The organism is Williamsia sp. 1135, assembly GCF_002095395.1.
Classification (GTDB): Bacteria; Actinomycetota; Actinomycetes; order Mycobacteriales; family Mycobacteriaceae; genus Williamsia.
Map to the genome: position 1 here is coordinate 1 of NZ_MJEI01000097.1, position 164,878 is coordinate 164,878.

At 64.8% G+C, this 164,878-nt stretch carries 158 protein-coding genes, 4 tRNA genes and 3 pseudogenes; 54 read left to right on the forward strand and 111 right to left on the reverse strand.

Going from position 1 to position 164,878, the window contains the following annotated elements; translation table 11 throughout:
* Positions 1–130 precede the first annotated feature (130 nt).
* From BFL43_RS16215 to BFL43_RS16320, 22 genes are all read right to left on the reverse strand, one after another.
* On the reverse strand, positions 131–706 hold the full coding sequence (locus BFL43_RS16215) for a DUF559 domain-containing protein (protein WP_168176659.1): 576 nt from the start codon (positions 704–706) through the stop codon (positions 131–133).
* Positions 707–1,147: 441 nt separating this feature from the next.
* Positions 1,148–1,945 (reverse strand): crotonase/enoyl-CoA hydratase family protein, encoded by a 798-nt coding sequence (locus BFL43_RS16220; protein WP_084893550.1) that lies wholly within the window; start codon positions 1,943–1,945, stop codon positions 1,148–1,150.
* A gap of 46 nt (positions 1,946–1,991) precedes the next feature.
* Positions 1,992–2,525, reverse strand: a complete 534-nt coding sequence (locus BFL43_RS16225) for a ferritin (protein WP_084893551.1) — start codon at positions 2,523–2,525, stop codon at positions 1,992–1,994.
* Positions 2,526–2,552: 27 nt separating this feature from the next.
* Positions 2,553–2,897, reverse strand: coding sequence for a metalloregulator ArsR/SmtB family transcription factor (locus tag BFL43_RS16230; protein ID WP_084893678.1), 345 nt, complete (start codon positions 2,895–2,897; stop codon positions 2,553–2,555).
* Positions 2,884–3,342 (reverse strand): ATPase, encoded by a 459-nt coding sequence (locus BFL43_RS16235; protein ID WP_084893552.1) that lies wholly within the window; start codon positions 3,340–3,342, stop codon positions 2,884–2,886. Before BFL43_RS16235 ends, BFL43_RS16230 begins: the two co-directional genes overlap by 14 nt.
* A gap of 97 nt (positions 3,343–3,439) precedes the next feature.
* Positions 3,440–4,036 (reverse strand): TetR/AcrR family transcriptional regulator, encoded by a 597-nt coding sequence (locus BFL43_RS16240; RefSeq protein ID WP_084893679.1) that lies wholly within the window; start codon positions 4,034–4,036, stop codon positions 3,440–3,442.
* Complete coding sequence (locus tag BFL43_RS16245) at positions 4,030–4,785, reverse strand: enoyl-CoA hydratase family protein (protein ID WP_084893553.1); 756 nt, start codon at positions 4,783–4,785, stop codon at positions 4,030–4,032. The genes BFL43_RS16240 and BFL43_RS16245 overlap by 7 nt, the downstream gene beginning before the upstream one ends.
* A gap of 1 nt (position 4,786) precedes the next feature.
* The gene (locus tag BFL43_RS16250; protein WP_084893554.1) at positions 4,787–5,944 is read right to left on the reverse strand and encodes an acyl-CoA dehydrogenase family protein; all 1,158 of its coding nucleotides are present in this window, start codon (positions 5,942–5,944) and stop codon (positions 4,787–4,789) included.
* A gap of 11 nt (positions 5,945–5,955) precedes the next feature.
* A complete protein-coding gene (locus BFL43_RS16255) occupies positions 5,956–7,917 on the reverse strand; it encodes a biotin carboxylase N-terminal domain-containing protein (protein WP_240498304.1) in 1,962 nt (653 codons plus the stop codon).
* Positions 7,918–7,925: 8 nt separating this feature from the next.
* Positions 7,926–9,461 (reverse strand): carboxyl transferase domain-containing protein, encoded by a 1,536-nt coding sequence (locus tag BFL43_RS16260; RefSeq protein WP_240498317.1) that lies wholly within the window; start codon positions 9,459–9,461, stop codon positions 7,926–7,928.
* Positions 9,462–9,493: 32 nt separating this feature from the next.
* The gene (locus tag BFL43_RS16265) at positions 9,494–10,657 is read right to left on the reverse strand and encodes an acyl-CoA dehydrogenase family protein (RefSeq protein ID WP_084893556.1); all 1,164 of its coding nucleotides are present in this window, start codon (positions 10,655–10,657) and stop codon (positions 9,494–9,496) included.
* Complete coding sequence (locus BFL43_RS16270; protein WP_084893557.1) at positions 10,658–12,367, reverse strand: acyclic terpene utilization AtuA family protein; 1,710 nt, start codon at positions 12,365–12,367, stop codon at positions 10,658–10,660. It lies immediately after the preceding gene.
* Entirely contained in the window at positions 12,364–13,137 is a 774-nt protein-coding gene (locus BFL43_RS16275) for a TIGR03084 family metal-binding protein (RefSeq protein ID WP_084893558.1), read from the reverse strand. The genes BFL43_RS16270 and BFL43_RS16275 overlap by 4 nt, the downstream gene beginning before the upstream one ends.
* A gap of 25 nt (positions 13,138–13,162) precedes the next feature.
* Positions 13,163–13,831, reverse strand: a complete 669-nt coding sequence (locus BFL43_RS16280) for a hotdog fold domain-containing protein (protein WP_084893559.1) — start codon at positions 13,829–13,831, stop codon at positions 13,163–13,165.
* Between the two features lie 31 nt (positions 13,832–13,862).
* On the reverse strand, positions 13,863–14,735 hold the full coding sequence (locus BFL43_RS16285; protein WP_084893560.1) for an SDR family NAD(P)-dependent oxidoreductase: 873 nt from the start codon (positions 14,733–14,735) through the stop codon (positions 13,863–13,865).
* Positions 14,736–14,741: 6 nt separating this feature from the next.
* Positions 14,742–16,007, reverse strand: coding sequence for a hypothetical protein (locus BFL43_RS16290; RefSeq protein WP_084893561.1), 1,266 nt, complete (start codon positions 16,005–16,007; stop codon positions 14,742–14,744).
* Positions 16,008–16,015: 8 nt separating this feature from the next.
* Complete coding sequence (locus BFL43_RS16295) at positions 16,016–16,567, reverse strand: hypothetical protein (protein WP_084893562.1); 552 nt, start codon at positions 16,565–16,567, stop codon at positions 16,016–16,018.
* A 15-nt stretch (positions 16,568–16,582) separates the two neighbouring features.
* Positions 16,583–16,774, reverse strand: coding sequence for a ferredoxin (locus BFL43_RS16300; RefSeq protein WP_084837404.1), 192 nt, complete (start codon positions 16,772–16,774; stop codon positions 16,583–16,585).
* A gap of 26 nt (positions 16,775–16,800) precedes the next feature.
* Positions 16,801–18,153, reverse strand: a complete 1,353-nt coding sequence (locus BFL43_RS16305) for a cytochrome P450 (RefSeq protein WP_084837405.1) — start codon at positions 18,151–18,153, stop codon at positions 16,801–16,803.
* A complete protein-coding gene (locus BFL43_RS16310; protein WP_084837406.1) occupies positions 18,150–18,944 on the reverse strand; it encodes an SDR family oxidoreductase in 795 nt (264 codons plus the stop codon). Before BFL43_RS16310 ends, BFL43_RS16305 begins: the two co-directional genes overlap by 4 nt.
* Positions 18,944–20,182 carry a cytochrome P450 gene (locus tag BFL43_RS16315; protein WP_084893563.1) on the reverse strand — a complete coding sequence of 413 codons (1,239 nt, stop codon included), beginning with the start codon at positions 20,180–20,182 and terminating at the stop codon, positions 18,944–18,946. The genes BFL43_RS16310 and BFL43_RS16315 overlap by 1 nt, the downstream gene beginning before the upstream one ends.
* Positions 20,179–20,769: a TetR/AcrR family transcriptional regulator gene (locus tag BFL43_RS16320; protein WP_084893681.1), complete on the reverse strand. Its 591-nt coding sequence runs from the start codon at positions 20,767–20,769 to the stop codon at positions 20,179–20,181. Before BFL43_RS16320 ends, BFL43_RS16315 begins: the two co-directional genes overlap by 4 nt.
* A 66-nt stretch (positions 20,770–20,835) precedes the next feature.
* Here BFL43_RS16320 and BFL43_RS16325 point away from each other — a divergent pair, with 66 nt between their 5' ends.
* Genes BFL43_RS16325 through BFL43_RS16345 form a run of 5 tightly spaced genes read left to right on the forward strand, consistent with a single transcriptional unit; the run spans position 20,836 to position 25,258 of the window.
* Positions 20,836–22,302 (forward strand): aldehyde dehydrogenase, encoded by a 1,467-nt coding sequence (locus BFL43_RS16325; RefSeq protein WP_084837408.1) that lies wholly within the window; start codon positions 20,836–20,838, stop codon positions 22,300–22,302.
* A gap of 13 nt (positions 22,303–22,315) precedes the next feature.
* A complete protein-coding gene (locus tag BFL43_RS16330) occupies positions 22,316–23,053 on the forward strand; it encodes an SDR family oxidoreductase (protein ID WP_084893564.1) in 738 nt (245 codons plus the stop codon).
* On the forward strand, positions 23,050–23,901 hold the full coding sequence (locus tag BFL43_RS16335; RefSeq protein ID WP_084893565.1) for an NAD(P)-dependent oxidoreductase: 852 nt from the start codon (positions 23,050–23,052) through the stop codon (positions 23,899–23,901). Before BFL43_RS16330 ends, BFL43_RS16335 begins: the two co-directional genes overlap by 4 nt.
* Complete coding sequence (locus tag BFL43_RS16340) at positions 23,898–24,311, forward strand: carboxymuconolactone decarboxylase family protein (RefSeq protein ID WP_084893566.1); 414 nt, start codon at positions 23,898–23,900, stop codon at positions 24,309–24,311. The genes BFL43_RS16335 and BFL43_RS16340 overlap by 4 nt, the downstream gene beginning before the upstream one ends.
* Entirely contained in the window at positions 24,308–25,258 is a 951-nt protein-coding gene (locus tag BFL43_RS16345; RefSeq protein WP_240498305.1) for an LLM class flavin-dependent oxidoreductase, read from the forward strand. The genes BFL43_RS16340 and BFL43_RS16345 overlap by 4 nt, the downstream gene beginning before the upstream one ends.
* 12 nt (positions 25,259–25,270) lie before the next feature.
* Here the strand turns inward: BFL43_RS16345 and BFL43_RS16350 are convergent, their stop codons facing one another.
* On the reverse strand, positions 25,271–26,002 hold the full coding sequence (locus BFL43_RS16350) for an alpha/beta hydrolase (RefSeq protein ID WP_084893567.1): 732 nt from the start codon (positions 26,000–26,002) through the stop codon (positions 25,271–25,273).
* A gap of 75 nt (positions 26,003–26,077) precedes the next feature.
* Between BFL43_RS16350 and BFL43_RS16355 the strand changes: the two genes are divergently transcribed.
* Positions 26,078–26,977, forward strand: coding sequence for an amidohydrolase family protein (locus BFL43_RS16355; RefSeq protein ID WP_084893568.1), 900 nt, complete (start codon positions 26,078–26,080; stop codon positions 26,975–26,977).
* 81 nt (positions 26,978–27,058) lie between these two features.
* On the opposite strand, the gene BFL43_RS16360 is transcribed toward BFL43_RS16355, so the two are convergent.
* Both BFL43_RS16360 and BFL43_RS16365 read right to left on the reverse strand, forming a co-directional pair.
* Positions 27,059–27,340: a DUF2277 domain-containing protein gene (locus BFL43_RS16360; RefSeq protein WP_084893569.1), complete on the reverse strand. Its 282-nt coding sequence runs from the start codon at positions 27,338–27,340 to the stop codon at positions 27,059–27,061.
* A 15-nt stretch (positions 27,341–27,355) separates the two neighbouring features.
* Complete coding sequence (locus BFL43_RS16365) at positions 27,356–28,324, reverse strand: NADPH:quinone oxidoreductase family protein (RefSeq protein ID WP_084893570.1); 969 nt, start codon at positions 28,322–28,324, stop codon at positions 27,356–27,358.
* A 40-nt stretch (positions 28,325–28,364) separates the two neighbouring features.
* Between BFL43_RS16365 and BFL43_RS16370 the strand changes: the two genes are divergently transcribed.
* On the forward strand, positions 28,365–29,054 hold the full coding sequence (locus BFL43_RS16370; RefSeq protein ID WP_084893571.1) for a class I SAM-dependent methyltransferase: 690 nt from the start codon (positions 28,365–28,367) through the stop codon (positions 29,052–29,054).
* A gap of 26 nt (positions 29,055–29,080) precedes the next feature.
* On the opposite strand, the gene BFL43_RS16375 is transcribed toward BFL43_RS16370, so the two are convergent.
* The 6 genes from BFL43_RS16375 to BFL43_RS16400 form a co-directional block, all read right to left on the reverse strand.
* Positions 29,081–29,584, reverse strand: coding sequence for a metallophosphoesterase (locus tag BFL43_RS16375; RefSeq protein WP_084893682.1), 504 nt, complete (start codon positions 29,582–29,584; stop codon positions 29,081–29,083).
* 42 nt (positions 29,585–29,626) lie between these two features.
* Entirely contained in the window at positions 29,627–30,385 is a 759-nt protein-coding gene (locus tag BFL43_RS16380) for an ABC transporter ATP-binding protein (RefSeq protein ID WP_084893572.1), read from the reverse strand.
* On the reverse strand, positions 30,382–33,147 hold the full coding sequence (locus BFL43_RS16385; protein ID WP_084893573.1) for a branched-chain amino acid ABC transporter permease/ATP-binding protein: 2,766 nt from the start codon (positions 33,145–33,147) through the stop codon (positions 30,382–30,384). Before BFL43_RS16385 ends, BFL43_RS16380 begins: the two co-directional genes overlap by 4 nt.
* A 55-nt stretch (positions 33,148–33,202) precedes the next feature.
* Entirely contained in the window at positions 33,203–34,453 is a 1,251-nt protein-coding gene (locus BFL43_RS16390; protein WP_084893574.1) for an ABC transporter substrate-binding protein, read from the reverse strand.
* Between the two features lie 280 nt (positions 34,454–34,733).
* Complete coding sequence (locus BFL43_RS16395) at positions 34,734–36,434, reverse strand: class I adenylate-forming enzyme family protein (protein ID WP_084893575.1); 1,701 nt, start codon at positions 36,432–36,434, stop codon at positions 34,734–34,736.
* 136 nt (positions 36,435–36,570) lie between these two features.
* A complete protein-coding gene (locus BFL43_RS16400; RefSeq protein ID WP_084893576.1) occupies positions 36,571–37,212 on the reverse strand; it encodes a TetR family transcriptional regulator in 642 nt (213 codons plus the stop codon).
* A gap of 157 nt (positions 37,213–37,369) precedes the next feature.
* On the opposite strand from BFL43_RS16400, the gene BFL43_RS16405 reads away from it, so the two are divergent.
* Positions 37,370–39,097: a class I adenylate-forming enzyme family protein gene (locus BFL43_RS16405; RefSeq protein ID WP_240498306.1), complete on the forward strand. Its 1,728-nt coding sequence runs from the start codon at positions 37,370–37,372 to the stop codon at positions 39,095–39,097.
* Positions 39,094–39,999 carry a spirocyclase AveC family protein gene (locus BFL43_RS16410; protein ID WP_168176660.1) on the forward strand — a complete coding sequence of 302 codons (906 nt, stop codon included), beginning with the start codon at positions 39,094–39,096 and terminating at the stop codon, positions 39,997–39,999. The genes BFL43_RS16405 and BFL43_RS16410 overlap by 4 nt, the downstream gene beginning before the upstream one ends.
* 48 nt (positions 40,000–40,047) lie before the next feature.
* On the opposite strand, the gene BFL43_RS16415 is transcribed toward BFL43_RS16410, so the two are convergent.
* Positions 40,048–40,926: an alpha/beta hydrolase gene (locus BFL43_RS16415; RefSeq protein WP_084893578.1), complete on the reverse strand. Its 879-nt coding sequence runs from the start codon at positions 40,924–40,926 to the stop codon at positions 40,048–40,050.
* Between the two features lie 138 nt (positions 40,927–41,064).
* Here BFL43_RS16415 and BFL43_RS16420 point away from each other — a divergent pair, with 138 nt between their 5' ends.
* The 3 genes from BFL43_RS16420 (at position 41,065) to BFL43_RS16430 (ending at position 44,840) form a co-directional block, all read left to right on the forward strand.
* Complete coding sequence (locus BFL43_RS16420; protein ID WP_084893579.1) at positions 41,065–42,063, forward strand: alcohol dehydrogenase catalytic domain-containing protein; 999 nt, start codon at positions 41,065–41,067, stop codon at positions 42,061–42,063.
* Entirely contained in the window at positions 42,060–42,830 is a 771-nt protein-coding gene (locus BFL43_RS16425) for an SDR family oxidoreductase (protein WP_240498307.1), read from the forward strand. Before BFL43_RS16420 ends, BFL43_RS16425 begins: the two co-directional genes overlap by 4 nt.
* Positions 42,831–43,064: 234 nt before the next feature.
* Complete coding sequence (locus BFL43_RS16430; RefSeq protein WP_084893580.1) at positions 43,065–44,840, forward strand: alkyl sulfatase dimerization domain-containing protein; 1,776 nt, start codon at positions 43,065–43,067, stop codon at positions 44,838–44,840.
* Positions 44,841–44,897: 57 nt separating this feature from the next.
* On the opposite strand, the gene BFL43_RS16435 is transcribed toward BFL43_RS16430, so the two are convergent.
* Both BFL43_RS16435 and BFL43_RS16440 read right to left on the reverse strand, forming a co-directional pair.
* A complete protein-coding gene (locus tag BFL43_RS16435) occupies positions 44,898–45,470 on the reverse strand; it encodes a TetR/AcrR family transcriptional regulator (protein WP_084893685.1) in 573 nt (190 codons plus the stop codon).
* 11 nt (positions 45,471–45,481) lie between these two features.
* Entirely contained in the window at positions 45,482–46,588 is a 1,107-nt protein-coding gene (locus BFL43_RS16440; protein WP_084893581.1) for a dihydrodipicolinate reductase, read from the reverse strand.
* Positions 46,589–46,664: 76 nt separating this feature from the next.
* Here BFL43_RS16440 and BFL43_RS16445 point away from each other — a divergent pair, with 76 nt between their 5' ends.
* Entirely contained in the window at positions 46,665–47,120 is a 456-nt protein-coding gene (locus BFL43_RS16445) for a nuclear transport factor 2 family protein (protein WP_084893582.1), read from the forward strand.
* Here BFL43_RS16445 and BFL43_RS16450 read toward each other — a convergent pair.
* The 3 genes from BFL43_RS16450 to BFL43_RS16460 are packed head-to-tail and all read right to left on the reverse strand — an operon-like array spanning position 47,071 to position 50,293.
* Positions 47,071–47,985 carry a helix-turn-helix domain-containing protein gene (locus BFL43_RS16450; protein ID WP_168176661.1) on the reverse strand — a complete coding sequence of 305 codons (915 nt, stop codon included), beginning with the start codon at positions 47,983–47,985 and terminating at the stop codon, positions 47,071–47,073. The two genes, BFL43_RS16445 and BFL43_RS16450, sit on opposite strands and share 50 nt — an antisense overlap.
* A complete protein-coding gene (locus BFL43_RS16455) occupies positions 47,982–48,950 on the reverse strand; it encodes an alpha/beta hydrolase (RefSeq protein WP_084893584.1) in 969 nt (322 codons plus the stop codon). The genes BFL43_RS16450 and BFL43_RS16455 overlap by 4 nt, the downstream gene beginning before the upstream one ends.
* Complete coding sequence (locus tag BFL43_RS16460; RefSeq protein WP_084893585.1) at positions 48,947–50,293, reverse strand: NAD(P)-binding domain-containing protein; 1,347 nt, start codon at positions 50,291–50,293, stop codon at positions 48,947–48,949. Before BFL43_RS16460 ends, BFL43_RS16455 begins: the two co-directional genes overlap by 4 nt.
* A gap of 143 nt (positions 50,294–50,436) precedes the next feature.
* On the opposite strand from BFL43_RS16460, the gene BFL43_RS16465 reads away from it, so the two are divergent.
* The gene (locus BFL43_RS16465; RefSeq protein WP_084893586.1) at positions 50,437–51,042 is read left to right on the forward strand and encodes a TetR/AcrR family transcriptional regulator; all 606 of its coding nucleotides are present in this window, start codon (positions 50,437–50,439) and stop codon (positions 51,040–51,042) included.
* A gap of 43 nt (positions 51,043–51,085) precedes the next feature.
* Entirely contained in the window at positions 51,086–51,934 is an 849-nt protein-coding gene (locus BFL43_RS16470; protein ID WP_084893587.1) for an SDR family oxidoreductase, read from the forward strand.
* Positions 51,935–51,970: 36 nt separating this feature from the next.
* Here BFL43_RS16470 and BFL43_RS16475 read toward each other — a convergent pair whose 3' ends face one another.
* The 5 genes and pseudogenes from BFL43_RS16475 to BFL43_RS29510 form a co-directional block, all read right to left on the reverse strand.
* On the reverse strand, positions 51,971–53,593 hold the full coding sequence (locus BFL43_RS16475; RefSeq protein ID WP_084893588.1) for an FAD-dependent monooxygenase: 1,623 nt from the start codon (positions 53,591–53,593) through the stop codon (positions 51,971–51,973).
* A gap of 61 nt (positions 53,594–53,654) precedes the next feature.
* Positions 53,655–54,389: an ABC transporter substrate-binding protein gene (locus tag BFL43_RS16480; protein ID WP_084893589.1), complete on the reverse strand. Its 735-nt coding sequence runs from the start codon at positions 54,387–54,389 to the stop codon at positions 53,655–53,657.
* Entirely contained in the window at positions 54,386–54,691 is a 306-nt protein-coding gene (locus BFL43_RS16485; protein ID WP_084893590.1) for a hypothetical protein, read from the reverse strand. The genes BFL43_RS16480 and BFL43_RS16485 overlap by 4 nt, the downstream gene beginning before the upstream one ends.
* 53 nt (positions 54,692–54,744) lie before the next feature.
* Positions 54,745–56,352, reverse strand: coding sequence for an ABC transporter permease subunit (locus BFL43_RS16490; RefSeq protein WP_084893591.1), 1,608 nt, complete (start codon positions 56,350–56,352; stop codon positions 54,745–54,747).
* Positions 56,353–56,701: 349 nt separating this feature from the next.
* A pseudogene (locus BFL43_RS29510) lies at positions 56,702–57,070 on the reverse strand (ATP-binding cassette domain-containing protein); the annotation flags it as partial.
* A 259-nt stretch (positions 57,071–57,329) separates the two neighbouring features.
* Here BFL43_RS29510 and BFL43_RS16500 point away from each other — a divergent pair.
* A complete protein-coding gene (locus BFL43_RS16500; protein ID WP_084893592.1) occupies positions 57,330–58,025 on the forward strand; it encodes a TetR/AcrR family transcriptional regulator in 696 nt (231 codons plus the stop codon).
* A gap of 234 nt (positions 58,026–58,259) precedes the next feature.
* Positions 58,260–59,078, forward strand: a complete 819-nt coding sequence (locus BFL43_RS16505) for a mycofactocin-coupled SDR family oxidoreductase (RefSeq protein WP_084893593.1) — start codon at positions 58,260–58,262, stop codon at positions 59,076–59,078.
* A gap of 1 nt (position 59,079) precedes the next feature.
* Here BFL43_RS16505 and BFL43_RS16510 read toward each other — a convergent pair whose 3' ends face one another.
* The 7 genes from BFL43_RS16510 to BFL43_RS16540 form a co-directional block, all read right to left on the reverse strand.
* Positions 59,080–60,135, reverse strand: a complete 1,056-nt coding sequence (locus BFL43_RS16510) for a phosphotransferase (RefSeq protein ID WP_084893594.1) — start codon at positions 60,133–60,135, stop codon at positions 59,080–59,082.
* Entirely contained in the window at positions 60,132–61,229 is a 1,098-nt protein-coding gene (locus BFL43_RS16515; RefSeq protein ID WP_084893595.1) for a TIGR03857 family LLM class F420-dependent oxidoreductase, read from the reverse strand. Before BFL43_RS16515 ends, BFL43_RS16510 begins: the two co-directional genes overlap by 4 nt.
* 95 nt (positions 61,230–61,324) lie before the next feature.
* On the reverse strand, positions 61,325–62,185 hold the full coding sequence (locus BFL43_RS16520; protein ID WP_084893596.1) for an LLM class F420-dependent oxidoreductase: 861 nt from the start codon (positions 62,183–62,185) through the stop codon (positions 61,325–61,327).
* A gap of 79 nt (positions 62,186–62,264) precedes the next feature.
* Positions 62,265–63,347, reverse strand: a complete 1,083-nt coding sequence (locus BFL43_RS16525) for a prenyltransferase (RefSeq protein ID WP_084893597.1) — start codon at positions 63,345–63,347, stop codon at positions 62,265–62,267.
* 3 nt (positions 63,348–63,350) lie between these two features.
* The gene (locus tag BFL43_RS16530) at positions 63,351–64,064 is read right to left on the reverse strand and encodes a class I SAM-dependent methyltransferase (RefSeq protein ID WP_084893598.1); all 714 of its coding nucleotides are present in this window, start codon (positions 64,062–64,064) and stop codon (positions 63,351–63,353) included.
* Positions 64,051–65,352 carry a glycosyltransferase family 4 protein gene (locus BFL43_RS16535; RefSeq protein WP_084893599.1) on the reverse strand — a complete coding sequence of 434 codons (1,302 nt, stop codon included), beginning with the start codon at positions 65,350–65,352 and terminating at the stop codon, positions 64,051–64,053. Before BFL43_RS16535 ends, BFL43_RS16530 begins: the two co-directional genes overlap by 14 nt.
* A gap of 107 nt (positions 65,353–65,459) precedes the next feature.
* Positions 65,460–67,178, reverse strand: coding sequence for an FAD-dependent oxidoreductase (locus BFL43_RS16540; protein ID WP_084893600.1), 1,719 nt, complete (start codon positions 67,176–67,178; stop codon positions 65,460–65,462).
* A 310-nt stretch (positions 67,179–67,488) separates the two neighbouring features.
* On the opposite strand from BFL43_RS16540, the gene BFL43_RS16545 reads away from it, so the two are divergent.
* Positions 67,489–68,301, forward strand: a complete 813-nt coding sequence (locus BFL43_RS16545; protein WP_084893601.1) for an acyl-ACP thioesterase domain-containing protein — start codon at positions 67,489–67,491, stop codon at positions 68,299–68,301.
* 605 nt (positions 68,302–68,906) lie between these two features.
* On the opposite strand, the gene BFL43_RS16550 is transcribed toward BFL43_RS16545, so the two are convergent.
* The 7 genes and pseudogenes from BFL43_RS16550 to BFL43_RS16580 form a co-directional block, all read right to left on the reverse strand.
* Positions 68,907–69,461 carry a DUF3558 domain-containing protein gene (locus BFL43_RS16550; protein ID WP_084893602.1) on the reverse strand — a complete coding sequence of 185 codons (555 nt, stop codon included), beginning with the start codon at positions 69,459–69,461 and terminating at the stop codon, positions 68,907–68,909.
* Positions 69,458–70,021: a DUF3558 domain-containing protein gene (locus BFL43_RS16555; RefSeq protein WP_240498308.1), complete on the reverse strand. Its 564-nt coding sequence runs from the start codon at positions 70,019–70,021 to the stop codon at positions 69,458–69,460. The genes BFL43_RS16550 and BFL43_RS16555 overlap by 4 nt, the downstream gene beginning before the upstream one ends.
* A gap of 59 nt (positions 70,022–70,080) precedes the next feature.
* Positions 70,081–70,449: an RNA-binding S4 domain-containing protein gene (locus BFL43_RS16560; RefSeq protein WP_084893603.1), complete on the reverse strand. Its 369-nt coding sequence runs from the start codon at positions 70,447–70,449 to the stop codon at positions 70,081–70,083.
* Positions 70,450–70,464: 15 nt separating this feature from the next.
* Positions 70,465–70,662 carry a hypothetical protein gene (locus BFL43_RS16565; protein ID WP_084893604.1) on the reverse strand — a complete coding sequence of 66 codons (198 nt, stop codon included), beginning with the start codon at positions 70,660–70,662 and terminating at the stop codon, positions 70,465–70,467.
* 44 nt (positions 70,663–70,706) lie between these two features.
* A pseudogene (locus tag BFL43_RS16570) lies at positions 70,707–71,006 on the reverse strand (DUF4873 domain-containing protein); the annotation flags it as partial.
* Positions 71,007–71,063: 57 nt separating this feature from the next.
* The gene (locus BFL43_RS16575) at positions 71,064–71,480 is read right to left on the reverse strand and encodes a hypothetical protein (RefSeq protein ID WP_084893606.1); all 417 of its coding nucleotides are present in this window, start codon (positions 71,478–71,480) and stop codon (positions 71,064–71,066) included.
* Positions 71,477–72,364: a diiron oxygenase gene (locus BFL43_RS16580; protein ID WP_084893607.1), complete on the reverse strand. Its 888-nt coding sequence runs from the start codon at positions 72,362–72,364 to the stop codon at positions 71,477–71,479. The genes BFL43_RS16575 and BFL43_RS16580 overlap by 4 nt, the downstream gene beginning before the upstream one ends.
* Before the next feature lie 144 nt (positions 72,365–72,508).
* Here BFL43_RS16580 and BFL43_RS16585 point away from each other — a divergent pair, with 144 nt between their 5' ends.
* A complete protein-coding gene (locus BFL43_RS16585) occupies positions 72,509–73,009 on the forward strand; it encodes a MarR family transcriptional regulator (protein WP_206186691.1) in 501 nt (166 codons plus the stop codon).
* Positions 73,010–73,108: 99 nt separating this feature from the next.
* Here the strand turns inward: BFL43_RS16585 and BFL43_RS16590 are convergent.
* From BFL43_RS16590 to BFL43_RS16600, 3 genes and pseudogenes are all read right to left on the reverse strand, one after another.
* Positions 73,109–74,286, reverse strand: a pseudogene (locus BFL43_RS16590) (acyl-CoA dehydrogenase family protein).
* A 102-nt stretch (positions 74,287–74,388) separates the two neighbouring features.
* A complete protein-coding gene (locus tag BFL43_RS16595) occupies positions 74,389–75,375 on the reverse strand; it encodes a ribose-phosphate diphosphokinase (protein ID WP_276206113.1) in 987 nt (328 codons plus the stop codon).
* A 148-nt stretch (positions 75,376–75,523) separates the two neighbouring features.
* Positions 75,524–76,957 (reverse strand): aldehyde dehydrogenase family protein, encoded by a 1,434-nt coding sequence (locus BFL43_RS16600; RefSeq protein ID WP_084893609.1) that lies wholly within the window; start codon positions 76,955–76,957, stop codon positions 75,524–75,526.
* Between the two features lie 116 nt (positions 76,958–77,073).
* Here BFL43_RS16600 and BFL43_RS16605 point away from each other — a divergent pair, with 116 nt between their 5' ends.
* Positions 77,074–78,003 (forward strand): PfkB family carbohydrate kinase, encoded by a 930-nt coding sequence (locus tag BFL43_RS16605; protein WP_084893610.1) that lies wholly within the window; start codon positions 77,074–77,076, stop codon positions 78,001–78,003.
* Here BFL43_RS16605 and mmsB read toward each other — a convergent pair.
* The 5 genes from mmsB to BFL43_RS16625 form a co-directional block, all read right to left on the reverse strand.
* Positions 77,984–78,853, reverse strand: a complete 870-nt coding sequence (gene mmsB / locus BFL43_RS16610) for a 3-hydroxyisobutyrate dehydrogenase (RefSeq protein ID WP_084893611.1) — start codon at positions 78,851–78,853, stop codon at positions 77,984–77,986. The genes BFL43_RS16605 and mmsB overlap by 20 nt on opposite strands.
* Positions 78,850–80,001: an acyl-CoA dehydrogenase family protein gene (locus tag BFL43_RS16615; RefSeq protein ID WP_240498309.1), complete on the reverse strand. Its 1,152-nt coding sequence runs from the start codon at positions 79,999–80,001 to the stop codon at positions 78,850–78,852. Before BFL43_RS16615 ends, mmsB begins: the two co-directional genes overlap by 4 nt.
* Positions 80,002–80,022: 21 nt before the next feature.
* Complete coding sequence (locus BFL43_RS16620; RefSeq protein WP_084893613.1) at positions 80,023–81,543, reverse strand: CoA-acylating methylmalonate-semialdehyde dehydrogenase; 1,521 nt, start codon at positions 81,541–81,543, stop codon at positions 80,023–80,025.
* 197 nt (positions 81,544–81,740) lie between these two features.
* Entirely contained in the window at positions 81,741–81,902 is a 162-nt protein-coding gene (locus BFL43_RS29025) for a DUF5302 domain-containing protein (RefSeq protein ID WP_168176664.1), read from the reverse strand.
* A gap of 119 nt (positions 81,903–82,021) precedes the next feature.
* Positions 82,022–82,438 (reverse strand): hypothetical protein, encoded by a 417-nt coding sequence (locus BFL43_RS16625; protein WP_084893614.1) that lies wholly within the window; start codon positions 82,436–82,438, stop codon positions 82,022–82,024.
* Positions 82,439–82,588: 150 nt separating this feature from the next.
* Between BFL43_RS16625 and BFL43_RS16630 the strand changes: the two genes are divergently transcribed.
* The 4 genes from BFL43_RS16630 (at position 82,589) to BFL43_RS16645 (ending at position 85,310) form a co-directional block, all read left to right on the forward strand.
* On the forward strand, positions 82,589–83,047 hold the full coding sequence (locus tag BFL43_RS16630; RefSeq protein WP_084893615.1) for a flavodoxin domain-containing protein: 459 nt from the start codon (positions 82,589–82,591) through the stop codon (positions 83,045–83,047).
* Between the two features lie 50 nt (positions 83,048–83,097).
* The gene (locus tag BFL43_RS16635) at positions 83,098–84,468 is read left to right on the forward strand and encodes an FAD-linked oxidase C-terminal domain-containing protein (RefSeq protein WP_084893616.1); all 1,371 of its coding nucleotides are present in this window, start codon (positions 83,098–83,100) and stop codon (positions 84,466–84,468) included.
* A 119-nt stretch (positions 84,469–84,587) separates the two neighbouring features.
* A complete protein-coding gene (locus tag BFL43_RS16640) occupies positions 84,588–84,809 on the forward strand; it encodes a hypothetical protein (RefSeq protein ID WP_084893617.1) in 222 nt (73 codons plus the stop codon).
* An 81-nt stretch (positions 84,810–84,890) separates the two neighbouring features.
* Positions 84,891–85,310, forward strand: coding sequence for a hypothetical protein (locus BFL43_RS16645; protein WP_084893618.1), 420 nt, complete (start codon positions 84,891–84,893; stop codon positions 85,308–85,310).
* Between the two features lie 30 nt (positions 85,311–85,340).
* On the opposite strand, the gene BFL43_RS16650 is transcribed toward BFL43_RS16645, so the two are convergent.
* Genes BFL43_RS16650 through BFL43_RS16660 form a run of 3 tightly spaced genes read right to left on the reverse strand, consistent with a single transcriptional unit; the run spans position 85,341 to position 88,548 of the window.
* Entirely contained in the window at positions 85,341–86,759 is a 1,419-nt protein-coding gene (locus tag BFL43_RS16650) for an NAD(P)/FAD-dependent oxidoreductase (RefSeq protein WP_084893619.1), read from the reverse strand.
* A gap of 45 nt (positions 86,760–86,804) precedes the next feature.
* On the reverse strand, positions 86,805–87,659 hold the full coding sequence (locus tag BFL43_RS16655; RefSeq protein WP_084893620.1) for a DMT family transporter: 855 nt from the start codon (positions 87,657–87,659) through the stop codon (positions 86,805–86,807).
* A gap of 7 nt (positions 87,660–87,666) precedes the next feature.
* Positions 87,667–88,548 (reverse strand): DMT family transporter, encoded by an 882-nt coding sequence (locus BFL43_RS16660; protein WP_084893621.1) that lies wholly within the window; start codon positions 88,546–88,548, stop codon positions 87,667–87,669.
* Between the two features lie 176 nt (positions 88,549–88,724).
* On the opposite strand from BFL43_RS16660, the gene BFL43_RS16665 reads away from it, so the two are divergent.
* The 8 genes from BFL43_RS16665 to BFL43_RS29035 all read left to right on the forward strand — a co-directional run bounded on the left by BFL43_RS16665 (position 88,725) and on the right by BFL43_RS29035 (position 97,202).
* On the forward strand, positions 88,725–91,109 hold the full coding sequence (locus BFL43_RS16665; protein ID WP_084893622.1) for a phosphoketolase family protein: 2,385 nt from the start codon (positions 88,725–88,727) through the stop codon (positions 91,107–91,109).
* A 127-nt stretch (positions 91,110–91,236) separates the two neighbouring features.
* A complete protein-coding gene (locus BFL43_RS16670; RefSeq protein ID WP_240498310.1) occupies positions 91,237–91,551 on the forward strand; it encodes a hypothetical protein in 315 nt (104 codons plus the stop codon).
* A gap of 13 nt (positions 91,552–91,564) precedes the next feature.
* Positions 91,565–92,443 carry a LysR family transcriptional regulator gene (locus BFL43_RS16675; protein ID WP_084893623.1) on the forward strand — a complete coding sequence of 293 codons (879 nt, stop codon included), beginning with the start codon at positions 91,565–91,567 and terminating at the stop codon, positions 92,441–92,443.
* A complete protein-coding gene (locus BFL43_RS16680; RefSeq protein WP_084893624.1) occupies positions 92,440–93,354 on the forward strand; it encodes a serine hydrolase in 915 nt (304 codons plus the stop codon). The genes BFL43_RS16675 and BFL43_RS16680 overlap by 4 nt, the downstream gene beginning before the upstream one ends.
* Positions 93,355–93,469: 115 nt before the next feature.
* The gene (locus BFL43_RS16685) at positions 93,470–95,479 is read left to right on the forward strand and encodes a penicillin-binding transpeptidase domain-containing protein (protein ID WP_346425975.1); all 2,010 of its coding nucleotides are present in this window, start codon (positions 93,470–93,472) and stop codon (positions 95,477–95,479) included.
* The gene (locus BFL43_RS16690; RefSeq protein WP_346425976.1) at positions 95,373–95,840 is read left to right on the forward strand and encodes a histidine phosphatase family protein; all 468 of its coding nucleotides are present in this window, start codon (positions 95,373–95,375) and stop codon (positions 95,838–95,840) included. Before BFL43_RS16685 ends, BFL43_RS16690 begins: the two co-directional genes overlap by 107 nt.
* 205 nt (positions 95,841–96,045) lie before the next feature.
* On the forward strand, positions 96,046–96,447 hold the full coding sequence (locus tag BFL43_RS29030) for a hypothetical protein (protein ID WP_110468274.1): 402 nt from the start codon (positions 96,046–96,048) through the stop codon (positions 96,445–96,447).
* Positions 96,447–97,202, forward strand: coding sequence for a type 1 glutamine amidotransferase (locus BFL43_RS29035; RefSeq protein WP_168176665.1), 756 nt, complete (start codon positions 96,447–96,449; stop codon positions 97,200–97,202). The genes BFL43_RS29030 and BFL43_RS29035 overlap by 1 nt, the downstream gene beginning before the upstream one ends.
* Here BFL43_RS29035 and BFL43_RS16700 read toward each other — a convergent pair.
* From BFL43_RS16700 to BFL43_RS16720, 7 genes are all read right to left on the reverse strand, one after another.
* A complete protein-coding gene (locus BFL43_RS16700) occupies positions 97,187–98,149 on the reverse strand; it encodes an alpha/beta fold hydrolase (RefSeq protein WP_084893627.1) in 963 nt (320 codons plus the stop codon). The genes BFL43_RS29035 and BFL43_RS16700 overlap by 16 nt on opposite strands.
* A gap of 56 nt (positions 98,150–98,205) precedes the next feature.
* On the reverse strand, positions 98,206–99,273 hold the full coding sequence (locus BFL43_RS16705) for a DNA polymerase IV (RefSeq protein ID WP_084893628.1): 1,068 nt from the start codon (positions 99,271–99,273) through the stop codon (positions 98,206–98,208).
* A 77-nt stretch (positions 99,274–99,350) separates the two neighbouring features.
* Complete coding sequence (locus BFL43_RS29515; RefSeq protein ID WP_240498311.1) at positions 99,351–99,548, reverse strand: hypothetical protein; 198 nt, start codon at positions 99,546–99,548, stop codon at positions 99,351–99,353.
* Between the two features lie 21 nt (positions 99,549–99,569).
* Positions 99,570–100,040 (reverse strand): ABC transporter substrate-binding protein, encoded by a 471-nt coding sequence (locus tag BFL43_RS29520; RefSeq protein WP_240498312.1) that lies wholly within the window; start codon positions 100,038–100,040, stop codon positions 99,570–99,572.
* Positions 99,937–100,362 carry a hypothetical protein gene (locus BFL43_RS29525; RefSeq protein ID WP_240498313.1) on the reverse strand — a complete coding sequence of 142 codons (426 nt, stop codon included), beginning with the start codon at positions 100,360–100,362 and terminating at the stop codon, positions 99,937–99,939. Before BFL43_RS29525 ends, BFL43_RS29520 begins: the two co-directional genes overlap by 104 nt.
* A gap of 33 nt (positions 100,363–100,395) precedes the next feature.
* Positions 100,396–101,340 carry a TauD/TfdA family dioxygenase gene (locus BFL43_RS16715; protein ID WP_084893629.1) on the reverse strand — a complete coding sequence of 315 codons (945 nt, stop codon included), beginning with the start codon at positions 101,338–101,340 and terminating at the stop codon, positions 100,396–100,398.
* Between the two features lie 26 nt (positions 101,341–101,366).
* The gene (locus BFL43_RS16720) at positions 101,367–102,320 is read right to left on the reverse strand and encodes a TauD/TfdA family dioxygenase (RefSeq protein WP_143695366.1); all 954 of its coding nucleotides are present in this window, start codon (positions 102,318–102,320) and stop codon (positions 101,367–101,369) included.
* Positions 102,321–102,583: 263 nt separating this feature from the next.
* Between BFL43_RS16720 and BFL43_RS16725 the strand changes: the two genes are divergently transcribed.
* The 7 genes from BFL43_RS16725 (at position 102,584) to BFL43_RS16755 (ending at position 109,685) form a co-directional block, all read left to right on the forward strand.
* A complete protein-coding gene (locus tag BFL43_RS16725; protein ID WP_084893631.1) occupies positions 102,584–103,378 on the forward strand; it encodes an IclR family transcriptional regulator in 795 nt (264 codons plus the stop codon).
* Positions 103,379–103,592: 214 nt separating this feature from the next.
* Positions 103,593–104,642, forward strand: coding sequence for an ABC transporter substrate-binding protein (locus BFL43_RS16730; protein WP_240498320.1), 1,050 nt, complete (start codon positions 103,593–103,595; stop codon positions 104,640–104,642).
* Positions 104,639–105,442 carry an ABC transporter ATP-binding protein gene (locus BFL43_RS16735; RefSeq protein ID WP_084893633.1) on the forward strand — a complete coding sequence of 268 codons (804 nt, stop codon included), beginning with the start codon at positions 104,639–104,641 and terminating at the stop codon, positions 105,440–105,442. The genes BFL43_RS16730 and BFL43_RS16735 overlap by 4 nt, the downstream gene beginning before the upstream one ends.
* Positions 105,435–106,313, forward strand: a complete 879-nt coding sequence (locus BFL43_RS16740; protein WP_084893634.1) for an ABC transporter permease — start codon at positions 105,435–105,437, stop codon at positions 106,311–106,313. The genes BFL43_RS16735 and BFL43_RS16740 overlap by 8 nt, the downstream gene beginning before the upstream one ends.
* A gap of 36 nt (positions 106,314–106,349) precedes the next feature.
* A complete protein-coding gene (locus BFL43_RS16745; RefSeq protein WP_084893635.1) occupies positions 106,350–107,687 on the forward strand; it encodes an LLM class flavin-dependent oxidoreductase in 1,338 nt (445 codons plus the stop codon).
* Positions 107,684–108,910: an MFS transporter gene (locus tag BFL43_RS16750; RefSeq protein ID WP_084893636.1), complete on the forward strand. Its 1,227-nt coding sequence runs from the start codon at positions 107,684–107,686 to the stop codon at positions 108,908–108,910. Before BFL43_RS16745 ends, BFL43_RS16750 begins: the two co-directional genes overlap by 4 nt.
* On the forward strand, positions 108,888–109,685 hold the full coding sequence (locus BFL43_RS16755; RefSeq protein ID WP_084893637.1) for an SDR family oxidoreductase: 798 nt from the start codon (positions 108,888–108,890) through the stop codon (positions 109,683–109,685). The genes BFL43_RS16750 and BFL43_RS16755 overlap by 23 nt, the downstream gene beginning before the upstream one ends.
* A 2-nt stretch (positions 109,686–109,687) precedes the next feature.
* Here the strand turns inward: BFL43_RS16755 and BFL43_RS16760 are convergent, their stop codons facing one another.
* From BFL43_RS16760 to BFL43_RS16770, 3 genes are all read right to left on the reverse strand, one after another.
* Complete coding sequence (locus BFL43_RS16760; RefSeq protein WP_240498314.1) at positions 109,688–110,137, reverse strand: nuclear transport factor 2 family protein; 450 nt, start codon at positions 110,135–110,137, stop codon at positions 109,688–109,690.
* Positions 110,127–111,896, reverse strand: a complete 1,770-nt coding sequence (locus BFL43_RS16765) for an amidohydrolase family protein (RefSeq protein ID WP_084893639.1) — start codon at positions 111,894–111,896, stop codon at positions 110,127–110,129. Before BFL43_RS16765 ends, BFL43_RS16760 begins: the two co-directional genes overlap by 11 nt.
* Positions 111,897–112,010: 114 nt before the next feature.
* On the reverse strand, positions 112,011–113,180 hold the full coding sequence (locus BFL43_RS16770; protein ID WP_084893640.1) for an FAD-dependent oxidoreductase: 1,170 nt from the start codon (positions 113,178–113,180) through the stop codon (positions 112,011–112,013).
* 119 nt (positions 113,181–113,299) lie between these two features.
* On the opposite strand from BFL43_RS16770, the gene BFL43_RS16775 reads away from it, so the two are divergent.
* Positions 113,300–113,671 carry a VOC family protein gene (locus tag BFL43_RS16775; protein WP_084893641.1) on the forward strand — a complete coding sequence of 124 codons (372 nt, stop codon included), beginning with the start codon at positions 113,300–113,302 and terminating at the stop codon, positions 113,669–113,671.
* A 175-nt stretch (positions 113,672–113,846) separates the two neighbouring features.
* The gene (locus BFL43_RS16780) at positions 113,847–114,806 is read left to right on the forward strand and encodes a hypothetical protein (protein WP_084893642.1); all 960 of its coding nucleotides are present in this window, start codon (positions 113,847–113,849) and stop codon (positions 114,804–114,806) included.
* A gap of 139 nt (positions 114,807–114,945) precedes the next feature.
* Here the strand turns inward: BFL43_RS16780 and BFL43_RS16785 are convergent, their stop codons facing one another.
* The 15 genes from BFL43_RS16785 to rplJ all read right to left on the reverse strand — a co-directional run bounded on the left by BFL43_RS16785 (position 114,946) and on the right by rplJ (position 135,892).
* The gene (locus BFL43_RS16785) at positions 114,946–118,902 is read right to left on the reverse strand and encodes a DNA-directed RNA polymerase subunit beta' (RefSeq protein WP_084893643.1); all 3,957 of its coding nucleotides are present in this window, start codon (positions 118,900–118,902) and stop codon (positions 114,946–114,948) included.
* Between the two features lie 42 nt (positions 118,903–118,944).
* Positions 118,945–122,451 (reverse strand): DNA-directed RNA polymerase subunit beta, encoded by a 3,507-nt coding sequence (locus tag BFL43_RS16790; RefSeq protein ID WP_206186692.1) that lies wholly within the window; start codon positions 122,449–122,451, stop codon positions 118,945–118,947.
* A 258-nt stretch (positions 122,452–122,709) separates the two neighbouring features.
* Complete coding sequence (locus BFL43_RS16795; protein ID WP_084893645.1) at positions 122,710–123,612, reverse strand: hypothetical protein; 903 nt, start codon at positions 123,610–123,612, stop codon at positions 122,710–122,712.
* A complete protein-coding gene (locus BFL43_RS16800) occupies positions 123,612–124,259 on the reverse strand; it encodes a hypothetical protein (RefSeq protein ID WP_084837483.1) in 648 nt (215 codons plus the stop codon). The genes BFL43_RS16795 and BFL43_RS16800 overlap by 1 nt, the downstream gene beginning before the upstream one ends.
* A gap of 64 nt (positions 124,260–124,323) precedes the next feature.
* Positions 124,324–125,565, reverse strand: coding sequence for an MCE family protein (locus BFL43_RS16805; RefSeq protein WP_084893646.1), 1,242 nt, complete (start codon positions 125,563–125,565; stop codon positions 124,324–124,326).
* Entirely contained in the window at positions 125,562–126,857 is a 1,296-nt protein-coding gene (locus tag BFL43_RS16810; RefSeq protein WP_240498321.1) for an MCE family protein, read from the reverse strand. The genes BFL43_RS16805 and BFL43_RS16810 overlap by 4 nt, the downstream gene beginning before the upstream one ends.
* 47 nt (positions 126,858–126,904) lie before the next feature.
* Positions 126,905–128,167 carry an MCE family protein gene (locus BFL43_RS16815; protein WP_084893648.1) on the reverse strand — a complete coding sequence of 421 codons (1,263 nt, stop codon included), beginning with the start codon at positions 128,165–128,167 and terminating at the stop codon, positions 126,905–126,907.
* Positions 128,167–129,201 carry an MCE family protein gene (locus BFL43_RS16820; RefSeq protein ID WP_084893649.1) on the reverse strand — a complete coding sequence of 345 codons (1,035 nt, stop codon included), beginning with the start codon at positions 129,199–129,201 and terminating at the stop codon, positions 128,167–128,169. Before BFL43_RS16820 ends, BFL43_RS16815 begins: the two co-directional genes overlap by 1 nt.
* A 28-nt stretch (positions 129,202–129,229) precedes the next feature.
* Positions 129,230–130,297 carry an MlaD family protein gene (locus tag BFL43_RS16825; protein WP_084893650.1) on the reverse strand — a complete coding sequence of 356 codons (1,068 nt, stop codon included), beginning with the start codon at positions 130,295–130,297 and terminating at the stop codon, positions 129,230–129,232.
* Positions 130,294–131,649, reverse strand: a complete 1,356-nt coding sequence (locus tag BFL43_RS16830) for an MCE family protein (protein WP_084893651.1) — start codon at positions 131,647–131,649, stop codon at positions 130,294–130,296. Before BFL43_RS16830 ends, BFL43_RS16825 begins: the two co-directional genes overlap by 4 nt.
* A gap of 3 nt (positions 131,650–131,652) precedes the next feature.
* Positions 131,653–132,510: an ABC transporter permease gene (locus BFL43_RS16835; protein ID WP_084893652.1), complete on the reverse strand. Its 858-nt coding sequence runs from the start codon at positions 132,508–132,510 to the stop codon at positions 131,653–131,655.
* Between the two features lie 10 nt (positions 132,511–132,520).
* Positions 132,521–133,327: an ABC transporter permease gene (locus BFL43_RS16840; RefSeq protein ID WP_084893653.1), complete on the reverse strand. Its 807-nt coding sequence runs from the start codon at positions 133,325–133,327 to the stop codon at positions 132,521–132,523.
* Positions 133,328–134,485: an ATP-binding cassette domain-containing protein gene (locus BFL43_RS16845; protein WP_084893654.1), complete on the reverse strand. Its 1,158-nt coding sequence runs from the start codon at positions 134,483–134,485 to the stop codon at positions 133,328–133,330.
* A gap of 399 nt (positions 134,486–134,884) precedes the next feature.
* The gene (gene rplL, locus BFL43_RS16850; protein WP_084893655.1) at positions 134,885–135,268 is read right to left on the reverse strand and encodes a 50S ribosomal protein L7/L12; all 384 of its coding nucleotides are present in this window, start codon (positions 135,266–135,268) and stop codon (positions 134,885–134,887) included.
* A 63-nt stretch (positions 135,269–135,331) separates the two neighbouring features.
* Entirely contained in the window at positions 135,332–135,892 is a 561-nt protein-coding gene (gene rplJ / locus BFL43_RS16855) for a 50S ribosomal protein L10 (RefSeq protein WP_084893656.1), read from the reverse strand.
* A 545-nt stretch (positions 135,893–136,437) separates the two neighbouring features.
* On the opposite strand from rplJ, the gene BFL43_RS16860 reads away from it, so the two are divergent.
* Entirely contained in the window at positions 136,438–138,351 is a 1,914-nt protein-coding gene (locus BFL43_RS16860) for a CocE/NonD family hydrolase (RefSeq protein ID WP_084893657.1), read from the forward strand.
* Between the two features lie 80 nt (positions 138,352–138,431).
* Here BFL43_RS16860 and BFL43_RS16865 read toward each other — a convergent pair whose 3' ends face one another.
* Both BFL43_RS16865 and BFL43_RS16870 read right to left on the reverse strand, forming a co-directional pair.
* Positions 138,432–138,944, reverse strand: a complete 513-nt coding sequence (locus BFL43_RS16865; RefSeq protein ID WP_084893658.1) for a TIGR04338 family metallohydrolase — start codon at positions 138,942–138,944, stop codon at positions 138,432–138,434.
* 10 nt (positions 138,945–138,954) lie between these two features.
* Positions 138,955–139,776, reverse strand: coding sequence for a DUF2786 domain-containing protein (locus BFL43_RS16870; RefSeq protein WP_084893659.1), 822 nt, complete (start codon positions 139,774–139,776; stop codon positions 138,955–138,957).
* Positions 139,777–139,897: 121 nt separating this feature from the next.
* Here BFL43_RS16870 and BFL43_RS16875 point away from each other — a divergent pair, with 121 nt between their 5' ends.
* The 7 genes from BFL43_RS16875 to BFL43_RS16905 all read left to right on the forward strand — a co-directional run bounded on the left by BFL43_RS16875 (position 139,898) and on the right by BFL43_RS16905 (position 146,127).
* Positions 139,898–140,473, forward strand: coding sequence for a TetR/AcrR family transcriptional regulator (locus tag BFL43_RS16875; protein WP_084893660.1), 576 nt, complete (start codon positions 139,898–139,900; stop codon positions 140,471–140,473).
* An 8-nt stretch (positions 140,474–140,481) separates the two neighbouring features.
* Positions 140,482–141,024: a dihydrofolate reductase family protein gene (locus BFL43_RS16880; RefSeq protein ID WP_084893661.1), complete on the forward strand. Its 543-nt coding sequence runs from the start codon at positions 140,482–140,484 to the stop codon at positions 141,022–141,024.
* Positions 141,025–141,090: 66 nt separating this feature from the next.
* Complete coding sequence (locus BFL43_RS16885) at positions 141,091–141,672, forward strand: flavin reductase family protein (RefSeq protein WP_084893688.1); 582 nt, start codon at positions 141,091–141,093, stop codon at positions 141,670–141,672.
* 76 nt (positions 141,673–141,748) lie between these two features.
* Positions 141,749–143,239, forward strand: coding sequence for a carotenoid oxygenase family protein (locus BFL43_RS16890; RefSeq protein ID WP_084893662.1), 1,491 nt, complete (start codon positions 141,749–141,751; stop codon positions 143,237–143,239).
* On the forward strand, positions 143,236–144,417 hold the full coding sequence (locus BFL43_RS16895) for a sensor histidine kinase (protein WP_084893663.1): 1,182 nt from the start codon (positions 143,236–143,238) through the stop codon (positions 144,415–144,417). The genes BFL43_RS16890 and BFL43_RS16895 overlap by 4 nt, the downstream gene beginning before the upstream one ends.
* Positions 144,414–145,025: a response regulator transcription factor gene (locus BFL43_RS16900; RefSeq protein ID WP_084893664.1), complete on the forward strand. Its 612-nt coding sequence runs from the start codon at positions 144,414–144,416 to the stop codon at positions 145,023–145,025. The genes BFL43_RS16895 and BFL43_RS16900 overlap by 4 nt, the downstream gene beginning before the upstream one ends.
* Positions 145,026–145,128: 103 nt before the next feature.
* The gene (locus tag BFL43_RS16905; protein ID WP_084893665.1) at positions 145,129–146,127 is read left to right on the forward strand and encodes an LLM class flavin-dependent oxidoreductase; all 999 of its coding nucleotides are present in this window, start codon (positions 145,129–145,131) and stop codon (positions 146,125–146,127) included.
* A 270-nt stretch (positions 146,128–146,397) separates the two neighbouring features.
* On the opposite strand, the gene rplA is transcribed toward BFL43_RS16905, so the two are convergent.
* From rplA to BFL43_RS16955, 10 genes are all read right to left on the reverse strand, one after another.
* Complete coding sequence (gene rplA, locus BFL43_RS16910; protein WP_084893666.1) at positions 146,398–147,108, reverse strand: 50S ribosomal protein L1; 711 nt, start codon at positions 147,106–147,108, stop codon at positions 146,398–146,400.
* Between the two features lie 82 nt (positions 147,109–147,190).
* Positions 147,191–147,628 (reverse strand): 50S ribosomal protein L11, encoded by a 438-nt coding sequence (gene rplK / locus BFL43_RS16915; protein ID WP_084834297.1) that lies wholly within the window; start codon positions 147,626–147,628, stop codon positions 147,191–147,193.
* Positions 147,629–147,740: 112 nt separating this feature from the next.
* Complete coding sequence (nusG, locus tag BFL43_RS16920) at positions 147,741–148,565, reverse strand: transcription termination/antitermination protein NusG (RefSeq protein ID WP_084893667.1); 825 nt, start codon at positions 148,563–148,565, stop codon at positions 147,741–147,743.
* A 43-nt stretch (positions 148,566–148,608) separates the two neighbouring features.
* Positions 148,609–149,091, reverse strand: coding sequence for a preprotein translocase subunit SecE (gene secE, locus BFL43_RS16925; protein ID WP_084893689.1), 483 nt, complete (start codon positions 149,089–149,091; stop codon positions 148,609–148,611).
* 106 nt (positions 149,092–149,197) lie between these two features.
* A tRNA-Trp gene (locus BFL43_RS16930) sits at positions 149,198–149,270 on the reverse strand.
* A gap of 183 nt (positions 149,271–149,453) precedes the next feature.
* Positions 149,454–150,539 carry a fused (3R)-hydroxyacyl-ACP dehydratase subunits HadA/HadB gene (locus BFL43_RS16935; RefSeq protein ID WP_084893668.1) on the reverse strand — a complete coding sequence of 362 codons (1,086 nt, stop codon included), beginning with the start codon at positions 150,537–150,539 and terminating at the stop codon, positions 149,454–149,456.
* Positions 150,540–150,671: 132 nt separating this feature from the next.
* The gene (gene rpmG, locus BFL43_RS16940; protein ID WP_084834304.1) at positions 150,672–150,839 is read right to left on the reverse strand and encodes a 50S ribosomal protein L33; all 168 of its coding nucleotides are present in this window, start codon (positions 150,837–150,839) and stop codon (positions 150,672–150,674) included.
* A 120-nt stretch (positions 150,840–150,959) separates the two neighbouring features.
* Positions 150,960–151,033 (reverse strand) — tRNA-Met (locus tag BFL43_RS16945).
* A gap of 66 nt (positions 151,034–151,099) precedes the next feature.
* Positions 151,100–151,172, reverse strand: a tRNA-Thr gene (locus BFL43_RS16950).
* Positions 151,173–151,334: 162 nt separating this feature from the next.
* Positions 151,335–151,415, reverse strand: a tRNA-Tyr gene (locus tag BFL43_RS16955).
* A gap of 162 nt (positions 151,416–151,577) precedes the next feature.
* Here BFL43_RS16955 and BFL43_RS16960 point away from each other — a divergent pair.
* Positions 151,578–152,069: a YajQ family cyclic di-GMP-binding protein gene (locus BFL43_RS16960; protein ID WP_084893669.1), complete on the forward strand. Its 492-nt coding sequence runs from the start codon at positions 151,578–151,580 to the stop codon at positions 152,067–152,069.
* 132 nt (positions 152,070–152,201) lie between these two features.
* Positions 152,202–153,083: an LLM class flavin-dependent oxidoreductase gene (locus BFL43_RS16965; RefSeq protein ID WP_084893670.1), complete on the forward strand. Its 882-nt coding sequence runs from the start codon at positions 152,202–152,204 to the stop codon at positions 153,081–153,083.
* Between the two features lie 103 nt (positions 153,084–153,186).
* Here the strand turns inward: BFL43_RS16965 and htpX are convergent, their stop codons facing one another.
* The gene (gene htpX / locus BFL43_RS16970; RefSeq protein ID WP_084893671.1) at positions 153,187–154,044 is read right to left on the reverse strand and encodes a zinc metalloprotease HtpX; all 858 of its coding nucleotides are present in this window, start codon (positions 154,042–154,044) and stop codon (positions 153,187–153,189) included.
* A 130-nt stretch (positions 154,045–154,174) separates the two neighbouring features.
* Entirely contained in the window at positions 154,175–155,185 is a 1,011-nt protein-coding gene (locus BFL43_RS16975; RefSeq protein WP_084893672.1) for a polyprenyl synthetase family protein, read from the reverse strand.
* A 32-nt stretch (positions 155,186–155,217) separates the two neighbouring features.
* On the opposite strand from BFL43_RS16975, the gene BFL43_RS16980 reads away from it, so the two are divergent.
* Positions 155,218–156,492, forward strand: a complete 1,275-nt coding sequence (locus BFL43_RS16980) for a geranylgeranyl reductase family protein (RefSeq protein WP_084893673.1) — start codon at positions 155,218–155,220, stop codon at positions 156,490–156,492.
* Positions 156,493–156,560: 68 nt separating this feature from the next.
* Here BFL43_RS16980 and BFL43_RS16985 read toward each other — a convergent pair whose 3' ends face one another.
* The 5 genes from BFL43_RS16985 to BFL43_RS17005 form a co-directional block, all read right to left on the reverse strand.
* Positions 156,561–157,250, reverse strand: coding sequence for a demethylmenaquinone methyltransferase (locus BFL43_RS16985; RefSeq protein WP_084893690.1), 690 nt, complete (start codon positions 157,248–157,250; stop codon positions 156,561–156,563).
* A gap of 118 nt (positions 157,251–157,368) precedes the next feature.
* Positions 157,369–158,526, reverse strand: a complete 1,158-nt coding sequence (locus tag BFL43_RS16990; RefSeq protein WP_084893674.1) for a glycosyltransferase family 1 protein — start codon at positions 158,524–158,526, stop codon at positions 157,369–157,371.
* Positions 158,527–158,552: 26 nt separating this feature from the next.
* On the reverse strand, positions 158,553–159,074 hold the full coding sequence (locus tag BFL43_RS16995; RefSeq protein WP_084893675.1) for a hypothetical protein: 522 nt from the start codon (positions 159,072–159,074) through the stop codon (positions 158,553–158,555).
* A gap of 101 nt (positions 159,075–159,175) precedes the next feature.
* Complete coding sequence (menD, locus tag BFL43_RS17000) at positions 159,176–160,813, reverse strand: 2-succinyl-5-enolpyruvyl-6-hydroxy-3-cyclohexene-1-carboxylic-acid synthase (protein ID WP_084893676.1); 1,638 nt, start codon at positions 160,811–160,813, stop codon at positions 159,176–159,178.
* A gap of 61 nt (positions 160,814–160,874) precedes the next feature.
* Positions 160,875–161,576 carry a dihydrofolate reductase family protein gene (locus tag BFL43_RS17005; RefSeq protein WP_240498315.1) on the reverse strand — a complete coding sequence of 234 codons (702 nt, stop codon included), beginning with the start codon at positions 161,574–161,576 and terminating at the stop codon, positions 160,875–160,877.
* A gap of 66 nt (positions 161,577–161,642) precedes the next feature.
* Between BFL43_RS17005 and BFL43_RS17010 the strand changes: the two genes are divergently transcribed.
* The gene (locus BFL43_RS17010) at positions 161,643–162,380 is read left to right on the forward strand and encodes a beta-phosphoglucomutase family hydrolase (protein ID WP_084893692.1); all 738 of its coding nucleotides are present in this window, start codon (positions 161,643–161,645) and stop codon (positions 162,378–162,380) included.
* Positions 162,377–164,725 carry a glycosyl hydrolase family 65 protein gene (locus BFL43_RS17015; protein WP_084893677.1) on the forward strand — a complete coding sequence of 783 codons (2,349 nt, stop codon included), beginning with the start codon at positions 162,377–162,379 and terminating at the stop codon, positions 164,723–164,725. Before BFL43_RS17010 ends, BFL43_RS17015 begins: the two co-directional genes overlap by 4 nt.
* Positions 164,726–164,878: the final 153 nt, after the last annotated feature.

Sequence of the window (164,878 nt, forward strand, 5' to 3'; positions counted from 1 at the left end):
CCCTCGCGGTACGGGCCTTTGCCATGCCCCCACCCGCCGACCGTGCCCTTCCAGACGCCGACCGTGCCCTTCCAGACGCCGACCGTGCCCTTCCGGACTCCGATCGTGCCCTGAGCGGCGACGACCGCGCTCATTCTCGATACCCTCTGTCCCACAGATGCTTTCGCATCTCGCTCACTACCTCCTGCGGATCGTTGCGAAGTTGCTCGGCACGAACACGAACGGTTACCCACCCCAGGCTTGCGGTCTTCGCGTCGCGAGCCTTGTCGCGAAGACGTTGCTGCTCGGTAGAGTGGAACTCTTCACCGTCATACTCGACTCCGATGCGATACTTTCGATACCCGAGGTCGAAGCGAGCGAACTCGTGGCCGCTCTGGTCGTACAGAGAAATCTGCGTTTCCGGTTTGGGCAGCTCGCCTCTAACGATCAGCAGTCGCAACCAACTCTCCGGTGGAGACTCAGAACTCGTATCGATGTGAGGAATCAGTCCACGAATCTGGCAGACCCCGCGCGTCGCCGGATGTGCGCGGATGTACGCCCACAGGTCAGACGTGTTGAGGCCGGTTACCTTCAGCAGGTCATCGAGATGGCCCAGGGCCCTCCATTCAGGGGGCCTTCGACCTAAATCGTAAGCGGTCCGCACCACTGACAAGACCGGGATACCTTCGACAGTCGTCACATCACCCGGATCCAGATCTGCGCGCACCACCTTGATTCCGCCACGATTTCGCCCCTGCCCGGTGGCCGGCCGACAAACCTCGACCTCGAACTCGTCGTCGAACCAAGCGATGCCATGCAAGATGGCGGCTGACAGACCGCCGATGACAGCACCGGGGCCAGCCCGGTTCAGTGCACTACGCATCTGCCAGGCCGGGTCGACCTCCGCGTCCAACGGGACGTGGACACCGCGGTACAGCCGACGCGACGCAGCCCGTGATCGGGCCGCTCCCCAGAGTGTTGGGCCATCCGATTCCATGCAATAAACGACGTTGAATGAGCCTGACCGGTTCCATCCGCTGCAAAAAGCAGCAGCCCACTCAACTACCCAACAGCACGGTCGGCGTCAGGAAGGGCACGATCGACGTCCGAAAGAGCACGATCAGCGTCAGGAAGGGCACGGTCGGCGTCAGGAAGGGCACGGTCGGCGTCAGGACTTGCGGCGGGCGGCGAGCTCCTCCGTGCGCTTGCGGACGACCTCGGTTTGTTCGGGCGATCCGATCAGTTCGCGGATGGCCACCTGTTCGGCATCGAATCCGTCGGCCAATGTCGCGTGACCGGCAAGGTCGAGCAAGTGCTTCGCATGAACGAGCGCATTGCGCGAGTTCCCCGCGATCTCGGTGGCCAGCGCCGTCGCGGCGGCCAGCGGATCGTCGTCGGTGCGAGTCACCAAACCCAGTGCGGCAGCCTCGGTTCCACTGATCCGACGACCTGTGAAGACCAGCTCCTTGGCGACATCTCGGCCTACGAGTTCGGGCAGCAACTGGGTGCCCGTCATGTCCGGGATCAGACCCCACACGATTTCCATCACCGACAACTTCGTATCGGGTGCCGCGATTCTGATGTCCGCACCGAGGGCCACCTGCAGACCACCTCCGAACGCGACTCCGTGTAGCGCTGCGATCACCGGAACCGGGACCAGCGACCAGATGTGCGCCGCCTGCTGACCGAGCGCCATCGCTGCGCCGACGCGTTCGGTCTCGACTACGAGGTCGTCGACGCCACCTGCCATTTTCGCGAACTGTCCCATGTCGAGGCCGGCGCAGAATGCGCGACCCTCGCCCGCGATGACCACTGCGGACACATCGGTCCGGTCGATCAGCTCACGGCCGACTGCGACCAGAGCCTCGAACATCGCCGGGTCGAGGGCATTCATCTTGTCAGGTCGATCCAGTCGGACCTGGGCGATGCCCTGGTCCACTTCGCAGGTCACGCGGTTTGTGGTCACTCAGACTTCCTATCAGACCGGCGCCGTCGAACCCACCGATGTGCAGTTACAGATTGCCACCGGCGGCGGCCGGTGCGGTGGCATCGGACCCGACCGGCGCCATCTCGCGTGACACGAAGTCCTCGAGGTCGAACAGGGTCCCACCGGTCCGAGTCGCCACGGTTCGCAGCGTGTTCATCGCGGCGACCTCTTCGACCTGCTCCTTCAGGAACCACTGCATGAATTGCTCACCGAGATAGTCGCCCTCGTCGCGCGCGGCTTTGGCGAGCGCAACTATCTGGTCGGTGACCTTCTTCTCGTGACCCAGCGCCAGAGTGAGCGGCGCGATGTAATCGTCGAACTCGACGATCGGAGCGGGGATACCCGAAATGGGCACCACCACATCGCGATCGAGAAAGTGCTGGACGATCATCATCGCGTGGTTCCGTTCTTCGACGGCCTGCGCGTAGAAGTGTTTGGCCAACTGGGGCAGCTTCTGGTTGTCGTAGTAGATCGCAACGGCGATGTACTGCTGGGACGCGAACAGTTCGTTGCCGACCTGTTCGCGGAGTAGCTGACCGAACCTACTGACTGAAGCCATTCGGCTACTATAAGCCTGGCCTAATTCTCAGACGTCGGTTCCCTCGGATGCAGAAGCCTCCGCCTGCGCCTTGATGTCGGCCAGTCGGCGGTCCCAGCCGGCCGCGATGGTGCCGAGTTCCCGGCCGATCCGACTCAAACGCGCACCTACAGCCGAGAACCGCACCTCGCGACCGGCCTTCTCGGCTGACACGAGTCCGGTTTCTTCCAGCACCGCAAGGTGTTTGGCGATCGCCTGTCGAGAGACCGGGAACTCTGCCGCCAGCGCGGACGCAGACGCCGACGAACGACCCAGCCGAACCAGGATGTTCCAGCGCGTGTCGTCGGCAAGGGCGGCGAAGACGGCGGGCAGGGTCTCCTCAGCTCCGGACATCGAACTGAACATCTTCGAGATGGTCCTTGGCGACTCCGAGTTCGATGGTCCAGCCCTCGGTGTTGTCGTCGAACTTCCTGCGCCGCTCGGCGGCATCGCCGGGCAACGACGCAAATCCGCTCTCGACGACTTTGAGAACCACAGAGTCCGAGCCGGTTTCGTCGATCCAGAATTCGACCAGGGTGGACGGTCCATCAACCTCCGCCGAATCGGCAATCCACCGAAAGGCCGCATACCTCGGCGGGTCGAGCGTCACCGTCCGGAATGCGAATGCGCCGTGGACCGGATCGTGGACGATGTCCACATCACCCACCCGCTCGATCCGGTGGTCTCTGATGGCCTTGTCATTGATGTACCACCCGGGTTCGCTGATCAACGACCAGACACGGTCGGCAGCGGCGGCGATGTCGATCTGCTTCTCGATGCGGTCGAATTCGTCGGTCATGGTGTCGTCCTCCGGTTCGCAGTTCGCGGATTGGTGACTTGCAACCTCAGGATTGCACATGCCAAGGACTACCCGCAACCCCCCGGTTGCACAAGAATCAACGAAGTGACGACTGCAGTTGCTCGGCCCATGCCGCGACGACCTGCTTGCGACGAGCGGAGTCGTCGGAGAGGGTGTCTGCAAGCCCGAGTCCACGCGCGAAGTCCAGCGTCGCCTGGACGAGGCGGTGCACTCGTGGGTCGCTGTCGTCGACACCGAGCATGTGCACCGTCCGGCGATGAGCAGCGGCGCCGAACCGACCCTCGAGCGGAAGGATCAGCTTCTTGAGTGCATCGTCGGATGCTGCCGCGGACCAGACCTGCAGCGCTGCCTTGAATTCTGGACCGGTGTAAAAATCGACAGCTGTCGCGACCGCGACCTCGATGCGTTCTCCGCCTGGTGGCAGCCGATCGGCGGCGTCGGTGGCGCGCATCGTCAGTGATTCGAACACGTGCTCCAGCGCTGCGGTGATCAGGTCTTCGCGCGTCGGGAAATGATGCTGTGCCGCGCCGCGAGAGACCCCGGCGCGGCCGGCGACAACCCCGACGGTGCACGCGGCCCAGCCGTCGACGGCCAGGACCTCGATGGTCGCTTCGAGCAGTCGTTGCCGTGTTGCCCGGCTGCGATCCTGTTGCGGTACACGGGTGGTCACGATGTCACCCACGGTGGCGGCTGCTTGGTCAGGAACGCCGTCATCCCCGCCCTGGCCTCGTCGGAGGCGAACAACGTAGCCGACTGCTCCACCAACCGCACCGCATCCCGGTCGAACTCACGAAGTGTCGTCGCCGTGGTGAGGGCTTTGCTCGCGGCCAGGCCCTGCGGTGAGCCCTTCCGGAGGTCGGCACACCACGCGGTGACGATCTCGTCCAGTTCTGCGGTCTCGGTGACGGCGGCCGTGATGAGCCCGATGTCCTGCGCAGTCGCGGCGTCGAACTTCTCCCCCGTCAGGAAGTAGCGGGACGCGGCCCGCGACGTCAACCGGGGCAGAACCGTCAGCGAGATCATCGCCGGGGCCACCCCGATGCGCGCTTCGGTCAGTGCGAACGTGCTCTTCGGCCCGGCGGCCACCAGATCGCAGGCGCCGACGAAACCGAATCCCCCGGCCCGGACGTGGCCGTCGATCCGGCCGATCACGGGCTTCGGCAGTTCGAGAATCGACCGCATGAGGTCGATCATCACGTCGGGCCGAGCGCGACCTGCCTCGCTGAGATCGGCTCCCGCACAGAATGTCCCACCCGTGTGCGTCAGGACAACGGCGCGAACCGCATCGTCGTCCCGGACGGCGACGAGACGATCGCTCAGTTGCTCGACCAGCGCGGCCGAGATGGCGTTGCGGTTGGCCGGTGAGTCGAAGGTGATGGTCGCGATCCCGGCATCCACCGCGTACTGAACGACGTCGCTCACGTCAGTACGACTTCGGAAGGCCCAGGCTGTTCTGCGCCACGAAGTTGAGGATCATCTCTCGGCTCACCGGCGCCACCCGGGCGATGCGACACAGGTTGAGCAAAGGTGCCAACCCGTATTCGGTGGACAGTCCGTTTCCACCAAGTGAATGCACCGCCTGGTCGACGATCTTCACGCAGGCCTCGGCGGCAGCGTATTTCGCCATGTTCGCCGGTTCCGCTGCGCCCCAGTCGTCACCGGCGTCGTAGAGGGTCGCGGCCTTCTGCATCATCAGCTTGGCCAGTTCCATCTCGATCTTGCCGACCGCCAACGGATGCGCGATCGCCTGGTGCGCGCCGATGGGCGTCTTCCAGACCGTGCGCTCCTTGACGTACTCGACGGCCCGGCCCAACGCGTAGCGGCCCATGCCGACCGCAGAAGCCGCCGCCATGATGCGTTCCGGGTTGAGCCCGGCGAAGAGCTGGCTCAGCGCGGCGTCCTCCGACCCGACCAGAGCATCGGCGGGCAAGCGCACATCGTCGAGGAACAGGAGAAACTGCTTCTCGGGGTTGAGGAGTTCCATCTCGATCTTCTGGAACTCGAAGCTCGGAGCGTCGGTCGGGACGATGAACAGCGCCGGCTTGAGTCGCCCGGTCTTGGCGTCCTCGGTCCGGGCGACGATGAGAACGGCCTGCGCCTGATCGACACCCGAGACGTAGATCTTTCGTCCCGAGAGCAACCAATCGCTGCCATCCCGGCGTGCGGTCGTGGTGATGTTGTGAGAGTTGGAACCGGCGTCCGGCTCGGTGATGCCGAAAGCCATCGTGATGGAGCCGTCCGCCAGGCCCGGCAGCCAGTTCTGCTTCTGCTCCTCGGTGCCGAACCGGGCGATCACGTTGCCGCAGATGGCCGGCGACACAACCATCATCAGCAGGCCACTGCCGATCGCGGCAAGTTCCTCCATCACGATCGACAGCTCGTACATCCCGGCTCCACCGCCGCCGTACTCTTCGGGCAGATTCACCCCGATGAAGCCGAGTTTCCCCGCCTCTGTCCACAATTCGTCGGTCTTTCGGCCGGCGCGGGCGCATTCCTGGAAGTACTCGCTTCCGAATCGGCCACCGAGGGCGGCCACCGAACTGCGCAGTGCCTTCTGTTCGTCGGTCTCCACAAAGCTCACGATGTCTTCCCTCAATCCTGTTCCGTGATGACAGCGAGGATTTCCCCGACCGCCACTTGTTGTCCCGCTGCCACCGGCAATTCTTCGACGATTCCGTCAGCAGACGCAGCGATCGTGTGTTCCATCTTCATCGCTTCGAGCCACATCAGTGGATCGCCGCGTTTGATCTCCTGCCCCAACACCACCGCGATCCGGATGACCGATCCCGGCATCGGGGCCAGCAGGGATCCAGGCGCACTGACCTCGGCCGGATCGACGAAGCGTGGCTTGCGCGTCAGGGCTGCCGATCCACCGGTGAAGTCCACCCACACCGAGTCCCCGAGTCGGTCGACGACGAATCGCCTGTCGACGCCACCCACGGTGAGGATCACCGCATCGGGGGTGATCGTCCCCACGGAGACCTCGGGATCGTCTGGCAGCAGCATGCCGTCCCGCGTGTTCCGGTAACGGACCTCGATCTCGTTGTCGCCGTGCAGATATCCCTTCGACTGCGGACCCGACGCAAGATTGCGCCACCCGGCAGGCAGTCCCGGCGAGATCGCGGCACGCTGTCGATTCGTCGCTGCGTCGGCGAGGGCCACCGCGATCGCGGCCAGACGTACCTGTTCGGGGCCGGCCAGTGGCGCCGACAACACGTCGATTCCGATCTCGTCGATGAACTTGGTGGTCGTGTCGCCCGAACGGAACTGACTGTGCCGCAGCATGTTGACCAACATGTCCCGATTGGTCCGGGGTCCGTGCAGTCGGGCCGATCCCAGCGCCCCGGCCAGCAGATTGATGGCGGTGGTGCGGTCGGGCGCCCAGCTGATGACCTTCGCGAGCATCGGGTCGTAGTAGGTGGAGATCTCGTTGCCGTCGACGATCCCGGAGTCGAGCCGGACACCGGCGGCCCCGAGTCGGGTGAAGCTGCTGTCGGCGGTGACAACGAAGTGGTGGATGTGTCCGGACTGGGGTTGCCAATCGGCAGCCGGGTCCTCGGCGTAGAGACGAACCTCGATGGAATGTCCCCGCGGCTCCGGCGGGGTGGGCGGCAACGACTCGCCGCCCGCGATCTGCAGCTGCCAGGCCACCAGATCCAGACCGCTGGTCTCCTCGGTGACCGGATGCTCCACCTGCAGGCGGGTGTTCATCTCCAGGAAGTAGAACCGGCCGTCGTCATCGGCGAGGAATTCCACCGTGCCCGCCCCGGTGTAGCCGATCGCCGACCCCGCAGAGCGCGCCGCGTCGAAGAGCTTGTCGCGCAGTCCTTGTCCCACTCGCTCGACCAGCGGGGACGGCGCCTCTTCGATGACTTTCTGGTGGCGGCGCTGGATGGAGCACTCACGTTCACCGACCGCCCACACGGTGCCCGCGTCGTCGCCGAGGATCTGTACCTCGATGTGGTGGCCGCGTTCGATGTAGGGCTCACAGAACACGGTGTCGTCGCCGAACGCGGAGGCGGCCTCCCGGGCCGCTCCGGAGACCTGCTCTTTCAGGTCGGCCAGGTCGCGCACGATCCGCATGCCACGCCCACCACCTCCGGACGACGCCTTGATCAACACCGGCAGTTCGCCGTCGGTGATGGTGGCGGGGTCGAGGTTGCCGAGCACCGGCACACCGGCACGCTCCATGATCGCCTTGGCATTGACCTTGGAACCCATGGCATCGATCGCGGCTGCAGGCGGCCCGATCCAGGTCAGTCCGGCATTGTGGACCGCACGTGCGAAAGCCGCGTTCTCGGAAAGGAATCCGTAACCGGGATGCACAGCGTCGGCGCCGGCCGCGACTGCCGCAGCGATCAGCTGGTCGATGTCGAGGTAGGTCTGCGCCGAGGTGTTGCCCGGGAGACGCACCGCCACATCGGCGGCCGCCACGTGGGGCGCATCGGCGTCGGGGTCGGAGTACACCGCGACGGTGCCGATGCCGAGTCGACGACAGGTGGCGAAAACCCGAAGGGCGATCTCACCGCGGTTGGCTACCAATACTGTGTGCATGTTCTCCATCACATCCGGAAGACGCCGAAGTTGCTCGTGCCCTCGACCGGTCCGTTGTCGATCGCCGAGAGACAGAGACCGAGAACGGTTCTGCTGTCACGCGGGTCGATGATGCCGTCGTCGTACATCATCCCGGACAAGAAGGCGGGCATGGATTCTTTCTCGATCTGGGCCTCGATCATCGCCCGCATACCGGCGTCGGCGTCCTCGTCCACGGTGCCGCCGCGCGCTTCGGTGGCGGCGCGCGAGACCATCGAGATCACGCCGGCGAGCTGCGCGGCGCCCATCACGGCCGATTTCGCGCTCGGCCAGCTGAACAGGAATCGCGGGTTGTAGGCGCGGCCACACATCCCGTAGTGTCCGGCGCCATAGCTCGCCCCGATCAGCATCGAGATGTGGGGAACGGTCGAGTTCGACACCGCGTTGATCATCATCGAGCCGTGCTTGATGATGCCGCCTCGCTCGTACTCCTGACCGACCATGTAGCCGGTGGTGTTGTGCAGAAACAACAGCGGTGTGTTCGAGCGATTGGCGAGCTGGATGAACTGTGTCGCCTTCTGCGCCTCGGCGCTGAACAGCACACCTTGGGCGTTTGCCAAGATGCCGATGGGATAGCCGTGGATGCGCGCCCATCCGGTGCACAGTGACGATCCGTACTCGGGTTTGAACTCGTCGAACAAGCTGTCGTCGACGAGGCGGGCGATCACGTCACGGGGATCGAACGGGATCCGCAGATCGCCCGGGACGATGCCGAGCAGATCGCTTGCCGGAAAGCGTGGTTCGATTGTGTCCGCGACCGGGCCCGGCCCCTTCTTACGCCAGTTCAGACGCGCGACGATCCGTCTCCCGATCCGGATGGCGTCCTGCTCGTCGGCGGCGTAGTAGTCGGCGAGGCCCGACGTTCGTGCGTGCATCTGGGCACCACCGAGCGACTCGTCGTCGCTGATCTCACCGGTGGCCATCTTCACCAGGGGCGGGCCACCGAGGAAGACCTTGGACTGCCCCTCGATCATGACGGTGTGATCGGACATGCCCGGCAGGTAGGCGCCACCGGCCGTCGAGTTGCCGAAGACGAGAGACAGCGTCGGAATTCCCGCCGCGGAAAGTCGCGTGAGGTCACGGAACATCGCGCCGCCCGGGATGAAGACCTCCTTCTGCGTCGGGAGATCGGCGCCGCCGGATTCCACCAAGTTGATCAGCGGCAGGCGGTTCTCCAGGGCGATCTGGTTGGCGCGCAGCCCTTTACGCAATGTCCACGGGTTGGAGGTGCCGCCGCGCACGGTCGGGTCGTTGGCAACCAGGACGCACTCGACGCCCTCGATGATCCCGATGCCGGTGACGATCGAGGCGCCGACCGGGAAGTCGGATCCGTAGGCAGCGATCGGAGACAGTTCGAGGAACGGGCTGTCTTCGTCGATGAGGAGTTCGATCCGTTCACGCGGAAGGAGCTTCCCACGCTGACGATGCTTGGCGATCTTCTTCTCACCGCCACCCGCAAGGGCCCGCGTGAACAGTTCTTCGAGTTCGGCGATCTTGCCGAGCATCGACTCGGTCGCATTCGTGGTCTCGGGTGCGCTCACGGGTGGTACCCCAATCTCTTGCCGGCCAGGCCGGTGAGGATCTCGGTGGTACCGCCACCGATGCCGATGATCCGCATGTCTCGGTATTGCCGTTCGACCTCGGTTCCGGTCATGTATCCGGCGCCGCCGAAGAGCTGAACCGCCTTGTTCGCCACCCACTCACCTGCCTCGACCGCGGTGTTCTTGGCGAAGCACACCTCGGCGATCAGGTCTGTCTCGCCGGCCATCGCGGCATTGACGACGGCGTGGGTGTACGTGCGGGCGACATCGATCTTGCGCGCCATGTCGGTCACCGCCTCCTGGACCGATTGACGGGCGATGAGCGGTTTGCCGAACGTCTCGCGTTCGCGCACCCAGTCGAGGGTGAGGTCGAGACATCTCTGCGCACTCGCGTAGGCCTGCACTGCGAGCCCGACCCGCTCGGTGACAAACGCCTGAGCGATCTGCAGGAACCCGGAGTTCTCGGCACCGACGAGATTGCCGACTGGAACCCGCACGTCGACGTAGGCGAGCTCGGCGGTATCGGACGCGCGCCAACCCATCTTGTCGAGTTTGCGGGTGACCGTGAACCCCGGTGTGCCCTTCTCCACGACGAGCAGTGACACGCCACCGGCGCCCGGCCCGCCGGTCCGAACGGCGGTCACCACGAAGTCGGCACGGACCCCTGAGGTGATGTAGGTCTTCGATCCGTTGACGATGTAGTCGTCGCCGTCGCGCACTGCCGCGGTGGTCAGATGCCCGACGTCGCTGCCGCCACCGGGTTCGGTGATGGCCAGGCTGCCGATCTTCTCGCCGGCAAGTGTCGGCCGGACCCAGCGGTCGATCTGTTCGCGGTCACCGGCTCCGATGAGGTGCGGCAGCGCGATGCCGCAGGTGAGCAGCGACGAGAACACACCCCCGGCGACGCCCGCATAGTGCAGTTCTTCACCCAGGATGGTGGCGTCGATCAGGTCGCCTCCGGATCCGCCGACGTCTTCGCCGAATCCCAGTCCCAGCAGACCGACCTCGGCCGCCTGCTTGTGGAGGTCGAGCGGCAGCTCGCCGATCTGCTCCCACTCATCCTGATAGGGCAGGATGTGCCGTTCTGCGAAAGCCTTGACGGTGCTGCGTAATTGAGATCGTTCCGGCGTGCCCCACGCCGGCGCTTCGAGAGTCTTCATTCATTCTCCAAACTCGACAGGGATGGCGACGTGACGCGAACGCAGCCACTCCCCCAGCCCTTTTGCCTGTGGATCGAACCTGACGTTGTCGGCGACTCCTCGGCCGAGGATGCCTTCGATGACGAAGTTGACGGCGAGGAGGTTCGGTAGCTCGTGGCGGTGGACCGTGAGCTCAGCTGCTTCCGGTATGAGGTGCTTGAACGCCTCGACGGTGAGAGTCGCTGCCAGCCAGTCGTAATGCCCGGCATCCCTGACCCAGACACCGACGTTCGCATTGCCCCCTTTGTCGCCACTCCGCGCGCCGGCAACCTCCCCGAGTGGTGCGACCCGGGTAGGCCCCCACGAGCTTGCCGTCGTGTCCGGCGTCGTCCGTTCGGTGATCGGCTCAGGGATCTCCGACGTCGCCAGCGGGCTCGGCGCGATCACCTGCTCGGTGCCGTCAGCGAGGTGGACGGTGTGCGTGACCGCAGAAGCAGGCACGTAACCGGCCTCGAACACCGCGAACGGCGCGCCCTGCCCCGGAGGTGCGGTCATCGTGAACCCGGGGTAACTGGCCAGGGCCAATTCGACTGCTGCCGAAGAGAACTGCCGTCCCACCACCTTCGGGTCGGAATCCTTGGCGATGCATTGCAGCAACGCGCTGGCCTGCTGCTCGGTAGGAGCATCGCGCTGGTCGAGCCGGGTCAGGGTCCAGGCGAGGTCGGCAGGTGCCGGGTCGAGCGCAGCCTCGAATTGGCTGCGGACCAGTTCGGCCTTGGCGTCGATGTCGAGGCCGGTCAGGACCATCGTGACCTCGTTGCGGAAACCCGCGAGGTGGTTGAGAGACACCTTGAGCGTGTCGGGCGGAGCTTCGCCCTTCACACCGCTGACCTGGACTCGGTCGTCGCCGAGGTCGGAGAGGGTGATCGAGTCCAGACGTGTGGTCGCATCGGGCCCGAGATAACGGGGACCGGTGATCTCGTACAGCAATTGCGCGGTGACGGTACCGACGGTGACCGCCCCGCCGGTACCCGCGTGCTTGGTGATGACCGAACTGCCGTCGTTCGCGATCTCGGCGATCGGGAACCCCAGGTGCGCCATGTCCTTGATCTCGGTGAAGAAGGAGTAGTTTCCGCCGGTGGCCTGTGCTCCGCATTCGATGATGTGGCCTGCCACAACCGCGCCGGCCAGTTGGTCGAGATCCCCTGGCTTCCAACCGAAGTGGGCGACAGCCGGCCCGACGGTCAGGGATGCATCGGTGACCCGGCCGGTGACGACGATGTCGGCGCCGGAACTCAGTGCGGCGGCGATCCCGAACCCACCCAGGTAGGCGTTCGCGGTGAGCGGTGACCCCAACCCGAGATCGGCCGCATGATTGGTCAGGTCGTCGCCGTCGACGTAGGCGATGGTCGGTGACAGTCCCAGTTTGTCCGCGAGTTCGGTGAGCGCCTGCGCCAGGCCGGCAGGATTGACTCCGCCGGCGTTGCTGACGATCTTCACGCCCGCGTCCAGGGCGGTCCCCAGGTTGGATTCCAGTTGCCGCAGAAACGTTTTGGCGTAACCGAGCCCGGGATCCCTGAGCCGATCTCGGCCGAGGATGAGCATGGTGAGCTCGGCGAGGTAGTCGCCGGTGAGGTAGTCGAGTTGCCCGCCGGTGAGCATCTCCTGCATCGCCGAGAACCGGTCGCCGTAGAAGCCGGACGAGTTGCCGACCCGGATCGAGGCCGTCATCGGCCGCGTCCCGGAGGTCCGGCGAAGCACTGCGCGATGGTTGCCCAGTGCGCCGCGTCTTCGCCGGTTGTCTCGATGTCGAGCTCTGAAGGATTTCGCCGCTGGGTGACGAGCAGGCAGAAGTCGAGTGCGGATCCGGTGATGCGCTGGGTGGCATCATCCGGCCCCCACGTCCATGTCGAACCGTCCGGCGCTGCCAGTTCGACCCGGAAGTCGTCGGTGGGCGGTATTTCGCCGTTGACCTGATACGCGAAGTCCCGGGTCCGAACACCCAGATGCGCAATGGGTTTCAGACGATCGGTCGGTGCGTTCACCACACCGAGCGCATCGGCGACGTCGAGTCCGTGCGCCCAGACCTCCATCAGTCGCGCGGTGGCCATCGACGCCGCGGACATCGGCGGCCCGAACCACGGGAGCTTCTCTCCGCTCGGGGTGGCGACGAGGGCGTCCGCGAGTGCTAGCCGCCGCTTTCGCCATTCGTCGAGGAGTTGCCCGGTCGGTTTGCCGGCCTCCTCCCGGGCGCCGTCGTCGACGAAGCCGGTCGGGTTCTGCCACGCCACCTTGAGGATGTCGTCGAAGGCCACCTTGTCGGTGGCTGCGATCCGCGCCTGTTCGTCAGTCCACGACAGGTGCGCGATCTGGTCCTTCACCGTCCAGCCGGCAGCCGGAGTCGGCGTGTCCCAATCCGATTCGGGCAGATCTGCCACCAACCGGTCGACCACCTCGGTCTCGGCGGACAGGTCTGACACCAGTTCGTCCACGATGCTCACGCCGCCAGCATCACACGGGCCCTGATCAAAAGCAAGCACAAGTGCTTGTTTTTAGGTCCGACCGTGCCACCGACGCCGCCTGGTTGGCCATCGCCGGGCCCGGCGTCGCGGTCACGACGACATTCGACTCCCCCACGGCGGTGACTGCCATCCCCAGGACGTTCTGGATGGGCCCCGGAGCAATGGTTCCGTCGGCCAGGCCGAGAAGGATCTCGCGTCCGGTCAGGGCTGGATCGGGCGTTTCGGGCAAGCTCGCGCCGAGCATCTCGGACTCTGTCGCCACTGCGTCGCGTCGAGGTATCTCCCCGGTCGCCCTGCTGACGACAACGGCGCGCCCCGTGGCCGAACACACCACGGCTCCGGTGGTGTCCTCGACGAGCTCGGCATAGGTCGTGCCGTGACCCTCGACCGCGCCGACGACACGACCGCGCCCGGTCACGCGCGCTCCGAGGGTGACCGGTTCCGGAACGGACAGCGACAGCCGCGATTGCACGGTCGCCGTCCCCGGCGGCTGGGAGTGATAGAAACTCGACCCGCCCACCATTTCGGCGAGAGTCGCGATCGCAGAAAGCCCCACCTCACCGCGGTGGTCGACGAGCCCGGCGCCGACGTGCTGTCGCAGCACGGTGCCATACGGCTCACCGGGAGATGCGGAGATCGCGAGGGCGGCCAGGGGGTCAGGTGCTGCAGTCATGACTGAACACCTACCACGTGCGCGACCCTGGTTATTCGGTGACCAGCTTTGCCAGCTCAGTGAGGGTGTAGGGCGGTTCGTCGTCGTGGCCCCGGTACGCCACGAATGAGGGCTCGAAGGCCGGGTATCGACCGATGAATCCACCGGCAGCACTGTAGATCTGGCCGGTGATCCCTGATGCGAGGTCACTCGAGAGGTAGGCATAGAGCGGCGCGACGTAGTCGGGAGGCGCCGGATCGAGCGCAGCGTCGCGTGTACCGGCATCGAGAAGCCCACGCTCGAACAGGTCGTTGATGTGCGCCTCGTACTCGGGTCCGGTGGACAAGCGCGTCTTACCGCCCGGGCACACCACGTTCACCCGTACGCCGTGTGGCGCAAGGTCTGCGGCGAGCGCAACCGACAGGCTGTTGACCCCGCCTTTACCTGCCGGGTAACCGGTGCCGCCGAAGTTGCCTGCCGATGCGGCGGAACCGGTGGTGACGATCGCACCCGAGCCCTGCCGCACCAGAATCGGGGCCGCGGCTTTCGCCAGTTCGAAGGTGCTCACGAGATGGGCGTCGAGCTGGGCGAAGAACTCGTAGGTGCTCATCGTCAAGATCGACGAACCCGCGGGCTCGGCGACCCCCGCGCAGTTGATGACGATGTCTATGCCACCGAACTCGCTGACCGACGCCTCGACCAACCGATGCGCCACCTCCTCGTCGGCGACGTTCCCCACCACCGGTATGGACCGGCCACCTCCGCTCACCAACTCGTGCGCAGCCGCCTTGGTCGTCGAATCATCCCGCCCGTTGACGATCACCGACGCACCCTCGGCGGCAAGCGCTTTCGCGACGGCGAGTCCGATGCCTCTACTCGACCCCGCAACGACCGCACGTTTGCCGAGCAGATGTTGTGTGCTCACGGCCGCTCAGGTACCTGCCGTCACCGGAGTGATCGACAGCGGGATACCGCGGCCACGGTCCTCGAACTCGAACGTTGCGCCACCGCTGAAGCGCGCGATCGCAACCTCCCCGAGTTCCTTCTCGAGCGGGGTGCCATGAGATATCTCGATCACCAGGTCGTCGCCATCCGAGTATCCGGACACTGCGGACCAACTCAGGTCGACTGCGGTGGCCATCGCCAACACCGGCTCGAGGTGGTCGGGATCGAGGTGCGCCAACCATCCGTCATCCGCAACGGCGTCGGATGATCGGGGCAATCGCACCCTGACGATGGCCTCGTCTCCCGAGCCGGCCGTCTCGACCTGGACACCGGTGTACTGGACAGGCCCCAGAATGGGGTGGAGCCGCAGCACCGTTGCCAGGTCTTCGGCTCCGCGGTCGAGACCGAGACTCTGCCGCAGGCGATCCGCGGTCAGTCCGCTGATCCCGGTGAGTTGCTTCCGGAAGATCTCGATGGCCCCGTCCTCATCGGTCTTCCCGCGTACTGACATCAGGAAACCGAGAGCCAGCAACTGGTGCTGCAGCGCCACCTCTTCCGCGATCCGCACGAGTGCGGAATGTGACCAATCCTCGAACTTCAGGTCCTCCCAGACCGGACCGAGGTAGTCGTCGTGGCCGTCGCCCCCGGGCTCGATCGTCGACAATTCGGCTTGGGCGGCCCGGGTGCCCGACATGATGATCGACTCCGGAGGCAGTGGAAGCTCATCCCGGTCTGGTTCGATCGTCACCGTCCATGCGCAGTGCGGGTGCTGCCCCTCGGGCCTGCGCGGCGGCCGATGGATAGGCCGGATCCGGGCACGCCGATTCGTGGCGATGGCGGTGGCGTCGAACGTCGGATCTTCGATGTCGTGGCACATCGAGGTGACGTAATCGTCACCCATCGGCTCGACATCCATCAGTGCGCCACAGTGATTGAGCACGAACTCACCGTGGTACTCGTCGTAGATGGTGTAGCGGAAGTCCATGAATTGCGGCGGAGCGCCGATGTCGAGCTGGAGACACTTGAACATGTCCGCCACCCCGTCACCGTCGATCTGCAACGCGGTGCGCATCCGCTTGGTGTAGACGGGGCTGGCCGCCATCCATTCTTCGATGGCGATCTGGGCCATGGTCTCGCGTCCGAATGCTGCGATGCAGTGGGCCATTCCAGACCGGTCGATCAACTGGCCCGACAACAGGAGTTCGGGGACCAGCTTCGCCAGGGTCGTGCGGTCGAGGGCTGCGTACGACATGGGTCAGATCACCACATCGGAACCGGCGTTTTGCCGAGGGGGTACCAACCCGGCAGCAACTCTTTGGCATTGAGCACGCGATCGATGCGCCCCTGCATTCCCTTGCTCATCACGCCGTCGGTCATCATCTCCATGAACAGGGCGGTGACGTTGCCGTAGTCGAAGAAGTCTCGCTGCCAGCCCCACTTGAAATCGCCGGCGTACTTGAACCAGCTGCCCTGGATGCCCTCGAGTCCGTAGTGGCTCCCGTCCGGCCGGGTGGCCTCGAAGATCTGCTTCCACAACCCCAGCATGTCGCCGGTCTTCTCGTCGATCACCCAGGACTGGTACGGGTAGGTCCAGCCGTCGAGGCCGTCCATCTCGTATCCGATCGCGTAGTCCCGGATCTGTTCGCGTCCGATCGCCATGAAGTCGTGCTTGGCGCCGTAATTCCAGCCGTAGGTGGCGTCTTCGGTGTAGAAGTCGGCCAGCGGCCGCCAATCGCCGGTCTTCTCACAGTCGATGTTTCCCTGCAACCAGCGCTCGACCATCTCGTCGAGTTCGGAACGATCAAAAGACATGACAGTAACCAACTTTCATTCTTCAACGATTCTGAGGGCTTGCGTCGGACAGTAGCGCACTGCGCGTTCCACGTCCGCCAAATGACTGCTATCTGGTTGTGAATCAAGGAGATTCACAGAGTCACGTTCTGCTTCGAACAGGTCGGGGGCTTCCATCTCGCACATTCCGTGCCCCTGACACAGATCTAGATCCACTTCGATTCTCATCGGAACCACCTCCAGAGCTCGTGGCACTACCTGGAGCGCTTGCGGTACTTGACCTTGCAGGGCTGCGCCAGTTGCACGACCATCTTCGAGTGGTCGTTCTTGTACGACTCCGACGGCTGGGCCATCTCGAACTCATAGTTCTGCAGGAGTACCGAGAAGATGGCTTTGAGCTGCATGATCGCGAACTGCGCGCCCACGCAGCGGTGCCGGCCGGCACCGAAGGGGATCCACGTCCAGCGGTTCACCAGGTCTTCCTGGCGTGGCTCCAGATACCGGTCCGGATCGAACGCATCCGGGTTCGGGAAGTCCTCGGGCAACCGGTTCGAGATCGCCGGTGAGACCGCGATCGACTGACCGGGTTCGAGGTGGAAGTCCTCGACCTCGAAATCGTTCTGCACCACGCGCATCAACACGATCAGGGGCGGGTGCAGCCGCAGTGCCTCTTTGAGGGCCGACTCGAGTTTCGGGATCTGCCGCATTGCACCAAAGCTGTATTCGGCACCATCGGCGTAGATCTCGTCGAGTTCGGAGGTCACCTGAGCCATGTACTCCGGGTGGCGCAGCAGTTCGATCAGCGTCCACGCGGCGGTACCGGACGTCGTGTGGTGACCTGCGAACATCATCGAGATGAACATGCCGGTGATGGTGTCCGCGGTGAACCGCAGGTTGCCCTCGTCGTCGCGGATCGAGATCAGCACATCGAGAAGATCTTTGTCCTCATCGGTGGCCGGCTCTCCCGCGATACGGGTGTCCATGATCTCCTGGACCAACTCCACCAGCCCTTTTCGGGCCGCGTCACGCTTGCGGAAGCTCTCGATGTCGGCGTAGGCGTCGACATACGCGATCGGATCAGTGCCCTTTTCCAGATCGTGGTACAGGTGCGCGAAACGGCCATCCAGTTGTTCACGAAACTTTTTGCCCACCAGGCATGCCGACGAGGTGTAGATCGTCAGCTCCGCGAAGAACTCGAGGAGATCGATCTCGCCCTCGTCGCCCCACTCGGCGATGATCCGCTCGGTCTCTTGCGGGATCGTGATCGCGTGCTGCTTCATGTGCGCGCCCTTGAGCGCCTGGTTGTGCAGCATCTCCGACCTGCGCTCGGGGCTGGCATCGAACACCACCCCCTCACCGAAGATCGGGGTCATGAACGGGTACGCGGCCGCCTGATCGAGATCTTCTTCCGAGGCGCGGAAGAACGCCTCGTTCGCCGCGGCTCCCGACACGAGCGCGACTTCGCGATCGGCGAGCTGGAAGACACCGACGTCGCCGCACTCCTCGCGAACACGCCAGAACAGTCCGATCGGGTCGGTCGAGAGTTCTTCGAGGTGGCCGTGTTCGCCTTCGCCACCGGATACGCGCTTGGGTTTCGTGAGGGTCACTTCTTGTCTCCTTCGATGCGTGGGACCGGGGCTTCGGCCTCGACCTCGACCAAGCGCATGTGCGCTCCTCGAGGCATGGAAACGATCGTCAAGATTGCTGTGGCGAGATGTTCTGGTTTGAGAAAGTTGCTGTGGCGCGCGAGTCCGAACGGGATCCAGTCATTGAGGACCGACTCGGCGACCTCCGGGGTGAAGTTCATGCCCATTCCGGTCATGACCTGCCCCGGGCGGACCAGACTCGCCCGGACGCCAGTGCCTTCGAGTTCCATCTGGGCGGCTTCGGCGAGCCCTTCGACTCCACGCTTGGCCGCCACGTAGGCGCCCATCTGCGGGCGGGGACGCATCACGACGTCAGAGCTGATGAAGACGAAATCACCACGCCGCCTGGTGATCATCTCGGGAACCACCCGGCGATAGAGCCGCTGCGCGCCGAGCAGATGGATGTTCACCTGCGCAGCGAAATCCTCGTTGCTGATCTCGTGAGCGCGTCCCGGGTCGAGGTCGCCCGCACCGGACACCACGATCTCGGCCGGTCCCAGTTGCGCTTGCGCCTTGGTGACGAACTCATCGATCGAATCGGCGTCGGTGATGTCCAGGGGTAGTGCGACTGCCTCACCGCCCGCCTCGTTGATCTGGTCGACGAACTCCTGCGATTTGTGAACTCGTCTGGCGCCCAGCGCAACCGGGTGTCCGGCAGCACCGAGCATGACGGCGGTGGCCGCACCGATACCGGACGAGGCACCGGCGACGAGCACGGGACGACGGGCGGGTTGCGGTTCGAAACGCGGCATCAGCGTGCCTTCACTTTCATCGGCAGAGATGCGAATCCCCGGACGTTGACCGAGTGCACGCGCTCGGCGTTGTCGATGTCGATGTCCACCTGGTTTATCGACTTGACGATCTGGCCGAGCGCCACGTTCGACTCGAGCCGGGCCAGGTGCGCACCGAGGCAGAAGTGCGTCCCCAGACCGAAGCTGGTGAGAGTCTGGGCGCTGTCCCGGCCGATCTCGTAGCGGTCGGCGTTCTCGAAAACGTCGTCGTCACGATTGGCCGAACCCAGCAGCAGCAGGACGCGTTGGCCCGCCGGGATGGTGTAGCCGCCGTACTCGACGTCCTCCATCACCCTGCGGACCACGATCTGCGTCGAGTTGTCGTACCGCAATGTCTCTTCGGTCCACGCCGGCACGGCTTCGGGATCGGCCATCGGGATCGCGAGCTGATCTGGGTAACGCCAACCCCAATACACCGCGTTCGCAAGCAGTTTGGTGGTGGTCTCGTTGCCCGCCACGATCATCAGGATCATGAAGCCGATGATCTCGTCTTCGGTGAGCCTGGTCTTCTCACCGGTCTCGTCGTCGAGGATCTCGGCGTCGAGGAGCGCCGACACCAGATCGGTGCCGGGGTTCTTGCGCCGGTCGACGAGTAGTTCGCTGTAGTAGCGGGTCAACTCGAAGTAGGCGTAGACGGCCGCTTCCGGGACGTCGAAGACTCCCTCCTCGCGGTGGATCAGCAGATCGGACTGGGTGCGCAGGTGGGCTCGGTCGGACACCGGCACGTCGAGCAGCTCGGACACGACATCCATCGGCAGCAGGCCGGCGAACTCGGTCACGTAGTCGAACTCGCCCATCTCCAGGCAGCGATCCCAGTGCTGGTGGGTGAGCTCGGCGATCCGTTCGGCGAGTTCACCGATCCGCTTGGGCGTGAACCCCTTCGACACCAGTTTGCGAATCCGCATGTGCTTCGGATCATCGAGGGCCAGAAAGGACATCGACTTGTGCGCGTCGGGCCCGTAGGCGGCGGGATCCATCGACACACCCCAGCTGTTCGAGAGCCGAGCCGCGTCACGGAACCCGTTGCGCACGTCTTCGTGCTTGGCGAAGGCCCAGAAGTCCATGTCCGCGTTGTGATAGACCGGCGCCTCGGCCCGGAGCCGCGCATAAGTCGGGTACGGATCTTCGTGGAAGTTGTAGTCGTACGGGTCGAACGGCAACGGGTCACGAAGGTTCGGGGTCTGCATACCTGCGGTCATCGGTTCTCCAGCAGTAGATTGGCCGCGGCGACGAGCCGATCGGCAATGGCGGAATACGTTTCGTAACCCATACCGGCGCGGACGAGCGCGCCGGAGTACAGCATTTCGAGTGCTTCGAGCAGGCTTTCGTCGGCCGGCGCCCCGGTATCTGCAACCAGCGCCGATGACAGCCGCTGCCGGATCAGCACGCCGATACGCACCCGTAGGTGTTCGACGTCGGGGTCGGATCCGAGCAGCGACGCCGTGACCGCCCGCGCCAACTGGTTGTCGTCCTCTACCGCGAGTGACACCGAACGAAGAACAACAGCCACCCGCTCTGCCCTGGGCAGCGACGCATCGGGCTCCACGATCTCTTCTGCCAAACGGCGCCAGAACAGTTCGGCGACCACGTGTCCCTTGGAACTGAAGTAGGTATAGGCGGTCGCGGGCGCGACACCGGCACGCTTGGCCACCGACCGCACCGTCAAGGCGTCGTAGCCGACTTCGCGGAGCACCTCCACAGCAGCCTCGGTGAGCTTGTTCACCGTGTCTGCCTGCGCGGTGGTGAGCCGACGGCGGGTGGATTCGAAAGAAACCGGACTGGACATGGACAGTGACATTACACTAGGTTCAAACGCGAGTCCAGACACGTGTCCAGAAGGAGGCGATCGGCGATGACGCTGAGGCCAGAAAGCAGCTCCGAGCTGTTGATAGACGGAAAATTGGTACCGGGATCCGGCGGCACCTTCGACATCATCAACCCGGCCACCGAGGAGGTGATCGGGCAAGCCGCCGACGGCACCGCCGCCGACATGGACGCGGCCATCGCGGCAGCACGTACCGCCTTCGACACCACCACCTGGTCACGTGATCCGGCGTTCCGCGCGAAGTGCCTCCGCCAACTACGCGATGCACTACAGGGCCACGTCGACGAACTACGTGAGATCACCATCGCCGAGGTGGGGGCACCGCACTTCCTCACCTCGGGCCCGCAGCTCGAGGGACCCATCGCGGACCTGGGCTACTTCGCCGACCTGGCCGAGAACTACCAGTGGAGTTCCGATCTCGGTCGCGCCAAGCCGATGGGCATCAAGAACGACCGCGTGGTGCAGCGCGAGGCCGCCGGCGTCGTCGGCGCCATCACACCCTGGAACTTTCCCCACCAGATCAACTTCGCCAAGATCGGGCCCGCGTTGGCCGCCGGCTGCACCGTCGTGCTCAAGCCCGCCCCCGACACCCCCTGGTGTGCGGCGCTGGTCGGCAAGGTCATCGCCGAGGAGACCGACATCCCCGCCGGCGTCATCAACATCGTCACCTCGAGTGACCACAGCGTCGGAGCACTGCTCTCGACCGACCCCCGGGTCGACATCGTCTCGTTCACCGGTTCCACCGCCACCGGCAAGAAGGTGATGATCGCCGCGGCCGAGTCACTCAAGCGGGTGTTCCTCGAACTCGGCGGCAAATCGGCGTTCATCGTCCTCGACGACGCCGACCTCGCCTCGGCCTGCTCGATGGCCGGATTCTCCGTGGTCACCCACGCGGGCCAGGGATGTGCCATCACCACCCGCCTCCTGGTGCCGCGTGAAAAGTACTCCGAGGCAATCGCACACGTGCGCGACAGCATGGCCGGGCTGCCTGCCGGCGATCCCACCGATTCTGGGACGATCTGCGGACCGGTCATCTCCGCGGTACAGCGTGACCGTGTCGAGAGCTACATCCAGCTCGCCCGCGACGAAGGCGGCACCATCGAGGTCGGTGGCGGGCGCCCGGCGAACAAGGACAAGGGCTACTTCATCGAGCCGACGCTGATCTCGGGCGTCGAGAACTCGGCCCGGGTCGCCCAGGAGGAGATCTTCGGCCCCGTCCTGGTGATCATCCCGCACGACGGCGACGACGACGCGATCCGGATCGCCAACGACTCTCCGTACGGATTGTCCGGCGCGGTCTGGGGTACCGATCCCGACCGCATCAAGAAGGTGGTCGACGGGGTACGCACCGGGACCATGAGCATCAACGGCGGGATCTGGTACTCAGCCGACATCCCGTTCGGCGGCTACAAGCAATCCGGAATCGGCCGCGAGATGGGTGTGGCCGGCTTCGAGGAGTACCTGGAAACCAAAGCCATCGCGACACCAGCATAGGGAGCAAGAAACAGTGAGCAACAACAGATTCGAAGGCAAGACCGCCATCGTCACCGGAGCCGCCGGTGGCATCGGCGAGGTCTACGCACGCCAGTTGGCTGCGGAGGGCGCCAATGTCGTGGTGGCCGACCTCAACGACGAGGCCGGCAAGCAGGTCGCCGCCGATATCGGTGGTCTCTACGTCAACACCGATGTCGCCGACCCGGAGTCCGCGCAGGCCCTGGCCACCGCCACCCTCGATGCGTACGGCCAGATCGATTACCTGGTGAACAACGCCGCGATCTACGGCGGAATGCAGCTCGACTTCCTGATCACCGTGCCGTGGGACTACTACAAGAAGTTCATGAGCGTGAACCTCGACGGGGCACTGAACGTGACCCGCGCGGTCTACGGACACATGAAACCCGGCAGTGCCATCGTCAACCAATCGTCCACCGCTGCATGGCTCTACAGCGGCTTCTACGGTCTCGCGAAAGTCGGCGTCAACGGTTTGACCCAGCAGTTGGCCACCGAACTCGGCGGTTCCGGCATTCGCGTCAACGCCATCGCGCCAGGGCCGATCGACACCGAGGCCACCAAGTCGACCACGCCGGGCAACATGGTCAAGGACATGGTCGCCAAGCTGCCACTGTCCCGGATGGGGACTCCCGACGACCTCGTCGGCATGCTCCTGTTCCTACTCTCCGACGAGGCGAGCTGGATCACCGGGCAGATCTTCAATGTCGACGGCGGACAGATCATCCGGTCATGAGCGATCACACACCCGTCGGTTTCATCGGCCTGGGCAACATGGGACTTCCGATGGCGCAGAAGCTGGCCGGATGGGACGGCGGTTTGACCTTCTGCGACCTGAACCCGGATGTCGACGTGGAGGGCGCGACGCGCGCTGATTCCGCTGCCGAGCTTGCCAAGTCCGCGAGCGTCATCGGAGTGACCGTCCTCAACGACGAGCAGGTCAACGCTGTGGTTGCCGGTCCGAACGGCATCCTCGAGACCGCGGAGCCGGGCACCGTGATCGCGATCCATTCGACGATCAGCCCCCAGACCGCGGTCGATCTGGAAAAGCAGTGTGCGGCGCAGGGCGTGGCCCTGGTTGACGCGCCGGTGTCCGGGGGTGCAGACGGAGCGAAACAGGGCCGTCTGGCGATCATGGTCGGCGGCGAGCGGGACGCCTATCTGAAACTGAAAGAACCCTACTCGCTGGTGTCGGACATGATGATCCACGCCGGGCCGATCGGGGCCGGTACCAAGATGAAGCTGGCCCGGAACCTCCTTCACTTCATCTCGTTCACCGCCACCACCGAGGCCTCTCGGCTCGCCGAGGCAGCCGGGATCGACATCGTCAAACTCGGCAAGGTGGTTCGCCACACCGACGCGATCACCGGTGGCGCCGGAGCGATCATGCTGCGGGAGACCACCGCCCCGATTGCAGCCGACGACTTCTGGTACGACATCTTCACCCACGTCCGAGGACTCGGCGAAAAGGATCTCGGACTGGCCTTGCAATTGGGAACCGAACTGGGCGTGGAACTTCCGCTGGGCGAGATCGCCTTGGAACGGTTTGCCGACGGTTTGGGCGTAGGAAGGGACAACGCATGACATCGGAAGACACCACTGAGCAGCGTCAAAAGGGCTTGGACATGATGTCCAAGGTCTACGGCTGGGAGATGAAAGACGGGCCGGGAGACTTCTTCGCGCACACCGCCGATCATCTCTTCGGCGAGGTGTGGACGCGTGAGGGGCTCTCGATCAGGGACCGTCGGTTGCTACTCCTGGGCGCGTTGGCGGCCACCGGACAGACAGATGTCGCAGAGATCCAAGCGGGTGCCGCACTGGGCAACGGGGAACTCGACGGTGACCAATTACGCGAGATCGCACTCTTCCTCTGCTACTACATCGGGTGGCCGCAGGGCACCCGGCTCAACTTCATGTTCGGCGACGTCATCGGCAAGTACGAGAAAGCCCAGCGGAAACAGGCGCAGAGCAACGGGACCCAAGCGAGCTCATGACCTTCTTCGCGACCCGGTACGACTTCCGGGCGCCTGGCGCCTCACCGACCGCGCGTGCCGAACTGTTCGCGCGCGCGGTCGAACAGGTCTCCTACCTCGACACGCACGATCAGGACGTCGTGATGCTCTCCGAGCATCACGGCTCCCCCGACGGATATCTTCCGAATCCACTGATGGTTGCCTCGGCGTTCGCGGCCGTCACCTCCCGGATCATGCTCACGATCTCCGCCATCGTCGTCAATCTGCACCACCCGCTCCGGCTCGCCGAAGACATCGCGGTGCTCGACCACCTCAGTGGCGGCCGGGTGTCGTACACCCTCGGACTCGGCTATCTCCCTGACGAATACGCGCAATTGGGCGCGTCCTGGAAGACGCGGGGCGCAGACATCGAGCAGGCCATCCACGTTCTGCGTCAGGCATGGACCGGTGACGAGTTCGAGTTCGATGGACGCCCGGTGCAGGTCACCCCCACACCCCTGTCGCATCCGCATCCCATGTTGTCCTACGGCGGAGGATCACGAGCGGCAGCGCTACGGGCGGCACGTCTGAACCTCGGCTTTCAGCCGCAGGTCGCCGATCCCGAACTGCGCGAACTCTACGACAACGAATGTCGGGCACACGGTCGCGACCCCGGCTTCGTGATGACTCCGCCACCGGGACCGTCGACAGTCTTCTGTGCCGAGGATCCCGATCACTTCTGGCGCGAGTACGGCGAGTTTCTCCTCGCCGACGCCAGAGCCTACGACGCCTGGCACGGCGATCACGCGTCCCACGTCAGGGACAGCTCGACAACCGTCGCCGAATTACGCAGCGGCACCGGCTACGTCGTGTGCACTCCGGATGAGCTGATCAACCGTTGCCGAAGCCGCGAGTTCAAACTCGTCACCAGCCACCCCCTCTGTGCGCAGGCATGCCCGAGAAGCCGTCCTGGGAGAGCGTCCACCTGATCGGCGAGAAGGTCATCCCCGCGCTGAGGTCCTGACGTCGAGTGACTCTGCGAACGAAGCAATCGACGCGCCGGTGAGTTCCGGCTGAATGAGTGGGAACAGGTGACTGGCGCGAGGTATCACGGTGAGGTTCGCACGCGGTGACACCGCCGCGAAGCGACGTTCATTCACCCGGAACTGGTCCCAGCCACCGTTGATGAACTCGATCGGCCCCGGATAGCGGGCGAGCTCGCCGAGGGCATCGAACCGAGATACCTCGGCAACGACGTCCTTGATCGACGCCAACGCAAGGCCACCGACCTCCATGTCCTCGGACACCTGCCGTCCGACCGCGGCACGGGTCAGCCACCGGCTCATGGTCGCAGCTTGCTCCGGCAGGTAGGCGGTTGCGGCCCCGAAGGCACGGAACGGGGTGGCGAAGAACCGGCTGGGTTGCGCGGTCGCGCACATGGCGACCAGGCCTGCGACAAGTTCGGGACGCCTGCCCGCGACTGCCATCGAGACGTAGCCACCCATCGACATGCCTGCCACCACCGCAGGTCGGCCGAGCACGTCGATCGCATCTGCGACGGCGTCGACGGCGCCGGCAAGGGTGAAAGTCTCATCCCTGCGCTCACCGTGACCAGGCAGATCCGGACACACCACGCGTCTACCGGGAATGGCAGCGGCAATCCGGTGCAGCGAGGCACCACTGACGCGCATCCCATGGACCAGGACGACCGGCGTAAGTGCAGACGCAGACACGACGCCAGTATGCCTACGCTGCCGACCGACAGGCGTCTTCGGCGTGAACACCGTCGGTGGGTAACGTGAAGAACTGTGTCTGAACCCGAAGCGCTGTCCGCCGCCGAGGCCGATGCAGTCCGCGCCGTCTGGCAGCAACTCGGCCTGCCCGGACTGATCGACGTGCACACCCACTTCATGCCGAAGCCGGTCATGGACAAGGTCTGGGCGTACTTCGATTCGGTGGGACCCCTGGTCGGCCGGGAGTGGCCGATCACCTACCGCGCCGACGAGGACCGACGGGTAGAGGTCCTGCGCGAGTTCGGTGTACGCGCGTTCACGTCGATGATCTACCCCCACAAACCGGAGATGGCCGCGTGGCTCAACAGCTGGGCCGCCGACTTCGCCGCACACACGCCGGACTGTCTCCACACGGCGACGTTCTATCCGGAGATCTCGGCACCCCACTACGTCGACGCCGCCATCGAATCCGGAGCGAAGATCTTCAAGTCGCACATCCAGGTCGGCAACTACAATCCGACTGATCCGCTGCTCGACGGCGTCTGGGGTGCAATCTCCGACGCGGCCATACCCGTGGTCATCCATTGCGGATCGGGTCCGGCACCCGGACAGTTCACCGGACCGCAACCGATCACCGAACTCTTACGCAAGTTCCCGAGTCTTCCGCTCGTCATCGCGCACATGGGCATGCCCGAATACGATGAGTTCCTGGATCTGGCAACAACATACGACCGGGTTCACCTCGACACCACCATGGCGTTCACCGACTTCGCCGAAGAGATGGCGCCGTTCCCGATCAGCTCGACCCAGAAGCTACGCGACCTCGGCGATCGCATCCTCTGGGGCAGCGACTTTCCCAACATCCCCTACACCTACACCAGCGCCCTTGACGCCGTGACGCGGCTCGGCCTGGGTGACGACTGGGCCCGCGGGGTGCTCTACGACAACGCGGCGCGGCTGTTCCAGATCACCTGACCCACAGATGCACACGTTCGAGCCAAATGCACACGTTGCAACGTGTGGTTATGACTCAAACGTGTGCATTTGCAGGGTGTTTCAGGTCTGAGCCGCCGCGCGCGCCGCAATCCGGGCCTGCACCTCCGGCCGCCTCAGCGGCGGAACCGTCTTCGGCGGTTGGCGCCGGGCCGGCAGCGCCTGCAGCAGCTCGGTAGTCGCCGCCGTCACCCGCTGTACCGCGAGTTCGAACGCGTCGACGCTGGCCGCCGACGGCTTCTGCACGCCGCTGACCTTGCGTACGTACTGCCGCGCCGCCGCCTCGATCTCGACGCCGGTCGCGGGCGGTTCGAGACCGCGCAGTTCAGTTATGTTGCGGCACATGGGCCCTCCCTGTTGTTACTCGGAAATCTTGACAACCGCCTTGCCGAGGATCTTGCCGTTTGCCAGGTCGTCGAGCGCCTGCGGCAACTGGTCCAGCGTGTAGGTGACGTTGACCGGCGGACGCATCCCATCCGCGACCATGGCCGTCAGGTCCTCGTGCAACTGGGCAGGCAAAGCCGGATGGGTACGCACGTACTCGCCCCAGGCCGCGCCCACGACAGAGATGTTGCGGAACAGGACGCGGTTGAGCTTGACCGTCGGGATCCCACCGGCTGCGAACCCGATGACCACAAAGCGACCGTCCGGTGCGACCTGACGCAACGCCTCGTCGAACACCTCACCGCCGACGGGGTCGATGAGTACATCGACGCCGCTCCCGGTGAGCTCCTTGATCTTTGCGCCCCAGCCCTCTTCGAGCTGGACGACCTCGTCGGCACCGACCGAACGGAGCAACTCCTCGGCCCCCTTGCGGTGGACGATCGCGATGACCCTCGCGCCCATGGCTTTTGCGACCTGGATCGTTGCGACTCCGACACCGCCCGCACTACCCAGGACGCCTACGGTTTCCCCCGGCTGCAGATTCGCCCGCGTCTTCAGCGCGAAGATCGCGGTCTGCAGGTTGATGCCCATCGCGGCACCCTCGTCGAAACTCAGTTCCGGCGGGATCCGCAAGAGCTGGTCGGGCGCCGCAACCACTTTCTCCGCGAAACCACCGACGATCGACATCACCTGGACGCGGTCGCCGACGGAGAACCCCGACCCGGCCGGCGCCTGTGCGACCACGCCCGCGACCTCGGTCCCGGGAGTGAAAGGAACAGGCACCTTGAGCTGGTATTTACCCTGACTCATCAGCAGATCGGGAAAGCACACCCCGCAGGATTTGACGTCGACGAGCACCTGATCGTCATTGGGTACGGGGTCGGGGACATCATTGAGGGTGAGTCCGCTCGGGCCGGTTTCTTCGTTGAGTATCTGCGCCTTCATAACGCACAACCCTACGCGGCACGCCACTAGGATCACAGGCATGACATCAGTACCCGAAACCCGCACCGACCAACCGTCCGAGCGGCACCTCCAAGCTGCCGCCGACGCCCCCGGTTTCATGCCCATCGACGAGGCCATCGCGCTGTATCAGGTTGCCGGGCAATATCTGTCGAAGGGCGACGCCGTCGGAATCGGCGTCGAGATCGGCACCTACTGCGGCAAGTCCACCGTATTCCTCGGCGCAGCGGCGGAGCCCGTGGGCGCAACCATCGTGACGATCGACCATCACCGCGGCTCCGAGGAGCACCAGCCGGGCTGGGAGTACCACGACACCTCGCTCGTCGACCCACACACCGGCACCCTCGACACGTCCGCCCGATTCCGGCAGACCATGTGGGACGCAGGCCTCGAGGACACCGTCATCGGGCTGCTGGCCACGTCGACAGCGGCCGCGAAGGTGTGGGGACGGCCCGCCGACTTCATCTTCATCGACGGTGGTCACAGCAGCGAAGCAGCTCAGAACGACCTCGCCGGCTGGGCCCCGTGGGTGCGCGTCGGCGGCGCGCTGCTGATCCACGACGTCTTCCCCGACCCCGCGGACGGCGGACGTCCGCCGTTCGAGATCTATGAGAAGGCGCTCTCGACCGGGCAGTTCACCGAGGTCGGCGTGCAGGGATCGTTGCGGGTGCTGCGACGCGACTCCGGCGAGCCCGGCCGGCCCCTGTTCTGAAAGGCCCCACCGTTCTGAACCGGGCTCTACGTACGTGCCGGGAGCCGATGTACCCGGACCTCGAGCCCTGAATCGTCGCCGATGGTCGCCGTCATGTAGGTGCACTGCGGCTGTCGGCGACGATCGGTCGGCGATCCCGGATTGAGCAGACGCAGCCCTGTGTCAGTGGTGGTGTCCCAGGGAATGTGGCTGTGCCCGAAGACGAGGACGTCGGTGTCGGGATACGCGAGGGACATGCGCTTCTCGCGTCCCGCCGACGCTCCGGTCTCGTGGGTGACGGTGAAACGCAGCCCACCCAGTTCGACGTCGGCACGTTCGGGCATACGCGCCCGAAGGTCCTCACCGTCGTTGTTGCCCCAGCACGCGATCAGCCGTTTCGACCGCGACTCGAGCGCCTGGAACAACGCCAGATCAATCCAGTCGCCCGCGTGGATGACCACATCGGCGCGGTCGACCGCATCCCAGACCTGCTCCGGCAGGTCTTGGGCACGCTTCGGTATGTGTGTGTCGGAGATCAGCAGCAGATCCACCACACGACCGTAGCGCGTGCGTGCATGGACGCGGCCCGGCGATCAGGTCGCCGGGTCGGTCGCGACGACCACGCTCTCGGAGTCGTCCTTACGGGCGCCCAGGTAGGCGCGTTCGACCAGAGAGGGATCGTGGCGGAGGGCGTCCGCGGCCTCGGTGAGGACGATCTCGCCGTGCACCAGGATTGCTGCTCGGTCGGCGACTTCGAGTGCCAGGTGCACGTGCTGTTCGACCAGGATCACCGCCGTTCCACGCTGCTCTGCGACAGTCCGCAGGATCGGCAGGATCGATTCGACGACGACCGGGGCCAGTCCCATGCTCAGTTCGTCGATCAGCAGCACCTTGGGTTGCTGGATCAGCGCGCGTCCGATGGCGAGCATCTGTTGCTCGCCGCCGGAGAGTTGTCCGGCGTCCACTTTCAGACGCGCACCGAGCGCGGGAAAGTAGTCGAGAACCTCACCGAGCGCCTGTTTGCCGCGATCGCGGCCCCGAGTGGCCAACTGCAGGTTCTTGCGCACGCTCAGGCCGCGGAACAGGGCGCGGTCGTCGGGGACGAGGACCAGACCTGAACTCACTGCCGCACGAGGACTTCCGCTCTTGACTGCGGCGTCGCCGACGCTGACGTGACCGGAGAAACGCGGCAGCAACCCGGCCAGCGTCATCAGCAAGGTCGTCTTCCCGGCACCGTTGGGCCCGAGCAGGCACAGCACCTGTCCGGCCTCGAGGGTGAGATCGACGTTGCGCACGCACGGACTTCGCTTGAAGTATCCGGCTTCGAGTCCGGTGCAGACCAGCGCACTCATGACGTCACTCCTGGCTTGGTGAGTTCGGTGGGTGGAGACGACTCGCCCGCGGCTTTCGGCACACCGAGGTAGGCGCGGATGACCTCCTCGTCAGCCCGGATGACCTCGGGGGTTCCTGTTGCGATGACCTTGCCCAGATCCAGCACGATGATCCGGTCGCACACCGACAGGACCAGTTCCATGTCATGGTCGACCAGCAGCATGGTCACGCCGGTGTCGCGGACGGCACGCAGACGTGCACCCAGCCAACGGCTTTCGGTGCTGTCGAGGCCGGCGGCGGGTTCATCGAGCAACGCCAGCGAGGGATTGCCTGCGAGCACCCGCGCCACCGACACCAGTTGGCGTTGCCCCTGCGACAGGGATGCGACCGTGACGTCTGCGACACCACCGAGTCCCAGTCGTTCCAGAACCGCGTCGACACCGGCGGATCCGCTTGCGCCCCCACGTGCACCGACGGTGACGTTCTCGTGCACCGACAGGTCGTCGTACAGTTCCACGTCCTGGAAGGTGCGGCCCAGCCCGCGGCGACTGCGCTGGTGCGGCGAGACGCCATCGAGGCTCTGCCCGCCCAGGGTCACGGTGCCGTCGGCGTCGGCGAATCCGCTGATGGCGTCGATGAGGGTGGTCTTGCCTGCACCGTTGGGACCGATGAGGCCGACGATCTCACCCTCGAACACCTCGAAGGAGACATCGCTGACCGCTGCCACAGTCCCGTACCGAACGCCCACCCCGGAGATCGCCAGCAGCGGCACATCAGATGTCGACACGCGCGCGACGCCATCGGCCTCGTCGGCCGATCGGGCAACCTCTGAGCCCGTCGGTGCGGTGCCGGCAGGCTGTCGGCGCGAGGCGATCGCATGCTGCACTCGCCCGGCGATGCCGTCAGGGTTGACCATCACGGTGACGATCAACAGCACGCCGCTGACCAACGCGTAGTAGTCACCGAAATCGAAGGCGCGGTCGAGGAAGACGAACAACAGTGCGCCGGGTGCCAGCACCCCGGCGAGCAGACCACCGGACACCGAGGTGATCCCGGCGGTGTAGATGACGGCGAAGATCGCGATACCCGCGAAGACGCTGTAGGACCCGGCGGTCGCGAGCGTCTGTTGGTAGGCCAGCAGGGTGCCGCTGATTCCCGCCAGGAATGAGCCGATCGCGAAGGCGGCCAACTTGGTTCGCGACACGTTGATCCCTGCCGCGGCGGCGGCCCGCTCGTTCGCCCGCACCGCGAGCATCGCCGAACCCAGCCGGCTACGACGCAACAGGGCAACGCCGACCGCCGCGGCAACGACGATGATCAGGCACATCAGACCGAATGAGATCCTCGGATAGTTCTCCCCCGCGCCGATTCCCAGATCGGCACCGAAGATCTCGGGCGCGTCGAAGTTCGCGCCCTCGATCCCACCGTTGAACGAGGGATTGCGGAACCAGAAGGCCTCCAGGAACACCGCGAGCGCCAAGGTCACGACCATGAACGGCAAACCCCTGATCCGCAGCGCCGGCAGACCGACCACCACGCCGATCACCGTGGCCATGAGGGCGGCCAGGATCGGCGCGAACGGAAACGGGATACCGAGCTCGGTGTTGACCACACTGAGTCCGAACGCACCCGCCCCCGCCAGGGTCAGCTGGGCCAGTGAGACCTGCCCGGCGAACCCGGTGACCACCACCTGCGAGAGCCCGAGGATCGCGAAGATGAACGTCGCGATGATCGCCCCTCGGTAGCTGCCGGAGGTCAGACACACCGCCGCGACCGCGACGCCCGTACCCACGATGGCCGGAAGCAGGACCCGTCTCGGGCGAGGCGCGCGACCCAGATTCTGATGCACGATCGCACCGCGACTGGGCAGCGGACGACCCTTCACCACGAGGAAGACCAAGATCAAGATCAACGGAATCGCCTCGGACACACCTGAATCAGGCACCCAGTCGTAGAGACTCTGAAAGTGGGTCCCCTCTGACTGCAGGACACCGATACCCAGCCCTGCCGCCACCGCGAGCGCCATCGACGAGAAGTTGCCGACCAGGGCCGCGGCCAGCGCCGGCACGATGAACATCGTGTAGGCGATCGGACTGAGCGGGACGATCGGCGCGATCAGGATGCCGCCGAGCCCGGCGATCACCGAGGACAGAGCCCAGTTGCTGATCGCGATGCGGTCGGGCGAGAGCCCGGTGACGAAGGCGCCCTTCTCCGATTCTGCCGCGGCCTCCGTTGCGACACCGAACCGGGAGAAGTGATACGCCAGCGCGACCACGGTCGCCAACGCGACGATCACGACCGCAAGCCAGATCCGGTCCGTGGGCACCTGGCTCTCGCCGATCGAGATGGTCCCCGGCTCGAAGATCGGCGCCACCGGAACCGACGACGTTCCCAGCCGCAACGCGAGCAGCGCCTGAATCGTCAGCATCAGGCCGATCGAGGCCACTGCCTTGGCGACCACCGGCGCCGACCGCATCGGGCGAAAGATCGCCAGATACAGCACGGCCCCGAGGATCGCCGCGATCACCAGCGAAATTGCCACAGCCGGAACAAGTCCGAGATCACCGCCGAGATCGATCGACGAAGGGAAGCCGGGAATCGGGTTCAGTAGCTCACCCTGGCGCAGCATGCCGTAGGTGTACGTGGTGTACAGCGCCACAGCGCCCGTGGCGAAGTTCACCACCCCCGAACTCTTGAAGGTCATCACCAACGCGAGTCCGAGGGCGGCGTACACCGCACCATTGCCCAGACCTAGGAACAGATAGGCAAAGTGTTCGGTCATCTACTTCATTCCCAACTTCTCATTCGACACAGACGAGCCGGCAGGTCGAACGGATCTAACCGACAGGGGTGAGATTCTGCGGACGGCCCTGGCTGTCCACCTCACCGATCAACAGGGACTTGCTGCAGATCGACTTCAGTTGCGGGATCGCGGTTCCGTCGCAGGTGAACGTCAGTCCGGTGCCGAGTGGCAACGGGGTGTTCTTCGCAGTCCGCAATGCTTCTGTCACCGCGGCCGGAGTCACGTCACCGGTCAGATTCTGGATGACGCGGTACAGGCCCATGACTCCCTGGTAACCGGTGTATCCGTAGCCGCGGATATCGGTCTCCGGCGCATACTGTTCCATCACCGAGCGGTACTCCACCGAATCAGGCTCATCCGAATACAGGTCGACGGTGGTGAAGTCCATGATGCCTTCGATGACCGAACCGCCGACAGCTTCGACGACTTCCGGTGCTACACAGGTCGGGACGACGAATCGTTCTTTTCCGGGAGCCACGGTCTGGATGGTCTTGAGCACCGTGATGCACATGTTCGCGTCACCGACGATGGCCACCGCATCCGGGTTGTCAGACAGACCTGCGGTCACCTGCGGTGTCGGATCCGGTACCCCCGAAGGGATCGGGACGACCTTCAACTCCAGGCCTGCCGCGGAGAAGATCGGGGTGCCGATCGCCGAGATCGCGGCAGGGGTTCCACCACCGTCACCGGACAAGAGTGCAATCTTCTTGATGCCGTTCTTCGCCGAATACTCTGCCATTCCGGACAACACGCCCGGCAGGCCCGCCGTGTACATGAACGAGTCCGGCGAGGTCAGCTCGATCGGGGTGACGCCGACAGGGCCGGTGTACGGGATCCCCGCGCCCGAGAGGATCGGCAGCATCGCCGCGCCCTGCGCTCCGCCGGGAACGACGACGGCGGACACCTTCTCCTCGACCATCTGGTTGGCACAACTCGTCGCGGACGACGGCTCTTCCTGTTGCTTGCACACGACGAGATCGATGGGCCGCCCGCCGATTCCGCCCAGGTTCGCGTTGATGTATTCGGTGGCGGCCTCGGCGTTCTCACGATTGGCCGGGAAGGATGCGAAGGAGCCACCCTCGCTGTTGATGAACCCGATCTTGATCGGGGCCCCGGTCGCCTCGTTCGCCGGCAACGCAGTCGTTGCCAACGAGGACTCCGAACTGTCGCTGCTGCTGTCCGAGCCGTCACTGCACGCAGTGACTCCCAGCGACGCGACCAGCAGCGAGATGCCGACTCCGACGATTGCCCGATGCCTTCGACAACTCACGTTGCGTGCCTTCATATGTGGTGTCCTTTTCAGTCCGTGGTGAGGCGAACGAGATGTGCGACGCCGATACACCTTCGCGGAGGGACTGTTCGGCCGGCGAATCCGGCAGGCGAGGGTGAAGGACGACGCGATGGTGATGCAGGTCACTTCTGTTGTGGAACGTAAGGGACATTACGCATGGACGTCCGTGTCGTCAACCGGATCGACGAGTGTCCATTTTATGAAATCGTTTCTCGCACAGCACAAAAAGATCACGTTCGCCGCTTGCTCGAAACGTGACCGCCCGGGTCAGAACTCAGGCCGAATAGGCTTCGCGCACCTTCCGCTTGAGGATCTTTCCGGTGGCGTTCCGGGGCAGCGGCCCGCGGCCGAAGACCACGTCGGTGGGTATCTTGTACTCTGCCAGCGTCTCCCGAACAATGTCCTGGACATCGGCAGTCGTCATCTCGCGGCCGTCGTGAGTGTTCACGACGGCGACCACCGTCTCACCGAGACGCTCGTGAGGGACCCCGAACACCGCAACCTCAGCGAAGAGACCCGAGGCCATGAGCGCATATTCGACCTCGGCGCAGTAGATGTTCTCGCCCGCCGAGATGACGATGTCCTTCTTGCGGTCGACCACGAAGACGAGTCCGTTGTCGTCGAGATAGCCGAGATCACCGGTGCGGTACCAGGTCCCGTCGAAGACCGCGGTCGTCTCTTCCGGACGATCGAGGTATCCGGCCATGATCAGAGGTCCGCGGGCCTGGAGTTCACCGATCGCACCCGGTGGCGCGATGGAACCCGCCGGGTCGACGACCCGAACATCCATCACCGGACTCACCGGTCCGGACGAATCCGGGTGTGCCGCCAGCAGATCCCCGCCCGCCGTGCAGATGCTGCCGGTCGCCTCGGTCATCCCCCATCCGACGCTACGGCCGGCAGACGGTAGCACCGCACCGATTCTCGCCACCAGATCCGGTGGGGTCGCCTGACCCGCCGGTGAGATGTTCACCAGACTGGCCACCGCCTCGGGCGGAGGGTTCACCGACAACAGGTCTGTGATGACCATCGGCGGGCCGGCGAGCATCGCCAGTTTGTGCCGGGAAATCATCTCGATCGCCGCCGCAGGATTCCACCTCCGCAGGATCACCACGAAACCACCCGACGTCATCGTCGTGAGCAACGAGACGAGCCCCGAGGTGTGGAAAAGCGGAAAGATCAGCAGCGCTGACAGTTTCGGCATCAAGTCGCGCAGGGCGTCGGCTTCCATGCCGTACTTACGGGCATTCACCGCGATGTTCATCTCTTTGATCAGTCGCAGATTCATGATCATCGTGCAAACGTTGCGCTGCGTGAGGACCACACCCTTGCTCCGCCCCGACGTACCTGAGGTGAACAGGATCAGGCATGGGGAGTCAGCGGTCACGGCCGCCGGTTCCGGGCTCACCGATCCGCTCGCGACGAGGCCGGCATAGTCCCGCGCCGGGCCGGTGGGCAGTTCACCGTCGACCACGATCAGCTCGGCGAGTACGTCGCTCTCTCGGACGAGAGCGGCACGTGCGCCGTCTGCGATCACCACGACGCAGGACGCGTCGGACACTGCTGCACCGATCTGACCGGGCGTCTCACGACTGTTGAACAGCACCGCCACTGCGCCACGTCGCGCGATCGCCATCAGTGAGACCACAAACGCCAGTTGATTTCTCATGATCACACCGACCCGTTGCCCGGCCTCGACCCGATATTCCGCACCCAGTGCCCCGGCCAACCGCTCCGCCAGCTCCGCGACGTCGCGATAGGTGTATTCGACCCCCTCTTCGATGAGGAGGGTGCTGTCGGCGTAGGCGTCGGTCAGGCCACGCAAGACGTCATCGAGACTGCCCGGGGTGTCGCGGTAGACCCTCATGGACTCTCCGGCAACGTCGAGCGTCGTCAGCGCGAACGGACCCTGCGGACCGGTCAGGTCGGACTCGAGCTCGCGATACACGGACACCGATTCGAGAGCTGCGGTCATGTGGGGTCTCCTCTATGACTTCTCCGCTGTGACAACTCCGCAGGAGGCAGGCCCCTGGGACGAACACGCGACCTCCAACGAGAACACGTTCTAGTCGAAGATAGACCACCAGCGGTGTCCGATTCAGCAGAATCCATCATCGATCCTCCGTGGCCAGATAGACGACGATGGCTTCGACGAGACCGCGGCGCCCCTCGGGCTCATCGGCATAGGTGCTCATCTCGAACTCGGCGCGCAACCCGCGTAGCGCTCCGGGCAGGAAGATCCGAACGCGACGCAGACGTGCTTGGTTCACGGGCAGGCCGATGAAGGCTCCTTCGTAGGAGGCAGTCCACACCCGGTCCCAGTCAGCGATGGCCCCTGCGGTCCGCGGGTACGCCGACTCGAGTTCGGACCGGTCTCCCGGCAGCAGTGTTCGGAGATTGTTGACGGCCCGGGCGCGAGGTGTCCCCAGCAGATTCCAGAACCGGTCGACGATCGCGGCAACGCGATCCGCTGTCGACTCCGGTGAAGCATCGGGCGACGGGGCCGACTTCGAGGGCAGGAGTTCCCACTCGTCCAGGATGAGCGCCAGCACTTCCGCCCAGAGCCCGTCCACATCACCGAACTGATGCTGGACCGTCCCCCATGTCACGCCGGCCTCTCGCGCGATCTGACTCGCACTGGCCGGGTCGGCGGCATCATGAGCAGCGAGACACGTGATCGCCACCTCGAGCAGGTGACGACGTGTTTCCAGCCCGCGCCGATTGAGCCGGGTTCCCTTGGCGCTGATGACCATCGGTGCACAGTAGCGAGTTCCGAGCCACTCCGTGGCGATTGACACATAAAGGCCACTATGACTAAATGGGCACAGCAAACTGTGACCCAGGTCTCATTGTTTGCACAGTGCAAATCTCGCGCGATCCACTGCGGACCGCGCATCAAGGAGCAGGCGTGTGAGCCAGGGAACCGTGGACACCCAGTCCGTCGTCGAGACGTACCGTGAGATCGAACGGTCACTGACCTCACCGGGTGCACCCTTCGAGATGACCTCGACAATCGTGCGTGGCGAGCTGATCCGTACCTATCGACACGCCGAGTCCAGCCTGTACGACGTCTTCGCCGCACTCGGCCGCGACCACGGCGACAACCTGTTGGTCACCGACGGCGAGACCACCCACACATACGCCGAGGTGTTCGCCGATGCCGACCGCCTGGCCGCCGCGCTCGTCCGCGACTACGGCATCACCACCGGCGACCACGTCGGCATAGTGATGAGCAATCAGTACGCCTATCTGGTAACACTTTTCGCGATCCTGCGCGCCGGTGGTGTCGCAGTGCTCTACAACGCACGTAGCTCGACCACCGAACTGACCGCCGCGATGGCGGATGTCCCGTCGACGGTGACCGTGGTCGACCCGCGAAGGGTCGATCTGGTGCGGACGGCTGACCCACGTACCAGGGTCATCGCGACGCAGACCGACGTCGACGACGCGGCCGACCTCCGGAAGATCATCGCTCGTGACCATCAGGACCTCCCTTCCCCGCCGGCGGACCCTGATTCGACGGCGCTGATCCTGTTCACTTCAGGAACGTCGGGCGCCGCGAAAGGTGTTGAGCTCACGCATCGCAACATGTGCAACGTGGTGCTCAACATGCGGTTCGTCGCCGACACCAACATCGCCTTCGCCGCCAACACGTACGGCCTGTCGGTCGACGAGGTGCGTGGCTTCATGCCACAGATCAGCGCGCTGCTGATCTTCCCGCTGTTCCACGTGTCGGGTCTGGCCGCGCTCTCCTCGGCAATGGGTTCAGGCGGCTTCATCGTCACCATGGACCGGTGGGATCCGGACCGGGCCGCGGACCTGATCGAGCGCCATGGCATCACCCTGATGTCCGGTCCTCCCATGGTTGTCAGCGATCTGATGGCAATCGGCGGCGCCGAGGACAAGCTCCGGACCTTGGTGAACGTGGTACCCGGTGGTCAGGCGACGCCACCCAACATCACCGCCCAGATATCCGCGCGCTTACCGCATTCACGCCGAAGTTCCGGATGGGGCATGACCGAGGTGGGCGGGAGTGTCTGTACTGCAGGCGGCGACATCCTCGGCGCCTTCCCGGATACCGCGGGACCGATGAGTCCGACCATGGATGTCCGTGTGATCGACGCCGACGGACGTGAACTTCCCGCGGGTGGTGTCGGCGAGCTGTATCTGCGGGGCGGCCTGATCATGAAGGGATATTTCGGACGCCCTGCCGACACCGATGCCGCGTTCGACGGATCCTGGTTGCGCACCGGCGATATCGGCTACGTCGATGAGCACGGCCTGGTCTACCTGGTGGACCGCAAGAAGGATCTGGTCATCACCCGGGGAGAGAACATCTCGTGCGTGGAGGTCGAATCCGTTCTTGCAGCGTCTGATCGATTCACCGAGGTGGCCGTGTTCGGGGTGCCGGATCCACGGCTGGGCGAACGGCTGATCGCAGCGGTCTGCCCGCGGGCAGAGTATGCAGGCATCAGCAGCGACGAGGTGAAGGCCATCGTCGGCGCGACCCTGAGTTCCCTGAAGATCCCGGACGAGGTGGTCTTCAACACCGAGCCGCTACCCCGCAACGCCACCGGGAAGCTCCTCAAACGGGTTCTGCGGCAGTCATTTCTGGATCACAACCCCCCAGGACAGTGAACCGGGTTCATCGACAGCGCAGCGCAGCCTTCGCGCTGGCCGCCGTCGGCATCGTCTTCCTGGTCGTCCAAGTGTACGGGTACATCGGATGGTTGCTGTCAGATCGGACCCCCCAGCCGCGCGGAGCTGATCCGATCTCGGACGAGGTCCTGGCCAATGTCGCACGCGCCGAGATCATCTTGATCGTTCTGGCGACGGGATGTCTGATCTTTCTCGTCGGCCAGTGGTGGCGGCGACGTAGCCTGACGTGGCCGATCCTGCTGACGTTCGCGTGGTCGGCCGTCTACTGGCAGGATCCGCTCGTCAACGCGGCCGATCACAACTTCACCTACAACGCATACTTCCGCGACAGCGGAGATTGGGTGGCACATCTGCCGTTTGTTCCCGTCTCCGGACCCACGTTGCCGCAACCGTTGTTCGAAGCCCTCGTCTTCTTCGCCCTGCTGCCCATCTTTGGCCTGCTGAGCTACTCGATCCTGCGTGGACTGCGTCGCATCGGAGTCTCCTCACCGGTGTTGCTCGTCCTCGTGGTCTGGCTCCTGTTCGTCGTCCTCGATGCCGCATTCGAGATGGCCGGGATCTCGCAGGGCCTGCTGGTGTGGAATCGGGTCACCGACTCACTCGCGCTTCGGGACGGAACCGTCGACCAGTGGCCGCTGTACGAGGGCGTGATGCTCGGATTCGTCTGGGCGCTACCGGGGATTCTCATGTACTTCCGGGGAGACAACAGGTTCTCCCGCCTCGATCCGGGTATCGACACGTTACGCGGCAGCGTGCCCACCGTGGTCCGGCTCCTGGCACTGGCCGGATTGTTGAACCTGGTGTTCCTGGCCTACAACATCGGCCTCATGCTGCTGTCCGGTTCGACGATCGCTCCGACACCGAGCTGGCTGTCTCCCTGAACCTGACGGTCGGCGTGATCGGCACCCATCTCCGGCGAACCCTTCGGATCAACGTGGCGGCAGTGGTGCGCCGCTCGGATACGCCTGAATCTGCGCGGTGATCGCGTCGGCGACCACGCTCGGGAACTCTTCTGGCACCCAATGACTTCCGTCGGGGATCTCGATGTAGCGATAGGGCCCGCTGACGTGTTGCCCACACCGCTCCGCACCGGCCCGCATGATCGCTATGTCGCCGGAACTCCAGATGAAGGTCGTGGGCACTGTGACATCGGCGATGTGGTGGTCGGCTGAGTCCATCGCGCGGTACCAGTTGAGTGCGGCGGTCATCGCTCCGGGCGCGGTGAGGACCCGCAGGTGTTCGGCCACCGCGTCTGCGGGTACGACGTCGCCGAATCCCAGTCTCAGAGCGACACAGTCGTCGGCGAGCAGCGCCTGCTCCGGTTCGTCCGGCTTCGCGAAGAACTCCATGTACCCCGACCGTTCACGTTGATCGGGGTCGTTCTCCCTGGCCCAGGCGAACGCCGCCGGATGCGGCACCGACACCGCGGTCACCGTCGAGATCCGGTCCGGGTGCGCTGCGGCGACGGCCCACGCGACGATGGCGCCCCAATCATGGCCGGCAAGGTGCACTCGCTCCAGGCCCAACTCGTCGCAGAGACCGACGATGTCGCCGACCAGTTCATGTAGACGGTAGTCGGCGATATCCGTTGGTCGTGCACCCGGCGAATAGCCCCGCTGATCCGGTGCGTATGAGGTGATTCCTGCGGTGGCCAGCAAGTCCGCAACCGTGGACCACGACGCAGATGTCTCCGGGAAGCCGTGGAGCAGGATCACCGGATCGTGGCCCTCTTCTCCACCCGGCCGGGATCGGACATCGAACCCCAACCCTCCGACCGTGACCGTCGAATGGCTCTCGTCGCGTGGCATAGGCCAAGTGTATCGGGGAGCATCACCTGCGCAAGATGTTCGCACAGTGCAAATGCGGGGCGAAAAGCATTGCTACACAACCAATCATCGAATACCACCATTGACATCGAGAATGCGCATGTGAACTAATCGATCATCATGAGGGCAGCAGTGATCGAAGGCGGGAAGTTCACCGTTCGAGAGGTACCCGATCCGCAGCCGGGACCTGACGAATTGATCTTGCGCGTCCACGGCTGCGGGGTGTGCGGTTCCGATCTCAAGACCTATCCACTGTTGCCCGACGGGACGATCATGGGTCACGAGTTCGCCGGAGAAGTTGTCGCGGCCGGACCCGACGTTGCCGGGCTGTGGCCGATCGGCACCCCCGCAGCGGCTCTGCCGGTGATCGGCTGCCGGCGATGCCGCCGTTGCGCGGAAGGCGATCCGGCGCGCTGCGTCACCCCGCAACCTCTCGGCTTGGGTGTCCGTTCCGGCGGATTCGCCGAGTACGTCGCCGTCGCCGCATCTGAGACCGTGGCGCTCGAACCGTCGATCGACCTGCGAACCGGTGCCCTCGTCGAGCCACTCGCGGTCGGTCTGCACGCTTTGAATCGCGGGCACGCCCGCAGCGGCGACAGAGTGCTGGTCATCGGGGCCGGCCCCGTGGGCCTGTCCATCGTGGTCTGGGCTCGACATCGAGGTATCGCCGACATCACTGTGGTCGACCCGGTACCAGGACGTCGAGACAGTGCCACCGCCATGGGTGCCAGCCGTGTCATCGACCCGACGACCACTCCCCTGGGAACCGATTTCGACGTCGTGATCGAGTGCGTCGGCAAGAGCGGCATGGTTGCCGCGTGCGTTGACGCGGTCGCCGCCGGCGGTCACGTCGTCGTCGCGGGAGTGTGCATGACCGAGGACACCTTCATGCCTGTCGGCGCGGTGGTCAAAGACATCACCATGAGTTTCGTCAGCTACTACTCCCGTGACGAATTCGCCGCCGCCGCTGTCGCTTTGGGGAGCGATGAGTTGCGACTCGACGGCTACGTCAGCGCCTTTGCCGCGCTCGACGACCTCCAGGAGGTCGCAGAGGATCTCAGCCATCCCACTGATCAGCAGAAAATCATCATCACGCCCCTACCGAGGAGTACCCCGTGAGCTCATCTCCAGTATCGATCATCATCGGCGGCGCGTCCGGAATCGGGCTGGCCACCGCGCAAGAACTGAGCGGCACCGGCGATCTCGTGGTCATCGCCGACGTGAACGCCGCAGCCGCTGCCGAACGTGCCGGCGAGATCGGCGGTCAGAGCGTGTCAGCAGCCGTCGACGTCACGAGCGAAGAATCCGTGAGCGCACTGTTCGACCACGTCTCCGAGAAGTACGGGAAGCCGCAGTCCGTGGTCAACTGTGCCGGTCTGACCATTCCCGGCGCCATCGCCGATCTGAGTCTCGCGGACTGGAACACGACGATCGCGGTCTGCCAGACCGGCACGTTCCTCACCCTCAAGTACGCCTCCCGGCACATCCTCGACGGTGGTTCGATCGTCACGATCGCTTCACTCAACGGTCGCCAGCCGGCGAAGGGTATGGCGGCGTACTGCGCTGCCAAGGCTGCGGTGCTCATGCTGACCGAGGTCGCGGCCCTCGAACTCGGTGATCGGGGTGTCCGGGTCAATGCCATTTCGCCAGGACTGGTCGATACCCCACTGGTGGCCGGGCTGTCTTTGGTCCCCGGCATGCTCGAGGACTACCACGAGAACACCCCGCTCGGACGCAGCGGAAAACCCGAGGAGATCGCGGCGATGGTCGCATTCCTGCTGTCGGACAAGGCCGCATGGATCACGGGCGCCGCATTCGACGTCAACGGGGACGCCCACACCCGCCGATACCCCGATCTGCTCAAACACCTTGCCGCGATGAGCTGACTTGATCTGCACCGGTTCAGCTCGATTTCGCCGGTAGGGCGAGATGTTCACGCCGCCCGGGGCCCGGTGAACCCGCCCGGGACGGGAAACGGACCGCGATCGCCCAAGGATCGTCACGACGGTGGGCGACAACGGACCCGGTCGTTGGCCTGCTTTCAGCGCCCGCCTCTCCTAGGGTGGGTACAGGCGGGCCATCAGTGGCCTGGCCTGCAGCCGAGCGAAGGGTCAAAGACGATGTCGGAGCAGTACTGGTTGGGCGCGCACGACGGTGTCACGTTTACTCCATCGGGGAACAACCTGGCCTACACCGAGTACAGCGACACCGTCCCGACTGCGATGAGCGATCATTCGCGGACGATGAATCCAGGTGTGTTCGAGATCAAGGGTAAGAACGTTTACCAGATCTTCGGGTACGCGCTGTCGGCAATGACCGTCATCGTCGGCGACGACGGCGTCATCCTGATCGACCCTCCCGAAGACGTCGAAAAGGGCCGACGCATGCGGGTAGAGCTGGAGAAGATCACATCCAAACCGACGGTCGCGATCGTTTACTCCCATTGGCACACCGATCACTACGCAGGCGTCAAAGCCTTTGCCAGCCAGGCCCAGGTCGACGCAGGTGAGGTTCAGATCATCGCCCACCGCGACTTCATGGACAACGTCATCGCCAACTCGATCTCCGGGGACGGAGCCATTCTCACCGCCCGCGCGGACTACTCGCTCGGGACGCTGCTCGAGGTCGGGCCGGAAGGTCGCGTCAACGGCGGCATCGGACCGGACTTCATCATGGAGACAATGTCGTTGCTCGCCCCTACGGTGCACGTTGACGATCGACTCGAGCACACCGTCGCCGGCGTCCGCATGGTGCACTTCTGGGCACCGTCCGAAGCGATCGACGAAATCGTCACCTGGCTCCCCGATCTGGGTATCCTGCAGTCCGCGGAGGTGATCCAGGGTGAATCCTTCCCTAACCTGCACACCATCAGGGGCAGTCGGTATCGCGATCCGCAGGCGTGGTTCCGGTCGATCGACCGGCACCTGCGGCCATTGCCGGCCGAGTTCATGATTCCCTCGCACGGACGGCCCCTGGCCGGCAAGGCCGAGATAGCGAAAGTCCTGCGCGACTACCGGGATGCGATCTCGTATGTCTACGACCAGACCCTGCGCCACATGAACAAGGGGCTGCTGCCCGATGATCTCGTCGACCGGGTCTCCCTGCCCGAAACGCTCGCTCGCAGCGAATGGCTCGGAAACTTCTATGGCGGCGTGCCACATTCGGTCCGTGAGATCTATGTGGGTGAACTCGGATGGTTCGACGGCGACCCGACCACCCTGGCGCCCATCAACGCCACAGAGGCGTCCCGTCGCTACATCGAACTCATCGGTGGCCGCGACAAGGTGGTCGCCGCCGCCGACAAAGCAGCCGCCGCAGGAGATCACCAATGGGCGGCCGAACTGCTACGCCACGTGGTCCGGGTCGATCCCACCGACCAGCCCGCCCGTATCGGCAAGGCCGAAGCACTGCGTGCAATCGGGTACACCACCCCCAACAGCAACTGGCGCACCTGGTACCTGACCGCGGCACGCGAACTCGACGGCACCATCGACTATTCGATGGCCATCAACATCGATGCACCCGACCAAATCGCCGCCTTGCCCGGTGCCGCCATGCTGGAGGGACTGCGGTTCCGCATCGACCCCGCCAAAGCCGCCGACGTCGAACTGGCAGCCGGGTTCCACATCACCGACACCGCAGAGACCGTCGGGCTGATCATCCGCAACGGTGTCGTCGAACCCACCACCGAGATACCGCACGACGCTGTCTTCGTGGCCTCGCTACCCAAGCTGGCCGTGATGGGCATGATCTTCCAAGAACTCTACGAGGGACTGAAGGCCGCCGTCGACGCCAACCACGCAGTCCTGGACAACGGATCGCTCGAAGACGCCGAAAACTTCTTCAGCAACTTCGACCATCACAGCGCAGAAAAGCTCACACTCTCCGCTCAGTGACCGGACAGTGTCCGCCAGTTCGGCCCGGTACGTCGAAAGTGGTGACCGGCAGAGCGTTCAGGCCAGGATCCGGCGTACTGCCGACTCCAATTGATCAGCGACCTCGTCGTAGGAGAAGTGCCCTGTACCCGCTCGCACCATGGCTCCCGTATAGATCAGCTCGATCAGTTCGATGGTCTGGGAGTCACCGGCCGTGCCGACCGCTGCAGCGATCGATTTGTGGATCACCCGGCTTACCTGCGTTCGCAGCTCCACCACATCTGCGTCGTCGCTGAGCAGCGATTTCGTCACCGCCCCGGCGAACTCGGGCTCGTCCGCGACGAGTAAGGCGAGCTGACGCAGTACCGCGACCACGCGGTCGGCAACCTCTGGAGCATCGTTGTCGGGCGGCGAGATACTCGCCAATCGTCGCCAGTAGACCTCCGCGACGAGATGTTCTTTCGAGGAGAAGTAGATGTACGCCGTGGCCCGGGCCATGCCTGCATGTGCGGCGACCATGGGGACTGTCATCTCCGAATAACCCACCTGGCGCAGGACTTCGACCGTGGCGTCGCCGAGCCGGAGGACCGTGTCCGCGCGCTTACCGGTCAGACGCCGGCGGGTCGCTTCAACTGCAGTCGGTTCAGACACGTGTCCAGACACTACGGGAGTGGGTTGGGCCTTGCAATCGGGTCAGACGTGGTGTTGCCAAAGCCATAGTGGCTGCGGACAAGCGGTACGTCGGCCATCGTCGCAGGACCAGGCGGGGCCTCGCACACCGCATCGATGGCGTTGACGATCTGCATGGCCGTGGCGACGCTGGCAGCGTGGACATGGTCGGCGATCGGCGCGTCACGCGTGAAGCTGGCGAGGGAGAAGAAGTGGGTCTGCATCGACGGCTCGCCTTCGATCGTCAGGGTCCATCCATGCTTGGGCCTCGGCCAGTGCGGAGGGTCTTCACCTCCAACAGTCCACAGCGCCTCGATCTCGATGAGTTCGTCGTCGCCTCGACGCCCCACCCATCGCCAGCGTTGGCCCGCGGTGGTCCCGGCTCGCAACAGATGATCGAAGATCTGATGATCTGCAACCGCAGCAACGGCTTCGACATCCGCGGTGACCGTATCGATGCCGGCGTTCAGAGCGTCGGCGAGAAACCACACCTGTTCTACGAACAGAGAGCTGTTGAAGGCGAGGAACTCGCTACCCGTCGGGCTGATCGTCTCAGGAGGCTCGCCAAACGCCATGTTGTCGAACGTGATTCCCGTGCTCTCGTACACCGACCAGTCAGCGCGTTCCTGCAGGGTGATCTTGTCGATGCGTTTGCTCATCCCGGACAGCGCCAGCGGCAGGACGCCGGACAGATTGCCCGGGTTCAGCCCACTCCTGTGCACGCTCGTTCCACCGGTCTCGCACGCTGCGATGACGCGTTCACGATCGGCGATATCGAGACGGTGGGGGTGGAACATGAACGCTGTCGTGCACACATTTTTGCCCGACGCGAGGATCTGGCAGACCTCCGTGACCGACGCGGTACGCGGGGTGTAGATGACGAGGTCCGCCTCCATGGCAAGGATCTCCGCCGACTCACCGGTCGCCACTACGCCCTGGTGGGGTCGGCCGACGAGAGCACCGACATCAACACCGACCTTCTCGTCGGAATACACTCGGGCACCCACGATCTGAAGATCCTCGCGGGTGTCGATGATGGCCTGCAGCGCCTCCGCCCCAACCGCTCCGGTGCCCCATACGATGACGCGCCGTCTGTTCACGGCTCAACGGTACACACGAAACAGACACCTATCCAGACTATGATCCAGGTATACCCGCGAAAGGCCGATCACACTCATGGACATTCAAGAGATCAGCGACAAACTCGAGATCGCCGACGTACTGAGCACCTACGCCCGCGCCGTCGACACCAGAGACTGGACGTTGTGGCGGTCGGTGTTCACCGATGACGCACATGTCGACTACTCATCGGCGCCGTACGGCCGGGCGGGCAGTCGCGACGAGATTGCCGACTGGCTCAGCGCCAACTTCGAGTTCATCACCATGAGTCAGCACTACATCACCAACATCGAGAGCCGGATCGATGGTGACACCGCGAAGGTGCGGGCCATGTTCTACAACCCGATACAGCTGCCCGGCACCGATGGCCTCAGCTTCTGCGGTGGCTGTTACCACCACGACCTTGTTCGGACGGACACCGGTTGGCGCTGTCGCAAACTCGTCGAAGAGAATGTCTGGTTCTTCAACAACCCGCTGGGCGGTACGGCGTCTGCCCACCCAACCGGGTCGTGACGTCGTCGGCGACAGAGCTCACCAGCTGCCCCAGTTCGACGAGATGTGATCCACAGATCGGTTCAGACGCATCGAGGACACACAGTGCGCCAACAGGATTGCCTCCTGCGCCGAAGATCGGGGCGTTGACCGACAGCGGCCGGTAGCGAGCGTGATCGTCGATCGCCCCGACAAGGATGTCGGCACCCAGTCTGCTCTGCTGCCCCTCGGCGAACCGGGAGGTACGCCGAGAACCGTAGGAGTTCGCACCCGTCACGGCAACCGCCCTGTCGTCGAAACCCGACTCGGCCGCCGGGTACTGCTCAACCGCATAATGCCTGTGACGTATCGCGACCAAGATGTCGCGGTACCGCGAATAGTGATCGGCCAACGCCGGATTGCGCCGCAGCCACGCATCGACCACGGTCGCGGACGACCACGCGACCAGCACGGCGCCGAGTGGTGGACTGAATCCGACACGGTCACCGGACCGCAACTGGAGACCGCCTGCGTTGTCAGCGGTCGCCGACTGCACCCTTGCGACGACGAGATCGTCGCCCGAGGGCACCACCACACAGCATCGCTTGCCGGTGGCCTCTGTCAGCGACCTCAATGCTTCTGCGGTGGGCGCCAACTCGGCGATGCCAGCCTCCGCCGCGCTCCCGATCCGGGCCAGGGCGGGACCGAGCTGGTAGGTCTTCGCGCTCGGGTGTTTGACCACCCATCCCACCCTGGTCAACTCGGTGAGCATCGGGTAAAGAGTCGTCTTGTCGATGTCGAGTGCGGCGGCGAGGTCGGTCAGACTCTCGCTGCGTCCGGGCGGCGACGAAAGCCTCTCGATGACATCGACGAGTCGCTCCGTCTGTGGCGACCGCCTGGCGCTCACGAGTCCGACGAGTCGACGACACCGGGTTGCGAGGGCCCCAGGTGTCGGGTCAGAAAATGAATCTGGTGCGCCACAGCACGTTCGAACCAGGCTTGTCCGTGGTAGACACCGAAGTGATCGCACGGGTAGTGGCGCACCTCGGCTCGCGCCTTCACCGCTGCGTTCGCTGCCGATTGCGGTGGGGCACTGCGGTCGAAGTCCGCGATCTGCATCAGCACCGGAGCATTGATGTCGGCGGCGCGACGATCGGCCCGGTACGAGCCGATCTCGGAACCGATGGCCGCGTCGATGGTGTTCTTCCACGTCGGCCCGGCGATCCCCAGGTAGTCGTCCCGGTATCCGGGAAGGGTCAGTGCGCCCATCTCCCCCGGCCCCGCGACGATCGGCATCATCAGCGGTGTACGTCCGACCCGGGTCCGAAGTCGGCTACGGACTCCAAGGCCCGTGGAGCGGGCGATGGAAGCCACCGGAACATTCGCGAACGCCAGGCGGCCTGCGGCCATGCCGTTGACCAACGGGGTCATCGAGACGATCGCAGCCACGTCATCACGACCGGCACCGACCGCCAGGACGTGTCCACCCGACAGGGACACCCCCCACAGGACGATCCTGCCGGCGTCGACCCCGTCGAGCGCCGCCGCGGCCATCACCGCCGCCCGGTAGTCCTCGAGTTGGCCGTCGATCGATACCGACTGACGGACCTCACCACCAGAAGCACCGAAGCCTCGGTAATCGAACGCGAAGACATCCAGACCGACTGCCGCAAGGCGCTCCGCGTACGGCGCGAGGCCAGAATCCTTCGTGCCGCCGAGTCCGTGCGCCATCACGACGATCGGTCGTCCGGCAGGTCCCGCCAGGGCGTCGTTCTCGGCCCGGAAATACCATGCGTCGCAAACAGTTCCACTGCTCGTGAACTGTACCGTCTCGAAGGCGTCGGCCCGGGGGACGTTCACCTGCGCGGTCATGCCGACACCGCCCAGGCCGGTGCACCGAGTTCGGCGGCACGGTCCATGCCCGCCTGCAACTCCGTGGTACGCAGATCGTGCTCGTAGATGAAGTAGTCGACCTGCTGGGTGTGCCGGGGCCGATCCAGCATGTGGCCGGTGTACTTCTGCTGATCGGAGATGATCACCTGCTCCATCACCTCCTCCGACGGCAGCCGATACCTGCCCGCGGCATATGCGCCGAGAAGTCTGGATTGGCATTCGACGAACGGGAACAGCGTGGGCGTCGACTGCGCGAACCCGATGAACACCAGATCGTCGATGCCGGGCTTGAACATCCGCTTGTAGAGCGGGATGTGATTATCCGGTGCACTGATGAAGTCTTCGTCGAAGAACGGGAAGGTGATGTTGTACCCCGTCGCGTAGATGATCACGTCGAAGTCGCCACTCGTGCCGTCGTCGAAATGAACTCGACGACCATCGAGTCGCGCGACGTTGGGTTTGGGGGTCACATCACCGGACCCCAGTCGCAGTGGGAGTTCCACCGACTGGGTCGGATGTGCCTCGAAGAACTTGTGATTCGGAGTGGGCAGACCGAAGTTCTCCGGCCGTCCGGCCGAAAGCGGCTGACCCCACTGCGCGATCTTGCGCTGCCACGACAGGGGCACATATGGACTGGTCTTGTAGTACTTGTCCGCTGGTCGTCCGGCGATGTACTTCGGGACGATCCACGCCCCTGACCTGGTCGAGAGGGTCACCTCGTTGCCGGTCGACTTCGAGGAGAGTTCGACCGCGATGTCGGCGGCACTGTTGCCGATCCCGATGATCAGGATTCGCGTGTCGGACAACGACAACGGATCCTTCGGATCGATGTACTCGTGGGCGTGGATGGACTCCCCGATGAACGTCCCCGGAAAGACCGGTGTGCGCGGATCCCAATGATGACCGTTACCGACGACGAGGAGGTCGACATGGCGTTCTTCGTCTTGTTGCGTCTGCAACTCCCAGCCACCTGATTCCAGGCGGCGGGCATGCGTCACTCCGTTCTCGAACTCGATGTTCTTCTTGAGGTCGAAGGCATCCGCATAGTCTTCGAGATACGACTTGATCTGGGTGTGATGCGGGAAGTCCGGATAGCTCTGGGGCATCGGGTAGTCCTTGAAGGACAGCCGGTGTTTCGACGTGTCGATGTGCAGCGACCGGTACGCGCTGCTGTAACCGTTGGGGTTGCCGAACGCCCAGTTGCCCCCGATCCTGTCGGACAACTCGAAGCACGTGTACGGAATATCGTAGTCGCCGAGCATCTTTCCTGCGGTCAACCCGCTGATGCCGGCGCCGATGACGGCTGTGGTCGGTCCGGGCATTGCAGCTCCTCGTGCCAGAGTAGACAGAAAATAGAACTTGTTCACTCGCAGAGTACACAGATCGCCAGATCTGTCTACAAGGTTTGCTATGTTTGGTCCACTCCCCGCGCTCTGCGGCGGCCGACACCAGGTGAGGATGGCCAGTGACCGACACCGCCGATACGGCATCCGTGCAGGGTCGGTTGCTCGATGCCGCAGAACAATGCCTTGGCGCGAAGGGAATTCGGGCCACCACCGTCCTCGAGGTGGCCGAGGCCGCCGGGGTGTCGCGCGCATGGCTGTACCGGCACTTTCCGGACAAGGCAACCCTGCTCGGCGCGGCGATCGTCCGGCTGAACGAGGCCTTCTGGGCCGGATCGCATGCCGCGCTCGCCGAGATCGACACCCTGGACGCCCAGCTCGCCGCCGGGGTCGCCATCGGTCGCACCGCCTACGACGAGCCCGGCGCACTCCTGATGAAGCTCCGTACCACCGAACCGGACGAGTTCGCTGCCTGCGCCGGGGCAGGCGTCCAAGGCCTGGTCCCAGATCTCGCAGCATTCTGGCGTCCGTACGTGATCGAAGCCCGGGCGCGCGGCGAGATCCATCCGGACGTCGACACCGCCGAGGCGTCGGAATGGGTGGCTCGCGTGCTCATCAGCCTCGCAACGGTTCCCGGCGACACCCTGGACCCAGATGATCAAACGGCAGTACTCCGCCACATCAGACGCTACGTTCTACCCGGGCTGCAATCCGCACCTGGACAATAGTTTTCGAACCGCCCCACTTTCGGCGGCCGGCGAGAGGTGAGTAATGACCGGATCTGTTTTGGTGGTCATCGGTGTCGGCGGTATGGGAGAGGCGATCGCGCGCCGTCTTGGTTCCGGCAGGCCGACGCTCATCGCCGACCACGATGCCGAGCGGGTCGAGGGCCTGCGAGAGCAGCTGCGACACAGCGGCTACGACGTTCACGCCCAACGAGTTGATGTCGTCTGCCGGGACTCGCTGAGCGCCCTGGCCGCAACGGCGGCCGAGCTCGGTGACATCACGTCCGTCGTGCACACTGCAGGCGTCTCCCCCGCTCAGGCTCCGGCACGCCAGATCGTCGAGGTGGACCTCGTGGGCACAGCGCTCTCGCTCGAGGTGTTCGGCTCCGTGATCGCCCCGGGCGGTGCCGGAGTGTACATCGCGAGCGTGGCAGGCCACATCCTCGGAGCGGCGGTCGACGAGGCCTCTGCCGCGTTGCTCAGCGGCGGCACCCCCGACGAATTGGCCGGTGCCGCGATCTTCGACATGCCGGATGTGCCGGACGACCTCGCCAGGGCCCTGACCTACGGGTATTGCAAACGGGGGAATCAGCTCCGGGTACAAGCCGCGGCACATTTGTGGGGCGAACGAGGCGCACGGGTCAACAGCGTGAGCCCAGGGGTGGTGGCCACTGCGATGGGCTGGGAGGAGTTCAACGCCGACTTCGCCCACCAGGCCTACGAAGCGATGATCAACGACTCCCCCGCGGGCCGGTTCGGTACCGCCGAGGACGTCGCCGCCGCCACCGAATTCCTACTGGACAACAGCAAGTCGAGCTTCATCGCCGGTACAGATCTGCTTGTCGACGGTGGAGTCGTCGCGGGCTTGCGCAGTGGCGCACTACAGATGGGCTGACAAGTCGGACGGACCCGATACCGCGCCCGCACACGATCAGTGCAGTGCCTCGTTGGACGCAAGGGCGAGGGACGGCTTCGCCTCGCGATCAGACGAACGGTGACCAAGGCTCGCTGCGACTGCCGCCGCGGCGGGAACTGCGGAACCGGCGCACCACGCAACACATCGATCGGGCCGCACGAGCACCAGGTGCTGATCGTAGGTTTGCGCGGGCACCTCCACGACATCGATGGTGAAACCGTCCTGCAGAGCGGCCGCCGCGAGTTGCTCCGCTTCCGTACGCGCCGACGGTTCGGCGATGACGACCAGCTTGCCTCTGACGAGGTCGAAGGCAGCCAGTGATTCCCCGAGCCGGCGATGAGGGAGCCGGCGACCGGGAACCACGAGACCATCGTCCACACGACCATCGGTGCGTGGGCAGACAACGGGTGACCCGCTGAAGGTGTCATAGACGGTGCGGAGCATCCGGTCGATACGCGGGCCCTGCGCGTCGACCACCCATTCTCTGAGCATCGCCCTGTCGAGGTCACGGGCGGAGCCACGTTCGCCGAGTACCCGGTGGATGCGAGCGCGGATCACGTTGTCTCCCGTCTGTACGGCCAGTGCGTACGCCCGGGCAAACGGATGTCGTTCCGCCTCATAACTGTCGAGCAGCGCCGGTCCGGCGTCGCCCCGGATTGTTGCCGCGAGCTTCCACGCGATGTTTGCGGCGTCTCCACTGCCCAGATGGAGCCCGAGTCCACCGGGTGGCATCGCGTGAGCAGCATCGCCCACCAGGAATACCGATCCTTCCCGCATCCGTTCGGACCAGCACGCGTTCGCGCGCCACCGCGTCACTCGGCTGTGCGACGTCACCGAAACCGACTTCCCGACAACCGCTTCGATCAAGCCGACAGGGTCTGGGAACAACGACGTCAGATCAGTGCTCGCCTCCTGGATGTGTAATGTCCGCTTCGACCGGGCGTCTCGTTGAAGGAAGTACGCGACCATGTGCTCGTTGATCGCCCAGTACTGGTTGTGCACACCCTGGCCCATCCTCTCGCGCAGGTCGGGTGATTCGAACTCGAGCGTCCACCGTTCGGCGAATCGCGGACTGTCGAGGAGACCGATGCCCACCGCGCTTCGCACCGCGCTGTTGGCGCCGTCACAGGCGGCCAGGTAGCGGCCCCGCAAGCGCACACGATTGCCGTCCGGTCCGACAACTGTGACGCTGACGCCGTGGTCGTCCTGGACCAGGTCACCGTCGAACCGGAACCCGTAAAAGGTGGAGACGGTCGGCTCCTCCCCGATGGTGTCGCGGAGCAATTGCTCCACCATCGCCGAAGGCGCGTTCTGGGGCGGCTCGGCGGTGACGTCGGTGCAGGAGGTCGTGGCGTTCAGCACGGCAACAGCAGGCTCGGCCAGCCACGTCGCGTAGACCGCAGTCCTCGCCCAGCCCGGCGGGATCGGCGCGATCGAGCGCAAACGGTCGGCGAGCCCGAAATGCCGCATCTGCTCCATCATCTGGTGGCTGATGCCACCCGCCCGAACCCCGGGCAGCGGGGCGAGCCCGGAGTCCACAAGAGCAGTGCGGATGCCATGTCTACCCAGGTCCAGCGTCAGCGCCAGCCCCGTCGGCCCGCCGCCGATCACGATGACATCGGTGTCCAAGTCGTTCATGTGAGCAAATCCTTCGGGTAAGACGTCAGCCCGGTCTTTGGAGACGCGGCTGTGCGTGATGTCAGCGACCGAGTCGCGCGTGAGCCTCGGCGACGAGCGAAGGGTCGAACAGCGACTGCTCGGCAGCTATGGATTGTGCTTCGAGGGTCACGAGTGTGCCCTCTATGCGCTCTTCCGACATCGTCAGGACGGGTGTCGAGTCGTCAGGCCGGACCAGCTCCACCTGTGCCGAGGCCTGTGCACTCTGCTGTGCGGGGTCGAGGCCGAGCCCGGCCGCATAGTCGGCGACCACGATGTCCGCGATACCTGCGGGATCATCGACGGCTGCCTCCCAACCGCGGATCTCCGCCATCAGGAAACTGATGATCGCCTCCCGCTTCGAGGGGTCTGCCAGGTCGGCTGTCGGTACCGCATAGGTGAGGTCGAGGCTGTCCATGCCGTTGTCCGAGAAGCGAAGAGCGACAGGGTCGTGGCCTTGCAACTCGAGCGCGACGACCTGGCTTGTGACGAGGCCGAACATGCCATCCACCTGACCGTTGATCAGGGGTGTCGCGTCACCTTGGATGGGCACGATCTCGACGGCGGATGCGTCGATCCCGTTGACCGCCAAGAAATGGCCGACCGTGGTGTTGGAGGTGACCACCCCGATGCGCTTTCCGGCCAGATCGTCGAGAGAGTCGATCGGATCGTCGGCGAGCGAGACTATGGCACTCGGGGAGGACTGGTTGCCGGCGGCGATGATCGTGAGGTCGGCGCCTTCGGAGACGGCGCGAGCGGTTGTCCCCGGGTTACTCATCGCGATGTCCGCTGTTCCCTGCACCAGAAGGGGTTCGACGGCAATCGAGGCGCCGCCGGGGTCATGTTCACATCGACACCCTCGTTGTCGTAGAAGCCGAGGTGGTCTGCGGCATAGCTACCGGCGAACTGCACGCTGGGGGTGAATCGCAACTGAAGATCGATCGACGATGGTCCTTGGTCGGATTCCGCATCCGACTGTGTCGACGTGCCGCATCCGGCGAATGCGAGAGCAAGCACGGCGATGGCACCGGCGAGGGTGGCCCGCCTGAGTTTCGGTCCAGAGATCGGTGTTTCGGGCATGCGGGAGCTGCCTTTCGAGTAGTTGGGGGAATGTGCGATCAGTACTGGGTCGACTACCGGAGTCGACGAGCAACGGCCTTCTCGGCCGCGTTGATGCAGGCGTACAGGGAGACGGAGAACACGGTGAGCACAACAAAACTCGACCACATCGTGGTGTAACGCGATTCCATGGCTGCCTGGATCATGAGATGGCCGATGCCGTCTCCGGTGGCGAGCCACTCCGCGCTCATCGCCCCGATCAAGGCGGCGGGTCCGGTGATCTTGAGACTGGTGAAGATCGCCGGGATCACGTAGTACCGGTGCACCTTCCAGCGCATGGTGAGAGGTGTTGCGTTGTAGGCCTCACCGAGCTGGATGATATCTTTCGGAACGCAGGGCGCGGCCTGCACCACGTTCACGAAGGTGGCGAAGAACGCCAAGATCGCCGCGACGATGACAGCGGTGACGTATCCGTTGGACACCAGGAGGCTGATCAGAGGGATGAGCGCGAGGAGTGGTATCGCACGGAAACCGACAACGATCGGCGTGAGGGCAGCATCGACTCGCCAGAATGACATGACGACCAACGAGAGTGCCAGCGCCACCACGGTTCCCACGGCCAGACCGGCAAATGCCTTGGCAGACGTCGACGCGAGATATCCCAGGATCTCCGTGCGGTTCGCGGCAGAGGCCTCGCTGCCGAACAGATAGGTCCACACATCTGCGGGCGTCTTGGCGAAGTACGAGTTGAGGCCGAATATGCGAATTGCGCCGTACCAGAACCCGACCACCACCACGAAAGCGACGACGGCGGACGCTGCCGCACCCAGTACACCGGCGTGGTCGGAGTTCCGATCGACTCGATATTCCTGGGATTGATCGGTCAACCATGGTGCGGCGACCCGCCGCGCTCGACCGATGAGCGCGAAGAACAGCCCCGACATCAGGGCACACACGATGGAGATCGCCCACACACGTTCGACCGCCAGAGCCTCCTGCGCAGCGATCAGTGCGCCGCCCAGTCCCTGGCCCATGATGAGGAACTCACTCATCAACGCCCCGAGAACCGCTGCGGGCGCGGAGAGCATCAGGCCGGACAGCAACGAGGGAATCGCATAGCGCAGCCGGATCTTGCACAGCTCACTGAGGGCACCGCCTCCGAACGCGCGGTTCATCTCCAGAGACTGGGGGCTCGCCTGCCGCAGTCCGGCGACAAAGCTCATGACCGTCAGGAAGAAGACGAAGATGGCAGCCATGACCACACCGGGTGTATTGCCGGTCGCGACGATCATCAGAATCGGTGCCAGGGCGATGGTGGGCAGACTGTCTGCGATGATCGCGGTCCGGACCACAACACTCTCGATGAGACGTGACAACACCGCGGCCAGTCCCACGGTGATCGCAAGTCCGGCTCCCCATGCGAACCCGGTCGCGGCCGTCGCTGCCGTTTGCGGGAGGTTCGCGACAATGACGTCGCGAGAGTCGATGAAGGAGTTGAGGATTGACAACGGCGAGGGCAGGACACGCCGTTCTTCGAGCCCGGCCAAGGCCACCGCCGTCCAGATCACCAGCAGAATCGCGATCCCTGTAAGCGACCAGCAGACCTGAGGATTCAGCCTCGGCCGGCCACGATCGGTGCGGATCTGCGCAAGAGGGACCGGGCTTTGAAGAGTCTGCGTCATGCTGCGCTCTCGGTGTGGGTCTGCAGCGCGAAGAGCCTGCGCGACAGCGCGTCACACACGTCGTGGAAAGCGCTGGTGAGCATGAGATCAGGGTGCGCGGTCGCGCGAAAGGCACCGGCACGATGTCGACGATGCGGCCGGGCCGCGGGCTCATCACCACCACCTGGTCGCTGAGGAACACGGCTTCGGTGATCGAATGCGTGACCAGCACGGTGGTGGTCTGCGTAGACATCCAGATTCGCTGCAGTTCGATGTTGAGTCGTTGCCGGGTGAATTCGTCGAGGGCCCCGAACGGTTCGTCCAGGAGGAGAAGTTCGGGATCTGCGCTCAGCGCGCGGGCAATGGCGACACGCTGACGCATGCCACCCGAAAGTGCGGCCGGCCGGGACTTCTCGAACCCCTCGAGCCCGACCAGTGCTATCAGGTCGGCAATGGCGCTCTTGGAGAGTGGTCGACGTTGAATCTCCGAAGGAAAGCGGATGTTGTCGACAACGGATCGCCATGGGAGCAGTGCCGGCTCCTGGAACGCGATACCGAGGCGGCCGTGCTTGCGCACACTCCGAGGATGTTCACCGTCGATCGAGACCGATCCTTCGGTCAGGTCTTCCAGGTCGCCGAGAATACGTAGGAGTGTCGACTTGCCACACCCGCTGGGCCCGATCAGGGAACTGAATGACCCGCGTGCCGCGGTGAAACCGACCCGGTCGAGCGCCAGCATCTCTTCCTTGCGATTCCGGTAGATCTTGCTCGCGTCAGTCACCGCGATTCCTGCGCCCGCCGCTGCTTCGTGCCTCAACTGACCTGCCCTCCGAATGCTGCTCGCGGACGCCGGTGTGGCGTCCGTCCTGATCGATCTTCTCCAGCTGCGCGGGACTTTACAACAGCCTGTTGGAAACTGTTACGCGTCGTTCATTCGAGTTCACAGACCTGAAACATGCTCGGCAGGCAGCCCTTCGGGAGTCTGACACTATTGAGACATGGCAACGGCACGAAGAAGCCCGGGCACCCGCAAAATTGGTCGCCCCGCACAAGTCGATCGAGCCGTCATCCTCCGTGCGGCAGGACAACTCGGCTTCGACAGCCTCACCATGACCTCACTGGGCAAGCATCTCGGGGTCAGCCATTCCACCCTGTACGGGCACTTCGCCAGTCGCGACGAGATCGTCCTCGCATCCATCGAAGACATCTTCGGCGGCGTGCAATGGCCCCGGTTCGACGGTGACTGGAGACCGTTTCTGCGTGCGACCATCCTGCAGTTCTGGGATGTCCTGAACGATCATCGCGGTTTGGCGTTCGAACTCGACTCGACGCGCATATCGCTTCCACGCGGATATGCAGAATTCGTGGGGAACCTCCGGGGAGGTCTACTGGACGCCGAGTTCTTGCCCCTGGACGCGATACTGACCGCAGAGATCTGCGCGGAGCAGGCACTTGCGTTCCACAAGTTCACAAGGGACGCACAGGGCCGCTCACTGACCGTCGGCGAATACCGCGCCAATTTGAAGGACAAACCTCTCGATAGCCTGCGGGGCATCGACGACCGCGGCCGACAGGGCATTGCCGAAATGGTCCAGATCGACCCCCGAGAGTGGTTCAGCCTCAAGCTCGACGTGGTCCTGGACGGCATCGAGTCACTCCGGCAGCGCCACAGCGGACCATCGTCCGACACCTGAGGTCGCGTCCGAAGGGATTGCTCGAAGGGATTGCCTGACAGACACGCGGGCGGCACCGAAGTGATCAGACCACCGGACGTCTTCGCTGGACATGTGACGGGTGTTACCCTAGCGTGAACGTACGTCCAGACACATGTCCAGTTGCGAGAGACCATGCCCGACAGAAGCATCGAAACTATCTGTCGAACCCGAAGGGGTCCGGTCCACGCGCTCGACCGAACAAGGAGAATCGCCGTGGGCAAGCTCGACGGGAAAGTCGCATTCATAACCGGCGCGGCGCGCGGTCAAGGCCGCAGTCATGCCATCAGGCTTGCCCAAGAGGGCGCGGACATCATTGCCGTCGACCTCTGCGCCGACATCGCCACCGTGCCGTACCCGCTCGGTACCGCTGAAGAACTCGCCGAGACCGTGAAGCAGGTCGAGGCCTTGGACCGCCGGATCATCGCCACGAAGGCCGACGTCCGCGACCTGGCCGCCATGCGCAGGGCGGTCAAAGAAGGCGAAGCGCAGCTCGGCAAGATCGACATCGTTCTCGCGAACGCCGGCATCTCGGTGTTCGGCGAGGACGGCTCCGACATCGAGACACCCTGGAACGACGTCATCGGCGTCAACCTCACCGGCGTGTACAACACCGTCATGGCCGCCGTCCCCAGTCTCATCAAAGCCGGCGCCGGATCGATCGTGCTCACGAGTTCGTCGCAAGGCCTCAAAGGCACCGGTGGTGTCGGAGCGCCGGGCAACACCGGATATGTCGCCGCCAAACATGCACTCGTCGGGCTCATGCGGACCTGGGCGAACTGGCTGGGACCGCACAACATCCGGGTGAACACGATTCACCCGACCGGCGTGAACACCCCGATGATCCGCAACAAGTTGATGGAAGAGATCTTCGAGGCGTTCCCCGAGGCCATCGAGGCCACGCGCAATCTGATTCCCGTTCCCTGGGTCGAGCCGGAAGACATCTCGAACGCGATCGCCTTCCTCGTCAGCGACGAGGGACGGTACATCACCGGCGTGGCGCTGCCCGTCGATGCGGGATTCGCGGCACGCTGACTCACCCGGCCTGGGCGGGGCCTGCCAACTCGATGGTGCCGAGATCGCGGATGGCGGCACATGATCGGGCGACCATGGCAGCGAACATCTTGTCACCACGTTCGGTTCGTGTGCCGTACGCGCAACCGAACACCGACACGAGCGGACCCTGGATCATCGCGAACCGGTAGTCCTCCCAGCAGTTCTCGAAGGTGTAGTCGTGGGCACCGTGCGACTGCAGGGCACGGTGATAGTCCGCGACCAGGTCCCGTTCGTTCTCACGACGCTCGGCGGGCGAGAGACTCGTGCCGATGAAGTACGCCAGGTCGCGAGCCGGGAGCGCCAGGCTCAACGTCTGCCAGTCGATCGCGGTCACTCCCGGTCCACCGTTCGGCGGGAAGAGCAGATTGTCGAGACGATAGTCGCCATGGACGAGGCCGAACCTCCCGGAGCGCGCGAGCGCCCAGTTCTCCGCCACGTCAACACATTTCCACAAAGTCTCCCGGTCCTCGGCGGCGATCAGATCACCGAGGCCGTCGATGAAGATCTCCGTGGCGGGACCGTACATCTCGGCGAGGAGTTTGGCGTCTTCGGGTCCGTTCACGGCCAGGCCGTCGATCTCGAGTAGCGAGGGGTCGCACCAACGCGGTCCGTGGAGGCCCGCCAGGTTCTGCACCGCGTCCCGGGCCTGCGCCACCGTGCATCCGGCGAGCTGATCACCCTGTTCCGCCGGGCTCATGTCCTGCAGGAGCAGGGTGAAATCCGCTCCGCTATCGGAGATGTCGGCGTAGTAGCACTCCGGGACCCTGATCGCGACGGTGGCCGCGATCTCGCTGTAGAACCTGACCTCTGACCGATACACGCCGGAGAGCATCTCGCGCGTTGCGGGATCGACGGCGGGCAGTTTCGCCAGCATGCGGGCCGGCTCGTTCACCCCGGTGAGGTCCAACCGGAAGCAGGTGCCGATCTGACCTGTTCCGATTTGTTCGACGGTGACGGTCTCCACATCCTTACCCAGGGTGTCAGAGAGCCATTCGGCGGTGAGCTCGGCGACCGAAGAGACCACGGGTGCGGTCATGATGCCGTCCTTCCGGGATTGGCGGGCAGATGGTCCAAGCGACCGGACGGCCGCACAGTACGCCAGGCATCGAGGACCGGCGCGAGTTCCGTCGGGGTGGCGCCGTGCAGGATCACTCCGTCAGCGCCGCAGTCGAATTGGTCGGCGACACGTTTAGCGCACTGCGCCGCCGACCCGGTCGCCGACGCGGCGAGCCAGTGGTCCGGCAGCAGCCCTGCCACCCGGGTGAGATCGTCGACCGTACCGATCGCGTCGAAGGCGCCGGGGAAGTTCTTGACGAACTCGTCGTTTCGGAACCGCTCGAGATCTGCGGTGTCCCAGCCGTTCACCTGCACCAGCACGTGCCCGTACCCCTGCAGGTACGTGGCCATCCGGCCGACCAGCTTTCGCAGTCTCAGCTCTTCGGATATCGAATCCTCGACTGTGGCGAGCACGGACCAGATGCGTACGTCCCCGGGGTCGCGGCCCGACTCCTCCGCGGCCCAGCGAATCGTCTGCACCGACCGCGACAGCGTCTCATCACTGAAAAACGTATGCAGTACAACACCATCGGCGATCCGGCCGGCAAGTTTCAGGGTCTTCTCACCGATCGCGACCATCATGATCGGGATGTCCTCGTCGAACGACGGGTCCTGCATCAGGAACGGGTACTCACCTGCCGGGCCATCGTGCCCGACGACACTGCCGCCGGACCAGAGAGTGCGGTAGATACCGACGGCATCCTCGATCTGCGCCGAGGTGACCCGCGGCAGACCCATCACATCGAAGAGCATGTCGAATCCACGGCCGAGGCCGAGGGCATATCGCCCGCCGGTCAGGCGATGCAGCGTGGTGCCCATCGTCGCGGTGACCAATGGGTGGCGGGTGTTGTGATTGGTTGCTGCCGAGGCGATCCCGATTCGCTCGGTCACCGCCCCGACGGCGCCGGCCAGAACACCCGCATCCTTGGTGTTGAACCGCTCCGACAAGAAAATGGACCCGATGCCCAACTGCTCGGCCAACCGGGCCTCGTCCACCAGGTCGCGAGGGCTGTTCGAATGTCCCGCCAATCCGTAACAACCGAGTTCCGGCAATGGTGAGAGGTCCGCTGTCATGTCGCATCCTTCATCGCGCGTCGACCCCCAACAGTTATCGGCACGCTCGGCGGCATTATGGGCACGGTCGGTGGTTTATCGGCACGGTCGGGGAATCACACCGTCGCCGGACTCAGACCCAATTTGCCCGCGAGTTTCGTCAGGTAGGCACCTGCACGTTCCTCGCTGTCGTCGGGGACGCCGTACAGCACCGTGGTGACTCCGAGTTCACGCCACTGGTCCAGCTTTTCCTGCACGGGCTTGAAGTCGAGGACCACTATCTGAGGTTCACCCTCGCGTCCCGCATCAGCCCAGATCTGCTTGAGCAGCACCACCGATTGCTCGATGTCCTGCTCACCCGGCGTGGTGATCCAGCCGGCCGCACTGCGGGCGATCCACTTGAAGTTCTTCTCGTTGCCCGCGGCGCCGACCAGGACCGGCGGACCTGGCTGCTGCACGGTCTTGGGCCACACCCAACTCGGCCCGAAGTTCACGAACTCGCCTGCGTACTCGGCTTCTTCCTGTGACCACAGCGCGGTCATGGCCTCGATGTATTCGCGGAGCATCGTGCGACGGCGCTTCGGGGGCACGTGATGATCCGACAGTTCGTCGAGGTTCCAGCCGAAGCCGACGCCAAGCGTGACGCGTCCTCCCGAGAGGTGGTCGAGCGTGGCGATGACCTTCGCGAGGGTGATCGGATCCGACTGCACCGGCAATGCGACTGCGGTCCCCAGCCTGATCCGAGACGTCACCGCCGCTGCGCCGCTGAGCGACACCCAGGGATCGAGCGTGCGCATGTAGCGATCGTCGGGCAGCGACGAGTCGCCGGTCTGCGGGTGCGCCGCGTCCCGCTTGGTCGGGATGTGACTGTGCTCGGGTACGAAATAGGCGTCGAATCCGGCCTGCTCGATCAACGGGGCCAGGATCGAGGGCGCCAGTCCGCGATCACTCGTGAATTGGACGATTCCGTAGTCCATCGTGTCTCCTGCTCTTCCAACCGGCCCGATACGGACCGGTGACTGGACACCAGTCTAGGTCGAAGAACAGTAACACGTTCTAGATTGCGCGGATTTTCCTGCCGGTGAACAATTCCGCCTGCGGATCGGCGTCCCGGAAGATGCCGTTGCCCGGGGTCGTCCGGCTCAATGCGTCGACCGCGAGCACGACGGCCGCCGATGTCCAGCAACTCTTCTCGACGGGCCAGCGCTTCCCGTCGGCGAAGACGAGTCCGGTCCAGTACGAGCCGTCCGGGTCGCGCAGATGCTGCATGTCGCCGAGCAACTCGAGGGCATCCGCGGTGTCGCCGAGTGCGTCGAGAGCCAGCACCAACTCGCACGTCTCGGCGCCGGTGACCCACGGCCGGTGGTCGACGCAGCGGATACCGAGGTCGGTCACGACGAAATCGTCCCACCGCTGGGCGATGAGCTCTTGCCCCGCCCGGCCACGGATCGCGCCGCCCAACACCGGGTAGTACCAGTCCATCGAATACTCGGACTTCGGCTCGAACAGGTGTGGACGGCTACGCAGAGCGTCGCCGAGCAAACTCAACGAGAGCCGCCACTGCTCACACGGCTGATCGAGCTCCGCCGCGATCGCGACCGCGCATCCGAGCGCCTGATGAATACTCGAATTACCCGTCACCAGCGCGGAGTGATATATCCCCGGGAACGATCCCGACGCCTGGTCCGGCATCGGATAGGTTGCGCCCCAGTAGATCTGTCCTCCTGGCGCCTGCATGGCAACCACCAGGTCGATGGCCGAACACACCGTCGGCCACATCTTCTCCAGAAACCGCACGTCCGAGGTGATCAGGTAGTGATGCCACACCCCGACCGCGATGTAGGCACAGAAGTTGCTGTCGGTGTTGGGATCGACGATGTCGCCGACCACCATGCGGATCGGCCACGACCCGTCCTCCCGCTGTTCGCGCCGCGACCACTCGTATGCGGCCTCGGCCTCGGCGATCAGACCCGTGGCACTGAGCGCCATTGCGGACTCGATGTGATCCCACGGGTCGGTCTGTCCACCGGGGAACCAGGGCATGGCACCGGAGGGTTCCTGCATCGCCGCGATCGCACGGCCGGTGGCCAGCGTCTCGTCTGCGGTGATCAGATCATCGAGCTCGGGGATCGCCGCCATTGCCTATGCCGGCTTGTGCAGGTAGAGGATGACGCTCTTGCCGATGACCGGGTTGAGCACCTGCTCACCGACCCTGGTCAGCTTGGGTGCGCTCATCATGTCCCAGACCAGCAGCTTGTGGTACGCCTTGACCAGCGGGTTGTCGTTCTTCTCTACGCCTACAGCGCATTTGAGCCACCAGTACGGCGAGTGCAGGGCATGGGCATGGTCGGTGCCGGTCACCTCGAGTCCGGCGCTGCGGAGTTTGTCGGCGAGCTCGGACGCCTTGTAGATGCGGACGTGGCCGCCTTCGTTGGCGTGATATTCGTCGGAGAAGGTCCAGCACACTTTTTCCGGCCAGTAGCGCGGCACGGTCACAGCGGCCACGCCGCCCGGGGCCAGAATGCGTGCCATCTCCGCGATGGCATCGGTGTCCTCGGGGATGTGTTCCAGGATCTCCGACATCAGCACGACGTCGAACTCACCGTCTCCGTAGGGCAAACGCAGCGCGTCGCCCACCTCCGCACGCGCTTTCGCCGATGCCGGCACCTGACCTTCGGCGATCATGGCGTCGAACATCTCCGCGACGTCGGCCATGTCGCTCTCGGACATGTCGAAGGCGATCACGTCCGCACCGCGACGGAACATTTCGAACGAGTGCCTGCCCTGGCCTGCGCCGATGTCGATGACCTTGCTTCCTGCACTTACACCGAGCCGGTCAAAATCAACGGTTAGCAACGCTGCCTCCTCGGGCGAGATCTTCTGACTGTCCGAACTTGGTCGTACCGGCGAACTCATCGATCGCCTCTTGGTAGTTCTGTGCGGTCTTGGCTGCGACGGCTGCCCAGCTGTACCGAGCCTCGACCCGCTCGCGGCCGCCTGCGCCGAGCCGGTCGCGCAGCTCCGCGTTGTCCAGCAGACGTCCGAGTGCCGTCGCGAGCGCACCCGAGTCCATCGGCGGCACCAGGAGCGCCGCCTCTTCCGCTTCGCCGACCACCTCAGGGATCGCCCCCGCCCGAGTCGCGACCAGAGGCGTGCCGCAACTCATCGCCTCGACCGCGGGCAACGAGAAACCTTCGTACAGCGACGGCACGCAGGCGACCTCGGCCGACGCCAGCAGATCCGCGAGTTCGTCGTCATCGAGACCCGAGACGACCCGAACCGAATCCCGGATCGAGAGTTCGTCGATCCGGGTGTCCGACGGGCCGCCGGCCACCAGCTTCGACACCAGCACGAGCTCGACCTGACGCTCGGCGCGCAGCTTGGCCACCGCCTCGAGAAGGTACGAGACGCCCTTGAGCGGTGCATCCGCACTGGCGACGCAGACGATCCGGCCCGGCACCCGCTCCGACGATGGCCGGAACTGATCCGTGTTGACGCCCAGCGGGATGGTGGTCAGGCGGCCCTCGGGAATGCCGAAGGCCTTCCGGATGTCGACTTCGCTGCTCTTCGAGACGGTGAGCAACCGCGGGATCTTCCGGGCGACCTTTCCCTGCATGCGCAGGAAACTGTGCCATCGCCGTGCGGTGATCTTGTGCAGACCTTTCGCGGCCTTCACCGCGAGTTCGCGGTCACGGGTGATCGGGTGGTGGATCGTGGCGACCACCGGCAGGCCGTCGCGTTCGATCTGCAGCAACCCGTAACCGAGGCACTGGTTGTCGTGCACCACGTCGAAGTCGGCGGTGCGCTTCTTGAGCACCTTCGCCGCGCGCAGGCTGAAGGTCAGCGGCTCCGGGAAGCCGGCCGTCCACATCGTCAGCACCTCGAGCGCGTCGATCCAGCTCTTGATCTCCCACGGCCACGGCGTCCGGAAGGGGTTCTCGTCGTTGTAGAGATCCAGGCTCGGGACCTTGGTGAGCGTGACGCCGGCAGCGATGGCCGTCTCGTCGAGATCGGGATACGGCTGACCGGAGAACACCTCGACCTCATGACCGAGTAGAGCCAACTCCCGCGACAGGTGACGAACATAAACGCCCTGTCCACCGCAATGAGGCTTACTTCGGTACGACAGCAGAGCTATGCGCATTGTGACCTTTCGTACGGGCCTTGGGTGGCCGTAACCTTATCCGCCCAGCGATGTCCTCGCTGTCCGGCCGAACTCCCTCACGCCTGCCCGCCGTCGCGGGTCGGCGGTCAGGCCCGCGCAGCGGCTTCCATCGCCTCGATACTGACCAGTTTGACCCGCCGACGGCCCGCCTCTTTGCCCGCGGTTCGTTCGGCCAGATCGATCTTCTTCCAACCGTCGCCCGCGATCCGGCCGGCGCCGCGTTCGGCGATCAGGTCGGGTACCTGCTCGCGCGACTTGGCCGGTTCAGGGAGTTTGCTTTCGGTGAAGTCCGCGATCACGGCCAACGCCGTCTCCTGGCCGCACAATCTGTTCATCCCGATGCCGCCGGTGGCGCCGCGCTTGATCCAGCCCGTCACGTAGACACCCTCGACCCGATCACCGTCCTTCGCATCGAGCACCCGGCCACCCTCGTTGGGAACCACACCCTGCCCACCGTCGAACGGCAGGCCGTCCAGTGGCAGACCTGTGTAACCGATCGCCCGCATCACCAGCCCGGCCGGCAGGTCGAACTCCTCACCCGTCGGCTTGATGGCCACCCGGCCCGACGAGGGCCGCGGGGTGTCGCCGGGATTGTCCGCAGCCTCGTCAGGGGCATCGACGAACTCGTTCCGCACGCACCTGATGGTCTCGATTCCGTCGTCGGACCCCTTGATCGACAACGGCGATACCAGGTACCGGAACACCACCCGCTTGTTGCCCTCGGTCGGTGTGCGCTCGGAGAACTCCGTCGCGATACGCACCTTGGTCGCGATGGTGGAGTCGAGCGTGCCGGAGTCCTTGGCTCTCTGGTTGGCGGCGTCGAGGACCAACTCGTCGGGATCGACGATCACATCGACCCCGTCCATGTCGCCCATCGCCAGGAACTCGGAGTTCGTGTACGCGGCCTGCGCGATCCCCCGGCGCCCGAGCAGCACCACCTCTTTGACGTTGCTCGAGCGCAACTTCTCGAGGGCGTGGTCGGCAATATCGGTCTTGCCCAGGTGATCGGGGTCGTCGAGCAGGATCCGCGCGACGTCCAGGGCGACGTTGCCGTTGCCCACGACCACCGCACGCTCGGCGCTCAGATCGAAGTCGCGGTCCGCAAAATCCGGGTGGCCGTTGTACCAGGCCACGAAGTCGGTGGCCGCGATGCTGCCGGGCAGGTCTTCACCCTCGATCCCGAGATGCTTGTCGGTCGAGGCGCCGTGGGCGTAGATGACCGCGCCGTAGTGATCGAGCAACTCGTCGTGATTGATGTGCTTGCCGATCTCGACATTGAGGAAGTATTCGAACGTCCGCTTGGCGGCGGTCGCTGCAAACGTCTTCTCCACACCCTTGGTCGACGGGTGGTCCGGCGCGACGCCGGCCCGGACGAGCCCGTACGGCGTCGGCAGCCGATCGAACATGTCCACCCGGATCGCGGAGTGCTTCACGAGCTCTTCGGCCGCGTAGAAGGCGGCGGGACCGGCGCCCACGATCGCCACGTGCAGTTCTTTGCCTGCGGGCAGCGGCGGCTTCTTGCGCGGCGGCACCAACCCACCCGAGACGTCGTGGTCGGTGTAGTAATCGGCGTTGATCTGCAGGTACCGCTCCTGCCCCTCGTCGAGTGAATCGTCGGGGAAGATGGCCTCCACCGGACACTCGTCGATGCAGGCACCACAGTCGATGCAGGTGTCCGGATCGATGTACAACATCTCCGCGCTGGCAAACTCCGGCTCATCCGGCGTCGGATGAATGCAGTTCACCGGGCAGACACTGATGCAACTGGCATCGTTGCAGCAAGGCTGCGTGATCACGTGCGCCATACGGCCTCTACCTCGAATATCCTCGTCGTCCCGGAATTGGAACGTGTTCCAATTTTTACTCGATTTTTCCCCGGCGGCCAAGGGCTGAGCCGTTCGGGGTTGTCACTTGTCCAGATTGGTGTCCAGATTAGGCCACCATGTGGAAGACGCCGCCAGACCCTCGATCAACCCCAACCGCAGAGACACTCTTCGACGTCAGTCCCACAACGGTAGTGGCAGACCTCACTCTGTGCGAAGGCACCTATGCTGCCACCGGGTGTTGCAGGAGCGTCCGACCCCGATCCGGGGCTTCGAATGAGAGGATCTGCTGATGTCTGACAAGCCGACCACCGACGCCCTGACCCCGATCGATCTGCCCGAACGCCTCGAGCAGGCGCGCTTCTACGAGGCCAACTATCGCGTGCGCACCGGCGACATCGATCAGGAGATGCGGCTACGTCTGGATGGACTGAGCCGTTACCTGCAAGACATCGCGAACGACAACATCGAAGCGACCGAGTTCCACACCAGCGATCCGTACTGGATCGTCCGTCGCACCGTGATCGATGTGATCAGGCCGATTTCCTGGCCCGGCGACGTGACGCTGCAACGCTGGTGCGGTGCGCTCTCGACGCGTTGGACGAACATGCGCGTCCGGGTCACCTCGACCCACCAGACGAACCGGTTCAATCCGGAGCCACGCGAGGACGGCCTCATCGAAACCGAGGCCTTCTGGATCAACGTCAACGACAAGGGCCTCCCGACCCGTCTGAGCGACAGCGCGTTCGACCTTCTCAGCCAGAGCGCGCAGGAGCACCGGCTCAAATGGAAGTCGATGAACACCGCGTCCGCACCCGAGACGACGGATTCCGATCGGAACCACGTCCTGCGCGCGACAGATTTCGATCCGTTCAAACACCTGAACAACGCCGCCTACTGGGCAGCGGTCGAGGATGAGTTGCTCGACCATCCCGATCTCGTCGAGGGGCCGCACCGCGCCGTCATCGAGTATCTGCGTGCCATCGCCCCCGAGTCGACGGTGACCATCAAGCGGGAACGGGTCAGCGATCAGCTGCGGATGTGGCTGATCGTCGAAGACAAGGTCGCCGCGACGGTCACGATCACCAAGCGTCCCCCTGCCTGACCAACTCGCCGACCGTGCCCTTTCATGCGCCGAGCGTGCCCTTCCGTACGCCGACCGTGCCCTTCCGTACGCCGACCGTGCCCTTCCGTACGCCGAGCGTGCCCTTCCGTGCATCGACGGTGCCCTTCTGTACGCCGACCGTGCCCTTCCAAGGCTGACCCCAGCGAACTCGCCCCGCCCGGCAGGCGGCCCGCGTCGTCTGGACAGACGAGGAGCGAGCGAAGCGATGCGAGGAGGAAGGAAGACGACGCGATGGCGGCCGCCTGCCCCCGCGTTGCGAAGCGGAGCGAAAAAACACAGCCGGCGACCCGAACTCGACACTCCTCACAGCAACGGCCCGCTCGACTCCTGAAAGAGCCCGGTCGATGCACGAAAGGGCACGCTCAGCGACGGAAAGAGCCCGCTCGACGACCGGAAAGGCACGCTCGGCGCACGGAAAGGCACGCTCGACGGAACCCGCCTCAGGGCGGTGAGCAAGGCGAACTCGCACCGCCCGGCAGGCGGCCCGCGTCGTCTGGACAGACGAGGAGCGAGCGAAGCGATGCGAGGAGGAAGGAAGACGACGCGATGGCGGCCGCCTGCCCCGCGAGCGAAGCGAGCAGAAACTACTGGCCGCCGCCCAGCAACAGTTCCATGAGCCTTGTGGGGGCAGCACAGGGATCGCCGATCGGCGTCGCCGTCCGCGGCTCGACCCACCAGGTGTAGACGCCGCGATCGGGTGATCGCGCGGTCACGCCACACGAGGCCGGGCGGGCAGGATTGCGCTGGGTGAACGCCGTGACGCTCGCGACCTTGATGTTCTCGGTGGTGTAGCCGAGTTCTTTGGCCGTGCTCTTCTCGACCTCGATGTCGCCCCACTCGAACCAGTTGAAGGTCACGTCGGTGATGGCCGGACCGTTGACCACCCACCGGCAGATCGCCCCGTAGAAGCCCGGCTCGGCGATCGTCCCGCCGACGGTTTTCGCGATCACGGCGGGCTGCAACATCTCGCACTCGTACATCAGACCGTCGTAGCGGTCGGTGTCGACGTTGCCGTCCGACGATCCGTCGCCGCCGCCGATCGAGGTGGCGTCGCCGTCGACCGCGCGGGTGCACCCGGCCAACAGGGTGAGGACGGCCAGCATCGCGAGCACCGCGCCCACTGCTCTGCGGCGCATCATTTCGCTTTCTCGATCGATTGCGTGGCAAGGGTCTTGGCGGTGGCACAGATCTCTGCGACGGACGGTGTCGGTACACCTTCGACGGCGAGGCCGTACGACACCGACCATTCGAAGAAGTCGGCGCCGAAGGCGATACCGATCTCGCAGATGCCCTCGCTCGATCCGATGAAGCCCGCATGGCCGTCGATGGTGACGTCTTCGACGCTGTCGCGGGAGAGCTGGATGGTGGCCCGCTCACGCCCGATGGGGCTGCCGCGGTACCAGTTGAACGACAGCTGCGGTCCCAACTGTTCCTGCGCGGTCACCCACTCGCACACCGATGGGTTGTTGACCGTGTTGGTGAGGCCGGGGATCTTGCTCACCCGGGCGACGTCCTCGACGGTGACTCCCCCGCATTCTCCGAAAAACGGGCCCCCGCCTGCTTTGCCAGGAGCTGACTCCGTGGTCGCGGCCGGCCCTGCATCATCGGAATCGTCGTCGGAGCATCCCGCAAGCGTCAGGACGATGGCCACCAGGACGGCCAGCGATCCGAGCCATTTCTTACCCGCCGAGGTGTTCACACGTTGCAGTGTAGAGAAGGCCGACTGGCACTTTCGGGTGCTTCCGGAAGTGCCAGGTCTCACCGCCCGCGAAGCCGATCGGTGTCCCGCCGCTCGCGTTTGGTCGGCCTGCCGGCTCCGCGGTCGCGGAGCGGCAGGGCGGCCACCACTTCCTTGGGCGGCGGCGGCGGGCTGCGGTCAATCAGGCATTCCGCGGCGACTGCCGGTCCCAATCTCTTGGCCACGACGCGGGCGACTTCGACGATGCGGTCGCGGCCGCCTACCCGGAGGCGGATCTCATCGCCGATGGCCACGTGCTGAGCGGGTTTGGCGGGTGTTCCGTTCACCTTCACGTGGCCGCCGCGGCATGCAGACGCAGCGGCGGAACGGGTCTTCAGGAGCCGGACAGACCAGATCCAGCTGTCGACTCGTGCAGAGGGTTCAGCCATGGACGCGCGAAGCCACTAACGGCGCAACAGGGTCCAGGCAGCACCGCCGCCGACGACCAGGCCGACGAGCAGCGCGAGCCAGAAGTTGGTGACGAGCCACAGGACACCGAACACGACGACAGCAGGCGCCAGCGCGAACGCAACCATTCCGGGATGCGCTGCGACGGTCTGTTTGACTGCATCGGTGCGAGCTCTGTTGATTTCTTTGGCCATGATTCCTCCTGGACCGGTGTGACCGGTTCGGTCACACCGCCAGTCTACGGAGATGTAGCCGGGATGAGGATGTCGATGTCGTCCAATGGGTAGGGAGGCCTGCCCAAACCGGTGATGCGGACGGTTTCCCAGGGCGTGATGTCCGTCAGCCGCGCAGGCACCGGGTCACCGTCTCCGACGGCGACCTCGACCGCGGTCACGCGCCTGTCTTTGAGATCGCGCACCTGGTCTCCGAAAGCGATTCCGGCCCAGTGGAAGTGTCCGTCGAGGGGGTCGAAGTAGCCCTGAACCCGCATGCGGGTGGTGATCGCCTCGTCGTCGTGCTCGATCACGACCGGGCCGTCGTAGACGTCGTCGTCCCGTGTCGCCGCGCTGGTGTAGTCGAAGTCGTCCGCGTCGAATCATTTGAGTTTGCGCGCCAGTTTGCGAGTACCACCGGTGGCGCGGACGTACCCGAGCCAGGATCGTTCGATCGGGTGGCGCACCTGCACCCGACTCGCGCCGGCCAGCGCGACCTCTTCGATGGCTGCCGCCAGGTATCCCGCGACCGCCCGGGGCCACGAGGTGGGCGCGCCCGCGTAGAAGAGGTTGGGGTGCCGATGTGCCGCCACCCCCAGATAGTTCTCGGCCGGCGGAGGATCCGACGTCACCAGTATGCGGACGCCCGCCTCGTCTTCCCAGCGGTCCAGCGTCGTGTCGAAGTGTCCGACAGAGGCGACCGCTGTGACATCGATATCCAGCGCCGACTCACGTAGCCGGGCCCGAACGATGTCGATCACGGGGCCGCCGCCCACCACACCAACGCGTAGGGAACTCATTCCAGGAATCCCGCCCGGCGCCACTGGCCGCGCGCGAACCGGCTCATGAGTCCGTTGTCCTCGAGAAACTTGCCCAGGCTCGAGAACCCCAGCACCTGCATGCGGTGAAAGTTCGGGTTGCTGCGGGCAGCCTTGGTGGCCTCGTGCTTGTCCAGCCCCGCCCTGGCATACATGGCCGGGTTGGTGAACAGGTACTTGAATCGAAGTGCGCTCAGGCCGTGGACATTTGCTGCGATCACCGATTCCCACCGACCGCGAATCGGCCGCCTGCGGACAACGCCGTCCCTGGCGAATCCGATGTGCCGGGCCTCCTCGGTGACATGGATCCGCATCAGTCGCGACACCAGTGGCTGGAGTTCGGGATCGTCGAGCATCTCGCGCTGCAATGCGTCGAAGATCTCCTCCCCGACCAGGGCCGCAACCCACAGCAGCGAACCGCGTAAACCGAAGGGCAAGAGCAACATGATGATTCGTTCGGGCAGCGACATGCCGTAGGGCCGCGCACCACTGCGTTCGATGGCCCGGCCGAACATCACCATGTGCCTGCATTCGTCACCCATCTCGGTGAGCGCGTAGTGACTGCTCGCCGACGCCGGGTCCTCGGTCATGAGTCGTTGCAGCAGAGCCCGGTTGAGGAGGTTCTCGAACCAGATCCCGATCGAGAGGATGTTCGCCATCTCCTGCCGGGAGACCTCGATGCGCTGCTCCTCGGACAGCCCGTTCCACAGATCGGTGCCGTACAGGCTGCACACGCGCGGCGGCAGAAAATACTTGCCCTCTTCGAGAGGCGCGTCCCAATCGAGGTCTACGACGGGCGAATACGATCGTTTGACCGATCCGCCCAGCAACCGGGTTGCGATTGCCTCACGTGCTGGTGCCGACATCTGCTCCCCTTCTGAAAGCTTGTTTCTCCTGACGCTAGGCTCCGGTATCTAATGTGTCAATGATCACTGTTCCATCGGATGGTGACGCACCGCTCGCGCCGTGGAGAGCACAGACGTGCCCGACTCCTGATGTTCAATAGGGGAATGTCCAGCGAGTTCAGACCCGACCCGATCGCCGAAGCCCGGAAGAACTGGGAAGACGCCGGCTGGGGTGACGTGGCCGGAGGCATGCAGGCCGTGACGTCGGTGATGCGGGTGCACCAGATATTGCTCGCCCGGGTCGAGGCCGTCCTCAAGCCGTGGGAGCTGAGCTTCTCCCGCTTCGAGTTGTTGCGACTGCTCGCCTTCAGCCGACGCGGCGCGCTACCGATCACCAAGGCCAGCGACCGCCTGCAGGTCCACGTCACATCGGTGACGCATGCGATCCGCAGGCTGGAGGAGGCCGGCTTGGTGCGCAGGGTCCCGCACCCCACCGACGGGCGGACGACGCTGGTGGAGATCACCGACACCGGCCGCACCACGGTGGACGAGGCGACCATCGCGCTCAACAACGAGGTCTTCGGGGACGTCGGCATGACCGAGTCCCAGTCGAATGCACTGGTGAAGTCGATCAATGCCGTCCGCAAGCACTCCGGCGACATCTGATCGAACAAACTGTCACCACATTCAGCCCCCTGTTGAGCCGCCGAGGGCACTATGCCCTTGGCAGTCCCCATCGGGGCCGAATGTGGTGCGTGCAGAGCGCTAGATCATCGAACGCATCATGCCTTCGGGCTCGCCGCCGAGTTGGGTGAGCGCGGAGGCGTGGAAGATCGAACCCGGGACGTGGATGGCGTGCGCCAGACCGGCATGTGCATCGCGAAAGAACCTCTGCATCGGGAACTTTCGATGCAGCGCTCCCCCGCCGGACCTCGCGAAGATCTCGTCGACGGCACGCACCGCGCGCCAGGCGGCGGCGGTTTGGGTACGTCGGCCGATGGCGCGTTCGTCGAACGAGATCTCTTTGCCCGCTTCGGTTTTGTCGTAGAACCGGTCGACGGTCTCGAGCAACGCCGCCCGCGACGCTGCGATCTCGGCAGCCGATTCACCGATGGCGTAGAGAACGTATGGGTCTTCCTTGATCTTCTGTCCGGTGATCGCGACCCGATCCTTTTGTGCGGCAATGTGACACGCGAGGGCACCCTCGGCGATACCGATCACCGCCGAGGTGATGCCGAGAGGGAACATGCAACTGAACGGCATCAAGTACGTCGACTCGGTGCGGCCCGCATTGCGCGGCGCGCTGCCGTCCATGACGTCCGCCGAATCCAGTGTGCGGTAGTCCGGGATGAACGCGCCGTCGACGATCACGTCTTTGGAACCGGTACCGCGGAGTCCGACGACGTCCCAGGAGTCGTCGACGATCGTGTAGTCGGCCCGGGGCAGGAAGACGTGCAAGATGGTCGGCGGCATGATCGGCTTGCCCTGCTGGTCGCCCAGGATCGCGCCGAGCACGATCCACCGGCAGTGGTCGTGCCCGAGGAGAACTGCCAGCGTCCCTTGAGGATGTACCCGCCGTCCACGGGCTTGGCCACGCCCATCGGTGCATATGGGGAAGCCAGCCAGGTGTCCGGGTCGTCGCCCCAGATCTCGTCCTGCAGTTTCGGGTCTGCGAAAGCCAGCTCCCACGGGTGTACGCCGACGATGCCCGAGACCCAGCCGGCGGCGCCGTCCATCGCAGCGACGCCCATCACGGTCTCGGCGAACTCTCGGGGATGCGCTGCCAGACCGCCGTGCTCGACCGGCTGCAGTAACCGAATGACGCCCGCTTCGCGGAGTCGCTGCGCCGAGGTGTCCGGCAACCGCATCAGTTCGTCGCCTTCGACGCCGGCAGCACGGATTTCTTCCGCGTGCTCTTCGATACGGTCGAGTACCTCGCCCATTGCGGCTCCTTAGAACGGGAAAACTAGAACACGTTCTACCTTACTGGATGACCGTCCATGTCGAGAAGTTTTCGCCCGCATCGAGTGGGCCTGGGCCGCCCGCTACGCATGCCCGTCGAACAGCGACGTCACCGACCCGTTCTCGAAGACTTCCCGGATGGTGCGCGCCAGCAGCGGAGCGATGGACAGCACGGTGAGGGTGTCGAAACGCTTGTGGTCGTCGATCGGCAGCGTGTTCGTGACCACGACCTCTTTGGCACCGCTCTCGGCCAGCCGCGAAGTCGCCGGGTCGGACAGGATGCCGTGGGTCGCGGCGATCACCACATCCCCCGCTCCTGCTTCCTTGAGAACGCGCACCGCACCTGCGATGGTGCCGCCGGTGTCGATCATGTCGTCGATGAGGATGCAGGTCTGCCCGTCAACGTCGCCGACGACGCGGTTCGCTTTCACCTGATTCGGGACCAGCGGGTCCCGGGTCTTGTGGATGAACGCCAGCGGCCTGCCGCCGAACGAGTCGGCCCATTTCTCTGCCGATCGGACCCGGCCCGAGTCGGGCGAGACCACCGTGATGCGCTGCAGGTCGTACTTCTTTCCGATGTACTCGGTCAGGGTGCGGTCCGCGTGCATATGGTCGACAGGACCGTCGAAGAAACCCTGGATCTGATCGGTGTGCAGGTCGACGGTGATGAGCCGGTCCGCACCCGCGGTCTTGAGCAGATCGGCGATCAGCCGGGCCGAGATCGGCTCGCGACCCCGGTGCTTCTTGTCCTGGCGGGCGTAGGGGTAGAACGGCAAGACGGCCGTGATGCGTTTGGCAGAGCCCCGTTTGAGGGCGTCGATCATGATCAGCTGTTCCATCAGCCAGGTGTTCAGCGGCTGCGGGTGGCTTTGCAGCACGAATGCATCAGAGCCGCGCACCGATTCTTCGAAACGGACGAAGATCTCACCGTTCGCGAAATCCCGGGCCGTCTGCGGGGTCACCTCGATATCCAGTTCCGCGGCCACCTGCCGAGCGAGCTCGGGATGTCCCCGGCCCGAGAACAGCATCAGTTTCTTGTCGTTGCCGGCCCGCGTACTCGTGGTTGCCACCGTGTTAGCCGTCCCTGCTGCCGTGGATGTTCGAGCTCTGGAGTGAAGCTTGCGCCGCAAATCATCCTCTTGATGTGCAGACGGTGCGAGGCCGGGTGGTCCACAACGGACCACCCGGCCTCCCATCCGGAAAAATCAGACCTTCGGCTCAGGCATTGTCACCGAAGATCGCCTTGGCCTCCAGGAATTCGTCCAGACCGAACTTGCCGAACTCGCGTCCGTTGCCGGACTGCTTGTATCCGCCGAACGGGGAGTCGAACGCGATCGGGGCACCGTTGATGTGGACGTTGCCGGTCCGCAACCGCCGGGCCACCTTGCGGGCCTTTTCGGGATCGGCCGACGACACGTATCCGGACAGACCGTAGTTCGTGTCGTTCGCGATGCGGACCGCGTCCTCTTCGTCCTCGTACGCGATCAGGACCATGACCGGTCCGAAGATCTCCTCGCGGGCAATGGTCATGTCGTTGGTGACGTCGGCGAACACGGTCGGCTTGACGAAGTACCCCACGTCCACGCCGTCCGGACGCCCGACACCACCGGCGGCGACGGCCGCGCCCTCGTCGATCCCGGTCTGGATCAGGCGCTGGATCTTGTTGAACTGAGCCTCGGAGACGACCGGGCCCACGTGGGTTCCCGAATCCTCCGGCGAGCCGACGACAATCTGCTCCGCGGTCTTCTCGGCGATCTCGGCCGCTTCGTTCATCCGCGCCGCCGGCACCAGGATGCGCGAACCGGCGTTACAGGACTGGCCCGAGTTGACCACCATGGCAGCGACGTCGCGTGCCACTGCATCCGAGAACCCGTCGTCGTCGAGGATGATGTTGGCCGATTTGCCGCCGAGTTCCTGGGCGACCCGCTTGACGGTCGGGGCCGCGTTCTTGGCGACCTCGATGCCTGCACGGGTCGAACCGGTGAACGAGACCATGTCGACCTCGGGGTGCGTCGACAACGCTGCGCCGACGGTCGGGCCGTCGCCGTTGACGAGGTTGAACACGCCTGCGGGCACGCCGGCCTCATGCATGATCTCGGCGAACACGAGCGCATTCAGCGGCGCGATCTCCGACGGCTTGAGCACCATCGTGCAGCCCGACGCGAGCGCGGGGGCCACCTTGGCGGCGATCTGGTTGAGCGGCCAGTTCCAGGGTGTGATGAACGCGCAGACCCCGACGGGCTCGTAAACAACGGTGGTCGAGCCGATGGTCTCTTCGAACTCGAAGTTCTTGAGGGCCTCGAGGGTGTTGAGGAAATGTCCGAGTCCGGCGGGGGCCTGCGCTGCAGACGCCAGGCCGACGGGTGCGCCCATTTCGGAGCTGACTGTTTCGGCCAGGTCGCCGAGGCGGGTCTGGTACACCTCGATCACCCGTTCCAGCAGAGCAATCCGCTCTTCGCGGGTTGTCGCGGCGAAGCTGTCGAAGGCTTTGCGGGCCGCGGTCACCGCGCGGTCGACATCCTTCTCGTCGCCGAGGGCGATGGTCGCGATGCTCGCCTCGGTGGCCGGATTGATGACGTCGAGGGTGGCGGAAGAAACAGGATCCACCCACTCGCCGTCGATGTAGAACTTCTGGGTGTTCGGTGATGCCATTTTTCTCTCCTCGCGAAGCGTTGCGCTTACTCTTGATGTCTACCAGCGACAGCCCGTCCCGTAGGCCGGACGGCACAATTGGTTCCGGGAATTCGTGCGAAGTACGGTTAACAAATATGGACACCACCCCTGCTGATGCCCGCGTGATCGTGGTGGGCGCCATCAACGTCGACTTCGTGATCGCCACCCCCCGCCTACCCGGGCCCGGAGAGACCGTGGTCGGCCCCAGGGCGGATCGCCACGGCGGCGGCAAGGGCGCGAACGCCGCCGTCGCTGCCGCCCGGTCCGGGGCAACCGTGGAGTTGATCGGTGCGGCCGGATCGGACGACACCGGCGACGGTGCGTTGGCCGAGTTGCGGGACGACGGTGTCGACGTGGGGGCGGTGGTGCGGACCGACTCCCCGACCGGCGTCGCGCTGATCGTCGTGGATCAGGCCGGTGAGAACCAGATTGCCGTCGGCGCGGGCGCGAACTCCGAGCTGACCGCGGCGCAGGTGCGTGCTTCACTGACCGACCTGAGGCCCGGTGACTGCGTGCTGGTCAGTACCGAGATCGCCGGGGCCGCCGTGGTCGCTGCCGTCGAAACCGCTGCTGCGGCCGGTGCGCAGTGTGTGCTGAATCCGGCCCCACCGATACCGGAGATCGCGGATGCCATCCGGTACGGGCCCATCCTGACCCCCAATGCCGGGGAATGCCTCGAACTGGCGAGCATGGTCGGAAAGAACTCCGACACCGTCGAGGAGGCCGCGGCAGCGCTGTCAGAGGCCACGGGCGCCGCTGTTGTCGTGACGCTGGGCGCGGGCGGGGTGCTCGTCAAGATCCCGGGACAGGACTTCGAGACGATACCGGCGCGCACAGCGACGGTCCGCGACACCACCGGGGCGGGCGACACGTTCAACGGGGTGTTCGCGGCGCGACTCGCTGCGGGCGATACGACGAACGCAGCCGCCACGGTTGCGAATGTGGCGGCTGCGTTGTCGGTGTCGTACGTCGGCGCCCGCACAGGGATGCCGACGTGGGATCAGATCAGCGCAGCGTCTCGATGATCGCGCTGAAGTCCTTGGCGCCGTTTTCCTGCGCGAAGTCCGCATAGAGCGTTGCGGCATGCTCGCCGAGCGGCGCAGTGGAACCGGTGGACTCGACCGCCGCCATCGCCAGACCCAGATCCTTGTTCATCAGGGCCGTCGCGAAGCCCGGCTTGAACTCGTTGTTCGCCGGTGACGTCGGAACCGGTCCCGGAACCGGGCAGTTCGTGTGCACGGACCAGCAGTTGCCGGTGGCACCGGTGATGACGTCGAACAGCGCCTGCGCTTCCAGACCCAGCTTCTCGGCGAGTACGAAGGCTTCGCCGATTGCGATCTGCTGGACTGCGAGCACCATGTTGTTGCAGACCTTGGCGGCCTGTCCGCTGCCGGCGTCGCCGCAGTGGATGACCTTGCCCGCCATCGGTTCGAGCACGCCCTGCGCGGCGAGTAACGCCTCATCGGTGCCGCCGACCATGAATGCCAACGTGCCCGCGTCCGCGCCCTTGATCCCGCCCGAGACCGGCGCGTCGATCTGTGCGAAGCCGTGGTCGGCTGCCTGCTGGTTGATCTTGCGGGCATCGTCGACCGAGATGGTGGAGCTGTCGATCAGCAGCGCACCGGTCTTGGTGCCCGGCAGGATCTCCGCGTAGCAGTCCAGGACGGCCTTGCCGCTGGGCAACATCGTGATCACGACGTCGGCGTCGGCGACTGCTTCGATTCCGCCGGCGACCACGTTGACGCCGTTCGCCTCGGCGGCCGCGATCGCCGCCGCCGACAGGTCGTACCCGTGCACCGTATGGCCTGCATTGACGAGATTTTTGGCCATGGGTCCACCCATGTTCCCCAGACCCAGAAACGCGATCGTGCTCATATGTACTGCCCCTTACTCGACTTGTCCGCTTCTGCGCGGCCGATCACTACCCGCATGATCTCGTTGGTGCCCTCCAGTATTCGGTTCACGCGGAGGTCGCGGACGATTTTCTCCAGACCGTATTCCCGCAGATACCCGTATCCACCGTGCAACTGCAGCGCCTGATCGGCCACGTCGTAGCAGGTGTCGGTGACGTAGCGCTTGGCCATCGCACACAACTCGACCTTGTCGGGGTGCCCGGCGTCGAGCGCACTGGCCGCCTTCCACAGGATCAGCCGCGACGTCTCCAACGAGGTCGCCATGTCCGCCAGCGTGAACCTGATCGTCGGTTCGTCGATCAGCTTGCCGCCGAACGCTTCCCGATCCGACACGTAGCTGATGGCCTTGTTGTAGGCCGCCTGCGCGCCTCCCAGCGAACACGCCGCGATGTTGATGCGGCCGCCGTTGAGTCCGTTCATGGCGATACCGAAACCCTTGCCTTCTTCTCCACCGAGGAGATTGGCGGCGGGGACCCGGGCACCTTCCATGATGACCTGCGCGGTGGGCTGGGCATTCCAGCCCATCTTTGCCTCGTTCGCACCGAACGACAGCCCGGGGGTGTCGGACGGGACGATGAACGTGGAGATGCCGCGCGGCCCCTCGGCCCCGGTGCGCGCCATCATCACGTAGACGTCGGAGACGCCGCCGCCGGAGATGAACTGCTTCACCCCGTCGAGCACGTAGTCGTCCCCATCGCGAACCGCCTTGGTACGCAACGCCGCGGCATCACTACCCGCGGCCGGCTCGGTCAGGCAGTAGCTGGCGACGGCTTCCATCGACGCCATCTTCGACGCCCACGTGTTCCGTTGCTCTTCGGTCCCGTAGGAGTCGACCATCCACGTGCACATGTTGTGGATCGACAGGAACGCGGCGGTCGTGGGATCGGCCTTCGCCAGTTCCTCGAAGATGCGCACTCCGTCGATCCGGCGCAGACCGCTGCCCCCGACGTCTTCGCTGGTGTAGATCCCGGCCATGCCGAGCTCTGCAGCTTCCCGTAACTCCTCGACCGGGAAGTGCTTGCGCTCATCCCAGTCGAGTGAGAACGGCTCGATCCGCTTGCGCGCGAACGCCGCCGCGGTGTCGACGATGACCTTGTCATCGTCTGTCATCTCGAAAGACATTGACGAGTCTCAGTCCATGGTCGGGATGACGAACTCGGCGCCATCCTTGATACCCGAGGGCCACCGCGTCGTGATGGTCTTGACCTTGGTGTAGAACTGGATCGCTGCCGGTCCGTGCTGATTCAGATCGCCGAATCCGGAGCGCTTCCAGCCACCGAAGGTGTGGTAGGCCACCGGCACGGGGATGGGCACGTTCACGCCCACCATGCCGCACTGCACGCGGGCGGTGAAGTCGCGGGCGGCGTCGCCGTCCTGGGTGAAGATCGCGACACCGTTGCCGTATTCGTGCTCGGACGGAAGCGCCAGTGCCTCTTCGTAATCCGCGGCACGAACGACGCAGACCACCGGCCCGAAGATCTCGTCGGTGTAGATCGTCTGATCCTTCTTGACGTGATCGAAGAGGGTGGGCCCGATGAAGTAGCCCTCTTCCAGGCTCTGACCGTCGTAGGTCAGGTCGTCGGTCGCGCGCTCGCGGCCGTCGATGACCAGCTCGGCGCCGGCGTCCACACCCTGCTGGATGTAGTCCTTGACGCGTTCGAGAGCAGCCTTGCTGACGAGGGGGCCATAGTCGGCCTTGATGTCGAGGCTGTGGCCGACGCGCAGTGCGTTGACCTTGTCGACCAGCTTCTCGCGCAGGCGATTCGCTGTGGCCTCACCCACGGGCACGGCCACCGAGATCGCCATGCAGCGCTCGCCGGCACTGCCGTATCCGGCACCGATCAGTGCGTCGGCGACCTGATCGAGGTCGGCGTCCGGGAGGATGATCATGTGGTTCTTGGCGCCACCGAAGCACTGTGCGCGCTTACCGTTCGCGGCCGCGTTCGAGTAGATGTACTGCGCGATGTCGGAGCTGCCGACAAAGCCGTACGCCTGCACGTCGTCGTTGTTCAGCAGGGCGTCGACGGCTTCCTTGTCGCCGTGGATGACCTGGAACACGCCTGCGGGTAGTCCGGCCTCGAGGAACAACTCGGCCAGGCGCACAGGCACCGACGGGTCCCGCTCGGACGGCTTGAGGATGAACGCGTTTCCGGTTGCCAGCGCGGGGCCGGCCTTCCAGAGCGGGATCATGGCGGGGAAGTTGAACGGGGTGATGCCTGCGACCACACCGAGCGGCTGGCGAACCGAGTGCACGTCGATGCCGGTGCCGGCGCCTTCGGTGAACTCACCCTTCAGCAGGTGCGGGATGCCGATCGAGAATTCGATCACCTCGACGCCGCGCTGGATGTCGCCCTTGGCGTCGGGAACGGTCTTGCCGTGCTCCTTGGAGAGCAGCTCGGCGAGTTCGTCCATGTTCTCGCCGACGAGTGCAACGAACTTCATCATCACGCGAGCGCGACGCTGCGGGTTCCATGCAGCCCAGATCTTCTGCGCCTCGACTGCGCTGGCAACGGCGGCGTCGACCTCGGCCGTACTGGCCAGAGGAACTGTCGCCTGCACCTTGCCGGTGCTGGGGTCCATCACATCTGCGGTGCGCCCGCTGGTCCCGGCGACATGTGCGCCGTCCACGAAATGGTCGATTTGCCTGGTCATGGGGTCCTCACAAGTCATCTACGAGCGTGTTGTCCCCATCACCATATACTAGGACTTCCTAGTAATAAAGACCCCAGGCAGGCCCGGGACGACGAATGGCCCTGAAAACTGGCAATTAGCAGGCGCTCGAGGGCGCATACCCCTCGGAGCTCATCTATTTGTCAGTTTTCAGGGCCATCTCGGCCGAGTGGTGCCGGCTACCCCGTCTTGCGGCGGAAGCTCTGCTGGCCGCTCTCCGGCCCGTGCTGCCCGGCAGCCTTCGACGTCGCATCCTTGTGATCGGACGTCGGCTGGCCCTTCTGCTTCTTGCGCTCGAGTGCCTCGCGGAACTTTCGTTTGGTCTCGTCGTCTGCAGCCATGTCGTACCCCTTCACATGCGGTTGGTGGTGATGAGCGTATCCAGCGGCGACAACCGATGTCAGCTGGTTTTTGCCGTCTCCGCAATCATTGCCCGACCAGGCGGGAACGTCACCATCGGTCAGGTCTGCATGGGTCGGTGGTTGGTGGTTCGCTCGACCGTCCCGTCGGCGTTGAAGTACTGCCACTGTCCGGTCTTCTTGCCGCCGACCCGGTCACCCCGGTCGATCAGGTTGCCCTCCGGACTCCAGCGCTCCCAGAGCCCGCTCTTCTGGCCTTTGTCGAATGAACCCTTCTGCAACAGGCCTCCGCCCGCTCGATACCAAACACACGTCCCGTCGAGTTCGCCGTCGTGATAGTTCGATTCGGAGCGGAGCGTCCCATCGCGGAAATAGTGGCGCCACAGACCTTCTCGACGGTCCCGGCGGTACGTCCCGGTCGCCTCACCGCCGTGGGGATCGGACTCGCGCCACAGACCGGTCTTACGACCCTGCGCATCCGTGGCATTGGCGGGCTGTTCGGCCTGGTCGTCTGTCATTGGCCAAGGTTACCGAGCGCCGGATCGCGACTGTGATATGCGGCAACTGTTCGCTAAAATCGCGGGTCGGTGCGACTTGCCCGCTGGTCGAATCAGGTGAACCATTAGGGTACCCTTAGTCGCCCCTGATCTACGTGGAGAGAGAATTAGATGTCTGTGGTGATCCTGTACGGCAGCGAGACCGGAACCGCCGAACTGGTTTCTGATGCGATCTCCGACGTGCTGTCGCAGCAACACGACGTGTCGATGTACGACATGTCCGACTTTGCCGTCGAGGACCTCTCGTCCGACGATTTCTACGTCGTCGTGTGTTCCACCTACGGCGAGGGCGAGTTGCCCACCGGCGCAGAGCCGTTCGCCGAAGGTCTGGACGACGAGAAGCCGGAGCTCGACGGCGTGCGGTTCGCCACCTTCGGACTGGGCGACAGCGTGTACGACGACACCTTCAACCGCGGCGGCGAGATCATCGCCGAGAAACTCGTGGATCTGGGCGCTTCGCAGGTCGGAGAGCACGGACGGCACGATGCGTCGTCGAAGGTCGCCGCGAAGGTGCAGGCAGCAGAGTGGGCAGCCGAGATCTCGAAGGTCATCAGTCCCGCCAACCACTGACTTCTCGGCTCCGGCGCCTCCGGCGGTAGACCACTACTACCCTCGAAATCATGACGACGATCACTGCCCTCGACGACTTGGTGTCAGCTCTGCCCACCGGAGTGGTGATCACCGACCCCGACATCGTCGCGTCTTATCGGCAGGATCGCGCGTTCGACCCGGATGCCGGTACCGCCACGGCGGTGGTTCGCGCCACCAGCACCGCAGATGTCCAGGCGACCGTTCGCTGGTGCGCCGCCAACAACATCCCGATCATCCCCCGCGGTGCGGGCACCGGACTGTCGGGCGGGGCCACCGCGGTCGACGGCGGCATCGTGCTCACCACCGAGAAGATGCGCGACATCACCGTCGACCCGATCACGCGGTCCGCGATCTGCCAGCCGGGCCTGCTCAACGCCGAGGTGAAGGCGGCTGTGAAAGAGCGCGGCCTCTGGTATCCACCCGACCCGTCATCCTTCGAGATCTGCTCGATCGGCGGCAACGCTGCCACCAACGCGGGCGGGCTGTGCTGCGTCAAGTATGGAGTCACCAGCGATTACGTCCTCGGCATGGAGGTGGTGCTCGCCGACGGCCGTGCCGTACGTCTCGGCGGTGCGCGCCTGAAAGACACCGCAGGGCTCTCGCTGACCAAACTCTTCGTCGGCAGTGAGGGCACGCTCGGGATCATCACCGAGGTCACCCTGCGCCTGCTGCCTCCGCAGGCGGCAGCTTCGACCGTGGTCGGGTCGTTCGCATCCGTCCACGCTGCTTCGAAGGCAGTCCTCGAGATCACCTCCACGATCCGCCCGGCGATGCTCGAGTTCATGGACAAGGTCGCGATCAACGCTGTCGAGGACCAGCTCAAGATGGGCCTCGACCGCAGCGCCGGGGCACTGCTCGTCGCGCAGTCCGACGCACCCGGCGCGGCGGCCGCCGCCGAGGTCGAGATCATCGAAGCGGCCTTCACACGCTGCGGAGCGACCGAGGTGTTCGCCACCGACGATCCCGACGAGGGCGAAGCGTTCACCGCGGCCCGTCGGTACGCGATCCCGGCCATCGAGAAGATCGGCCCGCTGCTCCTCGAGGACGTCGGCGTGCCGCTGCACAAACTCCCCGACCTCATCGACGGGATCGAGGCGATCGCCGCCAACCGCGACGTGCTGATCTCTGTCATCGCGCACGCCGGCGACGGCAACACGCATCCGCTGATCGTCCACGATCCGAACGACGCCGACGAGACCGCACGCGCCAACCTCGCGTTCGGAGAGGTGATGGATCTCGCGATCGCACTGGGAGGCACCATCACCGGCGAGCACGGGGTCGGCAGGCTCAAGAAGGGCTGGTTGCCCGACCAGCTCGGGGCCGACGTCATCGAACTCACCCAACGCATCAAGAACACCCTCGACCCGCAGGGCATCCTCAACCCGGGCACGATGCTGTAGGGCCTCATGATGTTCCGGGCCGCGGACGACGTTGCATCAGTTGATCGACACCGACGGGAACCGCTGACATTCAATCGAATTCAACTGCTGGCTCACCCCACGCACGCTGGGTAATTTCCTTGACGACCGACAAGACGTCGGAGAACAACTCGTCCGAGGTGAATCCCGTGTCCGCCATCCGTTCCGCCCGCACCGTCGCCACCATCCTGGGGGTGGGCGCCCTCGGGCTGGGTCTGCTCACCGCCTGTTCCGACAGCTCAGACGACGCTTCACCGGCGACGCCGGAGAGTCAGGCTTCGACGACCTCCGAGGAGGCGCAGGACTCGCCCGCGATGCAGTAGTGCAGCCGAGAGGCCCCGACCGGGCCGCTGGCCGTCCCCACGACATCGACCGAGTACACCTCCGGCGAGGCCGCCTACTCGGTGACCCTTTCCGACGGCACCGAGAAATGCGTTGTGGTCGAGTCTGATTCGAGCGGCGGAGACTTCGACTCGACCGACAAGGAGATCGACATCCGCTTCGGCGACACCTCCGCGGGATTGCTCATCACGATCGATGGCGAAAAGGAGGGCAACCTGCCGACCGAGGTCCCCCAACAGGTCGACGACGCCTTCATGGGCATGCAGGTCGACGGTGGCTATTTCGCCGACAGCATGCACAGTGGCTGTGAGGTCACGTTGACCGGGCTCGACGACGAGATGATTGCCGGGGAGTTCACCTGCACCGATGTCACGCTGTTCGAAGACGGTCCCTTCAGCCTCGGCAGCGAGACGACCACCACGCCACTGCCCGAGGACACCACCATCACCGAAGCCAAGGGCTGGTTCGTGTTGCGCGCCTGAACTTGCGTGCCCGACCTGCCCGATCATGGGTCAGTCCAGCGACTCCAGCAACTGCAGCCAGACCTCGCTGACGGTCGGGTACGAGGGCACCGCATGCCGCAGGACGCTGGTGGGCACTTTGCCGACGATCGCGATGGTCGCGGCATGCACCAGCTCATCGACCTCGGGACCCACAAAGGTCGCTCCGACGATCGTGTCGGTGGCCTTGTCGATGACCAGTCGGGCCCGGCCCTGGGCATCGTCACGGAGCAACCCGAATCCGGCGACGCCGGACAACTCCACGTCGGCGATCGTGATGTCGAGGCCTTTGTCCCCGGCCTCCTTCTTCGTCAGCCCGACACTGGCGACCTGCGGGTCGGTGAAGACCACCTGGGGAACCGGGACGTCATCAGGGACAACGGGTTCGGGTCTGCCTTCGGCGCGAGCTGCGATCAGATGCCCGACCTTGCGGGCCTGGTACTTGCCCCAGTGGGTCAGCGCCGGGCCGCCGGAGGCGTCGCCGACCGCATACAGCCAGGACGCGCCCTCGTCGACGGCGTCGAGTCCGACGCCATCGCGGGCCGGGCGACGCCCGGTGGCGACGAGGACCTCGTCAGCGGTGAACTCCTCGCCGCCGGCGACCACGGTCACCTGATCGCCATGGATGCGGCCGATCCCGGTGTCATCGGCGACCGGACGCCGCACCTCGGTCACATCGACCTTCTGTCGGACCTCGATTCCGCTGTCAGCCAGCGCCTTTGCCACCAACTTCCCGGCGAAGGGTTCGGATTTACCGAGGAGTGTCCCTCGCGAGAGCAGCGTCACGGCGCTACCGAGCGCAGACATCCAGGTCGCGGCCTCGCACGCGACCACCCCGCCGCCGACGACGATGAGCGACGCCGGGATCTCTCGCACCCCGGTGGCGTCGCGCGACGACCACGGCTGGGTGCCGGCGAAGACATCGGGGATCACCGGGGTACTACCGGTGGCCACGATGACCGCCTGCCGAGCGCGGATCGTACGGCCGGTGCCACCGTTGTCGACGACGACGGTCTTCTCCCCCGTGATCACACCGTGGCCCCGGATGACGTCGATGCCGATGCCGCCCGCCCACTTCACCTGGCCGCCGTCCTCGTACTGCTTCACCCAGGCGTCGCGTCGCCGCAGGAGTTCTTCGGGCAGTAGTTTCTTCGCGACCTTGATCCCGTCGAGATTGCGGGCGCCGGCATGGACTTCGATGGGCCGGAGCAGCGCCTTGCTCGGCATGCATGCCCAGTAGGAGCACTCCCCGCCGAGCAGTTCGTGTTCGATGATCGCGGCGGTCCGGTCCGATCCGGCGATGGCGTATTGGGCGGCGACCTCGCCTGCCGGCCCCCCACCGATCACGAGTACGTCGTACTCGTCCCCCGATTTCTCATCATCGAGTCCTGCGATTTCTTCTCTCGGCGTCGACGCGCTTGCAGCAGCCATCACCCCACCCTGCCATTGCCGGTGAGGAGGTTCCAGTCTTGCGGGCTATGACTTTTCAGGTGTTAGGTTTTCCGGTTCGAACTTGTGGGGTGTGCGGATCGCGGAATGTCGGGCCAGCTCGATCACCGCGACGACCATGACCGCGAGGACCACACAGACGATTCCGGCCTCCCACATCGTGACGTAGATCCGTTCGGACAGCAGCGCGATGCCCAGGACCATCGCGACGGCCGGTTCCATCACCGTCATGGCGGGGAACGAGGTCTGCAGATCCCCGGATCCGAAACCGCGCTGCTGCGCATAGATCCCCGCTCCGATGACCACCACCAGCAGATAGATCTCCGGTTGCACCACCACGGTCGCCGAGTTCTCGACCCCCTGATTGATGACGGTCTTGATGAGGAGCGCCGAGATCCCGAACAGCGCGCCCGCGGTGAGCCCGTAGAAGAGAGCCCGGAAATGGCTGGTGCAACTCTCGGCCGCGACGACCAGCCCGATGAGGCAGATGAGGACCGCGGCAATCGTCACCACGGAGACGAATTGCCCTGGCCTGTGGTCGGATGAGCGCGGGGAGGCCAAGCAGAGGAACAACGCGACGCAGGCCGTGAGGGCGCCACCCCAGGCCCATTCGATCCGAGTCGGGCGTCGGTGGTCGAACCAGGCTTCCAGGGGCAGTGCGAACAGCACCGCGAGGACGAGCAGCGGTTGCACCAGCAAGATCGACCCGAGACCGAGCGCCGCCGCCTGGACACCGAACCCGGACACGGCCAGACCGGCTCCGAGCCACCAGCCAGGCGTGATGGCCCCGCTGGCCGCGGACGCGCGTTGCCGCAGGACGGTTCCGATTGCGATGAGGCAGGCGGCGGCAACCGCGAGCACCGCCGGGACGATGGTGTGCATTGGGTCGCTAGTGGTCCGTCGGCCCCATGGCACTGCCCCCTGGTGCGGGCGCGGGTCTCTTCATGACCTCGAACTCGGTCTCACGCTCGGCGGCATGCCTGGCCAAGACGAACACCGCCCGCAGCATGAACACCAGCGAGATGCCCGCGATGACCCCTTCGATCCAGTAGACGTCGACCCGCTCGCCGAGCAGCACCACGCCGAGCGACATCGCCACAGCAGGCTCCCAGACGGTCATCGCAGGGAACGACGTCTGCAGGTCGTGCGCCGCGAAGGCCAATTGCTGCGTGACAACGGAGGCACTCGCCACCAGCACGATCAGATAGATCTCTGGGTGGACCAGAATCTCGACGAAGCCGTCACCGAGCTGGGTCACCACACCTTTGAGGAGGAACGCCTGGACGCCGGTCAGCAAACCGGATGCCGAGCCGAACAGCAACGCGCGATGGTGCGGGGACACCAGCCTGGCCGCGATCACCAGTCCCGCGAGTACCGCGATGACCACGACGATCGTGCCGGCGAGAACACCTGCCGACACGTTGTGTTTGCCGGGACTGGGCGCGGCGATCACCACGAACGCGGCGATGCAGATCGTCAGGATGATGCCCCACTTCCACTCGTGGAAGTTCAGGCGGCGATGGTCGAGGTAGGCCTCCATCGGCAAGGCGAACAGCACCGACAAGACGATCAGCGGTTGCACCAGGAGCAAGGAACCGAACCCGAGCGCGACGGCCTGCAGAGCAAATCCGGCGGCAGCGATGAGAACACCCAGCCACCACCGTTTGGTGATGCCCCCCGACGAAGTCGACGATCGTTGACGCACGAGTGTTCCACAGGCGACGAGCAGCGCTGACAGCGTCGCCAGTAGCGCTGGGAGGAACAAGTGCACTCAGGCGACGATACTTGGATGTCCTTGGAGAAACCTGGCTGTCGCCGGGCCGTGTGAGCGAATAGGCGGTGGCGGGAGGGCGAAAACCCGGCATTGGGTACTCGTGCCCTGGCGCGCACCGCGGCGATGCCGCGATAATCAACACTGCCCTGCTCGCACGACGAAAGTTGTTGCATATGACGTTGGCCGATTACACCGACTCCGAACTCGAACTCGATCTGCGGTGGTGGGCCGCGGCAAACTATCTGACGGTCGCCCAGATCTATCTGCAGGACAATGTGTTGCTCCGCGAACCACTCGCTGTCGAGCACATCAAGCCACGATTGTTGGGCCACTGGGGCACGAGCCCCGGATTGTCGATGATCTACACGTTGCTCAACCGGCACATCCGCGACACCGGGACCAAGTGGCTCTACGTGACCGGTCCGGGCCACGGCGGACCGGCACTGGTCGCCGCGACATATCTCGAAGGCACCTACAGCGAGGTCTATCCGCACATCTCCGGTGACTCGGCGGGGCTCAAGGCCCTGTGCCGGCAGTTCTCGACGCCCGGCGGCATCCCGAGTCACGTCAGTGTGCAGACCCCCGGTTCGATCCACGAGGGTGGCGAACTCGGTTACGCCCTCATCCACGCGGCGGGTGCCGCTTTCGACAATCCCGAACTGGTCGTCGCCTGCGTCGTCGGGGACGGTGAGGCGGAGACCGGACCGCTGTCGGGATCGTGGAAGATCCCGGCGTTCCTCAACCCCGCCCGTGACGGTGCCGTCCTGCCGATCCTGCATCTCAACGGCGCGAAGATCGCGAGCCCGACGGTCCTCGGCCGCACGAGTGACCGCGACATCGAGTCGTACCTGTCGGGTCAGGGATGGGCACCGATCTTCGTGGAGGGCGATGACCCGAACGAGGTCTTCCCCGCCCTGGCGGCCGCGCTCACTGCGGCCCACCAGAAGATCGCGGACATTCAGGGCGCAGCCCGTGCCGGTGAATCGATTGGCGAGAAGTGGCCGGCGATCGTGCTGCGGACGCCCAAGGGCTGGACCGGACCCCACGAAGTCGACGGCAAGCTGATCGAAGGCACCCATTGGAGTCATCAGGTTCCGCTGTCCGGGGTGCGCGAGAACCCGGAGCACCTGACGCTGCTCGAGGAGTGGCTGCAGAAGTATCGGCCCGACGACCTCTTCGACGACAACGGCACCTTCTCCAAGGAACTCGCCGAGCTTGCCCCGGACGGCGATCTGCGGATGGGGTCGACGCCGTACGCCAACGGCGGCCGCAATCTGGTGCCGCTGAAGATCCCGGCGCTGGAGTCGTACGCGCTCGAGATCGAGGCCCCTGGCGCGCTGGCGTATGAGACGACGAAGGTCCTCGGCGAACTCATGCGCGACATCTACAAACAGAACTCGGACGACCTGCACGGCGGCAACTTCCGGTTGTTCTCCCCGGACGAGACCGCGTCGAACCGGCTGCAGGCCGTCTTCGAGGTGACAGACCGGTGCTGGCAACTGCCGCGTACCGAGAACGACGACGGCCTGTCACCCGAAGGCCGGGTCATGGAGGTCCTCAGTGAGCACCTCTGTCAGGGCTGGCTCGAGGGATATCTCCTGACCGGCCGCCACGGCATGTTCGCCACATACGAGGCGTTCGCGATGGTCAGTGTCTCGATGCTGGTGCAGCACGCGAAATGGCTGCAGCACGCGGTCGCATTGCCGTGGCGCGAACCCGTCGCCTCCCTGAACGTGCTCCTCACCAGCACCTGCTGGCGCAACGACCACAACGGGTTCAGCCATCAGGGTCCTGGCATGATCGACGCCGTCATCCCGCTCTCGCCCGAGGTGGTCAGGGTCTGGCTGCCGCCGGACTCCAACACGCTGCTCTCGGTCGCCGACCACTGCTTCCGAAGTCGCGATCACGTGAATGTGCTTGTGGTGGACAAGCAATCGCATCCTCAGTACCTGACCCTCGAACAGGCCAACGAGCACTGTGCCGCGGGGGTGTCGATCTGGGAGTGGGCCGGAACGGAGAACCCGACCCCGGTGGGCGCCGAGGAGGAGCCCGACATCGTGCTCGCCGCGGCGGGCGACGTCCCGACAGAGGAGACTCTTGCGGCAGCACATCTGTTGCGGGAGTGGGTGCCGTGGTTGCGGGTCCGCGTCGTCAACGTCGTGGATCTGATGGTGCTGTTGCCGCAGAACGATCACCCACACGGGCTGCCCGAGCTGCAGTTCGTCGATCTGTTCACCGCCGACACCGATGTCGTCTTCGCTTTCCACGGCTATCCCCGCGCCGTACACCAGCAGTTGCACGGACGCACCAATCCCGAGCGTTTCCATGTGCGCGGGTTCAGCGAACAGGGCACCACCACAACCGCTTTCGACATGGTGGTCCTCAACAAGATGAGCCGCTACCACCTGGTGCTCGAAGCACTGCGACGCAGCAGACGAGTGCCCGAGAAGAGCGGCGAACTGGCCGAGTTCTGCCAGTCGCAACTGCGCAGGCATCACGACTACGTCCGGGAACACTTCGAGGACATGCCGGAGATCCGAGAGTGGAAGTGGTCCTAGCGGCACCGGGTCTGATCCCGACGACGGCCGCCCGACCACCAATGGTCGGGTTCGCCGCGAAACCAGATCCGCCGGTGCTCGGCGCGTCTGCTGGTCCTCGCCCTCCAGGTCAGGCACTCTGGGTCAGGTGAGTGGTCTTACCGCATCGGCACAGTCGGCGCTGGCTGACGACCTGGAGCGACTGATGACGCTGCGCCGCGACCAGATCGAATGGGCGTGCGCCGACTCCACAGCACTGATCGAGCTCGTCGGCTTCGGCATGGACGAGGTGGTGGAGCTCCGCGAGCTCGCCGAACACGAATGGGATCGCGGCAACGCCGAGATCGCGCAGCATCTGGAGCAGGAAGCGTCGGCCTGGGGCCATACCGTCCGACTACTGCGCGCAGCCCTTGCCGCTGCGGGTATCGAGGAGCACACCGGACGGCACCGGCGCGCATCGTGACCTCCGGCCACTGATGGATCTGCTCCGACATCTGAGGTTCTTTGTTGCCGTCGCCGATGAAGGGCATTTCGGTAACGCCGCGGTCAGGTTGGAGATGACTCAGCCTCCGGTCTCGCAGGGTCTGCGCCGGCTGGAGCGCCATCTGGGGGTCGACCTGATCCGCCGTGCGCCGCAGGGTGCCGAACTGACCGCGGCCGGGCGCGAACTGCTGCCCCGTGCGAGAGTCCTGATCGACGACGCCGACCGATTCACCGGCGAGGCACGTCGCCTGCGCGAGCACGCAGACGTGCTGCGGTGCGGGCTCCCGCCTGACCTCGATCCGTCGATCGCAGCACAGTGTGCGGCGGCACTTGCCGGTCTCGGCTCCGACCGGCGGCATCGGATCAGTGTGGCGCCCGTGGTCGATCTCGTCGACGATGTACGCAAGGGGTTACTCGACCTCGCGATAGTCGAACACCCCTGCGTGCGTGATGGTCTCGAGAGCGGTCCGGTGGCTCGGATCGATCGCACCTTCCTGGTGCCCGCCGGTCATCCGGTCGCGGCGGCGAAGCGGCCGACTGTTCGTATGTTGCAGGGATTGGCGTTGGCGCACTCGCCGCGCGCCGCGAATCCACCCGCATTCGATCTACTGGTCGACACCCTCCACGTCCGGGGTCTGGACCCGGCGATACTGCCGGTGCGGGCGCCGGGCGAGTTGGTGGCTGCCGTGGCCGGCGGCGAAGCGTTCGCCGTGGCGCCGGCACCGGGGCACCTGGGCCTCGTCACGGGAATCGAGACGGTCTCGATGATTTCCGACGACGTGCCACTGCGGTTGTTGGTGATTCGCCGACCCGAGGCGCCGAGGCCACCGATCGACATCCTCGAATCGGCATTGTGGAAGCTTTCCCGATGACGGTCGGACATCCTGGCAGCGCGGTCGGGCAACGGCTTCGGGAGATCTTCGCTGACGCCGGGTGCGCCGCCTGGCTGCACGCCCGCACCATCGGGCGCACGCCGGAACGCGAGTTCGGTTGGTACGCCGATGACCCTGTGGTGATGGCATCGGTGTACAAACTCCCGTTGCTTGCGGCCCTGTGCGTACGCGCCGACCGCCGCGACATCAACCTGCGCGACACGGTCACGGTCGATCCCAGAGAGTGCGCGGAAGGACCGACAGGCATTGCCACCCTGCATGATCCGATCACCTTGAGCTGGCGCGACCTGGCCGTGCAGATGATGGTCGTCTCCGACAACGCAGCAGCTGATGTAATCCTCGCAGAGGTCGGACTCGGCGGTGTTCGCGAAATCCTGGACGGTGCGGGATTGCACTCCACACATGTGGTCGCCGGTATGGCGCAGGTACAGCAGCAGCTTCTTTCCGACACCGGGTCGAGTACTGTCGCCGAGGCCTTCGCTGCGCTCGCCGACGTCGACCGGACCGGAACGATCAGCGCCTACGATCCCGCCTTGACCGGCGCCACCACCGCTCGGGAGGCAACCTGCCTACTCGATCTGATCTGGACCGATCGCGTCGCCTCGGCCGGCAGTTGCGACTTCATCCGGACCACGATGCGCAAACAGGCGTGGAAGCAGCGGATCTCATCTGGATTCCCGCTCGGAATCGCCACGGTGGCAGGCAAGACCGGGACCCTCGGAGCGATTCGCAACGAGGTCGCCGTCGTCGAATACCCGGGCGAACACCCGGTCGCCGTCGCCGTGTTCACCCATGCCGCGCGATCGGAGCTGTCGCTACCGACGGTGGAAGCGGCGATCGGTCAGGCAGCGCGCGTCGCTGTGAACGAGGTGCGCAGCGCGAAGGGCTGAGACGGACTTTGCGCCCTGTGCAGGTCGTCTCAGCTGTGCCGATAGCGAAACGCTATCGGCAGTCAGGGTGTCGTCGGTTGTCCCGGACGAGGCGCGCTGGTTGAGTTCGCGAGCGATGAGAAACGTCGAGCGCACTCGGTTCCCGACAACCGTTCTGCTGATGGTCCTGGCGCTGCTGGGCACAGGTTGCGCCGCGCTGGGTGATGACCCGAAGGACCCCTTCGGTGCTTTCGCCTCGGCGCTGACCTCCGGCGACGCGAACAAGGCAGCCGAACACACCACTGATCCTGCGGCGGCGGACGAGGCGATCAGCGACATGTTCACCTACCTCGGCGAATCCGCCGAGGTACGGGTGAGCGCCCGGGACGTGGACGACGACAACGGTGCAGGACAGCTGACGATGTCCTGGACGCTCGGTGAGGGCAGAGAACTCGAATACCAGACCAGCGGGCGCGCCGTCGACACCGACGACGGATGGCGCCTCGAATGGTCCCCGACCCTGCTGCACGACAACCTCGCGGCGGGAACGCACTTCCAGTACTCGGACGACAGGAATCTGCTGACCCCCGTGGTCGACCGCGGCGGCGCAGACCTGATGACCTGGCAGACCGTCGGTGTGATCACCCTTCGCCGAGCGGACCTGCCGGAGGGATCAGCCGCGCTCGCCCCTGTTCTCGCCGCCATCGATCCCGCCATCACAGACGCATCGATCCGAACTGCGGCCACGCAGCAGCAGGGCGACACCATCGCCGTCGCGACCTTGCGCGAACGCGACCTCGACCGAGTGCGGACGCGCCTCGAGTCGATCAAAGGCGTTACCGTCGAGGAGCAGGGAAAGCTCCTCACCGCCGACAGGGCGTTGAAGTCGCCTGTGTTCGCCGGTGTCGACGAGGCCTGGAACGACCGCGTCTCGCAAGGTGCCGGCTGGTCTGTCAGCATCGTCGACACCGACGGGAATCCCGTTGACCAGCTCACCTCGGTTGCGGCGCAGCCCACCGACCCGCTACAGCTGACCCTGGACCGGCGACTGCAACTGCTGGCCCAGCAGGCCGTTGCGGCACAGAGCAAACCGGCCGTGTTCGTGGCGATGTCCACGTCCACCGGAGGACTACTCGCGGTGGCACAGAACGGCGCCGCAGACCGTGATGGCGCCATCGCCCTCAGTGGTCTCTACCCGCCCGGCTCGACCTTCAAGACGATCACCACCGCGGCAGCGCTGTCGTCGGGCACCGCTACGCCCGACACCGTCCTGCCCTGCCCCGGCCGCGCCACCATCGAGGGCCGGACCATACCCAACGAGGACGACTTCGACCTCGGCAAGGTCCCCCTGTCGACGGCGTTCGCCCGGTCCTGCAACACCACGATGGCCGCGCTGTCGAACCGGCTCGGTCCGGATGCACTCCCGGCCGCGGCGCAGCAGTTGGGCATCGGCGTGGATTTCGTGGTCCCGGGGATCGTCACCGTGACCGGGGCGGTGCCCAGTGCGGACAGTCCGGCTCTACGGGTGGAGAACGGTATCGGGCAGGGCAGCGTCACGGCGTCACCATTCGGGATGGCCGTGGCCGAGGCCAGTCTGGGGCACGGCTCCATGGTGTTGCCGAGCCTGATCGTCGGCGAGCAGACCACGGCGGACAAGACGCCGGAACCTCTTGATCCACGGGTGGTCGGCCAGTTGCGGGCGATGATGCGGCAAACGGTCACCTCGGGAACCGCGAGCGCACTCGGAGACATCGGTGGTCTCGGCGGCAAGACCGGGACCGCCGAGTACGGCGACAACGGCGATGCGCACGGATGGTTCCCGGCATCTCCGGTGACATCGCCTTCGCATCCCTCGTCGTCGGGGGCGGCAGCTCGCAGCCGGCCGTCGAAGTCGCCGGCGACTTCCTCCGAACGACAGACGACGGTTAGGCCGGCACTTCCGTTCGCGGAGATCCCGATCGCGATGCTTGGTGGCGATGCTTTGGTGGCGTCACCGGCGTACGACTACCGTCGAAGCTGTGACGAGGACACTGATCTTGATGCGGCACGGCAAGTCCGGTTACCCGGACGGGGTCCGCGACCACGAGCGCCCGTTGGCCGAACGCGGACGGCGCGAAGCGGCCCTCGCCGGCCGTTGGATCGCTGACGCCGGCCTCACCGTCGACCACGTGCTGTGCTCGACCTCGACCCGCACCCGGCAGACTCTGGAACGCACGGGCATCGCTGCGCCGGCGACCTACGTCGACGACATCTATGGCGGGCATCCCGACCACATCCTCGAGGCGATCCGGTTGCACGCACCGTCGCAGGCGCAGACGCTGCTCGTCGTCGGACACGAGCCCGGAATGCCTGCCACGGCACTGACGCTTGACCCGGAAGGGCAGATCGAACGATTTCCGACATCGGCATACGCCGTGGTCGACACCGAAACACCCTGGGACCAGCTAGGTCTTGCCCCCGACCCGACAGCTCGGCTGGTTCAGATGGTGATTCCGCGGGAGCCCTGACGCCTCTCCCCCACCCGAATTTGCGTCTTCCCCATGTTATTTCCAGTGGGCCGCGCAAAAACAGGTGGGCGGTGTGATCGAGTCGACCCGAGAGGAACCGCGCGAAAAAGGCCACACGATCGCCGCTGCAGGCCCCAGAATGTCCAGAGTCAGACGGTTTTGGCCATACTGGACAAAACTCCCAATGCCGGCCCAGGAGACAGCAATGAAGCTTCCCGCATCAAAGATCGACGTGAAGACCATGGCCATACTGCTCGGGGCAGGACGCGCGGGGCTCGGCCTCGGCTACATGTTCGCCCCCAAGACGACCGCCCAGGGTGTGATCGGCACCGAGGCCGCACTGCCCGGCGCGAAGCTGACCAACAAGATGTTCGGCGCCCGCGAGGTCTACCTCGGTGGCGTGGTCATCGCGGCCGCGCAGGCGCAGGAGAATCCGCTGCTCAAGAAACTCCTGCTGTCGGGCGCAGGCGTCGACGCCTGGGACGCCACCGCCGCACTGACCACCGGCGGCATCCCGAAACTGCCGAAGTACGCACTGACCGCCGTGGCCGTGAGCTACGCCGCGCTCGGGGTCTACATCGCCGCGCAGATCCCCGACAAGACCTGATGACCGAGCGAAGCGATACCTCGACAGCCCAGCGCAGCGAGATCTCGACGGCCCGGCGCGGCAAAGCCCTCTTCGTGGTCCACGACACCGACACCGACCGCGGTATCGCCGACACCGGGACGCTCCGCGGCCACGTGGCAGACCGCGGCTACGAGGTCCAGATCGTGCACCCCTCCGGCGAACTCCCTGACGTCAGCGGTTTCGACTTCGCCGTCGTCATGGGCTCATCGGAGTCGGCATACGACGATTCCGTGCCCTGGCTCGCCGCGGAATTGACCTACCTGCGGGCCGCGCTGGCGGCGAACGTGCCGATCTTCGGTGTGTGTTTCGGCGGACAACTCCTGAGTCGGGTGCTGGGCGGCACCGTGAAGCGCTCCGACCACCCTGAACACGGGTACGTGACGGTCAACAGCGTGGCGCCCGAGCTGGTGTCGAACGGGCCCTGGATGCAAATGCATTTCGACCGCTTCTCGCTCCCTCCGGGTGCCCGCGAGATCGCCCGCAACGGAGCTGCGCTGCAAGCGTTCACGTTCGGCCGCAACCTCGCCGTGCAGTTCCATCCGGAGATCTCCCCCGCGGTGTGGGCAACCTGGCAGGCCAGCTGGGCGGTGAGTCGCGAGGGGCAACTGGTCGTCGAGCGCGGTATCGATCTTCAGAAGATCACCGCCGAGATCACCGCGCGCGCAGAGGAATCGCACCGCAACTGCGGGATCCTGCTCGATGCCTTCCTGAAGCTCGTTCACGCACCCGTGTAGGGCGGCACCGCCAGGCACGGCACCGGGCGAGGATGCTGCGGGTCGAGTGCGTTGAGGACCATCGCCTCCGTCCGCTGGTTCGCGACGATCGACAGATGATCGGAACGATCGAGCGAACACGTGTCCTGCACAACGATGTTCGTGACGTCGATGCCGACGGGACCCGCCAGGATGCCGCTGGTGTACGGCGTCACGAGCTGGTCGTAGCGGGTGGCGATGTTGGTGTACGTGATGCCCTCGACGTATGGACCGTTCGGGGCGTCGATGGCGGCGGCGAAGTCGTCATCATTCGGGGCCGCAACGCAATCTGGGCAGTCGGTCTGCGGAACCGCAGCCGGCGGCAGTCCGAGCGCGTCGGCGAACATCGCGATGAGGTCGGAACGACCCTGACCGTCACCGTCAGATCCCTGCCAGAACGGCGCCAGCGACACGTACTTGTCGATGTGGTGGGCGCCTCCGTAGTACTTCGCCCAGTAGGTCGGGATCTGGGTACCCTGCGAATGACCCACGATGTCAACCTTTTCCGCGCCGGTTTTGGCGAGAACGTTGTCGACGAAGAGTTTGAGCTGCCAGGCACTGATGGTCTTGTCACCGAGTCCGCCGATCCGCGAGAGAGGCCACTGCGGTGACAGCTCCCCGTAGGTCAGCGCAAAGACGCAATAGCCCTCGTTCTTGAGCGCAGGCACCAGCGAGATCCAGTTCGTCTGCTGCGAACCCGCGGTCCCGTGCACCAGGACGACCGGATTGGGATGCGCCGGCGACGGCTTACAGCTGTAGTCGTTGGAGCCGGGAAGGGATCCACCCGGGTTCGCGAGTTCAGCGGGGATCCCGGCGAGGAAGTTGTGGTCGACCGGCAGCGCCGCGGCGGTCGCAGCGGGCGCGAAACCCATTCCGATGACCAGTGCCAGAGCGGCCGCCACCACACCTGATCGCTTCGTCCACCTCATGCTGATTCCTCTCGCTCCCCCGGTGGAAAACTAGCACCGCGGCCGGCGCCGAGGGACTATTCCGGCATCACCAGGTCCAGACGCACCCCGAGCAGGCGAATCGGCCGATCGAACTCGAACTTGTGGAGGACCTCGAGCATCGCCGGTTCGATGACGTCGATGTCGGTGGTCGGTGCAGGCAACTTGCGCGACTTCGTGCGCGTATAGAACGTCATCGTTCGAACCGTGACAGCAACCCGGAACGCGACCCGCTCCTCGGACACCACCTGCGCCAACAACTCTCGGGTCAGCTTTCGGATCGCAGCATCGATCTCAGCAGGCTCGGACAGATCCTTGGGAAACGTCTCGACCTTGCTGTGCGAGCGCGGGATGAACGGCTCTGTCTCGACATTGATGTCGCCGCCTCCCCGCGACAGCAGGTTGAGCCAGTTGCCGAGATGGGGTCCGAATTCCGCGATGAGCCGGCCGCGATCCTCTGTGGCCAGCTGCTCGACGGTCGAGATCCCGAGCGTCTTCAGTTTGGCGGTGGTCTTCGGTCCCACGCTCCAGAGGTCGCCGACCCCACGCTCGCCCATGATCGGCATCCAATTACTGCTGTTCAGTACGAAGATGTGCTCGGGATCGCGCTTGGCGAAGCCCGTCGCCATCTTTGCCCGCTGCTTGTTGTCGCTGATCCCTACTGCCGACGACAATCCACGCTCATCGAGGATCCGCTGCCGGATGGACCGGGCCAGCCCGATCGGGTCGACCCCCGACTCCGCCGCGGGCACACCCAGGAACGCCTCGTCCCAGCCGATGACCTCGACCGGATATCCGAAACTCCGCAGAGTGCTCATCACCTCGGCGGACGCGGCGTCATACGACGCATGGTCCAGCGGCAGATACACCGCATCGGGCATCTTCCGAAACGCCGACCGCAGCGGCATTCCGGCCCGCACGCCGACATCGCGGGCCTCGTACGACGCACACGTGACGACCTTGCGGGGTTCGGTCGGATCACCGGTGCCGCCCACGATCACCGGGACACCCACGAGTTCCGGGTTTCCGCGACGCTCGACAGACACCTGGAACTGGTCCAGGTCGACGTGCATGATCGCGCGGTAGCGCCGGAGCGGCTCAGTCATCCCTGCCGACGTTATTGCAAAACGAGGTCAGGCGCCTGCGCAATCGCAGGCGCGTGACCTCTCGAGGCGAAAGTGACTCAGACACCCTCCTCGTTGGAGGCAGGCGGATACGTCCCGTTCGCGTACGGATTGAACTCGTTGGTGTAGAGCTCTTCGACCTTGATCCCGGCAGGTAGCTCACCGAGCCGAACCGCTTCGTCGACCCACAGGGTGAACTCTTCGGGCTCGATCACCCCACCGGGCACCGGGACGCCGGGGCTCTTCCACTGCTTCACGAACTCGGTGTTCTGTCACTTTCAGACCGCTGGAACGCCAAGTCCTTGAAGATCGTGCCTGTGGCGTGTGGTCGAAGTTTCTCGCTTGGATCCGGTGGAGCGATTGGTGGCTGGCAAGGCGGAGGAGGGAGGCATAGCGGAGCTATACCGACCGACGACAACGCCGCCAGGCGGCAATCGAACGCCGGAGACTGCGAAAGGACTTCGAGCTCGCGACACTAGGTTGCCCACTTCGATCTGCTTCTCTCGCAGCGCCAGTTCGGTGTTGATCGGCGGGACCACGGTCAGCCCCACGTTCTTGATGTCGGCATCTGAGATCCCCTCGCGGTACAGCCATTCTTTGATGGCGTACTCGTGATAGGCGCCGAGCGTATTGATGCCGACCTTCTTACCGACCAGGTCCTGCGCGGTCTCGATCCCACTGCCCTCGAGGGAGTAGTACCCGTGGAACGTTTCGGTGTCCGAACCGTTGGTGGAGACGACCCCGGTCACCTTCGACCCTGCCTGCTGCAACTTGGCCACCGCCGTTGAATGCCGAGCCGGTGTCGATCTCACCGGTTGCCACCGCCTGGATGTCCTGCGGCCCGCTCGTGGTGTCCCCGACCCACTCGAGTTTGACCTTCTGGAAATACCCCAGCGATTCGGCGAGCTCGGACCACCCGACCTGCGATGCCCATCCCTGGTATCGCACCGTCACCTTGCCGTCCGCCCCGACCTCCGCGGTCTCACTCGTCGAACACGATGCCAAGACCACCGTGAGGACGGTGAACACCGCGATCGCGGTACCGGAGAGAAACTTTGGTCGACGTCGCATCTTCATTGTCCTTGTGAGTGATTCGGGTACCGGTCAGGACCCGATGAACTGTTCGCCGGAGATGGCGACCGATGACGCACCGTCGACGCCGACCGGGACGTCGCCTTCGATGGTGGTGCGATACAGCACGCGCGCCACGTCCAGGTGATTGACGTCCCCCGGGGCCAGATGCGCGGTCGCGCGGTTGTCCCACACCGCGATGGTGCCTTCGCGCCAACGCAATCGGACCGTGTACGACGAGTTCGTCACCTCGTCGAAAAGCAGGTCGAGCAGGGCGTCGCTCTGGCGCCTGCTGTAGCCGACGATCCGGCTGGTGAAGCCGGGTTGCACGAACAGGACCTTCTCGCCGGTCACGGGATGAACCCGGACCACCGGATGTTCGGCGATCAGCGGCGTACGTGCCACCTTGTCGCCATAGTTGCTGCCCTCCTTGAACACCGGGTGACGGCCACCGAACCGGTGCTCGGCTCGCAGTCCGTCGACGAGTTCCTTGATGGACTCCGGCAGCCCGGCGTACGCGGCAGCCAGATTGGTCCAGCTGGTGTCCCCGCCCCGGACAGGGGTGTTGCCCGCCCGCAGGATCGACACCGCAGGCGGGTTGACCAGCGCGGTGACATCGGTGTGCCACTCGTTGGTATAACTGGCGGCCTTGACCCCGAACTTGCGCTCGTAGTCACGGTTGTCGATCTTCAGGATCTCGGGGAAGTCGGTCGGCGCATCGTCGTCGTACGGATGCGAGGCGGTCACCGGACCGAAGTTGCGGGCGAACGCGATCTGCTGAGCGTGGTCGATGAGCTGATCACGGAAGAAGATCACCTTGTGCCGGTGCAGGCCGGCGACGATGGCGTCGGCCACCTCGGGATCGAGTGGTCGGGTCAGGTCGACGCCGGTGACGTCGGCGCCGATGTGGCCGGCGACCTGGGCGAAGTGGACTGCGGACGTATCTGCTTCAACGGTGCGGAGATCGGTGATGGTCATGGGCTTTTTCCTTGTGTGAGTGGGTTTCAGGCGGTACGTGCGTAGAAGGGAGCGCCGGAGATCGAGCGTGACTGCTGACCCGCAACACCGACCGGTATGTCGCCCTCGACGGTGGTGCGGTGGAGCACGCGCACGACGTCGAGGTGGCCGAGATCGGTGGGTGCCTGGTGGATCGTCGCGCGGTTGTCCCAGATTCCGATGCTGTCCGGGGTCCACCGGACGCGGACGGTGTACGCAGGATTGGTGATCTCTGCGAACAGCAGATCGAGCAGCCGATCACTCTGCGTTGCACTGAGTCCGATGATGCGGCTGGTGAATCCGGGGTTGACGTAGATCAGCTTCTGCCCGGTGACGGGATGTACCCGAACCACAGGATGTTCGCTGATGATCGGATTCTGCTCGGTCAGGGCCGCCGCTTCCGATTGCTTCTCCCAACGCTTTTCGCGACCGCCGAAACGGTTCTCCGCGTACAGACCCTCCAGGAACCGCTGCAGCGACGCCGGGAGGTTGTCGTAGGCGGCGCCGAGATCGGCCCACGTGGTGTCGCCGCCGACGTCGGGTACGAGCTCCGCCCGCAACACCGTCACAGCGGGCGGATTGACCAGCGCGGTGACGTCCTGGTGCCAGAAGCTGGCGTAGCTGTACTGCTTCGAGCCGCCCCGGTTGGCGTAGGTGCGCGAATCCACCTCCAGCACTTGCGGATAACCCGTCGGCGACTTGTCGGTGTATCCCAGCGGATGGGCATCTGTCACCCGACCGAAGTACTCGGTGAACTGCACCTGCTGCGCATGATCGATGGCTTGATCGCGGAAGAAGAGCACCTTGTACTCGTACAGCGCCTCGTTGAGGGCACGCTGGATCGCCGCGCTCTGCACCTGCGTGAGATCGAGGCCGGAGACCTCTGCGCCGAGATATCCGGCAATGGGAGCGACCTCGATCGATTGTGCTGTCGACGCGACCGGCGTCTGGGTTTCTGCGATGGTCACCGTGATGATCCTTTCTTCGGGCCTTGAGATAACTCAATTGGCATCGGATGAATACTCGAGTCGCCGTGAACACGGCCTGAGGTGAAATATCAAAGGCGCCGGAAATTAACACCAGCGCGGCTTCCACAACGTGGAACCAGCACGCGAATCCGCCGAAAATTCGCGGTGAAAAGATCACGGCGCGCACAATCCTTCCGCTCGGACGGCACACCGGGGATCGTGACCAACAGAGTTGACGAGTCGGCGGGGAGACAGCAATGGACGCAAGCGAGGGCCAGGAGTCCGCGGTGCCTTTGCGGCCCCGCACGGGGTCTCAGGCGATCGAACGGGCGATCTCGGTGCTGTACGCGTTGGAGAACACCGATGCGTTCATCCCGATCAGCGAGCTGGCCCGCCGGGTGGGACTGCCGATCAGCACCACTCACCGGATCGCGCAGGCGCTGGTGCGGGGCAGACTGCTCACCCAAGACCCGCGAACTGATTGTTACGGCATCGGCGACGGCCTGCTCACCCTGGCCACCTCCACCACCAAGCGCATCGACGTCGATGCCGCCGCACCACACCTGCACACCCTGTCGTCGCAGATCAAGATCACCGCGAGCCTGGGTATCACCGAGGACGACCAGGCGGTCACGGTGTACTCGGCGCGTCCTCCGGTTGCCTTCTGTGACCACCAGATCCCGGAGCAACGCGCCGCACTGGACGCCACCGCGATGGGTCGTGCGATCGCGGCGTTCGCAGGGCGAAAAGGGCGACAGCGAGTCGCTGCCGGCGATGCGGCTCGCCGACGTGGTTACGCGATCTCCGATCCGGCCGAGGTCACCGCGATCGCAGTCCCGGTCTTCGACGCGGGAGGACGCGTCCGCGCCTCTATCGGTGTGCAGGCGCTGAGCGCACGACTGAATCAGAATTTGATCTCCCAGATCTATCCGGCGATGCGGCACACCGCGGCTCTGCTCAGCGATGTGGTGTCCGAATCGTCGCCGCAGAAGCTGGGTTCGTCGGTGGGAGCACTGGCGGTTTCTCCGGACCTTTTACGCGGCACGATTTAATTGCGCTGCATATTCCACGTCGTGAAATAGCTTGTTGTGACGGGCGCTCGGCGCCCAACATCATTGGTCCAACACACGGAATCGATCAGCGGTGTTCGCTGACAGGGGCTCGGCAGGACGTCGATTTCGAACAATTACTTTCCGCGGGATCCACCGCGCGGAAAAACCGAAGGGGAATCTCGTGAAACGAACAACACCGCGACGTCTGCGCACGATTGCGGTTCTGGCACTGGCGCTCTCGTTCGGGCTGGCCACGACCGCGTGCGGTTCGTCGTCCGACGAGGCCACCCTGACTGCTGATGGCAAGACCGAACTGAGGTATCTCGCCTCACCATCGACTGTCGTATTCCCAGAACTTGCAGCCGATCTCGGCTACTTCAGCGAGGTCACGCTGAAGTCCGTCGGCGAAACCACCAGCGGACCGCAGTCCATCCAGGCGACGGCAACAGGCGATTCCGACTTCGGCGGCGCCTTCAACGGAGCCATCGTCAAGTTGAAGTCGGCCGGGTCGCCCATCACCGCTGTCGTCGACTATTACGGCGCTGATTCCAAGACCTACAACGGGTTCTACGTACTCGACGGCTCCCCGATCCGCAGCGCCCGCGACCTGATCGGCAAGAAGGTCGGCATCAACACCCTGGGCGCGCACTCCGAGTTCGTCATTCGCGAATGGCTTGCACGTGAGGGTCTTTCGAAGGATGAGATCGCCTCGGTACAGCTGCTGGTGGTGCCACCCATCAACACCGAGACCGCCCTTCGTCAAGGACAGATCGACGTCGGCGCCTTCAACAACATCTTCCGCGACAAGGCCCTCGAGACCGGTGGACTGCGTGAGCTCTTCACCGACGCGGTGTTCGGCGACTTCAGCTACGGCAGCCTCGTGCTGCGCGACGACTTCATCGCGAAGAACCCCGAGGCCGTCAAGGACTTCGTGCAAGGTACCGCCCGCGCCGTCCGATGGACCCAGGTGGCCCCGCGCGACGAGGTCGTCGCACGCTTCAAGGACATCATCGGCAAGCGCGGTCGGGGTGAGGACCCGGCGCTCGCCGACTACTGGCAGAGCTCGTCCATCCCGACCGCCGGCGGCGTCATCAAGCCTGAAGAGTTCCAGCTCTGGATCGACTGGCTGGTACGCAACGGTGAACTCGAGAAGGGAAAGCTCACCCCGGAAGACGTCTTCACCAACGACGACAACCCATACGCAAACGGCACCTACCCGCCTGAGTCGGGACCTGACGGCGCACCTGTGGAGGCAGCATCATGACCACGCCCAAACTCGAACTACGTTCGGTACGAAAAGCATTCCCCTCCCCCGGCAAACCCGATTTCGTGGCGGTCGACGACATCACGATCGCCGCCGCCGAAGGCGAGTTCCTGGTGCTGGTCGGCCCCAGCGGCAGCGGCAAGTCGACACTCCTGGACCTCATCGGCGGACTGACCAAGCCGACATCCGGTGAGATCCTGCTCGACGGCAGGCCGATCACCGGCCCCGGCCTCGACCGGGGTGTCGTCTTCCAGCAATACGCACTCCTGCCCTGGCGTTCCGCGCGTGCCAATGTGGAGTTCGGGCTGGAGGCGAAGGGCATCCCACGCCGTCGCCGCAAGGCGATCGCCGACGAGTACCTGCACCTGGTCGGGCTCGACGGTTTCGCCGATCACCTACCGCACGAGCTCTCCGGCGGCATGAAGCAGCGCGTGGCCATCGCGCGCAGCCTCGCCTACGACCCCGAGGTCCTGCTGATGGACGAACCGTTCGCGGCGCTCGACGCGCAGACGCGGGAGTCGCTGCAGGACGAGTTGCTCCGCATCTGGAAGGCCACCGGCAAGACGATCCTCTTCATCACTCACGGCATCGACGAGGCAATCTACCTGGGGCAACGCGTTGCCGTACTGACCGAACGCCCCGGCCGCATCAAGGAGATCCTCGACATCGACATCGACCACGAGGCGGTCGACGATCTGCGCTCCTCCGAACAGTTCCGCGACTACCGGCACCGGATCTGGCTCTCGTTGCGGCCGGAAGTACAGGCCACCACACTGATTGGAGCAGGTTCACATGTCTAACGTCACCCTGGAGAAGGCGACCCCGGTCGCCGAGGTTGCAGCACCGCCGGTCGCGACACCGGCGCCCGAGAAGCCCCGGGCCCGCAAGCCGGTGGGACGGACCATCCTGCGCACCGGCAACTGGGTGTTCCGCACGACGATCGTGCTGGCTCTGCTGCTCGTGTTCTGGGAGGTGGCCCCGCGTATCGGCCTCGTCGACAAGACGTTTCTGCCTCCGTTCTCCGATGTCGTCGACGCTCTGGTCACATTGGCGCAGAGCGGCCAACTGTCCGAACACATCTCGGCCAGTGTGGGTCGCGCGCTCAAGGGCTTCACGGTCGCCGTCGTGGTCGCCGTTCCGCTGGGAATCGTGATCGGCTGGTACCGCCCTGTCGCGCAACTGCTCAACCCGGTCCTCGAGTTGTTCCGGAACACTGCCGCCCTGGCACTGCTGCCGGTATTCGTGCTCATCCTGGGTATCGGCGAGACGTCCAAGGTCGCGCTGGTCATCTACGCCTGCATGTTCCCCATCCTCCTGAACACCATCTCGGGCGTGCGCACCGTCGATCCCCTGCTGATCAAATCGGCCCGGTCACTCGGCCTCTCGTCGTTTCGGCTCTTTCAGAAGGTGATCCTGCCCGCTGCACTGCCGACCATCTTCACCGGCGTCCGATTGTCTGCTGCCGCCTCGATCCTCGTTCTCATCGCCGCCGAAATGGTCGGCGCGCGCTCGGGACTGGGCTACCTGATCATGGCCAGCCAGCTCAATTTCCAGATCCCACAGATGTACGCCGGGATCGTGACCATCGCGCTGGTGGGTCTCGTCTTCAACTTCGTGCTGGTGGTCATCGAACGCCGATTCTCGCGCTGGCGCACCCCCTCGAACGAATGAACGCCGTCCTTCTGACCTTTCGACCCTAGGAATAACATGTCACGCACGTTGCACCTCAATGCCTTTGTCATGGGCGTCGGCCACCACGAGGCCGCCTGGCGCCATCCCCGCACCGCCGAACACCACGTCCTCGACGTCGATCACTTCGTCCGGCTCGGTCAGATCGCCGAGCGCGGCAAGCTCGATTCGATCTTCTTCGCCGACGGACTGGCGATCGGCCCGAACATCCGGCGCAACACCCAGGCGATCTTCGAACCGATCACCCTACTGTCGGCCATTGCCGGTGGGACCAGCAAGGTCGGCCTGATCGCCACCGCCTCAACGGGTTACAACCATCCGTACACCTTGGCCCGCGCATTCGCCTCGCTCGAACACATCAGTGGCGGGCGGGCAGGCTGGAACAGCGTCACATCCGGCAACAGTCAGGAAGCCCTCAATTTCGGCCTCGACTCCATCCCCGAGCACGCCGGCAGGTACCGCCGGGCCCAGGAGTTCGTCGACGTGGTGACCAAACTGTGGGACAGCTGGGATCAGGACGCTGTGGTGCTCGATGTGGAAGGCGCAGTCTTCGCCGACCCCGACCGGGTCCGGACCATCGACCATGTGGGAGAGCATTTCTCGGTTCGCGGTCCGTTGAATTCACCGCGATCGCCGCAAGGCAGGCCGGTGCTGGTGCAAGCCGGGTCGTCCGAAGATGGCAAAGAACTCGCAGCGCACTACGCCGAGGTGGTCTTCACCGCGCAGCGCACGATTGCCGAGGGCCGAAGCTTCTATCAAGACCTCAAGAGCCGGTTGCCGAAATACGGCCGCACGTTCTCCGATCTGCAGATCCTGCCCGGCATCGTCCCCTTCATCGGCGGCACCGAAGCGGAGGCGAAAGCCCTCGAGCGCGAGTTCACCGACCTCATCTCACCCGACTACGCACTCGGACAGCTCTCGGCATTCTTCAACGTCGACCTCACGGGACTCTCCCTCGATGCCCGACTCCCCGAGCTCCCCCCGGAATCGGAGATCGAGGGACACAAGAGCCGCTCGACGCTCGTTCGCCAGCTCGCCGCGAAGGGTGACTTGACCATTCGAGAGTTGATCGGCGAACTCGGTGGCGGTCGGGGCCACCGCAGCATCGCAGGCACCCCCGAGCAGATCGCGGACGACCTCATCGCATGGGTCGACGCCGGTGCAGCTGACGGCTTCAACATCATGCCGCCCTACCTGCCCGGTGGACTCGATGATTTCGTCGACCAGGTCGTCCCGATCCTGCAGGCACGCGGCCGTTTCCGTACGGACTACACAGAGTCGACCCTGCGGGGCCACTACGGTCTGGACGTACCCACCGCCGCCGAGTCACGGGAGCAAGCAGCCACCGCGGTATGACGGCGACCCTGGATGCTCAGCGTCCATTGCGGTCGCTGGCAGGAACCGTCTATCTGCCGGCCGCGGCGTACGGCATCGGGCAGGGGGCGGCCGCACCAGTGATGGTGCTGGCCGCCCTCGACCTCGGTGCCGGCGTCGCGATTGCCGGCCTCGCGGTGGCGCTGGTCGGACTCGGACAGGTGATCGGCTTCACCTGCTCCGGCCAGATAGTCGCGCGCATCGGTGAACGCCGTTCGATCATCCTCGCGAGTTCGGTGGCGGCGGTGGGCGCACTGACCTGCCTACTGGCGCAGACGGTGTGGTTGCTGGCCCTGGGGATCCTGCTGGTCGGCCTCGCCAACGCCGTGTGGGGCCTGGCGCGGCAGAACTACCTGTCGCTGGCGGTGCCGTTCGAATGGCGGGCGCGGGCGATGTCGCTCTTCGGCGGGGCCATGCGATTCGGCTTCTTCGCCGGCCCGTTCATCGGTGCGGGTGCGATCGTGCTGATGGGGGCACGAGGTGGGTTCGTCGTGCAGCTGGTGGCGATCATCGTCGCCGGACTGATGATGGCGCGGCTGCCGGATCCACCGGGCGCGGGCGCCGTGCAATCGCCGATCAGCCTCCGCGGGGTATTTGCCGAACACGGCCGGTTGCTGTCCACCCTCGGTGCCGGATCGCTGCTCCTCGGTGTCGCCCGCAGCTTACGCGATGCCATATTGCCGTTGTGGGCCAACCACATCGGCCTCTCCCCCGCCGTCGCCAGCATCTTGTTCGGAGTCGGCGCAGCGGCCGACGTGATCTGCGCCTACCCGGCCGGACACCTGATGGACCGCTTCGGACGAACCTTCGTGGCGATCCCGTCGATCCTGGTGTTGGCCGTGTCGTACGTGGGGCTGCCCTACACCACTGCGGTGGCCGGCTTTGCGGCGGTCGCCATCGTGATGGGCATCGGGAACGGTTTCGGCAACGGGGTGATCATGACCATCGGCGCCGACGTGGCACCAGAAACCGGTCGCGCCGAATTCCTGGCGGCCTGGCGACTGACCCACGATGCGGGATTCTTCGCGGGGCCACTGGCGATCGCAGGTGCGGCGGCGCTCTTCCCGCTGTCGGTCGCAGCGTTCACGGTGTCGGGGCTCTCCGCCGGTGGAGCACTGTTGCTGGGTAAGTATGTTCCGGAGTACACGCGGGCGAAATTCGTCTTGGGCAAGGAGAAGGCACATGGACCTGGATCTGACCGGTAAACGGGCAATCGTCACCGGTGGCAGCAAGGGCATCGGCCTCGCGATCGCCACCACCCTCGCCGCCGAAGGTGCCGACGTTGTCATCGCGGCGCGCGGAATAGAGGCGCTGGACGCAGCAGCCGCCGATATCGCCGCGAAGTCGGGTCGCACTGTCGTGGGCGTCCCCGTGGACACCGGCGACGACGCGTCCGTGCAGGCGCTGGTGGCGCGCGCGGTCGCAGAGTTGGGTGGTGTCGACATCCTGGTGAACTCCGCCGCGACGCCGTGGAGCGCGGGCAAACCGACAGATTTTGCGGCCACCACCGACGACGTCGTCCGACGCGAGGTCGAGATCAAGGTGCTCGGCTACCTGCGAACGGCTCGGGCCGTGGCGCCACACCTCATCGACCAGGGCTGGGGACGCATCATCAACATCAGCGGACTCGGTGCCCGACAGGCCAATTCGATCGCCCAGACCATCCGGAACGTGAGCGTGTCGGCGCTCACCAAGAACCTGGCCGACGAACTCGGACCGCACGGGATCAACGTCACGGTGGTGCACCCCGGTCGGACCCGGACCGCACGCCTCGCTCAGCAGCTGGCCGAAAAGTCCGCCGAATCGGGTGTGCCCGTGGCCGACCTCGAAAAAGAGCTGGCCACCAACTCGATCCGCCGGATCGTCGACGCCTCCGAGGTTGCTGACGTGGTCGCGTTCCTCGCCTCACCGCGCAGTGTCGGGATCACCGGCGACGCGATCGCCGTCGGTGGTGGGGTCGTCGGACCCGTCTACTACTGAGATCAGACCTGGCCGGTGGCGTCGTAGATCCACGACGTGTCGGCGGCGGCCAGCGTATCCATCCAGTCCGATGGGGCCGTGTTCGCCAGGCCACCGAAGTCCCAGTAGTCCTTCCAGAGGGTGATCTCGCCGTCGACCACTTTGTGCACGGTTACGAAGGCCAGGGTCGCGGTCTCGCCGGTCGCCCAGGTCCACGTCTCGCTGTGCTCGTACATCACGTCCGCGCCGTCGGAGATCAGCAGGCCGTCGTGGTTGATGTAGTCGGCGAGGCTCTCCAGCCCGACCTTCAATCGCTTGACGATGTCATCGGGACCTCGGGCGGCGAGTCCGGGACCGACCGGCATGTCGATATAGATGCAATCGTCGGACACAAATCCTTTGACCCCCTCCCAGTCTCGCTTGCTCAGTGCGGCCCAGAGACCCAGCACTACGGACTTGTTGTCAGCTGACACGTTCGTACCTCTTTTCGTTCGCGTGTGCGGGAAGGAAACGTCCGATGCGTTTGTGCCCCAGCGCATCTGCCGGGCGGTCGTCGGCGAACACCGTCTCACCGCCCACCATGACGGTGCGAACGGTACGTTCGTTGCGGTTCACCATGCGCGAGAGCCCGCCGAACTGCTCGACCTCCGCCTCGCGATAGTCCTCGAGGGAGGCATCGAGATGCTCGGGGTCGAGCACGAACAGGTCGGCCCGGTCTCCGACGCGCAGGTGTCCGGCATCGATGCCGTACCAGTCACCGAGTTCTCCGGTCAGCCGGTGCACGGCGTGTTCGACGGTCATGAACGGCTCACCGGCCTCCGCCGCGGAATGCACGTGCCGGAGCAGCCGCAGCCCGAAGTTGTAGAACGCCATGCTCCGCAGGTGCGCGCCGGCGTCGGAGAAGCCGATCTGGACCCCGGGATCCCTGGCGAGCTTCTTGAGCAGCTCGGGTCGATGATTGGAGATCGTGGTGCGCCAGCGGATCTTGGGTCCGTGCTCGAGAAGCAGGTCGAGGTACGCGTCGACCGGATGGAGGCCGCCGCGGTCGAGTCCGACGTCGCCGAAGGTCTTGCCGACCACGTCCGGGTCCGGGCATTCGACGATCTCCGCGTCGAAGAAATCCCGGTGCCAGACCCGCGGCCCGTATTTCTTGTCGTAGTCCTGGCGGAACCGGCGGCGGTAGCTCTCGTCCCGCATCAACTCATTGCGGTCGATCTCGTCTTGCAGGTGCAAAGCCGCCGCGCCGGAACCGAACTCCTCGAACACGGCCAGTTCCATGCCGTCGGCGTAGACCTCGAACGGCACCGGCAGGTGCTGCCACCGGAAGTCGCCGCCGAGCCTGTTGATCAGCCTGGCCATCGGGCCCATGGCGTGGACGACCTCGGGTCGGGCTTTGATGTCGGCCGCGGACAGCGGGCTCGTCTTCAGTTGCGGCCGTCCGACTCCCAGCGATGTGAACAGCTGCGACAGTACGTTGAGAGTGCGCGAGATGTCGGGCCCTGACTGCAGCACACGCTTGCGCCTCCGCAGGATCGCGTTGAGTCGGCGCAACTCCCGCCGCTTCGCGTACGTGGACGGCAGAGTTCGCGAGCGGCAGACGACGCCGTCGAGTTTGTCGAAGAGCAGTTGCTGCGACGACAACCCGACGAAACCCGCATCCAGGGCCTTGATGAGCATCCGTTCCATCCGGACCTGTTCGGTTGCGGTGGGAACCACGTCGCCGCGGGTCGCGCGGTCGAGGCCCATCGCCGCCGCCCGGATGTCGGAGTGCCCGATGAAGGCTGCGACGTTCGGGCCGAGAGCCAGCGAGGAGAGCGCGTCGACGTATTCGCGGGCGTTGCGCCACGTCCGGTGCCGCTCGATGTTGGAGATGACGTGGCCGCGCGGGATCGCTTCCACCCGTCCGAAGAGATCCCCTGCCACCTCGGCGTCGACGTGGATGGTCGACAGTGAGCACGAACCGAGCAGCACTGTGGTCACGCCGTGGCGCAGCGACTCGCTCAGATCAGGACCGCCGAGCACCTCGACGTCGTAGTGGGTGTGGATGTCGATCATGCCGGGTAGCACCCACAGCCCCGTTGCGTCGATGACGTCGGCGCAACCGTCTGCGTCGATTGGCTCGGCGGAGATGAGGGCGATGCGACCATCGCGGATGCCGATGTCGCGGATACCCGATGCCGCGCCGGTGCCGTCGAACCACCGGCCTCGGCGGATCACTGTGTCGAAGGCCATAGGTCGGATTACAACCCTGCCGGCGTCGCTACGTCAGTTGAATCGACGAATTGACTCGAAGTTGCGAATCATGTTGGCATAGCGCAAATAATCTGCGCTCCGGGCCATCTGCCGTCAGGCCGGCGGCGGTTTGTGATCGGCAACCAGCTTCTCCGCCAGGTCGTAGTCGTCGTCGCTGTTGTAGGTGAGCCCGCCGACGGTGACCCCGCCGCGCTCGTACCAGACGGTGAAGCCGCCTTCCGGGAAACCACCGTTGCGTTCGACGAGGTGCGCGGTGTCGTAGCCGTCGCCCCATGCCGCGTACTTGAGGGTGTGGTCGCCGATGGTCGTCCAAAATCCCGGAACGGCATCCCACGATTTCTCGACCCCGGCCGCCGTTGCGCCGGCAACCTCCCCCTGATCGACCGCGTCCTGCCAGTGTTCGGTGGCGACCTGGCGTCCGGCGGCCGTGTTGTGCGCGGTCGCGACGTCGCCGACGGCAAGTACACCGGCCGCGCTGGTGCGCATGTGTTCGTCGACGACGATCCGGCCCTCGTCGACCCTCAGGCCCGCCGACTCCGCGATGTCCGCGCACGGCGTGATCCCGGTCGCCGCGAGGATGAGGTCGGCGTCGATGCGGACGCCGTCGTCCAAGGTCACCGCCCCCGGTTCGATCTTGACAACGTTCGGACCGCCGACGTAGCGCACGCCGGCATCGTCGAGCATCGCCCGGATCCTGGCGCCGGCATCGGGGCCGAGACGACTTTTCTGCGGGACATCGTCCGGCGCGACGAGGGTCGTGGTCACCCCGCGCGCCGCGAGCGAAGCGGCGGCTTCACAACCGATGAACCCTGCGCCGATGACCACGGCCGAAGCCGCCTTCTCGGCGGCATCGCGTAGTTTCGAGGCCTCGGAGAACGAGCGCAGCAACAGTGCGTGTTCGCCGCCGGGCACCGGGATCGGTACCGGTCGGGCGCCCGTTGCGATGATCGCGGTGTCGAAATCGATGGTCTCGCTGGTCGAGAGCTTCGCGTTCTTGGCGGTGGTGTCGAGCTCGACAACCGAAGTGTCGGTGCGGACTTCGACGTCGCGCTCGCTGTACCACTCCCTTGGGTGCAACGCGACGTCGTCGGGGCCGCTCTCCCCCTGCAGGTAGTCCTTGCTCAGGGGCGGCCGAAAGTACGGCAGCTCGGGGTCCGTCGTCACGATCAGCACGCGCCCGCTTCCGCCGTTGTGGCGATAACTTTCCGCCGCCGACACCGCGCCGGGACCGCTGCCGATGATCAAAAGCTCGGTGCTGTTCATGCGCCTCGCGTACCCCAATTGAACTGCGGCGAACATTGAGGACCGAAACTGTCCGCAATCGTTGCGATGATGTTCTCAGCAGCAAAACCAGAAACCCACCGCACGCACTGGAGGAAATCATGAACTGGACACTCGAACTCGTCATCCTTCCCGTCACCGACGTCGACCGCGCACGGGACTTCTACAAGAAGGTCGGCTTCAACGTCGACCACGATCACGTGGTCTCCGATGAGGTCCGCTTCGTCCAGATGACGCCGCCCGGTTCTGCCTGCTCCATTGCCTTCGGCAAAGGCCTCACCGACGCCGAGCCCGGCTCGGTCAAAGGCCTCCAGGTCGTGGTCACCGACATTCAGGAAGCCCACGACCACCTGCAGTCCGTCGGCATCGACCCCGGCGAGATCGACATCCAGCCCTGGGGCCACTTCGTCGGCTTCGCCGACCCCGACGGCAACCAGTGGGCCGTGCAATACATGCCCTACCGCAACGCCTGACTTCCCCTCCCTCCTAAATTCGCGCCACCTACGCGCGTACGCGCCAGTTGCAACCGGCGCGCACGCGTGCAAGTGGCGCGAACTTCTGTCCACAGACCGGCCGGGTATCCACAGGCCCGCCTCCGAAGGGTGAAATCGCGCGAACTCCGTCGGTGCCGATTCCGACAGTCGACTCATGAATGAACCCAATGCAGACAATTCCCGAATCATCCGTCGCCGCGACGCAGTGCAGATCGGCGAACTCGACCGCCGGCTGGCGACTCGCGTCAAGACGGGTCAGTTGACCCGGATCCAACGCGGCTTCTACACGTTCACCTCAGATCTGGTCGAGCTCGATCGATTCGATCGAGAACGGGAACTGTATCGGCGGACAGTCCTCGCGGCCGCCGACAACGGCGAACCGGGTAAGGCGATCAGCCACTGGTCCGCCGCAGTCTTGCACGGCCTGCCGATGCTCAATGGTGACCTCAAGCGGGTTCACTTCACGGCGAATCGTATCGGAGGAGGACACCGCAAAGGCCGGGGATGCGTGATTCACGGATCCACCTGGAATCCACACGAGGTGGTCATGGTCGGCGAGTATCTCGTGACATCACCGGCGCGGACGGCAATCGACATAGCCCGTTCCGGAACGTTCTACCAGGCGGTGTGTGTGCTCGATGGAGCATTGTTCACGGGGGTACCGCGATCCGAACTGGAGAACGCGTTACGCGGCAGCGTCGGCAGGACCGGTGTCTCCATCGCCCGGGCAGCGCTCGCGGTGGCCGACGGGAAGGCCGAGAGCATCGGCGAATCCCTGTCCCGTGCGATGATGCTGAGCTTCGGCGATATCCCGCTCGCACGTCTGCAAAACCGGTTTCTCGACGCCGACGGAACCTTCGTGGCCCGCACTGATTTCGACTGGGATGGCCTCGTGGCCGGGGAGTTCGACGGTCACGCAAAGTACGTCCGTTATCTCCGTCCCGGTGAAACGACCGAGCAGGCGTACGAGCGCGAGAAATGGCGCGAGCAGAAGTTGCGTCGCATCGGCGTATTCGTCGTGCGCTGGAACTGGAAAGACCTCGAGCACCCCGCCCGATTCCGCCGAATACTGGTCCAGGCTCTGACGACTCACGGGTTGATGGCCGCCGCCTGATCCGAATTCGCGCCACCTACGTGCGTACGCGCCAGGTGCACCTGGCGCGTACGTCGGCAGGTGGGCGCGAATTCGACCTCCGGGTAACGCAAAAGCGGGCGCCCCCTCGAAAGGGGACGCCCGCTTGAGTTGCTAGTACCTAGCGGTAGTCGCTGCTGAATCCGTAATCGTCCAGCGGGACAGCCGCACCGGACGGGGCACCGAAGGTGCCGTCCGGGCTGTAGTACGTGTCGTCGTAGGACGGCACCGCGTACGCAGCTGCGCGGGCTTCTTCGGTCGGCTGCACCTGGATGTTCCGGTACCGGTTGATACCGGTTCCGGCCGGGATGAGCTTACCGATGATCACGTTCTCCTTGAGGCCGACGAGCTTGTCGCTACGGCTGTTGATGGCCGCATCGGTGAGCACGCGAGTGGTCTCCTGGAACGACGCCGCGGACAACCAGGACTCGGTTGCCAGCGATGCCTTGGTGATACCCATGAGCACCGGGCGTCCGGCGGCGGGCTCGCCACCTTCGGACACGACGCGACGGTTGGCCGCCTCGAACTCGGCACGCTCGGTGAGCGAACCGGGCAGGAACTCGGTGGCACCGGAGTCGATGATCGTCACGCGACGCAGCATCTGACGAACGATCGTCTCGATGTGCTTGTCGTGGATCGACACACCCTGGCTCCGGTAGACCTCCTGGACCTCGCCGACGAGGTGCACCTGCACCTGACGCGGCCCCATGATGCGCAGCACCTCGTGCGGATCGGCAGCACCTTCCATGAGCTGCTGACCGACCTCGATGTGGTCGCCGTCAGCGAGCAGACGCTCGCTGCCGTCGTCGTGCTTGAAGACACGCAGACGCTGACGCTTGGAGATCTTGTCGTAGACAACCTCTTCCGAGCCATCATCGGGTGTGATGGTCATCTTGTAGAAGCGATCGTCGTCTTCGAGACGGATCCGTCCGGAGACCTCGGCGATCGGGGCCTTGCCCTTGGGGACACGAGCCTCGAACAGTTCCTGCACACGCGGCAGACCACCGGTGATGTCGTCGCCGACGCCACCCTGGTGGAAGGTACGCATGGTCAGCTGGGTACCGGGCTCACCGATCGACTGAGCCGCGACGATACCGACGGCCTCACCGATGTCGACGAGCTTGCCGGTCGCCATCGAGCGGCCGTAGCAGGTGGCGCAGACGCCGGTGCCGGTGCTGCAGGTCAGGACCGAACGGACCTTGACCTGCGAGATGCCGGCCTCGAGCAGAGCCTCGATCGCGGGATCACCGAGATCGAATCCACGCTCGATGATGACCTTGCCGTTCGCGTCGACCGCGTCGGTCGCCAACGTACGTGCGTACGTGGACGTCTCGACGTGGGCGTCACGGATGAGCGATCCATCGGACTGCTTCTCGGCGATGATCGTGTTGATACCACGCTCGGTGCCACAGTCGGTCTCACGCACGATGACGTCCTGCGACACGTCCACCAGACGACGGGTCAGGTAACCCGAGTCGGCGGTACGAAGCGCGGTGTCGGCCAGACCCTTACGGGCGCCGTGCGTGTTGATGAAGTACTCGGCAACGGTCAGACCCTCACGGAACGAGGACTTGATCGGGCGCGGGATGAACTCACCCTTCGGGTTGGTCACCAGACCCTTCATGCCCGCGAGCGAGCGGATCTGGGTCATGTTGCCCGCGGCACCGGACTGCACGATCATCGGGATCGGGTTGTCGTCGGGGTAGTGACGCTCCATGTCGGCGCCAACCTCTTCGGTTGCCTGCTTCCAGATCTCCACCAAGGCATCCCGACGCTCTGCGCCGGTGAGGGCACCACGCTGGAACTTGCGCTCCAGGCCGTCGGCCCGCTCCTCGTACTTGTCGAGGATCGCAGCCTTGTCCGGCGAGACGAGCACGTCGGACATGGCGATGGTGACACCCGAACGGGTGGCCCAGTAGAAGCCCGCGTCCTTGAGCTTGTCGACGGTCTGCGCGACGACGATCATCGGGTAGCGCTCGGCCATGTCGTTGATGATCGTGGCCTGACGCTTCTTCGGCATCTGCTCGTTGACGAACGGGTAGTCGTTCGGCAGGAGCTCGTTGAACAGCACGCGACCGAGAGTGGTCTCGATGGTCCACGGGGTGCCGAACTTCCAGCCCTCCGGGTACTGAGCCCGCTCGATCTCGCGCGTCGGACGCTGATGCGTCAGCCGAACCTTGATCGGAGCCTGCACACTGAGCAACCCACGGTCCACGGCCATCTGAGCCTCGGACGGAGTGGAGTACACACCGCGCTCGACGTCGTCGTTCGACGAAGCGGTGTAAGCACCGATCGCGTCGTTCTTCAACGTGGTCAGGTGGAACAGACCGGTCACCATGTCCAGACGCGGCATGGCCAGCGGACGACCCGACGCGGGCGACAGGATGTTGTTCGAGGACAGCATCAGGATGCGGGCCTCGGCCTGTGCCTCGGCGCTCAGCGGCAGGTGCACTGCCATCTGGTCACCGTCGAAGTCGGCGTTGAACGCCTCACACACGAGCGGGTGGAGCTGGATGGCCTTGCCCTCGACGAGCTGCGGTTCGAACGCCTGGATGCCCAGACGGTGCAGGGTCGGAGCACGGTTGAGCAGCACCGGATGTTCGGCGATGACCTCTTCGAGCACGTCCCACACTGCGGGGCGCTGACGCTCCACCATCCGCTTGGCGGACTTGATGTTCTGTGCCTGGTTCAGGTCGACCAGACGCTTCATCACGAACGGCTTGAACAGCTCCAGAGCCATCAGCTTGGGCAGACCACACTGATGCAGCTTGAGCTGCGGGCCGACGACGATGACCGAACGGCCCGAGTAGTCGACGCGCTTGCCGAGCAGGTTCTGACGGAAACGACCCTGCTTGCCCTTGAGCAGATCGCTCAACGACTTCAGCGGGCGGTTACCCGGTCCGGTGACCGGACGGCCACGACGGCCGTTGTCGAACAGTGCGTCGACGGACTCCTGCAGCATCCGCTTCTCGTTGTTGACGATGATCTCGGGAGCACCGAGATCGATCAGTCGCTTGAGGCGGTTGTTGCGGTTGATCACGCGGCGGTACAGGTCGTTCAGGTCGGACGTCGCGAAACGGCCACCATCGAGCTGGACCATCGGGCGCAGCTCCGGCGGGATCACCGGCACGGCGTCGAGAACCATGCCCAGCGGGGAGTTGCCCGACTGGTGGAACGCTGCCACGACCTTCAGACGCTTGAGCGCACGGAGCTTCTTCTGCCCCTTGCCGTTGCGAATGGTGTCGCGCAGGATCTCGGCCTCGGCCGCGATGTCGAAGTCCTCGAGCAGACGCTTGATGGCCTCGGCACCCATCGCTCCGGTGAAGTACTCGCCGTAACGATCCTGGATCTCGCGGTACAGCTTCTCGTCGATGATCATCTGCTTGGGAGCAAGTTTCACGAACTTGTCCCAGATCTCTTCGAGATCGTCGAGGGCGCGCTGCGCGGTGTCGCGGATACGGCGCATCTCGCGCTCGCCGGCATCCTTGACCTTGCGGCGGGCATCGGCCTTGGCGCCTTCGCGCTCCAGCTCTGCCAGGTCCTCTTCGAGCTTCTTGGCACGCTCTTCGAGGTCGGCGTCCCGGGTGTCTGCGACACCCTTCTTCTCGACCTCCATCTCGGCCTCGAGGGTCGACTTCTCGTTGTGACGCAGTTCGTCGTCGACAGCGGTGATCACGTAGGCGGCGAAGTAGATGATCTTCTCGAGATCCTTCGGCGCCAGGTCGAGCAGGTAACCCAACCGGCTCGGCACACCCTTGAAGTACCAGATGTGGGTGACCGGAGCGGCCAGCTCGATGTGGCCCATCCGCTCACGACGCACCTTGGCGCGAGTGACCTCGACGCCGCAGCGCTCGCAGATGATGCCCTTGAAGCGGACGCGCTTGTACTTACCGCAGTAGCACTCCCAGTCCCGGGTGGGACCGAAGATCTTCTCGCAGAACAAGCCGTCCTTCTCTGGCTTGAGCGTGCGGTAGTTGATCGTCTCCGGCTTCTTCACCTCGCCGAAGCTCCAGTTATGGATGTCGTCGGCGGTGGCCAGGCCAATCTTCAGTTCATCGAAAAAGTTGACGTCGAGCACTATTTACCTTTCAGTAGCTCAGTCAGGAAAAGCGGAGAGTGATCAGTTGGCCAGGTCATCGACGGTGGCTGACTCGTTGCGCGACAGATTGATACCCAGGTTGGCCGCAGCCCGCTCCAGGTCCTCGTCGTCGCCATCACGCATCTCGATGGCGGCACCATCGGAGCTGAGCACCTCGACGTTCAGGCACAGCGACTGAAGTTCCTTCAGCAGCACCTTGAACGACTCGGGGATACCCGGTTCCGGGATGTTCTCGCCCTTGACGATGGCCTCGTACACCTTCACGCGACCGACGACGTCGTCCGACTTGATGGTGAGAAGCTCCTGCAGCGTGTACGCCGCCCCGTAGGCCTGCATGGCCCAGCACTCCATCTCGCCGAAACGCTGTCCACCGAACTGCGCCTTACCACCCAGCGGCTGCTGCGTGATCATCGAGTACGGCCCGGTCGAACGAGCGTGGATCTTGTCGTCGACCAAGTGGTGCAGCTTGATGATGTACATGTAGCCGACCGAGACCGGGTACGGGAACGGCTCGCCACTGCGACCGTCGAACAAGGTCGCCTTGCCGTCGGCGTTGACCATCACTTCACCGTCACGGTTGGGAAGCGTCGAGGCCAGCAGGCCCGTCAATTCCGCATCCGTGGCGCCGTCGAACACCGGTGTCGCGGTGTTGGTGTTGGGCTCCACCGAGAGCATGTCCTCGGGCAGCTTCGACGCCCATTCAGGCGTCCCTTCCGCGACGTTGATGTTCCAGCCGGTCTTGGCGATCCACCCGAGGTGGGTCTCCAGGATCTGGCCGATGTTCATACGACGCGGCACACCGTGGGTGTTCAGGATGATGTCGACAGGGGTGCCGTCGGGCAGGAAGGGCATGTCCTCGGCGGGGAGGATCTTGCCGATGACGCCCTTGTTGCCGTGGCGGCCTGCGAGCTTGTCGCCGTCCTGGATCTTGCGCTTCTGGGCCACGTACACCCGGACCAGCTCGTTGACACCGGGAGGCAGATCGTCGTCGTCATCGCGCGAGAACACGCGGATGCCGATGACCTTGCCGGTCTCACCGTGCGGAACCTTCAGCGAGGTGTCGCGAACTTCTCGCGCCTTCTCACCGAAGATGGCGCGCAGCAGGCGCTCTTCCGGGGTCAGCTCGGTCTCGCCCTTCGGCGTGACCTTTCCGACCAGGATGTCGCCATCACGAACCTCGGCACCGATGCGGATGATGCCGCGCTCGTCGAGATCGGCGAGCACCTCATCGGAGACGTTCGGGATGTCCCGGGTGATCTCCTCGGCACCGAGCTTGGTGTCGCGGGCGTCGATTTCGTGCTCTTCGATGTGAATCGAGGTGAGCACGTCCTCTTCGACCAGACGCTGGCTCAGGATGATCGCGTCCTCGTAGTTGTGGCCTTCCCACGGCATGATCGCCACGAGCAGGTTCTTTCCGAGGGCCATCTCACCCTGATCGGTGCAGGGTCCGTCGGCCAGGACCTGGCCGGTTTCCACGCGCTGACCCTCGTCCACGATCGGACGCTGGTTGGCACACGTGCCCTGGTTCGAGCGGGCGAACTTGCGCATCCGGAACGTGTCCCGGGTGCCGTCGTCTGCCATCACGGTGATGTAGTCGGCCGAGACCTCTTCGACCACGCCGGACTTCGCCGAGATGATCACATCGCCGGCGTCGACAGCTGCGCGCAGCTCCATGCCGGTACCGACCAGCGGGGACTCGCTGCGAACCAGCGGCACCGCCTGACGCTGCATGTTCGCGCCCATCAGGGCACGGTTGGCATCGTCGTGCTCGAGGAACGGGATCATGGCCGTGGCGACCGACACCATCTGGCGCGGGCTGACATCCATGAACTCGACGTCGGTGATCGGGACGTACTCGATCTCCGAGCCCTTCTTGCGGACCATCACGCGATCGTCGGTGAACCGGTTGTCGGCTCCGATCGGCGAGTTGGCCTGCGCGACGAGGTAGCGATCTTCCTCGTCTGCGGTCAGGTAATGGATGTCGTCGGTGACGGCACCGTCGACCACCTTGCGGTAAGGGGTCTCGATGAAGCCGAACGGGTTGACCCGCGCGTAGACCGACAGCGAACCGATCAGGCCGATGTTCGGGCCTTCCGGGGTCTCGATCGGACACATGCGGCCGTAGTGCGACGGGTGGACGTCACGGACTTCGAGGCCGGCACGCTCACGGGACAGACCACCGGGGCCCAGCGCCGACAGGCGGCGCTTGTGGGTCAGACCCGACAGCGGGTTGTTCTGGTCCATGAACTGCGACAGCTGCGAGGTTCCGAAGAACTCCTTGATCGCGGCGACCACGGGACGGATGTTGATCAGGGTCTGCGGCGTGATGGCCTCGACATCCTGGGTCGTCATACGTTCGCGAACGACGCGCTCCATGCGGGACAGGCCCACGCGGATCTGGTTCTGGATGAGCTCGCCGACGGTACGCAGGCGGCGGTTGCCGAAGTGGTCGATGTCGTCGACCTCGACCGGGACCTCGACGCCACCGGGCACGGTCATCGTGCTGGTGATGTTGGGATCGGCCTCGTGCAGACGCACCAGGTATTCGACCGTCGCGACGATGTCCTCTTCGGTCAGCACCGGGGCGCCGGCCATCGGGTTCTCGACGAGGCCGAGCTTCTTGTTGACCTTGTAGCGGCCCACCTTGGCCAGGTCGTAACGCTTCTCCTTGAAGAACAGGTTCTCCAGCAGGGTCTGCGCGGACTCCTTCGTGGGGGGCTCGCCCGGACGCAGCTTGCGGTAGACCTCGAGCAGCGCCTCATCGGTGCCGGCGGTGTTGTCCTTCTCCAGCGTCGACATCATGATCTCGGAGAAACCGAAGCGCTCTTCGATCTGCTCCTTGGTCCAGCCGAGGGCCTTGAGGAGCACGGTCACCGACTGGCGACGCTTGCGGTCGATGCGGACACCGACGGTGTCGCGCTTGTCGACGTCGAACTCGAGCCACGCACCACGGCCCGGGATGACCTTGACGCTGTGCAGCGTCTTCTCGGTCGTCTTGTCGATGTTGGCGTCGAAGTACACACCGGGGCTACGCACCAGCTGGCTCACCACGACACGCTCGGTGCCGTTGATGACGAAGCTGCCCTTGTCGGTCATGATCGGGAAGTCGCCCATGAAGACGGTCTGCGACTTGATCTCGCCGGTGTTGTTGTTGATGAACTCCGCGGTGACGAACAGCGGAGCCGCGTACGTCATGTCCTTGTCTTTGCACTCTTCGACAGAGGCCTTGACCTCGTCGAACCGAGGGTCGGAGAAGGACAGCGACATGGACCCGGAGAAGTCTTCGATCGGAGACAGTTCGGTGAGGATGTCCTCCAGACCGCCGGTAGGGTTTGCATCGCCGCGAGATGCAGCGCGCTCACGCCATTCCGCGGACCCGACCAGCCATTCGAAGGACTCGAGCTGCACATCAAGCAGTCCGGGTACTTCAAGGGGCTCGCTGAGCTTTGCGAACGAGGCGCGCCGAGGCGCACCTGGAATGGTTGAGGTGGACTGGCGGGAGACTGCCAAGATATGTCCTTCCAACACGAATTACTCGTAGTGCCTAGGTGGTGTTTCGCTGCTGTACGACCTGGTCAACGGCGATCACCCGAGGCACCACGTTTGTGTGGTCGGAAGGTGAAATCGTGAGGTGGACAGGAGGCAGCCAGCGCAACGTCCAACTGTACCAGAAAAAGGGCGCACATAAACAACCCCTTTTGGTTACTGCGAACAGACTGCAACCAAGATGGCCCTGCGTCAAGAGGAACGCGCGGATCGGAGGGGAAAAATTCTCCGACGCTGAGGTTAAAAATCAGAGATGCGGCTGATGAGCCACTGCCCGTCGACCTTCTGCAGTCCGACGTCCACGCGCGCGAGATTGGGAGTGCCCAGAACTGCGACGCCCTGCTGGGTGTTGCTCAGCACGAAGGTCCCGATCACGTTGGCGCGCGTGTCGTCCATGTTGCTGATCCCGATGAGGTCGACCTTGCACTCGGCGCCCTGGCCGGTCTGGGTGGCCAGATCCCGGTTGGCCTGCAGGTACTCGTTGAACTCGTTGATGTATTCACCCGTCAGCGCTGCCTTTGCCCGCGCAGCCCAGTCGTCGAACTTCACCGGGTCGACGCCCAGGACGGTGCACATCCGCTCGCCGGCCTGCGCCTTGAGCTCGCTGGTCGCGGCGGCATCGAGAAAGGCATCGTTCGATTCGGTCTTCGCACCCGGCTTGAGCGCGAGCACGACGGCCAGGACCGCGAACACCACGGCCACGGTTGCCACCGCGGCGACCTTGCGCCAGGTCAGGAACCCACTGCGGGTCTTCGTCGCAGCTGCGCCCTTCGCTGCCGGACGCCCTCCCGGGCCGGCGACACCCTCATCGGCCCGGCCGGGCTTCTTCAGGGATGCACTCTTGGCCTTCGGCCGACTTTTGCGGTCGCCCTTGTCGAGCGACACGGTGTCGTCGCCGACAGCAGTCGACGGCTCCGCGACATCGGCCGCTTTCGCTTCTCCGTCGCCGGCGGTCACGTCGTCGGGTGCCTCGGCGGCAGCCTGGCCGGTCTCGACGGCTGCGGGCTCGACGGCTGTGGTCTCGGCGGCCTCGTCCTCGGCGTCGCCGCGCACCTTGCCCTTGGCCGGGCCACTACCTGCGACACGGATCTTGCCGCGCGGCCCGGCCGGTCGACCGGGCCTGCGGGGTGGTTGGTTGGTCATCAGTTGCCTCCCGGCGCAGTGGTGGCGGGCGCGGGAACTGCAGAGGGGTCGGCGGGCGCGGGTGCGCCGGCCGGGTCCTGCAGTGCAAACGCATCGAGAGGCTGGATGTCAGAGGCCTTCCACGCGCCGTCCACCTTGCGAACTCCTACCGAGAAACCCGACTGCAGGGTCACCGGATCCTGATTCGCCACCGAGCGCACCGACTCGACGTAGACGATCACCTTCGCCGTCTCGTCTTCTTTGTTGAACTCCACGACCCCACTGCGCACGATCGACGAAGTCAGCTTGGCCGACGCCCCGCCGTTTGCCTCACCTTCGGCGACCAGCTGCTGGAACGTCTCCGGGGTCACCTGATTCGCCGCTTCGTCGACGAGCGAGGAGTTGAGCTGTTCTCGGTACGCGGTCATGTTCGCGGGATCGATGTTGGTGACGTTCAGCATCACCTGCTCGGCACCGTCCTGGGCGTCGTCGCGGGCCTGCTGCGTGGCCTGGACGTTGAACTTGGCGTCGTACCACTGGTATCCGAAGACGCCGGTGCACACCACTGCGGCTACGAGTCCGACCACCGCCAGGGCAGCCGAGATCCGTAGCCACAGCCGTTGCGAACCGAGACGTCGCTGTCGGCCGGGTTTGGGTTTGTCAGTCATCGCCCGCCCAAGGTACACACGCCGACTGAGAACTCGTACCCCGCCGCCTGTGCCGCCGCCGAGATCACTTGTCGCGCACGCCCAGAAGGAACGCGATCTGTTCCGCAATGGGGTTGAGGTTGAGGGTGTCCGGCATCTTCTTCGGATTGTCGTCCCACGGCTGCGGGATGTTCGGATTCGAGTAGACAGAACGGGCAGCACCGCGGACGTCGGTCGGATTCCCCTGCGCAACAGTACATTTCGCATCGGTGTTGAACGGGAAGTCGTCGTAGTTGATGTCGAAGTCGGGGTTCTTCCGCTTCTCCTCCGCGATGATCTCCTCGGTGCCCTCGTAACCGAGCGTGCACGCGGGAGGGTTGTTCACCTCGAGCACGATGCCGAAGTGAATGGTGCCGTCGCCCGGTGCCGGACTATAGCTACCGCTGGAGAGCGCCGACAGCAACGCCAGGGACGGACTCACCGCGAAGAACGTGGGCGAGATCGTCCGGACGTCTTCGGCGAGGTTACGGACGACAGTGGTGATGTCGCCGCCGCTGTCCTGCAGCAGCCGGGAGATCTGTGTGGCGCTGGTCGTACCGGTCGTGAGCAGTCTCCGGATGGCCGGATCAGAGGCCTGCAGGGTCTGGGTGATCAACTTCAGATTGCTCGACCACGCCAGGATTTCATCTGACTGTTCGGCCTGCGTCCCCAGCACCACATCGCTGTTCTGGATCAGCGAGATGGTCTCGGGCAGATTGTCCACCCCGGCCTGGGACAGGTTGGTCAGCGAGTCGATCAGCGATCGCAGATTGTCCGCGTTGCCGTTGAACGCATTGCCCAACTCCGTCACCACCGTGGTCAGGTCCTCCACCGGGATCGAGTCGGTGAAGTCGACCGCCGACTTGAGGACCCCGTCGAGCGCCGGCGGGATGTCGGTGTCGGTTATGACCGAATTGTTCTTGAGGTACGGCCCCTCGTTGCTCGTCGGCCGCAGATCGACATATTGCTCACCGATCGCCGACCGGTTCGCGACGACAGCCATCGCCGAGTCGGGGATCTTCGGACCGTCGGAATCGAGGACCAGAGCCACTTCGACACCGTCCGGCAGGAGCGTGAGCGCACCGACGCGCCCGACCGGCACACCCTGGTAGGTGACCTCACCGTTGGTGAAGATTCCGCCGGAATCGGTGAACTCGGCCTTCACCGTGTACGAGCCGATACCGACGAGACGGTCGAGTTTGGCGTACGTGGCACCGACGTAGACGATGGCGACCACACCGACGATCACGAAGATTACGAGCTGCCACTTGACCAGTTTCGAGATCACGGGGCACCCCCAGGCTGCGTCGTCGTGGATTGAGTCCCCGTACCTTGCCCGACTGCTCCGGAGAGCAACGCGAGGGGGGCCTGCAAGAAGCTGTGCTCAGCGCGGTCCTCGGGCATCAGCGCGTACTGCCCACCCGACGGCGGAGTGTTCGGCCCCGGTCTCGCATTGGGCAACGGCAGCAGGGTGATCGTCGGCCATCCGAGCCGCGGGCCGTTGCCGTTGTAGTACGGATTCTGCGGATCGATGACCGGCAACGGGCCCGTCTTCGGCGGGCTGTACACCGGTTCACCTTGACCGACACCGAGCGCCTCGAGCTGGTTGAGCAACCGCAGGTCGAGATTGGCGAACAGGTTGGTCGAGTCACCCTTCACGCCCGGCAGCAGAGCGTCCGGGAACGGGTAGGTGAACAGCAGCGGCGAAGCGGTGATCAGATCCGGCGCTGCGCCGGCGAGTGCCTGCAGAGTGGGACGCAACGCCTTGAGATCGGTGATGATCTCTTCACGGGCTGTTCCGAGCACCTGTACGCCCACCTCGCCGAGCCGGTCGAGCTGCTGCAGCATGGTCACGAACTGCGGCCGCTGCTCTTCGAGAACGGCGATGCCTCGCGGCAACTCGTCGAGAACCCGGTTGATCTGGTCGGTCTGACTGCGCGCACGGTTCGACAGCTTGTCGAGGCCGTCGAGTGCGGTGACGATGTTCTCTTTTTGCTCGTCGAGACCGCTGATCAGCCGAGCAGTCTCATTGAGCAGCCCCTTGACCTCGCTCTCGCGGCCTTCCAGGGCATCGTTCAGCTCGTCCACGATCGGCTTGAGCTGGTTGAGGCCGCCACCATTGAGCAGCAGCGACAGCGCACCGAGAACCTGCTCGACGTCGGTCGCGGTGCGGGTCCGGCAGTCGGGCGCCCCCACCGCGGGACAGCCGATGAACTGAGCAGGGTTCTGGCGCGGCAGGTCGGAATTCTCTTCCGGGTCTTCGAGCGCGACGTACTTCTCACCCAGCAGGTTGGTCTGCTGGACCTCCGCCATGGCCTTGTCGGACAGGTCGACACTGTTCTGCACCTCGATGGCGACCTCGGCCGTCCACTGGTCCGGCGCGACCTTGATCTCGGTCACGCGCCCGACCTGGATGCCGTTGAACTTCACCGTCGCCTGCGGAACCAGGTCCAGCACGTCGGTGAACTGCAGCTTGTAGGTCCGCGGGTTGTCGCCGACCGACACCCCACCGGGCAGCGGAACCGACTGCAGACCTTGCGTTCCGCAACCGGCGATCGCGATGACCGCGGCACCGATCATGGCGGCGGCACCGGCCTTGCGGACCGTCGCGCGTCTGGGTGATCTCATCAGTTCTCACCCTCCAGTCCTGGATCGGGAGTGCCCGGCACCGTCCCCGGGACGGGGCCACTGCGCTGCTGGTTCTCGGTGCTGAAGATGCCGAACGGCAGGTTCAGGGTGGGCGTCTTGATGCCGTCCTGGATCTGGTCGGCAACGTTGGTGCACTGGTCGATGAGCGGTCGCAGCGTCTTGCTGAACTCGACGAACGCAGGATCCCCTGGCTTGAGCTGTCCAAGATCGAGCAGCCCACACTGAGCTCCGAGCAGGTCCTGCAGTTCCGGCAGCGTCAGGTGCAAATCGAGCGTTCCCGACTCCGCGTTGTACGCGTTCACCAGGTTCGACAGAGCCAACGGCAACGACGTCAGGATCTCTTTCTGGTATTCCTTCGTGTCCACCAGGGTCTGGGTGGTCGGGATCAGCTCGTTGACCCGCGCGCCCAGGGATTCTCGGTTGTCCTCGACGAATCCGGCGACGTCACCGAGTGCGATCGACAACTTGTCCAGCGCGGTCCCGAGTTGATCGCGTTCACCGGCGAGGAACGTCGTGAAATCAGCCATCTGTGTGTTGAAGCGGCGTACCTGTGCGTCGTTGCGCGCAAGCATTCCGACGAAGCTGTCGAGGTTCTTGATGGTGTCGACGAGATTTCCCCGAGATTCGTTCAGGGTGTTCGCGGCCTTCGACAGGCCGCTGATCGTCTCGTTGAGCGCCTCGCCATTGCCGGCCAGGTTCTCGGCACCAGTGGTCACCAGCTCGGAGACCGCCCCATTCTTGTTGGCACCCTCCGGCCCCAGCGAATCCGACAGCTTCTGCACCGAGGCGTAGAGCTCGTCGACCTCGACCGGAACCATCGTCTTGTCGAGCTGGAGTGTGAAGTCCTGCGGCGCCTTCGGCCCACGGACGTAGACCGGGGTCAGCTGCACGTACCTGTCTGCGACCACGGACGGCGTGACCTGTACCGCGCCCACGTCCTTCGGCAGTGAGACGTCACCCTGAACGGTCATCTCGACCTTCACGCGCTCGCCTTCGGGGGTGACCTTGCCGACCGTGCCGACCGGCACGCCGAGGACCCGCACGTCGCTGCCGTCGTAGATACCGACGCTGCTCTGGAAGTAGGCCGTGATCTTCGTGGCGGTGACACGTTGGAACACCCACCACAGAGAACCGGCGACGAGCAGGGCGAGGATCAGCCCGATCACCAGCAACACGATGTGCCGCGGCGTGAACCACCGTCCCGGTCCGCGGGTGTCCTGCATGTTGCTTGCCGACGTCATCATTGTCCGGCCACCGTTCCGCCACCGTTCGCCAGTTGCTCCTGCTGAACAGGGAGTCGAGTCGTGTTCTGCTGCGGCAGTGCCGGTGGGAGCAGGTTCGTCACCACCTGATTGAACCAGCGGCCGCTACCCAGCACGTTGGCGTACAGGCGATAGAAGGGCGCCATGTACGTCAGCGACTGCCGCAGGTTCTCGTTCTGGTCGTTGAGGATCTCGATCACCTGGCGCAGTGTCTCCAGCGTGGGACCGATCTGCTCCTGGTTGTCCTTGACGATTCCCGTCAGCGTGTCGGACAGCGTGATGGTGCTCGAGAGCAGTACCGAGATCGCCTGCTGCCGATTGTTCAATTCCCCGAGCAACTCCCCCGCACCGGAGATCAGTCGCTCGAACTCCTGGTTGCGGTCCGCGAGCAGCTTCGAGGTGTCCGCGGTGGCAGCGAGCAGCTCCTGCACCTTCTGGTCACGACTCGCGATGGTCTCCGAGAGGCGGGTGAGGCCGTCGAGTGACGACCGAAGATCCGCCGGGGTCCCGGAGAACGCGTCCGACAACGTTCGCATGCTGGTTGCCAGCTGATTGGTGTCGAGTTCCTCGACCTGATCGGCGGCATCGGAGAATGCCTCGATGACGTCGTACGGCGACGTGGTGCGCTGCAGCGGGATGACCTGCTTCGGATCGGCGAGTTCGTTACCCGCCGGATCGAGGGCGATGTACTTCTGGCCCAGCACCGTCTTGATCTGGATCGAGGCCGACGTCTGGTTACCGATCCAGGCCTTGTCGACCTGCATGTCCACTCGTACGCGGTCGCCTTTCAGCTCGACCTTGCGAACGTTGCCGACCTTGACGCCCGCGACTCGGACCTCGGCCCCGGATTGCAGGCCGGCGGCCTCGGAGAAGTCCGCCTTGTAGATGATGCCCGCGCCGATCAACGGCAGGGACTGCAGAAAGAACGCGGACGTCGACAACATCAGCAGGATCAAGATGCCGATGAATCCGATGGTGACAGGACTGCGTTTGATGGTTCGTCGATCGGTCATGCGGTCACCCCCCTGGTCGTCGTGTTGGTCACGGTGGATCCTCGCTCGCCCAGCAGCGTGTCGCTGCGCTCGTGTACAGGACGTGGTTGATGTCCGGCAGCGGGATCAGCGGCTGCGTGAGCAGGTTGCTCTGACCGTTCCCCGCCGTGACGTCCAGACCACAGAGATAGAACTGGAACCACGAACCGAAGGTCGCTGCACGGCCGATCTTCTGGAGCTTGATCGGCAGGGTGGTCAGCGTCTGCTTGATCTCGTCCTGCCGTTCGACGACGGTTTGTCCCAGATCGTTCAGTGCTGCGATCGATCCCTGGATGGCTGGCCGGGTCGGCTGCAGGATCGAGGCGGTCACGGCCGTCAGGTTGGACAGTGACGTGATGGCCGATCCGACCGACTCCTTCTGGTTCGCCAAGCCGGTGACGAACTTCTCGGTGTTCGTCAACAGCTGGGTGAACTGGTCGTCGTGGTCGTTCAGGTTCTTCAGGACGACGTTCAGGTTGTCGATCAGCTGCCCGATGACCTGATCGCGGTCCGCGATCGTGTTCGTCAGGCTCGCGGTGTCCCGGACCAGTTCCGAGATGGTTCCGCTCTCACCCTGGAAAACCTTGATGATCTCGGCCGACAGCTTGTTCACGTCGTCCGCGGTCAGCTGCTGGAACAGCGGCCGGAAGCCGTTGAACAGTTCGGTGAGGTTGATCGCCTCGGTGGTCTGGGACAGGCCGATCGTCGTCCCGCCACCGATGGTGTCGGCCGTGTCGCCCGGCCCCTTCTCTAGTGAGAGGTAGCGCTGACCGGTCAGGTTACGGAGCTTGATCGCAATCCGGACACCGGCGGGGAGTTCACCGCGGTCCACCGAGAAGGCCACTTCTGCCTTGTCGCGATCGACGATCTTGACGCCACTGACCTGACCGACGCGGACACCGGCGATCCGGACGTCGTCGCCCGGGGCCACCTGCGTGGCGTCGGTGAACACCGCCTTGAAGTCCGTGCCACCTCCGGCACCGCCGTTGGCGACGGCAAACCCGAGGACAGCGGTGGCGAACACCGTGACCACTGCGAAGATGATCAGCTTGACGAGCGGTCCGACCAAACTCTTCATCGGATGCTCACCTGCTGTCCCTGCACGGTGGGAGCCGCGATCAAACCGATCCAGCTGGGCACTTCTGCCGGCTCCTTACCCGCCGCGGCGGCGACGATGGCCTGTATCTGCAGCTTGTTCCTCGGATCGCTGTAGTTGGTGGCGGGCTCCTGAGCCTGCGTGGCGGTGCCGTCGGGCATCGCCGAGTACTGCGGCTCCGGGAGCGTGGGGATGTTGCGGGGTCCGGCGTTGCGGGACGGCGGCTGGTACGAGCCGTCGTTGACCGAGCCCGCGGGGTACTGCGGGAAGGGCCTGCCGTTGCTGGGCTGCGCGTAACAGATCGGTCCACGTTCGTCGAACAGTCGTGGCTCGTCCTGGTTCGGCAGGTACCGGCCACGTGGGTTGACGAACTGCAGGTTGACCCGCACACCGGGGTTCTCGGTCCCGGCGCCGGTGATGACGTTGGCTTCGGGTACCAGTCCGGCGAAGTTCTTGAACGTGCAGCCGAACGCCGGCGACTGCTTTGCCAACGCCGTCAACAACGGTTCGGACTGGATCGCCAGATCGACCAGGTCGCGGCGGTTGGTCTCGAGGAACCCGGTGCCGTCGATCGCCACCTGGGTGACCGCCGCGATCACCGTGCGGAGATCGCCTTGACGCTCGACCAGGGTGTTGGTCGTGGTCCGCAGGGTGTCGAGCGAGTCGATGACGTCGGGCAGAGCTTCGGAGTAGGTCTGCGAGAAGCTGGCGAGACCGCGGAGCGTGCCCTGGAGTTCGGGCATGTTCTCGTTGATCCCCTTGAAGACGGTGTTGAGCTGCTCGAACGATGCACCGAGGCGCTCGCCGTTGCCCGCCAGCGCCTTCGACAGCGCGGACAGGGTCACGTTCAGGTCGGCCGGTGGGATGGCCTCGAGCACGGGGAGCAGCTGATCGAACAACTCCTGCAACTCGACGGCGTTACCGGACTGGTCCTCGTCGATTGTCGAGCCGTTGCTCAGGTGGTCACCCTCGCTGCCCTCTTGACCGTCCGGGATCTGCAACGCCACGTACCGCTCACCGAACAACGTCTTCGGCAGAATCCGGGCCGTCGTATCGGTCGGCAACAGGTCGACCTTGTCCGGCTGCAGACCCAGGGTGACGACCACCGAGCCGTCTTCGAGGTTCGGCTCGACGCTGCGCACCTCCCCGACGATGAGTCCGCGAGCCTTGACGTCGGCGTTGTTGGGCAACGCGTTGCCGGCCGAGGTCGTGTTCAGCTTCACGTCGACGAACTTCGTGAACGATTTGTTGTACTGCATGATCGTCAGCGTCAGGAACAGCGCGACCACCAGGAAGAACACCAGACCGAGCGCCCGGCGTTTGAGTGCCTGCATCGATCAGCCCCCCACTCTGACGGACGTCGTGGTGCCCCAGATGGCCAGACCGAGGAAGAAGTCGAGGACCGCGATGATCACCAGAGCTGCACGAACGGCGTGTCCGACCGCCACGCCGACGCCGGCGGGCCCGCCCGTGGCGTAGTAGCCGTAGTAGCAGTGCACGAGAATGATCACGAACGCAAAGATCATGACCTTGCCAAACGACCACAACACATCTGCAGGTGGCAAGAAGAGATTGAAGTAGTGGTCGTACGAACCGGCGGATTGGCCGGTGAACTGCGTAGCTATCAGTCGGGACGCGAAATAGGCCGACAGTAGACCGAGCACATACAGCGGGATGACCGCGATGAAGCCGGCGAGTACGCGGGTGGTCACGAGGAACGGGATCGACGGCACGGCCATCGTCTCGAGCGCGTCGATCTCTTCGGAGATCCGCATGGCGCCGAGTTGGGCGGTGAAGCCGCAACCGACTGTTGCCGACAACGCGAGGCCGGCGACGAGCGGCGCCACCTCACGGGTGTTGGCGTACGCGGCGAGGAACCCGGTCAGCGCCTGCGACCCCAGCTGGTCCAATGCGTTGGCACCCTGGAGCCCGACCACCACACCGGTGAATCCGGACATCAGGATCATGACGCCGATGGTCCCGCCGATGACCGCGAGGCCACCGGAACCGAAGGCGACCTCGGCGAGCAGCCGGAGCAGCTCCTTGGGATAGCGGCGGATGGTGCGCGGAGACCATCCGATGGCGCGTCCGTAGAACGACATCTGGTCGCCCGCGCCGTCCAGAACGCGCAGCGGGACACGCGCGATTTTGCCTGCGCGATAACCGATGTCCCCTCGGCCTTTGGCGATCGTCACCCTTGTTCTCCTATGAACCCTTGGCCGGAACGATCTGCAAGTAGACCGCAGTGATGATCAAGTTCGCAAAGAACAGCAACAAGAAGGTGATGACGACGCCCTGGTTGACCGCATCACCCACACCCTTGGGTCCACCACTGGGGTGGAGCCCCTTGTACGCGGCCACGACTCCGGCGATTACACCGAAAACTGCAGCTTTGAGCAGGGCCACGTAGAGGTCCGGCAACTGCGCCAGAGCACTGAACGAAGCCAGATAGGCACCGGGGGTGCCACCTTGGACGATGACGTTGAAGAAGTAACCACCGCCGATGCCGACCACCGAGACGAGACCACAGAGAAGGACGGCCACCAAGATCATGGCCAGGACGCGCGGGACCACCAGTCGCTGAACGGGATTGATGCCGAGTACCTCCATGGCATCGATCTCTTCGCGGATGGTCCGGGACCCGAGGTCAGCCGTCACCGCAGAGCCGGCAGCACCGGCCACAAGTAGTGACGTCACCAGAGGCGCGCCCTGCTGGATCACCACCAGGACGCTGGCCGCACCGGTGAACGATTCAGCGCCGAGCTGCCGAATCAGCGAACCGGTCTGCAGAGACACGATCGCGCCGAACGGGATTGCGACCAGCGCGGTCGGCAGAATCGTCACGCTGGCGATGAACCATGCCTGCTGGATGAACTCGCGCCATTGAAATGGACGCACAAAGGTCTGGCGCGCGACGTCGACGAACAGCTGGACTATGTTGCCCGTCTGGGACAACGCCCCAGAGCCAGCCTTCGAAATTTTGTCGACGCCACGTGTGGTGGCACTTGTCATTTAGAGGGCCTTGTCACCGGCGCGATATGCGGGGAACTGTTCGGTCTGGGCATCGGAGCCCTGGTAGGAAGACTGCTGCTGAGTCTCGTCGTAACCGGAGTTGGAGCCGGAACCGACTCCCACCGGCTGTTGCTGGGTTTTGCGGTAGGCCTCGCGCTGGTTCTCCTGCGCGGCCTCTTCGACCTCGAAGCTCTCCTCGATCGCACGCTGCGCGGGCTCGGGCAGGGTATGCAGGATCTCCCGGACACGAGCCTGACGACGAGCGACGGCCTGACGCTCGGGCAGACCCGGCGTGGCCTGCAGCTGCGGAACGATGCCACGCACATCCTCGGCGGTACCGCCGTCAGAATGCCCGGCGTCGACCATCTCCTGCTCACGCTTCTGCTGCGCGTCGTCCTTCTCCTCAGACATACCGATCGGCCCGATACGACGACCGTTGAGGAACTGCTCGACCACCGGCTCATCCGAGGTCAACAACACCTCACGCGGACCGAACATCACCAGCTCCTTACGGAAGAGCATGCCGATGTTGTCCGGAACCGTACGAGCGACCTGAATGTTGTGGGTCACGATCAAAATCGTGGCATCGATCTGCGCATTGATGTCGATCAACAACTGCGACAAGTACGCCGTACGCACCGGGTCCAGACCCGAGTCCGGCTCGTCGCACAAGATGATCTGCGGGTCCAGCACCAGAGCACGAGCCAGGCCGGCGCGCTTGCGCATACCGCCGGAGATCTCACCGGGGAGCTTGTTCTCCGCACCGGTCAAACCGACCAACTCGATCTTGTCCATCACGATCTGACGGATTTCGTCTTCCTTCTTCTTCGTGTGCTCACGAAGCGGGAAAGCGATGTTGTCGAACAGGCTCATCGACCCGAACAGCGCACCGTCCTGGAACAGCACACCGAACAGCTTGCGGATCTCGTACAGCTCACGCGAAGAACACTTCGTGATGTCGGTGCCGTCGACGATCACCGAACCCTGCTCCGGGTGCAGCAGACCGATCAACGACTTGAGGAACACCGACTTACCCGTACCCGACGGGCCCAGCAGCACACTCACCTCACCCATCGGGAGAGTCAGCGAGACATCCCGCCAGATGTTCTGCGACCCGAACGACTTCGTAAGCCCCTCAACACTGACCTCAACACCCACTGAAATGTCCCTCCAAAACGAAGTCCGCCCCCGTGCGGAGCCTGTGGTTCGGCTCACTCTAACCCACTTGGCGTGACGAATATACGCACCGTCGCCGTTTCTCAGGTTCACGGTTCTCCCGAGGTCGTGCTGGGTCGGGCGAGCCGTACGGGTTGTTGCTGGTAGACCTGGATCCGCGGTTACTCGGGAGTAACTCACGTTATGCCGAAAAGTTTTTTTCGCGCTCTGATCTCGATCGGTTCTGAAACCTACTAGCCGGTAACCTTTGTGGCAACTGGACCCCTGAGCGGGCCTGTGGAGCTCGCGTACGGGGCCGCCTATATAGAGGCCCCGAGACAGCACGATGGCCCGCAGCAAACGCTGCGGGCCATCGTGGAGAGTAGAGCGAAGAAAACGGTCTTACTTGACCGAAACCTTGGCGCCGGCCTCTTCGAGCTTGGTCTTGGCTGCCTCGGCGGCATCCTTGTCGATCTTCTCGAGGATCGCCTTGGGAGCGGACTCGACGAGATCCTTGGCTTCCTTCAGACCCAGTCCCGAGACGACCTCGCGGACGACCTTGATGACCTGGATCTTCTTGTCGCCGGCCGACTCGAGCACGACGTCGAACTCGTCCTGCTCGACAGCAGCTTCAGCAGCGGCCGGTGCACCGGCAGCGGCGACGGCGACGGGAGCAGCAGCGGTGACCTCGAAGACATCTTCGAACTTCTTCACGAAGTCGCTGAGTTCCAGCAGGGTCAATTCCTTGAACTGATCGATGAGCTCGTCAGCGGAGAGCTTTGCCATGTGGGCAATCCTTTCGTTCTTTCCACGGCCGCAGGGTGACGCGGCCAGGGAGGTGTTGGGGTTTTATTCGGCCGCTTCTGCGGGTGCGGCCGCGGCTTCTTCGCCGCCGGAGGCAGCTTTCTTCTCTTGCAGTGCGGCCGCAAGACGTGCGACCTGGGAAGCGGGCTGATTGAACAGACCCGCAGCCTTTGCCAAGTTGCCCTTCATGGCACCGGCGAGCTTTGCAAGGAGTACCTCACGGGTTTCGAGGTCAGCGATCTGATTGACCTCGTCCACAGACAGCGCGCGGCCGTCCATGAATCCACCCTTGATGATGAGGGCCTTGTTGTCCTTGGCGAAGTTCTTGATCGCCTTGGCCGCCACAACGGGTTCACCTTCGATGAAGGCAATTGCAGTGGGACCAGTGAACAGCTCGTCCAGACCGGCCACGCCCGCATCAGCAGCAGCGCGCTTGACCAGGGTGTTCTTGGCGACGGAGTAAACAGCACCTTCGCCCAGTGAGCGACGCAAGTCCGAGATCTGCTTGACGGTCAGACCACGGTATTCCGTGACGACTGCCGCAGTGGCTCCCTTGAACTGCTCGGTGATCTCCGCAACCGCGGTGACCTTTTCACTATTTGCCATACTTCGCCTCCTCTCATGACGTGTCGGTTGGCACGTAGGAGCGCGAGTCTCGTGAACGGCCGCTGACCCCACCAACGACAAACGCCCCGGCACAGGGCACGGGGCGCACACGAGCTTCAATGGCAGAGCATTGCAGCGGTGATTCCTCGTTCTCCCTGCGTGGGCCGCCGACGATGTGTCGGGCCTTCGGCCGGCTCGCGATAGTCGCGCCCCGGTGACCAACGGTCTCTGGTTGAACTGACGTCCGCGGGCATATGACCTGCGAACACCAAGCGCTCACACTACCGGCAGTGGGTCGCTGGTTACAAATCAGCCACGTCAGGATCAAGGTGTGACGGCGGAACACCCCAAAGGTCGCGACCGAACACCCGCTCGGGTACGTTGAACCGAACCAGTCCAGTGTGAGGTCGGTCACGAACCACTAGTAGCACCAACAGCACTGGCAGCAACACGACGGAGTGTTGCCGCGACCTGCGATTACTCGGTTACGCACCGAGTAATTCGCGCTTGGCGTGGCCTCACTCCCCAGCGGAGAGGTAGCGGCCATGGTCTACCAGATCAGTCCTTACGAACGCACGGGCAGAGCACCCTCGCCGCGAAGCGCCCCGACACTCCCCCTCGGCGACCCGACCGGTGGCGCCAACGCACTCTGGTGGCGCGAGCAGGTCGACGGGCAGCCGGAGTTCCCGAAGGTCTCCATCGATCGTTCCCTGCATCTGACGATGAGCGACGGGGTACGCCTGCGCGCAACGCTGGTCCGGCCGATCGACGCCGCCGGCCGGATCGTGGAAGCACCGATGCCCACCGTGGTGACGATCAATCCTTACAACCGCGCCGTACTCGACCTCATCGACCAGACCACCCACCACTTGCCGTTGCCTCCGATCTCCGGCGGCACCCTCGACGTCTTCGGCATCAACCGCAAGCTCGTACAGAGCGGATACGTCCAACTGGTCGTCGATGTGCGCGGCACCGGCGCCTCGCACGGTCGATGGCAGATCCTCGGAGAACGCGAACAGCGCGACTCCATCGAGGTCATCGACTGGGCAGTCGATCAGTCGTGGTGCGACGGCAATGTGGGGATGGCCGGCTGGTCGTACTCCGCCATCAATTCACTGCAGGCCGCCGGCAACGGTTCGCCGCACCTCAAGGCGGTCTTCGCGGTCGAGGGATGCGAAGACATCGTGCGGGACATCTACATCACCGGTGGCGCCCCGTCCGCGTTCATCCCGATCTGGCTGGCCGGGGTGAACATGCTCAAGTGGCTCCCCAACCCGTCTGCGGCTCTGGCGGACGCGTTCAGCACCAACGGCGTGCGCTGGCTGAAGGACCGGGTGGCCTCTCCCGCCACCGAGATCGGTTCTCTGGCATGGGGTTTCCTCACCGGCCGCGATCCCCGCATCTACGACGACCCCTACTTCGACGAGCGTGACCCGAAGATCGACATGATCACCGCGCCGACGTTCGTCTTCGGCGGGTGGCACGACCTGTTCGGACGCAGCGCGACCCGTATCTACAACCAGCTGAACCTGCAACCAGGGCAGAAGCAACTGGTCATGGCGGACGGCTATCACCTCGACGCCGGCCGCGGATTCGGCAAGCGCATCGCCCCGCCGCGCGTCGACGTGCTCGAGCGCGCCTGGTTCGACAAGTGGCTCAAGGGCCTCGACAACGGTGTCGACGAGTACGGCCCCGTGACCCTGCAACAGCAGGGCGGGTCCTGGACGTCCGGAGAGTCGTTCCCCCGCAAAGACGCTCGGGTGCAGCGGCTGTATCTCTCCCCGGCGTCGTCGCATACCGCGAAGCACAGCAGGCACGACGGCAGCCTCGGCGCCGGCGTCAATTCCACTGCGGGCGAGCTGAAGCTGCGGGCGGATGCGCGCGGGTTCATCTCCCGCGACATGACCCAGGTGACAGCCGGCGCGACCATGCTCCTCGGCGGCTCGTTCACCACCAAGGCGAAGTTCCAGGAGGTCGGCGCGCTGACCTTCACCACCGAGCCGATGTCCGAGGCGATGCAGATCTCGGGGTCGATGAACCTGCACCTGCGCACCAACTGCGGTGGTCACGAGGCGCTGTGGGCCATCACTCTCAACGATGTCGCCCCCGACGGGACGTCGACGGTCCTGACCAACGGTTCGCTGACCGCCTCGAACAGGTCCCTCGATCCCGGACTCTGCGAATACGCCGAGGACGGCTCACTTCTGGTGGCCCACCATCCGCTGAGCAAGAAGCGCAAGCTGAAGGTGACCCCCAACTCCCCTATCGATCTCGACATCGACCTGGTCCCCACCGACGCGATCATCGAAGAGGGCCACCGGCTTCGGATCAACATCTACGCAGCGAGCATGCCCCGCTTCCTCGCGGTGGTCCCCGACCTGATCAAGTCGGGCTGGCGGTCCCAGAAAGTGGTCCTCGACCCCTACCACCAGAGCTACCTCACCTTCCAGGGTTTGTAGCGCGCAAATGCACACGCTTCAGTCATTTGCAGACGTTTGAACGTGTGCAAATGACTGAACGGTGTGCATTTGTGCCACCGTCATGCCACTTCGATGCCGCTGTCGCCGAAAGTGACTCGGTAGACGAGGGCTGCCTCGGGGCCCAGAACCAAACCGACCAGGTCGATGAGCGTGCCGGCAAATTGTGGACCGTGTTTGTCCATCGCCGAGCCCGGACTCAGATGGTGGGCCAGCTCGTGGAGCACGACGAGCTCGCGCATGGCCCAGCGATCGTCGGCGACGGGAACAGCGATGACCCCGGCGCCACCGGCCGGGTTGTATTCGTAGTGGGCCTGCCGCTGGCCGCGTCTGGTGCGGACACTGACCGGCACCTGGGCCCGCGGAAACTTCGAAGCCACCGTGGTCAGGGCGAGCACACTGTCCACGTAGGAACGCACCGACTCCACCGATCCGAACCTCGCCTCCGGCGGCAAGGTCATGGACGTCCCGGCAATCGTCAGCGCGCCCGAACCGGCACTCGCCCTTTCGAACACGTTGTGCACCAATCGTTCCGCCGCGTAGAGCGCCGAACGCTGACTGTCTCGTTCCGTCATCGGCGAACGGTCACGCCTCGAGTGCCCCGTGGGTTCCGTCGAGCTGCGCGTCGTCGCCGATGCGAGCTCGGCGCCCGGCCCGGTCCCCCGCGCGGCGTGCACCCTCCGAGTACCCAGCCGACGCGCTCTGCGACTGCCAGGTACCGCGGGCCGTCGAGGTCTCCTGGTGGAAATCGCGGACCTCAATCTCCTTGTTGCGTAACACCAGCGCCGTTCCCGAATCGGTCTTTCCGCCGTCGTCTGCCACGGCCTGCGCCCGCGCTTCGTCGCGCGCCTGAGCCAGCCGCTTACCGATCCGTTCGGCGAACGCCGACTGGAAGTTCAGGCGCGCGGTGATCGGCGAGAGCGGCTTCTCCTCGACGACCCGCCGCGACACCCAGCCACGACGCTCGGTCACGACGCGGGCGAACGTCTCACCTTTGTACGCACCCGACTTCAGGTAGCCGTCGCTCGCGGCGACCATCTGCACCACCAATGAGCTGTACAGCGCCTCACAGGTGTCGATGTCGCCGGGAAACCCGTAGGCGTAGACGAACGTCGAGTTGCTCGCGACATCGCAGGTGATGTCGTTCGCGCGGGCGATCGCGACGAACAGCTGCACGTAGGTGCGCAGTCCCCGTTTGCCCGCCGCACCGATCGCAATGTTGCGCTGCTCAGGGGTGACCCGGCGGTTGCCGCCGGCGTGGGCTCGGGCCACAGCCAGATCGATGGACGCCGCGGTGGCTAGTCGCTGCGCCGCCTGCATGAAGGCCTGGGCCTCGTGTTCGTTGTCGGTGCCTTCGGCCTGCCGCAACAACCCGGAGATCCGGGTCAGGAGTTTGTCGTCTTGCACGTGATCAACCCTAGGCGTCCCGGCCGACACTGTGCCGACGCGGAGGCTCAGTCTGTGGATGGCACCAGAACTGTGGAGAAAGGGCCTCGGCTGAGTTAGGCAATTCTGGTTTACTAACTCCATGGTCCGTCCCCGGCTACACACCGACGAGCAACTGCTCGACGCCGCCGACGCCGTCCTCGCGCGGGTGGGCTCCGCCCGGTTCACCCTCGAACTCGCAGCTCAGGAAGCCGGGGTCTCCGCTCCCACACTCGTCAAACGATTCGGGTCGAAACGGGCGGTACTACTCGCCTCGTCCCAGCGCTGGGTCGATTCCATCGACGAGACCCCCCACTTCGGCGCCGGCGAAAGCGCCCTCGACGCCCTCCGACGACTGTCTGTGGGTTCTTACGCCGACAGCGATCAGATCTCGAACGCGGCCAACCATGTGTCCTCGCTCGCGATGGACCTCGGCGACCCCGAGCTCACCCGGCTGCTGGGACTGGGCTGGGAACGCAAACGTCAGCAACTGGCAGGCGTCGTCGCCCAGGGCATCGACGCGGGAGAGTTTCCCCGCACGCTCGAACCGGCCGTCGCCGCCCGCACCCTGTTCGCCCTGTTGGAAGGCACGTTCCTGGCCTGGACCGTGCAGCCGCACGGCTCTCTCACCGCGATCCTCGACGACGAGTTCGAGCGACTGACCACCACCTGGAAATGAGGAATCCCATGACCACCGCCCCGGTATCCACCGTCACCGGCGCTGTCTTCATCGCCACCAGCCTCGACGGCTACATCGCCCGCACCGACGGCGACATCGACTGGCTGCTGAGCCGCAGCCAGGACATCGGCGAGAGCGGTTACGACGCCTTCATCGAGACCACCGGCGCGATTGCCATGGGCCGGGGCACCTACGAGATCGGGACCACGTTCGACGAGTGGCCGTACACCGGCCGGCGCGTGCTGGTGCTGAGTTCACGGTTGGACCCCCATGTCGACGATCGCGTCACCGTCCACCGCTCGATCGACGAGTTGCTCGACGCCGCGGCGGCCGAGAACATCCATCATCTCTATGCCGATGGCGGACGCCTGATCACGAGCTTTCTGCAACGTGGCCTCATCACAGAACTCACCATCACCACGATCCCGGTCATCCTCGGCTCGGGGCTACCGCTGTTCGGGGACATCGATCACGACGTATCGCTGGAACTGCTGCGGTCGACCACGCTGGGACAGGGCATCACGCAGTCCGTCTACCGAGTCACCGACTGAGCACTGCGTCCCAGATGCCATGCTGGTCAGGTGACCTCAGATCCGAATCCGGCCGCAGCCGAGCGCATCCTCTACGACCACGACAACACCTCGACGAGGGACTTCTACAAGCTGATCACCGCGTCCATCGTCCCGCGGCCGATCGCGTGGGTGTCCTCGCGTAATGCCGATGGCGTCGACAACCTCGCGCCGTTCAGTTTCTTCTCCGTCAGCTCTACCGATCCGCTGATCGTGCAGTTCACCGCGGTCGGCGGCAAACACAGCGCCGACAATGCCGCGGCCACGAAGCAGTACGTCATCAACGTGGCGACCGAACCGATGATGCAGCAGGTCAATGCGACCTCTGCCGGCTTCGACGAGGACATCAACGAGTTCGAGGCGGTCGGCGTCGCTTCGGCACCGGCGACGGTCGTCGACTGCCTACGGGTACGCGACAGTCCGGTCGCCATCGAGTGCGAGCTGTTCCAGATCCTCCAGATCGGTAACTCACAGGTGGTGATGGGCAAGGTCGTGGCAGTCACGGTCAATCCCGCGGTGGCTGCCGCCGACGGTCATCCGGACTTCGCCAAGCTCGCTCCGTTGGCCCGCCTCGGCCGCTCCGAGTGGGGTCTGCCGAGCAAGGTCGTCGAGCTCGAACGACCGCAGTAGGTCAACCGGGCGGTTGACGGTAGCAGTCAACCCTTCGGTGGTGTTGCCGAGAGGCCGCTCCACGAATGATCAATTCATGGCACTGCAGACGCACCCCACCGTTGACGCACACCCTTATTTAACGGGCAACTACGCGCCCGTCGACCGCGAGATCACCGAGACCGATCTCCCCGTGACGGGACGCATTCCCGACTTCCTCGATGGCCGATACGTCAGGATTGGGCCGAATCCGTTGGGCACCATCGACCCTGCCCGATACGAGTGGTTCCTCGGCGACGGGATGACCCACGGTCTGAGAATCTCTGGGGGCCGCGCTTTGTGGTACCGGAACCGCTGGGTCCGTTCTGCGGATATCTCGCGGAGACTCGGCGAACGGTGGCCCGGCGGCACCCATCGCGCCGGCTTCGACTTTCCCGCCAACACCAACGTCATCGCGCATGCCGGACGCACCCTCGCCGTGGTGGAAGGCGGCGCCACGGCCTACGAACTCACGGACGACCTCGACACCGTCGGGTCCTTCGACTTCTGCGGAACCCTCCGCGGCGGTTACACCGGCCATCCGAAGACCGACCCCAAAACCGGTGAGCTTCACGCCATCTCGTACTCACCGTTGGGTGGCCCCGCAGTTCGCTACACGGTCGCCGGCGTCGATGGCCGGATCAACCACGTCGTGGACATCCCCTTGCCGGACAACACCATGATGCACGATTTCGCCCTCACCGAACACCACGTCATCGTGTTCGATCTGCCCGTGGTGCTGAATGTTCGCGCCCTCGGCTCGTCACTCGCACACAAACTCGCAGGCCGAGCGCTGGGCCGGCTCGCCCGCCGGCATCCGGTGCCCGACATGATCTCCGACATGCTGTGGCGTGGATCGGCCCGGATGAGTCCCGACGTCAATTGGCCCTACCGCTGGGATCAAAATCACGAGGCTCGGTTCGGCGTCCTGCCCCGCGGCGGATCCGCTGCCGACCTCCGTTGGTTCTCGATCGATGGCTGCTTCATCTACCACACGCTCAACGCGTACGAGAACGGCAACGTCGTCGTCCTGGAGGCACCGTGCTTCCCGACCAGTTACGAGGGCAGTTCCCTTCCGTTCGATGCCTCGCCGACACTAGAGCGTTGGAGTCTGGACCTCCACACCGGCGCGGTCCGGCAGGAACGAATCGACGACCGCGGCCAAGAATTCCCGCGGATCGACGAACGACTGCTCGGACAGCCGCATCGGTTCGGCTACACCGTCGGGTTCGACGCGGCGGCCGTCGGCGAAGTCGAACGCCCGCAGATGTTGTTCAAGCACGACCTGGTGCAGCAGACGTCGCAGACCACCGGTTTCGGCCCTGGCACCCAACCCGGCGAATTCGTTTTCGTCGCCGGTGACCCCGAGGCAGCCGAGGACGACGGCGTACTCATGGGTTTTGTGTACGACGGGTCCAGCAATCGCAGCGACCTCGTCATCCTCGACGCCACCACCCTCGAGGCCGTCGCCCGCATCCACTTGCCGACGCGGGTACCGAACGGGTTTCACGGCAACTGGATTCCGGCGGAGGCTACAGTCGAACGATGATCGGCCTCGAGCCAGCAGTCGGGCCCCGAACGGGCCCCTCCACTCGGGTGTGGGACGTCTACGTCGCAGCGGTCTCGGTGGTCGCGGTGGCGATGGTATTCGTTCTCGACGACAACTTCCCCGGCAACGAGTACGCGGCTGCGGCTGTCCTGATCGCAATCAGCCTTTGCGCCATGGCCTTTGGTGGGCGCTGGGAGGGTTCCCATTCCTACGGCCCGGGCCCGGTCGCCTACGCAACGGCGGTGATGTCGGCGTTCGTGGTTGCGCTGTGGCTGGCACCTGGGGCATTGGTCATGCTGCCCGCCATCTATCCACTGCTCTTCCGCAGCCTGCCGATCCCCGCCGCTGTGATCGCCAGCGCCGTGATCAGCCTGGCGCCGGTGACCCTCGTGGTGGTGGCAGACGGCGTCGGATCCGACCACTTCACCCTTGCGCTGGTGATCTCGGCGATTTCGGTGGTGATCAGCCCCCTGATCGGCGTCGCGATCACGTGGTCCACGGAAAGCAATCGCGCACAATCACTTCTCCTGCACGAACTCGAGACCAGTCGCGGTCAGGTGGAGCAACTGTCCCGTGAAGCGGGGGTCGCCACCGAACGTGCCCGCCTGGCCCGCGAGATCCACGACACCATCGCACAGGGCTTCACCAGCATCATCGCGCTCGCACAGGCCCTCGACCGAGATATCCCCGCCGACGGTCCCGCGCGGCGACGGCTGGGCCTGATCGAGTCCACCGCCCGCGAGAACCTCGCGGAGGCACGGGTCATGGTTGCCGAACTGACACCCTCCCTCGGTTCGCAAGACTCGCTGGCCGACGCGATCACACGGCACGCGGAGAGTGCCTCCGCCGCCACCGGAACGACGGTGAGGGTGAACCCGTCGCCACTACCTGCTCTGCCCACCGCCACCGAAGTCGCGTTACTGCGCGCTGCGCAAGAAGGGTTGAGCAACGTCCGACGGCACGCGAAGGCCACCGCAGTCAGCATCACACTGTCCACCGAAACCAATGCAGTGTGTCTTCGGTTGGTGGACAACGGCATCGGCTTCGACCCAACAGTGACCAGGGAGGGCTTCGGACTTCAGGGCATGCGCGATCGCGCAGCCCAGCTCGGTGGCTCGGTCACCGTCGAGAGCTCCGGCGGACACGGCACGACCATCCTGATGCGGGTTCCCTTATGATCCGAGTTCTGATCGTCGACGACCACCCCGTCGTGAGGGAGGGGTTGCAAGGAATGCTCGAGTCCGAGGTCGACCTCGAGGTGGTCGGCGACACGGGGTCCGGCGATGAGGCGATCCTGCTCGCTGCCGACCTGCACCCCGACGTCGTCCTGATGGACCTGCGCATGCCCGGCACCGATGGGGTCGCGGCCACCGTCGCCATCCGTTCGCGGTTGCCGGAGGTGAACGTCGTGGTGCTCACCACCTACGATTCGGACGCGGACATCCTCCGAGCAATCGAGGCGGGGGCGGCGGGATACCTCCTGAAGGACACGTCTAGGGCGCTCCTGGCAGACGCCATCCGCTCCGCCGCCCGGGGCGAGACGGTCCTCACTCCTGCGGTCGCGGGGCGACTGCTCGGGCACTCCCGGCGTCCGGCCCTCACCGAACGCGAAGTTGGGGTCTTGCAGTGTGTGGCCCGGGGTATGACCAACGCTGACATCGGTGCCGAACTGCACATCAGCGAGGCCACTGTGAAGACCCACCTCATCCGGACGTTCAACAAACTCGACGTCTCAGATCGGACAGCCGCGGTGACGACCGCGATGACCTTGGGCTACCTGACCTGAGAGAACGCCGGTTCGGGAAGGGACCGAGCTCCCGATGCGTTGCACAACGAGTAGAGCTAGTCAGCATTTCACCATTCTTCAGTAGCAAAGAAGGCCCACCAGGATGTCTCCGGTTCTTTCCATTCTCGACCTCGCTCCCATCTCTCCCGGACACAACGCCCGGGAGAGTTTCGCCGCAAGCGTGGATCTGGCGCGCGCCGCGGAACGACACGGCTACAAGCGGGTTTGGTACGCCGAGCACCACAACATGGAGTCCATCGCGTCGTCGGCGACGAGTGTGCTGATCGCACACATCGCCGCGCACACCGAGTCCATCCGTCTCGGCGCGGGCGGCATCATGTTGCCGAACCACGCACCGCTGACCATCGCCGAGCAGTTCGGAACCCTGGAGACGCTGCATCCGGGACGCATCGACCTCGGACTCGGCCGCGCGCCGGGCAGCGATCAGGCCACGATGCGTGCGCTGCGCCGGGACCACAGTTCGGCCGACAGCTTTCCGCAGGACGTGCTGGAACTGCAGGGATACCTGCGCGACGAGTCCCGCATCCCTGGCATCAAGGCCATCCCAGGCGCAGGTACCGACGTGCCGCTGTACATTCTCGGGTCGTCGCTCTTCGGAGCGCAGCTCGCTGCCGCCTTGGGCCTGCCCTACGCGTTTGCCTCGCACTTCTCCCCCGACGCCCTGCAGCAGGCGGTCACGCTCTATCGCCGCGACTTCAAGCCGTCGCGTCAGCTGTCCGAGCCGTATGTGATCGCAGGCGCGAACGCTGTCGCCGCCGACGATCCCGAGGCCGCCGCCCGCGATTTCGAAGCCTTGCGCCGGATTCGTGTGCGCATGCTGATCTCACGCGGACCGTCGAGCCCGCATTACAGCGATGAAGAGATCGATGCCTTCCTCACCACCCGTGAAGGTCAGGGCATCGCCAACATGATGAAGTACACCGGGGTCGGCACCGGAGCTGACGTGCGTGAGTTCCTCGAAGACTTCGCCGAGTTGGCCCAGGCCGACGAGGTGATCGTCGCGCATCAGTCGGTGACCGCCGAGGGCCGGCTCAAGTCCCTCGAACTTACCGCCGAAGCCATGAAGACGGCGAAGGTCTAGCCCGTAAGGGCTTCACGGCCGACCCGCCCGGCTTGCGGCTCCGCGTTGTGTGGACTGACGACGAGCGAGCGAAGCAGGGCAACCCCAACGGTCTCGCGGCCCCGCACGTTCTGGACTGAGGAGGAGCGAGCGCAGCGATGCGATCGACGAGGGAAGAACGTGCGCCCAGGGCCGCGACGACCCCGCGAGCGGAGCGAGCAAATAAAGCACAGTGCCGGGACCCCGTTACGGAGTCCCGGCACTGTTGTACCTGGTCTAGAAGAAGACTGCTCAGTCCTCTTCGAGGTAATTGCGGTTGACCGCCGGGTCCACCGGGATGCCCGGTCCGGTGGTGGTGGAGACGGTGACCTTCTTGAGGTACCGGCCCTTGGCCGCCGACGGCTTCGCACGCAGGATCTCGTCCACGGCTGCGCCGTAGTTCTCGACGAGCTGCTTCTGGTCGAACGACGCCTTACCGATGACAAAGTGCAGGTTCGCTGCCTTGTCGACGCGGAAGTTGATCTTTCCGCCCTTGATCTCGTTGACGGCCTTGGTCACGTCGGTGGTGACGGTGCCCGTCTTCGGGTTCGGCATCAGGCCACGCGGTCCGAGGACACGGGCGATGCGGCCGACCTTGGCCATCTGATCGGGGGTCGCGATGGCGGCGTCGAAGTCGAGCCACCCGCCCTGGATCCGCTCGATCAGATCTTCGGCGCCCACCTCGTCGGCTCCGGCTGCGACGGCCTCGTTGGCCTTGTCGCCTGCCGCGAACACGATGACGCGAGCGGTCTTACCGGTGCCGTGGGGCAGGTTGACGGTGCCGCGCACCATCTGGTCTGCCTTGCGGGGATCGACGCCGAGACGAACGGCAACCTCGACGGTTGCGTCGGTCTTGGTCGAGGCGGTCTCCTTGGCAAGCTTCGCAGCCTCCAGCGGGCTGTAGAGCTTGGACTTGTCGACCTTCTCAGCAGCGGCCTTGTATGCCTTACTGGTTTTGCTCATGTTGGCTCTTTCTTTCTCCGCAACTCGTACGGGTTGGTGGTGCGGACCGAGCCGGCCCTCCCACGCTTGCTGGTTTGGAAGCTCAGGCCTCGACGGTGATGCCCATGGAGCGGGCGGTTCCGGCGATGATCTTGGCGGCCTGGTCAACGTCGTTGGCGTTGAGGTCTTCCTGCTTGGTCTTGGCGATCTCACGGACCTGGTCCATGGTGACCTTGCCGACCTTGGTCTTGTGCGGCTCTCCCGAACCCTTCTGCAGACCAGCAGCCTTGAGCAGCAGCTTCGCCGCAGGCGGGGTCTTCAGCTTGAAATCGAAGGAGCGATCTTCGTAGACGAAGATCTCCACCGGCACGACATTGCCGCGCTGGCTTTCTGTCGCAGCGTTGTACGCCTTGCAGAACTCCATGATGTTCACGCCGTGCTGACCAAGTGCCGGACCCACGGGCGGTGCCGGGTTGGCGGCGCCTGCCTGGATCTGGAGCTTGATGATCCCGGAGATCTTCTTCTTCTTCTTGGGGGGCATCCTTTTCCCTGTTTCTGATTGATTGCGTTTGGGCTGAAAATCTTGACTCAGCCCGGTTTCGCGCCCGCTGGAGACGCGAAAATCTGTTAGATCTTTTCAACCTGCCGGATCGTCAGATCTTCTCGACCTGATTGAAGGCGAGTTCGACCGGGGTCTCGCGACCGAAGATCGAGACGAGCACCTTCACCTTGCGCTGTTCGGCGTTGACCTCGCTGATCGAGGCGGGCAACGTCGCGAACGGGCCGTCCATGACGGTGACCGATTCGCCGACCGCGAAGTCGACCTCGATGACCGGTGCCGATGCGGCAGCCAGATCGGCGCCGCCGTCGGAACTGGATTTGCCTGTGGCCTTCTTGGGCTCGACGCGCGGCAGGAGGAACTTGAGGACGTCGTCCATGGACAACGGCGACGGACGCGAGGTCAGTCCCACGAAGCCGGTGACGCCGGGGGTGTTACGCACCGCGCCCCACGACTCGTCGTTGAGTTCCATGCGCACGAGGATGTAGCCGGGAAGGACCTTGCGGTTGACCTTCTTCTGCTGGCCGTTCTTGATCTCGGTGACCTCTTCGATCGGAACCTCGACCTGGAAGATGTAGTCACCGACATCGAGGTTCTGCACGCGGGTCTCGAGGTTGGCCTTCACCTTGTTCTCGTACCCGGCGTAGGAGTGGATCACGTACCAGTCGCCTGCAGCCTTCTTGAGGGACTTGCGCAGCGCCTCGACCGGATCTTCTTCTTCCTCGGGCTCGACGACAGCTTCCTCATCGGAGGCATCCTCGCTGACCTCTGCGGCGATCTCGGCTTCGCCGGTCACGTCCACATCGGAGTCGTCGGAATCGGAGACGGCACTGTCGACAGCCTCCGAATCACCGACTGCCTCGTCGATGACGTCGGTCTCTGTCTCGCTGGTAACAGCGTCGTTCTCGGGGGTGCTCACTGCAGCCCACGCTCCTTTTCCTCGAAGCGGCCGAACGGGTTGATCACCCGAACAGCCACAAAACGGCCTTTGCGAACGCCAGATCCAGTGCGGAGATGAACGCGACCATGATGATCACGAAGATCAGCACGATGATCGTGTACTGGATCAGTTGCTTGCGAGTCGGCCAGATGACCTTCTTGAGCTCGCTGACAACCTGCGTGAGGAACACCCACAATTTGATGAACGGGTTGCGGCTGTCCTCAGGCTTGACGCGCTTGCGCTTACCGTCGGTTTTCTTGTCTTTGGTCTTTTCTTTGGTGGCAACTGCCGACCCCGCGTCGTCGTCGCCATCGTCGTCTTTGGCGAGGCTCGGACGCTTGCCACGGGGCGAACGCTTGCCGCTCGGACGGGCCACGGTGGCGGTGTCGCCGCTGCCGGTCTCGCCTGCCGAATCCGCTTCGGAGTCCACAGAGCTGTCGAGCTCGACCTCGTCGGTCGACTCAGCCGCGTTCTTGGCGCGTTCGGCACGGTCGCGCTTGCTCAACTTGTTCCTCTCGTGGCTGAAGTCGGATGCCTGCAGTTGGACCAGCTGGTCCGGCTGCCTGGCAGCTGACATCGGGTGCCCTGAGGTGCTTTCACACGATCAAGGGCAGGGGCGACAGGACTTGAACCTGCAACCTGCGGTTTTGGAGACCGCTGCTCTGCCAGTTGAGCTACGCCCCTTTGGGCCGACTTCGCCGACGACCACCGAGATGGTCACCGGGGCTCCGTCGACCCGGCGTCTGCACTACACAAAACCAACGCGCCACCCTTAGGGCAGCGCGCAAGTTGAAATAGAGCTGACGACTATTCGAGTGTACGTCACCGGGTGGGTGGAACTCCAACCAGCTCCGAAGACGCACATGATCAGTTGAACTGCACGCTGGCGAGTGCTCGCCCGAAGATTTTGCGATCACCCTGCTTGGCCACGATCGAGAGCTGGCCACGGCGGGTCTGGGGGTCCAGCGACTTCACCTTGCCCGTGAAGTCCACGGCCGCGTAATCACCGGCAGGCACGTACACCGGGCTGGTGAAGCGGACGTTGTACTCGTGGATCGCTGCAGGGTCGCCGATGAACTCGCCGATGAAGCTCGCGCCGAGTCCCATCGTCTGCATGCCGTGCGCGACGACGTCCTGCAGTCCGGCGACCTTGGCGACCTCGTCGCTGTAGTGGATCGGGTTCGGGTCACCCGCCACCCCGGCGTAGTTGATGAGGTTGCCGCGGGTGAGCTTGAACGTGCGAGCCGGGATCTCCTGGCCGACGGTCAACTCGTCAAAGTTGATCGCGCCGTACGGCAGCGGGGCGACCTCGGGATCGGGGTCTTCGTAGCGGGCGAAGGGACCGGTGACGGTCTTGCCGGGGTCGATGCCGACGGGCTCCTGCATCATCACGTGTTCGATCTTGTCGACCAGTTCCGGATCGACCTCGATCGCTGCGCGTGCCGCGAGAGATGTCCAGGTGGTCATCACCGGTTCGTTCCGCTGATTCCAGATGACGTTCTTGGTGACCATCAGATCGGTCCCGGACATCTGACGGAACGAATCGAGCGATACATCACAGATCAGTTGGTCGCCGACCTTGATCGGTTGATGGAAGACGAGCCGCTGATCGCTCTGCATGATCTGCCAGAGGTCGTAGCCGGTGATCACGTCTTCGAAGAGACGTCGCTGGGCGATGATGCCGAGGACAGAGACGAAGGTGGGTGCTGCGACGAGGGTGTCGTGACCCATCTCGCGCGCCTTGGCTTCGTTCCAGTGCACCGGGTTGGTGTCCTGGACGGCTCGGGCGTGTTCGCGCACCTTTTCACGGCCGACCTCGTAGTAATCGTCGACGGTGTACTTGAAGCCGACCATTTCCTGGGTGTGCGCCGCGATCTCGTCGGGAGTCAGCTTGACGCCCTGCTGCAGGGCCTCGACCCGCTCGGCTACCTTGCTCTGGCTCGCATCCGTCACTCGAGAAGACCTCTAACTTTCGACTATCGCCTCGCCGGCTGGGCAGTGCCGGGTGCGCAGAAAAGACCAAAGACCGGGCACACTTTCGCGTCCCCGGTCATGTCAGGCGGTCTGCTGACCGCCTGAAGCGGTCTAGCGCGATTCCTTGTGGTTCTGGTGCTTGCCGCAGTTCGGGCAGAACTTCTTGATCTCGAGACGATCGGGATCGTTGCGACGGTTCTTCTTGGTGATGTAGTTGCGGTGTTTGCAAACCTCGCAGGCCAAGGTGACCTTGGGGCGCACGTCTGTTGAGGAGGCCACGGGATTGCCTTTCAGGTGGATCGTGTGGTGCGACGGCCCCGAGGGACGTCACGTCTGGTGTGTTGCCCCCGAAGGGCTCCACGTTGTTGTGTCGCCGTGAGCGGCACGTCGTGTGCATCGTAGCGATGGCCGGACTCGAACCGGCGACCTAACGATTATGAGTCGTTCGCTCTAACCAACTGAGCTACACCGCCATGGCCCGGATCCCGACTGCCGCGCGCCGCTGCCGGCAGCGCGTTCATCGAGATCTGAGTCCAGCGAGCCCCCTGACGGAATCGAACCGTCGACCTTTTCCTTACCATGGAAACGCTCTACCGACTGAGCTAAGGGGGCGTTCGCCTCTCACATCGGCACCGTCTCCGGCGCCCTCGCGAAGGGCCTTAACGAGATTACACAGCGGCGCTGGCGCGTGCCAAATCGCGTGTTCTCTCATCCTCCTCGCACCAAACGACCCCGGGCTGGTCGAGCCAGCTCGAGGCCGAGTTCTTGGTGCTGTGCCAGGTATAGGATTCGAACCTATGTAGCTTGCGCGGCGGATTTACAGTCCGCTCCCTTTGGCCGCTCGGGCAACCTGGCAAGCTGCCTCCCGCAGTCTTTTGGACCGGCGGAAAGCAACGCGGGAAACATTACATCGGGCAGGGCCCCAGAACACAAATGCCCAGTACAGGTGGCCCCCTTTTGATGTTTTGGACCCATGCTGCGCGAGCGGGGGCACCTGCGCGGCTACGCTTGACCGTTATGGCAGATTCATCGTTCGACGTGGTCAGCAAGCTCGATCGGCAAGAGGTCGACAACGCCCTCAATCAGGCGGCCAAAGAGCTGTCGCAGCGCTACGACTTCCGTGGCACCAACACCAAGATCGAATGGTCCGGTGAAGAGAACATCGTGATCACCTCCGACGCCGAGGAACGCGCACAGGCCGGACTCGAGGTGTTCAAGGAAAAACTCATCCGCCGCGACATCTCCCTCAAGGCGTTCGACGCCGGCGAGGTCATCGGGTCGGGCAAGACGTACAAGGTCACCGGCACCCTGGTGCAAGGCATCGACTCCGAGAAGGCCAAGAAGATCACCAAGGCCATCCGCGACGAGGGCCCCAAGGGTGTCAAAGCGCAGATCCAGGGCGAGGAGCTCAGGGTTTCGAGCAAGAAGCGGGACGACCTGCAGGAAGTGATCGCTTTGCTCAAGGGCAAGGACTTCGAGATCGCCCTGCAGTTCGTGAACTACCGGTAGTCATGATTTCTCCCTGAGATCGTCCCTCTCAGGGGTCGCCGAGGGCATATTTCCCTTTGCTACCCCTCAGGGGGACGATTTCAGGGACGTACGGGCTGTTGATGCCGCAGAATCAGGCCCGTGCAGGTGGGAATGACGTTGCCGGTGATGGAACCGGACCTCGATGCGACCGTGCTCAGAACCTGGGCGAAGGCGATCGACGAAGGACCGTTCTCGTCGCTCTGCTGGGGTGAACGCATCGCGTTCGACAATCCGGACAGCCTGACGCTGCTCGGCGCTGTCGCCGCGTGGACCGAGCGGGTGCGCTTGGTGACCACTGTGATCGTCCCCCAGTTGCACGACCCGGTGATGCTGGCCAAGGCCCTCGCCACCGGCGACGTGATCAGTGACGGCCGGCTCACGGTGGGGCTAGGGGTCGGCGGCAGGCACGAGGATTACCGATCGGTGAGCGCCGACCCGAAGACCCAGACCATGCGGCAGATGGCCGATCGGGTTGCCGTGATGAAGCGGGTCTGGGCAGGCGAACGGATGACCGACTCGGTCCTCCCCGTCGGACCGTCGCCGGTTCAAGAGGGCGGCCCGAGATTGCTCGTCGGCACCATCGGACCCAAGACGGTTCGGAGCGCGGCCGCGTGGGCCGACGGTTTGGCGGGCACCACACTGGATCTCGATGTCGCCAAACAGCGCGAGTTGTTCGATGCCGCGACCACGTCCTGGGCCGAGGCCGGAAAGAAGCCGCCGCACCTGGCGACGTCATTCTGGTTCGCGCTCGGCGATGCCGAACCCGCACGCGCACAGATCCATCACCATCTGCGGCGCTACATGAACTGGATTCCGACCGATTTCGTCGACGCGATCGCACCCACCACCGGGTGGTCGGGTTCGAAAAACGAACTCGCCGAGACCTTGTCGGCGTTCGCCGCCGCCGGCACCGATGAGGTCCACCTCATCCCGACGAGCTCTGACATCAGCCAGCTCGACAAGGTCGCCGAGGTAGTCCGCGACCTGACCTGACCTGACGCGCCCGACATGCCGAAAACGCCGCAGCGTGCCGAACTGACCGCCCACCGTGCCGAAAAGGCCGCCCAGCGCGCCGAACTGACCGCCGAGCGGGCCCTTACCGCCGACCGCCCGCCATTTCTTCGAGTCGGCGGATGCGATCTTCCATCGGCGGGTGGGTGGCGAAGACCTTGCTCATCCGCTCACCGGCGCGAAATGGGTTGGCAATCATCAGATGCGACTGCGCGGCGAGGTCGGGATTGGGCGGCAAGGGCGCCATCTGTACGCCGCCGGAGATTTTCCGCAGCGCCGAAGCCAGAGCCAGTGGGTCGCCGGTCAGCTCGGCGCCGGATGCGTCCGCCTGATACTCACGTGACCGCGACACCGCGAGTTTGATGACTGTCGCCGCAATCGGGCCGAGGAACGTGATGAGCAGCAACACAACGGGATTGGCGCCGCTGTTGCGGTTACCGCCGAAGAAGAACGCGAAGTTCGCGATGCCGCTGATCACCGCCGCCATGGCACCTGCAATGGACGAGATGAGAATGTCGCGGTTGTAGACGTGGGAGAGTTCGTGTCCGAGAACAGCTCTCAACTCGCGCTCGTCGAGGATCTGCAGGATACCCGCCGTGCAGCACACCGCGGCGTTTTTCGGATTACGGCCTGTGGCAAAGGCATTGGGCGCCTCGGTGGGACTGACGTAGAGCGCCGGCATGGGCTGTCGGGCGACCGTCGCCAGCTCCCGGACGATGCGGTACAGCGCGGGTGCCTGCACCTCGGTTACCGGCTGCGCGTGCATCGCCTTGAGTGCCATCTTTGCGCTGTTGAAATAGATGTAGGCGTTGAACCCCACCGCGAGCACGATGGCGAGTAGCAGAATTGCCGGACTTCTGAAGGCCGCCCCGATCCCCACGATGATCGCCGACATGAAGCCCAGTAGAAGAACCGTCTTCAGTCCGTTGGCATGGCCGCCCATGTGTCTCACTCCTGTCCCTGTTGCACTGGAGCCGCAACGAACGAGAGCCTCACCAGGGTTCCCGAGATGGTGGGTTCGGGCGACCGTTCGCCCAGGTGGGGTCCGCCAGAACCCACCAAGATCGGAGGCCCTAGCCGACCCTGGCGATCGTGTAGCGAACCAGCGAACTCATCGCGTCGTGGGCCGGGCCCGCAGGCAGTTGAGCCAGTTCCTCCTCAGCAGCATCTGCATAGCGCTGCAGGGTGGCGCGGGCTCTGACCAGGCCATCCGACTTGTTGAGCAACGCCAGTGCCTCGGCGACCTCGGCGTCATCGGTGATCGGGCGGTTCGTGCCGTCCGGGTTGAGAACCAGTTCACGGATCCGGGTCTCGGCGGGGTCGGCGAGGGCGTACAGCACCGGAAGAGTGTGAACACCCTCACGTAGGTCGGTGCCCGGGTTCTTACCGGAGTCCCCGGCGACCGAGGTGATGTCGATGAGGTCGTCGGAGACCTGAAAGGCGGTCCCGATGTTGTCGCCGAGACGAGAGAGCCGTTCGATCTGCTCGGCGTCCGCACCCGACGACATCGCGCCGAATCGGCCACTGGCCGCGATCAGCGATCCGGTCTTCTCCCACACCACCCGCAGATAGTGCTCCACGGGATCGGCCTTGCCCTGGGCGCCGACGGTTTCGCGCATCTGACCGGTGACCAGTTCGGCAAACGTGTCGGCGATGATCCGGACCGCGTGCGGCCCGAGCGTCGAGACGAGTCGGGATGCTCTGGCGAACAGGAAGTCTCCCGACAGGATCGCGACGCTGTTGCCCCATCGGCTGTTGGCACTGACCGCACCGCGGCGGAGTTCGGCCTCGTCCATCACGTCGTCGTGGTAGAGCGTGGCCAGGTGGATCATCTCCACCACGGTCGCCGAGATGATCACATCCTCCGCGTGCGGATTCGGGCCGAAGTGCGCCGACAAGATGGAGAAGATCGGCCGGAACCGCTTGCCCCCGGCCTTCGCGAGATGCGTGGCCGCCTCGGTGAGGAAATCCTCGCCGGAGGACAACTCCCCCAGCAGCAACGTCTCGACACGCTCGAGCGACGCACCTACATCGGCGGCAAAGGCCTCCGGCTCCAATTCAAGACCTGCGAACGTCGTCTTCACGCCTGACCTGCTCCCGTCATAGGACGAGCCTAATGGTGCGGGATACTGACTGGGTGAGTGCACCCACCCCGATTCCGGCGCGGACAGAGGTCTTGGTCGTCGGTGCAGGTCCCGGCGGTTCGGCTGCCGCCGCTGCGGCAGCCAAGGCCGGCCACGAGGTGACGCTCCTCGACGCCGCGGTGTTTCCCCGCGACAAGACCTGCGGCGACGGACTGACCCCGCGCGCCATCGCCGAGCTCGACGCGCTCGGGCTCGGGGATGCTTTCACCGGCCCGCGGATCGAGGGTCTGGACCTGCAGGGCTGGGGCCGACGCCAGCAGGTGCGGTGGCCCCAGGCCTCCGACCACTTCCCCGACTACGGCAGTGCAGTTGCGCGTACCGAGCTCGATGACCGCATCCGCCGCCACGCCCTGGACGCCGGCGCCGCGATGGTGTCCGGGGTCAAGGCTGTGGGCGCCACCATCACCGGCGGCAAAGTCACTGCTGTGCAAGTTAATACGGTGGATGGACCAGGCCAGATCGAAGTCGAGAAGTTGATCGTCGCTGATGGGGTGAAGTCCGCTTTGGGTACTTCACTCGGCCGCGCATGGCATCGCGGCACCGCATACGGCGTCGCGGCGCGGGCGTACGTCGAGTCCGGCCGGTGCGACGACCGCTGGATGGGTTCGCATCTGGAACTGCGTGACGGCGCCGGGGCGCTGCTGCCCGGGTACGGCTGGGTCTTCCCGTTGGGTGCCGAGTCGGGCCTGGTGAACATCGGTGTCGGTGCGCTGGCGACCGAGAAACGGCCCGCGCACATGGCGCTGCGCCCGATCATCGAGCATTACACCAACTCTCAACGCGACGACTGGCAGCTCACCGGCCCGCCGGTGCGGATCGCGTCCGCACTGTTGCCGATGGGCGGTGCCGTGAGCAACGTCGCCGGCGCCAACTGGGTGCTCATCGGCGACGCCGCCGCCTGTGTCAATCCCCTCAACGGCGAGGGCATCGACTATGCACTCGAAACCGCGCGATTCGCGGTCGAAGTTCTTGGTGAGAAAGACCTTTCGGGGCTCTGGCCGGATCTGCTCCGCGCGCGGTACTCGCTGGCGTTCTCCGCGGCACGCCGGCTGGCTGCGGTGCTGACGGTCCCGAAGGTCGTTCCGGTGCTGGGCCGTCCGGGCATCCGCTCAGCGGCCCTGATGTCCATGGTCGTGCGGGTGATGGGCAACCTGATCACCGAAGACGACACCGACCTGATCGCCCGCGCCTGGCGCACCGCCGGCATCGTCAGCTCGAAGATCGACACCCGCCCGCCCTTCTCCTGACCCGATCTTGGTGGGTTCTGGCGAGCGTTTTCCCAGGTGGGGGTCGCCAGAACCCACCAATTCCGGGTCTACCGGGGCTTCAGACCCCGGTGCAGCGCAGTGATGCCGAAGGTGAGGTTTCGCCAGCGGACCTCGTTGAACCCGGCATCGCGCATCCGCTGGGCCAGTTGCGGCTGATCGGGCCATTCGCGGATCGACTCCGCGAGGTAGACGTACGCCTCCGGGTTGCTCGACACCTTCGTGGCGACCGCGGGCAACGCCTTCATCAAGTACTCCATGTAGACCACGCGCAGCGGGTTGAAGACCGGGGTCGAGAACTCGCAGATCACCACTCGCCCACCCGGTTTGAGGACGCGAAACAGCTCTGCGAATGCGACGTCGACGTCCGCGACGTTGCGCAACCCGAAGGAGATCGTCGCGGCGTCGAACGTTTCGTCGCCGAACGGGAGATGCAGCGCGTCTGCGGCAACCTTCGGGACAGGCCGCTTCGCCCCCGCCTTGAGCATCCCCAGCGAGAAGTCCGCTGCAACGCACTCGGCGCCTGAGCGGGCCAGCTCGACGGTGGAGACAGCTGTTCCGGCCGCGAGGTCGAGGACTACGTCGCCGGGGCCCAGCGCCAGGGCTTTGCGAGTCGCTGTGCGCCAGCCGCGGTCCTGGCCGAACGAGAGCACCGTGTTGGTCAGGTCGTACCGCCCGGCGACTCCGTCGAACATTGCGGCGACGTCGGCGGGCTCTTTGGCCAGCGATGCACGTGACATGAGTGCCACGCTACCGCGTCGCGACAAACCCACAAGTTCCAGTCAAACCCACGGGTCTGCGCCTCGTGGGTTTGACCAGAAGAGGTGGGTTTGTGTCCGTCATCGCGACCGCGACCACCTAGGCCGACCGGCGCGCAACCAGATCCCGGCCGAGCACCGCGTCGTAGTGCCCCAGCAGCTGATCGCTGATGGCCGACCACGTGCGACCCTGCACCCAGCGGCGGGCGGCTGAGCCGAAGTCGGCACGGACCCCCGCGTCCTGAAGAGTGCCCACAGCATCGACAAGGCGCTCCGAAAAACCCTCTACCGGAAGAAGATAGCCGGTCCGGAAGTGCCCGATCAGGTCCCGTGGACCACCGGCGTCCGGTCCGATGGCCGGGACCCCGCTGGCCATCGCCTCTTGTACGGCCTGACAGAACGTCTCGTGTTCGCCCGCGTGCACGAACACGTCGAGACTGGCGTAGGCACGGGCAAGGTCGAGGCCACGCAGTTCACCGGTGAAGACGGCGTCCGGCATCATCTGTTGGAGTCGTGCGCGTTCGGGTCCGCCGCCCACGATCACGAGTTGCACGTCGCTGCGGCCGGACAGGATCGCGAGCCGTTCCACATGTTTCTCCGGTGCGAGCCGGCCCACGAATCCGACGATCAACTTGCCGTCCGGACTCCATTGGGCGCGCAATTCCTCGTCGCGACGCCCAGGATTGAAACGCTCGGCATCGACACCGCGGCCCCACTGGAAGACCCGCGGAATACCCTGATCGCGAAGGGCCTTCACTGAAACCGTCGACGGCGCCAGCGTTCGATCGCAGGCACTGTGCAGCTTGCGGGTCCATGCCCAGGCCGCCCGGGTGCCGAGCTTCATGCCATAACTGGCCGCGAATCCGGCGACGTCGGTCTGGAACACCCCGACCGCGGGAACGTCCAATCGACGCGCGGCCGCAGCACCGGCCGCTCCGACCACGAACGGCGACGCGAGATGGACGATGTCGGGCTGAAAGTCGGCGAGAACGCGGAACATCGATGGCGCCGGCACACCGACCGGCAGCGAACTCACCTTCGGCACCATCACCGACGGGATGTAGTGGACGTCGGCACCGGTCACCCGACTCGGCCCCGACGTCTCGCGGGCGGTTCGCCGCATCGACCACGGCGTATCGGGCGCGACGATGATCGCCTCGTGTCCGGTGTGGTCGAAATGCTCGGCCACCCGCAGGACGGAGTTGACGACGCCATTCACGTTCGGGAGAAAACTCTCGGACACAATTGCCACTCGCACGATGCCAAGTGTGGACAGGGCAAATGTCAGGAGGTCTTCGTCGCCGTGACCTCTGGTGGAACCTCGGATGAACGTCCCTTGTCGAGCTCCGCTCCGCCGCGTCTGCCGTCCTTGTCGAGCTCCGCTCCGCTGCGTCTCCGGCGGGAGACTTCCGCGAACAGCACCATGAGCGCACCGATGACCAGGTACGAATACAGCAGCACCGACAGCGCAGGCACGATCGCCAGGCTTGCGTTTCGACCAGCGACCCGCACCAACTCGGGACTCGCCCGCGAATACTCGATACTGATCCGCTGTCCCTCTGCCAGCCGCCCCGGGTAGAAGACACCGAGGCGGGGGCTGTGGAACATGCCGTCCGGGGTGGAGAAGTTGACGGTGGCCTTCGTCGGGGTCGCACTGACCACCTCGGCCACGGCGGTCGCCTCGTCCTTGTTGATGAGGACGTCGTCGCGGTACGTCCCGGCCACCATGATCGCCATCATGATGGTGATGACCACTCCCAGCGAGATCAGGCCGAGTTGGACTCGGCGCAGCACGGTGGGAGACATGACGCCACAATAGTCAAACGGTCATCGACGCCCCCAATCCATCGCGGTGACCGGCCTCTACCGCCGCGCACCGGGCCGGAAGGGCATGATCGGCGGGGCGATTACAACCTTGCGCGGATCGCGGCGTGCAGCGACCGCAGCCGGGACCGGTCGGTGCGCACTTCGATCACCTCGATCCCCTCGCTCGGGGAATTGAGCACCGCGGGCAGCTCCGCCAGCGTGACCACCCGGTGCGGCGTGCCGAAGCCGGCGCAAACTGCGGCGAGGTCGGTGTGATGCGGCGTACCGAACACGCGCTCGTACGCACCGAGGTAATCCTTGCCCTCGAACCTGGGATCGCCCTGTTCGAGAAGCCCGAAGATGCCGCCGCCGTCGTCGTTGGCGACGACGATCGTCAGGCGGCGCGGACGTGGTTCGGCCGGGCCGATCAGCAGTCCGGTCGCGTCGTGCACGAAGGTGAGGTCGCCCATCAGTGCGACGGTCCGCACATCGGCGGCGAGCGCGGCACCGATTGCGGTCGAGACGTTGCCGTCGATCCCCGCGACCCCGCGATTGGAGAGCACTCGCACGTCGGCACCCACGTGACCGGCCAGCGCAACGTCGCGGATGGGGTTCGACGCCCCCACCACCAGCTGCTCACCGGGCGCCATCGCGGCGCTGACCACCTTCGCCACGTGCAATCCGGTGACGTGTTCGGACTGTTCCAGCTCCACATCCACGGCGCTCACCGCACGCTGGTGCGCCTGCGCGCACGACTTGATCCACGCCTCGTCGGGTTCACCGCTGGTGACGGCCCGCGATCCGGTGGCCAGGACGTTGCCGGACACGTCCGGCCAGCGCGGGCCGGTGGTCAGCGCGTACACCCGCACCTCGGGGTCGGCGAGCAGGGTCGACACCTGTCGATGCAGGGTCGGTCGACCGCAGATGATCGCCTGGGTCGGACGTAGCGCCGACAATGCCAAGGGGTGCAACGGATTCTGTGGTGCCGGGGCGGTTGGTTCCGCCACGGTCGGGAGCGCGGCGAGCTCGGGCCGATAGCCGGCACCGTGACCTGAGACCACCACGGTCGGTTCGGTGATGTCGATCTCGACGGGTACATCGAGTTTGCCGACGGCGGTGACGGTCCACGGCGCACCGCCGGGACGTCCGGAGTACTCGCCGAGATCGTCGGTGGGCGCGACCCCGGCGTCGGGTACCAGCGGCTCACGCAGCGGGATGTCGAACTGAACCGGCCCGGCATTGCCGGTCCGCGCGCCGCGTGCCGCGGCCAGGACGCGGCCCACCCCCGAACGCCACTGACTGTTGGTGTCGAGGTTCTGTTCGGCGAGACCGAGGCTGATCGCGGCGCGCACCTGCGTTCCGAAGATCCCGAACTGTTCGATGGTCTGGTTCGCACCCGACCCCAGCAGCTCGTAGGGCCGGTTCGCACTGACGACGATCAGTGGCTGGCGTGCGTAGTTGGCCTCGAACACGGCTGGACTCATGTTTGCCACCGCGGTACCGCTGGTCATCACGATGGGAACGGGCTGGCCGGAGGCGATCGCGAGCCCCAGGGCGAGGTACCCGGCGGTCCGCTCGTCGACCCGGACGTGCAACCGCAGCTGACCTGCGGCATCGGCCGCATGCAGCGCAAACGCGAACGGGGCGTTCCGCGACCCCGGGCACAGCACGGCCTCCCGGACGCCACCCCGGATCATCTCGTCGACGATCACTCGGGCCTGCAGGGTCGAAGGGTTCATCAGACCAGGCTAGCCTCGCGCCGGACGTGGTCGCGATCACATGACCCGCAGGTCAGTCGCGTCACACCTTCCGCAACACCGCGTGGGTCACAGTCTCGGACGGCACGAACTCGGCTACTTCGAAACCCGCCGGCCACCCGGCGTCCAGCCCGTCGAAGATGCGTTCCCCGCCACCGATCACCACCGGCGAGATGACCAGATGCAGCTCATCGACCAATCCTGCTGCCAGGTACTGGCGAATCGCCGACGCTCCCCCGCCGAGCCGCACGTCGGCACCGTCGGCCGCATCGAACGCCTGCTCCAGCGCGCTGTGGATACCGTCGTCGACAAAATTGAAGGTGGTGCCACCCTTCATGGGCAGTGGGTCCCGCGGGTAGTGGGTCAACACGAAGACGGGGTGACCGTACGGCGGGGTGTCGCCCCACCATCCCTGCCAGCCGCTGTCATCCCACTCATCACGGATCGGCCCGAACATGTTGCGTCCCATGATGGTTGCGCCGATACCGTCGTCACCGCGCTCGAGATAGTCGTTGTCGAGGCCTTCCGAACCACCTTCCTGGCCGATCATCGCGCGACCGAACTTGGTGTCGAAAACCCAGGAGTGCAACTTTTCCGTTCCGACGCCCATCGGCGCGTCAGCGGTCTGGTCCCGGCCGGCCATGAAGCCGTCCAACGACATCGTGATGTTGTGCACTCGCAGTTTCGCCATGGAACTGTCCCCTTTACCCATTCCGTTGTTGTCGATGAGTCTGACACCCGCCACCGACGAAACTCATCGGTGCAGCGCGCCGCAGGGCAACCATTCCGCAGCACGGGTACCGTCGAACCCGTGATTGGCCTACCCGATTCCGTCACCGCACTTCTCTTCGATCTCGACGGTGTCCTCACCAGTACCGCAGTCGTGCACAGTCAGGCCTGGACCCAGGCCTTCGATTCGTTCCTGGCCGGATACCCCGACATCACCGACGAGCAGCGGCGACCCTTCAGCCAGGACGATTACCTCACCTACGTGGACGGACGTTCCCGGGACGACGGGATCGTCAGCTTCTTGCAGTCGCGGAACATCACCTTGCCGACACAGGGCGAGACCGGTGCCTCGGTCACCGCCATCGGTGATGCGAAGAACAAACTGTTCCTCGACCTCCTGGACAAAGACGGTGCCGAGGCCTATTCCGACGCCGTGACGTATTTGAAAGCAGCTCAGGAGGTCTCGTTGCAGATCGCGGTGGTGACGTCGTCGAAGAACGGCGAACAGATCTTGGAGGCAACCGGATTGAGTCCGTTCGTCGTCGCCCGCATCGACGGGAAGGTGATCGCCGAACGCGGACTCGTCGGGAAACCGGCACCCGACTCGTTCTTGGCCGGGGCCGATGCGCTGGGGGTGCCACCCGAGAAAGCTGTGGTCTTCGAAGACGCGGTGTCCGGGGTGCAGGCCGGGCACGCGGGCGGTTTCGGATATGTGGTCGGCGTCGATCGAACCGGGGGTGACACTCATGCGGGCAACCTCCGCAGCGGCGGCGCCGATGTCGTGGTCACCGCACTCACCGATCTGCTGAAGCCCGCATGAGGCTCGCGGGATTCGAGGTCGCGCCCTGGCACCTGTCGTGGAGGGGTACCGATCCCGACGCGATGGCGGCGATCGAGTCGATCTTCGCACTGTCGAACGGGCACATCGGCATGCGCGCGAACCTCGAGGAGGGTGAGCCGGTCTTCAATCCGGGCACCTACCTCAACGGTTTCTACGAGCAGCGTGAATTGCCCTATGCCGAAGGCGGATACGGTTATCCCGAAGACGGCCAAACGGTTGTCAACGTGACCAACGGCAAGATCATCCGGTTGCTGGTCGAAGACGAGCCGATGGACATGCGGTACGGGAACGCCGACGAGCACGAGTGGAAGCTAGATTTCCGGGCGGGCACGTTGGAGCGCGTCACCGACTGGACCTCACCCACCGGCCGAAAGGTCCGGGTGCGCTCTACGCGCCTGGTCTCGTTCACCGAACGCGCCATCGCCGCCATCCGGTACGAGGTCGAGCCGCTTGATCTCGAGATGGAGATCGTGGTGCAGTCGGACCTCCTTGCGAACGAGGATGTCCCGCGGCCGGGCAACGATCCGCGCCTGGCCGCCGCCCTCGACCGGCCACTGGTCGGCGACTTCGCCGAAGCGAAGGGTCACCGCGGCGTCCTCGGTCACCACACCAAAGTGTCCGGACTCCGCATGGCAGCCGGCATGGATCATGAACTGCTCGGCACCAATTCGGTCAACTGCGAGATCCTCAGCGACGACCTCGCTCGCCTCACGGTGACGGCGAAAGTTCAAGCAGGGCAGAAGTTCACCGTCGTGAAGTATTTGTCCTACGGGTGGTCGAGCCAGCGGTCGCCGTCGGCGCTGCGCGCACAGGTCGATGCCGCGCTGGCCACTGCACTGGACAACGGCTGGGATGAACTCCTGGCCCGCCAGCGCCAGTATCTCGACGACTTCTGGCGCTCGGCCGATGTCACCCTCGACGGCGATGCCGAACTGCAGCAGGCGGTGCGGTTCGCGCTCTTCCACGTGCTGCAGGCCGGAGCCCGCGGGGAGACCCGCGCGATCCCGGGCAAGGGCCTCACCGGACCCGGTTACGACGGACATGCGTTCTGGGACACCGAGACCTACGTCCTGCCGGTTCTCACCTACACGGTGCCCGCGGCAGCCGCGGACGCGCTGCGGTGGCGACACTCCACGCTGGACAAAGCCAAGGCCAGGGCGATCGAATTGGGCCAGGTCGGCGCGATGTTCCCGTGGCGCTCCATCAACGGTGACGAGTGTTCGAGCTACTGGCCCGCCGGCAGCGCCGCCGTCCACGTCAATGCCGACATCGCCCACGCGGTGTCGCAGTACATCGCCGCGACCGGAGATGAACAGTTCGAGGTGAACCAGGGTGTGGAGCTGCTGATCGAGACCGCGAGATCGTGGGCCTCCCTCGGCCACCACGACCTGCGCGGCGACTTCCGCATCGACGGCGTGACCGGGCCCGATGAGTACTCGGCCGTCGCAAACAACAACGTCTTCACCAATCTGATGGCGCAGAAGAACTTTCGCGACGCCGCTGATGCCTGCAAGAGACATCCGTCCGTCGCTCGCCACCACGGGGTCGACGACGAGGAGATGGCGTACTGGCGCGATTGCGCCGACCGGATGCTGGTGGTGTTCGATTCGGCCCTGGGCGTTCATCAGCAATCCGAGTCGTTCACCCGGCAGGCGTTGTGGGACTTCGAGAACACCCCGAAAGAGAACTACCCACTGCTGTTGCACTACCCGTACCAGGATCTGTACCGCAAACAGGTCGTCAAACAGGCCGACCTGGTGCTCGCGATGTATCTCCGGGGCGACGCGTTCACCCCGGAACAGAAGCTCAAGAACTTCGACTACTACGACCCGATCACCGTGCGGGACTCGTCGCTGTCGGCGTGTGCGCAGTCGATCGTCGCGGCCGAGGTCGGCTATCTCGACCTCGCGTACGACTACTTCGCCGAAGCTGCCCTGACCGATCTGCACGACCTGCATCACAACGCTTCGAGTGGTCTGCACATCGCCTCACTCGCCGGGACCTGGCTGTGCTGCGTCGCCGGCTTCGGTGGCATGCGCGACCACAACGGGTCGATCACCTTCGCGCCGCGTCTGCCGGCCCGTCTGCATGGACTGACGTTCCGACTGGCTGTGCGCGACCGGTGCATCGAGGTCCGGGTGCGGGCGGACGAGGCGACCTATCAACTCACCTATGGCGAACCGATGGAGGTGCGGCACCACGGCACACCCTTCACGGTGCATTCCGGCGAGACCGTGCTGCCGATCCCGATGCTGCACCATCGCGAGCCCCCGCAGCAGCCACGACACTGCGAGCCGTATCAGCGGGAAGGCACTCCTCGGTGAAGTTCGTCCCCTTCGGCGCTCACCGGGGGCGTATTCGGGTTGTTTCGAAATGAAGTTCTGGGTGTGGGTCTGTGGCGATGGGCTGCCGTTGTGGTGAGTTGGCGGGCTGGGGCCTGTGGCCCCGGCCTTTCAGGCCGTTCCTGGGGTGAGGTG

Excerpts from the sequence above, each read along its gene's own strand:
- BFL43_RS16225 (WP_084893551.1), bottom strand. The coding sequence starts at position 2,525 with ATGGCTTCAGTCAGTAGGTTCGGTCAGCTACTCCGCGAACAGGTCGGC.
- BFL43_RS16230 (WP_084893678.1), bottom strand. The coding sequence starts at position 2,897 with ATGTCCGGAGCTGAGGAGACCCTGCCCGCCGTCTTCGCCGCCCTTGCC.
- BFL43_RS16235 (WP_084893552.1), bottom strand. The coding sequence starts at position 3,342 with ATGACCGACGAATTCGACCGCATCGAGAAGCAGATCGACATCGCCGCC.
- BFL43_RS16255 (WP_240498304.1), bottom strand. The coding sequence starts at position 7,917 with ATGCACACAGTATTGGTAGCCAACCGCGGTGAGATCGCCCTTCGGGTT.
- BFL43_RS16260 (WP_240498317.1), bottom strand. The coding sequence starts at position 9,461 with ATGCTCGGCAAGATCGCCGAACTCGAAGAACTGTTCACGCGGGCCCTT.
- BFL43_RS16265 (WP_084893556.1), bottom strand. The coding sequence starts at position 10,657 with ATGAAGACTCTCGAAGCGCCGGCGTGGGGCACGCCGGAACGATCTCAA.
- BFL43_RS16270 (WP_084893557.1), bottom strand. The coding sequence starts at position 12,367 with ATGACGGCCTCGATCCGGGTCGGCAACTCGTCCGGCTTCTACGGCGAC.
- BFL43_RS16280 (WP_084893559.1), bottom strand. The coding sequence starts at position 13,831 with ATGACTGCAGCACCTGACCCCCTGGCCGCCCTCGCGATCTCCGCATCT.
- BFL43_RS16290 (WP_084893561.1), bottom strand. The coding sequence starts at position 16,007 with ATGTCGTACGCAGCCCTCGACCGCACGACCCTGGCGAAGCTGGTCCCC.
- BFL43_RS16295 (WP_084893562.1), bottom strand. The coding sequence starts at position 16,567 with ATGTCTTTTGATCGTTCCGAACTCGACGAGATGGTCGAGCGCTGGTTG.
- BFL43_RS16300 (WP_084837404.1), bottom strand. The coding sequence starts at position 16,774 with ATGAGAATCGAAGTGGATCTAGATCTGTGTCAGGGGCACGGAATGTGC.
- BFL43_RS16310 (WP_084837406.1), bottom strand. The coding sequence starts at position 18,944 with ATGCCGCGTTTCGAACCGCAACCCGCCCGTCGTCCCGTGCTCGTCGCC.
- BFL43_RS16315 (WP_084893563.1), bottom strand. The coding sequence starts at position 20,182 with ATGACCGCAGGTATGCAGACCCCGAACCTTCGTGACCCGTTGCCGTTC.
- BFL43_RS16320 (WP_084893681.1), bottom strand. The coding sequence starts at position 20,769 with ATGTCCAGTCCGGTTTCTTTCGAATCCACCCGCCGTCGGCTCACCACC.
- BFL43_RS16325 (WP_084837408.1), top strand. The coding sequence starts at position 20,836 with ATGACGCTGAGGCCAGAAAGCAGCTCCGAGCTGTTGATAGACGGAAAA.
- BFL43_RS16335 (WP_084893565.1), top strand. The coding sequence starts at position 23,050 with ATGAGCGATCACACACCCGTCGGTTTCATCGGCCTGGGCAACATGGGA.
- BFL43_RS16340 (WP_084893566.1), top strand. The coding sequence starts at position 23,898 with ATGACATCGGAAGACACCACTGAGCAGCGTCAAAAGGGCTTGGACATG.
- BFL43_RS16345 (WP_240498305.1), top strand. The coding sequence starts at position 24,308 with ATGACCTTCTTCGCGACCCGGTACGACTTCCGGGCGCCTGGCGCCTCA.
- BFL43_RS16360 (WP_084893569.1), bottom strand. The coding sequence starts at position 27,340 with ATGTGCCGCAACATAACTGAACTGCGCGGTCTCGAACCGCCCGCGACC.
- BFL43_RS16365 (WP_084893570.1), bottom strand. The coding sequence starts at position 28,324 with ATGAAGGCGCAGATACTCAACGAAGAAACCGGCCCGAGCGGACTCACC.
- BFL43_RS16370 (WP_084893571.1), top strand. The coding sequence starts at position 28,365 with ATGACATCAGTACCCGAAACCCGCACCGACCAACCGTCCGAGCGGCAC.
- BFL43_RS16380 (WP_084893572.1), bottom strand. The coding sequence starts at position 30,385 with ATGAGTGCGCTGGTCTGCACCGGACTCGAAGCCGGATACTTCAAGCGA.
- BFL43_RS16385 (WP_084893573.1), bottom strand. The coding sequence starts at position 33,147 with ATGACCGAACACTTTGCCTATCTGTTCCTAGGTCTGGGCAATGGTGCG.
- BFL43_RS16390 (WP_084893574.1), bottom strand. The coding sequence starts at position 34,453 with ATGAAGGCACGCAACGTGAGTTGTCGAAGGCATCGGGCAATCGTCGGA.
- BFL43_RS16395 (WP_084893575.1), bottom strand. The coding sequence starts at position 36,434 with ATGACCGCAGCTCTCGAATCGGTGTCCGTGTATCGCGAGCTCGAGTCC.
- BFL43_RS16400 (WP_084893576.1), bottom strand. The coding sequence starts at position 37,212 with ATGGTCATCAGCGCCAAGGGAACCCGGCTCAATCGGCGCGGGCTGGAA.
- BFL43_RS16415 (WP_084893578.1), bottom strand. The coding sequence starts at position 40,926 with ATGCCACGCGACGAGAGCCATTCGACGGTCACGGTCGGAGGGTTGGGG.
- BFL43_RS16420 (WP_084893579.1), top strand. The coding sequence starts at position 41,065 with ATGAGGGCAGCAGTGATCGAAGGCGGGAAGTTCACCGTTCGAGAGGTA.
- BFL43_RS16430 (WP_084893580.1), top strand. The coding sequence starts at position 43,065 with ATGTCGGAGCAGTACTGGTTGGGCGCGCACGACGGTGTCACGTTTACT.
- BFL43_RS16445 (WP_084893582.1), top strand. The coding sequence starts at position 46,665 with ATGGACATTCAAGAGATCAGCGACAAACTCGAGATCGCCGACGTACTG.
- BFL43_RS16455 (WP_084893584.1), bottom strand. The coding sequence starts at position 48,950 with ATGACCGCGCAGGTGAACGTCCCCCGGGCCGACGCCTTCGAGACGGTA.
- BFL43_RS16460 (WP_084893585.1), bottom strand. The coding sequence starts at position 50,293 with ATGCCCGGACCGACCACAGCCGTCATCGGCGCCGGCATCAGCGGGTTG.
- BFL43_RS16470 (WP_084893587.1), top strand. The coding sequence starts at position 51,086 with ATGACCGGATCTGTTTTGGTGGTCATCGGTGTCGGCGGTATGGGAGAG.
- BFL43_RS16475 (WP_084893588.1), bottom strand. The coding sequence starts at position 53,593 with ATGAACGACTTGGACACCGATGTCATCGTGATCGGCGGCGGGCCGACG.
- BFL43_RS16480 (WP_084893589.1), bottom strand. The coding sequence starts at position 54,389 with ATGAGTAACCCGGGGACAACCGCTCGCGCCGTCTCCGAAGGCGCCGAC.
- BFL43_RS16485 (WP_084893590.1), bottom strand. The coding sequence starts at position 54,691 with ATGCCCGAAACACCGATCTCTGGACCGAAACTCAGGCGGGCCACCCTC.
- BFL43_RS16490 (WP_084893591.1), bottom strand. The coding sequence starts at position 56,352 with ATGACGCAGACTCTTCAAAGCCCGGTCCCTCTTGCGCAGATCCGCACC.
- BFL43_RS16500 (WP_084893592.1), top strand. The coding sequence starts at position 57,330 with ATGGCAACGGCACGAAGAAGCCCGGGCACCCGCAAAATTGGTCGCCCC.
- BFL43_RS16510 (WP_084893594.1), bottom strand. The coding sequence starts at position 60,135 with ATGACCGCACCCGTGGTCTCTTCGGTCGCCGAGCTCACCGCCGAATGG.
- BFL43_RS16515 (WP_084893595.1), bottom strand. The coding sequence starts at position 61,229 with ATGACAGCGGACCTCTCACCATTGCCGGAACTCGGTTGTTACGGATTG.
- BFL43_RS16520 (WP_084893596.1), bottom strand. The coding sequence starts at position 62,185 with ATGGACTACGGAATCGTCCAATTCACGAGTGATCGCGGACTGGCGCCC.
- BFL43_RS16525 (WP_084893597.1), bottom strand. The coding sequence starts at position 63,347 with ATGGCGGCGATCCCCGAGCTCGATGATCTGATCACCGCAGACGAGACG.
- BFL43_RS16535 (WP_084893599.1), bottom strand. The coding sequence starts at position 65,352 with ATGCGCATAGCTCTGCTGTCGTACCGAAGTAAGCCTCATTGCGGTGGA.
- BFL43_RS16540 (WP_084893600.1), bottom strand. The coding sequence starts at position 67,178 with ATGGCGCACGTGATCACGCAGCCTTGCTGCAACGATGCCAGTTGCATC.
- BFL43_RS16545 (WP_084893601.1), top strand. The coding sequence starts at position 67,489 with ATGTCTGACAAGCCGACCACCGACGCCCTGACCCCGATCGATCTGCCC.
- BFL43_RS16550 (WP_084893602.1), bottom strand. The coding sequence starts at position 69,461 with ATGATGCGCCGCAGAGCAGTGGGCGCGGTGCTCGCGATGCTGGCCGTC.
- BFL43_RS16560 (WP_084893603.1), bottom strand. The coding sequence starts at position 70,449 with ATGGCTGAACCCTCTGCACGAGTCGACAGCTGGATCTGGTCTGTCCGG.
- BFL43_RS16565 (WP_084893604.1), bottom strand. The coding sequence starts at position 70,662 with ATGGCCAAAGAAATCAACAGAGCTCGCACCGATGCAGTCAAACAGACC.
- BFL43_RS16575 (WP_084893606.1), bottom strand. The coding sequence starts at position 71,480 with ATGAGTTCCCTACGCGTTGGTGTGGTGGGCGGCGGCCCCGTGATCGAC.
- BFL43_RS16580 (WP_084893607.1), bottom strand. The coding sequence starts at position 72,364 with ATGTCGGCACCAGCACGTGAGGCAATCGCAACCCGGTTGCTGGGCGGA.
- BFL43_RS16585 (WP_206186691.1), top strand. The coding sequence starts at position 72,509 with ATGTCCAGCGAGTTCAGACCCGACCCGATCGCCGAAGCCCGGAAGAAC.
- BFL43_RS16600 (WP_084893609.1), bottom strand. The coding sequence starts at position 76,957 with ATGGCATCACCGAACACCCAGAAGTTCTACATCGACGGCGAGTGGGTG.
- BFL43_RS16605 (WP_084893610.1), top strand. The coding sequence starts at position 77,074 with ATGGACACCACCCCTGCTGATGCCCGCGTGATCGTGGTGGGCGCCATC.
- mmsB (WP_084893611.1), bottom strand. The coding sequence starts at position 78,853 with ATGAGCACGATCGCGTTTCTGGGTCTGGGGAACATGGGTGGACCCATG.
- BFL43_RS16615 (WP_240498309.1), bottom strand. The coding sequence starts at position 80,001 with ATGACAGACGATGACAAGGTCATCGTCGACACCGCGGCGGCGTTCGCG.
- BFL43_RS16620 (WP_084893613.1), bottom strand. The coding sequence starts at position 81,543 with ATGACCAGGCAAATCGACCATTTCGTGGACGGCGCACATGTCGCCGGG.
- BFL43_RS29025 (WP_168176664.1), bottom strand. The coding sequence starts at position 81,902 with ATGGCTGCAGACGACGAGACCAAACGAAAGTTCCGCGAGGCACTCGAG.
- BFL43_RS16625 (WP_084893614.1), bottom strand. The coding sequence starts at position 82,438 with ATGACAGACGACCAGGCCGAACAGCCCGCCAATGCCACGGATGCGCAG.
- BFL43_RS16630 (WP_084893615.1), top strand. The coding sequence starts at position 82,589 with ATGTCTGTGGTGATCCTGTACGGCAGCGAGACCGGAACCGCCGAACTG.
- BFL43_RS16635 (WP_084893616.1), top strand. The coding sequence starts at position 83,098 with ATGACGACGATCACTGCCCTCGACGACTTGGTGTCAGCTCTGCCCACC.
- BFL43_RS16650 (WP_084893619.1), bottom strand. The coding sequence starts at position 86,759 with ATGGCTGCTGCAAGCGCGTCGACGCCGAGAGAAGAAATCGCAGGACTC.
- BFL43_RS16655 (WP_084893620.1), bottom strand. The coding sequence starts at position 87,659 with ATGCACACCATCGTCCCGGCGGTGCTCGCGGTTGCCGCCGCCTGCCTC.
- BFL43_RS16665 (WP_084893622.1), top strand. The coding sequence starts at position 88,725 with ATGACGTTGGCCGATTACACCGACTCCGAACTCGAACTCGATCTGCGG.
- BFL43_RS16675 (WP_084893623.1), top strand. The coding sequence starts at position 91,565 with ATGGATCTGCTCCGACATCTGAGGTTCTTTGTTGCCGTCGCCGATGAA.
- BFL43_RS16680 (WP_084893624.1), top strand. The coding sequence starts at position 92,440 with ATGACGGTCGGACATCCTGGCAGCGCGGTCGGGCAACGGCTTCGGGAG.
- BFL43_RS16685 (WP_346425975.1), top strand. The coding sequence starts at position 93,470 with ATGAGAAACGTCGAGCGCACTCGGTTCCCGACAACCGTTCTGCTGATG.
- BFL43_RS16690 (WP_346425976.1), top strand. The coding sequence starts at position 95,373 with ATGCGGCACGGCAAGTCCGGTTACCCGGACGGGGTCCGCGACCACGAG.
- BFL43_RS29030 (WP_110468274.1), top strand. The coding sequence starts at position 96,046 with ATGAAGCTTCCCGCATCAAAGATCGACGTGAAGACCATGGCCATACTG.
- BFL43_RS29035 (WP_168176665.1), top strand. The coding sequence starts at position 96,447 with ATGACCGAGCGAAGCGATACCTCGACAGCCCAGCGCAGCGAGATCTCG.
- BFL43_RS16700 (WP_084893627.1), bottom strand. The coding sequence starts at position 98,149 with ATGAGGTGGACGAAGCGATCAGGTGTGGTGGCGGCCGCTCTGGCACTG.
- BFL43_RS16705 (WP_084893628.1), bottom strand. The coding sequence starts at position 99,273 with ATGACTGAGCCGCTCCGGCGCTACCGCGCGATCATGCACGTCGACCTG.
- BFL43_RS29525 (WP_240498313.1), bottom strand. The coding sequence starts at position 100,362 with ATGCGACGTCGACCAAAGTTTCTCTCCGGTACCGCGATCGCGGTGTTC.
- BFL43_RS16715 (WP_084893629.1), bottom strand. The coding sequence starts at position 101,340 with ATGACCATCACCGATCTCCGCACCGTTGAAGCAGATACGTCCGCAGTC.
- BFL43_RS16725 (WP_084893631.1), top strand. The coding sequence starts at position 102,584 with ATGGACGCAAGCGAGGGCCAGGAGTCCGCGGTGCCTTTGCGGCCCCGC.
- BFL43_RS16735 (WP_084893633.1), top strand. The coding sequence starts at position 104,639 with ATGACCACGCCCAAACTCGAACTACGTTCGGTACGAAAAGCATTCCCC.
- BFL43_RS16740 (WP_084893634.1), top strand. The coding sequence starts at position 105,435 with ATGTCTAACGTCACCCTGGAGAAGGCGACCCCGGTCGCCGAGGTTGCA.
- BFL43_RS16745 (WP_084893635.1), top strand. The coding sequence starts at position 106,350 with ATGTCACGCACGTTGCACCTCAATGCCTTTGTCATGGGCGTCGGCCAC.
- BFL43_RS16750 (WP_084893636.1), top strand. The coding sequence starts at position 107,684 with ATGACGGCGACCCTGGATGCTCAGCGTCCATTGCGGTCGCTGGCAGGA.
- BFL43_RS16755 (WP_084893637.1), top strand. The coding sequence starts at position 108,888 with ATGGACCTGGATCTGACCGGTAAACGGGCAATCGTCACCGGTGGCAGC.
- BFL43_RS16765 (WP_084893639.1), bottom strand. The coding sequence starts at position 111,896 with ATGGCCTTCGACACAGTGATCCGCCGAGGCCGGTGGTTCGACGGCACC.
- BFL43_RS16770 (WP_084893640.1), bottom strand. The coding sequence starts at position 113,180 with ATGAACAGCACCGAGCTTTTGATCATCGGCAGCGGTCCCGGCGCGGTG.
- BFL43_RS16775 (WP_084893641.1), top strand. The coding sequence starts at position 113,300 with ATGAACTGGACACTCGAACTCGTCATCCTTCCCGTCACCGACGTCGAC.
- BFL43_RS16780 (WP_084893642.1), top strand. The coding sequence starts at position 113,847 with ATGAATGAACCCAATGCAGACAATTCCCGAATCATCCGTCGCCGCGAC.
- BFL43_RS16795 (WP_084893645.1), bottom strand. The coding sequence starts at position 123,612 with ATGACCAACCAACCACCCCGCAGGCCCGGTCGACCGGCCGGGCCGCGC.
- BFL43_RS16800 (WP_084837483.1), bottom strand. The coding sequence starts at position 124,259 with ATGACTGACAAACCCAAACCCGGCCGACAGCGACGTCTCGGTTCGCAA.
- BFL43_RS16810 (WP_240498321.1), bottom strand. The coding sequence starts at position 126,857 with ATGATCGGTGCCGCGGTCATCGCGATCGCCGGTTGCGGAACGCAAGGT.
- BFL43_RS16815 (WP_084893648.1), bottom strand. The coding sequence starts at position 128,167 with ATGACGTCGGCAAGCAACATGCAGGACACCCGCGGACCGGGACGGTGG.
- BFL43_RS16820 (WP_084893649.1), bottom strand. The coding sequence starts at position 129,201 with ATGACCGATCGACGAACCATCAAACGCAGTCCTGTCACCATCGGATTC.
- BFL43_RS16825 (WP_084893650.1), bottom strand. The coding sequence starts at position 130,297 with ATGAAGAGTTTGGTCGGACCGCTCGTCAAGCTGATCATCTTCGCAGTG.
- BFL43_RS16830 (WP_084893651.1), bottom strand. The coding sequence starts at position 131,649 with ATGCAGGCACTCAAACGCCGGGCGCTCGGTCTGGTGTTCTTCCTGGTG.
- BFL43_RS16840 (WP_084893653.1), bottom strand. The coding sequence starts at position 133,327 with ATGACAAGTGCCACCACACGTGGCGTCGACAAAATTTCGAAGGCTGGC.
- rplL (WP_084893655.1), bottom strand. The coding sequence starts at position 135,268 with ATGGCAAAGCTCTCCGCTGACGAGCTCATCGATCAGTTCAAGGAATTG.
- rplJ (WP_084893656.1), bottom strand. The coding sequence starts at position 135,892 with ATGGCAAATAGTGAAAAGGTCACCGCGGTTGCGGAGATCACCGAGCAG.
- BFL43_RS16860 (WP_084893657.1), top strand. The coding sequence starts at position 136,438 with ATGGTCTACCAGATCAGTCCTTACGAACGCACGGGCAGAGCACCCTCG.
- BFL43_RS16865 (WP_084893658.1), bottom strand. The coding sequence starts at position 138,944 with ATGACGGAACGAGACAGTCAGCGTTCGGCGCTCTACGCGGCGGAACGA.
- BFL43_RS16875 (WP_084893660.1), top strand. The coding sequence starts at position 139,898 with ATGGTCCGTCCCCGGCTACACACCGACGAGCAACTGCTCGACGCCGCC.
- BFL43_RS16880 (WP_084893661.1), top strand. The coding sequence starts at position 140,482 with ATGACCACCGCCCCGGTATCCACCGTCACCGGCGCTGTCTTCATCGCC.
- BFL43_RS16890 (WP_084893662.1), top strand. The coding sequence starts at position 141,749 with ATGGCACTGCAGACGCACCCCACCGTTGACGCACACCCTTATTTAACG.
- BFL43_RS16895 (WP_084893663.1), top strand. The coding sequence starts at position 143,236 with ATGATCGGCCTCGAGCCAGCAGTCGGGCCCCGAACGGGCCCCTCCACT.
- BFL43_RS16900 (WP_084893664.1), top strand. The coding sequence starts at position 144,414 with ATGATCCGAGTTCTGATCGTCGACGACCACCCCGTCGTGAGGGAGGGG.
- BFL43_RS16905 (WP_084893665.1), top strand. The coding sequence starts at position 145,129 with ATGTCTCCGGTTCTTTCCATTCTCGACCTCGCTCCCATCTCTCCCGGA.
- rplA (WP_084893666.1), bottom strand. The coding sequence starts at position 147,108 with ATGAGCAAAACCAGTAAGGCATACAAGGCCGCTGCTGAGAAGGTCGAC.
- rplK (WP_084834297.1), bottom strand. The coding sequence starts at position 147,628 with ATGCCCCCCAAGAAGAAGAAGAAGATCTCCGGGATCATCAAGCTCCAG.
- BFL43_RS16960 (WP_084893669.1), top strand. The coding sequence starts at position 151,578 with ATGGCAGATTCATCGTTCGACGTGGTCAGCAAGCTCGATCGGCAAGAG.
- BFL43_RS16965 (WP_084893670.1), top strand. The coding sequence starts at position 152,202 with ATGACGTTGCCGGTGATGGAACCGGACCTCGATGCGACCGTGCTCAGA.
- htpX (WP_084893671.1), bottom strand. The coding sequence starts at position 154,044 with ATGGGCGGCCATGCCAACGGACTGAAGACGGTTCTTCTACTGGGCTTC.
- BFL43_RS16980 (WP_084893673.1), top strand. The coding sequence starts at position 155,218 with ATGGTGCGGGATACTGACTGGGTGAGTGCACCCACCCCGATTCCGGCG.
- BFL43_RS16985 (WP_084893690.1), bottom strand. The coding sequence starts at position 157,250 with ATGTCACGTGCATCGCTGGCCAAAGAGCCCGCCGACGTCGCCGCAATG.
- BFL43_RS16995 (WP_084893675.1), bottom strand. The coding sequence starts at position 159,074 with ATGTCTCCCACCGTGCTGCGCCGAGTCCAACTCGGCCTGATCTCGCTG.
- menD (WP_084893676.1), bottom strand. The coding sequence starts at position 160,813 with ATGAACCCTTCGACCCTGCAGGCCCGAGTGATCGTCGACGAGATGATC.
- BFL43_RS17015 (WP_084893677.1), top strand. The coding sequence starts at position 162,377 with ATGAGGCTCGCGGGATTCGAGGTCGCGCCCTGGCACCTGTCGTGGAGG.